This window comes from Neobacillus sp. MER 74 (assembly GCF_023714155.1).
Genome location: NZ_JAMAUV010000004.1, coordinates 115,344 through 346,029, shown reverse-complemented (window position 1 = coordinate 346,029; position 230,686 = coordinate 115,344). Strand labels below are relative to the sequence as shown.

General features: G+C 38.2%; 229 protein-coding genes, 1 tRNA gene, 2 pseudogenes and 1 riboswitch (2 of these 233 only partly in view). Of the genes and pseudogenes, 45 read left to right on the top strand and 187 right to left on the bottom strand.

Annotated elements, in window-relative coordinates; genetic code table 11:
* The 5 genes in view from M3610_RS10275 to M3610_RS10255 are tightly spaced (at most 26 nt apart) and all read right to left on the bottom strand, a layout consistent with a single transcriptional unit that may run on beyond the window.
* On the bottom strand, window positions 1-164 hold the start of the coding sequence (locus M3610_RS10275; protein ID WP_251458913.1) for a DUF58 domain-containing protein. Its footprint begins 1,195 nt before the window's first position; the window shows 164 of its 1,359 coding nt (coding positions 1-164); the start codon lies at window positions 162-164; its stop codon lies beyond the left edge, outside the window.
* Window positions 115-1,044 carry an AAA family ATPase gene (locus M3610_RS10270; RefSeq protein WP_251458911.1) on the bottom strand — a complete coding sequence of 310 codons (930 nt, stop codon included), beginning with the start codon at window positions 1,042-1,044 and terminating at the stop codon, window positions 115-117. The genes M3610_RS10275 and M3610_RS10270 overlap by 50 nt, the downstream gene beginning before the upstream one ends.
* Complete coding sequence (locus tag M3610_RS10265; RefSeq protein WP_251459023.1) at window positions 1,041-2,162, bottom strand: DUF4350 domain-containing protein; 1,122 nt, start codon at window positions 2,160-2,162, stop codon at window positions 1,041-1,043. The genes M3610_RS10270 and M3610_RS10265 overlap by 4 nt, the downstream gene beginning before the upstream one ends.
* The gene (locus tag M3610_RS10260; protein ID WP_098571255.1) at window positions 2,162-2,797 is read right to left on the bottom strand and encodes a DUF4129 domain-containing protein; all 636 of its coding nucleotides are present in this window, start codon (window positions 2,795-2,797) and stop codon (window positions 2,162-2,164) included. The genes M3610_RS10265 and M3610_RS10260 overlap by 1 nt, the downstream gene beginning before the upstream one ends.
* A 26-nt stretch (window positions 2,798-2,823) precedes the next feature.
* Window positions 2,824-3,738 (bottom strand): DUF7847 domain-containing protein, encoded by a 915-nt coding sequence (locus tag M3610_RS10255; protein WP_251458909.1) that lies wholly within the window; start codon window positions 3,736-3,738, stop codon window positions 2,824-2,826.
* 230 nt (window positions 3,739-3,968) lie between these two features.
* On the opposite strand from M3610_RS10255, the gene M3610_RS10250 reads away from it, so the two are divergent.
* The gene (locus M3610_RS10250; protein ID WP_098571257.1) at window positions 3,969-5,489 is read left to right on the top strand and encodes a glycosyltransferase family 2 protein; all 1,521 of its coding nucleotides are present in this window, start codon (window positions 3,969-3,971) and stop codon (window positions 5,487-5,489) included.
* 35 nt (window positions 5,490-5,524) lie between these two features.
* Here the strand turns inward: M3610_RS10250 and M3610_RS10245 are convergent, their stop codons facing one another.
* From M3610_RS10245 to trhO, 3 genes are all read right to left on the bottom strand, one after another.
* A complete protein-coding gene (locus M3610_RS10245) occupies window positions 5,525-6,727 on the bottom strand; it encodes a CapA family protein (RefSeq protein WP_098571258.1) in 1,203 nt (400 codons plus the stop codon).
* Between the two features lie 132 nt (window positions 6,728-6,859).
* Window positions 6,860-8,647 (bottom strand): oligoendopeptidase F, encoded by a 1,788-nt coding sequence (pepF, locus tag M3610_RS10240; RefSeq protein WP_098571259.1) that lies wholly within the window; start codon window positions 8,645-8,647, stop codon window positions 6,860-6,862.
* A 137-nt stretch (window positions 8,648-8,784) separates the two neighbouring features.
* The gene (gene trhO / locus M3610_RS10235) at window positions 8,785-9,750 is read right to left on the bottom strand and encodes an oxygen-dependent tRNA uridine(34) hydroxylase TrhO (protein ID WP_251458907.1); all 966 of its coding nucleotides are present in this window, start codon (window positions 9,748-9,750) and stop codon (window positions 8,785-8,787) included.
* Window positions 9,751-9,956: 206 nt separating this feature from the next.
* Between trhO and M3610_RS10230 the strand changes: the two genes are divergently transcribed.
* On the top strand, window positions 9,957-11,129 hold the full coding sequence (locus M3610_RS10230; protein WP_098571261.1) for a glycoside hydrolase family 18 protein: 1,173 nt from the start codon (window positions 9,957-9,959) through the stop codon (window positions 11,127-11,129).
* Between the two features lie 145 nt (window positions 11,130-11,274).
* Here the strand turns inward: M3610_RS10230 and M3610_RS10225 are convergent, their stop codons facing one another.
* Window positions 11,275-12,276, bottom strand: coding sequence for an LLM class flavin-dependent oxidoreductase (locus M3610_RS10225; RefSeq protein ID WP_098571262.1), 1,002 nt, complete (start codon window positions 12,274-12,276; stop codon window positions 11,275-11,277).
* A gap of 205 nt (window positions 12,277-12,481) precedes the next feature.
* On the opposite strand from M3610_RS10225, the gene M3610_RS10220 reads away from it, so the two are divergent.
* Complete coding sequence (locus tag M3610_RS10220; RefSeq protein ID WP_098571263.1) at window positions 12,482-12,838, top strand: hypothetical protein; 357 nt, start codon at window positions 12,482-12,484, stop codon at window positions 12,836-12,838.
* Between the two features lie 58 nt (window positions 12,839-12,896).
* Here M3610_RS10220 and M3610_RS10215 read toward each other — a convergent pair whose 3' ends face one another.
* The 6 genes from M3610_RS10215 to M3610_RS10190 all read right to left on the bottom strand — a co-directional run bounded on the left by M3610_RS10215 (window position 12,897) and on the right by M3610_RS10190 (window position 16,558).
* Window positions 12,897-13,673: a dioxygenase family protein gene (locus M3610_RS10215; protein WP_098571264.1), complete on the bottom strand. Its 777-nt coding sequence runs from the start codon at window positions 13,671-13,673 to the stop codon at window positions 12,897-12,899.
* A 15-nt stretch (window positions 13,674-13,688) separates the two neighbouring features.
* A complete protein-coding gene (locus M3610_RS10210; protein ID WP_251458905.1) occupies window positions 13,689-14,129 on the bottom strand; it encodes a DoxX family protein in 441 nt (146 codons plus the stop codon).
* A gap of 26 nt (window positions 14,130-14,155) precedes the next feature.
* A complete protein-coding gene (locus M3610_RS10205; RefSeq protein ID WP_251458904.1) occupies window positions 14,156-14,800 on the bottom strand; it encodes an alpha/beta hydrolase in 645 nt (214 codons plus the stop codon).
* A 296-nt stretch (window positions 14,801-15,096) separates the two neighbouring features.
* Entirely contained in the window at window positions 15,097-15,888 is a 792-nt protein-coding gene (locus M3610_RS10200; protein WP_098571267.1) for an alpha/beta fold hydrolase, read from the bottom strand.
* 20 nt (window positions 15,889-15,908) lie between these two features.
* A complete protein-coding gene (locus tag M3610_RS10195; RefSeq protein WP_098571268.1) occupies window positions 15,909-16,157 on the bottom strand; it encodes a hypothetical protein in 249 nt (82 codons plus the stop codon).
* A gap of 119 nt (window positions 16,158-16,276) precedes the next feature.
* Complete coding sequence (locus M3610_RS10190; RefSeq protein ID WP_098571326.1) at window positions 16,277-16,558, bottom strand: DUF1292 domain-containing protein; 282 nt, start codon at window positions 16,556-16,558, stop codon at window positions 16,277-16,279.
* Window positions 16,559-16,700: 142 nt separating this feature from the next.
* On the opposite strand from M3610_RS10190, the gene M3610_RS10185 reads away from it, so the two are divergent.
* Complete coding sequence (locus tag M3610_RS10185; protein ID WP_098571269.1) at window positions 16,701-17,000, top strand: hypothetical protein; 300 nt, start codon at window positions 16,701-16,703, stop codon at window positions 16,998-17,000.
* A gap of 163 nt (window positions 17,001-17,163) precedes the next feature.
* On the opposite strand, the gene M3610_RS10180 is transcribed toward M3610_RS10185, so the two are convergent.
* Window positions 17,164-18,075, bottom strand: coding sequence for an LCP family protein (locus M3610_RS10180; RefSeq protein WP_251458903.1), 912 nt, complete (start codon window positions 18,073-18,075; stop codon window positions 17,164-17,166).
* Window positions 18,076-18,265: 190 nt separating this feature from the next.
* Between M3610_RS10180 and M3610_RS10175 the strand changes: the two genes are divergently transcribed.
* The 4 genes from M3610_RS10175 (at window position 18,266) to M3610_RS10160 (ending at window position 22,085) form a co-directional block, all read left to right on the top strand.
* Window positions 18,266-19,765 (top strand): spore germination protein, encoded by a 1,500-nt coding sequence (locus tag M3610_RS10175; RefSeq protein WP_251458902.1) that lies wholly within the window; start codon window positions 18,266-18,268, stop codon window positions 19,763-19,765.
* Window positions 19,766-19,790: 25 nt separating this feature from the next.
* Window positions 19,791-20,870, top strand: a complete 1,080-nt coding sequence (locus M3610_RS10170; protein WP_251459022.1) for a GerAB/ArcD/ProY family transporter — start codon at window positions 19,791-19,793, stop codon at window positions 20,868-20,870.
* A complete protein-coding gene (locus M3610_RS10165; protein ID WP_251458901.1) occupies window positions 20,863-21,948 on the top strand; it encodes a Ger(x)C family spore germination protein in 1,086 nt (361 codons plus the stop codon). The genes M3610_RS10170 and M3610_RS10165 overlap by 8 nt, the downstream gene beginning before the upstream one ends.
* A 51-nt stretch (window positions 21,949-21,999) precedes the next feature.
* Window positions 22,000-22,085: transfer RNA gene (locus tag M3610_RS10160), tRNA-OTHER, on the top strand.
* Window positions 22,086-22,145: 60 nt separating this feature from the next.
* Here M3610_RS10160 and M3610_RS10155 read toward each other — a convergent pair.
* The 10 genes from M3610_RS10155 to M3610_RS10110 all read right to left on the bottom strand — a co-directional run bounded on the left by M3610_RS10155 (window position 22,146) and on the right by M3610_RS10110 (window position 34,817).
* Complete coding sequence (locus M3610_RS10155; protein WP_251458900.1) at window positions 22,146-23,519, bottom strand: nucleoside recognition domain-containing protein; 1,374 nt, start codon at window positions 23,517-23,519, stop codon at window positions 22,146-22,148.
* The gene (locus tag M3610_RS10150) at window positions 23,494-24,213 is read right to left on the bottom strand and encodes a FeoB small GTPase domain-containing protein (protein ID WP_251458899.1); all 720 of its coding nucleotides are present in this window, start codon (window positions 24,211-24,213) and stop codon (window positions 23,494-23,496) included. Before M3610_RS10150 ends, M3610_RS10155 begins: the two co-directional genes overlap by 26 nt.
* Window positions 24,206-24,457 (bottom strand): FeoA family protein, encoded by a 252-nt coding sequence (locus tag M3610_RS10145; protein ID WP_098571276.1) that lies wholly within the window; start codon window positions 24,455-24,457, stop codon window positions 24,206-24,208. Before M3610_RS10145 ends, M3610_RS10150 begins: the two co-directional genes overlap by 8 nt.
* A gap of 343 nt (window positions 24,458-24,800) precedes the next feature.
* A complete protein-coding gene (locus M3610_RS10140) occupies window positions 24,801-27,083 on the bottom strand; it encodes an ATP-dependent DNA helicase (RefSeq protein WP_251458897.1) in 2,283 nt (760 codons plus the stop codon).
* A gap of 150 nt (window positions 27,084-27,233) precedes the next feature.
* Window positions 27,234-28,475, bottom strand: coding sequence for a glutamate-5-semialdehyde dehydrogenase (locus M3610_RS10135; RefSeq protein WP_098571278.1), 1,242 nt, complete (start codon window positions 28,473-28,475; stop codon window positions 27,234-27,236).
* 6 nt (window positions 28,476-28,481) lie between these two features.
* Window positions 28,482-29,594, bottom strand: coding sequence for a glutamate 5-kinase (proB, locus tag M3610_RS10130; protein ID WP_251458896.1), 1,113 nt, complete (start codon window positions 29,592-29,594; stop codon window positions 28,482-28,484).
* 367 nt (window positions 29,595-29,961) lie between these two features.
* The gene (locus M3610_RS10125) at window positions 29,962-30,570 is read right to left on the bottom strand and encodes an alpha/beta hydrolase (protein WP_251458895.1); all 609 of its coding nucleotides are present in this window, start codon (window positions 30,568-30,570) and stop codon (window positions 29,962-29,964) included.
* Window positions 30,571-30,773: 203 nt separating this feature from the next.
* Entirely contained in the window at window positions 30,774-31,622 is an 849-nt protein-coding gene (locus M3610_RS10120; protein WP_251458893.1) for a DUF3307 domain-containing protein, read from the bottom strand.
* A gap of 14 nt (window positions 31,623-31,636) precedes the next feature.
* Window positions 31,637-32,446 carry a hypothetical protein gene (locus tag M3610_RS10115; protein WP_098571282.1) on the bottom strand — a complete coding sequence of 270 codons (810 nt, stop codon included), beginning with the start codon at window positions 32,444-32,446 and terminating at the stop codon, window positions 31,637-31,639.
* Window positions 32,447-32,570: 124 nt separating this feature from the next.
* Window positions 32,571-34,817: a DEAD/DEAH box helicase gene (locus M3610_RS10110; protein WP_251458891.1), complete on the bottom strand. Its 2,247-nt coding sequence runs from the start codon at window positions 34,815-34,817 to the stop codon at window positions 32,571-32,573.
* A gap of 98 nt (window positions 34,818-34,915) precedes the next feature.
* Between M3610_RS10110 and M3610_RS10105 the strand changes: the two genes are divergently transcribed.
* Window positions 34,916-35,860 (top strand): hypothetical protein, encoded by a 945-nt coding sequence (locus tag M3610_RS10105; RefSeq protein WP_251458889.1) that lies wholly within the window; start codon window positions 34,916-34,918, stop codon window positions 35,858-35,860.
* A gap of 69 nt (window positions 35,861-35,929) precedes the next feature.
* Here the strand turns inward: M3610_RS10105 and M3610_RS10100 are convergent, their stop codons facing one another.
* The 21 genes from M3610_RS10100 to M3610_RS10000 form a co-directional block, all read right to left on the bottom strand.
* Entirely contained in the window at window positions 35,930-36,130 is a 201-nt protein-coding gene (locus tag M3610_RS10100; protein ID WP_180229945.1) for a helix-turn-helix domain-containing protein, read from the bottom strand.
* Between the two features lie 176 nt (window positions 36,131-36,306).
* Window positions 36,307-36,954 (bottom strand): deoxyribose-phosphate aldolase, encoded by a 648-nt coding sequence (gene deoC, locus M3610_RS10095; RefSeq protein WP_251459021.1) that lies wholly within the window; start codon window positions 36,952-36,954, stop codon window positions 36,307-36,309.
* Between the two features lie 177 nt (window positions 36,955-37,131).
* The gene (locus M3610_RS10090) at window positions 37,132-37,392 is read right to left on the bottom strand and encodes a EutN/CcmL family microcompartment protein (protein ID WP_251458887.1); all 261 of its coding nucleotides are present in this window, start codon (window positions 37,390-37,392) and stop codon (window positions 37,132-37,134) included.
* Window positions 37,392-37,667, bottom strand: coding sequence for a BMC domain-containing protein (locus M3610_RS10085; RefSeq protein WP_026567441.1), 276 nt, complete (start codon window positions 37,665-37,667; stop codon window positions 37,392-37,394). The genes M3610_RS10090 and M3610_RS10085 overlap by 1 nt, the downstream gene beginning before the upstream one ends.
* The gene (locus tag M3610_RS10080) at window positions 37,668-37,955 is read right to left on the bottom strand and encodes a EutN/CcmL family microcompartment protein (protein WP_098571287.1); all 288 of its coding nucleotides are present in this window, start codon (window positions 37,953-37,955) and stop codon (window positions 37,668-37,670) included.
* A gap of 91 nt (window positions 37,956-38,046) precedes the next feature.
* Window positions 38,047-38,505: a ribose 5-phosphate isomerase B gene (gene rpiB / locus M3610_RS10075; RefSeq protein ID WP_251458885.1), complete on the bottom strand. Its 459-nt coding sequence runs from the start codon at window positions 38,503-38,505 to the stop codon at window positions 38,047-38,049.
* Complete coding sequence (gene tpiA, locus M3610_RS10070) at window positions 38,502-39,341, bottom strand: triose-phosphate isomerase (protein WP_285851050.1); 840 nt, start codon at window positions 39,339-39,341, stop codon at window positions 38,502-38,504. The genes rpiB and tpiA overlap by 4 nt, the downstream gene beginning before the upstream one ends.
* Before the next feature lie 11 nt (window positions 39,342-39,352).
* Complete coding sequence (locus tag M3610_RS10065; RefSeq protein ID WP_098571329.1) at window positions 39,353-39,631, bottom strand: BMC domain-containing protein; 279 nt, start codon at window positions 39,629-39,631, stop codon at window positions 39,353-39,355.
* Between the two features lie 113 nt (window positions 39,632-39,744).
* Window positions 39,745-41,178 carry an aldehyde dehydrogenase family protein gene (locus M3610_RS10060; RefSeq protein ID WP_098571290.1) on the bottom strand — a complete coding sequence of 478 codons (1,434 nt, stop codon included), beginning with the start codon at window positions 41,176-41,178 and terminating at the stop codon, window positions 39,745-39,747.
* Window positions 41,179-41,180: 2 nt separating this feature from the next.
* Window positions 41,181-41,480 (bottom strand): EutN/CcmL family microcompartment protein, encoded by a 300-nt coding sequence (locus tag M3610_RS10055; RefSeq protein WP_098571291.1) that lies wholly within the window; start codon window positions 41,478-41,480, stop codon window positions 41,181-41,183.
* Window positions 41,477-42,229 carry a hypothetical protein gene (locus M3610_RS10050; protein ID WP_098571292.1) on the bottom strand — a complete coding sequence of 251 codons (753 nt, stop codon included), beginning with the start codon at window positions 42,227-42,229 and terminating at the stop codon, window positions 41,477-41,479. The genes M3610_RS10055 and M3610_RS10050 overlap by 4 nt, the downstream gene beginning before the upstream one ends.
* Window positions 42,229-42,888 carry a phosphate propanoyltransferase gene (pduL, locus tag M3610_RS10045; RefSeq protein ID WP_098571293.1) on the bottom strand — a complete coding sequence of 220 codons (660 nt, stop codon included), beginning with the start codon at window positions 42,886-42,888 and terminating at the stop codon, window positions 42,229-42,231. Before pduL ends, M3610_RS10050 begins: the two co-directional genes overlap by 1 nt.
* Window positions 42,881-43,843, bottom strand: a complete 963-nt coding sequence (locus M3610_RS10040; protein ID WP_098571294.1) for a DNA-binding transcriptional repressor DeoR — start codon at window positions 43,841-43,843, stop codon at window positions 42,881-42,883. The genes pduL and M3610_RS10040 overlap by 8 nt, the downstream gene beginning before the upstream one ends.
* 322 nt (window positions 43,844-44,165) lie before the next feature.
* Window positions 44,166-45,521 carry an aspartate aminotransferase family protein gene (locus M3610_RS10035; RefSeq protein WP_251458883.1) on the bottom strand — a complete coding sequence of 452 codons (1,356 nt, stop codon included), beginning with the start codon at window positions 45,519-45,521 and terminating at the stop codon, window positions 44,166-44,168.
* Window positions 45,522-45,748: 227 nt separating this feature from the next.
* Window positions 45,749-47,380 carry a PucR family transcriptional regulator gene (locus tag M3610_RS10030; RefSeq protein ID WP_251458881.1) on the bottom strand — a complete coding sequence of 544 codons (1,632 nt, stop codon included), beginning with the start codon at window positions 47,378-47,380 and terminating at the stop codon, window positions 45,749-45,751.
* Window positions 47,381-47,503: 123 nt separating this feature from the next.
* Window positions 47,504-47,719, bottom strand: coding sequence for a hypothetical protein (locus M3610_RS10025; RefSeq protein WP_098571296.1), 216 nt, complete (start codon window positions 47,717-47,719; stop codon window positions 47,504-47,506).
* A gap of 14 nt (window positions 47,720-47,733) precedes the next feature.
* Complete coding sequence (gene hydA / locus M3610_RS10020; protein WP_098571297.1) at window positions 47,734-49,152, bottom strand: dihydropyrimidinase; 1,419 nt, start codon at window positions 49,150-49,152, stop codon at window positions 47,734-47,736.
* Window positions 49,153-49,173: 21 nt separating this feature from the next.
* On the bottom strand, window positions 49,174-50,460 hold the full coding sequence (gene preA, locus M3610_RS10015) for an NAD-dependent dihydropyrimidine dehydrogenase subunit PreA (RefSeq protein WP_098571298.1): 1,287 nt from the start codon (window positions 50,458-50,460) through the stop codon (window positions 49,174-49,176).
* 33 nt (window positions 50,461-50,493) lie between these two features.
* Window positions 50,494-51,864 carry an NAD(P)-dependent oxidoreductase gene (locus tag M3610_RS10010; protein WP_251458880.1) on the bottom strand — a complete coding sequence of 457 codons (1,371 nt, stop codon included), beginning with the start codon at window positions 51,862-51,864 and terminating at the stop codon, window positions 50,494-50,496.
* Between the two features lie 633 nt (window positions 51,865-52,497).
* Window positions 52,498-53,304, bottom strand: a complete 807-nt coding sequence (locus M3610_RS10005; protein WP_098571299.1) for a uroporphyrinogen-III synthase — start codon at window positions 53,302-53,304, stop codon at window positions 52,498-52,500.
* A 12-nt stretch (window positions 53,305-53,316) separates the two neighbouring features.
* On the bottom strand, window positions 53,317-53,997 hold the full coding sequence (locus M3610_RS10000) for an NAD(P)H-binding protein (RefSeq protein WP_098571300.1): 681 nt from the start codon (window positions 53,995-53,997) through the stop codon (window positions 53,317-53,319).
* Window positions 53,998-54,136: 139 nt separating this feature from the next.
* On the opposite strand from M3610_RS10000, the gene M3610_RS09995 reads away from it, so the two are divergent.
* On the top strand, window positions 54,137-54,436 hold the full coding sequence (locus M3610_RS09995) for a hypothetical protein (protein ID WP_098571301.1): 300 nt from the start codon (window positions 54,137-54,139) through the stop codon (window positions 54,434-54,436).
* Window positions 54,437-54,633: 197 nt separating this feature from the next.
* On the opposite strand, the gene M3610_RS09990 is transcribed toward M3610_RS09995, so the two are convergent.
* From M3610_RS09990 to M3610_RS09980, 3 genes are all read right to left on the bottom strand, one after another.
* Window positions 54,634-55,407, bottom strand: coding sequence for a cobalamin-binding protein (locus M3610_RS09990; protein ID WP_098571302.1), 774 nt, complete (start codon window positions 55,405-55,407; stop codon window positions 54,634-54,636).
* An 83-nt stretch (window positions 55,408-55,490) separates the two neighbouring features.
* Window positions 55,491-56,093 carry a branched-chain amino acid aminotransferase gene (locus M3610_RS09985; RefSeq protein ID WP_098571303.1) on the bottom strand — a complete coding sequence of 201 codons (603 nt, stop codon included), beginning with the start codon at window positions 56,091-56,093 and terminating at the stop codon, window positions 55,491-55,493.
* A gap of 110 nt (window positions 56,094-56,203) precedes the next feature.
* Window positions 56,204-57,745, bottom strand: a complete 1,542-nt coding sequence (locus tag M3610_RS09980; RefSeq protein WP_098571304.1) for a DHA2 family efflux MFS transporter permease subunit — start codon at window positions 57,743-57,745, stop codon at window positions 56,204-56,206.
* A 184-nt stretch (window positions 57,746-57,929) separates the two neighbouring features.
* On the opposite strand from M3610_RS09980, the gene M3610_RS09975 reads away from it, so the two are divergent.
* Window positions 57,930-58,850, top strand: a complete 921-nt coding sequence (locus tag M3610_RS09975; RefSeq protein ID WP_098571305.1) for a TetR/AcrR family transcriptional regulator — start codon at window positions 57,930-57,932, stop codon at window positions 58,848-58,850.
* Window positions 58,851-58,858: 8 nt separating this feature from the next.
* Here M3610_RS09975 and M3610_RS09970 read toward each other — a convergent pair whose 3' ends face one another.
* From M3610_RS09970 to M3610_RS09940, 7 genes are all read right to left on the bottom strand, one after another.
* Window positions 58,859-59,272 carry a hypothetical protein gene (locus tag M3610_RS09970; RefSeq protein ID WP_098571306.1) on the bottom strand — a complete coding sequence of 138 codons (414 nt, stop codon included), beginning with the start codon at window positions 59,270-59,272 and terminating at the stop codon, window positions 58,859-58,861.
* Window positions 59,273-59,415: 143 nt separating this feature from the next.
* The gene (locus M3610_RS09965; protein ID WP_098571307.1) at window positions 59,416-60,108 is read right to left on the bottom strand and encodes an LrgB family protein; all 693 of its coding nucleotides are present in this window, start codon (window positions 60,106-60,108) and stop codon (window positions 59,416-59,418) included.
* Window positions 60,089-60,469: a CidA/LrgA family protein gene (locus tag M3610_RS09960; RefSeq protein WP_098571308.1), complete on the bottom strand. Its 381-nt coding sequence runs from the start codon at window positions 60,467-60,469 to the stop codon at window positions 60,089-60,091. The genes M3610_RS09965 and M3610_RS09960 overlap by 20 nt, the downstream gene beginning before the upstream one ends.
* Before the next feature lie 247 nt (window positions 60,470-60,716).
* On the bottom strand, window positions 60,717-61,196 hold the full coding sequence (locus M3610_RS09955) for a PaaI family thioesterase (protein WP_098571309.1): 480 nt from the start codon (window positions 61,194-61,196) through the stop codon (window positions 60,717-60,719).
* A gap of 272 nt (window positions 61,197-61,468) precedes the next feature.
* Window positions 61,469-61,921: a flavodoxin domain-containing protein gene (locus tag M3610_RS09950; RefSeq protein ID WP_098571310.1), complete on the bottom strand. Its 453-nt coding sequence runs from the start codon at window positions 61,919-61,921 to the stop codon at window positions 61,469-61,471.
* Complete coding sequence (locus M3610_RS09945) at window positions 61,918-62,964, bottom strand: ribonucleotide-diphosphate reductase subunit beta (RefSeq protein ID WP_251458878.1); 1,047 nt, start codon at window positions 62,962-62,964, stop codon at window positions 61,918-61,920. Before M3610_RS09945 ends, M3610_RS09950 begins: the two co-directional genes overlap by 4 nt.
* 33 nt (window positions 62,965-62,997) lie before the next feature.
* Window positions 62,998-65,289 (bottom strand): ribonucleoside-diphosphate reductase subunit alpha, encoded by a 2,292-nt coding sequence (locus M3610_RS09940; protein ID WP_251458877.1) that lies wholly within the window; start codon window positions 65,287-65,289, stop codon window positions 62,998-63,000.
* Window positions 65,290-65,423: 134 nt separating this feature from the next.
* A riboswitch (cobalamin riboswitch) is annotated at window positions 65,424-65,623 on the bottom strand.
* Between the two features lie 166 nt (window positions 65,624-65,789).
* Between M3610_RS09940 and M3610_RS09935 the strand changes: the two genes are divergently transcribed.
* On the top strand, window positions 65,790-67,472 hold the full coding sequence (locus M3610_RS09935; protein WP_098571313.1) for a hypothetical protein: 1,683 nt from the start codon (window positions 65,790-65,792) through the stop codon (window positions 67,470-67,472).
* A 54-nt stretch (window positions 67,473-67,526) separates the two neighbouring features.
* Here the strand turns inward: M3610_RS09935 and M3610_RS09930 are convergent, their stop codons facing one another.
* The 4 genes from M3610_RS09930 to M3610_RS09915 all read right to left on the bottom strand — a co-directional run bounded on the left by M3610_RS09930 (window position 67,527) and on the right by M3610_RS09915 (window position 72,548).
* Window positions 67,527-69,284, bottom strand: a complete 1,758-nt coding sequence (locus M3610_RS09930; protein WP_251458876.1) for a bifunctional metallophosphatase/5'-nucleotidase — start codon at window positions 69,282-69,284, stop codon at window positions 67,527-67,529.
* Between the two features lie 164 nt (window positions 69,285-69,448).
* Window positions 69,449-70,486, bottom strand: a complete 1,038-nt coding sequence (locus tag M3610_RS09925) for an alpha/beta fold hydrolase (RefSeq protein ID WP_098571315.1) — start codon at window positions 70,484-70,486, stop codon at window positions 69,449-69,451.
* A 54-nt stretch (window positions 70,487-70,540) separates the two neighbouring features.
* The gene (locus M3610_RS09920; protein WP_098571316.1) at window positions 70,541-71,539 is read right to left on the bottom strand and encodes a VanW family protein; all 999 of its coding nucleotides are present in this window, start codon (window positions 71,537-71,539) and stop codon (window positions 70,541-70,543) included.
* Window positions 71,540-71,723: 184 nt separating this feature from the next.
* Entirely contained in the window at window positions 71,724-72,548 is an 825-nt protein-coding gene (locus M3610_RS09915) for a formate/nitrite transporter family protein (RefSeq protein WP_251458874.1), read from the bottom strand.
* 308 nt (window positions 72,549-72,856) lie between these two features.
* Between M3610_RS09915 and M3610_RS09910 the strand changes: the two genes are divergently transcribed.
* Together M3610_RS09910 and M3610_RS09905 are read left to right on the top strand one after the other, a co-directional pair.
* Window positions 72,857-73,399 (top strand): methylated-DNA--[protein]-cysteine S-methyltransferase, encoded by a 543-nt coding sequence (locus M3610_RS09910; RefSeq protein ID WP_251458872.1) that lies wholly within the window; start codon window positions 72,857-72,859, stop codon window positions 73,397-73,399.
* Window positions 73,389-74,102, top strand: a complete 714-nt coding sequence (locus M3610_RS09905) for a 2OG-Fe(II) oxygenase (protein ID WP_251458871.1) — start codon at window positions 73,389-73,391, stop codon at window positions 74,100-74,102. Before M3610_RS09910 ends, M3610_RS09905 begins: the two co-directional genes overlap by 11 nt.
* A 376-nt stretch (window positions 74,103-74,478) precedes the next feature.
* On the opposite strand, the gene M3610_RS09900 is transcribed toward M3610_RS09905, so the two are convergent.
* Window positions 74,479-76,668 (bottom strand): SpoIID/LytB domain-containing protein, encoded by a 2,190-nt coding sequence (locus M3610_RS09900; RefSeq protein ID WP_251458869.1) that lies wholly within the window; start codon window positions 76,666-76,668, stop codon window positions 74,479-74,481.
* A 145-nt stretch (window positions 76,669-76,813) separates the two neighbouring features.
* Window positions 76,814-77,974: an SH3 domain-containing protein gene (locus M3610_RS09895; protein ID WP_251458868.1), complete on the bottom strand. Its 1,161-nt coding sequence runs from the start codon at window positions 77,972-77,974 to the stop codon at window positions 76,814-76,816.
* Window positions 77,975-78,213: 239 nt separating this feature from the next.
* On the opposite strand from M3610_RS09895, the gene M3610_RS09890 reads away from it, so the two are divergent.
* Complete coding sequence (locus tag M3610_RS09890) at window positions 78,214-78,642, top strand: hypothetical protein (RefSeq protein ID WP_098571322.1); 429 nt, start codon at window positions 78,214-78,216, stop codon at window positions 78,640-78,642.
* A gap of 151 nt (window positions 78,643-78,793) precedes the next feature.
* On the opposite strand, the gene M3610_RS09885 is transcribed toward M3610_RS09890, so the two are convergent.
* The 9 genes from M3610_RS09885 to M3610_RS09845 all read right to left on the bottom strand — a co-directional run bounded on the left by M3610_RS09885 (window position 78,794) and on the right by M3610_RS09845 (window position 88,644).
* Window positions 78,794-79,621: a dienelactone hydrolase family protein gene (locus M3610_RS09885; RefSeq protein ID WP_251458867.1), complete on the bottom strand. Its 828-nt coding sequence runs from the start codon at window positions 79,619-79,621 to the stop codon at window positions 78,794-78,796.
* A gap of 220 nt (window positions 79,622-79,841) precedes the next feature.
* Window positions 79,842-80,825: a proline dehydrogenase family protein gene (locus M3610_RS09880; protein ID WP_251458865.1), complete on the bottom strand. Its 984-nt coding sequence runs from the start codon at window positions 80,823-80,825 to the stop codon at window positions 79,842-79,844.
* Between the two features lie 180 nt (window positions 80,826-81,005).
* Window positions 81,006-81,695, bottom strand: a complete 690-nt coding sequence (gene narI, locus M3610_RS09875) for a respiratory nitrate reductase subunit gamma (protein WP_251458863.1) — start codon at window positions 81,693-81,695, stop codon at window positions 81,006-81,008.
* 105 nt (window positions 81,696-81,800) lie between these two features.
* Entirely contained in the window at window positions 81,801-82,403 is a 603-nt protein-coding gene (gene narJ / locus M3610_RS09870; RefSeq protein ID WP_251458861.1) for a nitrate reductase molybdenum cofactor assembly chaperone, read from the bottom strand.
* Window positions 82,400-83,902, bottom strand: a complete 1,503-nt coding sequence (gene narH / locus M3610_RS09865; RefSeq protein WP_251458859.1) for a nitrate reductase subunit beta — start codon at window positions 83,900-83,902, stop codon at window positions 82,400-82,402. Before narH ends, narJ begins: the two co-directional genes overlap by 4 nt.
* Window positions 83,892-87,572, bottom strand: coding sequence for a nitrate reductase subunit alpha (locus M3610_RS09860; protein ID WP_251458857.1), 3,681 nt, complete (start codon window positions 87,570-87,572; stop codon window positions 83,892-83,894). The genes narH and M3610_RS09860 overlap by 11 nt, the downstream gene beginning before the upstream one ends.
* Window positions 87,562-87,849 carry a hypothetical protein gene (locus M3610_RS09855; RefSeq protein WP_251458855.1) on the bottom strand — a complete coding sequence of 96 codons (288 nt, stop codon included), beginning with the start codon at window positions 87,847-87,849 and terminating at the stop codon, window positions 87,562-87,564. The genes M3610_RS09860 and M3610_RS09855 overlap by 11 nt, the downstream gene beginning before the upstream one ends.
* Window positions 87,850-87,867: 18 nt before the next feature.
* Window positions 87,868-88,179, bottom strand: a complete 312-nt coding sequence (locus M3610_RS09850; RefSeq protein ID WP_251458853.1) for a hypothetical protein — start codon at window positions 88,177-88,179, stop codon at window positions 87,868-87,870.
* A gap of 39 nt (window positions 88,180-88,218) precedes the next feature.
* Window positions 88,219-88,644: a hemerythrin domain-containing protein gene (locus M3610_RS09845; RefSeq protein ID WP_098576175.1), complete on the bottom strand. Its 426-nt coding sequence runs from the start codon at window positions 88,642-88,644 to the stop codon at window positions 88,219-88,221.
* Window positions 88,645-88,852: 208 nt separating this feature from the next.
* On the opposite strand from M3610_RS09845, the gene M3610_RS09840 reads away from it, so the two are divergent.
* Complete coding sequence (locus M3610_RS09840) at window positions 88,853-89,302, top strand: S1 domain-containing RNA-binding protein (RefSeq protein WP_251458851.1); 450 nt, start codon at window positions 88,853-88,855, stop codon at window positions 89,300-89,302.
* A gap of 133 nt (window positions 89,303-89,435) precedes the next feature.
* Here M3610_RS09840 and cysI read toward each other — a convergent pair whose 3' ends face one another.
* From cysI to M3610_RS09770, 14 genes are all read right to left on the bottom strand, one after another.
* Window positions 89,436-91,154 (bottom strand): assimilatory sulfite reductase (NADPH) hemoprotein subunit, encoded by a 1,719-nt coding sequence (gene cysI, locus M3610_RS09835; protein WP_098576176.1) that lies wholly within the window; start codon window positions 91,152-91,154, stop codon window positions 89,436-89,438.
* Window positions 91,155-91,178: 24 nt separating this feature from the next.
* A complete protein-coding gene (locus M3610_RS09830; RefSeq protein WP_251458849.1) occupies window positions 91,179-92,999 on the bottom strand; it encodes an assimilatory sulfite reductase (NADPH) flavoprotein subunit in 1,821 nt (606 codons plus the stop codon).
* Between the two features lie 322 nt (window positions 93,000-93,321).
* Entirely contained in the window at window positions 93,322-94,473 is a 1,152-nt protein-coding gene (gene ftsZ / locus M3610_RS09825; protein WP_251458848.1) for a cell division protein FtsZ, read from the bottom strand.
* A 451-nt stretch (window positions 94,474-94,924) separates the two neighbouring features.
* Entirely contained in the window at window positions 94,925-95,428 is a 504-nt protein-coding gene (locus M3610_RS09820; protein ID WP_251458847.1) for a DinB family protein, read from the bottom strand.
* Between the two features lie 87 nt (window positions 95,429-95,515).
* A complete protein-coding gene (gene hpt / locus M3610_RS09815; RefSeq protein WP_098576180.1) occupies window positions 95,516-96,043 on the bottom strand; it encodes a hypoxanthine phosphoribosyltransferase in 528 nt (175 codons plus the stop codon).
* Window positions 96,044-96,296: 253 nt separating this feature from the next.
* Window positions 96,297-98,900, bottom strand: a complete 2,604-nt coding sequence (gene adhE / locus M3610_RS09810) for a bifunctional acetaldehyde-CoA/alcohol dehydrogenase (RefSeq protein WP_251458846.1) — start codon at window positions 98,898-98,900, stop codon at window positions 96,297-96,299.
* 170 nt (window positions 98,901-99,070) lie between these two features.
* Window positions 99,071-99,298: a hypothetical protein gene (locus tag M3610_RS09805; protein ID WP_098576182.1), complete on the bottom strand. Its 228-nt coding sequence runs from the start codon at window positions 99,296-99,298 to the stop codon at window positions 99,071-99,073.
* A gap of 347 nt (window positions 99,299-99,645) precedes the next feature.
* Entirely contained in the window at window positions 99,646-100,353 is a 708-nt protein-coding gene (chbG, locus tag M3610_RS09800) for a chitin disaccharide deacetylase (protein WP_251458845.1), read from the bottom strand.
* Window positions 100,354-100,601: 248 nt separating this feature from the next.
* Entirely contained in the window at window positions 100,602-101,921 is a 1,320-nt protein-coding gene (locus M3610_RS09795) for a 6-phospho-beta-glucosidase (RefSeq protein ID WP_251458844.1), read from the bottom strand.
* Window positions 101,922-101,940: 19 nt separating this feature from the next.
* Window positions 101,941-102,261 (bottom strand): PTS sugar transporter subunit IIA, encoded by a 321-nt coding sequence (locus M3610_RS09790; protein WP_251458843.1) that lies wholly within the window; start codon window positions 102,259-102,261, stop codon window positions 101,941-101,943.
* Between the two features lie 68 nt (window positions 102,262-102,329).
* Complete coding sequence (gene celB, locus M3610_RS09785) at window positions 102,330-103,646, bottom strand: PTS cellobiose transporter subunit IIC (protein ID WP_251458841.1); 1,317 nt, start codon at window positions 103,644-103,646, stop codon at window positions 102,330-102,332.
* Window positions 103,647-103,668: 22 nt separating this feature from the next.
* Window positions 103,669-103,974, bottom strand: coding sequence for a PTS sugar transporter subunit IIB (locus M3610_RS09780; RefSeq protein ID WP_026567501.1), 306 nt, complete (start codon window positions 103,972-103,974; stop codon window positions 103,669-103,671).
* 318 nt (window positions 103,975-104,292) lie between these two features.
* Window positions 104,293-105,483 (bottom strand): MalY/PatB family protein, encoded by a 1,191-nt coding sequence (locus M3610_RS09775; protein ID WP_251458838.1) that lies wholly within the window; start codon window positions 105,481-105,483, stop codon window positions 104,293-104,295.
* 182 nt (window positions 105,484-105,665) lie between these two features.
* Complete coding sequence (locus M3610_RS09770; RefSeq protein ID WP_251458836.1) at window positions 105,666-105,977, bottom strand: MerR family transcriptional regulator; 312 nt, start codon at window positions 105,975-105,977, stop codon at window positions 105,666-105,668.
* A gap of 251 nt (window positions 105,978-106,228) precedes the next feature.
* Here M3610_RS09770 and M3610_RS09765 point away from each other — a divergent pair, with 251 nt between their 5' ends.
* Together M3610_RS09765 and M3610_RS09760 are read left to right on the top strand one after the other, a co-directional pair.
* On the top strand, window positions 106,229-107,203 hold the full coding sequence (locus M3610_RS09765) for a 2-hydroxyacid dehydrogenase (RefSeq protein ID WP_251458834.1): 975 nt from the start codon (window positions 106,229-106,231) through the stop codon (window positions 107,201-107,203).
* A 218-nt stretch (window positions 107,204-107,421) separates the two neighbouring features.
* A complete protein-coding gene (locus M3610_RS09760; RefSeq protein WP_251458832.1) occupies window positions 107,422-108,558 on the top strand; it encodes a CAP domain-containing protein in 1,137 nt (378 codons plus the stop codon).
* A gap of 28 nt (window positions 108,559-108,586) precedes the next feature.
* Here M3610_RS09760 and M3610_RS09755 read toward each other — a convergent pair whose 3' ends face one another.
* The 11 genes from M3610_RS09755 to M3610_RS09705 form a co-directional block, all read right to left on the bottom strand.
* The gene (locus M3610_RS09755) at window positions 108,587-109,246 is read right to left on the bottom strand and encodes a PH domain-containing protein (RefSeq protein WP_251458830.1); all 660 of its coding nucleotides are present in this window, start codon (window positions 109,244-109,246) and stop codon (window positions 108,587-108,589) included.
* 34 nt (window positions 109,247-109,280) lie between these two features.
* The gene (locus tag M3610_RS09750) at window positions 109,281-110,054 is read right to left on the bottom strand and encodes an NAD-dependent protein deacylase (RefSeq protein ID WP_251458828.1); all 774 of its coding nucleotides are present in this window, start codon (window positions 110,052-110,054) and stop codon (window positions 109,281-109,283) included.
* A 387-nt stretch (window positions 110,055-110,441) separates the two neighbouring features.
* The gene (locus tag M3610_RS09745) at window positions 110,442-110,789 is read right to left on the bottom strand and encodes a 2Fe-2S iron-sulfur cluster-binding protein (protein ID WP_251458826.1); all 348 of its coding nucleotides are present in this window, start codon (window positions 110,787-110,789) and stop codon (window positions 110,442-110,444) included.
* Between the two features lie 183 nt (window positions 110,790-110,972).
* The gene (locus M3610_RS09740) at window positions 110,973-111,674 is read right to left on the bottom strand and encodes a GntR family transcriptional regulator (protein WP_251458824.1); all 702 of its coding nucleotides are present in this window, start codon (window positions 111,672-111,674) and stop codon (window positions 110,973-110,975) included.
* A gap of 42 nt (window positions 111,675-111,716) precedes the next feature.
* The gene (locus tag M3610_RS09735; protein WP_098576193.1) at window positions 111,717-112,247 is read right to left on the bottom strand and encodes a chromate transporter; all 531 of its coding nucleotides are present in this window, start codon (window positions 112,245-112,247) and stop codon (window positions 111,717-111,719) included.
* Window positions 112,244-112,873 carry a chromate transporter gene (locus M3610_RS09730; RefSeq protein ID WP_251458822.1) on the bottom strand — a complete coding sequence of 210 codons (630 nt, stop codon included), beginning with the start codon at window positions 112,871-112,873 and terminating at the stop codon, window positions 112,244-112,246. The genes M3610_RS09735 and M3610_RS09730 overlap by 4 nt, the downstream gene beginning before the upstream one ends.
* A gap of 82 nt (window positions 112,874-112,955) precedes the next feature.
* The gene (locus M3610_RS09725) at window positions 112,956-113,435 is read right to left on the bottom strand and encodes a GlcG/HbpS family heme-binding protein (RefSeq protein WP_098576194.1); all 480 of its coding nucleotides are present in this window, start codon (window positions 113,433-113,435) and stop codon (window positions 112,956-112,958) included.
* A gap of 30 nt (window positions 113,436-113,465) precedes the next feature.
* Window positions 113,466-114,929 carry an aldehyde dehydrogenase family protein gene (locus M3610_RS09720; RefSeq protein WP_251458820.1) on the bottom strand — a complete coding sequence of 488 codons (1,464 nt, stop codon included), beginning with the start codon at window positions 114,927-114,929 and terminating at the stop codon, window positions 113,466-113,468.
* Window positions 114,930-115,062: 133 nt separating this feature from the next.
* Window positions 115,063-115,794 carry an iron-containing redox enzyme family protein gene (locus M3610_RS09715; RefSeq protein WP_026567517.1) on the bottom strand — a complete coding sequence of 244 codons (732 nt, stop codon included), beginning with the start codon at window positions 115,792-115,794 and terminating at the stop codon, window positions 115,063-115,065.
* Between the two features lie 238 nt (window positions 115,795-116,032).
* Window positions 116,033-116,803 carry a creatininase family protein gene (locus M3610_RS09710; protein ID WP_251458818.1) on the bottom strand — a complete coding sequence of 257 codons (771 nt, stop codon included), beginning with the start codon at window positions 116,801-116,803 and terminating at the stop codon, window positions 116,033-116,035.
* 66 nt (window positions 116,804-116,869) lie between these two features.
* A complete protein-coding gene (locus tag M3610_RS09705) occupies window positions 116,870-117,199 on the bottom strand; it encodes a 2Fe-2S iron-sulfur cluster-binding protein (protein ID WP_098576197.1) in 330 nt (109 codons plus the stop codon).
* A gap of 347 nt (window positions 117,200-117,546) precedes the next feature.
* Here M3610_RS09705 and M3610_RS09700 point away from each other — a divergent pair, with 347 nt between their 5' ends.
* Window positions 117,547-117,882 (top strand): hypothetical protein, encoded by a 336-nt coding sequence (locus M3610_RS09700; protein WP_098576198.1) that lies wholly within the window; start codon window positions 117,547-117,549, stop codon window positions 117,880-117,882.
* Window positions 117,883-118,279: 397 nt separating this feature from the next.
* Complete coding sequence (locus M3610_RS09695) at window positions 118,280-119,665, top strand: hypothetical protein (RefSeq protein ID WP_251458816.1); 1,386 nt, start codon at window positions 118,280-118,282, stop codon at window positions 119,663-119,665.
* Window positions 119,666-119,724: 59 nt separating this feature from the next.
* Here M3610_RS09695 and M3610_RS09690 read toward each other — a convergent pair whose 3' ends face one another.
* The 8 genes from M3610_RS09690 to M3610_RS09655 all read right to left on the bottom strand — a co-directional run bounded on the left by M3610_RS09690 (window position 119,725) and on the right by M3610_RS09655 (window position 129,419).
* Window positions 119,725-120,750 carry an ABC transporter permease gene (locus tag M3610_RS09690; protein ID WP_251458814.1) on the bottom strand — a complete coding sequence of 342 codons (1,026 nt, stop codon included), beginning with the start codon at window positions 120,748-120,750 and terminating at the stop codon, window positions 119,725-119,727.
* 15 nt (window positions 120,751-120,765) lie between these two features.
* Window positions 120,766-121,749 (bottom strand): ABC transporter permease, encoded by a 984-nt coding sequence (locus tag M3610_RS09685; protein WP_251458812.1) that lies wholly within the window; start codon window positions 121,747-121,749, stop codon window positions 120,766-120,768.
* Window positions 121,736-123,292: a sugar ABC transporter ATP-binding protein gene (locus M3610_RS09680; protein WP_098571920.1), complete on the bottom strand. Its 1,557-nt coding sequence runs from the start codon at window positions 123,290-123,292 to the stop codon at window positions 121,736-121,738. Before M3610_RS09680 ends, M3610_RS09685 begins: the two co-directional genes overlap by 14 nt.
* 62 nt (window positions 123,293-123,354) lie before the next feature.
* Window positions 123,355-124,338: an ABC transporter substrate-binding protein gene (locus M3610_RS09675; RefSeq protein ID WP_251458810.1), complete on the bottom strand. Its 984-nt coding sequence runs from the start codon at window positions 124,336-124,338 to the stop codon at window positions 123,355-123,357.
* A 122-nt stretch (window positions 124,339-124,460) separates the two neighbouring features.
* Window positions 124,461-125,306 (bottom strand): phytanoyl-CoA dioxygenase family protein, encoded by an 846-nt coding sequence (locus M3610_RS09670; RefSeq protein ID WP_251458808.1) that lies wholly within the window; start codon window positions 125,304-125,306, stop codon window positions 124,461-124,463.
* Window positions 125,307-125,786: 480 nt separating this feature from the next.
* Window positions 125,787-126,707, bottom strand: coding sequence for an ArsR/SmtB family transcription factor (locus M3610_RS09665; protein WP_098571917.1), 921 nt, complete (start codon window positions 126,705-126,707; stop codon window positions 125,787-125,789).
* Between the two features lie 186 nt (window positions 126,708-126,893).
* Window positions 126,894-127,601, bottom strand: a complete 708-nt coding sequence (locus tag M3610_RS09660) for an NAD(P)-binding domain-containing protein (protein ID WP_251458805.1) — start codon at window positions 127,599-127,601, stop codon at window positions 126,894-126,896.
* A gap of 378 nt (window positions 127,602-127,979) precedes the next feature.
* The gene (locus tag M3610_RS09655; RefSeq protein ID WP_251458802.1) at window positions 127,980-129,419 is read right to left on the bottom strand and encodes a hypothetical protein; all 1,440 of its coding nucleotides are present in this window, start codon (window positions 129,417-129,419) and stop codon (window positions 127,980-127,982) included.
* A gap of 646 nt (window positions 129,420-130,065) precedes the next feature.
* Between M3610_RS09655 and nadX the strand changes: the two genes are divergently transcribed.
* Window positions 130,066-130,872, top strand: coding sequence for an aspartate dehydrogenase (gene nadX, locus M3610_RS09650; protein ID WP_251458799.1), 807 nt, complete (start codon window positions 130,066-130,068; stop codon window positions 130,870-130,872).
* A 52-nt stretch (window positions 130,873-130,924) separates the two neighbouring features.
* Here the strand turns inward: nadX and M3610_RS09645 are convergent, their stop codons facing one another.
* From M3610_RS09645 to M3610_RS09630, 4 genes are all read right to left on the bottom strand, one after another.
* Window positions 130,925-131,602, bottom strand: a complete 678-nt coding sequence (locus M3610_RS09645) for a GntR family transcriptional regulator (RefSeq protein WP_251458795.1) — start codon at window positions 131,600-131,602, stop codon at window positions 130,925-130,927.
* 112 nt (window positions 131,603-131,714) lie between these two features.
* Window positions 131,715-132,398 (bottom strand): spore protease YyaC, encoded by a 684-nt coding sequence (yyaC, locus tag M3610_RS09640; RefSeq protein WP_251458792.1) that lies wholly within the window; start codon window positions 132,396-132,398, stop codon window positions 131,715-131,717.
* Window positions 132,399-132,577: 179 nt separating this feature from the next.
* A complete protein-coding gene (locus tag M3610_RS09635; RefSeq protein ID WP_251459019.1) occupies window positions 132,578-133,498 on the bottom strand; it encodes a ketopantoate reductase family protein in 921 nt (306 codons plus the stop codon).
* Window positions 133,499-133,666: 168 nt separating this feature from the next.
* On the bottom strand, window positions 133,667-134,749 hold the full coding sequence (locus M3610_RS09630) for a sulfate permease (protein ID WP_251458790.1): 1,083 nt from the start codon (window positions 134,747-134,749) through the stop codon (window positions 133,667-133,669).
* Between the two features lie 436 nt (window positions 134,750-135,185).
* Between M3610_RS09630 and M3610_RS09625 the strand changes: the two genes are divergently transcribed.
* Window positions 135,186-135,392 (top strand): response regulator transcription factor, encoded by a 207-nt coding sequence (locus M3610_RS09625; protein ID WP_251458788.1) that lies wholly within the window; start codon window positions 135,186-135,188, stop codon window positions 135,390-135,392.
* A gap of 59 nt (window positions 135,393-135,451) precedes the next feature.
* On the opposite strand, the gene M3610_RS09620 is transcribed toward M3610_RS09625, so the two are convergent.
* A complete protein-coding gene (locus tag M3610_RS09620; RefSeq protein WP_251458787.1) occupies window positions 135,452-136,573 on the bottom strand; it encodes an NAD(P)/FAD-dependent oxidoreductase in 1,122 nt (373 codons plus the stop codon).
* 21 nt (window positions 136,574-136,594) lie between these two features.
* Window positions 136,595-136,744 carry a hypothetical protein gene (locus M3610_RS09615; RefSeq protein WP_180229976.1) on the bottom strand — a complete coding sequence of 50 codons (150 nt, stop codon included), beginning with the start codon at window positions 136,742-136,744 and terminating at the stop codon, window positions 136,595-136,597.
* A gap of 185 nt (window positions 136,745-136,929) precedes the next feature.
* Between M3610_RS09615 and M3610_RS09610 the strand changes: the two genes are divergently transcribed.
* Both M3610_RS09610 and M3610_RS09605 read left to right on the top strand, forming a co-directional pair.
* The gene (locus tag M3610_RS09610; protein WP_098571908.1) at window positions 136,930-137,124 is read left to right on the top strand and encodes an alpha/beta-type small acid-soluble spore protein; all 195 of its coding nucleotides are present in this window, start codon (window positions 136,930-136,932) and stop codon (window positions 137,122-137,124) included.
* 119 nt (window positions 137,125-137,243) lie between these two features.
* Entirely contained in the window at window positions 137,244-138,080 is an 837-nt protein-coding gene (locus M3610_RS09605) for an SDR family oxidoreductase (protein WP_251458785.1), read from the top strand.
* On the opposite strand, the gene M3610_RS09600 is transcribed toward M3610_RS09605, so the two are convergent.
* Together M3610_RS09600 and M3610_RS09595 are read right to left on the bottom strand one after the other, a co-directional pair.
* Window positions 138,077-138,649: a DUF2062 domain-containing protein gene (locus M3610_RS09600; protein WP_251458783.1), complete on the bottom strand. Its 573-nt coding sequence runs from the start codon at window positions 138,647-138,649 to the stop codon at window positions 138,077-138,079. The two genes, M3610_RS09605 and M3610_RS09600, sit on opposite strands and share 4 nt — an antisense overlap.
* Window positions 138,650-138,899: 250 nt before the next feature.
* Window positions 138,900-139,835: an aldo/keto reductase gene (locus tag M3610_RS09595; protein ID WP_251458780.1), complete on the bottom strand. Its 936-nt coding sequence runs from the start codon at window positions 139,833-139,835 to the stop codon at window positions 138,900-138,902.
* Between the two features lie 210 nt (window positions 139,836-140,045).
* On the opposite strand from M3610_RS09595, the gene M3610_RS09585 reads away from it, so the two are divergent.
* Window positions 140,046-141,187 (top strand): IS3 family transposase gene (locus M3610_RS09585; RefSeq protein ID WP_396953643.1). Its coding sequence is split into 2 segments (ribosomal slippage): window positions 140,046-140,331 and window positions 140,331-141,187, totalling 1,143 coding nucleotides; the frame shifts between segments, so codons are not numbered across the junction.
* Window positions 141,188-141,283: 96 nt separating this feature from the next.
* Here the strand turns inward: M3610_RS09585 and M3610_RS09580 are convergent.
* Window positions 141,284-141,736, bottom strand: a complete 453-nt coding sequence (locus M3610_RS09580) for a C40 family peptidase (protein WP_251458771.1) — start codon at window positions 141,734-141,736, stop codon at window positions 141,284-141,286.
* A gap of 473 nt (window positions 141,737-142,209) precedes the next feature.
* Here M3610_RS09580 and M3610_RS09575 point away from each other — a divergent pair, with 473 nt between their 5' ends.
* A complete protein-coding gene (locus M3610_RS09575) occupies window positions 142,210-143,799 on the top strand; it encodes an acetolactate synthase large subunit (protein WP_251458768.1) in 1,590 nt (529 codons plus the stop codon).
* Between the two features lie 82 nt (window positions 143,800-143,881).
* On the opposite strand, the gene M3610_RS09570 is transcribed toward M3610_RS09575, so the two are convergent.
* Both M3610_RS09570 and M3610_RS09565 read right to left on the bottom strand, forming a co-directional pair.
* Window positions 143,882-146,044, bottom strand: a complete 2,163-nt coding sequence (locus M3610_RS09570) for a malate synthase G (RefSeq protein WP_251458765.1) — start codon at window positions 146,042-146,044, stop codon at window positions 143,882-143,884.
* 269 nt (window positions 146,045-146,313) lie between these two features.
* Complete coding sequence (locus M3610_RS09565; RefSeq protein ID WP_180229986.1) at window positions 146,314-146,487, bottom strand: hypothetical protein; 174 nt, start codon at window positions 146,485-146,487, stop codon at window positions 146,314-146,316.
* Between the two features lie 212 nt (window positions 146,488-146,699).
* Between M3610_RS09565 and M3610_RS09560 the strand changes: the two genes are divergently transcribed.
* Window positions 146,700-147,188 (top strand): DUF2243 domain-containing protein, encoded by a 489-nt coding sequence (locus M3610_RS09560; protein ID WP_251458762.1) that lies wholly within the window; start codon window positions 146,700-146,702, stop codon window positions 147,186-147,188.
* The gene (locus M3610_RS09555) at window positions 147,175-147,984 is read left to right on the top strand and encodes a cytochrome c oxidase assembly protein (protein WP_251458760.1); all 810 of its coding nucleotides are present in this window, start codon (window positions 147,175-147,177) and stop codon (window positions 147,982-147,984) included. Before M3610_RS09560 ends, M3610_RS09555 begins: the two co-directional genes overlap by 14 nt.
* Before the next feature lie 89 nt (window positions 147,985-148,073).
* Here the strand turns inward: M3610_RS09555 and M3610_RS09550 are convergent, their stop codons facing one another.
* Both M3610_RS09550 and M3610_RS09545 read right to left on the bottom strand, forming a co-directional pair.
* A complete protein-coding gene (locus tag M3610_RS09550; protein WP_251458758.1) occupies window positions 148,074-148,232 on the bottom strand; it encodes a hypothetical protein in 159 nt (52 codons plus the stop codon).
* A gap of 54 nt (window positions 148,233-148,286) precedes the next feature.
* Window positions 148,287-149,009: a DUF2161 domain-containing phosphodiesterase gene (locus M3610_RS09545; RefSeq protein WP_251458757.1), complete on the bottom strand. Its 723-nt coding sequence runs from the start codon at window positions 149,007-149,009 to the stop codon at window positions 148,287-148,289.
* A 143-nt stretch (window positions 149,010-149,152) separates the two neighbouring features.
* Between M3610_RS09545 and M3610_RS09540 the strand changes: the two genes are divergently transcribed.
* Window positions 149,153-150,088, top strand: coding sequence for an AEC family transporter (locus M3610_RS09540; RefSeq protein WP_251458756.1), 936 nt, complete (start codon window positions 149,153-149,155; stop codon window positions 150,086-150,088).
* A gap of 18 nt (window positions 150,089-150,106) precedes the next feature.
* Here M3610_RS09540 and M3610_RS09535 read toward each other — a convergent pair whose 3' ends face one another.
* On the bottom strand, window positions 150,107-150,601 hold the full coding sequence (locus M3610_RS09535; protein ID WP_251458755.1) for a hypothetical protein: 495 nt from the start codon (window positions 150,599-150,601) through the stop codon (window positions 150,107-150,109).
* A gap of 174 nt (window positions 150,602-150,775) precedes the next feature.
* Between M3610_RS09535 and M3610_RS09530 the strand changes: the two genes are divergently transcribed.
* Window positions 150,776-151,069: a hypothetical protein gene (locus M3610_RS09530; RefSeq protein ID WP_251458754.1), complete on the top strand. Its 294-nt coding sequence runs from the start codon at window positions 150,776-150,778 to the stop codon at window positions 151,067-151,069.
* Window positions 151,070-151,164: 95 nt separating this feature from the next.
* Here the strand turns inward: M3610_RS09530 and M3610_RS09525 are convergent, their stop codons facing one another.
* Together M3610_RS09525 and M3610_RS09520 are read right to left on the bottom strand one after the other, a co-directional pair.
* Window positions 151,165-151,758 (bottom strand): class I SAM-dependent methyltransferase, encoded by a 594-nt coding sequence (locus M3610_RS09525; RefSeq protein ID WP_251458752.1) that lies wholly within the window; start codon window positions 151,756-151,758, stop codon window positions 151,165-151,167.
* Window positions 151,759-151,830: 72 nt separating this feature from the next.
* Window positions 151,831-152,391 (bottom strand): class I SAM-dependent methyltransferase, encoded by a 561-nt coding sequence (locus M3610_RS09520; protein ID WP_251458750.1) that lies wholly within the window; start codon window positions 152,389-152,391, stop codon window positions 151,831-151,833.
* A gap of 181 nt (window positions 152,392-152,572) precedes the next feature.
* Here M3610_RS09520 and M3610_RS09515 point away from each other — a divergent pair, with 181 nt between their 5' ends.
* Window positions 152,573-153,397: a hypothetical protein gene (locus M3610_RS09515; RefSeq protein WP_251458748.1), complete on the top strand. Its 825-nt coding sequence runs from the start codon at window positions 152,573-152,575 to the stop codon at window positions 153,395-153,397.
* A 42-nt stretch (window positions 153,398-153,439) separates the two neighbouring features.
* On the opposite strand, the gene M3610_RS09510 is transcribed toward M3610_RS09515, so the two are convergent.
* The 6 genes from M3610_RS09510 to M3610_RS09485 all read right to left on the bottom strand — a co-directional run bounded on the left by M3610_RS09510 (window position 153,440) and on the right by M3610_RS09485 (window position 160,428).
* Window positions 153,440-154,762 (bottom strand): aspartate aminotransferase family protein, encoded by a 1,323-nt coding sequence (locus tag M3610_RS09510; protein ID WP_251458746.1) that lies wholly within the window; start codon window positions 154,760-154,762, stop codon window positions 153,440-153,442.
* 46 nt (window positions 154,763-154,808) lie between these two features.
* Window positions 154,809-155,666, bottom strand: a complete 858-nt coding sequence (locus M3610_RS09505) for an ABC transporter ATP-binding protein (protein ID WP_251458743.1) — start codon at window positions 155,664-155,666, stop codon at window positions 154,809-154,811.
* Window positions 155,667-156,473 (bottom strand): ABC transporter permease, encoded by an 807-nt coding sequence (locus M3610_RS09500; protein ID WP_306460579.1) that lies wholly within the window; start codon window positions 156,471-156,473, stop codon window positions 155,667-155,669.
* A gap of 111 nt (window positions 156,474-156,584) precedes the next feature.
* On the bottom strand, window positions 156,585-157,574 hold the full coding sequence (locus tag M3610_RS09495; protein WP_251458740.1) for an ABC transporter substrate-binding protein: 990 nt from the start codon (window positions 157,572-157,574) through the stop codon (window positions 156,585-156,587).
* A gap of 35 nt (window positions 157,575-157,609) precedes the next feature.
* Complete coding sequence (locus M3610_RS09490; protein ID WP_251458737.1) at window positions 157,610-158,743, bottom strand: iron-containing alcohol dehydrogenase family protein; 1,134 nt, start codon at window positions 158,741-158,743, stop codon at window positions 157,610-157,612.
* Between the two features lie 305 nt (window positions 158,744-159,048).
* Window positions 159,049-160,428 carry a sigma-54 interaction domain-containing protein gene (locus M3610_RS09485; RefSeq protein ID WP_251458734.1) on the bottom strand — a complete coding sequence of 460 codons (1,380 nt, stop codon included), beginning with the start codon at window positions 160,426-160,428 and terminating at the stop codon, window positions 159,049-159,051.
* Window positions 160,429-160,675: 247 nt separating this feature from the next.
* Here M3610_RS09485 and M3610_RS09480 point away from each other — a divergent pair, with 247 nt between their 5' ends.
* The gene (locus tag M3610_RS09480; RefSeq protein WP_251458731.1) at window positions 160,676-161,353 is read left to right on the top strand and encodes a Dph6-related ATP pyrophosphatase; all 678 of its coding nucleotides are present in this window, start codon (window positions 160,676-160,678) and stop codon (window positions 161,351-161,353) included.
* Between the two features lie 81 nt (window positions 161,354-161,434).
* On the opposite strand, the gene M3610_RS09475 is transcribed toward M3610_RS09480, so the two are convergent.
* The 12 genes and pseudogenes from M3610_RS09475 to M3610_RS09420 form a co-directional block, all read right to left on the bottom strand.
* A complete protein-coding gene (locus tag M3610_RS09475; protein ID WP_251458728.1) occupies window positions 161,435-161,857 on the bottom strand; it encodes an SRPBCC family protein in 423 nt (140 codons plus the stop codon).
* A 195-nt stretch (window positions 161,858-162,052) separates the two neighbouring features.
* Window positions 162,053-162,253 (bottom strand): CDGSH iron-sulfur domain-containing protein, encoded by a 201-nt coding sequence (locus M3610_RS09470; protein WP_251458725.1) that lies wholly within the window; start codon window positions 162,251-162,253, stop codon window positions 162,053-162,055.
* A gap of 59 nt (window positions 162,254-162,312) precedes the next feature.
* Window positions 162,313-162,387: pseudogene (locus M3610_RS09465) on the bottom strand (GTP cyclohydrolase I); the annotation flags it as partial.
* A 5-nt stretch (window positions 162,388-162,392) separates the two neighbouring features.
* Window positions 162,393-163,136 (bottom strand): helix-turn-helix transcriptional regulator, encoded by a 744-nt coding sequence (locus tag M3610_RS09460; protein ID WP_396953642.1) that lies wholly within the window; start codon window positions 163,134-163,136, stop codon window positions 162,393-162,395.
* A gap of 93 nt (window positions 163,137-163,229) precedes the next feature.
* On the bottom strand, window positions 163,230-164,129 hold the full coding sequence (purU, locus tag M3610_RS09455) for a formyltetrahydrofolate deformylase (protein WP_251458718.1): 900 nt from the start codon (window positions 164,127-164,129) through the stop codon (window positions 163,230-163,232).
* Window positions 164,130-164,230: 101 nt separating this feature from the next.
* Window positions 164,231-165,139 (bottom strand): carbohydrate kinase family protein, encoded by a 909-nt coding sequence (locus M3610_RS09450; RefSeq protein ID WP_251459018.1) that lies wholly within the window; start codon window positions 165,137-165,139, stop codon window positions 164,231-164,233.
* Window positions 165,140-165,228: 89 nt separating this feature from the next.
* Window positions 165,229-166,623 carry an MATE family efflux transporter gene (locus M3610_RS09445; protein ID WP_251458715.1) on the bottom strand — a complete coding sequence of 465 codons (1,395 nt, stop codon included), beginning with the start codon at window positions 166,621-166,623 and terminating at the stop codon, window positions 165,229-165,231.
* Window positions 166,624-166,740: 117 nt separating this feature from the next.
* Window positions 166,741-168,297: an AMP-binding protein gene (locus tag M3610_RS09440; protein WP_285851063.1), complete on the bottom strand. Its 1,557-nt coding sequence runs from the start codon at window positions 168,295-168,297 to the stop codon at window positions 166,741-166,743.
* 245 nt (window positions 168,298-168,542) lie between these two features.
* Complete coding sequence (locus M3610_RS09435) at window positions 168,543-169,493, bottom strand: ribose-phosphate diphosphokinase (RefSeq protein ID WP_098571879.1); 951 nt, start codon at window positions 169,491-169,493, stop codon at window positions 168,543-168,545.
* 145 nt (window positions 169,494-169,638) lie between these two features.
* On the bottom strand, window positions 169,639-170,208 hold the full coding sequence (locus M3610_RS09430) for a cysteine hydrolase family protein (RefSeq protein ID WP_251458710.1): 570 nt from the start codon (window positions 170,206-170,208) through the stop codon (window positions 169,639-169,641).
* A gap of 148 nt (window positions 170,209-170,356) precedes the next feature.
* Entirely contained in the window at window positions 170,357-171,448 is a 1,092-nt protein-coding gene (locus M3610_RS09425) for an NAD(P)H-dependent flavin oxidoreductase (protein ID WP_251458708.1), read from the bottom strand.
* 468 nt (window positions 171,449-171,916) lie between these two features.
* Window positions 171,917-172,915, bottom strand: a complete 999-nt coding sequence (locus tag M3610_RS09420) for a hypothetical protein (RefSeq protein ID WP_311315821.1) — start codon at window positions 172,913-172,915, stop codon at window positions 171,917-171,919.
* Window positions 172,916-173,164: 249 nt separating this feature from the next.
* Here M3610_RS09420 and M3610_RS09415 point away from each other — a divergent pair, with 249 nt between their 5' ends.
* Complete coding sequence (locus M3610_RS09415) at window positions 173,165-174,505, top strand: FAD-dependent monooxygenase (protein WP_251458706.1); 1,341 nt, start codon at window positions 173,165-173,167, stop codon at window positions 174,503-174,505.
* A gap of 124 nt (window positions 174,506-174,629) precedes the next feature.
* Here the strand turns inward: M3610_RS09415 and M3610_RS09410 are convergent.
* Window positions 174,630-175,915, bottom strand: a pseudogene (locus M3610_RS09410) (L-lactate MFS transporter).
* A gap of 291 nt (window positions 175,916-176,206) precedes the next feature.
* On the opposite strand from M3610_RS09410, the gene M3610_RS09405 reads away from it, so the two are divergent.
* Window positions 176,207-176,437 carry an ABC transporter gene (locus tag M3610_RS09405; RefSeq protein WP_251458705.1) on the top strand — a complete coding sequence of 77 codons (231 nt, stop codon included), beginning with the start codon at window positions 176,207-176,209 and terminating at the stop codon, window positions 176,435-176,437.
* Between the two features lie 133 nt (window positions 176,438-176,570).
* On the opposite strand, the gene glnA is transcribed toward M3610_RS09405, so the two are convergent.
* The 5 genes from glnA to M3610_RS09380 all read right to left on the bottom strand — a co-directional run bounded on the left by glnA (window position 176,571) and on the right by M3610_RS09380 (window position 181,754).
* The gene (glnA, locus tag M3610_RS09400; protein ID WP_098571873.1) at window positions 176,571-177,935 is read right to left on the bottom strand and encodes a type I glutamate--ammonia ligase; all 1,365 of its coding nucleotides are present in this window, start codon (window positions 177,933-177,935) and stop codon (window positions 176,571-176,573) included.
* A gap of 326 nt (window positions 177,936-178,261) precedes the next feature.
* Window positions 178,262-179,500 (bottom strand): serine/threonine transporter SstT, encoded by a 1,239-nt coding sequence (sstT, locus tag M3610_RS09395; RefSeq protein WP_251458703.1) that lies wholly within the window; start codon window positions 179,498-179,500, stop codon window positions 178,262-178,264.
* Between the two features lie 344 nt (window positions 179,501-179,844).
* Window positions 179,845-180,294, bottom strand: coding sequence for a DinB family protein (locus tag M3610_RS09390; protein ID WP_251458701.1), 450 nt, complete (start codon window positions 180,292-180,294; stop codon window positions 179,845-179,847).
* Window positions 180,295-180,403: 109 nt separating this feature from the next.
* The gene (locus M3610_RS09385) at window positions 180,404-180,961 is read right to left on the bottom strand and encodes a DUF6155 family protein (protein WP_251458697.1); all 558 of its coding nucleotides are present in this window, start codon (window positions 180,959-180,961) and stop codon (window positions 180,404-180,406) included.
* Between the two features lie 34 nt (window positions 180,962-180,995).
* Window positions 180,996-181,754 (bottom strand): GNAT family N-acetyltransferase, encoded by a 759-nt coding sequence (locus M3610_RS09380; protein ID WP_251458693.1) that lies wholly within the window; start codon window positions 181,752-181,754, stop codon window positions 180,996-180,998.
* A 212-nt stretch (window positions 181,755-181,966) separates the two neighbouring features.
* Here M3610_RS09380 and M3610_RS09375 point away from each other — a divergent pair, with 212 nt between their 5' ends.
* Window positions 181,967-183,178 (top strand): MFS transporter, encoded by a 1,212-nt coding sequence (locus M3610_RS09375; RefSeq protein WP_251458690.1) that lies wholly within the window; start codon window positions 181,967-181,969, stop codon window positions 183,176-183,178.
* Window positions 183,179-183,348: 170 nt separating this feature from the next.
* Here the strand turns inward: M3610_RS09375 and M3610_RS09370 are convergent, their stop codons facing one another.
* Window positions 183,349-183,669, bottom strand: coding sequence for a ribonuclease E inhibitor RraB (locus M3610_RS09370; protein WP_251458688.1), 321 nt, complete (start codon window positions 183,667-183,669; stop codon window positions 183,349-183,351).
* 178 nt (window positions 183,670-183,847) lie between these two features.
* Here M3610_RS09370 and M3610_RS09365 point away from each other — a divergent pair, with 178 nt between their 5' ends.
* Complete coding sequence (locus tag M3610_RS09365; RefSeq protein WP_251458684.1) at window positions 183,848-184,030, top strand: YolD-like family protein; 183 nt, start codon at window positions 183,848-183,850, stop codon at window positions 184,028-184,030.
* Window positions 184,031-184,187: 157 nt separating this feature from the next.
* Here M3610_RS09365 and purT read toward each other — a convergent pair whose 3' ends face one another.
* Entirely contained in the window at window positions 184,188-185,366 is a 1,179-nt protein-coding gene (gene purT / locus M3610_RS09360; RefSeq protein WP_251458681.1) for a formate-dependent phosphoribosylglycinamide formyltransferase, read from the bottom strand.
* Between the two features lie 273 nt (window positions 185,367-185,639).
* Here purT and M3610_RS09355 point away from each other — a divergent pair, with 273 nt between their 5' ends.
* Complete coding sequence (locus tag M3610_RS09355; protein WP_098571865.1) at window positions 185,640-186,149, top strand: DUF2179 domain-containing protein; 510 nt, start codon at window positions 185,640-185,642, stop codon at window positions 186,147-186,149.
* Between the two features lie 144 nt (window positions 186,150-186,293).
* Here the strand turns inward: M3610_RS09355 and gltD are convergent, their stop codons facing one another.
* A complete protein-coding gene (gene gltD / locus M3610_RS09350) occupies window positions 186,294-187,778 on the bottom strand; it encodes a glutamate synthase small subunit (protein WP_251458679.1) in 1,485 nt (494 codons plus the stop codon).
* 16 nt (window positions 187,779-187,794) lie between these two features.
* A complete protein-coding gene (gene gltB / locus M3610_RS09345; protein WP_251458677.1) occupies window positions 187,795-192,348 on the bottom strand; it encodes a glutamate synthase large subunit in 4,554 nt (1,517 codons plus the stop codon).
* 128 nt (window positions 192,349-192,476) lie between these two features.
* Between gltB and gltC the strand changes: the two genes are divergently transcribed.
* Window positions 192,477-193,379, top strand: coding sequence for a glutamate biosynthesis transcriptional regulator GltC (gene gltC / locus M3610_RS09340; RefSeq protein WP_251458675.1), 903 nt, complete (start codon window positions 192,477-192,479; stop codon window positions 193,377-193,379).
* A 183-nt stretch (window positions 193,380-193,562) separates the two neighbouring features.
* Here the strand turns inward: gltC and purD are convergent, their stop codons facing one another.
* The 8 genes from purD to purK form a co-directional block, all read right to left on the bottom strand.
* Window positions 193,563-194,825: a phosphoribosylamine--glycine ligase gene (gene purD, locus M3610_RS09335; RefSeq protein WP_251458673.1), complete on the bottom strand. Its 1,263-nt coding sequence runs from the start codon at window positions 194,823-194,825 to the stop codon at window positions 193,563-193,565.
* A gap of 54 nt (window positions 194,826-194,879) precedes the next feature.
* Entirely contained in the window at window positions 194,880-195,458 is a 579-nt protein-coding gene (gene purN / locus M3610_RS09330) for a phosphoribosylglycinamide formyltransferase (RefSeq protein ID WP_251458671.1), read from the bottom strand.
* 2 nt (window positions 195,459-195,460) lie between these two features.
* The gene (gene purM / locus M3610_RS09325) at window positions 195,461-196,495 is read right to left on the bottom strand and encodes a phosphoribosylformylglycinamidine cyclo-ligase (protein ID WP_251458669.1); all 1,035 of its coding nucleotides are present in this window, start codon (window positions 196,493-196,495) and stop codon (window positions 195,461-195,463) included.
* Between the two features lie 14 nt (window positions 196,496-196,509).
* Window positions 196,510-198,798, bottom strand: a complete 2,289-nt coding sequence (gene purL / locus M3610_RS09320) for a phosphoribosylformylglycinamidine synthase subunit PurL (RefSeq protein WP_251458666.1) — start codon at window positions 198,796-198,798, stop codon at window positions 196,510-196,512.
* A complete protein-coding gene (gene purQ / locus M3610_RS09315) occupies window positions 198,785-199,468 on the bottom strand; it encodes a phosphoribosylformylglycinamidine synthase subunit PurQ (RefSeq protein WP_251458663.1) in 684 nt (227 codons plus the stop codon). Before purQ ends, purL begins: the two co-directional genes overlap by 14 nt.
* A gap of 12 nt (window positions 199,469-199,480) precedes the next feature.
* Window positions 199,481-199,735, bottom strand: coding sequence for a phosphoribosylformylglycinamidine synthase subunit PurS (gene purS, locus M3610_RS09310; RefSeq protein WP_251458660.1), 255 nt, complete (start codon window positions 199,733-199,735; stop codon window positions 199,481-199,483).
* Complete coding sequence (gene purC / locus M3610_RS09305) at window positions 199,728-200,447, bottom strand: phosphoribosylaminoimidazolesuccinocarboxamide synthase (protein WP_251458657.1); 720 nt, start codon at window positions 200,445-200,447, stop codon at window positions 199,728-199,730. The genes purS and purC overlap by 8 nt, the downstream gene beginning before the upstream one ends.
* A gap of 64 nt (window positions 200,448-200,511) precedes the next feature.
* The gene (purK, locus tag M3610_RS09300; protein ID WP_251458654.1) at window positions 200,512-201,657 is read right to left on the bottom strand and encodes a 5-(carboxyamino)imidazole ribonucleotide synthase; all 1,146 of its coding nucleotides are present in this window, start codon (window positions 201,655-201,657) and stop codon (window positions 200,512-200,514) included.
* A gap of 176 nt (window positions 201,658-201,833) precedes the next feature.
* Here purK and purF point away from each other — a divergent pair, with 176 nt between their 5' ends.
* Window positions 201,834-203,213 (top strand): amidophosphoribosyltransferase, encoded by a 1,380-nt coding sequence (purF, locus tag M3610_RS09295; RefSeq protein ID WP_251458651.1) that lies wholly within the window; start codon window positions 201,834-201,836, stop codon window positions 203,211-203,213.
* A 138-nt stretch (window positions 203,214-203,351) separates the two neighbouring features.
* Here the strand turns inward: purF and M3610_RS09290 are convergent, their stop codons facing one another.
* On the bottom strand, window positions 203,352-203,489 hold the full coding sequence (locus M3610_RS09290) for a hypothetical protein (protein WP_180229983.1): 138 nt from the start codon (window positions 203,487-203,489) through the stop codon (window positions 203,352-203,354).
* Window positions 203,490-203,791: 302 nt separating this feature from the next.
* Here M3610_RS09290 and M3610_RS09285 point away from each other — a divergent pair, with 302 nt between their 5' ends.
* Together M3610_RS09285 and M3610_RS09280 are read left to right on the top strand one after the other, a co-directional pair.
* A complete protein-coding gene (locus M3610_RS09285; RefSeq protein ID WP_098571929.1) occupies window positions 203,792-204,487 on the top strand; it encodes an AIM24 family protein in 696 nt (231 codons plus the stop codon).
* A gap of 194 nt (window positions 204,488-204,681) precedes the next feature.
* Entirely contained in the window at window positions 204,682-205,824 is a 1,143-nt protein-coding gene (locus M3610_RS09280) for an SLC13 family permease (protein WP_251458649.1), read from the top strand.
* Window positions 205,825-205,940: 116 nt separating this feature from the next.
* On the opposite strand, the gene M3610_RS09275 is transcribed toward M3610_RS09280, so the two are convergent.
* The 7 genes from M3610_RS09275 to M3610_RS09245 form a co-directional block, all read right to left on the bottom strand.
* The gene (locus M3610_RS09275; protein ID WP_251458647.1) at window positions 205,941-206,117 is read right to left on the bottom strand and encodes a hypothetical protein; all 177 of its coding nucleotides are present in this window, start codon (window positions 206,115-206,117) and stop codon (window positions 205,941-205,943) included.
* Window positions 206,118-206,254: 137 nt separating this feature from the next.
* Entirely contained in the window at window positions 206,255-206,881 is a 627-nt protein-coding gene (locus M3610_RS09270; RefSeq protein ID WP_251458645.1) for a TetR/AcrR family transcriptional regulator, read from the bottom strand.
* 256 nt (window positions 206,882-207,137) lie between these two features.
* Complete coding sequence (locus M3610_RS09265; protein ID WP_251458643.1) at window positions 207,138-207,494, bottom strand: protoglobin domain-containing protein; 357 nt, start codon at window positions 207,492-207,494, stop codon at window positions 207,138-207,140.
* A gap of 146 nt (window positions 207,495-207,640) precedes the next feature.
* Window positions 207,641-208,294 carry a vWA domain-containing protein gene (locus tag M3610_RS09260; RefSeq protein WP_251458641.1) on the bottom strand — a complete coding sequence of 218 codons (654 nt, stop codon included), beginning with the start codon at window positions 208,292-208,294 and terminating at the stop codon, window positions 207,641-207,643.
* A 78-nt stretch (window positions 208,295-208,372) separates the two neighbouring features.
* Window positions 208,373-208,906 (bottom strand): hypothetical protein, encoded by a 534-nt coding sequence (locus M3610_RS09255; protein ID WP_396953641.1) that lies wholly within the window; start codon window positions 208,904-208,906, stop codon window positions 208,373-208,375.
* A 28-nt stretch (window positions 208,907-208,934) separates the two neighbouring features.
* Complete coding sequence (locus M3610_RS09250) at window positions 208,935-210,365, bottom strand: recombinase family protein (RefSeq protein WP_251458639.1); 1,431 nt, start codon at window positions 210,363-210,365, stop codon at window positions 208,935-208,937.
* A gap of 88 nt (window positions 210,366-210,453) precedes the next feature.
* Window positions 210,454-210,648 (bottom strand): acyl-CoA thioester hydrolase, encoded by a 195-nt coding sequence (locus M3610_RS09245; protein WP_251458637.1) that lies wholly within the window; start codon window positions 210,646-210,648, stop codon window positions 210,454-210,456.
* Between the two features lie 242 nt (window positions 210,649-210,890).
* On the opposite strand from M3610_RS09245, the gene M3610_RS09240 reads away from it, so the two are divergent.
* A complete protein-coding gene (locus tag M3610_RS09240; RefSeq protein WP_251458635.1) occupies window positions 210,891-211,784 on the top strand; it encodes a hypothetical protein in 894 nt (297 codons plus the stop codon).
* A 115-nt stretch (window positions 211,785-211,899) separates the two neighbouring features.
* Here M3610_RS09240 and M3610_RS09235 read toward each other — a convergent pair whose 3' ends face one another.
* The 19 genes from M3610_RS09235 to M3610_RS09145 form a co-directional block, all read right to left on the bottom strand.
* On the bottom strand, window positions 211,900-213,585 hold the full coding sequence (locus M3610_RS09235; RefSeq protein WP_251459015.1) for a phage major capsid protein: 1,686 nt from the start codon (window positions 213,583-213,585) through the stop codon (window positions 211,900-211,902).
* Window positions 213,586-213,590: 5 nt separating this feature from the next.
* Window positions 213,591-214,850 (bottom strand): phage portal protein, encoded by a 1,260-nt coding sequence (locus M3610_RS09230; RefSeq protein WP_251458632.1) that lies wholly within the window; start codon window positions 214,848-214,850, stop codon window positions 213,591-213,593.
* A gap of 27 nt (window positions 214,851-214,877) precedes the next feature.
* Window positions 214,878-215,147 (bottom strand): hypothetical protein, encoded by a 270-nt coding sequence (locus M3610_RS09225; RefSeq protein ID WP_251458628.1) that lies wholly within the window; start codon window positions 215,145-215,147, stop codon window positions 214,878-214,880.
* Window positions 215,147-215,614: a phage terminase small subunit P27 family gene (locus M3610_RS09220; RefSeq protein ID WP_251458627.1), complete on the bottom strand. Its 468-nt coding sequence runs from the start codon at window positions 215,612-215,614 to the stop codon at window positions 215,147-215,149. Before M3610_RS09220 ends, M3610_RS09225 begins: the two co-directional genes overlap by 1 nt.
* A 144-nt stretch (window positions 215,615-215,758) precedes the next feature.
* Window positions 215,759-216,046: a peptidase M23 gene (locus M3610_RS09215; RefSeq protein WP_251459014.1), complete on the bottom strand. Its 288-nt coding sequence runs from the start codon at window positions 216,044-216,046 to the stop codon at window positions 215,759-215,761.
* 241 nt (window positions 216,047-216,287) lie between these two features.
* Window positions 216,288-217,271: a short-chain dehydrogenase gene (locus M3610_RS09210; RefSeq protein ID WP_251458624.1), complete on the bottom strand. Its 984-nt coding sequence runs from the start codon at window positions 217,269-217,271 to the stop codon at window positions 216,288-216,290.
* A 55-nt stretch (window positions 217,272-217,326) separates the two neighbouring features.
* Window positions 217,327-217,608, bottom strand: a complete 282-nt coding sequence (locus tag M3610_RS09205; RefSeq protein ID WP_251458622.1) for a hypothetical protein — start codon at window positions 217,606-217,608, stop codon at window positions 217,327-217,329.
* Window positions 217,609-217,644: 36 nt separating this feature from the next.
* Complete coding sequence (locus M3610_RS09200) at window positions 217,645-217,839, bottom strand: hypothetical protein (RefSeq protein ID WP_251458620.1); 195 nt, start codon at window positions 217,837-217,839, stop codon at window positions 217,645-217,647.
* Window positions 217,820-218,131: a hypothetical protein gene (locus M3610_RS09195; protein ID WP_251458619.1), complete on the bottom strand. Its 312-nt coding sequence runs from the start codon at window positions 218,129-218,131 to the stop codon at window positions 217,820-217,822. Before M3610_RS09195 ends, M3610_RS09200 begins: the two co-directional genes overlap by 20 nt.
* A gap of 158 nt (window positions 218,132-218,289) precedes the next feature.
* Complete coding sequence (locus M3610_RS09190) at window positions 218,290-218,487, bottom strand: peptide ABC transporter substrate-binding protein (RefSeq protein WP_251458618.1); 198 nt, start codon at window positions 218,485-218,487, stop codon at window positions 218,290-218,292.
* Between the two features lie 95 nt (window positions 218,488-218,582).
* The gene (locus M3610_RS09185; RefSeq protein WP_251458616.1) at window positions 218,583-219,482 is read right to left on the bottom strand and encodes a replication initiator protein A; all 900 of its coding nucleotides are present in this window, start codon (window positions 219,480-219,482) and stop codon (window positions 218,583-218,585) included.
* Between the two features lie 54 nt (window positions 219,483-219,536).
* A complete protein-coding gene (locus M3610_RS09180) occupies window positions 219,537-219,707 on the bottom strand; it encodes a hypothetical protein (protein WP_251458614.1) in 171 nt (56 codons plus the stop codon).
* A 538-nt stretch (window positions 219,708-220,245) separates the two neighbouring features.
* Window positions 220,246-220,650 carry a hypothetical protein gene (locus M3610_RS09175; RefSeq protein WP_251458612.1) on the bottom strand — a complete coding sequence of 135 codons (405 nt, stop codon included), beginning with the start codon at window positions 220,648-220,650 and terminating at the stop codon, window positions 220,246-220,248.
* 595 nt (window positions 220,651-221,245) lie between these two features.
* The gene (locus M3610_RS09170; protein ID WP_251458610.1) at window positions 221,246-221,791 is read right to left on the bottom strand and encodes a hypothetical protein; all 546 of its coding nucleotides are present in this window, start codon (window positions 221,789-221,791) and stop codon (window positions 221,246-221,248) included.
* 132 nt (window positions 221,792-221,923) lie between these two features.
* Complete coding sequence (locus M3610_RS09165; RefSeq protein ID WP_251458607.1) at window positions 221,924-223,735, bottom strand: GmrSD restriction endonuclease domain-containing protein; 1,812 nt, start codon at window positions 223,733-223,735, stop codon at window positions 221,924-221,926.
* A 102-nt stretch (window positions 223,736-223,837) separates the two neighbouring features.
* Entirely contained in the window at window positions 223,838-224,347 is a 510-nt protein-coding gene (locus M3610_RS09160; protein ID WP_251458604.1) for a macro domain-containing protein, read from the bottom strand.
* Window positions 224,348-224,531: 184 nt separating this feature from the next.
* Window positions 224,532-225,260 carry an amino acid ABC transporter ATP-binding protein gene (locus tag M3610_RS09155; protein WP_098571847.1) on the bottom strand — a complete coding sequence of 243 codons (729 nt, stop codon included), beginning with the start codon at window positions 225,258-225,260 and terminating at the stop codon, window positions 224,532-224,534.
* The gene (locus tag M3610_RS09150) at window positions 225,257-225,901 is read right to left on the bottom strand and encodes an amino acid ABC transporter permease (protein WP_251458601.1); all 645 of its coding nucleotides are present in this window, start codon (window positions 225,899-225,901) and stop codon (window positions 225,257-225,259) included. The genes M3610_RS09155 and M3610_RS09150 overlap by 4 nt, the downstream gene beginning before the upstream one ends.
* 60 nt (window positions 225,902-225,961) lie before the next feature.
* Window positions 225,962-226,732 (bottom strand): transporter substrate-binding domain-containing protein, encoded by a 771-nt coding sequence (locus M3610_RS09145; RefSeq protein ID WP_251458598.1) that lies wholly within the window; start codon window positions 226,730-226,732, stop codon window positions 225,962-225,964.
* A gap of 292 nt (window positions 226,733-227,024) precedes the next feature.
* On the opposite strand from M3610_RS09145, the gene M3610_RS09140 reads away from it, so the two are divergent.
* The gene (locus M3610_RS09140; protein ID WP_311315820.1) at window positions 227,025-227,216 is read left to right on the top strand and encodes a YjcZ family sporulation protein; all 192 of its coding nucleotides are present in this window, start codon (window positions 227,025-227,027) and stop codon (window positions 227,214-227,216) included.
* Window positions 227,217-227,358: 142 nt separating this feature from the next.
* Window positions 227,359-227,775: a DoxX family protein gene (locus tag M3610_RS09135; protein WP_396953640.1), complete on the top strand. Its 417-nt coding sequence runs from the start codon at window positions 227,359-227,361 to the stop codon at window positions 227,773-227,775.
* A gap of 117 nt (window positions 227,776-227,892) precedes the next feature.
* On the opposite strand, the gene M3610_RS09130 is transcribed toward M3610_RS09135, so the two are convergent.
* The 3 genes from M3610_RS09130 to M3610_RS09120 all read right to left on the bottom strand — a co-directional run bounded on the left by M3610_RS09130 (window position 227,893) and on the right by M3610_RS09120 (window position 230,051).
* Window positions 227,893-229,017, bottom strand: a complete 1,125-nt coding sequence (locus tag M3610_RS09130; RefSeq protein ID WP_251458595.1) for an NADH-dependent flavin oxidoreductase — start codon at window positions 229,015-229,017, stop codon at window positions 227,893-227,895.
* Window positions 229,018-229,119: 102 nt separating this feature from the next.
* Window positions 229,120-229,512 carry an IDEAL domain-containing protein gene (locus tag M3610_RS09125; protein WP_251458592.1) on the bottom strand — a complete coding sequence of 131 codons (393 nt, stop codon included), beginning with the start codon at window positions 229,510-229,512 and terminating at the stop codon, window positions 229,120-229,122.
* 119 nt (window positions 229,513-229,631) lie between these two features.
* The gene (locus M3610_RS09120; RefSeq protein ID WP_098571843.1) at window positions 229,632-230,051 is read right to left on the bottom strand and encodes an RrF2 family transcriptional regulator; all 420 of its coding nucleotides are present in this window, start codon (window positions 230,049-230,051) and stop codon (window positions 229,632-229,634) included.
* A 164-nt stretch (window positions 230,052-230,215) separates the two neighbouring features.
* Between M3610_RS09120 and M3610_RS09115 the strand changes: the two genes are divergently transcribed.
* Window positions 230,216-230,686, top strand: the 5' portion of a protein-coding gene (locus M3610_RS09115) for a VanW family protein (RefSeq protein WP_251458589.1). Its footprint extends 432 nt past the window's final position; 471 of the gene's 903 nt are visible here — the first part of the coding sequence; it begins with the start codon at window positions 230,216-230,218; its stop codon lies beyond the right edge, outside the window.

Below are 230,686 nucleotides of genomic sequence, written 5' to 3'. Positions count from 1 at the left end.
ATAAGATTGGCGGCAATGACCAGGCTCCTTGATATTCCCCAAATAGTACTAATTCCTAAAGCAATGGATAGAAAGAGGAAAACCAATACTATTCTTTTAGTCGGTATAACTCCTCTATCTTGGAACAGGAACCGAGCCCACCAGCTCTTCAATAATTTGGTCAACGGTTGCTCCCTCCAATTCTACATGCGGCGATAACTGAATGCGATGTCGTAAGGCTGGCTTTGCGACCATTTTGATATCGTCGGGTGTGACGTAATCCCTGCCTGAAAGGTAGGCCCAAGCTTGCGCTCCCTTGCCAATCGAAATTCCAGCTCTCGTACTAGCCCCAAATCGGATGGATTCTGATTCACGTGTTTTCCTGACAATCTTCATGATATAATCTAATACACTTTCGCTCACTGTAACTTTTTCAATGTCTCTTCTAATTTCTATAAACGTGTCCATTTCTAAGATCGATGACACAAGCTTTTTGTCAAAGCTGTTTTCAATCATGTGTTTTAGGATATTTTTCTCTTCTTCGAAGCTTGGAAATTCAATCCTAAGCTTGAAGAGGAAACGATCCTGCTGTGCTTCTGGAAGTGGGTACGTCCCTTCAAATTCAATGGGGTTTTGGGTGGCAACCACAAAAAACATCTCCGGTAATGGATATGTTTCACCTTGAATTGTTACCTGTTTCTCTTCCATGGCTTCGAGAAGGGCAGCCTGTGTCTTTGCAGGGGTCCGGTTAATTTCATCGGCTAACAGGATATTTGTAAAAATCGGCCCCTTTAGCGTTTGGAAGGTGCTTTCCTTCAAATTGTAAATTGTACTCCCAGTGATATCACTTGGTAATAAGTCTGGGGTAAACTGGATACGGTTAAAGCTCCCCCCTAATAGATTGGCAAGTGTACGCACCATTTGTGTTTTTCCAGTGCCAGGCACCCCTTCTAATAGGACATGGCCATCAGCTAAAATAGCTGATAGTAATAATTTAAGATTTAGACTTTGTCCAAAAATCCGCTCTTCATATTTATTTAAAAAAGATGTTAATTCTGTCTTCATTCTTCAACCTCTTTCCTTAATTGCTCGAGCCTTTTCGACCATAATAAGAATTCCTGTTTTGTGATTGTTTCTTTTTCAAGAATGTGAACCAAACCTGTTAAAAAGGAGTTGATTTCATTAGCAGACATTCGAGTCCGCTTCTTCTCCATATAACTCGATAAATCCAACCATTCTCTATGATACGGAATCTGCCAACGTTCCTGGAGAAGAAGTTTGACATATTCTGATTGGATGATGATCGAGTCATGGTATCGTCTACCCCGGAGGTACCAAGCAGTCAATGCCTTCAACCCTTCATCACTAAAGCGAACCGATTCTTCCCTTGGGACGAAAATAGGTCCGAATCGCTTTCCTTTCAGCCAAAGCCATAACGTCATTAAAAGAATCATCTGGATAACAAGAACCAAAAACCACATCGGGTATACATTCCAAACTGTAGGTGCATTCTCACCGCTATGAATGTATTCGTCAAACAGAATGGTGTTTGATTTTCCTTCATTTAATAGATACAGGAGCAAGGGTAAATGATCCCTCTTTATTAGATTTCCATTCGTCATCCACTCTGGGGTAATACTAACAATTAATTGTCCTTTTCCAAAAGATCGTTGAACTGAAATCGGACCGGTCTGGTCAGAAAGCAACACCCGATCTCCTTTTTTCGTCTGCAAACGGATAGTTGAATGAATTTGAGCACGATAGGATGTTTGATCTTGCGTAAAAACCTTCTGCGACTCACTTGAATTTGTTCCACTCGTTTTAATATCAAACATCCCTTGTGGATTGGTTTGCAACAATAAAATGGTATTGCCGGCTTTCATATAATTAATGTAAGCCTTCATCTCTTCCGTTTCAAAGCTAATAGCTGGCTCGACCATAATTAGCAATTGGTGGTCTGGTTTGGTAGACAGTAAATCTGGAGAATGTCTCCATTCCTTTCCTTCAATTTCCTTCTTAACATATGTATAAAATGCTTTCACTCCACCAGGAGCAGGTGACTCAGACACGTAATTGGGATAATACTTCGGCTTCGGTGTCGAACTTAAATAACTAAAGAGCAAAAATAAACCAAGCAGGATGACCAAGCCAATCCAGGTACGCATGTTGGAAAGAGATTTCATCAACTATTCTCCTCCCTCAAATCGCCAAGTACCTTCCATACCTTCTGATGAAACTGTATATATTCCGATTTACTCACGGTACGTTCCCCGTAGGTCACACCTTCAAAAAGTTGTGCAAATTGAAAGAATTGTTCTGCCATCGACTGATCTACTTTCCTTAGTTCATCATAATAGTCCCAATTTGTTTTCCAAATTCTAGCCTCAAGCAATCCTTTTTCATGAAAAGAAAGAAGCAATGCTAAAAATAAATGGCGCGTGGAAAGTGTATATTCTTCCAAACTCTCATTCATATCTGCTTCAGCAAGATGTCTTTGCGAGGTCCAATTCAATTCTTTCCTCGATTGAAGCGGTTTTTGAATGCGGAGGATTCGATTGCGTCGCATATTCCGAATCACAAAAAAAGCAGCAAAAACAAGTAAGAAAACAATTAGTACTATGATCGCAATAAGAATGGTGCCTGACACCCTGCTCGCGGAATCGATGGCTGGAAATAATTTTTCCAGTTGGGTGGCTATCCATTCTTTTGCTTTATCCCACCATGTGGCAATTAATCCTTTTGATTCGTAATAAACTTGATATTCTTTTCCTTTTAATATTTCTTCAAGGTCACCACGTGCCTTGTCTGCATTGAACATTTTCATCACCTAACATAATAGGTTTTTTAAACCGTTTTGAATTCTTCTAGCATCTCTTTTAAATCGTCTGCATCATGTCGAGTTTTGGCATCCAGATACATAACCCCATAGCCTACAGAGAAAATCATTGTCGTGACTAAGGTAATGAGGTTTGTAATCAGTGTTAGCAACACACTGTTCCCTAAAACCATGCCAAAAGTCATTTGAACACCAAAAGAAATACACGATATAATTAAATAAAAGACGATATAAAGTCCCAGCAATACCCATGTACGCTTTCTTGTTAATCTCCAACTTCTTCCTAATCCGGGTGAAACTTTATCAAGGACAACAGAGCCAAAATAAAAGCTCCAGCGAGTTAATAAAAGTCCTACAAGAATAGCAAAGACAAGAAACAGGACGATTCCAAGAAGAATTCCTCCGACCGGATGAACAGCGGCCGCAACAACCACACCTGTGAATGCGATAATTACGATTGGAACAATGATAATCCCCAAACTAATCAAACCGAATAAAATACTGCTTCCGATGATTGGCCAAAAGCGGGAAAAGGCCTCTTTAATGACCGAACCCACCGAATAATCTTCATTTCGACGGACATGATTGATAGTGAAGAGAATGGCCGCCTCAGCAACAGGTGCCAAAATAGCACTAAGTATACCGATAATAATCAAACCAATGTCAGCACCCAAACTGCTGGAATCGAATGTGCCTGATTCTTCAAAACTCGTAAGAATTTGGTCAAACCATTCCCCATCACTGCCAACCTCTCTAAAAAAGCTAGTTCCAGAACTTAGTTGCAAGATCGCTTGGACCAGGTAAACAGGACCCATAAAAATCAGTAAAATCATGAAAAAGTCCTTAAAGCGATTTTTAGTTAGTTGAAAGGTGTGGTCGAGTATTTCGCCAAATCCTTTTGGGGTAGAAAACTTATTTTCCAACGTTTAAATCCTCCTAGATAAAATTATGAATATGACCTATTTTATCATTATTCAGATATATGTAGTGTAAAAAGTTGTCAATGTACGCAAAATCTGGATAACTAAGATGTAACGTTAATTATTTTCGAATAAGATTCGATATTTTGTCCAAAAATAAATAATGGTTTGGAGTTTTTTACATAAATATGAATTCAAACACTAGAATTGGTCGAAAGATGAGGTGAAAAAACATGGGTTGGATTTGGAATAAAAACGCAAAAGATTACTATATTGTTGATCAAAAATTACCCACTGAACAGGATCCTACATTGGTCACTGTCGTTACCCCCGTTTATAACGCGGAAAAATCACTCAGAAAAACCATCGATTCTGTGATTAATCAATCACTCGGCGTGGATCAAATCGAATATATATTAATCGATGATTGTTCCACGGACTCCTCAAGAGAAATCCTCTTAGAATACTCCGCGAAATACGCGAACATCATTGTTGTTTTCCTGAAAAAAAATTCGGGCACACCTGGCCACCCCCGAAATATCGGAATCCAATTGGCTCGGTCTAATTATATTACGTTCCTAGATGCCGATGATTGGCTTGACCCTAAAGGCTTAGAAGTATTATCGTCCATTCTATTAGAAACTGGCGATGATTATGCAGTCGGAAAAACTATACAGGTCACATCTAAAGGGATGTCTATAGTTGGTGAACATGAATCTTGTAAAGAAAGACGAAGGGAATCCCCCTTTTCAATACCGCATATTTTCCATCATTTAGGACCACGAGCACGAATGATTAAAACGAGTGTCATAAAAGACAATCAAATTTTATTTCCTGAAATGAAATTTGCGGAAGACAAGCAATTTTTTATTGATGTGTTAACCCACTGCCGGACAATTTCGACGACAGCACAACCTATTTACTATTTAAATCGGATGGATAACCAGGATTCGCGTTTAACCAATCAAACGAATATTATCCAAAAAACAAATTGTAATCTCAAAGTGATTAATCATATTATAAAGAAAGATTTAGATATTGAAAAACAGAAAATGGTCTTAAACCGTCTCTATGAATTTGATTCGATTTCGAGATTCTTCCATACACCACATTTTCAAAAAACGAGGCTGAAACGCGTTTATTACTATAAGTTCAACCAAGTGTTAAAAACAACAAAGAAATTAAATTATGAGTTTTCTGAGGAATTTTTCCAACCGATGAATAAGGTGGTTTATCACTTGTTTCGCGATAGGAAATATAAGGACCTTGAGAATCTTTTTGCCTGGGAAAAGAAGGAGAAAATTAAAGAGGTCATTATCAAAGACAATCTTCCCTATGCGGTTGTACCGTTTTTAGAGGACAAATATAAATATATCCGCGTACCCATGCATTCCATACTAAATGAGGAATATATCGATAAGTATAAATATACGCTAAAATTTAAGGTGTTTGGTGATCACATTGATACACTCTCACATGGACTGGTTCGGAATTCAAATAACGCATTGCTTGAATCAATTCTTCCGGTATACATAGATACTAACGGAAATGGGACATTAGAACTCGACTTAGAGGCATTAGGCCAACTTCCAGCTGCGAACTACTCCATTTTTTTACGCTTTAATGATTATTTGAAAATTAACATCCGCAAACCAACACCAGGCAAAAACAACTATCACTATAAAAACCGTCAGTTTACTTTTTACGATACCATCTACTCAAACATCGGTTTAAAAATTTCATCTATAAAATAAAGGGACAGTGAGGACTGTCCCTTTTTAGTGAACATTCAGTTTTTAGATTTCACGACATGGTCGTTGTTTTCATAAACTAGCCAATCAGAGCCTTTGATTTTGTTAGAACCGTCAATGATTTTTTGCTTGACCCTTTTCTTTTCTGAGCCAGTTAATAGTGTAGGCTGATAATCATTCTTTGAAGAAACCGAGGAAATTGAAAATGGAACGATATTGATCTCTTTCGTATCGGATAGAACCCCATTTTTCAAATGAAAGGTTTGCTGAAAAACAAACGTATCCTTATCACTTGGATTTCGATTTCCGCCAAACATAAAGTTACCGAGGCTATATACAATGAATTTTCCTTTATATTCTTCAATTCCTTGAACCACATGTGGATGGTGACCGAGAATAAGGTCAGCACCACTGTCGATGGTAAATCGGGCCAACGACTGCTGAGAATGATCAGGGACATAATGGCGTTCATTGCCCCAATGATAATGAACGAGAATGATCTGCGCTCCTTGCGCTCGCAGCTCTTTAATATCATTCTCCACTTGATTGCGTATTTCTTGGGTATCCGACCACCCCTCATATCCTAGAGCACCGATTTTTGTTTCTTTTACCGTTGTAATATATTTATGATCATACCCAAAGTAACCAATGTTCTGTTTTTCTAGAGAAGTCAATGTATCCTGATAGCCTTGATCGAGGTAATCATGGATATGATTATTGGCTAAATTAACAGCCTCAATCCCACCCAATTCAAGGATTTTCGCATAGGATGGATCTCCTTTAAAACGAAATGTCTTCACTGCTTTTTGGGTTGCATTTGTAAGTGTGGTTTCTAAGTTGACCGTTGTAAAATCATCATTGATAAAAATATTATCCAAGCCTTTGACGAAATACGGCAACCCATTGTCATCAGCAGCTTTGATAAAAGAACTACTATAGTTAAACGATTCGTCTGAACCAAGTGTAAAATCCCCAGCTGCACTAATTTTAATCGTTGTTTCTTTCACAGGTTCAGGTTTTGTTTCTGGGACAACTTCTTGTTTAGTCTCTTGCGTTTGCTCCTCTTTTTTTATCTTCTCATCCGCTTTTTCCTTTAGATTGGAGATTTGCGAATCAGCATTCTCTTCCGTTTTACTGCTGTTCAAATAATAACCACCCGCAATCAGTAACACGACAACAAGAATAAGGAATGGGAGAAACGATTTCTTCCTTCCTCGGTATTTATCTCTTCTACTATTCATAATCCAAATGACCCCTTTAATTTACTTAACTTTCCTTATATTACAATAAGTTCAACTATTACACTATAAAAAAATATACCCATGGCTTTCTTCAGAGGGAGAAAGTCATGGGTATTAAAGGGTGGATTAATATTAAATCTGTGAGAATTCCTCTACTAGTTCACCAAATCGTTTTAAAGAGTTTTCAATTGGGGAGGATGTCGTAAGATCAACGCCGGTCTTCTTTAACAATTCAAGCGGATAGTCTGAACTGCCGCTCTTTAAGAATTCTAAATAAGAAGTTAATGTTTTTTGGTCCCCTTCAAGAATCTTGGTCGCCAAATGAATCGCTGAAGCAAATCCAGTAGCGTACTTATAAACATAGAACGGGCGGTAAAAATGCGGGATTCTTGACCAGCCAAATTTAACTTCCTCATCGAAGACTACCTCATCACCATTATATTCGCGGAATAATTTCTCATAGGTTTGGTTAAATACTTCGACAGTAAGCGGCATACCTTTTTCAGCCATCTCATGGGTCTTCATCTCAAACTCGGCAAACATTACTTGTGTAAAAAACGTTCCCTTAAATTGGTCGATGAAATGGTTCACTAAATGCTTCCGAACATCAGGGTTTTTCTCATTGTTTAATAAGTAGTTAATTAATAGTACTTCATTGACCGTGGAGGCCACTTCTGCCACAAAAATGCTATACCTGGCAGTGATTTGTGGTTGATGTTGTGAACTTAAACGGCTGTGGACGCCATGTCCGCATTCATGGACCAACGTAAATAAACTATCCAAATCATCTTGATGATTGAGAAGGATATAGGGGTGAACGCCGTACACTCCCAGATTGTAGGCACCTGACCGTTTCCCAGGAGTTTCTCTGACATCTATATACCGTTTTTCTTTAAACTCCTTCAGGATATTGACATAGTCCTCACCCAATGGGGCTAACGCCTTGCACATCGTATCATAAGCTTCCTCATAGGAAATGTCTTGCTTCACGCCACTAACAAGTGGGACACTCATATCATATTGACGTAGTTCATCCAGATTCAATTTCTCCTTGCGTATCCGTGAATATTGATGAAGAGGCTGAATATTTTGCTTCGTTGTTTTGATTAAATTCTCATAGACCTCTTTTGGTACGTTATCCCCAAACAGGGATTTTTCCAACGCGGAAGGGTATTGACGGATTTTAGCCGTAGTCACATTAGTTTTGATGGCAGCTGAAAGTGTAGCAGCAATTGAATTTTTTAATTGCAGGTAAGGCTGATAATATGCCTTATAGGCTTCTCTTCGTTTTTCTCGGTCCGTATCTTCGATTATTTTAGAGTACATTCCCCTCGTTAATTCCACACGTTCCCCGTCTTCACTGGTTACTTCCCCGAATTTAATATCTGCGTTATTCATCATCCCAAAAATGTTCCCTGGAGCCGAGAGGGCTTCCCCTAATTGGGAAAGGACGGCTTCCTGTTCTTTAGATAATACATGTTGTTTATAACGAAACGACTCCCATAAGTCCTCTGCAAAGTAATCCAGCTTCTTTTCAGATTTTATGTATCCTGATAATGTTTCTTCGTCTAGTGTTAATAAATAAGGCATAAAGAAGGAGGTCGACGCACTTACTTTTACACTCAGTTGTTTTGCGCGATCTAAGTTGGACTGAGCCTGGGTATCCCTAGTATTTTGATCCACACTCAACATCGCATAAGCATAAACCTTATTGAATAGGAAAGATAATTCTTCACGTTGATGAAGATATTGATACAATGAGTGCCCATCTTGAATCGTTCCATCATATTGTTTCAGTTTTTTTGCCATTTCTTCTATAGTTAGAAGATCCTCTTCCCATTTACTCTTATCGGAATAGATATCGTCTAAATTCCACTTTTCATGCGTGGGTACATCATTTCTATTAGTATAGGTCACCATTTATATATCCGCTCCCTTTTATGTAATCCGTTTTTATACTCTTATCATAATCAATATATTCCGAAATTCCTATTGGCAAAACCTAAAAGACATAAGAAAAACAGGCCACTGTAATGACCTGTTTCCCTTTAATTAATTTATTTGGTTAGCTCTTTTTCTTTCTCAATGACAGACAATCTTTGCGCTACCTCTTCTTCACTTAGACCGTGCTGTGCTATATAACGGTTGCGTGGATGAACACGACATTCGTGTGAACAGCTTCGTAAGTGCTTATGTTCGTTCTCCTCCGAGCAAAGGATTTTACGATTACATTCTGGGTTGGCACAATTCACATAGCGTTCACATGGCTCGCCACTATAAAAATCCTTCCCAACAACGACATGCTCTTTACGGTTAACAGGAACACTTATGCGCTCATCAAACACATAAAGTTGACCATCCCATAAGTCTCCCTGAACTTCGGGATCTTTACCATAGGTGACAATTCCGCCTTCAAGCTGTGATACATCTTCAAAACCTTCTTGAAGCAGCCAGCCGGAGAACTTTTCACAGCGAATCCCACCAGTACAATAAGTAAGAATCTTCTTGCCTTCAAACTCTTGCTTATTTTCGCGAATCCATTGTGGCAGATCACGGAAGTTAAGAATATCTGGGCGGACAGCTCCACGAAAATGACCTAAATCAAACTCATAATCATTTCGTGCATCAATAACAACTGTATCTTCATCTTGCATCGCCTCAAAAAATTCCTTAGGCTTCAAATGCTTGCCTGTTTGCACATTCGGATCGACATCATCTTCCAAACGCAATGTAACTAACTCTGGTCTTAACCGAACTTTCATCTTTTTGAAGGCATGCTCAGAAGCTTCATCAATTTTAAAAATAGTACCCGCGAACAACGGATGTTCGTTCATATATTTGATATAGGCGTCAGTTTGTTCAATGGTGCCTGACACCGTACCATTAATTCCTTCAGCAGCAATGATAATTCGGCCTTTAAGGCCAAGTTCATTACAGAATTGCAGATGTTCCTGGGTCACTTCCTCAGGATTCTCTATGTTTACATATTTATAGTACAATAACACTCTAAATTCTTGATTCATGGTTACCACCTTACAAATTTTTATATATATAAAACACTTGGTTTTTAGCATTAACCTTATGATTATAGCAAAAAGAAACATCTCAATTCAAATTTTTTCACTTCCCAATGGCGGCAATTCCTTCATAGGTGGATATTACCAACCTTCTTACATCGCTTTTTCTGTTACAATTTTTTAAGTGAGCAATAATAAGGAGGACATAAACAATGAATAAACGTCGTCTCCTCGTTTGCCTGGTAATTGCGGTTACCTTTATTGGAGGAATATTAACAGGGGTCCTTTTCACCTCTAACCATAAAAAGCAAGAGCGTCCTAGTACGATCATCATAGAAGATGCACCGAAATCAGCGATTATGCCAAATGCAAAAGAGTTTCCAAACTTAAAAAAAGCACCCTCTAAGGTACTCATCGGTTATGTTCAGGATTATCGTGATCCGAACATGGTAGATTATTCGAAATTAACACATGTCATTTTCTCGTTTGTGCATCCGACCAAGGATGGAACAGTTTTATTTAATGGCGACCAAGCTTTAAAAAACCTGCGAATGGTTGTTAAAAAAGCAGATAGTCATAACACCAAAGTAATCCTTGCAATCGGTGGTTGGTACCATATTAAGGGCGGAGAATCCTATAATTATTTTCAACCAGCAATCTCTCATTCTAAATCTAGAACAAAGTTAGTGAAAGAGCTAACTAATCTTGCAGTCCGCGAGAAACTGGATGGAATTGATGTCGACTTTGAACACCCGCGCAATGCAGCGGATGCAAAAAATCTCGCTTCCTTTGCGAAAGAATTAAGTGCCCAGCTTCATCGGAAACAGAAAGAACTGTCTATCGCTGTTCATTCAAAAATTCATGCGGTCACGTTAACCGAAGCTGGCTTTATACAGTATGAACCAACCATGTTCCAATATGTTGACCATGTCAATATTATGGCCTATGATGGTCAATGGGACGACGGGTACAATGCCGCTAATCTATCGCCCTATCCATTTACTGAGAAAATAGTAAACTATTGGACAAATCTCTTTGACACACATAAAATTTCAAAAGAGAAATTAGTCTTGGGTGTCCCTACGTATGCCCAACCAGATGATCCGAAAATTAAACAAGTCTCATTTGCTGCAATTATTAACAAAAATCCAGCGAATGCAGGCAAGGACACCGTCAAAATGAATGGGACAACCTACCATTATAACGGCAGTGCGACGATGAAAAAGAAAACGAGACTCGCACTTAATCACGGTTTTGGCGGGATGATGATGTGGGAAGTAGGTCTAGACGCTCAAGGGTCACATAGTTTGACTGGGACAATTGCTTCCGAACTAAAAGCGTCAAGTAAAGAACCAGTGAAATACTATTCGGCAAAAGGCTATTAGGCGCTAAAAAAATCACCAAACAACGCTCTGAGAACAAATCGTTCTGAGCGTTGTTTTATTATTATAACCTGTTTGGCCAGCTATTTTTGAATCTATTGCTATGGAAATCCTCAAAAAACTGAACTAATTCTCAATAGGACGGTTTTTAGCTTGAAAGGTTAGCTGTCTCTGAAATTAGTTGATAGGAGCGAAGCCTATCATCTGGAGAATGTGTAATGGTAACAATCATTATTTCATCCGCGTTATATTTATCCTGAAGGTCCTTCAGTTTATGGTAAACCTTTTGTGGGTTCCCAATAAGCATCTTCTGTTTCATATTTTCTAATGATTCCTTTTCAATGTCTGTTAGTGGATATTGCCTAGCTTCCTCGATGGAAGGGACTCCACCGCCTTCGCCTTTTCTCCTTTGCATTGCCCATACAAGTGTACTTATTGCGACTTCTTCCGCCCGCTCATCCGTATCCGCACAAATAGTGGAAACCGCCACAATTACTTCTGGTTCTTGGGTCTGTTTCCGTGGCTTAAAGGTCTGTAAATATTGTTCAATAATTTCTGTCCCGTCCTTTTCACTCATAAATTGTCCAAAGGCATAGGGAAGGCCATTTTCAGCTGCAAGCAAGGCGCTTTTTTTACTAGTCCCCAATAGCCAAGGAACAGGTGAAAACTCTGGGATTGGCGAAGCCGATACTTTAGCAAACTCATGATCACTTGGAAATTTATTTTCTAAAAAGTAAAGCAGCGTTTCCACTGATGCTGGCATGTTCCATATCTGCTGAAGAAAATTATCTGATAAGGCATTTGTTGCTTCAGCTGAGCCCCCTGGTGCGCGACCTATTCCAAGATCTATTCTTCCTGGAAATAAAGTGGCTAACATATTGTAAACTTCTGCCACTTTATATGGTTTGTAGTGTGGTAATAAGACCGCTCCCGAACCAATCCGAATTTTGCTAGTGTTTGCCCCGATATAAGCTAACATTACTTCTGGCGCAGAACAGGCTAATCCTTCTAAGTCATGGTGTTCAGCAATCCAGTAACGCGTATACCCATATGTTTCTGCCGCTTGGGCTAACTTCATTGATGCATTCAATGCTTCTTGAACAGTTTGATTGGATGAAATTGGGGCTTGATCTAAGATACTTAACCTCATTCCAATCTACCTCCCTTCCTTTTTCTATTTTATATTATTAGAAGCTAATTATGGAAAAATGACAACTACTCGGTGCCTGACACCCATTTTGACACGAAGTTGTAATAAATAAAGCAGTTTGTCGAAGATTTTCCTAAGTTTTTGAAGGAGAATGTCGAAAAACAGAGAATGAAGTTAAGGAGGTTTTATAAAGGAGGAGAAACATTTGAAGAAATTATTAACAATTTTATGTGGAATCATTATTGGATTATCGTTGTTTGTGAGTATTGGGAATACGGCAAAGGCAGCTGAGTGCGGATGCGACGTAACACCTGTTTTAGGAGCTGAAAAGAATAAAATTGTTGCAAATTTATTAAGTAGTCATGAGTTTAAGAATGTAAAACATTTGCTTAAAAGTGAAGGATACAGCTATAGAGGAGCAAAAAACATCGAAGTTCTTATTAATCATTCGCATAAGGATACAGTAATGGTGGGAGTACCTTTTTATAATGAGGATGGTACTATAGAAATGGCAGCATTTTTTAATGGAATTTATATGGGGCTTGGGTCCAATGAAGATTAATTTTATTAAATAACAAAATCCTTTCCAACACGGAAAGGATTTTGTTATTTAATCTAGTTCACCCAAACTGCCAAACACTATGACTCAAGTTTCCATATCGAAAGCTGCGATGCAGCAACTTCGCTTTTTGACTATCATCAGCAGCTCCCATTGCATAGAAAATTGGGATAAAGTGTTCGTTTCCATAGCGTGGGACGGCATATTCAGCATAAGGAGCAAGGGAATCATATTTAAATAATGAATCTAGGTCCCATTTATTTAAATGGTGAGCCAACCAATCGTCAAACTCAAGTGCCCATTGATCGATTTCGTTATCTGCCCATTTCACTGCTCTGAGGTTATGCACAGTTCCTCCACTTGCAATGATTAATATATCATTTGACCGTAATGAGGCTAAGCTTTTTCCTACTTTATATTGCTCTTCCGGTTTAAGATTCGGATTAACGGACATCGAAATGACAGGGATATCGGCATTCGGATACAACTTTCGAAGCACTACCCATGCCCCATGATCAAGGCCGCGTTTCATTTCGCTTTCAAAGGGTACTCCGTTTTTCGCGAACAGGTCTTTAATTTCTTGTGAAACCTGGTGGTCCCCTTTAGCCGGATATTTAATTGTGTATAATTCTGGGTCGAAGCCGCCAAAATCATAAATGGTGTCATATGTGTCGACTTCGCTTACTTTTTGCATCGATGATTCCCAGTGGGCTGAAAACAATATAATTGCTTTCGGCCTTGGCAGTGTTTGTCCGAGCTGGCTTAGAAACTGAGTATACTCATTGTTCTCAATTGCTAATAATGGTGCTCCATGGGCAATAAAAAAAGATGGCATCATATTTACGTCCCCCTTTTAATTATTATAGCTTTTTGAAAAAGATGTAGTTTCTTCCTTCTGACCTTTGAAGATAAGTTGATCTACTGCAAACATTTTACTACCATTTATCGCAATAAAAATAGCCATTGCTAGGAGAGCCAAATCTAATTCATAACCAGCCATTTGTCCGTTTCCTAAAAATCCAACAGCAAGTTTTACTTTAACGATTGCACCAATCATTAGTAACGATAATAGAGCTGAGACAATTTGACTGCCTAAACCTAGAACTAATGCAGCTCCACCAACCATTTCTACAACTGCTACTCCATAGGCTAAGAATCCTGGTAGCCCTATACTTTCAAACCAGCCAAAGATATTTTCAATTCCACCCTGAAATTTAACTACCCCATGGACAAAGAACGTAATACCTAACACAACTCTTAAAAGTAATGTACTAACTTCAAATTTTTTTAACATAATATTATTTTCCCCTTTTATTATCATTATTTTTCTACTTTTTCCATTAACCAGTTCATGAAATCCCGATGGTTATCCATTGAAACGGTATGTCCTTCTTGGTAGGTTTTAAAGGTGACATCTGCCCCTAAACCACTAAAATACTCATTATTTGCCAATCCCCAATCAAACGGAAGAACCTGATCCAGCACACCATGGGATATAAATAAGGACAAATTATCAACTGACTGGATTTGGTACTCTTCTTTTACAAAAGCAGGAATGTATCCGCTTAGTGCAATAATGCCCTTTATTCGGCTGCCTAATGTTAATCCAAGCGTCATCGACAAAATTGCTCCCTGACTAAAGCCAAGTAAGAACAATTGGCCCTCATCTAATGGATAATCCTCGCAGGCATAATCAATAAAACTTGTCAGTTTACGGATTCCCTCATCAAACACTTCCCGGTGCGGTTTTCCATATCCTTGAATCGTAAAAAACGCATAGCCTGGAGGTTGTGGAAGATGCCCACGGATACTAAAAATGTAAAAACGGTCTTCTAAGCCGTTTACTAGTGACAGCATATTTTGTTCATTACTGCCAATCCCATGCATTAAAAACAACGCAGGGTAAGTCTTTCCCGGTTCAGTTTGTGCTGGACGACGAAGCTCATAAATCATCGGTGAATTCATCCTATCATCCCTTCTTTTAAACATATATTCCTAATATTTTTAGGATGGCTGATTATATGATTTCTTACACTTTATTCAAATCCAAGGACTTTGAATCGAAATAAACAAAAAAGATTCATATAAAGAAACTAATATACAAAAAAAGATATCACATCGAAAGTTTTCTAATGTGAATCTTTGTTGTTTATAGAATAACAAGTAAATCACTATGATGTCAATAATTATTTTCTAATATATAAACTTGTTTTATATTAGAATACAAAAAATAGGAACCAAGTTGGTTCCTATCATCTTCATTATAGAGTCGCTAAAAATGCCTGTATCTCGGATATAAGCTCCATAGGATTTTCAAACATACTCATATGGCCCGAATCTTTAATGATTGATTGCTTGATATTCGCTCTACTAACAGAAAATGTTTTTTCTGCTGGAATGATCTGATCCTGTTCCCCTGCAACTAAAAGAACGGGCAATGTCGAGGATTCCAATACTCGATTCCGGTCTGGCCGGTCCTTCATCGCATGAAGCGCATCAATCGCCCCCTCTGCTGAAGTAGCATAGCCAATTTCCATTGCAGTACCAACAAAATTCTCATCCTGATTTTCCTGTGAAAATAATTTTGGAACCAATCCGTCAATGAGTGAGTAAATTCCCGAGCGGTTTACTTTTTCAATATTGGCGGCTCTGGCTTGTTTCGCCTCTTCTGAATCTGGAAAGGCAGTTGAATGGATAAGTGAATACCCGTTTAATTGACCACCGTATTTTTCTGCAAAAGCCAGGGTGATATACCCGCCTAATGAGTGACCAAACATTGTGACTTCCGGTAAATTTAAGGCATCCAAAAGATGTTTCACTTGATCTGCCATATTTTCAATCGTGCTGGTGCCTTGAAGAGGCTCTGACTGTCCATGTCCAGGAAGGTCTGGTGCAATCACCCTGTAATCTGCTGACAACGTTGGGATAACAAACTCCCAATAGCTAGAACTCCCACAAAAGCCATGCAGGAGCACGATTGGCTTCCCTTCGCCGCTGTCTATGTAGGCGACCGTTGACGTTGAATCTTTTGCTTTGAGTTTCTTCAATTCCATAGGTTCACCTCAGTGTTTGTTCAGCTAATTTGCTCTTCATTATTATCATTACTTAATAATATTCTTTTATTTGGGATTAATGTTAAGTTTGATTTTTTCAATAGATATTCTAGATGATCGATTGGCATAGAACCATGACCTTTACTATCTGCAAGTGTAAATTGAACAGTGACGCCATTATAACTCTTAACGGTAAAAGATTCAGCGGAATTGAAAAAACTTTTAATACCTTGAGATATTTGATATTTAGTACCTTCTTCAATAAACATTACATTACTCCTTTATTGATGTTCTTCATAAGTAGTATGCCTAGAAAGGGTTTATACATACATATTTTTTCCAAATGAAATTTATCTAACAAAAAAGGAGAGATGGTGTCATCTCTCTCTTACTCTTCCATTCCCTCTTCTTCATCCATCATGGCATCAAATGCCTCAGATACCTTGTCAAATTCTTCATCACTTTCGATAGCGGCTAAATCACCTTCATCATCGACTTTCATAAAAAAGATATCAATATCTTCATCAGATTCCTGCCTAATTTCATCCGCAAACCCAACAGCAACATAATCTGTACCCTCTATTGTCATGACCCCAAGCACTTCAACTTCTTGTTCTTCACCATTTTCATCCGTAATCGTAAAAATTTCTTGAACTTCAATTTTACTCATTATACGTTCAACTTCCTTTAAAAGTATTTTCATAAAACAGTATCCCTAAAAAGATGGAGTTTATTCGAAAACATGTATTTCCATTATATATTCGACAAAAATCTTATATAATTAATACATAACGCTTGCTAAGGAGAATCCAATGAATCCAAAACAATTAGAAGAAAAGATAATCGAAAACTTTCGTGGCGAAGAGAAAATGATGATTCTCGTCTTTGCTCAATGGTGTGTGAATCATGACCTTGATCCGGAAGAGTTATATTTAAAAGCCTATCCTAATCAGGGTTCTAATCCTGCTTTAAGAGAGGCCATTGAGTTAACTGTACCTAAAGAAGAAGCTGGAGAAGTCGACGATCAAACCTTGCTTGGTGTGTTAGCACTGTTTGGTAATGATGATCTTGCATTTGTGGTTACCGAAGAAATTAACAAACTGAGGAAATAACGTTTTGTACAATTTATGAAGGGTTTTGTGCAGATTTCGGGTCATTTTGTACGAATCCATGAAGTTAAGTACAAATAACGATCAGTTTTGCACAATTATACATTTTCTTCCAATTCTTCCTAATAAAGCAGACATAGTTCACTAGCTATGTCTGCTTTATTACTTAATACTGATATTCCCTGTTTACCGGCGAAGGCTTCATTAAGAAATCCTTTAACGCCTCTCTATTTTCCTCCAAATTAATCTCCAGAACCGCCCCGGCGTGAGGGTAGGTTTTATTTACATAGCTATTTTGAACCGGAATACGTAAACTGTCGATATTTTTGATTGGATAAAAAACTAATTTTGATAGTACAGCTAAAATCTCTCCTTTATCCATGTCCGACTCGACATGATCTAAACTTTCATCAACAAAATCGGGCAGTGCTGCTAACGACTCTATATGACTAAATTTATTTTTTAACTGCTCCTTTACCTTGACGACGACTTCCTGTTGTCGTTTCACACGGCCAAAATCACTTTCGTCATCATGCCTAAACCGAACATATTTTAACAACTCTCTTCCCTTCAGCGCATTTTCTCCAGGCTTCACATCCATTTTAAAATCGTCTATCATCTTTTGACTAACATTGACAGTTATACCTTCGGGGGCAATTAGGTCAATAAAGTTAGCAAAGCCATCAAAATCAATCGAAATGGAATGGTCCACTTTTATTCCGAAATTTTGATAAATCGTCTTTTTTAACAATTCATTTCCACCAATAAAATAGGCCATATTGAGCTTGTCGTAGCCTTTTTTATGCCCGGGAATCTTGACATAGCTGTCTCTCATCAGACTAATTAACTTGATATTACCTTCTTTAGGAACATATTGAGCAATAATGATGGCATCTGAAAAGGATTGAGGTTCGCCTCTTGAATCACTTCCAATTAAGAGAAAGTTCATCATTCCTTTTTTATCTTTATGATTGGTACTATCTTCAATTTTGGATGGTGAAGAGGGTTGAACTTGATGTTGCTCACTTAAATTTCCTGCAGAACAGCCTCCTAATAACATAGAAAATAAAATTATCATGAATTTTCTCAAGCTTTTCACCAACTTTCGATAAAATTCAATTAATTACCTAAGGTGTCACCTACTTAATTTCTCTTTTTTTCCCTTGTTTATTCTTCCTTACTATAATCTCTACTTACATTATTCATGGGTAAATTGCATAAAATTTCCCATTCTGCACAAAATGAAAAAAATATTTTGAGGGCTGCCAATGACAACTAAGAATGAACTTCTAGGTGCTGCTGAAGATAGTTCACAAAGTAATATGGATCAAAATTGGATCAACCGTTTATCAAAATCCAATGACTTCTTTCATGAGCAAACCTCCTTAAAAGAGGAAGATCCTTATTGGCTTTCTTACTATCGCACACTAATTTCATCTGATATCCTCCATAAGGATGTTTTGCCCTACTCTCAGGAGCAGTTATCATTAGAAGAATTAAAACGCATCATTCCTGTCGAAGTAATTATTTTTACGAAAGATTCTAAGGAAATCATTCAAAACCTCATGAGGGGATTCCTCGCTCTTCATATGCATGAAGATGATGAACAATGTCTATTAATTAATATTGCTAACAGTAAATTCCGAGATGTTAGCGTATCAATGATGGAATCCTTGGCTGTGGGACCACAAGTGGGTTTTATTGAAGAAATAGACACGAATATTAATCTTATTCGAAAGCGATTACCAGTTCCAGAACTACTTGCCATCGAAATGAAAGTCGGCGAACTTTCCAAAACAAATGTTGCAGTTATCTATATGGATGGGATTGCCGATCCGGAAAATGTGAATACGGTTGTCCAAAGAATAAACGATGTCCAATATGATCATATCCAGGACAGTGCTTATCTCTCTTCAATGATCGAGGACAATACGAATTCTTTATTTCCCCAATCCATATCAACTGAGCGCGTAGATCGGGTAGCTGCAGGTTTAACGGAAGGGAAAATTATCATTGCAGTGGATGGTTCCCCTAATCTAGTCATTGTTCCTATTACTTTATTTGAAGCGTTTATAGCGATGGAAGATTATAGCTACTCCTGGATAATTGGAAATTTTTTTCGTTTATTACGATATGTTGCATTGTACCTTTCGACGATTGTTAGTCCAATGTATGTTGCAATCATGACCTATCATTATGAATTGATTCCTGCCCCATTACTAGAAACTTTAGTGGGTTCAAGAGCATCCGTCCCCTTTCCACCGTTTTTAGAGGCATTTTTTTTAGAAATCATGATTGAAATGGTAAAAGAGGCAGGTATTCGATTACCCTATAAAATCGGACAATCACTTGGCGTAGTGGGTGGTATTGTCATCGGACAGGCCGTGGTTGAAGCGGGGTTAACTAGTAATGTATTGCTTATTTTAGTTGGACTCGGAACCTTAGCATCCTATACGGCGCCGATCTATAAATTTAGTAACACCATACGGTTTATTAAGTTCCCAGTAATTATTCTTGCCCAATGGTTTGGGTTGTTCGGTGTATTTTTGGGACACCAATTTATATACTTTCATTTATTAAGGTTAACGTCTCTCGGACGTCCTTACTTAAGCATGTTTCCAATTCGAACAACATCATTTCAAGATCTTTGGTTCAGACTTCCTTTTTCAAAGCAGCAAGAAAACCCGTCCACCCTTAGACCACAAAAGAAAAGAAAAGCAACCGGGAATCGAGAAAACCCAGAACCAGTGAACGATTTTTATGAATAAATCGTAAAGGGGTATTCATTTGCAAGTGAATAAAAGGCATCAAGTTTCTCCCTATTTAGTTTACTTTATAGTTTACAATTCACAGGTTGGAGTTGGTATTTTAGGATTCCAAAGGACTATTGCTGCGAAAGCAGGTTATGATGCATGGATTGGTGTAATCGTGGCAGGGTGTTTCGTCCAAGTGTTCATATGGATTATGTATAAGCTGCTTGAAAAAGCGGATGGAGATATTGTTGATGTCCATTCAAAGGTGTTTGGGAACATTCTCGGAAGTGTTTTGAGCTTTATCATTATGATTTATTATTGGCTGGCAAGCGTCTCAGTCTTACTTGGATTTATTGAGATTATTCAAGTATGGATGTTCCCTACATTACCTACTTGGATTCTAGGTACATTAATACTTGGATTAGTATATTATTGCGTGTCTGGGGGTTTTCGGGTTGTTGTCGGTGTTTCATTTTTATCATTTATTTTTCCACAAATAATGCTTATCGTCCTTTATATTTTCCCTTTAAAGGAAGCACATTTTTCAAATTTACTGCCAATCATGAATCATTCTTATAATGACATGTTTGATGCGGTGAAAAATTCCATGTATACATTAGCTGGAACAGAAGCGCTACTCATGTATTATCCATTTATTAGAGATGCTAAATCTTCAAAAAAATTCGCACACTTAGCTGTCCTGTTTACTACCCTACTTTATACGGTTTCTGCGATTGTTTCATTTACGTTTTATAGTGAAATTCAGATAAAAGAAACAATTTGGCCAGAATTATCTTTAATAAAAATTATTCGTCTTTCTTATTTGGAGCGCTTTGAGTACCTATATATATCAATGTATCTCATCATTGTTTCGGCCTTACTTTCCCTTCTATTATGGTGTTCTACCAGAGGTCTAAAGAGAATTTTAAAAAAGAAACAAAAGAACTTTTTTATCATTTTAAGCCTACTTAGTGTGGTAATATCTCAATTAATAACCGAACAATTTAAAGTAACACTGGATAAATATGTAACTCAAATGAATTTATGGATCTTTTACGGCTACATCCCAATCCTCCTAATAATTTTCACAATACTAAGAAGGAGAGAACAAAATGGCTAATCGAACCTTAATAGGAATATGGGTTACTATTTTCTTATTATCCGGTTGTTCTCTGATACCGACCAATATCGTCAATCAAATAAATATGAACCAGGGTGCAGGATATGATTGGGCCGGAAAGAATATGATAAAAGGAACCATTACCTATCCAATTTATAAAAAGGATAAGCCCTCTACCACTGAAGTCAAAATATCTTTAGGTGAAACGAGTAAAGAAATTCGGAGCAACATAAATAATGAGTCACGGTATCCAATAGTCAGCGGTCAATTACGGGTTGTACTTTTTGGGGAATCACTAGCAAAAAAAGGGATAACTGATGTTGTTGATACCCTAAACCGTGCCCCTTCCATAGGCAGTATTATTCAAATGGCTGTTGTCGATGGAGATGCCAGTGAGCTACTTAAAATAGAGAAATTCAAAACAGAAAATGTTTCGTTGTTTGTACAAGAAATGCTGGATCAATCCATGAAATCAGATAATCTTCCTGAATCAAATTTACAAACATATTTATTTCAATTCACCCAAAATGGTCAGGATCCCTACTTGCCGTTAATCAAACAGATAGAAGATAATATTAAAATTATTGGCATTGCGATATTAAAAGATGATCGATATGTCTTCCCTATTTTTATGGAGGAAGCATTCACTTTTAAATGTTTAGTTGTTAAATATAAGCAGGGCTTACAGCGTTTCACATTAGAAAATGGTGAAATGGTCGTTCTAGATAATCTTCGTTCAAAAGCACATTATGAAGTAAAAATTAAAAAAGGCAGACCGGAATTTACAATTAATCTTAAGATGAAGACAAGGCTTCAAGAATTCACATCTCCAAAGAAAAAAAGGGTAGCATTGGATAAAAAACATATCCAAAAGGAAATTGCCGGGCAATTAGAAAAAAACTCCTTAAAACTCATCAAAAAGTTTCAAAAACATGGCGTGGACCCTTTAGGTCTAGGTGCAAAATATAGAGAGCATGATCGCAGTTTTAATAAAAAAAAATGGAAGAGATTCTATCCAACAGCAAAAGTTCATGTACATGTAAATGTGAATATCAAACAAACTGGGACTGTAAATTAATTCTTAAAAATGAACCGGATATTTTTTTTGAAAATGGTCAAAATAAAATTAGGGCTTGTAGCTCAAGTGATAGAGCAACCTGTAGTCCTTCACGCTGACTACAGTGTGTTTTGTGGGTTCAAATCCCACCAAGCCCTTTCACTTAATAAATTTCAGCATAGCAAAGGGACTGACAAAAGTCAGTCCATTTTTTAAGATTATAATAAGCCAAAAAATCTAACCGTTTGTGTAATAATCAGTGGAACAAGAATCGCAATAACCGTCGGAATTAAGAAGGCCAAGAAGGTCCATTTCTTACTCTTTGTTTCTTTGAATATATTCAGCAAGGTAGTGCCGCACGGGTAATGAAGGAGTGAAAATAACATCATATTAAGTGCAGTAAGCCATGTCCAGCCATGGTCTAAAAAGATTTTCTTCAAATCTACTAAGTTATCGACTTCTGTCAATGAACCCGTTGATAAATAACCCATCAAAAGAATTGGAAGAACAATTTCGTTTGCTGGTAACCCTAAAATAAATGCCAACATGATGTAACCGTCAAGACCTAGCATTTTACCAAATGGGTCCAAGAATTCAACCATATACATCAAAATACTTGTATCACCAATATAAATATTTGCAATTACCCAAGTTAAGATAGCTGCAGGTGCAGCAACTTTAACGGCGCGAACTAATACAGACCAAGACTTGGTTAAAGATGACCGAATCACGGTATCAAATATCTTCGGTTTACGGTAAGGCGGTAATTCTAATGTGTAATGAGTTGGTACTCCTTTTAGGGCCGTTTTCGACAGAACCCATGAAACAAAAAAGGTTACCACTATACCAAATAAAACAATACCTACAACGACACCTGTAGTAACTAGTGATGCTGCCCCACCTGTAAAATTGGCAGCCATGAATAACGATGCTAAAACAATTAAAGTTCCCCATCGGCCATTACATGGAACAAAGTTGTTTGTCAGGATGGCCAGCATCCGCTCTCTTGGTGATTCAATAATTCTTGTTGAAATAACCGCTGCCGCATTACAGCCAAATCCCATCGCCATTGTTAATGATTGCTTCCCATGGGCACCTACCCTTTTAAAGAGACGATCCATGTTAAAGGCTACCCTTGGAAGATAACCATAATTTTCTAATAATGCAAATGTTGGAAAAAAGATCGCCATCGGCGGGAGCATAACACTAATCACCCATGTCGTTCCTCGGTATAAACCGAGAACAAGGACTCCGTGCAGCCAATCTGGTACATGCAAGAAGGTAAAAAATGATGTTATATACCCCTCTAAGAATCCAAAAAACTCAGCTAACATGGAGGATGGGATATTTGCTCCAGCAATTGTTAAATAAAATAGAACTCCTAACATAGCAATCATGATGGGAAAACCAAAAATTGGTGAAGTTAAAACCGCATCCAGTTTTTCGGTTCGAGTATCCCTTTTTGATTTGGTATAGGTGATTCCTTCGCCACACAATTTATGACTGCGATCGTAAAGGTTTTGAACAATGTCATCTCTCAGCTTTGGTGTCGACAGCTCCTGAGCTTCAGCATAAAGCTTTTGAATACTCATTCTCTAAACCACCTCCTGCAACCAATCGGTTACTAATTTCATTCAGTAAAGATTCATCTCCATCTAGCAATCTCAAAGAAACCCAACGAGAGGATAATTGATCTCCAACAAATTCACGTACCTTAGGTTCAATTATTTTAATCTTAGCTTCGATCTCCGCAGGATAGGACACCTGAACCGGGTTGCATTCAATCACCCCAGTCACAATCCGATCAATGGTATCTAAAAGCATAGGAAATCCCTTTTTGTTCCTTGCAGAAATCTTGATGACGGGAACCCCCAACCGATTGGTCAACAATCGCTCATTTATCTGAATTCCTTGTTCTTCCGCAACATCAATTAAATTGATGCAAATGACAACATTTGTTGTCATCTCTAATACCTGCAACGCTAGATTCAAGTTCCGCTCTAATGAAGTCGCATCTAGTACCACAATCGTCACATCTGGTTTTTCAAAAACGATATAATTTCGCGCTACCTCTTCATCCGTTGAATTCGAAAAAAGTGAATAGGTGCCAGGAAGGTCAATAAGATTGAACGTTTTATCTTTATGCTGAACAGTCCCTTGCGCAAGTGAAACGGTTTTTCCTGCCCAATTTCCTGTATGCTGTCTAAGGCCGGTTAAGGCATTAAACAAGGTACTTTTCCCCGTATTCGGATTTCCAGCTAAGGCAATTCGATATTCATTACCCATTAGATACCAGCTCCCCCTCTATTCTTGAACTTTCCTCTCTTCGTAATGCGATGGTTGTTTGGCTGACACGAAAAGCAATTGGATCTCCCAACGGACTTTTTCGGATCACCTCTACAAGCGCTCCATTCACAAATCCTAAATCTAATAATCTTCTTCTCATGACACCCTCTAGATTTATATCAGTTATTTTTATTAAATTTCCTTTTTGACCATTCACAAGTTTGATAATTTTAGGGTTATCCATCTCTCTTTCCCCACCTTCAAAGTTTTTACCTTGTGCAACTTTTCTTTAATTATATGTAAAAATTCTAAAAATGTCTCCTATTTTGTAAAAATAATTATTATTTGTGTGTGGACCCTTATCTAAAAAAAGGAAAAAAAGCCATTTTTATTCATAGGAGTACTCTATATCACTGAATTTTTAACAGGTTATGGTAATCTGAAGTTATTTTTTAAATATTCAGTTTTTTTTAAAAATGTTGATGGGGTGATTAAATTTTTTGTTTTCGGGAACGTTTTTTATTTAAGAACTACAAACAAAACCCCTTATGGTAAAGACTCCATTAGGGGCTTATTTTTGAGAGTGCTTATAAGGAACCAACCGTAAACCTCTGCCATTCTGGCGGCAGGAGTTGTTGATATCTACGTTGTAGGAATCGATCATCAATCAACACGATAGTTCCATGGTCCTCTTCTGAACGAATTAACCTTCCTCCAGCCTGCAGTACCTTGTTCATGCCAGGATACACATAGGCATAGTCATAACCATTTTTGTTTTGTTGATTAAAATGATCTTTAATGAGATTCCGCTCAAAACATAGTTGCGGCAAACCTACACCAATAAGCACTACCCCATTTAAGCGATCACCAATTAAATCAACACCCTCCGAAAAAATTCCTCCAAGGACCGCAAATCCCAGTAATGTTTCCGTTTGATTCGGTTTAAAGGCATCCAAAAAGGCTTCTCTTTCCGTTTCAGTCATCCCAGCTGCTTGAATAATCGTTTTCGTTACTTCATCCTGCTGCTTGAATTGCTCATAAACAGCTAATAAATACTGATAGGATGGGAAAAAGATAAAATAATTCCCAGGCCGCTTTTTTATCAATGATTGAATACCTGCTGCGATCGATTCCTTCGTCTGCTCTCGATCACGGAAACGAGTGGACAATGGATGAATATAAACATCGACCTGATCACTTGAAAATGGTGAAGGAATGGATAGCGCATAATCATCCTTCTGCCCGCCGAGCAGATCTTGATAAAAGTTAATAGGCGAAAGTGTGGCTGAAAAGAATATCTTCGATCGATATCCCTTTCCCATTTGATGAAGAAGCTTAGAAGGATCCATGCAAAAAAGCTTTACAATGAGATCATTTTTCACTTTTTCTACGTAAATGACATAATGTTCATCCAAAAATTCATTGATTTTTAAAAAATTATTGACGATAAAGTACGCCTCCAAAAGAGTTGGTGAAGCTTCTATAGGAAGTGCTTGTTCGCTAATTTCTACAAATTGAACCAGGGAATCAATCAATTCGCCATCCAGATGTTCAAGCGTGAACTCTTGCTTATCTGGATTTTCTTTTTTTAAGGATAGAAACCAGGCATTAAGCTTACTAGCTGCGTCAAACAGGGATTTATTAACACCTTTAAATTCCTTTTTCAATTGTAGAAATACATCTTTGTTTAGGGAGGATGAAAACATCTCCCGGCCGCGGTCGACAAGATTGTGGGCCTCGTCCACCAATAGGGCAGTAGACTTCTTTTGCTCTTCCAACAACCGTTTTAAGGAGACACGCGGGTCAAATACATAATTGTAATCGCAGATGATGCTATCGACGGCATAGGCAAGGTCAAGCGAAAACTCAAAGGGACAAACTGTGTGTTTCTTGGCATAAGTTTCAATTATTTCTCGAGTCATGCCCGTTTCATGAGATAAGATATCAAGTATCGCATCATTGATCCGGTCATAATAACCATTAGCAAATTCACAATAATCCTTTTGACAATTGGTATCTTCCTTAAAGCAAACTTTATCTTTCGCTGTTATCGTAACGGTACTCAAACAAAGACCACAAGAGCGCATTTTCTTAAAAGCATCTTCTGCTGCTGTACGGGTAATCGTTTTAGCCGTAAGATAGAAAACTTTGTCCAAATGCCCTTCTCCAATAGCTTTTACAGATGGAAAAAGTGTCGAGATTGTTTTTCCTATTCCGGTTGGCGCTTTGGCAAACAGATTTTTCTTATCGAAAATCGACTTATAGACCGCCCCAGCTAATTTCCGTTGCCCCTCGCGGTAGGTTTCAAATGGGAAGGTAAGCTCTTTACAGCTCTCATTTCGCTTTTTTCGATGTCTAGAGAGCAGGTTTGCATAAGGGGAATAGTCCTCCATTACATTTTCTAGAAAGACTTCAAGTTCTGTGATGTTGTATCTTTTTTGGAAAAATATCTTCTCAAGTGTATCTACGTGGACATATGTAAGCTGAACCGTGATTTTCTGTAAATCATTGTCCTTCGCATACATTAAGGCATACAGTTTCGCTTGTGCCCAGTGCACGGGATAGCCTCCTTGCTGTATCTGCTCCGAAGCATGCGAAAAAGATTTGATTTCATCGATAATCACCTCTTCATCACGAAATAATAACCCATCACACCTGCCATCTATAGTGAAAGAAAGTTCTCCTGCCTTGACCTCTGTACGGAGGTATACTTCTTTCTGATCGGATTCACCATACGTTTTCTGGATCATTTGATGAATTCTTGTTCCATCTAACATTGTTGATGGTGATCGAAAACGCGAATCGATACTTCCGCTCCTAAAAACATGTTCAACGAGAGTTCTTACTGATATAGAAATAGTATCTGACACTAGAACCACCATCTTACTATAAATAATTATGGGAATATATGTTTGCTTTTATTATATCAGTTTTTCCTCTTCTTTGGATAGTTTCCAACCCATCAATAAAAAAACAGGTAAGGACCAACCAACATCCTTACCTGTTTTTTTGGTGAATCACTATGACCGAATTTGTCCAGTTCCACGGACAATCGCTTTCGTTGTTGTTAACGCTCGGAGGCCCATTGGTCCGCGGGCATGAAGCTTTTGTGTACTAATTCCAATTTCTGCGCCATAACCAAACTGCTCGCCATCGGTAAATCGGGTGGAAGCATTATGATAGAGGACCGCTGCATCCACTGCCTGGAAGAACAAACGAACATGGTCAAGATTTTCACTGATGATGGCCTCGGAATGTTTCGTTCCATACTGATCAATATGATCAACCGCTGCCTTTACATCAGTAACCAATTTTACCGCCAAAACTGGTGCTAAAAATTCATTTTTCCAATCCTCTTCCGTGGCCTGCTTTACAAAGGGATAGGCAGCTGTTAAAACTTCATCTCCACGCAGTTCCACTCCCCGGTCATGAAGCGAATATAATAATTTTTCTGCATATGGCCATTTTTCGTGAATTAGCACGGTTTCCGCTGCATTACAAACGGATGGCCGATGTAATTTTGCATTGATCGCAATATCGATAGCCATGTTTTCTTTAGCAGTTTCATCAATGAAAACATGACAATTGCCTACGCCTGTCTCTAAAACTGGAACTGTTGCATTTTGAACAACTGATTGAATTAACCCTGCTCCGCCGCGAGGAATAAGCACATCGAGGTATTCATTCAATTTAAACATTTCAGCGGCTGTTTCACGGCTCGTGTCCTCTAAAAGTTGAACGGCATCTGCTGGAATAGCCGTTTCAGTGAGTGCCTTCTGCATGACATGAACAAGCGCTTTATTGGAATGGATCGCCGAGGTGCTCCCTCTTAAAAGAACAGCGTTACCAGCTTTTAAGCACAGACTCCCTGCATCAACCGTAACATTAGGACGCGCTTCATAGACCATTCCAATGACCCCAAGCGGAACTCGAATCGTTTCGATTTGTAACCCATTCGGACGGTTCCATGCTTCAATTGATTCGCCAATTGGATCCTTTAAATCTACCAACTGTCTTACTCCATCGACAATCTGTTCAATTCTTTCATTTGTTAAAAGAAGGCGATCCAAAAGCGAATCGGAAAATCCATTTTCTTTTCCTGCTTCTATATCTTTTGCGTTTTCGGCGATTAACCATTCTTTCTCCGTCAATAAATGGTCCGCCATTGTTAACAACGCTGTATTTTTGTCTTCAGTTGACAGCATTCCCAATTGTTTAGATGCCCTTTTCAATTTGCTGGCCTTTTCTAATAATTCACTCATTTATTTTCACTCCTTTGGCATTGTGACCCAATTATCCCGATGAATCACTTCTGCTTTTTTATTAATCGAATAATCTTTTGATTGTTCACTCGGCAAGCCTTTTACTTTTAGTAGATTCTTAGAAGAATAGTAGCTTTGTCCTTTCCCAACAATTCTCCCTTTTTGATTGCGGACCACGACAACATCTAAGGCATTAAACTCTCCAATTACATTGGTCACTCCCACTGGCAGTAGACTTTTACCTTGAAACAATACTGCATTCACTGCCCCATCATCAATTTCGATTACACCACCAACCTGTGAGTGGTAGGCGATCCATTGCTTCCTCATTTGCATTTGTGTTTGGAAGGGCCCTCCAATATAAGTCCCATCCCCTTTACCAGCTAATATATCCACCAATTTTTCCTTTCCCTTACCTGTGCCGACAAAAACACTGACACCGAGGGAAAGAGCTTTTTTTGAAGCTAGTAATTTTGACTTCATTCCGCCTGTTCCTACCGAAGAACCAGCCTCGCCTGCAACTCCTAGGAGGGTTTCAGATATCTCGGGAATAAAATGATATTTTTTAGCTTCTTTTGACGTTTTGGGATTGTCATCATATAAACCATTCACATCCGTTAAGATCATCAGTGCATTGGCATGTAAGAAGCCACTCACAAGAGCAGACAACATATCATTATCGCCGAAAGTCAATTCATCAATTGCCACCGAATCATTTTCATTTATTATTGGTAATACACCTTTTTGAAGCAACTTCTGAATCGTATTAAAGAGGTTATGAAACCGGACCTGGCTATAGAAGTCTTCTCGCGTTAATAAGATTTGGGCAGGTACAATATTAAACTCATTAAACAACTGAATATACTGTTGCATCAGTAGCCCTTGACCAACAGCAGCCGCTGCCTGTTTCCCCGATACCGTTTTGGGACGTGTCGGATAACCAAGTGAGCCAAAACCTGCGGCAACAGCTCCGGATGAAATAAGTAAAACATCATGCCCTTGTTCTTTCAAGAAAGCAAGTGCCTCCACATGGTCATGTATTTTTTCTTCAGAAATTGTCCCTGAGGCATTCGTGAGTGAACTGCTCCCAATTTTTACAACCACCAACTGTTTTTTCATTTCCCTCTAACCCTTCTTTTAAAATAAAAAAACGACTCTTCTGTCCTTATAAAAAGGACGGAAAGTCGTTTCCGCGGTACCACCTTTATTGATGCCATGCACCCACTTTGGACCCGTAACGAGGGTGACGGCTTATGTTTGCATAAGCAGTGTGTGTGTGGGCAGGTTCAACCTTTTTCCGTGAGAAACCTTTCAGCCGGCGGGTTTCACTCTCTAGCACGTTCCCAAGATTTACTAATCCCAAACTATTTTTCGATTTATAATTTCTTTGATTATCCTTAGAAAATGATAAAAAGTCAATAGAATAGTTTAAATTTTTAAAATAAAAAGCTAACCGAAAGTTTTCCGGATAGCTTAAATGTCAGTCTTATTTATTGATTTGTTTATACCACGTAGCTGCGGCCTCGACTTCGCTGTAGCTTAATTGGTGTCCATTATGCTCCCAGTGAAGATGGACTTTGGCATTTGCATTTTCCAACATCTTTTCTAGGTCACCTGATTCCAGAGGCGAACAAATCGGATCATTAGTTCCTGCGCCAATAAAGACATTTACCTCTGATAAATCAGGCAATTCAATCCCTCTTAATGGCACCATTGGATGATGGAGAATGGCTCCTTTTAAGGCATCTTTGTAATGGAACAACAAACTTGCAGCGATATTCGCACCATTGGAATATCCAATTGCGATGATATTCTTACGATCAAATTCATAAGTTTGTGAGGCTTCGTCTAGGAATTCATACAATTCTTTTGTACGAAGAATAAGATCCTCCTCATCAAAAATCCCTTCAGCTAATCTGCGAAAAAAACGCGGCATCCCATTTTCAAGGACATTTCCACGCACGCTTAAAAAAGAAGCATCTTCATCAATTTTCCCTGCAAGTGGAATCAAATCTAACTCTGTTCCTCCGGTTCCATGCAGTAATAAAAATGTTGGCTTCGTGGCGTCTTTCCCTTTTTGAAAAATATGTTTCATCGTATCGGTCCCCTTTCTTAGGTAAAAGTTCCTTACATTATTGTTAGAAACTTGGTCATTCCCTAATCGTAAAAGTTTCTTTAATCTCTTTATTTCAATTATCTCGAATATGAGATAATATTAATACTAAATGAATACCTCGTCAACTTTTTTGATTAATTGTAAAAAAAAGCACCCACTGGATGCTTTTCTTTTGATAACACCTATGTTAGGACGCTTTTCAACAAAATCCCAAAAGTAATTCCAAGAAACATCGAAGTTAGTGTTCCCAATAAAAAATACTCTGCCCAGTCCCGATCATCCATTTGTTTAAAGCGAGCAATCGATTTGGCAGCCACAATAAATCCAATCGCTGGGTAAGCGCTATAAAATGTTAACAATAAGACTAGTAATCTCTCAATATAGCCGATTAATTTCCCTCGTGAAAGATCATGCTTACTGAAAACTGTATAATTGTATTCTTCTGTTAATCCTTTTTTACCCCTCCGGCTAAACTCAGCTTCATTTCGTTCATTTTTAAATGAATATTTCCCCTCAAAGGTCAATAATTGATTGGGCAGGGAACCGAGGAGGATCTTGATCATATGTCCGCTTACAGTTGTTGTTAGAATAACAATAATAATAAAAAACAGAACAGACTCTATGAATCTTAATCCGCCTTTCTGTTGAACAAACCCTTCAATGTTAAACCGAAAGCAGAACACACATACGAAAAGAATCACCCCTAAATGCAGAACCTGATCTAAAACAAAGTAACCGAGCCGCTTCATGTTATCTTCGTTCGTCATTTTCAATTTATCCATCAACATAATCTTGAACCAATCCACAAAGAGATGTGATGCTACAATACCAATTAAAGGGATGAACAAGGATTTAAGGATATTCTCAAAATTAAAGTAGAAAATCCAGAATCCAACTAATACAATGCCCGTAGTTAAAAGATGATGGCTGACATGTTTCCATAAATTACTTCGTTTATCAATCACCATGTCATCTGTTTGTAAATAAAAATCAGCAAGAAAGTGGGCAAGAACTAGACTTAAAAACAACATGGTTTCTCCTCTCTCTAAAGGCTGGGACTTAAGAATGAATGAATGTGTATAGGTTCCTGCAAGTGAGTCCGGATTCTGGTGGTAAGGTTTTCATTTGTTGTTTGTGGATGAATCGCACTGTCAGGATACGCTTTTTCTTGTAATGAATGCAGTATACTAATAATCTTTGAAAAAGTATTTAGGATCTCCTCACTATTTCCCTTTTTAAAATGACTTGATATCGTGGGAGCGGTTTTGCGAAGAATCTTAGCAATCTCCTTTTGCTGTTTTAAAACAAGGAAGAGTGTGCATACCATTTTCTGGATATCCGTTTGACTTTGTATCAACTTCAACTGTAAATATAATAAAGCATTAATAAGTGTTTCAAATTCATTCCTGAACTTATGGTAAGGGAACGACTCCTTTGATTCATTAGGATAGAATTGATCTAATTCGAACTTAAAAAGCATTCTGTTTTTTTCTTGTTTTATTAAATCATTTGCATATCTTGCTTGTTTAACCAATGGATGGATCCATTTTTCAATATCCAGTTCTTTTACTTCCTTGTCAATATCTCCAAAGGCCAAGCCGAAATAAGGCATATGTTCCTTGTATTTCCACACCCTGCTTACAAAAAAGGCAATCGTATACGCAGTTGAATATCCAGGACCAACAAAAATAATTTCATCTCCGGCACGATGCTTGATTTGGATCGGCCCAAGATCCTTTGTCCAATACGTGATCCAGTCCACCACTTCATCCAAATAAACAGTAAGTTCCTCCCCCCTATTTGGGGTGGAAGAATTACTTACATCCAAAATAAAAATCGATATCGGAACATTCATTTATTATCCCCTTCAGCTCCTAGTTAGATTATATAATCTAATTTTAATTAAGTTAGATTATATTGTCAAAGAAAAACCAAATTAGCTCAATTCGTGGAACTACTTCTTGTGAACTATAAGTAAACTATTCCTCCCGCTTCTGAAACTGTCCTATTAAATACTCACACATTCTCTCCGAATGGAGTCTTACTGCTATATAAGGTGGACGGACTCCTTTTGCCGCTTCTAATGGCAAACCAAGCCATAAAACCTGCTCATCAATCAAGATAAATGGAAACGGAAAGCTGTTGCTCCATATCTGATTGGGCTGTAGTTCTTCCCATGATTCTTCCGCCAAAACGGTCAATTTCACGGACTGGCTTCTTTTTTGGAGTTGTTCCTTCCACTGTTCAGAAAGATCCGTTTGCGGCGGCAAACAAAGAATAATTGATCGTTTTGCTGACCCAAGGTCCAGGAATACTTTCTCTAACTTACGTGCATGCATCCATTGCAGCCTAGGATGCTGATTCTTGATCCATTTTCCAATATCCTTCGTCCCGATTGTTTGCTGCATACGACCTTGATGTTCCACAAGCTGCCTTAGTGTTTTACCATTATACACATGTTTTCGAATAAATGATTGATCGCTGACATGTATGAACTTTCCCTTTGTTCTGGTGATGGCCACATTAATCAAACGTTCACTATCCTTACCAGTGAGAAGCATCCCTGCTCGTGTTTGCGGTTCACTGTCCACCGTGTCAAAAATCATGACATCACGTTCACTGCCTTGAAATCTGTGCACGGTCGCAGAAATAATGTCAGCGGTTGAACATTCCTTTTCATATAAGTCAGCAAGCAGTAACTCCATTAAATTAGCTTGCGCGCGGTATGGGGTCACATAACCAATTGAACGAGCCCCAGCCACATAGGACTCATGTATTAACTGAAAGGACAATAATACATGCCATATATTCATGCGTGAATTCGATGCTTTTTCTGTCATGCCATACACCCCTGAGTGACTTGTATCAAGAAGAACAGATGCCATTCCTTGAAAGGGTGAAAGATCTACGATTGGTTTTCTATTTTTTAGAACACTTTCATGATCGCCGACAAGCGAGTGGTAAATATACTGATTCGTGAAGGATGAGATATCCGGATGCATCCTCCGTTGCTCTTTTAATAAAAAAAGGTGGGGATGCAGCATTCCATCGCGAACCCAGTCAACCACACCAGCGCGATGGAAGATATCTTCTTTTAACCACAAGGTGACTAATGGATCCCGAGAGGAGGCAATTGGTGGTAACTGTTTAAAATCACCACAAATGATCACTCGCTTTCCAAGAGTCGCAGCAAAAGCAGCTTGAGGGACATAAGCCATGCTGGCTTCATCCAGGATGACAAGGTCGAATTCTTTTTCATAAATTGCTGCATCACCCGCCGCTTTGGCAAGTGTTGACCCCACGATGTACGCATCCTTAATAAATTCAAGCTCTTTTTGGCGAATTTTTTCAAGAACTCTGGCAATTTTAGTTTCTAGTTCAAGCAATTGATTCGTGTCTCTTTTACTAAAAGAATGAGCGATATCTTGCTTTAAATTCCGTCTTTCCGCTAGTAACAGTTCCTTCTCCTCTGCTAGCTGAGGATCTTCTTTATGAAGGAGTTGACTAGTGGTCACTGCTTCATGATCGGCAAATTGTTCGCCTGTATTGAACCCATAGCGGAGCACATCCCCCTCACGAAAACGGCCTTTCTTTTGAATAAAGGCTGATATCTCATGAATGAGGACATCTACCGCTTGATTACTATGTGATAAAATTAACACTTTCTTTTCCTGGAAATACTTATTTGCGGCTACTCGTGCCAATGTATAGGTTTTCCCTGTTCCAGGAGGACCCCAAACAAATGTAACGGGGTTGTATTTGGAACGTAAAACGAGTTCATGAATATTGCTTTTACTTTTTTCAATTGGATGCTTAGCGGGCATAGAGGGGTCCATCAATCTTTTTACTCGGATTCGTTTTTGCTTATTTTTTTTCATTTCATCCAGCCGTTCAATGAGCTGTTCAAGTAATTCCCATGGATCATGAAAAAGCTGTGCTTCGTGAATTAAATCTCCAAATGATTGTTCCATGGCAAGCATAACTCCCTTCCCTTCAGAAGAAAGTACTCGACCGCTCTGTTTCATACTCCCCCACTCAAGTCGAACCTGAGAACCGATAGGTATACGAATCGAAAAAGCGGTATCGAAGTAGTATGTATAAGAACCCTCCGTGGATAACAGCCTTCCATTTGTAACAAGAAACTTATTGCTGCCATATTTTTTTAAATGGAGGATTTCATTCTGTAACGCTTTTTGCCATTCTTTAATAAAATTTATAACCTTCATTAGAATAATCCCTTCTAGATGCATATCCTTAATAAAAAAGGAAAATTTGTGCTGATTCCAAATATTATACATTAAATAGATATGGAGGGATATTTCTAATGAGTAATTTAGATTTCTTAGAAATAAGCCGGAATTTTAAGAGTTATTATCAAGCCTTACGGGATGCCCATTATTATTTAAGAAATGATCCTGATTTAAGCCAGGAAGAATTACACGCAGTTACAAAGGTATTGAGTAAATTAATTTATGGATTTATTCGGATTAAAGGGGTTTCTTTTCGAGAAATGGACCGCGAGCAATTCAAACAAGAATTTAATCTGTTTCATCAGGATTTTCTAAATGTCATTCAAAACAGCGGAGAAAATAATGTAGAATTCGAGCAATTCGCTGCTCTAATGGATGAAGTTATTGGGATTGCTGTAAAGAGAACCATTGCTCTTGGAAAAATAGAGAAAGTAAAACATCAAGCTTTATTTGAAAACGTTGAAATTGAAGAATTATCCGATGAGATAGAATTAGATGAAATAACGGATGAGCATGAATTGGAATTAAGTAGTGAAGTTGAAAATCATGATGCCGTTGAAGACATACTTGACGATACGATTGAAGAAATTGAAGAAATAGAAGAAATTGAAGAGATAGAAGAAATTGAAGTAATTAATGAAACAGAAGAGACAGTAGCTGAAGTTAAACCAAGAAATACTACTTTGAGAACTTTTAGTACTGATTTCGGGGCTCTAAAAAATGAATTTCAAGATGAAACTATTAATGATGAAGGTAGAACGTTTAGTACTGATGTTGAAACTCTAAATAATGAAGTTGAAGTTGTCTTATTTGAAATTGTAAATGATGAAGAAGATCAACCAGAACCAATTAATGAAGTGATAGGTGCAGAAGCGGTAATTGAGGCAGAGGCAGCCACTGAGACCCCTAAAAAAGTGAAATATAAATATATTGATGCTGCTCCAGTTGTGAATTATTATCAGGAAAATGAAAGTAGTGACAATTTCCGATTTAGACCTCGGAGGAGAAGAAATAGATAACACCCAAAAAAAGACCAATTTGGTCTTTTTTTATTAAAAAAAATCGCCAAAAGGCGATTTTGAATAGTATTAGATTGAAACGTCACCAATGGAGAAGGAGCAATTCAAAACATCAGAAATCTTCGCTAATGTGGAAACCTGAACATCGACTTCGCCTTCTTCTATCGCAGCAATCGTTCCGGCAGATAATCCTGAAAGCAAAGCTAATTTTTCTATCTCAATTTCACGATTTAATCTCATTTTCTTAAGTTGATGTCCAATATGGTTCATAGTAAGCCTCCTCATTATGTAAGCGATTTCATTTTGCTGATTTTATTATATTAAACTACTTAAATATTTTCAACACTTTTAATAGTAGAAGAAGAAAGAAATCTGAGTATTCCAAGTAACAATAATAGCAACTTAAAATACTCAAATTTCAACATAGCCACTGGAATAATAGCCTATTAATAACCGGTACCTTGACCGCCTGTAATAATCGCAATACTGGAACTTGCACCAATTCTTGTTGCGCCGGCTTGGATTAGCTTTCTTGCAGTATCTAAATCTCTCACACAGGCCGAAGCTTTAACACCCATTTCTGGACCGACCGCTTCACGCATAAGTTTAATGTCTTCAGCAGTAGCACAACCAGGGCCAAATCCAGTCGACGTTTTCACAAAAGCAGCTCCAGCCATTTTTGCGAGAATACAAGCTTTTTTCTTTTCTTCGATTTCAAGAAGGCCTGTTTCAATAATGACTTTTACTGGTGCATGACCATTCGCCGCTAATACAACACCTTCAATGTCTTTTTTCACTGTCTCAAAGTCCCCAGATTTTAGAGCACCAATATTTATAACCATGTCAATTTCAGTAGCGCCATTTGCAATCGCGTCACGCGTTTCTGCACACTTAACAAAAGTGCTCGTTGCTCCAAGTGGAAAACCAACAACGGTGGTTATTCCTACACCAGAACCTTTTAATTCGTGGGCTGCGGTTGCCACCCAGTAAGGATTCACACAAACAGTGGCAAATTTATGTTCTTTAGCTTCTTCACAAAGCTTCACAATTTGGTCTTTGGATGCTTCCGGCTTTAAAAGTGTGTGGTCAATCATCCGAGCCACAGATGGCCCAGTAATAATCGATGATGCTGTTCCTTCTTTATATGTCACATTTCCAGAAGTTGAAGGCTTCACTTCCTTCAACGCTTCTTTATTCGTTAATTGCTGCATAATTTGATTCGTAATTTGTTCTACTAAAGCTTCAATTTGCATCGTGCTCACCCCACATTATTATAATCGATCAACAATTCCGGCAATGACAGCATCAAAAGAACCATTAGGGTCTTCTAAAATGTCTCTTGCCGATCCACCTTCTTCTAGAATCAAGACATAATCGCCAACCCCTGCTGAAAAACGATCGAAGGCAATCATGGCATCCCCACATTCCTTACCTGATGCGTCCACAGGGATAACTACCATGAGCTTTTTATTTTGATGACTTGGTGTTTTAATCGTTGATACGACATTTCCAACCACTTTTGCTAGTTTCATTATTTTGCAACAGGAAGAATTTTCTCGATGTCTGAATGTGGTCTTGGAATCACGTGAACAGATAAGAATTCGCCAACACGCTGTGCTGCATCCGCACCTGCTTCAGTTGCTGCCTTAACCGCACCAACGTCGCCGCGAACCATCACACACACTAATCCTCCGCCTACATTTACTTTACCTAGTAAAGTCACATTTGCTGCTTTTGTCATGGCGTCTGCTGCTTCAATTGCTCCTACTAAACCTTTAGTTTCGATCATTCCTAATGCGTTGCTCATTTATATTTCCTCCATTCGATTAGTCACATTATAGTAGTCGATAATTCCTAAGATTCCAGCATCTGATGGAACCAACTCTTTATTAAGCGGTAAGGATGATTCCCTGCTTTTTGCTAAGTAAACAAGATCTCCTTCTCCTGATTGTCCAATCGTATCTATAGCCACAAGTGGTTTACCTTTATCCTTCAATTGCTGATCTACTGGTTGGACAATCAGGAGCTTTAAACCTATTAAATTCTCATTTTTATGTGTACAGACCATATTTCCTATCACTTTGGCTACAAACATTTTTCAAACCTGCCTTTTTTCTATATAACTCTGAGTTAAACACTCCTATTTTTCTCTCTAAACTGTATATCAGCGAATCTCAGATTTAGTACTAATTCCGCCCCAGAAAACGACTTTCGATTTCCATAATCTTCGTCACACGACGATCATGACGGCCGCCGGCAAACTCCGTTTCCAACCATGTCTTTACTAATTGTTTGGCAAGGCCTTCACCAATAAATTGACCGCCGATTGATAAAACGTTCGCATTATTATGCTCCTTACTGTTAATCACAGAAGATAAGTCCCAGCAAACTGCACCGCGGACACCAGGTATTTTATTCAATACCATTCCGCTTCCAATGCCTACACCATCAATCATAATACCAACATAGTTATCATTCGTTGCTACCGTCTCGCCAACAAGAAAAGCGATATCTGGATAATCAACAGATTCATTTGCTTTACAGCCATAATCTAAATATTCGTAACCTAATTCAGTTAAATAGGCCTTTAACTTTTCTTTTAGTTCGTATCCACCATGGTCGCAGCCGATCGCAACTTTTTTCATGAATTTTGTTCTCCTTTGGCAAATGCATTGATAATCACATCAAAAACATGAGCGTTTAAGCTCGCGCCGCCAACCAATACACCATCAATATCTGGCATCGCACTGTATTCTGCAGCGTTCCTCTCATTCGCAGACCCGCCATATAAAATCGAAATACCCTCCGCTTTTTGACCCATTAATTGTCTTAAAATAGAACGAATGTACGCGTGTGTTTCTTGAGCCAGTTCAGCTGTTGCTGATTGCCCTGTTCCAATCGCCCAGACAGGTTCATAAGCAAGAATAAAATGGGCTGTATCAATATCCTTCAACGCACCGATAATTTGCTTGGATAAAACCTGTTCTGTTTGCATAGCACTCTTTTGACCTAACGTTTCTCCGATACAGATGATTGGAGTAAGACCAGACTTGAGCGCTTGCTGAACCTTTTTGTTCACTAACTCGTCATCTTCAAAAGAATATTGTCTTCTTTCTGAGTGGCCAATAATGACATATTCGGAGCCCACATCCGTCAGCATACTGCCTGATGTTTCCCCAGTATAAGCCCCTTTGTCGGCCCAGTGAACATTTTGACCGCCCAATCCTATCGGTTTTCCAGATTGTTTGATAAATAATTGAGTCGGATATAGAAGTTGGGTTGGTGGACAGATAACCACTGACACATCATGACTGCTGTTTATTTTTTGAAAAAATTCAGCGGTCTCATTAAGGTCTTTGTTCATTTTCCAATTAGCAATCACATAAGTTTGCCGATCACATTGGAGCTCTAAGCCGCCTAGATTTTGACCAATAACATCTCTGACAAGATTTTTAATATAGCTTTCAATGGATTGTTCCATTTCCATTCACCTTATTCTGATTTAGGTAAAATACCTTCTACATCACCGTTAGGACGTGGTATTACGTGTACTGATAGAAGATTCCCTACGCGTTGGGCAGCTTCTGCACCAGCTTCAGTGGCGGCTTTTACTGCACCTACATCTCCACGGACCATAACAGTCACGATTCCTGCGCCCACTAATTCTCTGCCTACCAAGGTAACGTTTGCAGCTTTAACCATCGCATCTGCTGCTTCAATCGCACCTACTAAACCTTTTGTTTCAATCATACCTAAAGCTTCTTGACCCATTTTAACTCCTCCTCTAGTAATCTCTAATTTTGATTTTTCTTGATTTTTCAGTTGCTCTTCTTGTGAAGTGACTGTTTTATCTTCTTTTGCTTTCGCCATATCCTAACACCTCACTATATGATTCTTAATCCATCTACTAAAACGCAGCGGCGCTGGCGAGTAAATGTTTTTGCACTGGTTAATCCTTCACCTGTTGGTCCGGCAATGGTTAGTGTGGTAAAGCCTTCACTTTCAAAGCCCAAGCCCGAAACTGATGGCCCATTTTTCACAAAAATCGTTGCTTGAATTTCTTGTGCCATCTTAGTTAGATTCGTAATATTTTGCGAATGCATTATTGCTGTGTGCCGGTTGCCTTTCTCTGCAATAACAGCCAGTTCGATCGCTCGATCCACATCGGTCACTCTGACAATCGGTAAGATTGGCATTAACATTTCTGTCATTACCAATGGGTGATCCTTAGTGGTTTCAGCGATTATTAACTTAACATTTGGGCTTGCCTGAATGCCCGCTGCATGTAAAATCACCGCTGCGTCTTTACCAATGAAGTCTCTGTTTGGATAAAACTTATCATTCTTCTTTACAAGTACTTTCTCAAGCAGTTTTTCAAATTGAAACCCTCTAAGTTCAATTGCTCCGTTTTTGACCATTTCTGCTTTTAGGGAATTAGCTGCCTTATCAACAACGAACACTTCTTTCTCTGCGGTGCATAATACGTTGTTATCAAAGCTGGCACCTTTCACAATATCAACAGCGGCCTTGGAGATAATAGCAGTCTCATCAACAACTACAGGTGGATTTCCTGGTCCAGCGGCAATGACTTTTTTACCAAGTGCCATCGCTGCTTTTACAACGGGTCCTCCTCCAGTTACCACGAGCGCGTTCACCTGCGGATGATTCATGACTTGAGCTGAAGTTTCAAGATTAGGAGCTGCCACAGATGTGAGCGTATTTTCAGGTCCACCTGCTGCGATAATTGCTTGGTTTAATAGCTGAAGTGTTTGAATGGAAACACGTTTCGCACTAGGATGCGGGTTATAAACCACTGTATTTCCAGCAGCTATTAACGAAATGGAATTATTGATAACTGTCGCTGCTGGATTGGTTGAAGGTGTGATGGATCCAAATACGCCAATTGGTGCATACTCAACAAGTGTCAACCCATCATCACCCGAAAAAGCTGTGCTAACTAAATCTTCAATTCCAGGTGTTTTATTCGTCGCCAGGAGAATTTTCGCAACTTTATCTTCCACTCTGCCTAAACCTGTTTCCTCAACAGCAAGCTTTGCTAACTCTTCGGCATGCTCCCGGCTCACGGCTCGCATATTCTCAATCATTTTTTCTCTGATGGAAATGGGCAGTTTGCGAAGCTTTTCCCAGGCCAGTCTAGCTGCAGCCGCTGCTTCATCAACCGTTGAAAACACGCCATTGCCTAACTTGACATCATTTTGTGATGTGACAGTTTCAGCGGGGAATGTTGATGAATTCTGCCCTAGTTGACTGAGGACCTGTTCGACCATTTTTTTGATATCGGTTTCATTTAATTGCAAGGTTAGTTACCTCCTTTATTAAAGGTTAAGGCCCCTTGAATTTCAATTTGATCAACAATACCGACGATTGCTGCATCAACAGGGACACCGTTTGTTATCTCTGTTTGTCTTGCCGAACTTCCGCTGACAAGTAAGACGACTTCTCCCACACCAGAGCCAACGGTATCAATGGCAACAAGCGGTTTTCCATCTTCTTCAATGCTCTTCAAATCAAGCGGCTGAACGATCATTAGTTTTTTTCCTTTTAATTTTTCCGCTTTTGTAGTTGATACAATGGAACCAACCACTTTACAAATGATCATAATGTCCCTCCTTTCGAGGAATCAATCGGCTTAAATTGAATCTTTAATTCCTTAGCCAGATCTATTGCTGAAGGTGTGACCCGGCTTTTTTGCGGAATCTCAATTTCCTTGAGTCCCTCCTGAAAAGCTCTTTCTACATGTTTTGCTAGAACGAGAGATTGCTTATCAAGGTAGGCTGCATATTGCTCGTCAACTGTATTAACCAATTTACTGAGCGGTACCCACTTGACCTGATCCATTTGGATTCTCCTTATGTAGGACTGTATCCGTTCCTGGACAGTTTGCGGGGCATGGATTTGTTGGTACACATTTGGTTCCACACCATTATTGGCGATGACAATCGGTTTACCTTTTAATTGATATTGGATAGCCACCCACGCTGCTGTCTCGTCATCCACCGTTAAGGCTAGTTTTGAAAGCAATCCGTACGATGCTTGAGGAATTACGAGAACGGAAGATTGATCAATCAGTGTTCCCAAATCCTCATCTGACATCTCCTCTAACAGCACACAAGAAAGCCCTTTCATTTTTTCTTGTAAAGGAAGCCATTCCTTTGTAATTAGCCACGTTACGTTATATGTATCTACCAGCTGGGTAACCGCTTCCAAAACAGTTATTGGATCGGAAGAATGATAACCTAATAGGATTGTAATTGGAGTATCCTTTTTAGGGTCCATTTTCTCTTTTAAGTAGGCTTCCACTACCTGCTGGACAAGCAGTTTAACCTGCGTTTTAACATCCACCAGCATTACTCCCCACCCACTTGTTTCGGAGTTTGGATGGAAATAATCTCACCCATTTGTCCATTTTTGATTCCAGCTGCATTGGCTTCATCCAGGTCAATATGCATTTCAAGCTTGAATTTAGGAGAAGTGCGAATTAAAACATTTGAAAAAATGATCCCGCGGACTCCATCCACTTTTACTTGAACAAGGTCCCCATCCTGAACGCCAAATGTTTCAGCATCACTCGTGTGCATATGAATGTGGCGAGCGGCAGAGATCAAGCCTTCACGAATGGTAATTTGCCCCCGTGGTCCTTGTATGGTAATTGATTCTGATCCGTTAATATCCCCAGAATTACGAATCGGCGGCTTGACTCCCAAGGTAAATCCATCAAATAATGATACTTCTACCTGTGTAATCCCCCTAGCAGGTCCGAGGACACGAACACTATGTATTCTCCCTTTCGGACCGATAAGGGTGACCGTTTCCTTTGCTGCAAATTGGCTGGGCTGTGACAAATCTTTTAACTTCGTTAATTGGTAGCCGTGTCCAAACAAACGCTCAACATGTTCAGGGGATAAATGGATATGCCGGTTAGATGCTGCAATGGGAACTGTCTTAGATTTCATAAGGGAGTTTTTGACAACCTCTTTGACGATCTCCCTAATTTTTTCTTTATTCATTTAGGTGCTCACCCCCAAAATCGAGTAATGCCCTGGCAGTATACTCATCGGTAATGAGGACATTGGCATGACGACCTTTTAACGCCCCATAGATGCCTTCGACTTTTTTGTTACCGCCTGCAATGAGGATACCATATTCTTTTTCCGCTAAATGTGAGAGTTCGATACCAATGGTTCGATCGTTCAATGTTTGATGACTAATATGGCCATTGATATCAATAAATCGAGAACAGATGTCACCGACAGTATAATTTTCCCTTAGTATTTCAATGTCACTGTCTAAAAAATATCCCGCATGCATAAGTGTTGATTGTTCACCAGGATCCCCAACAGTAAAAATGGCAATATTGGCTTGTTTGCCTAATTCCAATATTCTTTTAACATGTCGGTCTGCTATGATTGCCTGTTTGACCACAATGTGGTCTACGACGGCAGGTACCTGCAGAAAATGTGGAATTGTCTGAAATGCATGAGCAAGACCATTAACGATTTCTGATGCATAGGTATTGGATTCTGAGTAACTCACCCCACCATTTAGCTGGACAATTGTTACATCCTTTACATTCTTAGGTTGAATTTGTTTCACTAGTTGATATAAAGTTGTCCCCCAGGTAATCCCAATTGTATCGCCGCTTTGGACAATCTTATATAAATAATCTGCGGAAACCTCCCCCAGTTTCACTTTGATCAGTTCATCCTTAAATTCGGGAATCGATGCGACAATGCAATCCTTTAATTGAAACTTTTCCTTGATCTGCATAGCCAATTCCTGAACGTCTTCAGCGGGATCGCATATTTTTATATGGACTACTCCTTCTTCAACAGCTTGAACTAGAAGCCTAGATACGGTGGGGCGGGAAATACCCAACTTTTTCGCAATTTCCTGTTGGCTGTAGTCTAATTGATAATACATCCTAGCCACTTCCACCAGGCGTGAAATCCTTTCATCCGCCATCTTTTATTCACCTAATTTTCAATGTTATTAAACTCATTTTTCACAAAAAGTAAACGGTTACAACGTTTTGTAAAAAAGAAATTAACATTTGTTCAATCTGAATATCTAAGTTATGAAATTATGTAAAATCAAATTGAACATTTGTTAATTTAATTATAACCGACGTAAATCATCTGTCAATCATTCTATCAAAAGATTTCGACATTTAATTACTAGATTCTTTATATCCTTAGATACTTTTTAACCTATTACATTTCTCCTCATGAAAAAAAGAACCCATGTATGTACACAATTGTATATACATGGGTTCTCATTTTTTTAGTTAACGTGTCTTCTGGAGGGATTCGGTAAGTGTTTTCACAAGGAAAGTTAGATCCACCTGTTTGATTGTTAATGGCGGGGCAAGTGTTAACACATTATTGTATCCAGCTACGGTTGCGCCGTTCTTTCCAATGATAATCCCTTCCTGCTTACAGTTGGCAATGACTTTATTGACAAGGTCATTAGAAAGTGGTTCCTTGGTCCGCTTATCCTTCACTAGTTCAATTCCAATTAACAGCCCTTTTCCACGAATGTCCCCTACATATGGATGATCTTGTAAAAGATTCCTTAAATCGTTTAATAGCTGAGCCCCTAAATCTCGAGAACGATCAAATAATTTTTCAGTTTCCATAATCTCGAGATTTTTTAAAGCGAGCGCACATGCCGCTGGATTCCCCCCAAATGTATTGACGTGACGGAAGTAATCATATTCTTCTGTACCTTTAAATGCTTCGTATATGTCTTTGCGGACCGCTGTTGCAGAAAGAGGCAAATAGGCACTTGTGATCCCTTTTGCCATTGTGATGATATCGGGTTTCACGCCATAGTTCATATACCCGAAAGGCTTACCTGTACGGCCAAACCCGCAAATAACCTCATCAACTATGAGCAGCGCCCCGTGTTTTTCACATACTTCTTTTGCGGCTTTCATATAGCCATCCGGCGGAATGAGGACACCTCCGCCCGTAATAATCGGTTCCATAATCATTGCGGCTATCGTTTCACTTAACTCCCATGTCATCGTCCGATCGATTTCTTTTACCGAGGATAGTTCATTTGGATCGTTGACATTTATATCATCCCGGTAGGAATCAGGTGGTGAGACATGGATAAATCCTGGTGCAAGCGGTTCGTACTTGTACTTTCGCTGTGCCTGGCCGGTCGCTGCGAGTGCCCCCATCGAATTTCCATGATAAGCACGATAGCGGGAAACGATTTTGTAACGGCTTTGTTCACCCTTTTGCTGGTGGTACTGCCTTACGATTTTAAAGGCCGCTTCATTTGCCTCAGAACCGCTGTTAGAGAAAAAGATAACATACTCATCGCCTAACATTTGGTTCAACTTTTCAGCGAGTTTTATGGCTGGAACATGGCTTTGTGAAAGTGGAAAATAGGCCATTTCCTTCAGCTGTTCATAGGCTGCCTCAGCTAATTCGGTCCTTCCATAACCAATATTCACACACCAAAGGCCGGCCATCGCATCTAAATACCGTTTTCCATCAGCATCAGTTACCCATGAGCCCTCTGCCTTTGCTGCAACCAATGTGGCTTTTGGATTATAAGGTTTCATGGAGTGCCAGACATACTTTTCATCCTGTTCCAACAAAGTTTCTTGTGAACGACTCGTTTGAACCATCTTTTTCCCTCCATTACTTGTACTTTTTAATTCTTTAAAACAGACGTATCTCATTTTGATGCATTCATATATATAGATAAACCTCCTAATTTTTATCTCTTTTTATAAAATTTTCTAATAATATAAACCTTCTAAACTCATTTTCTCGTATCCAAAGCATACATTCATTAGACACAATGTGAAATGAGGCAGAGTATTTCTTTGACGATATGAGCAACTATCAGCCATTATTCCAATATTTGATATTTAGGATAATTTATACTGGATGGGGAAGATGCTAAATAGTCTTGTACCAGCAGCATAAATTCAATGGCAACTCGTTTTTCATGTTCCATAAAGTCTTCACCGAGAATGCTTTCAAGCTTTTGCAAGCGATGATAAAGTGTCTGCCTGACTATAAAAAGCTTGCTCGCCGCCTCCTGTTTTGAGCCATTGCACTCTAAATATACCTTTAATGTCTCTAACAACTTGCCATTATATTTCTGATCATAATGAATCACTGGCTGTAAATACTCTGCAGCAAACTCTTGTAGATTGATATGTTTACTCGTTTGCGAGATCAACCGATATAAATGCAAATCTTCATAAAAATAATAGTCAGCTTTATTAGACATCTTTTGCTGAATTCGCTGAGTTTCTTTTGCAGTTTGATAACTTTTATGTATTTCATTTAAATTTCCGATAAAACTTCCAGCGGCAATCATTATTTTCACTGAACATTGTTTTCTAATAAACTCTGATTCAAGTATGGATTCGATTGCTGTTTTCATTCGTTCCTTTACATTCTTCTTGGTCCGGTTGTTTACCAGTATGAACGTTATTTCATTTCTTTTTTCAACAGAAAACACCGTGAAACCATTTTGTTCCAGGACCGAACGAAATAATAGTTTTAAATACGTTACATCTTGAGTAATTTTCTCTTTAAGGGGAATAAGCCTAGTAATTAAGACTACAGCTTCATTGGTTTTTGTTTTGACCCGATTTTGCGCAAAATATTCACTAATGCTTTCGGGGGAATGTTCACCTTCAAGCCAGCCATACAACCACTCAAACTCCTCGACACGCTTTTTTTCTTCAACATACATATCTCGTAATAAATGCTGTGCCAGCGCTGTAGCAGTCCGATCTAAAATCAATACATCGTATTCAGTGATTGGTAGATTTTTAGAATAAATAAATAACTCCGCACATTCTTGCCCAAATAAGAAAATAGGTTGGGAGGCAATGTTATCACATGGGTCTGTTTTATATGTCTTGAGCTGGTGAATGACTGTTTTTTGTTCGAGTAGATTGATGTCTGGAATAAATTCATAATCCTCATTTTTCAAACGAAAAATAACTTGTAAATCCAGAGAAGAATACAAACATTTTAGTATATCTTCATAACTTTCAATCGTTAACAGTCGTTTATTTAGGCTTTGGGAGTAATTTTCCAAATCAGATATCTTTTGGTATTGCTGATTAATAATCAGCGAGTGAATATCTTGAGTGATTTGTACAAACGGAACTTCCTTTGAAAAAACGATGATGGGGAAATTATGCTCATTAGCAACTTGTATGACCTCCGCAGGAATCTCTGTGATGTAAGTTCCCATTTCAATACATAATCCTGCAGCTTGGTTATCAAGAAACTCTTTTACCATCGAAACAAATAAGTTCGTATTCTCCCTCCAAGCAATCCCTGTTGAAAGAATAAGTTCATTTCCATTAAGAAGATTACGAATACTCGTGGCCTCGACAACATGAACCCATTTGACAAATCGTTTAATACCTTTTTCTCCCGCAATAACGTGGGATTGTTCAAAGTTCTTTCGCTTTAAGATATCTGCCACTGTTAAATGGAAATGGTCTTTAATCATTTGGTTCTCCTTAGAAAATATCATCAAAAATATTGGTTTAAAAAGGATTGGCCTTGCAACCAATCCTTTCATTTATTTCTAATGAATGATAGGGAAGTATACCTTTATTTCTCTAGGCATGGACTAGCTGGTGTGGTTTTGCTTTAATAATAGACTAGTAAAATACTTACGGGCATTTGCTGTTCCAATCTTAAGTATTTCGGTTATATTTCCGTTTGGGTGGACAAATTCAACGGTGGCCCCGTTTAGATGTTCATTTACACCACTGATCTGATACCCCTTTTGGATAAGAAAATCAATTTTATCTCTTTCATCTAAAAATTGCTGATAATCTGACATCCAAGCTCCCCCTATTAGATTGATAGTGTTTCGCTTTGGTTGACAAGTGCATTTTTATTATATTTGGCTCGCTTCAAATATTGGCCCGAACCTGGTTTACCTACAAACTGCTTGTCACGGACAACAAATTCCCCACGGGACAATACGGAAACTGGTTCACCAGTGATCTTCATTCCTTCGAATGCGTTATAATCCACAGCCATATGGTGGGTTTCAGCCGAAATTACTCGTTCGATATTCGGATCAAAAATCACAAGGTCTGCATCTGCCCCAACGGCGATTGTCCCTTTTTTCGGGAATAAACCAAATAGCTTCGCACTTCTAGTGGAAGTAATATCGACAAATTGATTTAGACTAATCCGTCCTTTTTTCACTCCCTCAGAGAATAAAACCGACAAACGATCCTCAATAATCGGGCCTCCATTCGGAATTTTAGTAAAATCATCTCTTCCTAAATCTTTCTGCCCTTTAAAATCAAAGGAGCACTGATCGGAGCCGAGAGTTTGCAGTTGACCGCTCTTCAAAGCATTCCATAAAACATCTTGATTCCACTTTTCTCGAAGCGGCGGAGACCAAACATATTTTGCTCCTTCGAAATTCGGTTTCTCTAAGTAGCTTTGATCAAGGACTAAATATTGCGGGCACGTTTCCCCCCAAACATCAAACCCTTTGCTGCGTGCTTTAGCAATTTGTTCTACTGCATCCGCACAGGAGACATGGACCACATATAGCTGTGAGTTAGCAAGCCCCGTGAAATTTGCGGCACGTCCAGTCGCTTCCCCCTCTAATTCTGGAGGTCTTGTTAAAGCATGGTAAATTGGCGCAGTATTCCCTTCATCAAGGGCTTTCTTGGTTAAGTAATCAATGACATCTCCGTTTTCTGCATGGACCATCACCAAGGCACCGTGTTCTTTTGCGGAAATAAGTGTTTTAAACAAGGTTTCATCATCTGCTTGGAATACATTTTTGTATGCCATAAATACCTTAAAGGAAGTAATACCTTCTTCATTAATTACCTGTGGAAGTTCACCCAGGACATCTTCATTGATTTCTGAAATCATTAAATGGAACCCATAATCAATGACAGCTTTCTCTTTCGATTTATCATGCCAGGTTTGAATAGAATTTTTCAGGGGCTCACCCTTGTTGGTTAAGCAAAAATCAATAACCGTTGTCGTACCCCCGAAGGCAGCTGCAATCGTGCCTGACTCAAAATCATCCTTTGTTACCGTTCCGCCAAAAGGCATGTCGAGGTGAGTGTGTGGATCAATCCCGCCCGGAAAAACAAAACAGCCCTTTGCGTCAATAACTTCCGCACCGATCGCTGATAAATTCGAGCCGATTTGGGTGATCTTGCCGTCCTCGATTAATATTTCTCCTTGATATGTGTCAGCAGCGGTAACAATCGTGCCATTTTTGATTATTTTTTTCATCGATAATTCCCTCCGTATCATTTATTTGATAATATCTGCTTTAAATTGGGCTACGCCGCTTAAGGCAGCTTGACGTTCATTCCAAGTCATTGGTGCTAATTCCCTCGTGGCCTCCACCATGTCAATGGCTCCATCAACTGGACAAACAATCGAGCATAAATTACAGCCGACGCAATCTTCTTCACGCACCTTGAGGTAACTCTTTCCATTTTCGTCTGTCAGCATATCGATACATTGGTGCGAAGTATCTTCACAGGCAATGTGGCATTTATTGCAATTAATACAAACATCCTTATTGATTTGAGCAACGATATTGTAGTTTAAATCCAAATTGCCCCAATCAGAGAATCTAGGAACGGATTTCCCAATGATATCAGAAACCGAAGCAATCCCTTTGCTATCGAGGTAATGGCTAAGACCTTCAATCATGTCCTCGACAATGCGGAAACCATGGTGCATAGCGGCTGTACAAACTTGTACACCAGTTGCACCCATCAACATAAACTCAACGGCATCCTTCCAGTTAGAAATCCCCCCAATCCCTGAAATTGGAACGTTAATTCGTGGATGTCTTGCACATTCTGCCACCATATTCAAAGCAATTGGCTTTACTGCAGGTCCACAATAACCGCCGTGTGCTCCTTTTCCGGCAACATGGGGAATGGTATTCCATGAATCAAGGTCGACCCCCATCAAGCTATTAATCGTATTAATCATAGAAATCGCATCAGCACCACCATTACAAGCCGCTTCGGCCGTCGCTGTTATATCGGTAATATTTGGCGTTAATTTTACAATAACAGGTGTCTTAGCTACTTCCTTCGCCCAATAGGTTTGCCTTTCAACTAAGGCTGGTACCTGACCGGAAGCAGAACCCATGCCACGCTCAGCCATCCCGTGTGGACATCCGAAATTTAACTCAAGCCCATCTACCCCGACATCCTCAACACGTTTAACAATCTCATGCCACTTTTCTTGCTTCGGTTCCACCATGAGTGAGGCAATAATGGCATGGTTTGGAAATCTCTTTTTCGTTTCATAGATTTCTTTTAAATTAACATCTAATGGTCTGTCAGTTATTAGTTCAATATTATTAAAGCCTGCCACTCTTTGTCCGTTAAAACTTACAGCAGCAAACCTTGAAGATACATTCAGAATAGGATCACCCAGCGTTTTCCAAACTGCCCCACCCCACCCTGCTTCAAAGGCTCTCTGTACTTGATAGCCAGAGTTGGTCGGCGGTGCTGACGCAAGCCAGAACGGGTTCGGAGATTTAATCCCTGCAAGATTAGTACGTAAATCAGCCATTTATTTTTCTCCTCTCTATTTTCATTTGAGATATTAGTTTGACATCCCTACGAAGGAAAATTGCTTATGAATCGCATAAGCAACATCTTTACCTTGTTGTGCAGCCGTAACAACCATGGCGTCACCATTGCCTTTTCCAAACACAACATCTCCGCAGGCAAATACTTTAGGGTTGGAAGTTTGTAAGGTTTCAGAGTCGACCTTGACTACCCCGCCATTATGCTCGATGCCGAACTCTTCAATCAGTTTGAGGTGTCTGGTCTGACCAATTGCTTTCACCACAGCATCGACCGGCAGGACATGCTCTGACCCCTCAATGGCTGTTGGACGTCGTCGACCATCTTTTTCAGGTTCGCCAAGTTCCATTTTGATACACTCAATGCCAGTCACCCTACCAGTTTCATCACCAATAATCTTTTTTGGAGCCGTCAACCAGCGGAATTCCACACCGTCCTGTTTGGCAAATTCATATTCAAAGTCGTAAGCGGTCATTTCTTCTTCCGTTCTTCGATATAAGATTTTGACGTTTTCTGCCCCTAATCGGACAGAACAAGTTGCCCCATCTATCGCGGTATTTCCGGCCCCAATGACAACAATGCGTTTTCCAACAAAATCTTCAGATAACTGACCGCTTTTGGTTGCTTTGACAAATTCAATCGCATCATATACACCCTCTAGGTTTTCACCTTCCACGCCAAGGTTTGGTACATGAGCCATACCTACTGCCAGGATAATATAATCAAAATTTTCCGTGATCTCTTCTACAGAAATATCCTTACCGACCAACGTGTTAGTTCTAATATCGACATTCAATTTCTCAACCTGTTCAACTTCCCAGAAGGAAATTCTTTGCGGTAATCGGAAAGATACAATTCCGTACGTATTTAAACCGCCCGCTTTCTCAGAACCTTCGAAAATTGTAACCTCGTATCCTAGCCTTGCCAGTTCTCTAGCTGCGGATAGTCCCGCTGGCCCCCCGCCGATGACAGCCACTGTCCTACCATTGGCCTGACCTGGTTGAAAAAGTGTTTGATTATTTACCATTGCCCAATCAGTAGCATATCTTTGTAAATTACCAATCATAATTGGTTTAGTAGAGTGATTCAGCACGCAAGCACCTTCACATAATTCTTCAGTAGGACATACTCGCGAACAACTTGCACCAACAGGATTGGATGACATGATTGTTTTGGCAGATCCTAATAAGTTTCCTGAAGCAATTTTTTTAATAAAAGTAGGAATATCAATACCTGTTGGACAGGCTTTAATACACGGAGCATCGTAACAATAGAGGCAGCGATTGGATTCTTCCACAGCCTCACGGTTTGTAAGCCCACTTTCCACTTCTAGAAAGTTTTTTTCAAGATTAGATAAGGAAATACGCTGCATTTTATCATTCGCCATAAAGAAACCTCCTTCATTTATATACCGATTTTTAAAACTTTTTGAAGGCAGAAAGTTGTCCTGTTTTTTTACTGAGATTAGAATGTAAGCGCTTTATAAATATGATACTACCAAAAAGGGACCAACTCCTTTTGTTCATATATGTATTTTGCAGAAAATTCTGCATCCTAATTTAATTTTACAGACTGTAAATAGGCATTTCACCTGACAATCTGTAAAAGAATGCATGCAATATATTAACCATTATGTAAAAAAGTAAGATGTCTCCTAAGAATGTAGAATCAGAGAGGGTACATTGATGTATGTAAGCATTAAAAGGAATATTGGATAAAGTTTTCATAGAGGGCAGGATTTTTTTGTATTCTTTTCTGATACTTTTTCAATTTAACATAATGATATCAAAAAAAATGTAATATTATATCGAATTGTCAATTTTTCTTACATACTTTATTTGGTGGCCTTGTAGAGTTTGATTACCTGAATTTTACATGTTTAATAGGACTTCCTCTCTCTTATAAAAACAAAATCTTTGATAAAGTATGAGTAAAAACTTCTCGACATTTTCTACTACTTAGGAATTCCGGTCTTTTAAAAAAAAAGTACCCACCTTAAAGGAGGTACACTTAAATCAGATTAATTCAAAAAATATTTAGCTAACTCGACCACCATAGCTCCCATTCTTTCCTTCTCAGGGACCACAATTCTTTCGATTCCCTCATCTTTTAAAGCTGCTTCGGTTACTTTCCCAACCGCACCAGCAACTACCTTTTTATTGAAAGCGGTCACGATATCTGCATAGATATTATGTTCTCTCGAGTATTCAAAAAGCGAGTGGACCTGGGTAGCTGTGGTAAAGCAAACCGCGTCACACTTATTGAACTGCAGTTCATGTATTAACCGAACTACTACCTCTTTATCTGGTGCAATATGCTGATATGGAAGAATTTTTTCTACAGTTGCCCCACGCTCTTCTAAAAATTTTGTTAACGCAGGTGCTGTTTCACCATGGAGTTGAACCATAACTCTTGTTCCCGAGAAATCAACGGATTCGAGTGCTAGTGCTAATCCTTTTGTTGTTCCATCCACATCGACCACAAGTGGTTTTAGATCATATTTTTTCAGTGCAGACAGTGTTTTGTATCCTCTCGAGGCGATCTTGGCCTCACGGATATTCTTTAAAAATAAATCACTTAATCCAAGTTTTGCAGCTAAATCCACAAGTGTTTCAAAGCCAATTCCAGTGGTGAAAATCACCCAATCCGCCCCATTTTCCACGAAATCACGTATATCTGGTTCTACTTCTTTCTCTGCTAAAAATACTGTCCCTTGAAGGGGTCGAACGAGAGGAACACCTCCTTGTTTTTCAATTAGTGTACTTATTTCTTCTATCTTTCGCGAACCACAGATAACGACTTTCTTTCCGGTCAAACCCTTTTCCATTGTACATACCTCTCAGACTAATTTTTCTTTTGCGATTTGTTCGATCTTATGCGAAGGATAAACATTCATCCCACTTTTACCAACTTTCGCTACTACTGCCATTGCCGTTGCAACGTTTTTAGCTTCAATGGCTTTATAAGGTCGTAATGGACCAACCATGAGTACATTGATAATGGCACTTGTTTTTGCGGCAATTTTTTCTCCGAAACGAAATTCTTTTCTGTCCCCTAATAAAAGTGATGGCCTAAAAATATGTAGAGATGGTAAACTTAAATTATCTAAAGATTCTTCCACTTTACCCTTTACTCGATTATAAAAAATACTTGATTTAGCATTTGCTCCCATTGCAGTGATAATAAGAAATTTCTCTACCTCACAAATTTTCGCTATTTTAGCTGCCTCGACCGGATATTCATAATCTACTTTTCGAAATGCTTCTTTACTTTTTGCTTTTTTAATGGTCGTTCCTAAACAGCAAAAAACGTCCGTTACCTGAAATAATTCTCGGTATGTATGAAGTTCCTCAAAATTAACAACATGCACTTCACATGTAGGATGATGACTTACAATTGGTCTTCGTACTAACAAATGGATTTTTTCATAGGTTTTTTGTTGGATGAGGATATTTACCAATTCTTTTCCTACTAGTCCAGTAGCACCTAGTATTAGCGCTGTTTTTCTTTTGTTTTCCATATCTAGACTCCTTTTATTCCAACCAACTGCCTTATTAAGATTATTACACAAACTTTGAATTAATAGGTGGATTTTTGTTCAATTATTTTCAGATTGGACATACTTATGAATGTGAATTTTTAATAAGGGAGGAACATATATGCCAAACGATTTTCAATTTAGTAATTTTATTAATGAGGTTTCACTGCAAACAAAAATGGAAAATGTGTGGAGTAATACCTGTGGGTCATGGCAAAATTGCAATGAAGACACCATCCAATCTTTCTTAGCTCAGTGCCTTGATTATAATATTGATCCACAATACTGTATGAGCTGGGTCGAGCAGCATAAGGATATCATACCTGATTGGACGAGTGTATCTGAAACCTCGCTGGGATGGATAAACGAACATACTTCAACAGGTTCGGCAATCTCGATTTCAAAGGAGGATCTTAGTTGAATTTTAGGGAGGGCTACTAATCCCTCCTTTTTCATTTTAGACGGTAAAATCATCTTTTGTAATCTTTTCATTTACCCTAATGAGGATAATTACACTCCTCTGGGAAATGAAAGACAGTTTTATTTACCGTTTAGTGAATTTTTATCTCCATATGGGCAATGAATGACCTGTTCATTTGCCCTAAACATCACAAGTATTCAGTGAATTCTATGGATTAACTCTACTAATCTTTCTAAACCAACAATGAGTCTTGGGGAGGGTCTGCAGTAGAGCTCTTCCTCAAGAATTATAATTCGATCATCACTTTCATATCCTAGTTTTTCAAATCCTTCACGCTTCTTAACAATACTTTTGTGGATTTTTTCTTTTCTCACTCCTACCCAAGCAAGACAAATGAAATCAGGTTCACGGCATAATACATCCTCCCATTCCGTTTGAACGCTTGCTAAATCCACATCCTGAAAAATATTCGCTGCTCCAGCAGCCTCAGAAATCTCCGTGAGCCAGTTTCTTTTACCTGGGGTAAAAATTGGCTTTGGCCACCATTCCCAGTACAATTTTGGCTTGTAATATTGATTTGCACTTCTCTGTTTAACTTTATCAAGGCGAAAACGAAATTGCCTTACTGCTTCTACTCCAAGTTTATGCTCTCCGAGTGCTTCAGCCGTTATCATTAAGTCATTTTCAATGTCTGTTAGTGATTGCGGATTTAACACAAGGTGTGGAATTCCACGTATCTGTAAAGCTTCCACATTTTTCTCCATCCCTGGAACACTTAAAGATGCAAGGACCAAATCTGGTTTTAATTCTTCAACCAAATCCATATTAATTGACAAATCAGGACCTAATTTAGGCAGACTTTCAATTGAAGCCGGCCAATCGGAAAAATCGTCGACTCCTACCAACATGTGTGTTAAACCGAGATATTCAATAATTTCTGTATTACTCGGGCATAAGGAAATGACTCGCATCTTTTAATATCTCTCCTCCCTATTTAGCGATTAATCATAAAACGCATGGATATCAATTACTATCCATGCGTCTTTGACCAAGTTTATTTCCGTTCACCTTCGACCGCTTCCACCAACTGAAATAAAAAGCGGTAAATGAGTTGAAATGCCTCACCTATGGTTAACTCTTCCTTGTAATCCTCGACAAAATTTAAGGCGAAATTCAAATTCCATAAGCCGTCATCTTGACTGAACATTAAATCAAATTTCGCTTCATCCCCGTTTAGGAGGCTATTTAAATTTTCCCTTAATGATTTTTCAAATTTCTTTTGCAGCTTTAAACCTAACATAACATCATAGGTCCCAAAGACATCATCTGCTTCTAAAGAAACAGCTTCGACACTTATTAAATCAAACCAATTTGATTCAACGTAAATAAACTCATTTTTATGCTTTTTTAAGTAATCAAGACGCTCATTTAAAAATGCTGATGATTCATTCTTCAACATGTTTTCTGTTTCTTTATCACACCGCTCAATGTATGCGTCAGCGAATCGGATACTCGCATCTTTCTCTGAAAGTTGAAGGTTTCCAGCTAGTTGGTTTTTTTCAGCATACTCCTTTTCTTCTTTAAAAAGTGTGATTGCCCCTGTCTTTTGATTGGATTGCCTTTCATCTATGTATTGTAGGATATGGTCTTTTATCATCTAAATTGCTCCTCCTTATTTTCACAGTTCCTTGTTCTCCTTATTCTACTATAAAATGAAAGGAAACAAAAAAATAGAGGTGACTTTATAGTCACCCCCATTATTTATGATTAATTTTCCGCTAATTTAGCCTTTACATTCTGTGTAGAAGGTTTTACATCCCCTGGATCTTCCGCTTGCTTCGCGCGTTTTATAAATAACGCTAGCACCAATGCAAGACCGGCGATGAAGACTGTAACAAAGAATGCATCATTTATACCCTCTAACATGGCCTTCATTTGAATATCATGCTGCATTTTTAATTGCATCGCTTCTGTAATTTTTACTGACGGATCTGCTGGCATTGCCTTTTTAGCTGCTGCAATTAATTCTGTTGCATGAGATTTCGCACGGTTTGTCATCACTGTGACCAACAATGCCGTACCAATCGCACCAGATACTTGAGACATCGTATTGTTCATCGCTGTACCGTGTGGATAAAAGCGAGCTGGTAACTGATTCAAACCGTTCGTTGTCACTGGCATGTTAACCATTGACATCCCAAACATGCGGATTGTATATAAAATAATTAAATGAGTATATGTTGTTTCAAGTGTTAATTTACTAAACATATAACTTGTTACCACAGTAATCCCTAAACCAATAATGGCTAACGTACGTCCACCAAATTTATCGAATAATTTCCCTGTTATTGGCATCATAATTGCCATTGAAATCGCACCTGGCAGTAACAATAAACCAGCATCTAAAGGAGAAATTCCTCGAATTGTTTGGACATAAATTGGTAAGAGGATCATCCCTGAAAACATCGCCATCGTAACAATCATAGAAATAGCAGATGATAAAGCAAACATTGGGTATTTATAAATCCGGAAGTTAAGAAGTGGTCGTTCTTGACTTAATTGACGAAGGATAAATATTACTAAACAAATAACACCGATTGCGAGGGTACCGTAGACCTCAAGACTATCCCATCCTTTTGTACCTGCTTTACTAAATCCATAAAGAATTCCACCGAATCCAACACTTGATAACACCACAGATAGGAAATCCAAGCGGATATCGACTTTCTCCTTCTTATCTTTAAGTAAGAAAACTCCAAGTAAAACAACAACAATCGCGATTGGTGTGACAAAATGGAAGAGCATTCTCCAGTCATAGTGTTCAATAATCCAGCCCGATAATGTTGGTCCAATGGCTGGAGCAAACATTAACACTAAACCAAAAACCCCCATCGCCATTCCACGTTTTTCAACTGGGAAACTGGTTAACATAACGTTCATTAACAATGGCATCATGATCGCTGACCCTGAAGCCTGAACCATTCGACCCGTTAATAATAATGGAAACGCATGGGCAAAACCTGCTAAAATGGTTCCTGCTGTAAACAAAATCATTGCAGCTAAGAATAACTGGCGAACAGAAAATTTTTGAATTAAGTAGGCTGATAAAGGAATGAGAATTCCGTTCACTAACATAAATCCAGTTGTCAGCCATTGAACTGTAGCTGCTTCAATCTCTAAATCCTTCATGATTGAAGGCAATGCTATATTAAGTAATGTGTTATTTAAGAAAGCAATAAAAGCTCCAACCATTAACACGGCAAGGATTCCGTACGGTGGTTTGCTAGTCTTTTTTATGGTTTGATCCATTAAATTTCCCCCTATAATAAATGTTCAAATTTTTATACCCCTGTTTCACACTTACATAATAATATACGCTCAGTTCAACTTTTGCAATTAAAAAAACCTGAAAAATTATGGATTTGTAATCATGTATTAAATAATGTACTATATTTTTATACTATTAGTACAATTTGAAATAAGTGGTGATTTTATGAATGACCGAAAACTGCATGTGGTAAATATGGCTCATCAATTATTTATCGAAAAAGGATTTCAAGCAACGTCTATTCAAGATATTTTAGACTATAGCGGGATTTCCAAAGGAACATTTTATAATTATTTTTCGTCTAAAAGCGAATTATTAATCGCTATTTATAAAACAATTTACAAGAAACTAGAAAAGGACCGAAACGATTTATTAATCGGTCAAAACCCGGCCAGTATTGAGATTTTCATTAAGCAAGTGGAATTACAAATGATTTCTAATAGGAAAAACAAATTACTTGCCCTTTATGAGGAAGTACTAGCATCAAATGACGCAGATCTCAAACAATACATCAAACGGGCGCGTTTAAATTCGCTTCGTTGGTATTACAATCGGTTTATCGACATCTTCGGTGAAGACAAAAAACCATTTCTCTTGGACTGTGCGATTATGTTTCAAGGGATAATCCAATATAATATTCAATACAATCGATTGGCCCATGAATCGGGTGAAAAAGTAAGTAGTGTGGTCCGCTACTGCGTCGCGCGAATGGTTAAAATGGTTGATGAAGTGGCTGAATCAGGGGATCAATTAATCGAACCTAAAACTTTAGAAAAATGGGTCCCTGATTGTCCAAAAAACAATCATGAAATATTAACCCAGTTGACGAAATTAGCCTTAACAATAAGGACGTCAATAACCAAGAGTATTAAGGATTTAAGTGAGCAAAACAAATACCATGAACTTTTAGATTTTATACAAGAAGAAATCATCCATACAAGATCCCCAAGAAAGTTTCTTATTCAAAGTGCCTTTCTATCTTTAAAGCAAAACCCAGCTTCACTTTGGAAAAAAGAACTTGAGCAGCTTGATGAACTGATTGAGGCTTTTTATAGTTCTAGTGAGTCGGAAGATACAAACCCCTAATCTAAGGATTAGGGGTTTGTATATGTAAGGCTTTTATTATTTGAAAAGCGTTGTTGAATTTCCCAAATAAAATAATTCCTAGAATATTGTTTTACAACTACGATTGCATCTTCACCATTTTTTGTAAATATAAGCCCTGATCCCATCTGTTCTTGAAACTTCCACCCTTTTGATTTCATATATTTTTTTACAACATTATAATGGCTATTTCCGTTACTTTCTGATAAGTATTTGCTTCGTTTCTCAGTTTTTGAGAAAAGTTCAAATTCAGAATCAGATAAGTGAAGCTTTATAGCAGAAATCATTAATGGGATGGGATTCCCCTCCTGAAAAAGTGCAGAACCAAAACTACTGACAACTATTACAGATCCTATGACCGAAACGATCACTAAGGTAATCGCCATTTTTCTAATCCACTCCACCCGTTCGCCTCCCTATATAACTCGTTATATAATTTGACGAGGGATGGATAATTTTGGTTTCGGATAGAAATATTACATTTTCGTTAAAATAGTTTTTAGGATGGACGGCTAATATTAAAATTTCCGATAAAATAGGATATTTTTTAAAGGTAAAGTTGTAAGAATAGGGGGATCATAACAGACATGACCAACGCAGAGGTAATCATAGCAATACTCCCCATGACCCCCTCTATTTCTCCCCATTCAAAGGCACGGTTGGCACCAATTGCTTGAGCAGATGTTCCTAACGCTAACCCCTTAGCAATTCTACTTCTAATCCTAGTTACATTTAAAAGAAAGGGACCAATCATTAATGAAAATATCGCAGATATACAGACAAATAAAATCGTCAGTGACGGAATCCCTCCTAATGTCTGGGATACTGATAAGGCAATTGGAGCAGTGACCGATTTTGGAATAAGAGACAACATTATTTCCTTATTCATGTGCAAAAACTTCGTCAACAAGATAATTGAAAATACACCCGTTAATGTGCCAGGCATGACCGCCCAGAAAATAATCAGGAAATTTTTCTTAATAATTCTCACATGTTTATATAAGGGAACTGCCAGTGACACGGTGGCAGTTCCTAATAAAAGGGAGAATAATCCTGTTCCAGATGAATATTGGGCCACTTGTACATGAGAAAGTGTCAATAAACACATGATGAACACTGTTACCGTATATAACGGATTTAACCATGGCTTTTTATAAGCTTTAAATACCTTATTCCCTGCTGCATAACTTATAACAGTTATGCCGGTACACAACAATATATTAGAGATTATTGTTCCCATTTTGTTTCCTCCATTTCCTTTTCGTTTCTAAATACTCAGCAATAAAAGCTGTCACAAGAAGAACAACCAAGCTGCTTGCTGCTAGGATGATGGCTAATTTGATTCCTTCTACTCTAAAAATCCCTGCAAAATGCCATACACCTATTATGAAAGGAATAAAAAAAAGTGTTATATGTTTAATATGCAGCTGGGCTGCTGTTTCGACCCATTGGAGCTTACATAAACCCGACACCAATGCAATAAATAAAAGTGCCATTCCAACAATACTTCCAGGGACAGGAAGTTCAAGCCAAGTAACGATCCTTGTTCCAGTTAAATATATAACCAATATTGTGAGAAACTGAGCAATAGTACGAACCATTCGGCTCACCCCCTGTTTTAAATTTAACCACCCATTTTTTTTATGGGTTCACAATTAATTTCTCTAACGTCAGTATTACACAACTATTTGAGTTTTTCTGTATACATGGAATAATTTCTAACATGAATTTTATTAAAGCGATTAAATTGTTGTTAGATAAACTTCCTTTTAATTCCGTGTTCCCGATGATTAATAAAAAACCGATTCCACGTAGTAGGAATCGGCTAAAAACTAAATATTTGACTATCTATTTAAGAAAGGATTTAGGCATGACTACAGCGACTACCTCGCCACGAGCACAGAGAATATCATTCGCATACACTTCTGTCTCAACCTTAAACTTTTTAGGATGTATTTCATGGACACTGCCGATTGCTTTTAAAGGGATCCCATGTGGAGTAGGCTTGAGAAAGTTCACATTTAGTGAAGCCGTCACAAACCTTGGGGGCTCTGTACCATCACCCGCTTCATGTCCATTTTTACGATGGAGTGCCAATGAAGCAGACCCTGTTCCATGACAATCTATTAATGAGGCAACAATGCCGCCATAAACAAAACCAGGAAGCGCTAAATGCTCTTTTTCTGGTGTAAAAATAGTTATAGTCTGATCACCCTGCCATCCAGTCCGAAAATGATGTCCCTCTTCGTTCAATCGACCACAGCCATAACACCAGGCAAAATCATCCGGATACTCATCTTGAATTGCATTTACAACCCTATCTTCCATTAAAATTCTCCCCCTTAAAAGAAAACGCTTTCATTCACATAATAGCACTGAAAAAATTATTAGGTCAACCAATTAACTAAATATTTGAAATATGAACTATTTTCACATGGTGCCTGACACCAACAGTCCTAAAATTAACCGGAAAGCAGTAAAGTATGTTGGATTTTTAATAGAAGGAATAGAGCAGTCATATCAATAAGGTTTATTGAAAGACCCCTTGTGTTACAAGAGGTCTTCAAACTCATTTAAAACTATTCAAACAACTTAAATGACTACACAATGGTTTGCTTCTGGTTTAACTGATCCATGAAAATACCAACAAACTTTCGACACCGCTCAATGTCATTCATTTGTAAATTCACCTCAATCTTAAGGGTGACAATTAATTTGGTGTGAACGTACAACATATCTCTAAATTCATCAACAGCGCCACAAAACTTCGGATAGCCACTATCTCCTGTGCCTACGATTCCCGTCATGGTCCTCTTCACATCCATTGTTTCGAAGGCACGATATAATTCCATCATTTCTTGAGGAATTTCCCCATTTCCCCAGGTATAGGTTCCAATCACAACGGCCTCGTAGTTGATTAGGTCTCTAATTTGAAATTCTTCTATCCGATAAAGAGTGACATCAATCTGTTCTACTAAAAATAACTTCCAAATTAAATGAACAACTTCTTCTGTATTCCCTGTTTTAGAAGAATATACGAAAGCAACTTTCATAATTCATCGAAACCGTTGGATTGTGTTACCTTAGCATAGGTCCTCGACTTCTGCTCAAAAAAATCGGATTTTGTTTCATTCATCATTTCATCACTGAAAACATGGATCCACGGCATCGGGTTTTCTCTCTCTTTAAATAAGTTCTGTAATCCAAGCTGGCGCAGCCGCTTATTGGCAAGATATTCGGTATATTTTTCATACTCGTCCAAGTTAATACCTTCTATATCCTTCAAAATCACATGGGCCCATTCCTTTTCCAGCTGGACTGCCTGTTCTACCGATTTATACACATAATCCATATTCGCTTCGGTATACAACTCCGGGTTTTCTGATAAGAGTATCCGGAGAAACTGTGCCATAAAATACGCATGCTGCATTTCATCTCGTTGGATATAACTAATCATCGTACTGGTCTTTAGCATTTTTTGCTGGCGGGCAAGATGATAGAAAAAAGCAAAACCAGCATAAAAATAGATACCCTCAAGATTTATAGAATTCACTCCAAGTTGAAATAAATGTTGAGGTGTTGGATTCTTTCTGAAACTTTCATAAGCATCTAAGATCAGGTTGTTTCTTTTTCGGACGAGGGGATCACTTTTTGCTTGATTGAACCTTTCTTTTTGTTCATGAATTGGTACAAGAGAACTTAATATGTACGAATAGGATTCATTATGCACCGCTTCCTGCTGAGCAATGACCGCAAAGATTGCTTTAAAACTAGAATCCGTCACATAGTCCATCACTTGAAACATGGTAGGTGTTTGCAGGCTATCTAATGAAGCGAGTTGTGTATTAATTCGCAGGAAAACATCTTGTTCTGTTGCACTAAGAAGATCCCACTGCTTAATATCATCTTGCATATTAATTTCTTGTGCTTTCCAAAAATTTGATAACAATGTTTGATATAAATCGTAGATCTGCGGGTAAGCAATATCATTCCAGTTGAGCAATCCAGATGATTGTCCGTTAATAATTCCAGTGGATTTATTAGGAAAATCAGGGTTTAGCAATTTAATTCTAGGCAGTGGTATGTGAATATCCATATAAATATTTCCTCCGATCGATGTTAATAGTTGTTAACTGTGGCATGCCTCACATTCGTCAATTTCAGTTTGGGAAGTGCTTCTGACATAATAAGTGGTCTTTAAACCTTGCTTCCAAGCTTCCATATGAAGGTTTAACAAGTCTTTTGCCTTTATATCGTGCCTTACATAGAGGTTAAAGCTAATACCTTGGTCAATATGGCGACCTCGTGCGGCATTCTGTTTAATGCTCCATATTTGATCTAATTCATGTCTCGAACGACGATAATATTCGTATGTTCTATGATTTAAATCAGGTGCAGTCACTTTAAATTTAAAGTTCTTCTTTTCCTCTGCAAATTCAACCGAATAGATGGGATCGATTCCATCTGTCGAACCTCCAATCTTCGCCGTTGAGGAGTTGGGTGCAATCGCCATCAACCAACCATTCCGGATCCCGTGAATTGAAAGATCCCTCTTCAGCTGATTCCACCTATTTGATTGGTAACCTTTCCGTTCAAAATACTCTCCGGTATGCCATTCAGAACCACTAAACTGGCTATAAGCCCCCTTCTCCTTAGCCAGCTCCATTGACGAACTGATAGTATGGAACGCAATTTCCTCATACAAACGATCTGCATAATTAACCGCCTCACCAGATTCCCAGTACATCCCTTTTAATGCTAATAAGTGGTGCCAGCCAAATGTACCAAGCCCAACGGCTCTGTACTTTTTATTCGTAACCTGAGCCTGTCCAACCGTTATGGTATTTAAATCAATCACGTTATCGAGCATTCTTACCTGAATACGAATGAGACGTTCTAAGACATTCGCCGGTACTGCTTTTGCTAGATTAATAGAAGATAAATTGCAAACAACGAAATCTCCTGGTTTCCGAACAATCACGATATGCCCTTCATCATTCTGATATTCGTTCACAATCGTCGTTGCGGACATATTTTGAGCAATTTCTGTACAAAGATTACTGCAAAAAATGGAAGTTCGACCTTTACCCAATACATGCTTATTTGGATTTTGTCTATTTACTTCATCACGATAGAACATGTATGGGGTTCCTGTTTCTAATTGAGCGACCATAATCCGTGTCATGATATCCATGGCACGGTAAGTTTTGCGAGGTAGAAGTGGGTTAGCTGCAGCCTCTTCATATTTTTCGGTAAAATATTTAACATCTGTTTCATCATAAAAATCCTCTAGTCCAAGCGGATTCCCCTGTTCATCCTTCCAGCCCATCATTTGTTTTACTTGATGAGGACAAAATGTATGCCACTGTCCAATACTTCTGCCCTGCTCATCCTTATCTTCCAACTTTTTCATAAAAAGGTCTGGTATAGAAACACCTGTGAAAATATCATGGGCTTTACGGCGTTCATCCCCATTATTTGTTTTCAAGTCAAGAAACCCGTTCATGATATCTTTATGGAACAAATCAAGGTACACAGCAATGGCCCCTTGACGCTGACCTAACTGATCAACACTGACAGCTGTATCATTTACCAATTTTATCCACGGAACCACACCAGATGAGTTTCCTTTAAATCTCTTAATATCGGAACCTAGGGCGCGAACTTTACCATAATAGATTCCAATTCCTCCGCCATCTTTACTTAACCGGGCAATATCCCAATTATTTAAATAAATGCCATCAAGTGAGTCATCTACTGTATCAATAAAGCAGGAAGAAAGCTGCCCAAAGCTTTTCCCCGCATTTGCTAGAGTCGGTGTGGCAACCGTCATATATAAATGACTTAATGCCCAATATGCCTCCTTCACAAGATGCAGGCGTTCAGTCATTTTTTCATCCTTCATGAGGGTCATTGCAATAATCATGAACCGTTCCTGGGGAAGTTCATAAACATTACGATTATAATCTTGAGCAAGATAACGATCTGCAAGTAAAAATAACCCTATGTAATTAAATAATAAATCATGTTCTGGATTTATCTCTTTCGCCAGCTGGTCGATTTCATCCTTACTATATACGTTTAAAAGATCATTAGAATAGATCCCTATTTCCGTTAAATCCTTTATTAAGTTATAAAAGTCTCCATATTTTAGAGAACGATCATATCCGCGACTTTTGGCAGCCCTACCATATAGTTCATTCAGATATAAACGGGAAGCGACAAATGTCCAATCCGGCTGGTCCATTTCGATTTGATTCACTGCATATACTAGAGCTTGTTGATTTGCTTCTAGCTCTGTTACATCAAGTTGACTTAGTTTGTTTCTAAGTTCCATTGTATTAATCTGATATTTATCTGAAACTTGTTCTATAGATTCTAAAACGTAATTATGTTCAGATTGCAGTTCCTCAATTTTCATTTCATTTCCCCCTATAATAAAAAAATCCGCTCAACGGGAATTGAGCGGATGAAACGATAACATTACAAAAGGAAATAATTAACTATCCATGCCTCCTGTCGCCACCGTTCATCTTCTCAATCCCCGAAGAAGTTGAAACATCTTAAGAAAGACAGGTCTCCTGACTCATGCTTCTATCTACTTTGAACCCTTCCCATATAAGTACCTAATAGATTAGACAATCTTATACAGTGGTTTGTTCATTTCGTCAGCATTTACAGTTGCGGGGGCAGCTCTGGATTTACACCAGATTCCCTATTAAGCCACAATGGGCATCTTCTCTTAAGGCTAACACAATATATAGTTGTTTTTTTAAAAATAAAAACAATATGTAGTGAATCAATGTTATTAATAATAGTATAGTCTTTATGATATTTCAAGTCTATTATTTTTTTAAAATGAAACTAATTTGATTGAATATCCGTATATGAAGAAAGACCAAATTGAAAAGAGGCATTTTTATGGGGAACATTATTCTATTTACATTGATTATTGGGATAGCTGCTGCGCTTGTTCTAATACCAATTTTTAAACCTGAAAAGGAAAGTAAAAAAGAGGGAAAAACACTCAAAATCGGCGTGTTCATTGCACTTGTTTTGATACTCATGATAGCAGTGTTTGTATTCTATTATTTTACTAATTATGATAGAAATTTCACCTCGGTATGGCCGTTAGCTATTCTCCTAACCGCTGTTGGGGCCTTTCTTGCCAAAGGCACAGAAAGAATACTTAAAGGAATTCTCTTCCTTGCAAGTCTAGGCCTTGGAATTTATTTCTTAACCGCATTTATCTTTAATGCGGATCAAAAGTATGAAGTTGCCAAGATGGATGAAAAGGTAGAAATTCAAACTTTTGATGAGAAAGAAACACCTGCCAGTGTTCCACCGCAGTTTGCACGCAATAAAATGAAAAAAGCGTTTGGACAAGTTCCGAACACAAGCTATTATGAGCTTGGGAACCTGCAAATTCAAAAGCTGAACGATGACTATGTATATATTGCACCTGTGGAGTTTTCCGGATTTTTTAAATGGTGGAAAGGAAACAGTACACCTGGTTACTTTACCTTAAGTGCAACGGATTCTAGTGCGAATCCTAAATTCATCAAATCAGAAATGATATTTACCCCTTCCTCTTATTTTAATAAAAATATTGAGCGGCATATTCGTATGAAATATCCGAAGAAAATTTTCTTTGGCGGTGTTCAATTAGAAATTGACGAGAATGGAAAACCCTTTTACATCCGTACTTATGGGAAGTTTATTTCCGCCCGAAATGGATTTACAGCTAAAGGTCTGGTTGTCGTCGATTCTAAGAATGGTGCAATGAAAGATTATCCATTAGCAGATGTCCCGGAATTTATCGATGGCGCAGTTTCGCCAGAAGCCGTTAGTTTGCAAAACAGCTACTACGGGAATCTTGTTCATGGATTTTGGAATAGTGTCTTCGGTAAATCTGACGTGAAACTTCCATCAGATGAAGGCACGGAGTCAAATGTAAGCCCCATCTTTGATGAGAATGGACAGATGTACTATTTTACAGATTTCACTAGCCCGAAAGAAGGCGTCGATTCCATGCTCGGGTACTCGCTGACCAACTCACGAACAGGAAAAGCAACATTTTATACCGGAAACCCAGAGCAATCTTATATGGATTCACAAGGGGCATTGCAGATCATTGAGAAGAAATTTATTGAAAAGAAATGGCTTGGGCAAATGCCGATTCTCTACAATTTTTATGGTGAAGCCAGTTGGTTAACACCTGTATTAGACTCAAATGGTTTTCTGCAAAATTACTTCATTGTTTCTGCAGCGAATCCAGAAATCTCCGTATACGCCAGCACTCCTAATGAGGCCCTTAAGCAATATAAAACCGCCTTACAAAGGGGCAAAGGCACGGTAGACGGAAGCTCGAAAGCACAAGAAAAACAAATCACCGGTACAGTGATGAGAGTCTATAAGGAGAAAAACGGGGATTTCACCATTGTCTCCTTCTTATTAAACAACCGCCAAAACTTTATCATTTCTTCCGAAAAGGCTCCACTCGCTATCTACCTCAAAGAAGGGGATAAAGTTAACATTCGCTACCTCGACACAGGCGAAGACTTCCTTCCTGCCAAAGAGTTAGCAATCGAAGCCTTACAATAGGGAAACAAAAATAGGGTGTCAGGCACCAATTGGTGCCTGACACCCTATTTCTCTTTACTGAACCTTTTGAATACGATTTTGAATGCGATAAGTGAACGGTTTAGGCTGGGCTGAGATAAAGTTGACTAACGCATCCAGGTCATTAGGACCGACTTCTTTGTTTTGAGCTTGGGTAAATACAGTAAATCCGTCCCCGCCGCCAGAGAGGAAAATATTCGCTGTCACAGTATAAGATTTATTTGGATCGATTTCTGTGCCATCTGGCAATTTAATACTAACTATTCTTTGTCCGATTGGTTTATTCGCATCCCAAGAATACGTTAAACCAGAAATTTGCAGCATGTTTGTCTTGGTTGCACTCCATTGCTGGTTAAGCAAGTCACGAATCTGCTGCCCTGTCATCGTCATTTTTACAAGATCATTATTAAAGGGCTGAACGGTGTAAACTTCTCCCCAAGTTATTTCTCCAGGATCAATGTCAGCCCGAATTCCGCCAGGATTCATAAACGCGAATTCCGTTTTTAGCGCATTTCTTTGTGCATCGGCAATGAAACTCCCAAGGACAGACTCTCCATTCTCATTTTGTTTAGCTGTTAAACTTTCAGCTGTAGAGCCGATCACCCGATTAACGATGGGTCCCACTTTTGCTTCATAGCCCTCAATCATTTGTTTAATCTCTGGATCGGGCTTCATCCCCTCCTGGAACGTGGTGACAATCTCTGCTGATTTTGAGACTATCTCTTTTGTTTTTGGATCAATCTCAATATCCACATCCGAAAATGCAGTGCCATAGGAATACGATTGCACTACTAACTTATTATCGATGGTTGCATTCATATGGGCGTGATTATGTCCGCCAAAAATAATATCCACTTCATCGTCAACCCGATTGGCAATATCCACCAGCTGCCCAGTTGGATTCTCTCCATTTGGACCGGAAGTACCTGGGTTATGTGCTAAAACAATGATTGATCTTACACCTTGTTTTTTCAATTCGGCTACATTCCGATTGATTGCTTCTACTTCATCAGTGAACTTTAATCCGGCCACACCACTTGGGACAACTACTGTTGGCGTCTCGGTAGTAACAACACCGATAAAGCCAATCGGCATTCCATTTACTTTGATCACATGGTATGGAGGCAGGATTGTTTTTCCTGTTTTTTCATCGATTACATTCGCAACTATCCAAGGAAAATTTGAACCGGCAAATTTGCCGGTTTTCGGATGTGATCCACCCTTATTCAGGCGGAGCAGTTCCGTTACCCCTTCATCAAATTCATGATTACCAACAGTTCCGATATCAAAACCAAGTTTATTCAAGATTTCAATCGTCGGTTCATCCTGTAAAAGGGCAGAAACTGGCGGGCTGGCTCCAACCATGTCACCGTTTTGAATCAACAGTGTATTTTTGTTTTCTGCTTCACGCTGTTTTAAATAGGCGGCTAAATAATCTACCCGTCCAGCTGGTTTTCCGTTAACATTCCGGGTAACATTTAATTGCCCGTGCAAGTCATTTATACCTAACAATTGAATCGGAATGAAACGATTATTCGCCGCAGGCGCTTTTTTCTTTTTAGGCTTGTTCGTTTCCGGACGATTGGATTTGTGACCATGATAGCTTTCCGATAAGCCTTGTCCTTTTGCTTCCGGTGGCTTTTGTCTGCTTGCCTCTACAGACTGGGCTTGGCGTATCGAATGATCAAGGTTTTCTGATTCTCTAAGGTCCTTAGCAGCGACACTTAGATTTCCTAACCCTCCTGTTAATATAACGAGAGATAACGATATAAATGCTTTCTTAAACCATTCCATGCATGCAAATCCTCCTACTATCTAATAATTGAACCATGGTATTTTTTGTTTTCAATGGAAGGAATATGCACATCTACATATCATAATTTGAAAAAGCCCACTATTATGCTTCAACTTCATTGTTGAAGACAAAATTATGGGCTTTTTAAATCGTATTAATGTCGTTAAACGACCATCAATTCTGATAGTTTATTTGCGTATTTTATGACAAACTTTTCAATTTTCTTTGTATCGTCTGGGTGAAACATATGCCCAGAATTCTCATACCAAACCAATTCTTTGCCAAGCGGAGCATCAAGTTCCTGAAAAAATTGCTCAACTGGTCTACCGTATACATGAATATCTTTTGCCCCATGTAAAAAGGCCAGAGGGACTTCTATTCTTTTTGTTCTTTTAAAATCAACATGTGCAAAATCCTCCACTAATGCTTGGGTGTAGGTTAGTTTGTAGGAACTATAAAGTGTATGGAAGATATCTTTCATGGAGTATTCTGAACTATTTAAGAAAAGCTTTAAGCTGCCAAGGATGCCTGGGTGCTTCACGGTTTTACTTTCATAAACCATCGAATTATATTTTATCAGTGGCCTGCGGAAATCTGTCCATTGTTTCAATAACAAATATGGCGGGCGGCCTAATTCCTCTAATTTCTTCAGTGTTTTCCAATCTTTCGCTTTTTCGGCCCGAGCCTTTAACCAATCAAAACAAATCTGATCATTATCCTGCCAATTGATAATTTGCGATATGCCAAAATATGCGTGAAGTTTTTCTGGGTACCTGGATGCGATCGATAAACCGATAATCGTCCCCCAAGAATGGCCTGCTAAATAAACCTTCTCTTTTTTAAACCGACTTCTTAAGATATCGATTAAGTCATGACAATCCTGTATATATTGCTCAACTCGAAAGGACTCTTTAGGTGTATTTTTATGATAGGTTTTTCCAGCCCCCCGTTGGTCCCAAAACACCACCACGAAATGTTTAACAAGCTCCTTTGTAGAAATAGAAACAGCATAATCCTGGCCTCTTGAAACAACGCCCGGAACCGGCATACAGGGGCCGCCATGGAGAAACAACAACAAAGGCTTCGTTCCATCATTTCCCTGAATCAGAACAGAATGCTCTACTCCACCCAAGTTTATCTTGTCAACCAAGTCAATTCCCTCATCAGCAATCGTAAACTCTCGCTTCGAAAACAACCCCATAATTCACTCCCCCCTCTATTTATGTAGTAAATGCGCATGGTGTCAGGCACCATGTTATTGTTTCGCGATCAGAGCTTGGAAGGCTGCTGATGTTCTTACTTCAATGGTTAAGGCTCCTTTTTTGTAGATGGATTGGATGATAAAAGGTGCACCTGTCGTATTTTGAAATTTGAAGTCTGGGCCGCCATAGGAGACGGTGGCATCTCTGCCCGCAGGGACATAACCTACTGACAAGGAATGGTGATGTTTTTCAATATAACTAACACCTAATTGGTCCACTGAATTATACAGAGTGGAAGAAGTCTGGCAAATCCCCCCGCCAATACCATCGACTAATTGTTTATTCACGATTTCCTTTGCTTTTTGATATCCATGTTCGGCATCACTTGGCCCAACTGTCGTGTTAAAAGAGAAAATATCGCCGCTTCCCACAATAACATTATGGATTGCCTCTGCTGACAATTTGATATTTTTCGACCTTCCCACTACCCCACTGTTAAATCTGGTGGTATAGGTTGCAACGACCACTTCCCCTAATTGCTTCACATCTTCCGGCTTATACCCGCTCTCAGTCACATAAAGAGGCAGTTCCACATCTCCTCCCGCTGCCGATGCAGTTAACACCCTTTCAACCAACTCGGATTCTTCTAAAATAATTCTCGGTTTCCCTTTAATGATTTGACCGTTTGAGTCGATCTTATCGAGAACCATTCGTTGATCATAGCCAGGGGTAGTTTCCGTTCCTCTTGCCAATTCCTTTGCCCACTTTTCTAGTTCCTTTTTATACGCTTCGTTATTAGTTCCAAACCCCATGTCGGCTGGAAGAAAGGTTTTGATAATCGATTTCGTATTGGGGTCGATTACATTAACAGTAATAGGTTTTGGTTCTTCTTCCTTTTGGGGTTCTCCTTGAGGTGTTTGAACCGAATTTTGCTTTGGTTCTGTAACTTTTTCTTCAACCGCTTTTTCTTTCACTGATTTTTCTGTACAACCGGCCAATCCTAAAAAACTACAACTGACTAAAACTGCAATTAACCACGAGCTTTTTTTCATTTCCCCAACCTCTTATCCAATATTTTCATGCTTGATTTTGACTTCCAAATGAAGTCCATTCATTCTCCGATTTTATTCGAGATAACCTGTCAATATGATTGATAAGTGTTTCAAACATGAAAAAAGCCCCTATTAATTAGGAGCTATATATCATAAGAAATTATTTAATTTTCTGTATACTGGTTTATCTAATATTACTTTTCATTATAGGCTGAATCACTTTTGGTTCAGTTATAGTAAGTTCATTTTTCTTATAGGCATGCCAATAGGCCATTGCGATAAATACTGATCCGCCCACCGCATTTCCAAGAAAAACAGGGATAAAATTCTCTAAATAGGCTAACCAAGTAAAATGGCCTGCAAAAATCGCCGCAGGAATCACAAACATATTAGCAACCACGTGTTGAAAACCAATCGCGACAAAAGCCATCGTCGGAAACCAAATACCGGTAATTTTTCCGACCATATCATTTGCTCCATATGAAAGCCATACAGCCGTAGCCACGAGCCAATTACAGCCGATCCCTGAAATGAAAGCTTGGAGAAAAGTGGCTTCTAATTTATGGTCAGCAATACTAATCGTTCTTTCCAAAAATGGTCCTGTTTCCGTTAGTCCAACCAAATGTCCAAAAAAGTAAGCCACAAATAGGGCCCCGACAAAGTTACTAAACGTTACAAGGAACCAATTATAAATAACCTTCCTGGTACTAATCTTATTTGCCATACTTGCTATTGGAACTGCCATCATATTCCCAGTTAACAGTTCTCCACCAGCTAACAAGGTAAGGACAAGACCAATTGGAAAGACAGAGGCACCAATCAAGCTGCTTAATCCTTCTATATTTCCTGTAAGAGTTGCTGTTACACGGATGAAGAGTAAATAACCTAAAGCAATAAAGGCTCCTGCCTCAAAACCCAGGATCAATGTTCGTAGCAGCGGGTAATTTGCCTTTTTCACTCCATTCTCAATGGTAATTTCCATAATTTTTTCGGGTTTACTGTACCCCATCAGAAGGACTCCTTTTAAAAAACTAGATTCTTTTAGATTGTGAAATATTTAACATATTTATTTTATAACAAATTCTTCTAAAATCCTGTGAAAATTTCTTTAACTATTTTTTAGCGATTACATTTATCTTTGTATTCTTGCTTTTATACTCAAAATTACTTACTTCCCTCTTTTAATAGAGGTATACTGATATGGAGATAGGAGTAACAAATCCAACTCATTTCGCCACACTTTAAAAAAATAACAACCTTTACACCATCAGAATATCGTCAAATGAACAGAATTGAATAAAGAAAAGAGGGTTTATTATGGATAGAAAAATCATTTATTGGAGTTTATTTGTTCATGGCCCATGGGAAATGTATCTTGCAGCAACAACCCAAGGACTTTGTTATGTTGGATCAGACCATAAGGGCTTTGAGGAATTAAGGGACTGGGTGCAGAAAAAATTCCCACAGCACCAATTGGAACAAGACGATCAACGAATGCACATATATGCTGACCAATTCGCTGAATATTTTCAAGGAAAAAGGACGAAGTTTACTTTTCCAACCGATTTTTATGGAACTCCTTTTCAACAATCTGTTTGGAACGCATTAAATGAAATTCCTTACGGGTCTACCCATACTTACTCGGAAATCGCAGAAATCCTTCAAAAACCTAAGTCAGTTCGTGCAGTGGCCTCTGCCATCGGGGCCAACCCAATCTTAATTACGGTTCCCTGTCATCGGGTGATTGGAAAGAACGGAAAACTCACTGGATTTCGTGGCGGTTTGGAGATGAAGGAAAAACTGTTGGATTTTGAAAAAGCACCTTCCAACGCGAAGGGATTGAAAGCCCATGCCAAATAATATTTCTGACAGGGTTGAATCACTAAATTGGGATAAGTTGCATCACCTGCTAGAAATACAAGGATTTGCAAAGCTGCCCCCATTATTGGATCCGCTTCAATGCCAGGAAATGATTAAAACATACGATGATCCATCCAATTTCCGCAGCACGATAAATATGAAACGATACAGATTTGGGGAAGGAGAATACAAATACTACCAAGCGCCTCTCCCACCTTTACTACAACAACTCCGTACGGGTTTCTACCCAGAACTGGCAAAAGCAGCGAACCGCTGGTTGCAGCACCTTAGAAAAGATCAGATATATCCAGGAAGACTGTCCGAATTTCTCAACTATTGTCACGACAAGGGGCAAGTTCGGTCCACTCCGCTAATTCTGAAATATGAAACCGGTGGCTATAACTGTTTGCATCAGGATTTGTATGGTGAAGTTTACTTTCCATTCCAAGTATTATTTGTTCTAAATCAACGGGAGAAAGACTATACCGGTGGTGAGTCTATCCTTGTCGAACAAAGGCCTCGGGCCCAAAGCCGGGGACATGTGATTACACTTGAACAAGGTGAAGGCCTCATCTTCCCAACGAACTATCGTCCGATTGAAGGAACGCGCGGTTATTATAGGACTACTGTAAAACATGGAGTAAGTACCGTAACATCTGGTACGCGCTATGGCTTGGGGATAATTTTCCATGATGCAAAATAATTGCGAAAACCAACAATATCCTATATCTCGGGTTGGAGATCCATTATATGTAAAAAGGCAGAAGTCTCTAATTGAGGCTGTCGAGAAAGTCTCGATAGTCATTATTTTTTCACTGGAGCATTCCAAATATAAAGAGATTGCAACACACATAGCCAGGCTTGAAAAAGTGTGTTGCAATTAATTAGGTAGAGAATCCCCCTGTTGATTGGAGCGGAAGGTGCGAAGACTCCTGCGGGAGTACGGGTCTGGCGAGCCCGCGGAAAGCGAAGCACCTGGAGCGGAAATCAACAAGCCCAATCGCAGAATCATACATCAATAAAAAATTGCCGAGAAAAATAACGTTTCTCGACAATCTGAGGCAGAAGTCTCTGCCTTTTTATTTTATATATGATTTTGAAACATAACCTGTCGTTTTACCATATTTGATTTTATACCATGATCCTGTTGTGGAAACTATCGTTACGGTTTGATTTTTCTTTAACGATCCAATCACTTTGCCTTTAGTGGAGGCTGAGCTGCGGACATTCAGTCGAGTTACAGTCACTTTTCCCGTTTTCATTTTGACAACTTTTTTAACTTCGAAACTAGTTGTCACGCTCGAACGATTTTTACTTGTGTCCGTCGCAGATATTACAACCGAATATTTCCCATTACCTAATGATTTTGTATTGTATTCCTGATTAATGGTCCCTGCTTTTGTTTGGATATCTTTTTTCAAGTAGCTAAGGATTTTACCGGAATTGTTTTTAATATACACCGTTACCTTTGCGTTTTCGTTAGTTTTAAAAGTAATGTGGGCTTTATTATTTTTGTTATCTATGCTTGCTTTAACACTGCTGATTTTAGGTGCGGTCTTGTCTTTTTTTACCTCAAAAGATGGCAATGTCGAAGATCGATTATTACTCAAATCAACAGCAATAATTCCTGCATAATATTTTCCGTTAGCTAAAGAATAACTGTTATATTCTTTGGTAATCGTCCCTGCTCCTGTTAGTGCATCTTTTAATAAATAGGTGAAAATCTTGCCTTTGCTGTCCTTAAGATAAACTGTTACTTTTGCCTTTTCGTTCGTCTTAAAGCTAACAAATGTTTTATTTTTCAAATGATCGACATTTACTTTGACTTCACTAATCGTTGGAGCAGTTTGGTCTATAACTGGAGTCTTTGGCGTTTCCTGAACCGGTTTAACTGCCGCTAGTTCTTCAGTTGTACTAGTTTTCTGTTCTGATGGTTCTGGTTGTTCTTTGGTATCTGCTGCTTTCTGTTCGGTTGGTTCAGCTGGAGTTTCTACAACAGGCACAGGTCTGTCGCCATACTCTCTTACAATGGATGCACCATCGTAATAAAAGGCAAGAATCTGATTGTATTTTTGGCCTGCTTCGGCACGATTCTGTGCACCCCATTGACTTAACCCAACACCATGGCCGTCACCCAATCCGGAAACTGTAATGGTTCCGTTCGTATCTGCGATGTTTGAAACAAGATAACTAAACATCATCCGATTGCCGACCATTGCACGAATCTGTGAGGCTGCTACATTTTTATATTCTAATTTTTGCGGGATATAAGCGCCATTTTCGTCAATTTTATCTTTTGTTAAAAATTCAACCGTTATATTTCCCTTGGAAACACGACCGCCAGATGTTGGGGTGTGCAAGCTTAGTACAGGTATAGCTGTAATTTTAATTTCTTTTCCAGCATAGCCATGCGTGGCCATCCAAGCTTTTATCATATTAATAATGGTAGTATCTTTTTCTTTCATTTGACTCCATGTCAAATTAGCGGGATTAAATTGTTGTTTACTTATGGAGAATTTCCAAGCAGTTTTTGCATCATACGGATCTTCTTTAATCGTTAAATATGAGAGTGGCGAGGAACCCCAGACATTGGCATTTGATTCTGTTTTCCCGCCATTACTTGCAGAGAAAACGGCACTAACTAGCCGGCCATTTGCCTTTAGGACTTCCCCTTTTGTTTCATCCACTGCAGCTGTACTATTGGGATTCCAAGTATAACCACCATAAACTTGATAATTAATCGTATCATCAATGGTTACTGATTTATAAGTAAGCGCATAGGTTCTTGCCGCTATCGCTTGCGTTTTTAATGCTTCACGGTTCCAACTGGCATACATTTCAGAAGGGACAACACCTTTTAGGTAATCTTCCATGTAAATCTCGTTAATCGGACGAACATACTTTGAATTTTCAGGGACAAATTGAAATGAACCTAAATAATTCCGATTATTAATCGATAAATAATCGGTTTCTTTGGCAGGTTTGATTTTAACGTTATCTGAGGTAAATAACGGTGTGGTCCCATCTAGTATCGTTATGTTATTATTCTTATATTGTAATAGATAAGACTTTCCAGAAGTTAATCGCACGGTTGAATTCTCGACATAATAAACACCTGATGGTTTGATCGTTAACTCTGCTTTATTTCCGAGATTATTAACCAATTTCACTTTAATCTTGGGTTCTATGTTTTCGGCTGAGACACCACCTAATTTTATCATGTTACATACTATTAAAAAGGCCAAAAAGCCTGCAAAAAATTTTTTCAATATCATTCTCCATTCATAAAAGTATGAAGTTCATATAATAGCATACTTTATGAATCTATTAATAAACAACATGATAATATTGGTAAGTCATAAGTCCCATAGTTTTGTAAAAAATAAAAAAACTCACCAAAACTGGTGAGTACTATTACCGAGCAGTAATTTGAATCCATTTAGGACCAGAACTGGTAGAAATTTGATACCAGCCGTCTCCTCTATCAACAAAAACCTTAACTTTTCGAGGAGTTATTTTTCCGCTTGACTTCGCGGATACAGACGGCTTGCTATAAAGTTTTATCTCCTTGTTAATTTGGAGGTATTTCACTGGTTTCGGATTAATATAAATCCATTTCGCTCCTAAAATCGTATGAATTAAGTACCATCCATTTTTGCTTTTTTTCATAACCTTTACTGTTTGCGGAACGATTGTTCTCGTTTTTTTCATCGAAATGGTAGGTTTGTCATATAAATTCACATTATATTTAATCTTTAGGCTTGATATGATCGGCATAAAAGGAATTAGGGAGAGGTTTTTAGTTCCGCTCTTTATCCATCCATACCCTTTCCCATATTTTATTTTATACCAATCGCCAGATTTTGCGGCAATTTCAACATTTTCTTTTAATTGTACTTTTCCTATTTTAGGTGCCGCATTATATGGGAAGTTTTTTACATCAAGTCCCGATTTGTATGTAATCTTTCCTTTTACTAGATATGTAGTTTGTACAGGTGATGGAACCTTCGCAGTAACCTTCGGCACGGTGGTAGTAATTAGTTCATGATGGACACCATCCCTGCTTTCACTAATAAACTTTAGACCAGCTTGCTTTGCTATTTTTTTGAGAGATGCACTTACGAAGTGTAAGCCATTTAACTGCTTTCCTTTTTTATCAAAAATTATGGCATCAAAAGCAATTCCTCTTAGGTGTGGAGCTTTTGTGCTAGGCTTAGCAACCATTGTCCCTAGCTCATGCTTGCTGCGTTCCGACCGTATACACTTTGACGAAACCCCATTTACAATTTCATAAAAGTGCTTTTGATATTGATAGGGACGATAGACGGATTTATATTGGATCTTCCAGCCTTTGGCTTTCAACAATTTTTCATAACTTATCTTGGCCGAAAGCAGATTGGGATGAACATTCTCCCAAATCACCATTTCCCCCTGATCCATTCTAAGTGCAACAGGATCTGATAAAGGCGTCAACCCTTTACACGTTGCAGCTAGTACTTTATCACTAGGATTAATTAACGGAAAAACTAGTGCTAATATCATGATATAAATAAAAATTTTAATTAAAAATTTCATTTTTCCTCCTATTAAATTATTTTCCTGATTAAATATGATTATATTATTATATCAAAATTCACATAATAATCTATAATTTTACAAGGAAAAAATACCCATCCCTATCTTTTTTCCTATTTCTTCCGACAAATATCTACATTTTTCGAGTTAAATCAGCAAACCCCCTAAAAATATGGTACAATTAAAAAAGATACAGATATTTCACTTGAGCGTTTTGGAAAAACAGAAAGGGTGTTTTCATGGAAGATTTTATCGAAACAGTTTATTTCTTAGAAAATCCTGAGAAGAATATTACTAAATTCGCAACTGGCACCCAGCTGCGCTATGAGGACGTAATAAAAGAGGTATTTGGCGTAGCGTGTATTAATGATTTGCAAATGATGCTTCAGTACAATAAGAGCTTTCAGACGAGCATTTGTAACTGCCATGGGATTAGTGAAAAGAAGTTAACGCTTGATAAAATCCTTCGTGTTGCTTCAAAACTAGATATGCTTCGTCTAAAGAAGCAACTCCTGAATCAACAATATGATAAAATAATTGATGAAACACACCAAGAAGATGATTTGCCGATTGACCGCCCCTTTGATGCAACAATTAAACTCCAAGAAGGAATTTTCCAATGGGATGACAGCAATTTTTCATATAACGCAGTTAAACCAGGTGCCTGACACCTTTGTGGTAAATAAACTACAAAGGCTAGGTGCCTTTTTTTCTTTGGATCAAGTGATCTATTCGAAATTAAAAGCACCATCCAGGTATGGACAGTGCATTTTACGTTTTGACAAATTGTCAAAAATTGCGTTTAATTAATCGGTCTGACTAAGTATTTGTTACTCTATTCAAAAAGGTCAACGTCCTTGCAAAGGCATCCCTTGCATACTTTGGATGATAAGTAGGATTTGTATCATTGTAAAAAGCGTGTTGGGCATAAGGATATACAATAGCCTCAAATGATTTCTCATGCTTCTTCATTTCTTCTTCGAAATCAGGAATTAAGTTTGTAATATTCTGGTCTTCCCCACCATAGAATCCGAGAACTGGACAATCGATATTAGCAATATTTTGACGGGGTGGGCGTCCGTAAAATACGATCGATCCCGCATGGTTAGGATTCTGTGCTGCTAGAACTGCGGAAAGAGCGCCACCTAAACAGAAGCCAACAGATGTAACAGGCATTCCTTTTGTTTTTGGATGTGTATTTCGTGCATAGTCAGCCAAATCTTTTAAAATGCGGATGAAATTCTCAGATTTACTTGGATCTAACTTCCCAAACAGAGTATTTAACGTGGTGCGCAGTGTTGCTTGTTTTTCTTGTGGCTGCTGCAGGATAGCATTCTCACGTTCAGAAGGATTAAACCAAGATGTATGTGGAATGGAATGTAAAAAGCTTTTCGCTTCAACAATCCTTTCCTCACTAAGTTCTTCTGATCGAATACCTTGATCAGCAAACAAATCTGGTGCAATGGCAACGTATCCAGCAGCTGCAAACCGCTCGACAACATTTTGAATGTGAGCATCTACTCCCCAGATTTCTTGGATTACGAGCACGGTTGGCCGTGGTTCATTTACAGGCTCAATGGAAGAAATATAGGCTCGTACCTTTCCGTTTGATCCATTTAAATATTGCCATTCTGATTGTATCGGCATGTTACACCTCACTGTTTTGATTTTTTTGTATAGATAAAGCATACTACTTCCTACATAATTTACCATATTAAGTATCCAAAAATAAATAAAAGAGAAATAGAATATAAAAAAGCAGTCATTAATAGCATGATTTTAGAGTGGCCTACTATAAAAAAACCTTCCATTCGATTAGAAGGAAGGTTTAGGGTTTTATATAAAGTTTTGTAGGCGCTTTAATATATTAGCGACGTTTTTTCTTATCTGCCTTAGTCAATCTTCCTAATAAAAACGCTCCTGCGGCAACACCAATCACAGTATTTGTTTTTTTGTTAAAGACTTGCTTTGCGACAAGGTTTAAGTTTTGAGGCCGTTCGGCAAGACGTCTCATGAAATAACCGTACCAATCATTTCCAAAAGGAACGTACGTACAGAAGTTATAGCCTTCCTTTGCCAGTTGCAACTGCATGTCTTTTCTAAACCCATAAAGCATTTGGAACTCAAATTTGTCATTCGGAATATCGTGCTTCTTTACAAATTCCTTCACATGCTGGATGATTCGATGATCATGTGTTGCAATCGAAGTGAATTTCCCATGTAACAAATGCCATTCGACAATCTTAATAAAGTTGGCATCAATATCTTTCTTATCTTGATAGGCGATTTCTGCTGATTCTTTATAAGCACCTTTTACAAGACGAATACGGAAATTTTGATATCTTTCAAGGTATTCTTGTGCATTGTGAAAATAGGATTGAATTACAGTCCCGACATTATTATACTCTAACGATAGGTCGTCCAATAAATTAAAGGTTGGTTCAAGGTGTTTGAAGTCCTCCATATCAATATTGACAAAAATATCAAATTGATTTGCTTTATCAACGATTTCTCTTACATTATTTAAACAAAATTGATAATCAATATCTAATCCTACTTGCGTTGGTTTTAAGGAGATATGTGCATCCACTTTATGCTCATGAATCGCATCGATGACGTTAAGTATTTGTTCTTTTGCTTGAGTCGCCTCTTCTTCTTTAAAAACAAATTCTCCTAAGTTATCAACTGTACATGAAATGCCATGTGCATTCAATTCTTTAATACTTTGGATTACTTCAGGTATATTGGTACCGGCTACGACACTTTGTGCCCCTAGTTTTAAGCCATATTTTTTAGCTGTACTATTTAAAAATTGATTTTGTGATAAGCCCATAAAAATGTCTTTCAACATAGCGATTACCCCTTGCTGTTGTTTTTCCCTCATTATAGCATACGCTTTCATTAATATTTATTTTGCGAATTTTCGAACTTAAATGCTTTAGTGGAAAGATAATGCAGCGTCTTGCCGGTCGCACAAAAAACAGCCCAAAGGCTGTTTTTTCATACGATTCTTTTGGTGTCAGGCACCATATTAGCTTTTATCGTACCCTTCGCGTGATCGGTATTGCTGCGGAGCACGAGTTGGATAGCGTACCGGAAAACTAAACATATGGACGAGTTGTGTAAACGGTATGGATGCGAACAGTATGAATGATAAAATTACATGGACCTTGAATATGGTAGGAATCCCCAGCATAAGCTCTGAGAGCGGCTGAAAGGTGAATAAACTCCGAAACCATGGGCCAATCGTTAATCGATACTCGTAGGCTACCACGGTGTAACTATAAATGAGTGTCATATAGGTACCTATGGCCGCGATGATGAGTAATAGCACTATCGTGAAATAATCTCCAAATGTCGTATGAACACGTACCTTTGGAAAAGAAAACTTTCGAATAATCATGACCACTAAGCCGATGACAACCATAAGTCCTGCAACCCCACCGCCTGCAATGGCACCAAAATGATAGAGATGGTCATTAACTCCTATGGCTTGATAGAACCCAATTGGAATTAAGACACCCATTATATGCCCAATAAAGGCAAAAATAATCCCATAATGGAAAAGGACTGAACCGATTCGCAGCCATTTTTTTTCAAAAATCTCTGTTGAAGGGGCATACCAGCTTTTCCCTCGAAAAATAAAGCGATAGAATGTCCCAACGATGAGAATTGCACCGCATATATATGGAAAAATCGTCCACCAAAAACTGAATTCCATTTCCAACCTCCTTCGTAGACTAACTTAGAAGCAACTGAATTACCCGCCTAATCCTGGGTTTCAAAAGAAATCCCCCCTTTTAAAACCTGCCTATCCATTCAATTACTAACGATACATAACGGGATAAGGAAGTTCATCCAAATCAGCTTCCTCTCGTTCATTTTCCAACAATATGAGTTCCTCTTTTCCAGGCACCTCAAATACAAACATCATCAAAAGATCAATGGCTTTGTAATAGGGATTGCTGTCCGAGAGGTTGTTTAATAGCCGCTGGATAGCAAAGGATAGGCGCTGCGAAAGTCTGTTAAAGTTCTCATGCTCCGGTGCTGCGGCCACTAACTCTAACAGCATGGGAATATAATCAGCCAATTCCTTACCTTCATATTCAAAGCCGCCTTCACAAATGAGTTTTTGCAATTTAATTAAGGCAGCGCCCCGCTTCCGGCTGTCTCCCAGTTCATGAGCGGTTAAATAGAGGCTGGTTTTTTCCTTATAATCAAATGTTTCTACATATAGTTCTTGCAGCTCCTTTTGTTCCATCTTGAAAAGAGTAAAAATCCTCGCTTCAATTTCGTTTCGAATTTCCTCCGAAGAAATATGTGCTTTTACAAATTCCTCAATAATTGACCGTTCTTTAAAAAATTCATCATTAGGGTAATCTAATATTCTCGACATGATGACTAAAATAGCCGAATCATCATTTGTCATTGACTCTCACTTCTTTCAAATGGATAGGTGACCATTCCTTCGGCTGGAGCCAGGTCTTCGATGCTGCATGAACCCTGCTTATAATGTAAATCCCCATCCATTTCACGTCGGCCCGTTGGAATGACAAATCGTTCGTTATATTTGGCAACTGCAAGTAAACGAGCCATTTCTTCAAGTTCCTCACCCGTTGTTTTTGCTTCTTCTAAAAGCTTGTTCACTTTCAATTTATCTACACCGCCAACTGTTTTTGCACGCATATATACCCGCATTGCTGCCATCTTCAACAATACTCTGCGAATCACATCGGTATCATCGGCTGTTAATATCGACGCTAAATACTCCATCGGAATTCGCATTTGATCCACTGCAGGGATATAACCATCCGCGCTTAACTCACTTTCATTGGTAATATGATTCATGATTGGGCTGAGCGGCGGAACATACCAAACCATTGGTAATGTCCGATATTCAGGGTGAAGCGGCAGCGCTATCTTCCACTTCATTGCCATCTTATAAACCGGAGATGCCTGTGCACTTTGGATCCAGCTATGATTGATTCCCTGTTTTTCCGCGTCGGCAATTACCTCTGGGTCAAATGGATCTAAGAAGACGGAAAGCTGAGCCTCATATAATTCCTTTGGATCTTTGACTGAAGCCGCTTCCTTGACTCTGTCAGCATCATATAAAACCACTCCGATATAGCGGATCCGGCCCACACAGGTTTCCGAGCAAATCGTTGGAAGACCTGCTTCAGTCCTTGGATAGCAAAAATTACATTTCTCGGCTTTATGGGTATTCCAATTGTAATACACCTTATGGTAGGGGCAGCCATTCATACAAAAACGCCAGCCCCGGCAGGCATCCTGATCGACCAGGACAATTCCGTCTTCATCCCGTTTGTACAATGCGCCGGAAGGACACGATGCCACACAGGAAGGATTAAGGCAATGCTCACAAATTCGCGGCAAATACATCATGAACGTTTTCTCATATTCCATTGCAATGTGTTCCTGAAGTTTTTGGACATTGGGGTCCATTGGTACTACTTCCTTACCGCCTGCGAGGTCATCATCCCAGTTTGGTCCCCATTCAGGTTTATCCATATACTGTCCTGTGATCATTGACTTCGGCCGGGCCACAGGTAAATTTTCTTTCTTTGGACTTTTATGCAAATGTTGAAAATCATAGGTCCATGGCTCGTAAAAGTCATCTATTTCTGCCATATTGGGATTGTAAAAAATATTGGCTAGTTTCGAGATCGGTCCGCCTGCTCTTAAATGTAATTTGCCATTTCGCAGGACCCAGCCGCCCTTGTAACGATCGGTGTTTTCCCATTCCTTTGGATACCCTGGTCCTGGACGCGTTTCCACATTGTTATACCAGACGTACTCCATTCCAGGACGGTTGGTCCAGACATTCTTACACGTAACAGAACAAGTATGACAGCCAATACATTTATCAAGGTGCATGACCATTGCCACTTGTGCTTTAATTTTCAAGCCAATCGACCTCCTTTAATGGTCGGACAATCGTCAATGTATCTCGCTGACTGCCTGTTGGTCCATAATAATTAAACCCATAACTCAGTTGTGAATATCCGCCAATCATATGAGTCGCTTTCGGGTATATCCTCGTGACACTGTTATGTGTCCCGCCACGCGTTTTATTAATCGTATTTCCCGGAACACCCATCGTTCGATCCTGTGCATGGTGCATATAGACTGCACCGCGCGGCATCCGGTATGTTAATACGGCTCTCGCAACAACGACGCCATTTCGATTATATAGTTCAATCCAATCGTTATCCTTTATGCCAATTTCCGCGCCATCCTCTTCATTCATCCAAACCACCTGCCAACCGCGGAACAGTTGAATCATATGGGTCGTATCAGTGAACATGGTATGAATGCCCCATTTTTGGTGTGGAGTCATATAACGAAGAGTAATAGATTTCCCTTGATTCTCGACTTCCTTTTCACCTTTAATAAATGGTCCTTTAGAAATAGGCGGGATATACAATGGAAGTCCCTCGCCATAATCAAGCATGACTTCATGGTCAAGGTAAAAACTTTGTCGTCCTGTTAGTGTATGCCACGGAATATGGTATTCCTTATTGACTGTGAACGGCGAATAACGGCGGTTATCATTCTCAAGACCGCTCCAAACAGGGGTCGATATGGCCTGACGAGGCTGGATGGTTAATGCATCTAACGTATAGTCCTCTTCCTCACGGCCTTCTGAAATATGAGCCAGCTTTTTACCTGTTTTTGCTTCCATGGATTTCCAGCCTTCAACTGCACGTTTCCCATTTGTGGCACCTGACATTAAGAGAATCGCATTGATCGCCTTCTTGTCCGTGTATAAATCCGGATAGCCTTTTCCTATCCCTTCATGCTTAGATGGTCCAAGTCGGTCCATTAATTCTTTATATACTTTATCACCTGGTATCCGCACACCTTTTGTTCCATAGCCGTTTTTAATATTGGGTCCAACAGTAATCCACATATCATAAACATGAGGATAATCTCGTTTTAAAATCGTAAAGTTAGGCATGGTTTTGCCTGGAATTGCATCAACTTCACCTTTGCGCCAGTCCTTCACCTTTCCGAATGGCTGGGCAATTTCATTAATCGTATCATGCGCAAGCGGTGACATAATAAGGTCCTCTTGTGCGGGAAGATGTTCCTTCGCAAGTTCGGAAAATTCCTTGGCAATTTCTCTGAATGCATCCCAATCACTACGAGTATCCCATGGCGGGTTAATCGCCGCATTAAATGGGTGAACAAATGGATGCAGGTCCGTACTGCTGATATCATGTTTTTCATACCATGTTGCGGCAGGCAAAATGATATCGGAGAACAGGCCTGAACTGGTCATGCGAAAATCCATACTTATAAACAGGTCGGTCTTACCTTCGGGCGGATCCTCAGTAATATTGACATCCTTTGGCTGCCACGAGTTTTCAACCTCAGAAAGGACGGAATCCTTCGAGCCAATTAAATGTTTAACAAAGTATTCGTGACCCTTTCCGCTGTCACCCAGTAAATTCGAGCGCCAGTTAAAAAATACACGCGGAAAATTACGCGGGTCATTTGGATTTTCAATCGCAAAATCAAGTCTTCCTTCTTTTAACTGTTTCGCTACATCGTCAATCAAAGCCAAATCGTTAACGGTGCGTGACCTCGCTTCCTTCACTACTTCCAATGAATTTTGCGAAAGCTGTGGAAAGCTTGGCAGCCAGCCTAGGCGTGCTGACATCGCATTAAAGTCGGCTGGATGCATTTTTGCATATTCGCTTCCCCAATCAGTTTGGGAATCGTTCGCATCGTATTCATAGCGAAATTGCTCCGTTGCAAAATAAAAGAAGGATGTCCCGTTCATAAAGCGTGGAGATTTCACCCAATCATTCGCAAACGCAATCTGCCCAAAACCTTCTAAAGGACGGACCTTCTCTTGTCCCACATAATGGGCCCAGCCGCCGCCATTTACTCCTTGTGAACCTGTTAACAAAACGAGATTCAGAATTGACCGGTAAATTTGATCACTATGGAACCAGTGATTCGTTCCACCACCCATGGCAATCATGGATTTCCCATTGGTACGAGCTGCGTTATCCGCAAATTCTCTAGCAACCTGGATGACATGGGATTTGTTAACACCGGTAATACTCTCCTGCCAAGCAGGTGTATAAGGATTGTTTTCATCGTTATAATCTGCTGGATAATTTCCTTCCAACCCTCTGTTGACCCCCACATGAGCCAGCATGAGATCATAGACGGTCGTAACAAGCAATTCATTTCCATCCTGGTCTTTTATCCTCTTCACAGGAACTCCACGTTTGTTCGTTCCACCCTCTACTTTTGCAAAATAAGGGAATTCGACCAGCGCAACATCATCTTTTTCATCAAAAAAACTAAGCTTCGGATCTATTTCCGAACCATCTTCTGCTGTCATATCTAAATTCCACTTGTTACCCTCATCCCAGCGAAAACCTTGACTGCCATTAGGGATTGCATAGTTTTTAAGATTACCATCCCAAACAACAGTTTTCCATTCTGCTAATTTATCCCCCTGTGAAATATCAGAGGCCCGAAGAAAACGATCGGAGCGATATCCGCCATCCTTTTTTGTTAAAAGGACAAGATAGGGCAAATCCGTATATTTTTTAGCATAATCAATAAAATACGGTGTTTGTTTATCCACATAAAATTCCTTTAAAATAACATGGGTCATGGCCATGGCAAGGGCTCCATCCGTCCCCGCCTTGGCAGGCAGCCACATATCTGCAAATTTTTCATATTCTGCATAATCTGGACTAACGCCTACTACTTTTGTCCCGTTATAGCGGGATTCCACCATAAAATGGGCATCAGGAGTTCTCGTTTGCGGTATATTTGTACCCCAAATGATGAAATATTTCGTGTTATACCAATCACCGCTCTCGGGAACATCTGTCTGGTCCCCCCATACTTGTGGTGAAGCTGGAGGAAGATCGGCATACCAATCATAAAAACTTAAAATTGTTCCGCCAATTAATGATAGAAATCTTGTTCCACCAGAATAACTAACCATGGACATCGCAGGGATGGGACTAAAACCAACAATACGGTCTGGTCCATATTTTTTAATTGTATAGATAGTCGATGCAGCAATGAGTTGACATACTTCTTTCCATGTACCTCTAACAAAACCGCCTTTACCACGGGCCTTTACGTACTGTTCCCGTTTCTTCGGGTCTGTGACAATATTTTCCCAGGCTTCAACAGGGTTACTTGCCCTCGTCAGTTCATCCTTCCACAAAGCAAATAAATCCCCGCGCACATACGGGTATTTCACACGAGTGGGACTATATGTATACCAGGAAAAACTGGCACCACGCGGACAGCCTCTTGGTTCATATTCAGGAAAATCATCGCCTGTTGACGGGTAATCAGTTTGCTGGGTTTCCCAAGCGATAATGCCGTCCTTCACATGAATTTTCCAACTGCAAGATCCTGTACAGTTGACGCCATGGGTCGAACGGACAATTTTATCATGCTGCCAGCGCCGTCGGTAAACCTCTTCCCAATCCCGTGGACGGGGATTTTCTTCGGTCCAGCCATCATTGATCCGTTCTCCCCGTACTAAGTGTTTAAGAGAATGGAACAGATTATTTTTTTTAGATTGCATCGTTGTCGCCCCTTCTTGTCAGGATATCAGCCAATGGGTTAAATTCTTCACCCAACAATCGAAACGAGTTACTCCCGCTTTCAAACTCCTCTAGAAAAATCTCCCAACTAGGTGCATTTGCTGCAGCAAGTATAAGCCGCTGCAATGTATTCATATCTTCAATTTCATAGATTTCCTGAATCAATTCACCATTTAAAACCCCAAAGCGCATCCTTAGTACAGCAATTAAATCCTCTCGATCGTCGATTAGCATTGGATCATTTTCAAAGGAAAACAATGATTTAGTCAGCTCCCTCTACAGTTTAATCATTTTGTAATAATTTGAGATTAACAATGATTTACATTTCTCGGCAGCCTCTGCAAAAAATTGAACTACGTCAGCATCAGGGACCCTCACTTGTTCCAAGGTAACTTGTGTTGTCATTGTCTGTGAAAATGATTGTGAAAACCGTAAAGTGACTTCGAACCCAGATTCATTTCTTTTGACCGTACCATGAATCTCATAAGGATGGATATGATAATCCGAAAATGTGTCGGCCATTTGCTGGTACAACGCTGGTGCGGCAAAACGTAATAACTTTTCCTCTAATTCTGGTCTTTTGCTCATTTTCACCCTCATTTCCTGTATTACCCAAAGTTTCCAAGCTTATTTTTCTCCCTCAACCAGAAGTTTATTCATTTCATCGTCATTATGGATTTGATCTATAATGACCAGACTATCTAATAATGTAATCATCCGTTGATTTGGTTCATCTGACTGTAATAGATTTTTCAGATTGTCTACAATCCTCCGCATGAGGTCATGATCTCGAGTTAATTGGATTACAGTGGTCAACATATCTGGATTTGCTTCAACAATATCTTTATAAAGCCCTTCCTCTTCCGCCTCGGCATGTTTCAATGTGCGAGATTCCCAATGTTCAATCGTAACTTCTATTACTTGTAATGCCTTTTCCTTGTCACCATCTTCCAGGCATTTTTGAAATAATGTTCGTAACTCGATTGCTTCGTTTAGTGCGGCTTCATGAATGGACGAATGCGCATCTTTTTTTCTTAAACTAGGACCTGACAATGTCACGTCACTCCTTTCCTATTCCAAAATAGCAAATAACTAAAAATGGAAATCATTATAATCTTTTCCATATTGCCTATCTATAAACTTTAAATAAGAGAGGTGTTTTAAAAAAAGGTGTCAGGCACCCAATGAAAGAATTGATATTATCCCTATCTTTTTGTTATAATGAGGTGGTTGTAACATTATTGAGGAGGAACATTTTTTTATGTCAATCGAGGTAGGTACAAAGGTACAAGGTAAAGTAACAGGCATCACTAGTTTTGGGGCATTCGTAGAATTGCCTGGTGGTACAACAGGGTTAGTTCATATCAGTGAGGTAGCTGACAGCTATGTAAAAGACGTAAATGACCATTTAAAAGTTGGCGACCAAATTGAAGTCAAAGTAATTAGTGAGAAGGACGGAAAGACTGCCTTGTCCATCAAAAAAGCTATAGATAAGCCCGAAGGACAAACCTCATCTTATTCCCAACGTCCACCACGCCAGGGAAGAGTAGATAACCGTTTTAAAGATTTCCGTGCAAAGAGTAATTTTAAACCTAAGGAAAATTTCGAAGATAAAATTGCGAAGTTTTTAAAGTCTAGTGAAGAGAATTTATCTACCTTAAAACGAAGCACAGAAACAAAACGTGGCGGTAGAGGCGGAAGACGCGGATAACTTTATCGTTTATTAATAAATCAATATATAGTGAAAGGCAAACGTGTTTAGACATGTTTGCCTTTTTTAATTGCTTCATTCCTGAATTGAAACAAAAAAGACAGGGCTCGCCTGTCTTTTTTTCATTTAATTATTAATCGTGAAAATTTGTACCATCTGTTGTAGCTTTAATGATGCCGGCGCGAATCACAAAATCACCGAAGTGCTCTCCATCTTCTCGTTCAGTCGCATAGCGAGAAAGTAAAACTCGCAATTCACTTAATATTTCTTCTTCACCGATGTTCTCTCGGTACATTTTATTTAGACGGCTGCCATCAAAAGCAGCACCAAGGTACATATTATATTTCCCTACAGCTTTCCCCATGAAAGCAATTTCACCTAGACCCGGACGGGCACAGCCGTTTGGACAGCCTGTCATCCGGATGGTGATTTCTTTATCACGTAGGCCATTTTCATCAATGATCGTTTCAATTTTATCAATTAGTTCTGGTAAATAGCGCTCAGCTTCAGCCATTGCTAATCCACAGGTTGGCAATGCCACACAGGCCATTGAGCTGCGGCGAAGGGCTGAAGTATGCTTGCCATCGGTCAAACCATATTGTTCAACCAATTCGTTTATAACTTTCTTTTTCTGTGCTGTTACATTGGCAATGATCAAGTTTTGATTGGTCGTTAAACGGAATTCACCAGTATGAACTTTGGCAATTTCACGTAAAGCAGTCATCAGCTTATAGTCATCAAAATCAGCAACGCGGCCGTTTTGAATAAACAATGTCAAATGCCATTTTCCATTTACGCCCTTCTCCCATCCATAACGATCACCGTTATGGTCGAAATGATATCGTCTTGCCTCTTCCAGTTTCCAGCCAAGACGGTGTTCCAATTCTTCCTTCACCGTTTCAAGGCCCAGACGGTCTACCGTGTACTTAAACCGAGCATTTTTTCTAACCGAGCGATTTCCGTAATCACGCTGAATGGTGATCGTCTTCTCGGCAACATCATAAATTTGCTCTGGCTTACAGAAGCCAATGACCTTAGCAAGTTGTGGATAAGTTGCTTTGTCACCGTGAGAACTGCCCATTCCACCACCAATCGCGACGTTAAAACCAATAAGCTTCCCGTCTTCGACAATGGCAATAAATCCCAGGTCTTGTGAAAAGACATCAATATCATTTTCTGGAGGGACAGCAATTCCGATTTTAAACTTCCGCGGCAAATAAAGCGGTCCGTACATTGGTTCAACTTCTTCAATTTCCGGAGTACCTGCCACTACTTCTTCATCAAGCCATACTTGATGATAGGCTCTTGTTCTTGGTAATAAATCATCACTTAGCATTTTGGATAAACCATAAACTTCAGAATGGATATCAGATTGATACGGATTAGATGTACACAAAACATTACGGTTTACATCTCCACATGCAGCAATCGTATCTAAAAGAGTGGAATGAATTTGTTGAATCGTATTTTTCATGTTCCACTTTAAAATCCCATGCATTTGAAATGTCTGTCGTGTTGTTAGTTTTAAAGTGCCATTCCCATTCCTTTGAGCGAGCTCATCCATGACAAGCCATTGTTCAGGTGTAGCAACTCCGCCAGGTAAGCGAACACGAAGCATAAACTGGTACGCTGGTTCAAGCTTTTGTTTGGCACGTTCATTGCGGAGGTCGCGATCATCCTGCAAATAACTGCCATGATGCTTCATTAAACGGTTGTCATCATCAGGAATTCCAGCACTTATCCGATCTAACATTACTTCTTTAAGTGTCCCGCGTAAATAATTACTTCTTTCTTTGATACCTTCCACATCACTTGGAGGGCCTTCAGGCGCTTTTAAAATTTGATTAACCATGGTGAAACTCCTTTCCATCCCAAATCAGTATACGTCACGCTGATAACGTTTTTGCTGCTGCAAATCGGCTACATATTCTTCTGCTTTTTCACGGCTTAAGCCGCCTTCTTTTTCAATAATGTCAATTAATGTATTATGAACATCATGGGCCATATGTTTTTCATCCCCACAAATGTACAGATGAGCACCTTCTTCAAGCCATTCAAATAATTCTTTACTATTTTCAAGCATACGGTGTTGTACATATACTTTTTCAGCTGTATCACGTGAAAAGGCAACATCCAATTTCGATAATACACCGTCTTTCAGCCATTTTTGCCATTCTGTTTGATAAAGGAAATCCGTCACAAAATGTTGATCTCCGAAGAATAGCCATGATTTTCCTTCTGCCCCAATTTCTTCACGCTCTTGCATAAAGGAACGAAATGGTGCTGCTCCAGTACCTGGTCCCACCATGATGATTGGAGCCTCTGGGTTATTTGGAAGCTTGAAGTTTTCATTATGTTGGATATACACTGGCACGGTATCGCCTGGCTGCAGACGCTCCGCTGTCTGAATGGAACAAACCCCATTTCGTTTCCGGCCGTGTGCCTCATAACGAACCGCTCCGATTGTCAAATGAACCTCATCCGGGTTTGCCGCTAAGCTGCTTGATATCGAATACAGTCGGGACGGCATTTTTCGAAGAATGGAGACAAACTCTTGTGCTGAACCAACCCAAGGAGTAAAATCACGGACTAAATCAAGTAAGTCGCGTCCATCCAAATAAGTCTTTAATTTCTCTTCATTACCTGGTGAGAGGAGTTCCTGTAAATTTTCATTGGCAGTAAGACGGGCTGCCTTCTCAATCAACGGTTTCGTTAACGTCGTAATTTCAAAATGTGTGGTAAGTGCTTCTTTAAGCGGGAGAATTTCTCCTTTTTTATTCACAGTCACCTGTTGTTCTGGATCCCAGTTCATTTCCTCTAATAGCGAGGTAACGAGCGCGGGGTCATTTTCTGGATATATCCCAAGACTATCTCCCGGTTCAAATGTAAGTCCAGATCCTTCAAGCGACAACTCAAGGTGGTGCGTTTCTTTATTTGAGCCGCGGCCGTTCAGATTGATATTTTCTAATACTTCTGCTTTAAATGGATTTGATCTTGAATACGTTGATTCTACTGCTTGAGATACCAGTTCCTGAACTGGAACTTGGCTGCCAGCGTCTGCTTCTTTTAAATTACTAAGCACACCTGCAAGCCATTCAGATGCTGGCTCATCGTAATCCAGATCGCAGTCAAAGCGTGGGTAAAGCCTTGTACCGCCAAGTTCTTCCAACCGTGCATCAAAGTCTTTTCCTGTTTGACAGAAAAATTCATACGAACTGTCACCAAGTGCCAAAACTGAGAAACGAAGATGGTCTAGTTTCGGAGCACGTTTTCCATGCAGAAACTCATGAAAGGATATGGCATTATCTGGCGGAGTGCCCTCGCCATGGGTACTAGCGACGATCAGCAGATTTTCAACCTTTTTTAAATTGTTAGGTTTAAAATCGCTCATTGATAAGACAGTTACTTGGAACCCAGCTGCCTCAAGTTTCTTGCCCGCTTTCTTAGCAAGACCCTGAGCGTTACCCGACTGTGAACCAAAAAGGATGGTCACATCTTTAGAAATTACCGGTGCTGTGATTCCTCCCGGTTGTTCAGATACCTCGGCATTTCCAGACCCAGAAATCGAAGAAAATTGGGCTGCTGCCAAGAATCCGCTCAACCAGACTTTTTGAGATTCTGTCAACGTAGGCAGTATCCGGTTTAGGAGTTCTGCTTGCTCCTGATTAAAAGGACTGTTCAATACTTGAAGTTGCACTAAAATCCACCTCACAAAGGATTATTAACTGATTGTGATCATTTATTTATCATGCCATGTAATAAAGATTCTTACAGTACACAATTTTCAGTCAAAAAATGATTAATATAATAATAGTTTTACTATTCCTATAAGTCAAGTCGGTTTTAATGATTTAATCCATTAAAATCTGTTAAAATTTTGGTTTTTTTAAGTGGATGCAGGTTACTACAACAATTAAATAAATATATGGCGCAATGTAATAGCAGACCGCGACACGTTTCCAATGCTTTGGCTTTTGTCACGTCACACTGTCCTCATTGCGCCAGAATTTTAGGAAATGTTATCTATTTCTTCTGTTTCGGTTACGCAAAAACGTCGGAATGTCAATTGATTCCTCTGTATCCTGTCCATAGCTTCCATAATCATGCGAAGGCTCTTCATGAATCATTTGTTCTTGTTTTGGCTGGGAATGGACCTGCTGAATTCTTGATGTTCCTTCTTTTTGAATTGGAGTAGACGGCCTAGTGGTTCGTGCCAGTTTATCAACAAAACCTGTAGCAATCACTGTAATCATGATTTCATTTTTAAAATTTTCGTTAATAATCGAACCAAAAATCATATTTAGATCTTTATCAGCTGCTGAAGCGACAAGGTCCGCTGCCTCTTGCACTTCATATAAACTTAAGTCTTTCCCTCCAGTTATATTCATAAGAATCCCTTGTGCTCCGTCAATCGACGTTTCTAATAAAGGACTAGAAATGGCCTTTTTTGCTGCCTCTACTGCGCGTCCATCACCTTTTGCAACACCAATACCCATTAAAGCAGTACCTTGATTACTCATAATGGTCTTAACATCAGCAAAATCCAAATTTATTAATCCAGGAACAGCTATTAAGTCAGAAATCCCTTGAACACCTTGACGAAGAACATTATCCGCTTCTCGGAACGCTTCAATCATCGGCGTTCTTTTATCAACAATTTGCAATAGGCGATCATTTGGAACTATGATTAATGTATCAACTGCTTGACTCATTAGCTCAATTCCACTTGCTGCGTTTGAAGCACGTTTACGTCCCTCAAATCCAAAAGGGCGGGTTACAACGCCAATTGTCAGGGCACCAAGGGCTCGTGAGATTTCAGCAATCGCAGGTGCAGCACCTGTTCCTGTACCTCCACCCATCCCAGCAGTGACGAAAACCATATCGGCTCCTTTTAATACGTCCTCCAGCTGTCTTCTGCTTTCTTCAACCGCTTTTCTGCCAACTTCAGGGTTAGCGCCAGCACCTAATCCTCTTGTCAACTGTGCTCCAATTTGCATTTTAATTTCTGCTTTTGATAGATTTAGAGCTTGGGCATCTGTATTGACAGCAATGAACTCGACACCTTGAACTCCGCCTTCAATCATCCGATTGACAGCATTATTTCCGCCACCGCCAACACCAATTACTTTTATTCTAGCTACTTGATCTATATCCATGTCAAAATCCCACATATTATTCCTCCTACTTATCATCCGTTAAATTATTTGCCTCGCTATTAAAAAAAATCATAGATTTTTATAATCTTGCAATCGATTAGTTACAAATAATCATATATCGTATGTATATTTTTTTCCTATTCATATTTTACCAAAATAATAGCAGATTTAATATAGTAAGCTAACACTCAATTCAGATAAATTTGTTGAATTTTGAGGAAAATACTAGAAAATTTGTTAAATTTATTAAACAATTTTTTTAAGTAGTTCTTTTGAAATACTCCCATCGATAGATTTTATTAGCATGCTAGGATACTGCCATCAATTCTCTATCATTCTGCTAGCATGAAGATAGAGTGTCACTAGCCTGCTTCTATAAGAAAAAATACCGTTAATGCTGGCGCATTAACGGTATTTTGATGATCAGCGTTTTAACTTTTGATTGAGCGATAAACGGTATGTACTTTTATAACGCAGGCGCTTCCATCCCCATATGACTCCACTCTTCCCGTGCTGGTCCATATACTCCAGGTACATTTAATCCAGCTTGGCGCATTAGTACTGTCATTTGACCGCGATGATGAATGATGTGTTTAATTAAAAGAGAGAGTGTCACTCCTTTTGGCATTTCCATACCAAACACGTTTTTCATTTCGGTTAAGGATGCATCCGTCCATTGCTGTTGTACTGCCTCGACTGTATCAGCAGTAACCTTTCGAAAAGTGTCAGCAATGATTTTCGCCGAGGTCGGTACTACATCTCCATTCTCCACATTTTCAGCAGTAATGCCGAATTCGTTAAGCATTCCAGGTGTGCTCGTAACCACATGCCACGCAATTCTGCCTAGCGTTCGGTCTTCTGGGGAAACTTCTTGTTGAAGTGATTGGTCCGTTAAAACATCTAACACTTTTTGTGTAGAGGATGCCTCTTGATTCCATTCTTGAAAAAATTCAGATATTGATGTATACATGATTTTTTTCCTCCTACTTTGATACGTTTAACAATAAAAGTATATCATTCTTACCATTAACAGCAAAATTTACCACATTATATCTATCTAAAACTCCTCTACGGTTGAAATATATGGTAAGTTTCGGTACATTTGTGCGTAGTCAATCCCATAGCCGACAATGAATTCATCTGGGATGACAAAGCCTACATAATCAACTGGCAAGTCTACTCGCCTTCTTTCAGGCTTGTCTAAGAGCGTGCAAATTTTTATTTGTTTCGGCTTATGCGCTATTAAATGACCGCGCAAGAAATGCAATGTCAGACCACTGTCGATAATATCCTCAACAACTAGGACATTCTGATTGGTAATATTTGCATCAAGGTCCTTCAGTAATCTTACTTTCCCTGATGACTCTGTCTCGTCCCCATAGCTTGAAACGGAAATGAAATCAATATTAATATTCCCCTTCATCTCACGAATCAAATCCGCAGCGAAGATAAACGATCCTTTTAAGACGACGATTAAAATAATGTCCTCATTATTGAAGTCTTTTTCAATTTGTTCTGCTAACAGCTTCACTCGTTCTTTAATTTCTGTTTCAGAAATCATCACATCTTTAATTCTATAACCCAAGATCTCCACCTCATTCTAAAAAATAGGCTGTTGATTTCCGTTCCAGGCACTTCGCTTTCCGCGGGCGGTCCGGGGAGCCTCCTCGGCGCTTAAGCGCCTGCGGGGTCTCCCCTGCACCGTCCTCCCGCAGGAGTCTTCGTCCCTTCCACTCCAATCAACTTGCTAAAAAATCTTCAGTGACCTTTTACATAGAAAAATAAAAATGCCAATACGAAAAATCATCTAGTTTGATTTTTCGCATTGGCATCGATTGTTATACCCCTTTATAAGCAAGGCGGTAAATTTCTGCTAATTCAGTTACTAACGGAAGTTTGGGATTTGCTGTGGTGCATTGGTCTTCGAAAGCCCGATCTGCTAGGTAGTCAACTTTGCTTTCAAATTCAGCTTTATTTATTTGGTTTGCTTCAAGGCTCATTGGTACTTCCAATTCCTGTGCCAATTTAATAATGGCTAGAACGAGGCTTTCTACACCTTCCTCGGTGTTACTTGCAGGTAATCCTAGAATTCTAGCGATATCAGCATAACGTTTGTCAGCTTTGAAATGATTGTACTTCGGAAAAGCTGTAAATTTCTTTGGCTTGGCGGCATTATAACGTATTACATGTGGCATAAGTACAGCATTTGCCCGTCCGTGTGCAATATGGAACTCGGCACCAAGTTTATGGGCAAGACTATGGTTTATTCCTAAAAATGCGTTAGCGAACGCCATACCAGCAATTGTTGAAGCATTATGAACCTTTTCTCGAGCTTCTTCATCCTGGCCGTTTTTGTAGGCTCTAGGCAGGTACTCAAATACGAGTTGGATGGCTTTAATTGCGAGGCCATCAGTATAATCATTTGCCATACATGACACATATGCTTCAATAGCGTGTGTCAAGACGTCCAATCCGGTATCGGCGGTAATATGTTTTGGCACCGTCATCACAAATTGCGGATCGATAATGGCAACGTCAGGAGTTATTTCATAATCAGCCAGCGGATATTTAATATTTGCTTCTTTATCAGTAATGACCGAGAATGACGTTACCTCCGAGCCTGTTCCAGAAGTGGTAGGAATGGCCACAAATTGTGCTCTTTGGCCAAGATTAGGATATTTTACAATCCGTTTGCGAATATCTAAGAATTTTTGTTTTAAGCCAAAGAATTCGGTTTCTGGATGTTCATAGAACAACCACATTCCTTTGGCCGCATCCATTGCGGAACCACCGCCAAGTGCAATGATTACGTCAGGCTGGAAATTAGCCATCATTTCTGCACCCTTCATCACCGTTTCAATGGACGGATCTGGCTCTACTTCTGAAAAGATTTCACAATGCACATAATCAGGACGTTTTCTTAAATAATATAGAACTTTATCAACATATCCTAATTTCACCATTCCAGGGTCTGTAACAATAAAGGCTTTTGAAATTTTCGGCATTTTTGCTAAGTACTGTGTCGAGTTTTTTTCGAAATAAATTTTAGATGGTACTTTAAACCACTGCATATTAATATTCCTTTTCGCTACTTTTTTTATATTCATTAAATGAATGGTACCAACGTTTGTTGAGACAGAATTTCCGCCATACGTACCACAGCCAAGGGTCAATGACGGCATATAAGCATTATAAATATCACCGATTGCACCTTGTGAGGATGGGGCGTTGACAATAATACGTCCCGCTCTCATTCGCAAGCCGAAATTCTTGATCACAGATTGGTCAGTGGTGTGAATAACAGCAGAGTGCCCTAAACCGCCAAACTCCAGCATTTCCTCGGCCCGTTTGAATCCTTCTTCAAGACTACTTACCATATAACATGCAAGGACGGGGCTTAATTTTTCCCTTGAAAGTGGGAATTCAGGACCAACTCCAGTTAATTCTGCGACAAGAATCTTTGTTTCGTCAGGAACCTTCACTCCAGCCATCTTAGCTATTTTAGCCGCAGCCATGCCAACAATATCAGGGTTAACGGCACAAGAATGTTCATTAATAACTAATTTTTCGACCTTCGCTTTTTCTTCCTCAGTTAAAAAGTAACAATTATTTGAAATCATTTCTTGTTTAACATGATCGTAAATTTCTTTATCAACAATAACCGCTTGTTCAGAGGCACAAATCATCCCATTGTCAAAGGTCTTTGATAAAATTAAGTCATTCACTGCTTGTTGAAGATTCGCTGTTTTTTCAATGTAGCAAGGGACATTTCCTGGTCCAACACCTAGTGCAGGCTTACCTGAACTGTATGCAGATTTCACCATTCCCGCTCCGCCTGTGGCAAGAATTAATGAAATTCTCGTATGATTCATCAGGGCTTGAGTAGCTTCGAGCGACGGTGTTTCAATCCATTGAATACAATTTTCTGGTGCTCCTGCCTTAATGGCTGCATCTCTTAGGACTCTGGCCGCTTCACTGCTGCATTTTTGTGCCGATGGATGGAAAGCAAAAATAATTGGATTTCTTGTTTTTATCGATATAAGTGCTTTAAACATTGTAGTCGATGTTGGATTGGTTACTGGTGTAACTCCGGCAATAACCCCTACCGGTTCCGCAATTTCAATTATGCCTTCATGTTCATTTTCGTTAATAATTCCAACGGTTTTATCGTATTTAATATTATGATAGACATATTCTGTAGCAAACATATTTTTGATGATTTTATCTTCGTATACGCCTCTCCCAGTTTCTTCAACCGCTAATTTCGCCAGCGGCATATGCTGGTCAAGACCTGCCAAGGCCATTTCTTTGACAATTTCATTAATCATTTCTTGGTCAAAGCTGCGGAACTCAGCCAAAGCTTTTAGACCATTCTCGACCAGTAGGTCCACCATCTCTGTTACATCTTGCTTTTCTTTAACTGCCTTTTCTACAACTACCATTGTAATACCTCCGTTTGATTAATTATTTGTGAAACTTTTCACAAATTATCTTAAAAAATAATCTATTAAGCGGGTATTTTCTCAGGTGTCTATTTATTGGTTATTTTGTGAATCATTTCACATAATTGATTAAAAAAAATGTTTTCTACTTAATCTTCTTTCACAAATGGTTATTCACAAACTGGATTACGGGGAATCTTTTCAAATAATATGTCCGACAGAACCTTCGAATATTTTTTTACAATGATCACGTAATTAATTGTCCAAATATAGGAGGGAATTTCTTCATTTTCTTTAAAATACATCGCCTCAAATTCGTCCTCTACTGTTTCTTCAAATAAATCCAGGCTATAAGTTTCAGAATCTGTAGAGAAGGTCTTCCATTCACAAACCATCATGTCTTATCACTCCTTGTTTGTTTATGGATTCATCATAACATAGATTTTTAATAATAATTTGTGAAGTAATGAACAATATGTGAATTGTGGTTAATTTTACTAAAAATAGTCTATTTCCATATTTGACGATGTTTTCAAAAGATAATATCGGAATATATAAGGTGAATAGGGTAATTACCTGAAAACGTTTACAGCTAATAAACTATTTAAATATAATATTAACCTGAATTAAATATGCTTAATTCCTAATGAAAGATGAGAGTGGAAAATTAAGGGTTCCGGTCATTTATCAGCTATCTAAATACCGGAACCCCTAATGTAACTAAATTTCAGGCAATTAAATATAGCTAAATCAATTTAATTCCTCTTGGCAGTTTAATAGAAGTCAGAATGTCCGTCTCCCTCACACGATCCTCTGCATAAGAGGAACCACTCAAAATCTCGTGATCCAGATAACCCGGATGACACATTACTTCGACCGTTTGCCCGTCTTGAACACGTGTGACCAGTTTCTCAAAGTAATCATAGGTCGCTCCCGCTCCATAAAAATCATGTAAAAACACATCCGAAAATGCAGCAACTCCCTCTACTGTATCCAATGAAAAACGTCTAGCACTTAAATCGTATTTTTTTGCCAGCATTTGCACCACCGGTAAAAATTCCGGAATCGTATGGACATGATGATGGCTGTCAAAATGAGTCGGTGTAAGACCTGTTTCAAGAAACTTATCAATTTGCGCACTCCACTCTCTAGTCAGTTCATCAAGCGATATCTCCCGTTGCTCTTGGAATTCAGAAATGCGTTTAAAACTGCCATTCTCATTCACTAGTGACGGAACGTCAGTTAAAAGCGGCTTCCCACAGGTGAGGACCAGATGAATCCCGACTTGAAGTTTTGGATTAGCTTTCGTGAGCTCCACGGCATGCGTCACACCAGGCATGTTCATCATTATTGTGGTGGAATTAACAATGCCATTTTTATGAGCATCAATAATTCCATAATTAATGCCTCTTGAATACCCAAAATCATCTGCGTTTACAATTAGCTTAATCAAGCGATTATTACCTCCTCTTTACCAGAGAAAAGGCAGCAGACCCGCTCCCTTTTTGTTAATTTTCGGCTTTTTATACCTATCTGTTGATTTCCGTTCCAGGCACTTCGCTTTCCGCGGGCGTTGCGGGGAGCCTCCTCGGCGCTTCCAGCGCCTGCGGGGTCTCCCCTGCCCCGTACTCACGCAGGAGTCTTCGTGCCTTCCCCTCCAATCAACAGAGTGTCGCAATCAGAATTAACTTTTAACACAGTCTATTTTTTAAAGAATTGAGGTAAGTATTTTTTATGTGCTTCTAACATTTCGTCGACGATTTGTTTCGCAATGGTATCTGAGGCAACCAATGGATTGATCGTTAAAGCAAGGATTGCTAGATTATAGTCTCCGGTAACCGCTGCTTCGGCTGCGACCCGTTCAAATGATTTAATTTGCTGAACAAGCCCTCGGACCGGCACGGGGAGATCGCCCATCACAAGTGGCTTTGGACCCTCTTTTGTAATGATACAGCTAACCTCAACAGCAGAATCATTAGGAATGCTCGCGATAGAACCATTATTTAACGTATTAACCGGTTGAATATCCCCTTTGTCATTATAAATAGATGAAATTAAACGGACTGCTGCATCACTGTAATAAGCGCCACCCCGTTTTTCAAGTTGTGGAGGTTTTATTGATAGATTAGGATCCTTATAAAGTTCAAAAAGATCCTCTTCTAACTTTTTCACCACTTCCGCACGTGTCCCAACCGTTTCTGCATTTTTGATGTCTTTTTCGACCATTTCACGACTTTTGTAATAATAATTGTGATACGGACATGGGAGGACCCCTAAAGCTCGGATAAATTCAGGCTCCCAGCCCTGCCCTTGAATATTCTTTACGAAACTTGAATTTTCTGGATTGGTTAAAAATTCGATGACCTGATCTTTTACACTAACGCCATCCATGTAAACATCTAAGCCGTACACCATATGATTTAACCCGGCAAAGTCAATACGGACACGGGAATGTTCAACTTTTAGTAGTTTTGCAATTCCCATTTCCATCCCTATCGGTACATTACAGAGTCCGACTACCTTGCGATGGTCACTATAGCGAAGAACCGCTTCCGTCACCATCCCTGCCGGATTGGTAAAGTTAACGAGCCACGCATCAGGACAAAGTTCCTTCATATCTTTAACAATATCCAAAATAACTGGGATCGTGCGAAGCCCTTTAAAAAGCCCACCTGGTCCGTTCGTTTCTTGGCCAAGTACCCCATACTGTAACGGGATCCTCTCATCTTTAGCTCTTGCGTCGAGGAGACCCACCCGAAATTGCGTGGTCACAAAATCAGCATCCTTTAATGCTTCTCTTCGATCAAGTGTTAGATGCACTTCGACAGGAAGTCCAGCCTTTTGAAACATCCGTTTCGCTAAGTTTCCAACTATTTCTAATTTCTCTTTTCCTTCCTCGACATCCACAAGCCAAAGTTCGCGTATTGGTAGTTCATCATATCGTTTGATCAATCCTTCAACCAGCTCGGGGGTATAACTTGAACCGCCGCCAATGGTGGTAATTTTAATTGATTTAGTCAATTTCTATGAACCTCCCACTTTATTGAGTATTCATTTCTTGGCGAATCTCAACAATCTCTCTTGCTAAATCGATTAATGTAATAGCCGTCATTAAATGATCCTGCGCATGGATTAGAATAATGGGGATGTCGAAATCATTGCCTTCCGCTTCAGCTTGGATCAATTGTGTTTGAAAGCGATGGGCATGAATGATTTCACCATCAGCCTCTGAAAGTTTTTCCAGTGCAGAAGTGAAGTTTTTTTCTTTGGCTGTAAAAATCGCTTCCATGGCGAGACTTCTGGCATTTCCACTATGCAGAATTAATTGAAATGAGAGTTGGTATAATTCTTCTTTTGTCATCTTTGTCCTCCTCACCCAAAATACGTGCTAAGAGCTTGCCATTTGGCAAGCCCTTTTTTATTTTATTGTTATTTACTAGACCCATTTTCAACATTGAAGTTTTGTTTATCCCACATTCTAAAAAATGGATAGTAAATCGCAAAAGCAACGACTAAATTGATCACTTGCATTAACGCCCCTCGGATATTTCCGCCCGTTGCTAGATAACCTCCGATAATTGGAGGAGTCGTCCAAGGTACGGCAACACCAGCTGTCTTCGGAGCAAAACCAGTACTCATTCCAATATAAGTTGTAATGGTGAGAGCCAACGGTGTTAAAATAAATGGAATAATGAGCAGAGGATTTAAAACAATTGGGGCTCCGAAAGTAATCGGTTCATTAATATTGAATATTCCTGGTCCGATCGCCAGACGGCCTAATTGCTTGGATTGCTGACTCTTCGCCATAAATAACATCATAAGAGCAAAAACAAATGTTGCACCAGAACCGCCCATATAAATGAAAATATCAAAGAATTGCTGGGAAATGATATTTGGAATTTCATCTCCTGCTTGAAGCGCCAAGCGGTTCGCGTCCGTTTGGGCTAACCAAATTGGTGCCATAACACCGCCGACAATACTCGCGCCATGTAATCCAGTGGACCATAAGAGTTGAACAAAGAAGACGGCAATAAGTGCACCAATCAGTGTCCCACCAAGCGCACCAAGTGGTTCTTGTAACAACTGCCCAACAACATTGTGCAAACTTTCAAACGAAGTGTTTTCAATGAGCAAACGGATAATCCACACGCAAAGAATAACTAAAAATCCTGGGAATAAAGCGACAAATGATTTACTTACACTTGGCGGTACACCATCCGGCATTTTTATAACAATATTTTTTTGAATAATATATCGATAAATTTCAGTTGAAAACATGGCTAGGATCATCGCAACAAACAAACCTTTGCTACCCAAAAGTGCCATTGGCAATACACCGCCTACTTGTACAGCCTCCGTTGCTCCTTCTGGGGTAAACATCGTGAAATAAGGAGTGGCAAGAATAAAGGCAGCGACAGATATGGCACCTGCACTCAATGGATCGACTTTGTATTGTTCAGCCAGACGGTAGGCTATACCGAACGCTGCAATCAGTGCCATAATGTCAAAAGTTGCGCTGACAGGATATAATAGTTTAGTCAACCAGGCGTCTCCGAATGTGCGGGCCATAAATTCTGGATATCCATCAATAGGTAAAAATCCCAAAATTAAAAAAATGGATCCAATGATGAGGAGCGGCATGGTTAAAATGATCCCATCACGCAATGCTTGTAAGTGCCGTTGGCCAGCAATCCTGCCCGCGACCGGCATGACCTTCTCTTCTAACATCTGATTAAATTTGCTCATATCTTTTCACCCCTATGTGAAGTTATGAATCTAGTAGATTTTTGGCAAATTTTAGTACTTCCGCCCCATTACACATCCCATAATGCACTGAATTGATTAAATCAACGGGTATCCCTTTTTCTAATCCTGCTTTTTTCAATTTGGGAAGCAGATATCGAACCTGCGGACCTACTAATAACACATCCGCTTGGTCTAGATGGTTATTCACTTCATTCGCACTTACTGCCCATATCTTTGCCGAAATTCCTTCTGCTTTTGCTGCTGCTTCCATTTTCGTGACTAATAAGCTAGTTGACATGCCAGCAGCACAGCATAATAGGATGTTCATAACAATCCTCCCTTCTTATTATTGTAAACGCTTACAAAAAAAGGAAAAAATTTTTCCATTGCGATAAACAATGGATTTCCATATAAGCTTTCCTCCATGTCTAGAATTTTGTCCCGCCCTAATATATATTTCCTCACCAAAAAAATTAGGACAATAAGTTGCTCTTTAAAATGTAAAAAAAAACTACAGATTTTTAAATTAGCAGAAAGAAAAAAAGAAGCCTAGAATATTCCAGACTTCCTGCTGTGGAGCGTATTACCTTTTACTTCTTACTTGGGGACCATTCAATAGAATCTTACTAATTTCATTCTTATTCCATCAACTTAGGTCATCAAACTCTCTTGCAATTCTTTCAAACGCTTCCTGTATGAGTGGTCTGGGTGATGGAATACAAATTCTTTGCCACTGTAACCCTTCCTCACCAAACATCTTTCCATCTTCAAGCAGGACATTCGCTTTGTTGTAAATACGATCATGGATTTCTTCAGGTGAGAGGCCATAATCACTAAAATCCATCCACATAATATAGGTTCCTTCTGGAATTCTCACCTTAACTTTCGGCATTTTCTCCGCTAAGAATGTAGCAGCCCACTCCATAGTCCCATCAATATAGTCTTTCAATTGCTCTAACCAGTCTTCTCCTTCATTGTAAACAGCAATCAAAGCTGAAACAGTAAATGGAGATGGTAAGTGCATGCCCATAACCTTATTATAAGTGTTTCTAAGATCTGGATTCGAGATAATCACATTCGTACAATGAAGTCCAGCAACATTGAATGTTTTGTTGATTGCTGTAAAAGTAATAATCCGGTCACGATGTTCAGAAACCTTTGCGATTGGAGTAAACGTCTGATTTCGACGAACTAAATCACCATGTATTTCATCGGCAACTATGAGAACATCATGCTCCGTACAAATATCGGCTAATTTCCTTAATTCATCCTGAGTAAACACTCTTCCGGTGGGATTATGCGGGTTGCATAAGATGAACATTTTGGTTGTTTCTTCTTTTGCTTTCGCTTCAAAATCAGCAAAATCAATTTGAAAGTACCCTTCACTATCTGCTTTAAGGGCATTATTCACGACTTTTCGACCGTTGGCTTCTATTGCGGAGGTAAACGGTGGATACACGGGACGTTGGATTATGATGCCATCTCCTGGATTTGTTAATGCCTTGACAGCCACATTTAAGGCATGAACTGTTCCAGGACTAAAACTGATTTCCTCCTGCTGAATCTCCCAATCATGTCTCTTTTTAAACCAATGCTGAATGGCTTCATAATACTCTTTAGGAAAAATAGTATATCCGAAAATTCGGTGATCGACCGTCTTATGTAAAGCATCAACTAAGGGCTGAGGTACTGGTAGATCCATGTCTGCTGTAAATAATGGAATGGTTTCTTCATCATATCGTTCTGTCAGCCCAATCTGTTTCAGAAGCTCCCCTCCATCCCATTTAATTGAATAAGTTCCTCTTCGGTTAACAACTTCATCAAAGTTATACTTCATTTACATCCACCCTTCTATTTTTTATTTTTTTAATGATATACTTATAAAAATTCACATTGATTACTCTAATTATAGCGATAAAAAGAAGTGATTAAAAATATGAGAGGATAAATTTTTTTATATGATGAAACAAAAAAGAGCAGGCCTCAGTTAGCACTGCTCATTACTGCAAGTTACATTTGTTATTTTATTGGACCGTTCCGATTAAATTGCGAATTGATTTGACCAATGATCATCTTACGTTTTTCCTTTTTGGAGAAATCTCTGCGAATTTCCATCGTTTGGACCCCTTCTTCAATTTTTTCTGCAATTTCTATTAGTCTTTCAATATCCGCAAATGAATATTTCCGTGTCCCATTTGGGGTCCTGTCTGGAAAAATAAGCTTTCGTGTTTCATAATAATGGATTTGCCTGCTTGTTAGACCCGTCAATTCTGTCACAATTCCTATCGTGATAACCTTTTGTTCACGATAGGATTGGTTTTCATTTTCCAAGATACCACCTGCCCATTTTATTTATTTTTAAAAATGTGAATTGTTTAACAATTCTGATGTTACATATTCTAACACATGATGTAATAAACTTAAACAATAAATTCCTCTTACTCAAAAGTTTCACTTTTACTGATGAAAATACTGTCTTAATTAAGTATCAATACAACAATTAATATTGTTGACTCTTTAAAAATTCTGTGTCACCTTAGAAATATATTCATATAAACAGAAGGAAAAGGATGTATTCCCTTATGAAAAGAAAAATACTTGCTTATAACTTTGAATTCTCTGAAACGCTAGATCGATTAAGAGATCATTTCGATGTGGAAATTTTTGAACGAATCAATCCCAAGACAGACCCAGCGTTTTTGCATGCTCTTGAGCAGGCTGAAGGGATTGTCGGCCTCGCGCTCCCAGTTGATAATGAATTATTGGACCGAGCCCCAAATTTAAAAATCGTTTCCAATAACTCGACAGGTTTTAATAACCTTTCCCTTGGAGAGATGACAAAGCGTGGTATTATGGGCACCAACACACCAGGTGTCTTAGAGGACACTACGGCCGATGCGATTTTCGGTATTCTTCTTGCAGCAGCAAGACGCATCCCCGAATTAGACCAATTTGTAAAAACAGGAAAGTGGAAGCAACATCTTACTAGGAAAGAATATGCCCTTGATGTTCATCATAAAACATTAGGAATTATTGGGATGGGGAAAATCGGTTCATTAATTGCAAAACGCGGGCATTTTGGCTTTGACATGAACATTCTATACTATAACCGCACCCGGAACCTTGAAGCTGAAGAAAAATACAACGCTGTTTATTCTTCATTAGATACCTTACTTATGCAATCCGATTTTGTTTGTTTAATGACTCCACTCACTCCTGAAACTGAAAATATAATGGGAGAACGCGAATTTAAATTGATGAAAAGTTCAGCTATTTTTGTAAATGGTTCGCGCGGAAAAACAGTGGATGAAAAAGCTCTAATTGAAGCATTACGGATAAACGAAATCCATGGTGCCGCATTAGACGTATTCCAAAATGAGCCTCTCAAAGCAGATCACCCGCTGCTGCAGTTTTCCAATGTGGTAACGACCCCGCATATCGGGTCCTCCACTCACGAAACGGAACTAAAAATGGCCAAACTTGCCGTCGAGAATTTAGAAGCAGGACTAACTGGAAAACGACCGAAGAATCTTGTTAATCCAGTGGTATGGGATTAATTTTATAGAGGAAACAAAGTTATGAACTCACCAAAAACTATTATTGAAGAACTAAATTTAAAAAAGTATGATCGGAAACTTGTTCTTAACAAACCTGAAGATTTAGATGAATTGAATAGATTGATCCAAATAAAACCAAATATCATTCCCCTCAAGCATATTACTTATACATTTTCTTAAAATTGGCTACAATTCTAATAGAAATGGAGGAAACGAACATGGTACGATTTCTGGCAATCATCTCATTCATTCTTTTATTTAAATTTTCACTCCCTGTCATCGACAAACAATTGGAAAAAGGCGATATCGAGAAGACGGCTGATTCCATTCAGTCTGTAATAAATGTCAAAGACAACACAACATTAGCAGAAACACTTAATAGTTTTTCCGAAAAAGTTGAACAATTAGGGAAACAACTAGGCTTTCAATTGAAAGATAGTCCACTTACTAAACAACAACCTCAACAACAGAAAGAAAAAGTAGCGTTGACCATTCCTACTGAACAAGTTTTTTCAATTCATAATGTTGAAATTGGAAATCTCAAAGAAGATATTGAACATAATTTAGGAAACGCAAACCGAATATCCTTTAATGAATACGGGACGGATTGGTATACTTATCACCAGAATTATCAGGATTTCTTTATGGTCATGTATGACGAAAACAACAAAGCCGCCGGTTTGTATACCAACCAAGATTTAATTGCTTCAAAGAACGGCATTAAACTCGGAAGCTCGAAAAAAACCGTCCGTGAAAAGCTTGGGGAGCCTTTAACGAAAATTCAAAAAGGGTTCACGGTATACCAACTGCAGGAAAATAGCGATAATGATTTGTTTTTAGTAAAGGGAAACTATGTAACCGTCTTTTATGATAAGCATGAAAATAATACAGTTACCGCCATACAATTGATCAACAAAAACTTTGAAGAGGGGAAAGCGGATTTCTACACAAAAGGGAATCCAGCTTTAAAAGAAGGCTTTGAGTATCAGTTATTTGATTTGACAAATGCTGCACGAGTCAACCATCAACTGCCTGTATTGACATGGGATGAGCATGTTCGCGAAACAGCCCGTAAACATAGTACCGACATGGCGGTCCATCAGTATTTTGATCACACCAACCTTAAAGGACAATCTCCGTTTGACCGGATGAAAGAGGACGATATCACCTTTCATTTGGCAGGCGAAAACCTGGCCTACGGCCAATTTAGCAGTATTTTCGCCCATGAAGGTTTAATGAACTCACTTGGGCACCGGGAAAATATCTTACGTATGGGTTATGAGTATTTAGGGGTGGGCGTGGCATTTAATAATGAATCACAACCATACTACACGGAAAATTTCTATGCAAAATAGATAATAAACGCAAAACCTTTCTATTACTTTAGGAAGGTTTTGCGTTTATTAAAGTCTCCGGTCCATTAATCACTTTAGTTAACTCCTCATCCGAATAGAAACCACGTATACCTGGTTTATCCTGAAGATAATAAAAGATTTCTTCGTTCGTATAGTCTGTTTTTAACCCGTTAATAATAGTGGCTAAATAATTATGGGATGGCTTCTTCATTTCTACTTCAGCTTGTTCCCAAGGGGCAGTAAAGGTGAAAATGGGATACCCCCTATCCTCACCAAGATAAATAATATTTCCATACCAAGCATGGCTGCGAAATATTTTTGCCCCTTTCTCTTTTACCTCGTTTAAATCTATTTCGAAGATTTTCCCACTATTCTCCTGTTTCACCACATCTAAAAACTGTTCACTAGTGATTAAATATTTTTTACTATAAGTGAGCGAATCTTCTACTTGATTTAATCCTATAAAGGCCACACCTTGCGATTGCCACCCTGCTGCCTCCTTAGCAAAGTAAAGCGGATAATTGAATTTTAAAGAAGACTCTGCTATCGGCAGTGATTGATCTTTACAGCCTGTCTCCACTCTCGTGGATCCCGCTGGACTTCCTCCCTTGATGTAGCATAAGAACCGATTCTTATTAAGATTTGAACCATAACTTGCATACCATACATACTGCTTACTTTCACTCACTTATTCCCACCAACTTTCTTGTGAATTTCTTAATTCAGCTTCTTAGTTGTTCATCCAACAGGGTCAAGGACTTCCCAATCGACTCAGGAATGACGAATGTATTCCGATCCGTGTCATATGGAGTATCACCGATATTAATTATAAGCAATGGAGTGCTTTTCCTTCTATATTGAGGGAATGTTGAAAATGGTGTGACCTTAAGACTCGTCCCTAACACCAATAGACAATCTGCCTCTTCGATCGTATGTAAAATTTTATTAAACCCTTCAACCGTAAACCATTTACCTGTATCACCAAATAAAACAACATCCGGTTTTATGAAACGCTCTCTCTTTTGCAGGGTTTCGCAATGGTCACAAATATAAAATTCATTCATGGTCTGAAAACGATTGATCATTTCTTCGGTCGAGTAACTTTTATTGCAATGTAAGCAGGAGGCGGTTTTCATTGTTCCATGAAATTCAATCACGCTTTTACTTCCTGCTTTTTGATGAAGTCCATCAATATTTTGAGTAATAATATGAGAAACTTTCCCTTCTCTTTCCCACTTTGACAAGATATCATGCCCTGCGTTTGGCATGGCGTCCGGATGATAAAGATTGTCGAGTGCAAATTGATAGAACTCTTTTGGATTTTGATAAAAATAATCAAGCGAAAGAATATATTCAGGTGCCAATTGATAAACTCCAGTCCTTGAACGAAAATCCTTTATACCTGATTCAGTACTTACTCCGGCACCAGTAAGCACAACCATGTTCTTCGCATTTTTGATTAGGGTCACACATAGATCGAACTGATTATTTTCCATCAGGTCAACTCTCCTTTTTTTATCCATTCTCAAATATGTTAATAAATCTAATTTATATTATTTTACTACATAAAAAAAACGATGAGAAAAAACTCATCGCTTTTTGTTTTCGTGCCTGCTCCCCACTGCCTTACAAAATTTTAAAGTACTGGGGGGCAGGCATTATAGATGTTACGCAAATGCTCGTAATTGTTTATTTTTTTTCAAATGTAAAGGTTTATGTGTGTAATAGATTTTTGCAAGTGCATGATTATCACAAAGTGAACATTTTATTTTATAAGAAGCTTTGCTAATATGGGGAGTTTCTAAGAAGGTTAGAATTTCTTTCATATGTTTATCACAGGCCCACATGATCTCACCCCGAATTTGTATTTTTTGGTTATCTTACTAAATAGTCGTGACTTCTTTCTGAATTTTATCTGGCTTTCTTTTTTTGACAATTTCTGTAAAAGCATCATCCCAAGAAATCGAAATGTCACCGTTTGTTACGAAGGTTTGACACCCGAGACGATACCCTTCATTTAACCACTCTTCTCCTAACTTTCTTCTTTCCTGCACTTTAACCTTATCTAAGAATTCGGCACCTTCTTCTGCTTTAAAGACACAGTTGCCGCAAATTCCTCCACCGCATCGATTTGGGAGTTCTCCATCATAACGAAGGGACATCCTTAAAATATTTGAATCCTCTGGTACCTCTAATTGTTTATTGCTGTTAATGAATTTTATTTTTGGCATGCCTCGTATCCTCCCTTTAATTTATCTTCTTGGTATACAATATACCATATTTAAAATTATCAGACAATATAAATATTTTAAATTTTTTCATTTTTTGAAAAAGGTAAATTTTAGACCACATCGAGGAGACGGTGTGGTCATGAACATTGATGAAAACTCATCCCGAGATCTTTCCAGAATGGATCAGGTGGACATCAACTTTTCCTTTTTGTTAAGCTTTTGTTTTATACTTTCAATATAATTGATGTAAGCTTTTTTCGAGTTTTCAATATGAATCCTCATTAAATATTCAGCCATTTCCGCTTCCTTATCACGCAAGGCTTTCATGATATCGATGTGTTCTTTTAATGATTCTTTTCTTCTCCCTGGTGTCTCATATCCCATATTTGCAGCCATATGTATATAGTCAATCAAACCAGAGAGAATCTCAAATAATTTAGGGCTTTTTGATGCTTTGTTAATAAGACGATTCATTTCTATATGTTCAAAATTAAAATTTTCTTCTGCTTGATCTCTTAACTCTATTAGTTCTTTTATCTTTTGATCCAATTCTAGTTGTGTTTCTTTATCCATCCGCCCCGCGGCCAATTTAACAGCAAGGACTTCTAATGAGGAAAGAATTGTAAATACCTCGATGACTTCATTCTCTGATATATTTGAGACCACGACACCTTTTCTTGGAACTGTTTTTACAAAACCTTGGGACTCCAAGCGAAACATGGCCTCTCGAATCGGTGTCCGGCTGATGCCTAATTTCCCAGCCAGTTCTCGTTCAATTAACCGGTCGCCGGCTTTTAATTCGCCATCAAGAATCATTTCCTTTAAATAGTTATATGCATGCTCACGAATCGATAAAAGATTGTTTTCCTCCCATCTTAAATCCATAACTTCCACCCGCTCATTTTTATTATTTTTTAACTTTCCATCTTACGAAAGAAAAACTCCACCATAAACTAAACAGCAAACAATTAACAGAGATGGGTGCATTTTTATTTTTATTAAAGCAAAATAACTAACCACAGCTAATAAAACTAAGTGAAAAAGACCACTGTTTTCATAGGCTGATAAAAAGAACTGATAAGCCATTACAGCAAGTAAAATGAAAATAATCGGCTGAACAGACTTTGTCATAAGCGCAACTTTTGGAGAACCTTTAAATAGATTGATAAACTTAAAAAGTAAAATAACGGCTAATGCAGAAGGCAGTATCGTTGCGATTAGAGCAATCGTTGCACCGAGAATTCCCCCTAGTTGATAACCTATATAGCCCCCCATTTTAGTGGCAATCGGTCCTGGCAGGGCATTTGCAATTGCTAAGACATCCCCAAACTCGGAAAGACTCATCCAATGGTAATGGTTAACCACTTCATTTTGAATTAAAGGTATTGTTGCAGGTCCGCCGCCGTATCCCAATAAATTAGCAATAAAAAACGACCAAAAAATATGCAAATAGATCATGAACTTTTTTCCTTTCTCTGAAGAAGCATCTCAGCTGAAGCTTTTGCCGCTTTTTCCTTTCGATCAGCAATGATATAGGCAGTAATGAGAAATACCGCAATTAGAATACCTGGATGTACTCCCAGGAACTGAACGATAATCAATGTAACAATCGAAAGCGTGAGCATGATCGGAAAACCTAAGCCTTTACGGCCATTTTGAAAAAATCGGTAAGCCATTTCCAACAACATAAATCCAATTACCGGAGTAACTCCTTGAACCATCCCGCTGACAATCGGTGATTCTTTAAAGGAATAAAGTACACCCAATAAGGCAATCATCGCAACAATGGAAGGCAGAATGTGGGTAAGAATGGCCACGGTTGCCCCTAAATATCCCTTTACCTTGTAACCAATATACGCAGCCATTTTTGTGGCAATCGGCCCTGGCAAGGTATTAGCTAATGCGAGGATTTCTACAAATTCTTGTTCGTCCATCCACTTGTATTTTTTCACAGCTTCAAATTCTATCAACGGTATAGTAGAGGGTCCGCCCCCATACCCAGTCACACCGGTGCGAGCAAATCCAATAGCTAACTCAAGATATGTTTTCAGTTGATTCTCCCCCTTTTTATACCAATATAACATTTATAGCCCTTTTTTAATAGAAGCGTAGATTAAGATAGACCTCATTCTGCGAAAAACATACATGAATGAGGCCCCATTTTTCTTATTTTTTTATATCTGCTGAAGTAATTACTTCTAGGCCATCGCTTTCTAGATACGTTTGTAATGCTTGAAGTGCTGCGGTTCCTACGGCAGTATCTTGCTCGCCGTTTCCACCACTTACACCAATCCCACCTACCACTTCACCATTGACAACAATTGGGAACCCGCCAACAAAAATAGCGAACTTCCCTGGAAGCATTTGTTGTATTCCGAAGGCTTCGTTTCCAGGAAGCGCAGGTCCGTTAGGTTCTTTGTTAAACAAATGGGTGGAGCGTTTGTGACCAGCAGCTGTGTATGCTTTCGCAATCGAGATTTCTGGTCCTGTAATGCGGGCACCATTCATACGCTCTAGTGCAATTAGATTACCACCATCATCAACAATAGCGATCGTTTCAAAGACATTAATCTCTTCTGATTTATTCTTTGCTGCCTCAATCATCAACTTTGCTTCTTCAAGTTCAATTTTTAATACAGACTTCATACCCGTTCTCCTTTATATATCGTATTATGATTAATAGCCCATATAGACCGTTTTTAATTGTGTAAAGAACTCTAAGCCCACTCTTCCTGATTCACGGAAGGTAGAGGTACTTGATTTTTTCAAACCTCCAAATGGTGCATTCATTAAATTGCCAGTTGTGGTTCGGTTAACCTTAACTGTCCCCGCTTGAATATCTTTGGTAAATTGGTTAGCGATTTTAAGATTATTGGTCACAATCGAAGCAGATAAACCATATTCAACATCATTTGCAACAGCGATGGCTTCTTCATATGTATCTACTTCAATTACAGCCACCACTGGACCAAAGATTTCTTCTTTTGCAATCCGCGAATTCGCTTTTACATTCGTAAAAATTGACGGCTGAACATAATATCCTTTTTCAAATTCTCCAGATAATAATTGCTCACCGCCATAGACCAATTCAGCGCCATCTTCTTTTCCGAATTCAATATACTTTAAGACATTTTTCAATTGCTTTTCGTTGGCAAGCGGTCCAATTTTCACACCAGCCTCAAAACCATTCCCGACTTTAAGTGCGCTTGTTTTTTCAACGAGCTTTTGAACAAATGCCTCTTTTACGTTTTTCAAGACGATAACACGACTTGTTCCTGTACAAGCTTGCCCTGTTAGTGAGAAGCCCCCGTTTACCGTCAATGTAGCGGCAAGATCGAGATCTGCATCCTCCATAACAATAAGCGGATTCTTCCCGCCCAATTCCATTTGCGTCCGGGTTGTAAAGCCTGCTTTTTGATGAATGTCTTCCCCTGCCGCAGTTGAACCTGTAAATGTGACAGCTCTAACTGCTTGATGAGTGACCAATAGATCGCCAACATCTGATGCTTTTCCCGTAACAAAGTTAATCACGCCTTTTGGAATGCCCGCCTTATCTAATGCCTCAACTAGACGAAAAGCGATCAATGGAGTATCTGAGGAAGGTTTAAAAACAACCGTATTCCCCGTGATTAAAGCAGGAGCGATTTTTCGGGCTGGAATAGAAAGCGGAAAGTTCCATGGAGTTATGACACTGACAACTCCGAGTGGTTCTCTTTCCGTTGAAACTTTCATGTTTGCATCATCATTTGGAAAGGTTTCCCCTGTAAAACTTTGCCCTTCTACTGCATAATATCGGAGGGTTTGCGCAGAACGTAATATCTCATTCTTAGCATCATCAACATGCTTGCCTTCTTCCCTTGTTAACTCTTCTGCCAAAGAGGCAACATTTTGCTCGAGAATACTGGCAGCTTTATTTAAGATCGCTGCTCGTTTGGAAGGTGCTGTTTGGTACCAGCTAGGAAAAGCATTCTTGGCCGCTTCAATCGCTAGTTGTACATCCTGTTCGTTTGATGCTTGGAATTCACCGACAAGATCTTCGGTATTTGCCGGATTCACACTAAAAAATGTTTTCTTGCTAACCGATTCCTGCCATTCTCCATTGATATAATTATTGAATGTCTCTACTTTTGTAGTAATCACTACTATCACCTTTTTTCATTTATTAAGTTCCCAGCAATTAATAGAAAACATAACTCTATAGAAATGGCCGTCACTTAAACCTTAAATTACAAGATTAATATGACGGCCGATAACAACTCTTCCAATTATCTATTTACTTTGTTTCAACAAGAGCGCCTAGATCTTTTTCAATATACTCTTTCCAAAGTCCATCCATGTACATACGGCGCATTTTAGCTCCTGTACGAACAACTTCTAAGCAACGTTGTTGTAATTCTGGTGTGTCAGCATGATCAAGAACAATTTTGTAACCGCGTTCACCATGGATCTCATCTGAAACGATGTGTAAGTCGAAGAATTCGATTTCTTCATCAGTAAATCCGTATTTTTCACGTAAAGCAGGAGTTTGCTTCCGGTAAATATCAGGAACTTGTGATTCTAATCCAACAACAAGAGCCGCAGTTGCTACCACAAAATTCTCACGTGCTGCTACTGCAAAACACCAGCTTTGAAGACCTAAAGTAGTTGGAGCCATATTGTTAGGATCAATAATTCTTTCTGCAGTCGTACCGCAAGCTTCCGCGAAACGAATCAATAAGTCTGTGTGACGATCTGCTGCGATTTCTTCTTCATACATATTTTGTAGAGTGAAATCTTTTGCAGCTGCAAACTTTGGATCTTGTGGAGTATTGTGGTAAATATACGCTAAGTAATCAGCGAATGGTCCTACATAATGGTAGTGATTTTCAGCCCAACTAGCAAAGTGTTTTCTTTCAAGTTTGCCCTCTGCCCAAGCTACTGTAAATGCAGCCTTCTGGCTATGGTTACCTTTAATTGCTTCCTCTAATTGTCTGCGAAATTCATCTTTAGATAATAATTCTGTCAACTGAAACTCCTCCTCTAATTTTATGTAGGTACCAACCTAAGATTGGTATTTGATATTTTGTATACCAAGTTAGTTTAAAAATTAAAAGATTGTGGATATTTTCCCTTTCCAACACTCTCTTTTTTTGTAAAACTATTGATTTGGTATACCTTACGTTTATACTACCAAGATATTGTTTATTTGTAAATATAATTTTTAGAATTTTTTAAAGATTATTTTTCTTTTTTTAAAACTATGATTATTGGTGGACATTCACTTGCAAATCTAACAATTTATAAAGTTCTTTTGATAGATTATCTAATGCTTCTTCTACGATCTCCTGGCCAATCTCCCAGCTGGCTTTTGTGCCATCACCAATGCAGCCATTATTCGTCATTTCTTCATAATAATAAAATCCTTGAATCGCTTTACCAGGTCTGAGCTGCTTCCATCTTCCTTCTTCTTGAATATCACCTTTCTCAAGTTTTTCAAGGCGGACAAGTTCAGGGGCTAAATAAAGCGCTTCCGATACTTCACGCTCACAACTATGACCAAATAAGCTGGATGTGACATTTTCCTTAATTGCCTTTTTAGCAGAGGCGGTTGTTTTGGCATAATAGATTTCTACATCTAGTTCTTTTGATAACATCATTGATGCCACATTAAGCGTCGACTGGTTGCCCCCGTGAGAATTTAAAAATAAAAACTTTTCAATCCCGTGATGCTTCAAGGACGAAACCACATCCTTTAATACTGCGATTAATGTGGTCGGCTGCAAGGAGATGGTTCCCGGAAAATTCAAATGATGCTGAGAAACCCCCATATTAACAGTTGGTGTCACCAATGCATAAGGAAACATTTTTTGTCCTAATTTATTGGCCATCCTCTCTGCTAAAACAGCATCACAACTTTCAACCATATGTGGGCCGTGCTGTTCATGGGCACCAATTGGAATGATAGCAAATTGAACCGTCTTTAAAGCTGCTTCTACTTCTTTCCATGTCATACTGGTTAGATCATAACAATCCATGTGTATTCACCTACTTGTGTTTATTGTATTTTGTATACCATTTTTAATAATAAAATACATTCCCTATTAAGATTGGATCACTGATTGCTTCTTCGGAGGTTGAACTGAAATATTTTCTTGCGAAATTTCAATATCCTCTTTAATTGTTAATTGGCACGTTAACCGATACCCCTCATTGACCTTATCACCAAGCATTTTTTCTTCTTTCCAATTCGCTGGTGTCAGCCCTTCAGATCCATTCACTACGATACATGCACATTTTGTACAGCGTCCCATTCCGCAGCCATACTTTAGTTTAGGAAGTTGGCGGGTACCAGCCAAAACAACTAAATTGGCATTATCTTTAACCTCTTGTTCGATTGTCGTACCATCCACATGAAGGATTACTTTTGGCATATTGTTACCCCTTTCTGTTTTTTCTAAAAATTATGATACTTTTCTGAAGTATACAATCTTTTGGATAGAGAAGCAAACTAGAATTGAAAAAAAGATTAATTTTTTTAAAGTTAAGCTCTTATTCTAGCACTAAACTAGGAATTATTTAAATATTTAGAATATGTTCTTGAACAATTTAACTGCATACGTTAAAATACACATAAGAGTTTGGTATACAATATTCCTTGGAGGTGAGTAACGAAATATTCTTCATCAATAGGTGTCGATACTTATAGCAACAAAAAACCATACTTACCTGATTTATTTTTTTAAATAGGACAAATAAATTACTTTAAGGAGTGTTTTAGATGGGGAAATATATAGTACTAACAAATAAGGATACCTTCCAAACGGTTCTTGAAAACGATGGCTTAAAACCGGTTGAAACCTACCATTTCTATTTCTTTGATAGTTTAAAAGCGAAATACACAATTGCTGAAGTACTTGACGAAACGATTAAAATCCAATTATTCGAGAAATATGAAGGAAAGGAATATGTTAATCAGATTGCTGTCAAGTTTTTTGAGAAGTTTGATACACTTGAAGCTGCACGTGAGGAATTAAATGAGATCGTAAAAGCTTCTGGAAACAGTCAAGATTCTGTAAACTCCAAACTAGTTAAATCAACTGAGGTTGCGGTTTAAGATTTTTCATCCTTCTTAAATGATTGTTTCAAAATAGAAAAAATCCGGAGAGGCGCTGCTTTCTTTCCGGATTTTATACTTTTAAAAATAAAAAATAACCGCCACATGGTAGTAGCGGTTGAATGTGTGAGGTTAAAATTTAAGCGTTTTTCTTAGTGAAGCTAATTTTCTCTCAGCTTTTTCTACAGCACTTTTAGAACTAAATAGAAACTTAAACATGTATAAGCCCCCTATTAATGAGTTATTTGATACTGTAATTTTATAACGGGGATAAACAGAAAACAAGTATTTTGTATACCAAATACCAAATTAATTATTAATTCTTGACCAAATTGTGACTTTTTCAAGTTTTATACATGTGTTTGGTATACAATTCTTGAAAGGATAGGGTGTTGATATGCTGAGATATCTGTTTTTTATCGTTATTTTAATGTATTTATTCTCTGTACTTTTACCAGGGCTTCATCTTGGTGTCCTTATTTCCTCGCTAAGTCTTTTGATTGTCCTTATTACCATATTTCAGGCGAAGCGATTTGTTCAAGTATTAGGCGGTACATTTTTACTATCTGGAGTAGTCTTACTATTGACGAGCGGAGCCTCTTGGCAGCAATACATACTCTCTTTCGGCCCGATGCTGGACTTACTAACCATGTTTACACTGATCCCGATATTAGGGATTCCAATTAAATTAGGCGGATATAGCGGCGGCATCCAAAGTATAATTACAAAAAGGGTAAAGACCTCTGGCCAACTGTATATGATCACGTCTGGCATTTCGTACTTTTTTAGTATTTTTATGAATTTGGCTACCTTGCCAATGACTTATTACTCGATAAGGCCTGCATTAGATGTGATTCCCGTTGAGAATAAAGAGAGGTTTATGAGCAGAGCGATTACACGCGGATTTGCGATGCCATTGCTTTGGGCACCTGTTACCCCGATTGTCGGGATTGTGATCACAATGACCGGCGTCAGCTGGGTATCAATTCTTCCATATGTAATTCCGTTAAGCATCGTGGGAGTGGGTGTGGATTGGTATATTGGTTCACGTAGAGCAAGTATAATGATCCATAATAAACAGGACCTATCCGTTCACGAAACCGCTGCTACCTTAGAAACAAGCAATCCAGCTAATCGTTCAAGGAGAGTCTTCCAAATACTACTGGCCATCGTTATATTTAATGTTGTTATTTCTTTAGTAGAATCAAAGTTCCCTTATCCATTTTTAATATTAGTATCATTAATGGTTATCCCATTTTCGTTCACTTGGGCCCTCTTCTTAAAAAAGGGTAAAGAGTTCGGTGCCCATTTGATTAATCATTTAAAAACGTTCTCTGTAAGCATGAAGGACCAATTCTTCATCTACTTATCAGCCGGTTTTTTCATCTCAACCATCAACATTTCACATGCAAATGTCTGGCTGGATGCCTGGGTCAATAAGTTTATTAATTTTGCAGGTGTGGAGATCTTTTTGATTTTACTGCCGTTAATCCCGCTGGCTCTAGCCTTTTTAGGCCTGCATCCTGCCGTTTCACTGGCATTAATGACCGAAGGGTTAAACCCAGCAGTTGTTGGTATTTCACCACATATCTTAACGGTGGCGATGTTAGCAGGTGCTGTCTCGGCTTTTCTAGTTGGTCCATATAATGCCACGTTAGGGCTTATGTCAAGTATCGTGAAGGAAAGCTCTTATCAGGTGTCAAACTGGAATCTTTCCTTCGCAAGTATTTATATTGGCTGTGTAATGTTGTATCTATTTGTTTTACAATTGTTTTTATCTTAATGGTTGTGTAACAAAAAAGGTGTCAATCGATGGATTGACACCTTTTTGCTAATTAATATTTACCTCGGCTGCATATGTTCGATCTTTTTCTTTTTGAAAACACTTTGCTGTTTCATCAACTGTGCTTGGATAATTACGATGGCTAAAAGGAATGCTCCCCGAATGACTGGCTGCCACCAAGAATCTAGTGTACCTTGGAGGTTAATAACATTCAATACCACGCCCAAAAGCATGACACCTACAAATGTTCCGAAAACACCACCTCGTCCACCGACAAGAAGAGTACCTCCAATAACCACTGCCGCAATTGCGTCTAACTCCCACGCATTTCCAGCGACAGGCTGCGCTGCACCACCAAGACGTCCGGCAAGAAGAATGCCTGTAAACCCTGCCAATGCCCCGTTCAATGCATACACCATGATTTTCATTCGGTCTACACGAATTCCCATTAGTCGTGTCGCGTCTTCATTCCCCCCGATCGCGTAAACGTTCCTGCCAAACTTGGTTTGATGGAGAATAAATGATGCAAGGGCTAAAGTAATAACAAAAATCCACACTGAGTTTGGAATGCCAATAAAAGCCCCATTACCCAAATCGATAAAAAATTGTTTGTGTTGCACAGCAACTGAAACTGTCTTTTCTTCGGTGAACACATAAATAAATCCTCTAACTCCAATCATCATCGCAAGTGTTACAATGAACGGTTCCATTTTTAACTTCGCAATAATCCACCCATTGATACAACCGAGGAAAGTGGTAATTAAAATGGGAACCAATAGCGCTGCCAAAATACCATATGAAGAAAGTGATGCTGCCATAACTCCGCCAAGTGCGAGTAATGAACCGACCGATAGATCAATTCCTTTCATTAATATAACAAATGTCATTCCGATGGCAACTAAGCCAATCATGCTATTTTGTTTTAAAATATTAATGATATTTACACTTGTAAGGAAGTTGTCGTATTTAATCGATGCAAAAATAATTAGTAAAATTAGTGCTATGAATGCACCTTGTTTCTGAATGAACATAACCGGGTTTCTAAACAGTTTATTATTAGTTTGATGACTGGCTGCTGATTTCAACGTTAAGCACCTCCCTTATTTGTTTGCTCTTTGAAGGTAAATAGCCCCTACAATAATGACCGCTTTAATAATCAATGAAAAAGAGTAAGGAATGTTGTTCATATTGAACGTGGTCGAGATTATCCCCATGAGAATGGCACCAAAAACCGTACCCCAAATAAATGGTTTTCCTCCAGTCATTAAAGTACCACCTACAACAACAGCTGCAATGGCATCCAGTTCAATCAGCTCACCAATTCTAGTCGCATCTGCTGCCGCCATCCTCGCTGTTTCAATCATTCCAGCTAATGCAGCTAATACGGCTGCTGCAATATAGACAATCATTTTGATTTTTTTTACATTAATTCCAGCCAATTCGGCTGCTTGCTCATTGTCACCGATAGCTTCTATGTAACGTCCAAATGTCATATAGCGAATAATTATAAATGCTGTAATTGCCACCAGGAACATAAGAATAACAGGGACTGGTATCTCCAGGATTTTCCCTTTTCCAATCCACTCGTAGGAAGGATTTGAAAAAGAAACTAGGTATCCATCTGTTAAAACTTGTGCAATTCCTCTACCTGCAATCATGATCGCCAAGGTCACAACGATTGGTTGTACACCTATATACGAAATAATCGCCCCATTAAATAAACCGATTAATGCACAAATAATGATCGTTCCTAGGATAATTACGAAAATATTATAGTCCAGTAAAAAAGTTGAAACAACGGCTCCGATAGCCATTACAGCCCCAACAGATAAATCTATTCCTCCCGTTGCAATAACCAGCGTCATCCCAATAGCAACTAGTGCTGTCGTAGACACATGAAGTAGGATATTCCACATTGTGGTTGCAGCTAAAAAGTTGTCAGTAAATATACTATTAAATAAGAAGAGAATCAAAATGACAATAGGTAACGAAAAAGATTTGACCATCTCTCCATTTAGTGGGTAGCGGAATTTCTTTTCTAAATGGGGATTGATTTGAGTTGTTTTTACATTAGATTCTTGCATATTGATCCTCCCCACCGTAGGATTCTGAACTATGACCATTCTCTACGATTACTTTCATGATATTATCCTGCGTCCGCTTCTCTCCAGTTAACTCACCAATTTTACGTCCTTCCCGAAGGACAATGATTCGGTCTGAATTATGAATCAACTCATCAAATTCAGATGAAATGAGTAATATACTTAATCCCTCTTTGGATAGTTCATCAATTAAAGAATGAATTTCTGATTTTGCACCAACATCAATGCCTCGAGTTGGTTCGTCCAAAATGAGTAAGCTTGGATTAAGTGCAAGCCAGCGCGCAAGCAATACTTTTTGTTGATTCCCGCCACTTAGATTTTTAATCTTTTGTTCTGCGTTCGGTGTTTTTATACCCATTCGCTTAATGAACTCATTAACAACCTTATCCTGCTTCTTTTTGGATACGAAACCAAACGTCGAAAAGTCTTTAAGATTTGCCAGTGTGATGTTCTCACGTATCGACATATTCGGAATGATGCCTTCTGTTTTACGATTTTCCGTACACATGGCTACACCTGATTTTATCGCATGCCCAGGGGATTGAAATTGAATTTCATTTTCCTGATATGTCAACTTTCCACCATCAGGAGAAGAGACCCCGGCAATCACCTTTGCCGTTTCAGTACGACCGGATCCAAGAAGACCTGCTAGGCCGAGAACTTCACCTTTACGCAATTCAAAGCTTACATCTGTTACACGTGTTCCTTGTTTCACATTTTTCAGACTGATAACAATTTTTTCATCCGATTTGTTAACAGCTTCTTTCATTTTCATTAATTGTGCTGCCTCTGTTTCACTCTTTCCTATCATGGAAGCGATCAATTGATTTTGTGAAAGTTCACTAATAGGCCAGGTTCCCACAAAAGATCCATCTCGTAGAATAGTAATCCGGTCACAAACCTTATAAATTTCGTCCAGTCTATGACTAACAAATATGATCGAAACATTTTCTTGTTTCAACTTTTGGATGACATTAAAAAGTACTTCCACCTCTTTATCATCTAAAGAAGATGTTGGCTCGTCCATGACTACTAGTTTTGCTTTCATTGAAATAGCTCTCGCGATAGATACCATTTGTTGAAGAGCAGTGCTATAAGTATTTACCGGTTTCTTAACATCAATGGAAATTCCCATATTGTTTAGAACTTCTGCAGCATCTTTATGAGCTTTTTTCCAGTCTATGGTTCCAATTCTAGTTTTGGGCTCTCTGCCCACAAATATATTTTCTGTAACACTGAGATATGGGATGAGACTAACCTCTTGATAAATAGTACTAATTCCTGCCAATTGTGCTTCAATTGGGGTTTTAAAGGTTACATTTTGTCCATCTAAGAGAATGCTTCCTTCGTTATGATGATAAACACCGGTTAATATTTTAATCAGTGTCGATTTACCTGCTCCATTTTCACCCATTAATGCGTGAACTTCACCTTTATTAATCTCTAACTCTACACCTTTTAATGCCTTCACACCTGGGAAGGTCTTAACAATGTTCTCCATTTTTAGTAACTGCTCTGTCCCCATAAGGCCTCCCCTTTCTTTTCGCAAGTATCTTTTTTAAGATACTTGCGAAATACAGGTTGCTGTTAATACGCGTCATTTACGAAATCTTTTGCATTGGTTTTGTCAAAAAAGCGGTCCTTAATAATAATTTCTTTTTCTACTTCTTTACCCTCTTCTAAGTTTTCGATTACATCAAACACACTTGGACCGAAGAATGGAGAGCTCTCAACCGTTGCACCCATTTTCCCATCAACGATTGCCTGCAAGGCATCTTTAGTTCCGTCTACTGAGACAATGATAATATCTTTTCCAGGGACTTTTCCGGCTGCTTTGATTGCATTGATTGCTCCGATAGCCATCTCATCATTATGTGCATAAACGGCATCAATCTTGTCTCCCTGAGATTGTAACAAGTTTTCCATTACCTTTTGTCCATTGGCTCGTGCAAAGTCACCTGTTTGGGAGGCAATAACCTTCATATCTGGCGCCTTTTCTTTAAGCTTATCCATGAATCCTTTTTGACGATCGATTGCTACGGAAGAACCAGAAGTTCCTGTAAGTTCTACTATATTTCCTTTTCCGCCCATTTCATTTATTAACCAATCAGCTGCCTTTTGTCCTTGTTCAATGAAATTTGATCCTAGGAAACTCACATAATCTTTTCCTGCTTCTCCAGCTACTTTCCTATCAACAAGAATAACAGGAATATGTGCTTTCTTAGCAGTAGCTAAGGCCGGGGAAAGTCCCTCAAATTCACGAGGTGCTAGAATAATATAATCGACTCCTTGGGCAACCATATCTTCCACATCTGATACCTGTTTCGCTGTATCACTTTGAGCATCCGAATAGACCATTTGGAATCCACGTTTCTTAGCTTCTTCTCGAATGCTTTTCGTTTCCGCGATTCTCCATGGATTATTATTTTCCATCTGAGACCAACCAACAACTACCTTTCCATCGTCTCCAGCAGAGTTTGTTGCACTTCCCCCAGTTTCAGACCCACTTGAGCATCCAGCCATAGCTAGCATAGCAGCTGAGAATAATGAGATTAATACTGATTTTTTCATATGATTTCCTCCAGCATTCAATTATTATTTTTTTCAAATATAGAACGATTTCATTTAGCCGTATTCAAGATGATAGAATCAACGGCTGAATGGCTGAATCACTGCTATCTGGTCTGAAATTTTTAGGCTTCGCCCATTTTAAGTCCTTCAATCGTGTGCTCTTGAACAATTACTTCTAGTTCGTCCACGATGCGGCACATCAAGTGACCCTTTAAATCCTCTGGCAATGTTTCATAAAATTTCTTCGTTATTTGCAGGTCATGCCGTTCATGATTGTTTGCTCCAGGAGCATCCACTCCTAAAACAAGGACTGGTCTTGATTTATTTGAGTTATTCGTTGTTCCTCGGTGAATGGTAAGTGCTGAACGGACTGAAATATCCCCCATTTTAGGCATTTTTTGTTCCGCTAGGGCCTCATATCGAGAATAAAGCTCTTTCTCAGGGAACATTTCACTTTCATACTCGCTGCCATCGTCCCACTGAGTTCCAGGAGCAATCTCAAATGGTCCCATATCTTCTTCCACATCCACCGTTGTTATATTAAATGCGAGAGAATTGAGCCTTCTTCCCTTAACTGTGTCTTCAGGAGCTGGGAAATCACGATGCCAAGGCTGATTCACAGCTCCTGGGTTTGGTACATCGAAGCCAATCTCGACAATTTTATACTCAGGCCCTAAAACCGTTTCACAGACAGCCTTGACCCAAGGGTGCGTCACCAAATCTACAAAACCGCTGATATCTTCCGGGTGGATTTCCACATAGTGGCGTTTCGGCCCACGGCCCACTGCGCCACCTGGTCTTTGGAGTGCATCCTTATATAGGACGTCAATGTCCTTTGCTAATTCCTCTACCCATTTGCGTTCAAAAGCTCCTTTTAAACCATGAATTCCTGGACCGTAAAGAGCACCCATAATCACTGCCGGTTCATAGGTTACTCTTAAAGTCTCTGAATTTTTAGTGATAGTCATAATTAATTCCTCCTAGAATTTTATTAAGTGATTTTTTTACATAAATTTAAAATTATAGTTTATATAACCCATTGAACTTTACACATTCAACGCTAACTATTTGATTATATATCTGAATATTCTGAATTATTTATTTGTAAAAACCACCTTCCTTCATTCTCCATCTCTTTAATCTAGATTTAAAGCGTTTACATCAATTATAAAAAAAGAGAAAGTGAATTTTTCCTTATGTAGTTACATTCTTTTTGGAGCTTTTTTACCTTCATTAAAACAATATTTTTGTTTCAAACATAATTACTGTAATTAAATGATAATCTCTCACTATTAAAAGGTCAATATCTTTTATGAAATTTTTACAATTTTTGAAAAATAAGCATTTACACCCTAAAAACCCTACTAGGTTGGGACTTTCCAAAACAAAGAAAAAAGGTCTCCTTTATTACAAATAAATTGTAATAAAAGAGACCTTTTAATCCCAAATTAGGAATATATAATTCTCATCAAAATGTCTTGATTATAGTCACCAAAGCCTTTTCCAAATAAGTTAAGGCCTCCAATATTCACAGCGTCCGATTGAACACCAACTTTTAAGATAATAAATTTTTGATTATTAATTTCAATATCATTCAAGTTGACTGAAGAAACTTTGACATCATCTAAATAGCTGCCATTATTATCTATTTTCCAATTTTTCAACAGTCCATATTGGGTATGGTTATCACGCAGCCACAATGGGTTTAACTTTCCTCTGCGATCGCCAAAATCACCTGGACAAGTCCATGTGCATATCTCTTTTCCATTAACCCAGACTGTAATATCGGAAGGCCAATTGTGATCATAGTTCGGAGCCTCTGAACAAAGTTCCATAGAAAATTGAAGTGACTGAATATCAGCATTACCAGAAAGTGACACAGGAAAGCGGTATTCAAGAAAGCCCTGTCGTAACCATATTAATTGAGCTGAAATACGATCAGGGTGATAAAATAAGGATACATCATCCTCAGGCTGCACTAAACCATTATTATTGATTATTCCACATGTCGGTGTTATTTCGCAGTCAGAATAATGTCCGATTGGCATTTCCAACTCATAACAATTCTTTGGATCATTATAACCAATATTTAAATTAAGGGCCATATGAATATCATCAAAATTTCTTGAACATACTTTCATCTTTCCTCTTGTGGCTGACTGTATTTCAGTATTAATGAGACCTGCACCTTCTAGAACTTTTATATTAGACGCGATGGTTGAAACAGGAAGATCAAGCTTTTCAGCAATCTCAATAATATTCATTTTTTGAAAGTTTAGTAATTTTAGAATAGCAATTCGGATTTCCGATGCAATAGCATGGGCTACTTTAATAAGCCTATCAGACTCATCGATAGTTAACTCTAGCATTTTTTGACCTCCATACATACTTTTTAACTTTAATTTTTTACTACAGGATCTAGTTTCATGATAAAACGAACATGTTAGATGTTTTTTTGCAGCCCTCTTGCCAAATATGGCTCTCTTAAGAATCGTAGCATAGAGAACGGTGTCAATCAAATAGATTGACACCGTTCTCATTGAATAGAAATTTTTTCAGTCGGTACTTTCATGGACTATAGTTTTCTCCTCAAGAATTTCTTTGGCAATTTCCTTCGCAAAGTGGCCAAGACTTCCCTCACTATACGATCGGATCACTTCAGGTGCTAACGATGTTAATGCTCTCTTTAGGTATTCTGGTGGTAATCCTCTGCTTAGAAACTCCGTCTCGATTGCAATTGCTGACTTTATGGCAAAATACGTCGCTAATTTGTTTACTTCCGTTAAACAATTTTCACTATCGACCATTACCTTACCAAGATTCTGAAAAAGTTCCCCAACAGTTTGTGGTAACACTGATTCAGTAATAAATAAACCATTACCATGTTCCAATAAATCCTTAGAATGTCCCATATACTTGACCCCATGTACATGTAAGTCAGGAAAATGGTTTATTATTTGTTTTGTAGGAAGGTTCGTTGCCATATTTATGATAATAGGTTTATGTGCGGCCTGGCTTTCCATTTTTAACGAGGTGACAAATGGAATAACCTCGGTCGCAGGTAATGCTAGGACTAAGATATCGACACCCTTCAATTGACTATCTGTTAAAAGGTAGCCATTATGATATGCTTTCTGAAAATTTTCTGCTTTCGTTTGCACCGGATGGTAAACTCCAATTGGTATCCGTTTTTTATCCCAATGCGTCATCATGGCTGTCCCTAATTTACCAAGCCCTACTAAACCAATCCTTTGTTGTTGCATTTTCTATCCCCTCTCCCTCTCCATATATGTCGGCAAGCATATTAAGATAACGATTAATTAAACGAAAAAGAAAAGCGCAAGCGCCCTGGTCAGCGGCGTATGGCCTGGAGCGCTCCAACCGAGATAAAGGAAACACGAAGAGCCGGAGGCGCATTCGTGCTTGACTTATCGTAGGGCGGAGAGCGAAGGACACTAGCCGCTAGGGCGCTGGAGCTAGACAGTAATCTAAGTTCAAAAACCTATACTTTCTTATCATAAAAATAATAAGGCTATCTTAAAAAATCAGTTTGCTGCTGACTTTTAAGATAGCCCTTTATTTATTAGCAATCCCTAATTCTATCTAGTTAATGTGAAGCTATGTTAAAAGTAACAGTTTATTTACCAGATAATAACTGCCAAGATCGTTGCGAGGAAAAGACCCGTAATAACTGGGATGAAATTTTTCCTTGCCAGCTCTAAAGGTGAGATCTGTAAGAAGCCTGCAACGGCAACAAGTGACGACCAGGCAATCAATGTACCTCCCCCGCTCCATACTGCACCCATTTGTCCAATCGCTGCAAGTACGGATGGATCGATGTTACTTCCAGGTCCAATGGCACCAGACAATGCACCAGTTAATGGAAGTCCGGCAAACCCAGAACCATCTAACCCGGTAATAATACCAATGATTAAGATACTAAATGCTGCAATTATCGGGCTGTGAGGTATATAATTTTGACCTGCTTGAATCAAATCAAACAGAAAGCCTGGTTTAGCTGCATCTTCCCCTAAGGAAAGGATTTGCGCAGAAAAGTCTCCACTTCCCATGAAGAAGTAACCGGCAATCGGAATAACAGGAGCCATGGCTCTAAAAGCGAATACAAAACCTTCCGTAATATGTTCGCTAATTTTATCAAGCGCATGAATGCGGTTAAAAGCAATTGTTGCTAAGACTAAGAGAATCGTAGCAACTCCACCGATAAAGGCAGCACCATCGCCTCCCTCGAATCCAGCTCCACCGCCAAATTTGGATTGGACCATAAAAACCATAACACCTAGCATCGCTAATGGTACAACAATCGCAAAGATTTTTCCCCATTTTGCTTTTACCTTGATTACTTCCGCAGTTTCCTCTACTGTAGCAGCAAGCTCCTCGGTAACCTGGAAGAATACTTTTTCATTATTATTTTCATTAACAGATTTTTGAGTAATCGCTTTTCGATGTGTCGCATACACAATCACAAGAGCACTAATACCAGTAATAAGAGAAAGAATGAAGGCTTTATCGGAAACTAGCGCTTTATCAATTCCGGCTGCTTTCGCACTTAACATTGGGGCTACCTGCATAATATAATCTGATGAAAGGGCCATACCTTGACCAGCGATAACAATAACCATTGCTGAGGTCATGACTGGCAATCCAGCACTTACTGCAGCAGGTACTAATAAAGCACAAATTAATGGAACAGCTGGAGTTGGCCAGAAAAAGAGTGAAATCACAAACGTTGTAACCATTAACACTAAATAAGATACGTGTCCATTTACCATTATTTTTTGAATCGGCACGACCATCCTTTTATCTGCACCTAAATCCTTCAGGGAATTAAGAAGACCGATCATGATGGAAATGATTAGGAAAATACTAAATAGTTCTTTAGCGGCTACGAGATTGGCATTAAAAACGGCTTGGAAACCGCCAATCAAGCTTCCTTTATACACGGCTGCTACTATAAAGGTTCCAACTATGAGTGGTAAAACAACACCTTTTCTAAAAAGCATGATAATAATAACGGCTACAGTGACAACTAGATAGACCCAATGGGCTGCTGTTAATTCCATATTTCCCCTCCATTGTTTTAAAATAGTTTAAAACGGTAATGCGAAAGATTTCCTATACAAATGGGAAAAGATCGTAGGAGAGGCGTAAACGTTATAATAGGATTTTTATCATGGTGTATATCCTCTACTTCGGGTGTTCCTTTCTTAATCCCTAAAAAGATATAAAATGGCATGATTTATTGAGTTACTTTTTCGAGAGATTAAATCTTGCATACTGTAGATTGTATACCATGTTTTAAAAAAATTAATACAATGACTGATCAATACTAACTTAAAACCTCCATTAACATCCTTTTTCTACTTCCTAAAACAATCAATCCACATCAATATGTTGAATGCGCTTACAGTTTTTTTTTTTGATATGTAGTAGAATGTTATTTTAGGAATATAAATATCAACCCCTTTGCACTATGTACACCTTGTTTATTATAAGGTTGAAAATAATATACCATTATTCTCTTTTTATTGCAAACTATTTTGAAAATTTAGAAGTTTATTTATATTCATCAGGTTACTCTTGCTTTTATTGGTTGAATCGGCTAAAATTTATTAATTATCGGTATACGGTATACAAAATAAACTGATACATAGTTTGATAGCTTTCTATTTGAATAGCTGCTTATAAATAATCATGAGGTGAATAAATATGCTAAAAGTTGGAATCATTGGATATGGAACACTTGGAAAAGGTATTAGGGAATTAATTGAGTTAGGACAAGCGGGAGATGTCGTCCTTCAATCCATTTTAATAAGAACCCCGCTAGGTTCTTCTGACCAATCACCCGATGAGTGTACAGTCACCACAAATGAAGATGTCTTTTTTAACCAAGATTTAGATATTATCATTGAAGCGGCTGGACACCATGCCCTTCAACTATATGGGGAAAAGGCCATTTCCTCGGGGAGTCATTTAGTTATCCTTTCCGTCGGCGCTTTAGCAGATAAAGATTTCTATGACTCCTTACAAGAGGCAGCTAGAAAATACAAAAAACAATTGATTATCCCGTCAGGGGCTATCGCAGGTTTGGATCGTATTGCCGCTGGGGTGTTAGGTGAAATTGATGAAATTACACTGATTACGAGGAAGCCTCCAAAAAGTTGGTATGGGACAATTGCGGAGGAAAAAGTTGATTTAGAAACGATTGTAGAACCATTTTGTATCTTTGAGGGTACCGCCAGAAATGCAGCAAAATTATTCCCTCAAAATGTAAATGTTTCCGCTGCGCTAAGCCTTGCAGGTGTCGGCTTTGATGAAACAAAGGTTCAAGTGTATGTTGACCCAACCATTCAAATGAACACACATACGATAGTGGCCAAAGGCTATTTCGGACAAATGGAAACCACTATTCAAAACAATCCATATATGGAAAACCCTAAATCGAGCCCAATTGTTGCTATGAGTGTGGCAAAAGTATTGCAAAACCTAACGACATCAGTGGTAATTGGTGTTTAATTCCATATTAATAGAAAGAAACTCCACCCGGCGAGGGATGGAGTTTCTGTTTTTATTCCGTATCTTTTCCTTGAGTAACTGCCTCAATATATGCTTTTCGGGAATTTTCAATATGAATTTTCGTCAAATACTCGGCCATTTCCACTTCTTGATTAATAATAGCCTCCATAATTCGTAAGTGTTCTTCCATTGACTGTACAGGCCGGCCCGGATTTTTATATCCTGTCTTAGCAAAGGCACGAATATAATCCGATAAGCCACTTAATATTTCATATAGTTTCGCATTTTTTGCCGAGCTGTATAAGAGATGATTCAATTCACCATGTAAATTAGAGAAATCATGATCATTTTTATGCTGTAAACAATCTTCCACCCTTTTACTGTATTCGATGAACTTGCTTTTGGTTTCATCATCCAACTTCTGAACAGCTAATTTGGCTGCCAAAACTTCGAGTGATGATAGAATCGTAAATACTTCAATAATTTCCTTTTCAGAAATATCCGCGACAATAACACCTTTTCTTGGAACAGTTTTGACAAACCCTTGAGATTCTAATCTAAATAACGCTTCACGAATAGGTGTCCTGCTAATATTTAATCGTTCGGCTAATTCCCGTTCCACTAAACGATCGCCTGTTTTAAATTCACCCTCTAAAATAAGGTCTTTAATATGAATAAAGACCCTCTCGCGTAAAGATATTAAATCTTCCTCGGCCCAATTATTCCCCACAATTTCTCCCTCTTTCTAGGTATACATTGAACCAATTATAACGCACATTATTTATAAACATCAAATTCTTTGGTCGGAATTTCCAATAGAAAAAATAGTTGGGTAAGTAACTTTATGATCTAGGGAGATTTTCAATTGATTTTTTACACAATGAAGCCTCTCCTAAAACAGCTTGCGTAATAATCTTTGACATCACTTCGGCGATGGTCATGACCGTAAATAATCTGGTATTATTTAAAGATTGTGCTGGCGACAGCGGGTCTAGGTAATTAACCACTGCCTTCATATGGTATTCACCCACATGTGGCAGCTTTTTATTGACAGCCATCCCAGGGATTAATGAGCCTTCTTTTAAAAAAATAAACCCAATTTGCCTCTCATTTGCCAAACAAGCATCAATCCCCAAAATAAAAGGATTGTTGTGCGTTTGATTAATTTCTTTCAGTATCTTGTTAATATTTAAGGCATGAACTGGTTTTTCTAAAGTGCCATATACAGGGAATGGAAGGTCCATTTCTTTCAGCATCGTTCCTACTATCGGCCCCAATGAGTCTCCTGTTGAACGATCGGAACCCACACATAAGAAAATGACTTCCCTTGAGGTATTGCTAAGAACTTCTTTCAGTTTATTAACAAATTCATTAAACTTGTAACCTTCTGTGGTCTCTTTTACGGAAAAATAGCATGACTTCCCCGCCTTTTCTATCGACTTTTTCTTGCCGTCAAAAGGCCACATTAGCATCAACCCTCTTCTCAAGTTGTAGTTCCCTAAATCTGTCCATTTGCCTACCGTCATGATACCTACACATCTCTCGAGAATTTTTACACATCTACACATATTTTATGATAGCAAGACTAAAACCTTCCATACCCACGCATATAAAAATGACAAAAAAATCAGACAAGTTCACATTTCTGTAACAAAATGGTGCCTGACACCATAATTTTTGAGAAATTGGTGTCAGGCACCATGTTTTAATCGTATTGGCTTTCTATGGTACGAATCCGGTCATACAGTTGTTGATTTATGGGTGTTGATAGCCCGTATTGATGGGCTAGGTTCAGGACTGTACCGGCAAACAATTCTACTTCGCTGTGGCGTTTGGCTTCGATATCTTGGGCCATTGACGGTTTTCCGTCTGGACTTAAAGTGGCCAATACACTTAGCCAATAATCTAAATCAGCTTCTGTTAAATGAATTCCAGCGTTTTCAGAAAGCGCGATGACCTCTCTCATCGCTCCAATCATTATCTTTCGTGCTTCCCCGTCACGCTGAATCTCTCCATAATTACTCTGATAGACGGCTACGGTTTGATTGACCCCCACATTTAACATAAATTTACCCCATTGCCGTTTTACCATATTCGTTTCGATCTCATAGGGAAGTTCTACTTTATCAAAAAAGGCGGCAACACGTTTGACCTTATCAGATATTACACCAGGTTCAGGTTCTCCAAAACAAAGGATACCCATATGGTCATAGGTCAGCTGATTTCCCACTTTTACAGCATCCATTCCTTGGGCAACACAATATAAAATATGTTCATCCCCGTAGGTCTCTCCAATCAAAGCCTCACTAGAAATTCCATTTAACGCTGATAATATTATCGTCTCCTCATCCACATGATGCATGACCGATTGAATCGCATCTTTTAAACCATCAAATTTTACCGTAAAGATCAACAAATCTGCCGGCTCGCATGATTCTTCTGGTGTCAGGTAATTGAAATCGCAGCGTTCTCCGTTACAGAAGACATGTTCATTTTCATATCGATGAATCCTTTCCCGATCTGCGATGATACGTATATCTGCTTTTGGCATTTTCTTTGATAAATGATGTGCATATAGGATTCCTAATGCCCCTAAACCAATGATTGAAACCTTCTTTATCTCCATAACGAATTTCATTCCTTCCCCTAATGGTCCAATATATGTAAAAAAAATTTCTAAAAGGTTCAAAATATTTATACAAACTATTTTACTACAAGTAATTTATTTCATCTTATTTAAAAAAATAAAACCTCTGTTGCATGGATACCAACAGAGGATTCTAAAATTTTTTATTTATATTCCACCACCATCATCATGAATGGTACTATTCTCCTTGCGGATGTTAGCTGAAAGACTGAACGCTCCCACGGTTGCGATCAATGTGCTTAAAATGATAATGATATTATAAATATTAATCTCCACTAACAAATTCACAAGTATATATGATATGACAAGCGAAGCTAGTGGTGAAATAAGCCAGACTTTAAGAATTCTCTGAATAATGGATTTCTGCCAAATGCCAAACCCTTTTTGTGCAGCACCAACACCCAAAATACCGCAAGTCGTTACTTGTGTCAGCGGAATCGGGAGTCCAAATATGGATGACACAATCACCAGGGTACCTCCTGTAAAGGAAACTGCACTTCCCTCCAGTAAAGACAATCTAGTAATCTTCTTCCCATTCGTTTCCAAAACCCTATTCCCTAGTAAAATAGCTCCCAATGAAACGAAGAGCCCGCCAAACCAAATTCCTTTAGTGGTAGAAATCATCCCGGCCCCTACAAGAGGACCAACAGCGTTCGCGACATTATTCATCCCAGCCGAAAAAGCCTCTAAACAGCCCCCCACGACAAGTAAAACAGCCAGCCATTTTTTCCATTTGCCATTTTTCGTTAGACCAACCCAGCGTTTCTCAGCCGCAGAAATGACTTTTCCAAGGATAAACGTAATGAGAAAAGAAACAATTGGAACAACCACCCAAAATAAAACAATGACTAACAAATTATTTATGTACAAACTTTTATAAGCGACCCCAGCTCCTACGATTGATCCAACAGTAACCTCACTTGTCGAAAGGGGAATTCCAATAATATTTGCAATAAATAAAGTCAATGTAGCTCCGGCGAGGATTAGAACGACTAATTTAATCGTTAGGAGATTAGAAGGAATAATTCCCTCTCCAATTGTTTTCACAACCTCACCGCCGCCAAGTACTGCCCCTAGGAAAGCAGCCAACGCCACTAGCACCATGGCCAGGCGCTTACTCTTTATGGCGTCTGCGCCATAAGCTGACCCCATCGATGCTGCCGTCCCGCTTGCTCCAATGTTCATCGCAAAGAAAAAAGCAATTATAAAAGCAATAGACGTCCAAACCATGTAGAATCTCCCCTTATGTCCACAATCTATAAAACTGGTAAACAACATTCTCGTATTCCAGTTCCAATTCACACTATTCAGGTAGGAATAATTTAATATGTTGAATATTATACCGCTCTCCTCCCCAATAATCAATAAATTATTTCAGATGTCTTTGAATTTTCTAAAAAAAGTGGAAATCACGTTCATTAATCGACTGACCGATTTTTTCTGAACAAAAAAAAGAGTCCGAGGACTCTTTTTTCAAAGAATTAGTAACCTGCTAAGCCAGATCAACAGTCTGGGATGGGGACATTAATGAAAAACCCTCATATCCATTCGCTGCAATCTCATCACATTTGAGTTTATTAAAGAAACAAGGATTGATGAAATTCTACTTTCCTCTTTAACACATTATGGAAAAGAAGTTGGTAGATTTCTGGAGAAGACCGACAGTGTGGAAGATCCACAGTTTTTAAGTAAGAGGGAACTTGAAGTAATGCGCAGGATTGCCTGGGGTGAAAGCACAAAGGAAATGGCAGATTTAATGAAAATTAGCGAATTAACAGTCAAACAATATGTAAAAACAGCGATTAAAAAACTTGGCGTTCAAAATCGTTCCCATGCGATTGGCGAACTATTCCGCAGGGGAATTATCACGTAGTTTTTTGAAAGCACTTTATTAACAATAGTCTTAGGCACCCAAATAGGGTGCTTTTTTTATTAACCAGGGGCAAGTGCTCCATCCACGGCATAGTTTTTCGGGTCAATTTCTGTTTGTTGACCTACGACTAGTTTGGCTAGTTCTGCTCCAAGGTACGGCCCACTCGTTAACCCTGAAGCCCCAAGGCCATTGGCTAAATAGATTCCTTCAAATTGTGGCAATGCCCCAATCACAGGCAAAAATCCTGGGGTGAACGGCCGAAAACCAACTCTTGTTTCAAGATACGTGCAGGCAGCCAGACCAGGCGCTGTTTCTAACGCTTTGCTTAAAATCTCATGAATTCCACCAGCTGTTATACGTGTGTCAAATCCAGCCTCGTTTTCATGGGTCGACCCGACAACAACACGGCCATTTTCAAATGTAAGGATGTAATGGTTTTGAGGAGGCATAACCACAGGCCATTGGCTTGTATCCATCTTAGGTAATTCCAGATGAATGATTTGCGCTTTTTGAGGTTTGACTAAAAACTCTACACCTAAGGGCTGCAAAAGCTCGTTAGACCATGCACCTGCAGTCAGAACTACCTGATCTGAAGAATACTTTTTTTCCGCAGTCTTAATCCCGACTACTTGATTCCCCTGCATCTCGAGAGAGGCATTCCCTTGGTGAAATGTCACTCCATGTTTTGTCGCTGCTCGTATCAATGACTCACGTAATGCCCTGCCATTAACCCGTGCTCCCCCACTTACATGAACAGACCCGTATTCCTCGGATAATGGAGGGAATTGACGCTTCGTTTCAGAAGGCGATAGAATGGTAATCTCTCCGATTTCCGGAGCATCTTCGCGACGTTTTTTCGCTCGTTCCGCCATTTGTTCGAGTTTATTCAGATCCGTATGTAAACTGATAGCACCAATCTGTTGATATCCAGTTTCTCTCTCTCCATCTGCCTCTAGTTGAGCAATTAATTCTGGATAATAACGAGCTCCACCTTTGGCTAACTGGTACCAAGCTTTGTTACGCCGCTGTGAAAGCCAAGGACAAACAATCCCGGCAGCGGCATCAGTCGCCTGTCCCGAGTCAGCTCGATCAACCAATGTTACATTTGCACCTAATTTCGCAAGATGATAGGCGGTCGATGCACCAAGTATTCCTGCTCCTATTACGATTATTTTCTGCATAACACACCTGTTTCACATTTTTTAAAAAAAGGACTTAATAATTTCTTGTTCATTCTTACATTCGGTACAAGTATATTCTATCTCTAATGCATCCTCACGTACCATATGCTCGGTTTCTTTGCCGCACTTTTCACAATAAAGATTTTTCGGAAATTCAATCATATCATTCATCACTCACTTTCTCAATTAAATGTATACCCAACTATAAGGGTAATATTCCCTACCCTTGGGACACTATTCCCTGTGATCACCCTCACGAATTCCTGGTGTACTTTTAATGAAAATAATAATAATCGGTTAAATTATATACGAGCAATGACATATTGCTCAAAAAACTTCGTGGGGAGTGATGTATCATGGCTAGAAACAAACTATTGGTTCCTGGAGCTGACAATGCTTTAGATCAAATGAAACAAGAGATTGCCAACGAGTTTGGAGTTCAACTTGGTGCTGATACGACCGCACGAGCAAACGGTTCAGTCGGCGGCGAAATGACGAAACGTCTTGTTGCTTATGCTGAACAAACCCTCAGAAATCATCAAAATCAATAACGGATGATTTCAATCAAAGGCTGTCCCACGGATTTTGGGACAGCCTTTTTCGATTTTAGATATACAACCATCGCTATTTTACGTTTAATATAGAAGAAAAGGAAGTCAAGGAGGAAATCATGATACAACGAACAGCGATTGTTACAGGGACTTCAAGCGGTTTCGGGATGTTAACCGTGATTGAATTGGCAATAAAAGGCTTTACAGTGATCGCAACCATGAGGGATGTCAATAAATCAGAGTCGTTATTCACTCATGCTAAAGAAAACAATGTCGAGGATTTCATTCATGTTCAACCGCTTAATGTCACTTCCAGTGATTCCATTCAACATTTTCAAGGGATACTGAACGAGTACCCTTCTATCGACGTATTAGTAAACAATGCCGGATTTGCCCTTGGGGGTTTTAGCGAGGAGCTTTCAATTGACGAGTTTAGGAGTCAATTCGAAACAAATCTGTTCGGAGTGATTGCTGTCACCCAAGCAGTTTTGCCCTTGATGCGGGCAAGAAAACAGGGCAGAATTATCAATATCAGCAGCATTAGTGGGAGACTAGGATTCCCAGGATTATCTGCTTATGTCGCTTCTAAGCACGCTCTTGAAGGTTATAGCGAAAGCCTGCGACTTGAGTTGAAACCATTTGGGATCGACGTTTCCCTCATTGAACCTGGATCCTATCAAACCAATATTTGGTCAAGTGTGGACGGAATGGAAGTCAATCCTGAGTCCCCATACCTATCCTATATGGAAAGTTTACTACATGAAATTGAGGGCGGTAAGGCCAAGCATGGTAATCCCATCGAGGTTGCCAAGTTGGCAGCAAAAATTGCATCTCAGCCCCAATCACCAAGCCTTAGGTATCCCATCGGGGCTGGTGTGAAGACGGTGTTGCAGCTAAAGAATTTGCTGCCGTGGAAACTATTAGAAGCAATTATTCTCAAGCGACTTAAACCTTAATTATTGGTCGCATCAATCATAACTAGGTTATTTTTTCGAAGGGCTTGTTTATCACGAATCCTTGCGAGTCTTTTCGTTTTTTCTTTTTCATAAAAATAATGAACAAAGAAGTAAGAAATAATCCCAAGAATGATGCCAAAAATCGTCATTCCAATTAACACATGGACACCACCGTGAAGTAAACTGACTACACTGCGGAAATCTCCTTGCATCAACTGTTCAAACGAAAAAGGAGACTTATGCCCTATACTCTCGTTTATAGGATAAATCAGTTTACCGATAGTCTTAGCTAAAGGTAGGAGTAATACTGGTAGAAAGGATAGTTTTCCGATTACATTTCCGATAATCGCCGCTGGCAAGGAACCTCTTGCCATTCGAACAATTGGTAAAAATACGATATAAACAAGGGAAGCTGTTGAAAGAACAATCATTTCTAAGCCAAAACCAATTGCAAATCCCAACGAAACTTTTTTGGCTCCACCTGGTGATCGAAGCAATTTACTAAAATTTAATTTAAATGCTCGTCCAATTTGCTTAAAAAAAGGATACTTTTTGTGTTTAAGGTTCATTCGAAGACTTCCTTTTTATATCAGATTTTCGAGACTAAAAAGCTTCGTGTTTAGGGCGATATAACTAATACCATTATCATAACATTAAATTAAGAAAAATTAAGATAATTGTAAGCGAACTCATAAATTACCAAGGATAATTTTCCCACATACTACTTCAATTAAAAAAAAGGAATGATTCTTATTATGCCTTTTTTAATGAAAAAAAGCCGTGAAAGGTGATAAAAAATCACTATTCACGACTTTTCCTTTAGGATGGGAAAATTCGATCAATGTCTTGAATCTCTTCAGCTGTTAATTGAATCTGTAAGGTTTTTAGATTATGAAGCACTTGGTCTGCTCGCTTTGCACCAGGAATAATTACATCGATGCATGGGCGGTACAGATACCAGGCAAGAATCACTTGGGCAATTTCAGCACCCTTTTCTGATGCAATTTTACGGACAAACTCAATCTTTTCCAAGTTTTGTTCGAAAACGCCTTCTTTAAACTGTGGTCTTTTACGGTTCTTTTCATTGATATTCGTCTCTCGAGAATACTTACCAGTTAATAATCCAGATGCTAATGGGTAAAAGGGAACGAATGAGATTTGCTGGTCGGTAACGTATGGGAATATTTCCCGTTCTGCACCACGGCTTAGCAGGTTATATTCACCTTGGTAGACATCAACATAACCATCTTTATTAGCTTCTTTTAGTTGATCAATTGAAAAATTAGACACCCCGATTGCTCTAATTTTTCCTTCATCCTTCAATTGCTTTAAGGCCCCAACCGCTTCGTCCTTCGGTGTATCCTGATCGGGAAAATGGATATAAAATAAATCGATGTAATCGGTTTGAAGCTTTCTTAAACTCTCTTCGACAGCTTGTTTTAAAAAAGCTGGTGAATTATCAAGAACCATTTCATTTCCAATCAATTTATGTGCTGCTTTGGAGGCGATGACTATTTCTGAACGATTTCCGCTTTCCTTCACGACTTCCCCGATGATTTCTTCCGACCGTCCTAAACCATAGACATATGCTGTGTCAAGGAAATTAATCCCATGAGCCAAACCGGTTCGAACTAACTCCCTGCCAGCTTCTTCATCTAAGTTCGGAAAAAGATTATGACCCCCAACGGCATTGGTACCAAGACCAATTGGATTGACAAATAAATCAGTTTTCCCGATTCGAGTATGTTTAGTCATTAGCGTTCACTCCCTTATTTTACTAATTTGATGATAACAAACGATTGGAAAAGAATACAAAGTTAATGATTTAATTTTTCAAATAAATATTATTATTTTTCTATGTATAAAAAAGACCATCAGGGATGATATTATCCCCTTTAAGTAGACAGTGTAAAAAGCCCATAAAGTTAAATTGGTGGTACACTACTATTTGGAGGGGATTTTTCTATGGCTATAAAGGGACAAACTTTTCAACACTACACAGAAGAATTTAAGTTGAAAGCAATTGAAATGTATATGAATGGTGAAGGCAGTTACAATTCTATTTCTGCCGATTTGGGGCTTCGTAGTTCAACCCAGTTAAAGAATTGGGTGAAAAAGTTTGAGGAAGGCAAGAAGCTTGTCGACCAAAGAGGAAAACTTACATTAGATAATCCCTTTGTAGGGCGCCCAAAGGTGAAATTTCAAAGTGTAGAAGAAGAGCGGGATTATTATAAGGCACAGGTTGACTACTTAAAAAAGCAGTATCCAAATCTTCACGGGGAGGTGAAATCAAAAAGGCAATGAGATTTGAAATTATTCATGAAATGAAAGAGTCATACCCTGTAACGTGGCTGGTTCAAATAGCAGAGGTTCAGCGATCAGGCTATTACAAATGGGTAAAAAACATTGAGGTTCGTGAAAAGAGGAAGGAACAGGATCAGAGTTTAATGAATCAGATGCTTTCCATCCACCTCAAACATAAGGAATTTGGCTATCCAAGAATGGTGATTGCCCTTAAGGAAGAAGGATTCGAGGTCAACCATAAGAAGGTTTACCGATTAATGAAGGTGATGGAAATCCAATCGGTGATTAGAAAGAAATGGAGATATTTTGGTAAAAAAGGATCAAAGGTGTTCTCTAACTTGGTAAATCGAGAATTTAAAGAGAGAAAAGAAAATGAAGTTTTAGTAACAGATATTACTTACATCCCATTCCAAAATCGTTTTTACTACTTGTCTGTTATTCAGGATTTATATAATAACGAGATTGTTTCGTGGAAGATATCAGACAGGAATAACATGAAACTTGTTTTAGAAACTGTGGAAGACCTTAATAAAAAAAGAAACGTGCACGGAACCATTCTCCATTCGGATCAGGGATTCCAATACACGTCTAAAAAATACAACAAACGACTAAACAAATATGGCATTTTGGGCAGCCACTCTCGCAAAGGAAACTGCCTAGATAACGCCTGTATTGAATCGTTCTTTTCACACTTTAAAACAGAAATGTTGTATCAATCCGATTGTAAAACAGAGGAAGAATTAATACAAGCAATAGAGACATTTATGTATGAGTACAATTATAAGAGATTCCAAAAACGCTAAACCATCGTGCTCCAGTAGAATTCCGGATCACGATGGCTGCGTAGTCTTTTTTAGTGCTGTCTACTTGACGGGTGTAAGTCCAGGGATCGATGGTCTTTAAACGCGTTTTGTTCCAATGTATCTTGAATGCCAATATGGGTTGTTAGTGCTTGTAATCATGACTCCTTTTGATGAAGAAGCCATAATTATTTTACCATTTCCGATGTACATCCCTACATGTGTGGGTTTACTTGCCTTGGTTGGAGCATAGAACATTAAGTCACCTGGTTGTATATTTGAATATATACGATGTCCGTTCCCATAAAACATTTGTGCCGCTGTACGATTTAAGGTTTTTCCAGCCCTTGCATAGGAATACTTAATAAGACCTGAACAATCAAATCCGCCGGGCGACATTCCACCCCATCGATATGGTACTCCAATATTAGACTTTGCTACCGAAATAGCCTTTGTATGATAATAAGCCGCTTCCGCTTTATCACCCATGTTAGCAAACAAAGAGCCACAAGAAACGATAATGACAAATGCAACGATGAATTTCTTTAGCATAATTGTTACCCCCTAGTGTGATTTGGTAGGTCAAATATACTAGAAAGGTGTAACAGTGACATCTCAGCAATATTACAATATCATTACAAAATTATATTGATATATTTTTTTGCAGATCATCAGTTTTCATTAACAGAGACAAAATAGATAGGTATTTAGGTAAGAATACTATTGTGTAGGAAACGTATGGTGTCCGTGAAGGCTGAGAAATCGAGGAAATGGTAATCATACCTGGTGTATGTTACCCGTAAAGGGTGAAAAATCGGGGCAATGGTAATCATACCTGATGTATGTTACCCGTAAAGGGTGAAAAATCGTGACAATGGTAATCATACCTAGTGAATGTTCCCCGTGAAGCGTGAAAAATCAGGATAACGGGAATCATTCGTTTTGTATGATTTCCCCGTGCACGTTGGATAATCGGAGGTTATAGAAATCATCGGTAACCAAATTAAATTGACGAGGAGGATTTGATGAAGGTAACAGATGTAATTGTCCATTGTTTAGAAAACGAAGGAGTAGAATATGTGTTCGGAATCGTTGGCACGGAGGTCCTAGACCTCGTTGATTCCCTTTCCAAATCGACACAAATTCAATACATAAATGTCAGGCACGAGCTAGGAGCGGCATTTATGGCAGATGTCTATGGAAGGTTGTCAAACAAAGTTGGTGTATGCTTATCAACCCTCGGACCTGGCGCCGCCAACTTAATAACGGGGATGGCCAGCGCTCGGCTTGACCATTCCCCGGTTGTGGCCATCATTGGTCAGGCAGGTGTGGAACGTCATCATAAGGAATCCCATCAATACCTTGATCTTGTGACGATGTTTGAACCCGCAACAAAATGGAGCACACAAATCAATGTATCCCAAACAGTGCCGGCGAAGGTTCGAAAAGCATTCAAGATGGCAAAAATGGATAAACCGGGTTCCGTTGCCATTACATTACCAGAAAACTTTTCAAGTCAAATGATCGGCGGTAGTCCCTTACCCGTTACATCCTTGCCTGTATGTGTTCCGGCTCAAGAGTCAATTGAAGCTGCAGGTACCCTTATCAAAAAACATCTTAAACCATTTGTCATCGTCGGAAATGGGGTAATCAGGCAAGAGGCAGTCCCAGAACTATTGACCTTTGTCGAAGCCCTTCAATGCCCTGTAACCCATAGTTTTATGGCAAAAGGAGTCCTCCCAAAAGAACATCCACTTAACTACTATACCTTTGGTTTTAAGGAAAATGACGAGGTGTTACCTGGATTAAAAGAGGCAGATTTCCTGATTGTCATCGGCTTTGACTTTGTCGAAAAACTGCCTAAAGACTGGAATGTGAAGAAACTTCCTATTTTACATATCGATTCTTTACCTTCAGAAATTAATGACTATTATCCTTTAGAGGTAGAGCTGGTCGGAAACATTAAAAACACCTTGCAACTTTTAAATCAATCCACCCTTCCGACGAAATCATGGCTTCCCTCCGGCGGGCTAAAGGACCAAATTAAAACTGCATATCAAATTGATCAGCCGGTGTCAGGCACTCTTTCCTTTACGATTGAGCAAGTTCTCCACTGTGTTAATTCTCATACAACAGAGGATACGGTCGTGATATCGGATGTCGGTGCACATAAGGTTTCCATTGCGCGAACCTATCAGCCGAAAAAGCCAAATCGGCTTGTTATTTCAAATGGGCTTGCTTCCATGGGGATCGCCATTCCCGGTGCGATTGGGGCGAAGCTTGCTTGTCCAGATGACCTAGTTATTTGCATTACCGGCGATGGTGGTGCTTTAATGAATTTTGCAGAAATTGAGACGGCTAAACGACTCGGACTTTCGTTCATAATTATTGTATTAAATGACTCGATGTTAAAACTTGAAGTCCAGCAAATGGACAAAAAGTTCGGAGAAACCTACGGAGTAACGTTCCAAAATCCGAACTTTGTCCAATTGGCCGCTAGTTTCGGAATTAAAGGTATGCGGGTGAGTACGCTTGATGAATTTGAAAACATCTTTAATGAGGCAATGCAGTCTGATGGGGAAATCTTCTTAATCGAGGTTACCTTAGAAAATTAATTTACAATTTCATTCATCCAAAAAAAGCAACTACATCTGTTTCATGTAGTTGCTCGTTTTTTTATTCTTGGTGCCTGACACCCTATTGGGCTTTTGCTTCAATGCGGCGCTGATGTAAAATCGGTTCGGTATATCCGTTTGGCTGATTATATCCTTTAAATACTAAGTCGCAAGCTGCTTGAAAGGCTACAGATTGATCTAAATCTAGAGCCATTGGACGATACGACGGATCTCCCGCGTTTTGTTCGTCGACTACCTTTGCCATTCTCTTTAGGGTTTCCAGTACCTGTTCCTTCGAACAAATCCCATGATGGAGCCAGTTGGCAATATGCTGGCTTGAAATCCGGAGTGTCGCACGGTCTTCCATCAACCCAACGTGATTTATATCCGGTACCTTCGAACAACCAACCCCCATTTCTACCCAGCGAACAACATAGCCAAGGATTCCCTGTGCATTGTTATCAAGCTCTTGCTGAATTTCCTCGGCGGACCAGTTGGTTTGTTCAGCGACAGGTATAGTTAATATCTCATCTCTTAAATCCTGGACACCCTTTGCTAATTCATCCTGCACCTTTGAGACATCCAATTGATGATAATGTAGCGCATGCAGGGTCGCCGCTGTTGGTGAAGGTACCCAAGCCGTCGTCCCGCCTGCTTGCAGATGACCGATTTTTTGCTTGAGCATTTCGGCCATAAGATCCGGCATTGCCCACATTCCCTTCCCAATCTGTGCACGGCCTTTTAGACCAGCTGCCAGCCCGACAAACACATTGGATTTTTCATAGCTTTGCAGCCATGTAGAGAACTTCATTTCATTTTTCCGGATAACGGCCCCTATTTCCATTGAAGTATGGATTTCATCGCCAGTCCGGTCCAAGAAACCAGTATTAATGAAAACAATTCGTTCCCTTACTTCACCAATGCAATTTTTCAAGTTCAACGACGTTCTTCGCTCTTCATCCATGACCCCAATCTTTAGCGTATTCCGCTCCAGTCCTAGCATATCTTCCACGCGATTAAACGTTTCATTGGCGAAAGCGACTTCTTTAGAACCATGCATTTTTGGTTTAACAATATAAATCGATCCCTTTGCAGAGTTCTGATATGGACCATTGGCCAAAAGAGAATGCTTTGCAATTAAACTAGTAACGACCGTATCCATTAACCCTTCTGGTACCTCGTTTCCATCCTTATCTAGGATAGCAGGATTCTTCATTAAATGACCGACAATACGAACAAACATGAGAGAACGCCCTTTTAGGGCAAAATCCTCACCAGTTGGTGAGATATACGTGCGGTCAGGCTGAAGCGAGCGAGTAATTGTCTTATTATTTTTTGTGAATGCAGTTGTTAAGTCACCTTTCATCAACCCGAGCCAATTGGAGTATACTAGGACCTTATCCTCTGCATCAACGGCGGCAACGGAATCCTCGCAATCCATAATCGTCGTAAGAGCCGACTCTATAAAAATATCTTTAACGCCAGCTCGGTCGGTTTTTCCTATTGGATGGCCAGGGTCGATTTGAATTTCAAAATAGAGACCATTATTTTTCAGTAAAATGGCGGAAGGCTCACCTGGATTCCCTTGGTAGCCACAGAATTTGGGTTCATCTTGAAGCCCAACGGTCGCGCCATTCCCAAGTAAAACTGCTAATCTTCCATCAACAATCGAATATTTGACAGCCTCCTTATGGGAAAACTGCTTGAGCGGGATGGCTTGATCAAGAAACTCCCTCGCAAAAACAATAACTTTTCCTCCGCGAATCGGATTGTAAGCCTCTGCACGCTTAGCACCCCCTTCTTCACTAATCGCATCCGTCCCATATAAGGCGTCATAGAGACTTCCCCAGCGGGCATTAGCTGCATTTAGTGCATAGCGGGCATTATCGACAGGAACGACGAGCTGAGGCCCTGCTTTTAAGGCTACTTCTTCATCCACATTTTCCGTGCTGATCTGAAAATTAGAAGTCTCCGGTTCTAAATAGCCGATTTCTTTCAAAAAAGATTGATAATTTTCAAAGTGGAAGGATTTATTGATTCTATGCCAGGTATTGATTTTACGCTGAAGGTCATCTCGTCGATCTAATAGTTGGTTATTGATGGGTGTTAAATCAGCAAAAAGTGCTTCAAAATCAGTCCAGAACTGCTCACGGTCTAAGCCCGTACCTGGTAATGCGCTGTCGTTAATAAAATGATAAAGTACATCCGCTACTTGAAGATTTCCTACTTTTACATAGTTTGACATCTTATCAATTCCCCCTTATGTAGTTTAAACATTACATCGGATCAAAATCTCTGAATCTGCGAATCTCTTTGCTGTTGTTACACCGGCCCTCCCTTCACTTGTTTACCACGGACACAGTTACATTTATTATAAAAAAATGAAACGCTTCCTTTATTATACAATACTTAAAAAAAGAAAAAACCTTGCAGTGAGCAAAGGTTATTTAAAAATTTTATTAATGAAGTATTATGGCAGGTGCGGCTGCCATTTGATATTAACTTCAGAAGAAATTACTTCACTGAGAGAATTCTGATTTCATTTTCTGCCTCAACCAGCCGGCCGAATCGATAGCCTTCAATGAGAACATGCCTCTCATGATCACTTAGTCGACGCTTCCATTTCGTTTCTAAAAAATAGATGACTTCGTTATAGTACATTTCTGGGTATTCAAAAGGTTTATTCATACATATGTCTCCTTCCTTATCTTATTACTCTCTGCTAATCAGTTTTGACAATTTGCAGAGAATTTAAAAATAAGATTTTTATCAACAAATTTAGCCATCAACTCAAAAATAACAATATCAAAGGAGAAGAATCCAATCTGCTCCCTGTTTATGGTTCAATCATTTAGGGTAAATTGAATGGCAGTAGAATTTGTTTCTTAAAGGAGAAGAAAATGGCGGAGAATAATAACAAAACAAATTACCCTAAAAATCTCTGGTCCGGCTTACTTTTTGGCATAGGACTTGTCGCCTTTATCGATGAAGCAGTTTTTCATCAACTACTGCATTGGCATCATTTTTACGATAAATCCACGACTGGGATCGGACTTGTTTCTGATGGATTTTTTCATGCCTTTAGTTGGTTTGCTACAGTTGGATCCTTATTCATGCTTGCCGACCTCCGCCGCCGAGGTGGTTGGCTGCCGATGAGGTGGTTTGGAGGGTTATTACTGGGTGCAGGTGGATTTCAATTATACGATGGTACCATCCAGCATAAATTAATGGGTCTCCACCAAATTCGCTACGATGTTAATATCGTCCCTTACGACATGGTTTGGTACATTACCTCAGTTTTGATGATAATAATTGGCATTGCTCTCCTCGCTCGCTCAAAAGGGAAATCAAGTCAAGTAGGAGTTACAACGAATCATGCACCTAAATAATCACATACATGATGGATCTGAGATGGAATTTCATGGATTAAGCGTCCAACTGATTTTATCAGTGCCGTTTTTCATTGCATTAGTCATTTATCTTTACGCAGCCATCCTATCTAAGCGGCGAAAAAGATCATGGCGGTCTTACCGAATTGTCATGTGGATTACAGGTATTTTCTGTGCATTAGCGGCTATTATTGGGCCGCTTGCTACTCGTTCTCATTCAGATTTCACGGCTCATATGCTCGGCCATCTCCTTCTCGGAATGCTGGCACCGCTATTACTGGTCTTGGCATCCCCAATGACACTGATTCTTCGTACACTAGACGTGAAGCACGCACGGACTTTATCCCATATTTTAAAAAGTAATCCTCTTCGACTAATCAATCATCCGTTGACGGCCTCTTTTCTGAATGTTGGAGGCCTTTGGCTCCTATATACGACCAGCCTTTATCAGACAATGGAACAAAACGAGCTGGTTCAAATTGCGGTTCACCTGCACGTATTTCTAGCAGGCTACCTTTTCACAAGTGCCTTCATTTATGCAGATCCAAACCCACACCGGACGGGTTATATCTATCGTTCATGTGTATTGATAATCGCCTTGGCATGTCACAGCATCCTTTCAAAATATATTTATGCTCATCCTCCAATGGGAGTTCCGATTGACCAAGCCAAAACGGGCGGATTAATCATGTATTATGGCGGCGATGTCATTGATTTGATTCTGATTACGATCCTTTGTTACCAATGGTTCAAGGGAACCCGACCAAGAATGAATGAGGCTATTAGTATTAAATAAGTAAAAAGACTGCCCCAAGAAATCTTGGAGCAGCCTTTCATTTACCGTAGCGGCACTTTTTTTCCTTTTGCGGGCAATGGAGTGCTCTTTCATTTACCGGCGCGGCACTTTTTTCCCTTTTGCGGGCAATCAAGCGCTCTTTCATTTACCGGCGCAGCACTTTTTTCCTTTTGCGGGTAATCAAGCTCTCTTTCATTTACCATCGCGGTACTTTTTTCACATTTACGGGCAATCAAGCGCTCTTTCATTTACCGGCGCGGCAGCTTTTTCCCTTTTGCGGGCAATGGATTGACCTAAATGTCTTATGTAACATTCTCATCACTGAGTTTAGTTAAATAATAATTTACTAATTCCGGGTATTCTTTTAACTCTGCTTTCCCCTTTTCCGTTATCACATAGGTTCCTCGTTTGATTCTTTCAAACCAACCATAATAATTTTTCGTAAGAATGGATGAGGTATTTTTCCCTGTTCCTAATTGAATTAGCATCCTAGGGGACAATGGGCCCAAACATTCAAGATTACAAGCAATCTGGACACAATTTTCTTTATATGCAGTCATAATCTTGGTCCGATTACTGCCCCCTACATTATAGTCTGCACTGCGGCCGTTAATTTCCTTTATTATAGATTCGCGCCTTTGTTTGTTTTTTCTATACTTAAATGGCGAAGGATCAAATATGATTTCAGCTTTTCCGCGTTTCCCAGGGCTCGAAACAACGATTAATCCCAACTCTAGCTTGCGAATTAAATTGCATTTCTCTGCCCACTTTTTGGAATTCAGACGTTGCTTTGGTTTCGGGATTGCCACATAAACTTTATCTGTAATCCGCTGTCTTTTGGCTGCTTGGACAAGTAAGTCCACACTTAAAGTGAGCTTTAATTCAACAACAACTAACTCGTCATCCTTAACCATAACAATATCACAGTCTTTCACCTCGCCGTAAACCTCATAACCTTCACGGACAAAATAGGCTTGAATGGGTTTATATAAATCGACTTCTTGAAGTTTTTTTGTTTCCTTCACACTGTATCACCATCCCAATGCAAACCTCTCGAATCATTCTATCAAAATGTAACGCAAATTTTTTTTTAGGAAAAGTATGTTTCACCGGTCAACGAACTTTATATGTAAACTTCTAATAAACTAATCATCAGGGGGTGGATGTAATGAGCTCTGTTTTATCATTTTCATTAGAAATGTTAACCCTATATGGCATTGCTTTATTGGGATTTATATTACGAAAAACGGGTATTCTTAACAACCATTCGAATGAAGTCTTAACACAGTTAATTCTCTATGTGACATTACCGGCCCTTATTTTAGTTTCCTTGGACATCCCATTTTCCAATTCATTGGTAAAAGAATTTATTTGGCTTACCGTGATGTCCGTTTTCATTCTTACATTTTCCTGTTCCTTAGCTGCCTGGATGCGCAAGCACGCAAAACTTCGAGAAGATCAAAAGAGCGTCTATGAAGGTTTAATTATTTTTGGAAATCAAGGATATATAGGATATGCAATCAGTTATATTCTTTTAGGAGAACAAGGAATCCTTTACCTGACCATATTTAATACGTGTTATTTGATTCTTATTTGGACCTATGGAATTTACCTGTTTAGCAAAAATAAAGAAACGATTAAATGGAGAAAAATTTTCTTCAATCCTGGAATTCTCTCCACATTAACAGGGCTAATTCTATTACTTTCCCCGCTAAGTTGGCCTGAAGTGGTATTTAAAGGTCTGGATAGTATTGGAAAAATGACCATCCCACTTTCAATGATTCTGATTGGTTGTTTAATCGCAAATGTTAGTTACAAAGACTTTTTCCTGTCATTAAAAAATCCGTACCTTTGGACATCTGCATTGGCCAAACTTATCTTTATCCCACTGTTTTTACTCCCGTTCGCCGCTTTTTCTGTCCCATATCCTGTTCTTGTGATTGCAGTGATTGTTTCGGGGATGCCATCCGCGCCAACCATCTCGCTTTACTCGCAAAAATTTGGGGCTGACACCTTTTTTGCATCCATGGGAACATTATTAACGACATTATTATGTGTCCTAACCGTTCCGCTGCTTTATTTTCTATGTAAACTATTTTACTAATGTAATTGCAGTTGTTCTCTAACCTTTTTCCCAATATTCATAAATTAATTTTTGAAATAATTCATTTAAACTTTTCTTTTTATGTTTTTTAATCCATTCGACCTGGTCGATTGGTAAATTTAGTTTAATACTAACGTCCTCATTGGGCATTTCGATTTTTCTTATTTCTTCTATTGTAATGCCCTCTTCTATATTCGGAAACCAAGCATCATTTTCGCCCACCCGAGTGAACCCTTCGTAGTCATGAATATCATCAAGTTCACAGAATAAATTTATTTGAGGTAATCCGCCAGTCAATATTTTCACATGCATGATGGAATTGATCGTTCTACCATCCTCTAATTCTATCTCGACAATGACGTTTTCAAGGGTCTTATATTTTTTTACAACAATCTCACTAACAATTAAATCCAATTCTAGGGTAAAGCCGTAGCTCGATTCAAAGATGTAGATCCCGTTTCGAAAAACATGGATACTTTCACCATCGATTGTAACTGATTTTACAACTACCATAAACCTATCCTCCATACATTTGTATAAATCATTCTGACCTAAAAATCACTCTTTAAATTTACCATAGTAATGTGGTCTGTTGTATTTTTCCTATAAACTTTTGAAAAACAATAATTTCTATATCAATGGGGAATAATAAAAGTGGCAATTTATTGGAAAGAGGTGCATGTGTAAATGAATCAAGATTATTCCATTGATCCTAATCAAATGCCTAAATTCACTAGTCATGAGGAAGCAAGAGAGTGGTTTAAAGGGCAATTTGGGGATCGATTTTTACTGAGAATGACTGATATGAAAGATGGAAGAAGAGTAAATTTCTACCATATCGTCAAAGATCCTGAAGTGTACAAGCCCTACATGGAGAGCTTTGCAAGCGTTGTTCCGCATGAAATCACCAATATTGACACCTTTAAAAGCTATACAACCATCGAAATTGATGAACATGGTCATGTTGATATTAAGGATTAAAAAAATAGGGGGCACGTACCTAGTGGCTTAAAAAGTAACAGGCTGCTCCTACATGGTTACCATGTATAACCTATAGCAGCCTCCTTTTTTAAGCCCTATTTCCTATTTTCTGCTTCTGCAAAAACAAATAAATCCCGATAATATTGATGCACTTGAATAATAGGTATTTCTTTATTCCTTAGTAACTCTAAGGTGTTCCTGTTTAAATGGCACCCATCACAAATTTTTTTCCACGCTGGAGTCAGGCAGTTCTGAAGTGAGGATAGGAACCGATTTTGCATTTTAACATGCTCGAATAGAAGGATCTTCCCACCTGGTTTACAAACACGTTTCATTTCGATAATGGCTTTTTCCGGATTTGGAATAGTGCAAAATACAAGTGTCGCCACAACGGTGTCAAAAGAATCCGTAGCAAAGGGCAGTTCTTCTGCACTTGCCTGTACGATTTCAATGGGGACAACTGCTTGCCCGTGTTTAGTTAATGATCGCTCAATCATGTGCTGACTCGGTTCTATCGCGGTTACTATAACAGCTTCCTTATATAAAGGAAAATTAATCCCATTACCCGACCCTAATTCAAGAACGCTCCCCGTTGCCTTCGCTAAGAGTTCCTCACGAATTCTCTTAAACTTCTTTTTCTCCAACGGTTTCATAAAAAAATCATACCAATTGGCAAATAATTGACTCAAAATTCTCCACTCCAAACAAGTTTTAAAGTTTACATAACACTTTTACAGGTAACTAATTTTGTTATTTTGTCATCACTCCCTCTGACAAAATATGGTTTGCCGGCCTGCCGATTCATTTTCTTCAAAAAAATGAATCGTCCAATCTCCAAATTCAGCCAATAACTCTTTGGGGAGAAGTTTATATTGACTAGACACTCCTTGATTCTCGGTTCCCAGTGATTGGTAGAAGGTCTCCATAAAAAAATATCCTCCCTCTTTAACTACGCTTTTAACAATCGGGAAAAGTGAACGATCAAGGTAATAGGAAATAACAACAATATCATAAGTATGGTTGTTCCAGTTAGGATTATTCAAATCAGTTAAGTCACAAACTTCTGCTTGAATCTTGAGATGATTCTGTGCAGCACGTTCCTTAATAAAGTCAATCGCAACATCCGAAATATCAACAGCCTGAACGTGATAATTCATACACGCAAGGAACAAACTGTTCCCTCCAAGGCCACACGCAAGATCAAGTGCAGTACCTCCATTTAAATACCTTGAAAAGTTTTCTAGTCTTGGATTTGGTACAGGGTCTTTTAAGTCAATCATCCGTTCTTTATATTTATTATTCCATTTTGTTTTACTGTCCATTTGAAACCTCCTTAACACTTCGATATGAACCTAAACCTACATTATCAAAGTGGAATTGTCCATTTAGATTCAGATACACATGAATAAAATTTTTATTTTGTTACATTCCAATATTAGTTAATTGTGTCTGATATAATGAAAGTATCTAAAGTAAACTGAAAAATCAATAAAGGAGGGCAAAATGAGAAGTTATATTATTAATCGCTTATTAAAACCAAAATATATAAAAATCATTAAGGCTGAAGGGTATCCTTTTACAATAAAGATTAAAAATATAAATATACTTTATGAACAAATGAACAACTATAAAGACACAAAAAATATCCTTTGTCCTTCCAAACCGATTTTAATAGACAATCATGCGCTCAAACGATGGAACGAAAGAGTTGGCCCGATCATCTGTCTAGACTCTTTGCAAAAATCATTGGAAATCATTTTTCGAAATTGTTCTTATCGAATTGACCAGTTAGCACATGGCATTGGGTCCATTGATAATGATATAGTCTTTACTTACGAAAACACGGAAAAATTATTTAGAATTACCACTTTCTATGGACGGAAGAACCTGCATCCTAGTCTAAATCAGGTCCAGAACCTAAGAAGATATAATTTATATAGCAATGAATATGTTAATCTAGCACTTACCACAGAAGAAATTTGTAGGCAGAATTTTCCGCTAATCCCCAAAGAAATGATTCATTTCCAAGGTAGGATCACTTCCTACATTCTCGAAAAGTATCTGATTTCCAATCGGAAACTCCCCTGTTTTCTTTGCTATAGCAAGGACAATAAAAGTAATGACTATTATTCCTTTGTGATTGACTTAGAAAACCCAGAAGAAATGATGATCCCCAATAATGTTTTGTACCTTTTAAACAAGCTTGGTTACAGTGATTTCATCTTAAAATACTTTTCATATCACAATCCTGAAAAATTAGATAGGGCAAGAAGCAAAGCACTCGACTATTATATGACATCAATGCATAATGGGATATTTTTTCATTAAAACAGGTCGCCAACATAAATTGGCGACCAACTTTATTATTGATTATTTAATTGGCTGCATTAATGTCGCTTCATACTCCGTTAATGCTTCATCAAACATCCGGAGACCCTCATCAATTTGTTCCTTGGTGACGACTAGTGGTGGAATCATTCGAATAACTTCTCCATGATTTCCGCAAAGGTAGAATAGTACCCCCTTTTCAAGAGCAAGATCAAGAATTTTTAACAATCCTTCTCCATTCGGTCCACCTGTCACTGGGTCAATGATTTCAATTCCAATCATTAAGCCCACCGCGCGGATGCTTCCTATAACAGGGTGTCGTTCCTTGATTTTTTCGAGTTCCTGAACAGCATAACTCCCCATATTTCTAGTGTTTTCAAGAAGGTTTTCTTCTTTCATCACTTCCAAGGTAGCCAGTGCAACAGAACAAGCAATCGGATTACCCCCAAAAGTCGTTCCGTGGCTTCCGAGCGGCCATTGTTTCATTAATTCAGCGGAAGCAACCGTTGCGCTAAGCGGCAAGCCATTGGAAATTCCTTTAGCGATGGCCATAATATCAGGAGTAACATCAAAGGTTTGAGCTGCGAACCATTGACCGGTACGGCCAAATCCGGTTTGAACTTCATCAAATATTAGTAAAATATTATGGCGGTCACAAATTTCTCGAACTTTCTTTAACCAGCCCTTCGGCGGAACAACATAACCGCCTTCACCGAGCACCGGTTCTAAAATAACACAGGCTACCTCTTCCGGTGTTACTTGATGACTAAATAATGACGCGAAATCTTTTTCTAATTTCTCAATCACATACGTCTCTAGATCCATACCTTCTGGACACTCTTTAACATTCGCATAGGGTACTTGATAGGTAAGACCAGATGGCTGGATGAATTTCCGATATTTGCTTTTCGATGTAGTCACACTTAATGCACCTAATGAACGACCATGAAAACAACCGGTAAAGGAAATAACATATGGGCGTTTGGTTACATATTTTGCTAGTTTAAGTGCTCCTTCGATAGCTTCTGTCCCACTATTGGCAAAGAAAAAGCAATCAAGTTCTCCTGGTAAAATTTCGGCGAGTTCATCGGCCAATCGTAAAATGGACTCATACATAATTACCCCAGAAGGACCATGCATCAACCCATCGGCAGCATCCTTAATTGCTTGGACCACCTTAGGGTGACGGTGTCCAACATTTGTTACCGCAATTCCAGAGGTAAAATCAAGATATTTCTTTCCATCCACTCCAAAATAATAACAGCCTTCCTCTTTCACCACCGGTAGATTTGGATGATCCTTTGCCATGCTTGGTGCCAGTCGATTTGGCATATTTTTCACGAGGTGATCCCATTTGTTATCCATACTTTGACCTCCGTATTCAAATTCCTTAACTCTGAAAATTGCTGTTTTATTTAATTGCTTTTAACGTTTCATCTCGAATCAATGATAATAATTCCTCTTTGTATTCGGCAAACTCGGCCGTTGTCTTCACACTGAAATCCCTTGGCCGCTCCAATGCAATCGGGATTCTTTTCTTTAAACGTCCTGGTCTTGCCGTCATAACATATACTGAATCTGCTAAAAAGATCGACTCATCAACATCATGGGTGATAAACAGAATTGTCTTCTTCGACTCTTCCCATGCTTTCAAGAGCACTTCTTGCATGATGTTTCTTGTTTGGGCATCCAAAGCCCCAAACGGTTCATCCATTAATAGAATCTTTGGATCGTTTGCCAGCGCTCGAGCAATTGCAACACGTTGTTTCATCCCACCGGATAACTGAATCGGAAAATGATTTTCAAATCCTTCTAAACCGATTAATTGCAAGTAGTGCCTAGCAATATCGTCTCTCTCTTTTTGAGAAACACCCTTTAGCTTTAACCCAAAGGTAATATTGTCTTTCACTGATAACCATGGAAATAATGTGTACGATTGAAATACCATTCCGCGATCAGGTCCTGGACCATGGATTTCCTGCCCATCAAGGAGTACTTGGCCGGAAGTTGCTTCTTCTAACCCTGCAACAATCCTTAAAACGGTTGACTTCCCACAGCCCGAAGGTCCTAAAATCGTAACGAATTCCCCTTCCTCAATCGAAAAGGATGTTTTTTCCAATGCGGTCGTTTCACCTTTTTTTGTTTTAAAAACTTTTCCAACCTCTTTGATTTCTAATTTCGGGGTTCCAGTCATATTTAAAAGAGATTCTTTCTGGTTTGGTATAACTATTTTTTCCTTTTCTTTAACACTCAATTGAGGTGTTACCATTTAAAAACCATCCTTTCTCATCCAAGAAAACGAAGCCTTATATATGGCTTTAAAGAGAATGTCTGTAATCAGCCCGAGGATACCAATAATCAAGATTCCGACAATGATTTTATCTGGCTGCAGAAAACGAGAAGCCTGCATGATCATATATCCTAAACCGCTAGATGCACCAACAATTTCAGCAACCACTAAATAGGTCCAAGCCCAGCCAAACGTAATCCGGAGGGTATCAACAATTCCCGGTAAGGAAGCAGGGAGGATAACTTTGGTAAACACCTGTGCCTTCTTTGCCCCTAATGTATAGGAAACATCAACTAAATCATTTTGAACATTCTTGGTGACATCCATAATCATCAACGTCAGCTGAAAAAACGTTCCAAGGAAAATAACACTCATTTTTTCTGTCTCACCAAGTCCAATCCAAAGAATCAGTAAGGGAATGAAAGCAGATGCCGGCATATAACGAATGAAACCAATGATTGGTTCAAAAGCTCCCTCCATAATCCTTAATGAGCCCATTAAGATCCCTAGGGGTATACCAATAATGGCTGCAGCAAGAAATCCAAACAGAACCCTGGTAAAACTGATCCCAATATCTGAAAGAATTTGACCATTTACAAACATGTCCACCGCGGTAGACAATACTGCAGTAGGAGTAGGCAAGAATAAAGGATTGACGAACTGTCCGTAACTAAGTACAGACCAAACTAATAGAAAAATAATAAATGTGATAAAACCCGCGGAGGTATAAAATACTTTGGGTATTTCCTTATTAGGAGTAAACAATTTTGTGATCAATTTTTTCACCTTCTTATGTGTCTATTTTGTAAAAAAGCCTAACTGATGAGGTTAAATAAAACATCTCATAAGTCAGGCTGTTGTTTAAAGTGCATCCTTAAACTAACTTAAACCGTATCATTATTGGAAACTCGGATTGATAATATCTTCTGCTTTTGGCTCGGTTTTAAGAAGTTTTTGATCCTTATAAAACGAAATCGCATTTTCTGTAGATTGATAGATGGAACCTTTAGCGCTTTCTGTCCCAAATAACTTTTCATTATCTTCTTTCGAGAAGAATTTCAAACCAGTAACCGTTCCTTCAAATTCTTTCACATCAATATTTAAACCTTTTGCCATAATTTCATTGGCTTCTTTTTCATGTTCTTTCCAATAAGTCATGGCTTCGCCCATCGCTTTAACAAAAGCTTTCACATCTTTCGGACGGTTTTTAATAACATCTTCTTTAAAGCTGACCGTATCAACAATGATTCCTGATAAATCTTTGGTTGTTAACAAAACTTTACCGTTTGCTTGTGCCCCTTTTGATAACCACGGCTCCCATGTAACAGCTGCATCCACTTTACCAGCGGCAAAAGCAGCACCCGCATCGCCAGCAGACATTTGAACCACTTGTACATCTTTTTCTGTTAAACCACCTTGTTTTAATGCTTGCAGTGCTAACATATGGCTAGTTGAACCAACCTCAAATGCTACTTGTTTGCCTTTTAAATCTTTTACACTATTAATTCCATTTTTTACGAGAATCCCGTCCCCGCCGTAAGAATCATCTAATAACCAAACTACTTGGACAGGAATTTCAGATGCTGCTAAGGACACTTGTACATCCAGTGCCGTCGCCATCCCATCAATTTTCCCACTGGCTAATGCTTGTTTACGTTCTCCTAATCCTTCTACAATGGAAAGGTCCACATCAATCCCATTCTTTTTGAAAAAGCCCTTTTCTTTTGCTAAAAATAACGGACCGTACCCTGTCCAGGTTGGCAGTGTCACTTTCAATGGCTCAGAAGACTTCCCATCCTTAGCACTACTTGCTGCATCCTCTTTCCCACACGCTGCTAATGCGACTAGCAACATCAATGAACAAAAAACCAATAGCCACTTTTTCACTCCAAATTCCCCCTTGTTATTAAATATATAGCTATTTAAATCTGTTTCTCTGTTAAACGAAATGAAGAATGAAGAACACCTATTAACATTCTATTTCCAATTTCATCAGCTCTGCGAACAGCTTCAATCACCATTTCAGGCGAGACTTCAAATGGCATATTTGCCATATCCTCGATGGTAACAGTAATTTCCCCAAGCTTCTGCCACTGACTTTCTGTTAAATTTGTAATTCCCATTTGCTTTAAAGTAAATGGAAGTCCAACTTCCTGGTAATAACTTATTAACTTTTTAAGTTCGTCCTCGCTGGTATTCTCCATACACAACTGTGCAAGGATCCCGAAGGCAACAATTTCCCCGTGATAGGTATGATGTACTTCAGGGAAAATCGTTAACCCAGAATAAATCGCATGGGCTCCAGCTGTTCGGCAATCATCCCCGCCATACCCACTGACACTGCCACTGACTAAAATAATGGTATCAATCACATCTTCGAACTCTTTTGTTACTGTTTGGGTTTGAACAGAGGTGACAGCATTTTTCCCGATTTGAAGCAGCGTTTGATAAACCTGTCCTGCAATCGCAACAGCCGTTTGATTTAAAATGTTAGGCACCGCTTTTTTCACAGAGGATTTGGTCTCAAACCATTTAGCCAATGTATCGCCAATACCCGCGATTAAAAAGCGTACCGGTGCGTTCATGATGATTTCCGAATCAACTAAGACTAAATCAGGTGCCTTCGACTTTCGTTCGATCCCAATAAATTCACCATCATTGCTATATAGGATGGTAATAGGTGTTGCTGCTGCACAAGTTGCAGCGATAGTTGGGATGGCAATTAACGGTTTGTTAAGTTGATAGGCAACAGCTTTAACAGTATCAATGGCTTTGCCTCCACCTGTCGTAATTAGGACATCAATCTGTTCATCTCTTAGTGCGGCTACTAATTGATCAATATTCGCTTGAGATGATTCCCCGCCATACCAAAGCGAATGTTTTAATAAAATCTCGTGTTCTGACAAACTCTTTCTTAATGAATCTTCCACTAGTCCTCTACTAATTTGGCCTCCTATGAGAGCAGCTGTTTTTCCAAAGTTTTTTATGTACCTACCCGCTTCTTCTAGTAAACCTTTATTTCTAATATATTGAGCTGGTCCCACCGTTACTTTCATATTACACCTCAAATCCTTTGTAAATTGTTTAAAAATGAATAATATTCTTTAAATATAAATACTTGTCTATTTTATGTCAATATATTTTCTTAATATTCTATCATCAAGTAAAAATACAATATACGCTATAAAAATACAAAAATGATGCTATTTAAAAATATCATCTTTCATTATTTCTGTATAAATATAATCAGCCACCTTTCTTTTCGCCGTGGAATTTCTCCCGTTTGATATGGATTTTTATACATATGTGGCCGCTTCATTTGTGTCTTACATCTAAAAATAATGCAAGTTTTGTGCCATTTTTAATCTATTCCGTGCTTTCTGATTTTTCTAAACACCGAAGGCTGACTAATCCCTAATGCTTTTGCCATGTCTATCGTCGTTTTGTATTGTTTCCTAGCCTTAAGTAACACTTGTTTTTCTACACTATCTAGAATCTCATTCAATGAACGATTATTTTCATCAACAGACGTCACATGAGGAAAAGATTTTCGAAAATGAGGCGGCAGGTTTTCGATTTCAATCAATTGTTTTGGAGAAGTAACTACCAATCTTTCAATTAAATTAATTAATTCTCGGACATTTCCTTTCCATTCTTGTGTAAACAACAGATGCAGAACACCTTCATCAAGGCTTCGTTCACGATGATACTTTTTAGAAAAATACGTTAAGAAGTGTTCAATTAACGGGATGATATCGGTTGAGCGATTTCTTAATGGCGGAATGGTAATCGGAACAACATTTAAACGGAAGTAGAGGTCATGTCTAAAGATTTTTTCTTCCACGGCTTTCTCTAAGTCTCGATTTGTTGCGGCAAGAATACGGAAATCAACGGTTCGCAGTTTCGTTCCACCAACACGGTAAAATTGCTTTTCCTGAATGAATTTGAGGATTTTCACTTGATTGACTAACGATAACTCACCCACTTCATCTAAAAATAAGGTCCCGCCTCCTGCAAGTTCCGCTAGCCCGATCTTGCCTTTTGGATGGGCTCCCGTAAATGCTCCTGATTCATATCCGAAAAACTCTGCCTCAAACAAGGCTTCGGGTATGGCACCGCAGTTTACCTCGATAAAAGGACCGTCTTTCCGAGAACTTTTTTTATGAATGAATTTCGCAATATGTGATTTGCCTACCCCTGTTTCACCCAGCAGCAACACATTGACATCAATTTCAGCCACTTGCAGAGCAAGCTGGAGTACTTTTTTCATTTCTGTACTCGTGGCAATCATTCCGTCAGAATCAAATTGGAGATTTCTTAGCATTTCCAGTTCACTTTTCACTCGTTCCATTTCGTCTTCGATGTCCGTTAAGTATTTTTTCATGTTAAGTAACTCGGTAACATCATGTGAATAACTGACGATTCTTACTAAATTATAGTTATGATCAAAAACAGGAATCCCAGTTACAAGTAACTTTTCTCCCTTATTAGTTGTTTGGACTAGAGTGACTTTCTTTTTTTCCTTAATAACCAACGGCGTCAAAATCGGTGTAAATACCCCTTCTTTTTCAAGTTCATAAACAGACCGGCCGACCATTTCATTGGACTTCATATTATAAATTCCTTCGGTAGCTTCACTTACTTTCAAAATAATCCCATCTGTGTCGGTGACTAAAATATCGTCTTGTAATGAATGTAGAATGGCTTCATTTTCATTCCAAACTTTTTTTTCATCACTCACATATTCCCCTCCTTCTTGAATTATTCAGACTCAATTATTATTCATTATTGAATAGAAAACAGGGTAAACTTCTTGATATTACAGTTATATCAGATAATTAATAAAATTTATACTTTTTTAAATAAATTATTCAATTTTGTATAATGAAAGACAATTTATTTCCGGGTCACGCCCTCAGCAATTTTACCTTTATGATAAAATATCAGTATGTGGAACGATGAGAATATCTAAATGAGGAGGATGAAGCGTGAAAAATAGAATTGCTTTATCGTGGAGTGGCGGGAAGGATTGTTGTATGGCGTTAGATACCCTAATATCACAGGGATTTGAAGTAGTATCCTTGGTTACAACAGTACCTAAAGAATTAGGGAGAACATTTGGTCATGGCGAGCGAACAGAATTGATTAAACTACAAGGTGAATCGCTAAACATACCTGTTCATTTTATCGAATGTACATACGAAAACTATACAAGTCAATTTGTAAACGCGATAGAACACTTGAAAAACCAATTAAATATCACGGGAATCGCCTACGGTGATCTATATTTAGACGAACATCGAAAATGGGGAGAAAAAGTAGCAGCCGCTGCAAATGTGGACTCATTGTACCCATTATGGATGAAAAAGGAAGAAGCCCTACAATCTTTAGGGAAATTTGTCCAATCGGGGTATGAAGCAATTGTGATTCGTGTACGGGAAGATGTCTTGGAAGACAAGTGGCTTGGTAGAATAGTAGATGAAACCTTTCTGCGAGATGTACAACAGACTACTATTTGTCCGATGGGAGAAGCGGGTGAATACCATACCTTCGTCTATGATGGGCAATTATTTTCAAAAAGAATTCAATTGGAACAAGGAGAATTAATCCAACTGGAAACCACAAAGAAACTAGAATTTAAGAGTTATAGTATTATTGAGCGTTAAGGCATTGAATTGGGTAAAATAACAAAGGGGGATGCCCCCCTTTGTTATGTCTTTAACTGATTTTCAGCTTTTGTAAATTAATTATTGTTCTGTATATTTTTTGAAGTTATCTAAAATCGCCTGCCAGCCTGCTTGTTGCATCTCAATTGGATTGGTCGTTTCCGCATCAAACGTTTCAATTACCTCAGTGTCGTTTCCTTGACCTTTAAAGGTAACAGATACTTTTCTTCCATCACCCATGGTATAAGAAATAACCTCATTTAATTTGACTTCGTCATATACTCCGCCAAAATCAAAACCAAAACTGCCATCTTTTGCTTCCATTCTTGTAAGGAATTTTCCACCAACCGTTAAATCATTTTCTGCAAATGGTGTATGCCAGTCTTCTGAAGCATTATTCCATTGGGTGATGTGTTTTGGCTCTGTCCAATGTTCCCATACTTTTTCTACCGGCGCATGAACAGTTGTCTGTACAGTGATCTTTTCAAAATTGCTTGTTGTCATTTGAATTTCCACCTTTCAACATATACTGAGTTTATTATGTAGATTGAATTCTTGCTGTCACAAACCTGTTAATATCTTATCAACTCTTCCTTGTAACCGCAATCACCAGTATTGATAAAGAAACACAAAAAACAATACAGCCAGGATGGGGTTTCCCGTCCTGGCTGTTTAAATGTTTAAGTGGTGCCTGACACCCTACTCAGAGGCTCTTGGACTGCTTTCAAATCCACCTTTTTTATGTGAACCATCACAGAACGGCTTTTTGTTGGAAAGGCCGCAACGGCATAGATACACTTTTGCCTTTTTTGGATATTCCTTGCCCTCAGAATCAAAGATCTGAAAATCACCACTTACCTGCAATGGTCCATTATCATTAATCTTAATTTGATTTTCCATTCTTATCACATCTCCTCAGTTTTTGATTAACGAATAAAATTCTGAACTCTTTTCGCCTACCCATCCACCATTCGACCAATTTTTGATAAACCTGTGATTTTCTCATTTGGGAAATAACCTACATGGGCCACGCCACACGTCATTCCTTTGACATGGGATTGAAGGGTTCATCCTCGATGATTAAACAAGGGGTGGGATGATTCACTTGCTCATTTTGTTGAATTCGAAAGGCGCAGCAGCCATCACCATTCTGTAGGCGTTGTTCTCGGTACACCTTGCATCCAAGCAACCGGGTAAGTACTGAAACAGTCACACTACACAAGATCGGACGCTCAAGAGCAACATTATGAAAGGGACAATTCCGTTCAATTAAGGAATAATCCTTACCCTTTTTGTCTATTTCCATATAAGAGTCATCTTTTACGTAAAAATCCTTAAGCACCTTTATTCTTTCGTTGATATTAAGCCCCAACAATTTCGGTTCCCATTCACGAACCCTTTCTTCAACCATCGCGGCAAGTAAATTTTTCAGAGCACTCATTCCTAGATGTTTGACCATCGTGTCAATTACTTCAATCGTTAAGTGATCATAATTCTTATCAAAGAGATGTTCACCAGCAGAAGTTAATTGATATCGGATATGAGGCCGGCCAATGCCATTTTGCTTTTCAGAAATCCTCACAATCCAGCCATCTCTTTCTAAATGGAGGAGATGCTGACGGACGGCCTCACCGGACATATCTAACAATGAGGCCAGTTCACTCATGGATGAAGCACCACTTGTTTTTATCGCATGGACGATTCTTCTTCTTGGCTCCGACAAATGTTCGGCTTGAAAACTCAGGTCTCTTCCCTCCCTGCTCTTTCTTAAATGTATATTCACCTGCCTTTCGATTAGTTCAAGATTTTTATTGAAAAATTGGAAAAAATCATTTTTTCAAAATCCAATAAAAAAAATCCCTTTTAGAGGGATTCACTAGAATACTATTGTTTTATTTTGATGAACGATAATGCGGTTTTCGATATGCCATTTCACAGCACGTGCTAAAACACTTCTTTCAATTCTTCGGCCAATCTTTTTAAGGCTGTCAACATTATCCTGGTGATCGACCCGGCTGATATCCTGCTCGATAATAGGACCTTCATCCAGGTCATTGGTCACATAATGAGATGTGGCGCCAATCAATTTCACACCGCGGCCAAATGCTCGTTCATATGGTCTTGCACCAACAAAGGCAGGTAAAAAGGAATGATGAATATTAATGATTTTGTTTGGATTTTCTTTAACAAATGTTGGAGATAAGATTTGCATATAGCGGGCCAACACCACGAAATCAATCTCATACTCTTTTAGAAGTTTAAGTTGGGTGGCTTCGGCTTGTCCACGGATATCTTTATTGGCTGGAACATAATAAAACGGGATGTTCAGCCCTTCAACAACCTCTCTTGCCGTTTCATGATTACTGATCACAAGGGCAATATCAGCCATTAAATCACCGCTTTGCCATTCCCATAAAAGTTCAAGTAAACAATGAAGTTCTTTCGATACAAAGATTGCCGCTTTTTTCACATGATAAACATGCGTAAGGTTCCATTCCATGGATAACTCCTTGCCAATTTCAGCAAACTTCCGCTCCATGTCTTTCGCCTTTTCCTTTAAACCCGGGCATTCAAATTCAATTCGGATGAAAAAAGTACCGCCCTCTGGATTGGTGGAATACTGGCTGGATTCAATAATGTTTGCATTATAAGAGAAAAGAAATTTAGAAATCGCTGCAACAATTCCGGGCTGGTCAGGGCAGCTAACTAATAGACATCCCCGGTTCTTATTCTTTTCTTGAAATAATTCAATCTGATCTTTTATATAGGCATTCATGTCCACAAAACCTCTCTAATATTGTTTTACACATTATACATTAGATGGTCGAATTAGTTAATCATTATTTTGAAAATTCATATCAATCAATAATTTCCTGATTATAACATATTAACGGACAATGAGCCCCTTCCTGTTGTTGCAGCAGCGCCAACTTTATTTGCAAATTGAACATACTCTTTTAACAGAGATAGCTTGGCCGGCAAACCTTTTTCATGAAAGGAATACAATAAGGCTGACATAAATGCATCACCTGCACCAGTTGTATCAATAGCTTCCACGATCGGTGCAGGTACAAAAACTTTGTTTCCCTTAAAAATTGCACATGCCCCCTTGCTTCCCATCGTGATAAACAGATAGGGAATCTGCCATTTAGCTAATTGATCGATTCCAGCATCTAATGAATCCTTTTCGGTTAAAAAATACAACTCATCTTCAGCAAGCTTCACGATATGAGCAAATTTAAGGAAGGATGAAACGGTTTGGCGGCAATACTCCTCGCTTTCCCAGCGCTTGAGACGAAGGTTGGCGTCAAAGGCGATGATGTTGCCAGCGTCCTTAGCATATTTCAGTGCCCTTTCAGTTGTCTTCCGGGCTTTTTCATGAAAAAGTGTTCCAGATCCAAAATAAAAAATCTTTGCCCTTTCAAAAACTTCCTTTTGCAATTCATCTTCAAATAATACCTCATCAGGAGTAAGATTCACGTACGAATGAAAATAGCGCTCACCGTTTTCATTTATATGGACATATACACCACAAATGCTCTTATTCGAAGTGCGTACAGAAAATGAAGAATCAATTTGCTCGTTCATAAATTCTTGTTCCACAAATTGACTAACTTCATCGGTCCCTAGTTTACATAAGTAATAAGCAGGAATTCCAAGTCTCTTCGTCCCCACTGCCACATTTACGGTGGCTCCGCCCAACAGCTGCTGGTATATGGTATTTGTTTGATCCATTGAACTAAAGTCTACAAATGCTTCCCCTAGTGAAATAACTCCTGTTTGCACCAAGATGGTCCTCCTCCAATGATGTATCTATAATGATTATATGAAAAACCTCCTCAATTGAAAATGGTTGAGGAGGATCAGTTACGATATTAAACTAGTTTATGTGCATACCACTTTTTCCCTTTAAACCGTAAGCCAAAGATGAGTCCGCGAGTTCCCCATTCTACAATCATCGCGACCCACACACCGACAATCCCAAAGCCTAAAGTAATTCCTAAAACATATCCCAAGATAACCCGCAGCAACCACATCGAGAGCAATGAAGCAATCGAAGTAAAATTGGAATCCCCTGCTGCCCGTAGTGCTGATGGCATAATAAAACTTGGTGACCACAGGATTGGCTGTGCAATGGCCGCTATTAATACTAGTGTAAAAATCGTAGGAATAATTTCTTCCGGTGGATTGAACATTTTTATCAACAACGGAAACAATGGCAATAGCAAGAAATCCGCGATGATAAAAATAATCGAAGAAAGACCAATTAACGAGAAGATAAATTTCCTCGCGTCTTCAATATTCCTACGCCCAATACATTGCCCTACGATAGTGACGATGGCGATTCCGATTGAATTAGGTCCGATTTGATAGACCATCATTAACACATTGGCAATCGCAAAAACGGTAAGTGAAAGAGTACCTAACTGGACAATAAACGTTTGCGTTAGCAGCTTTCCACCATTGAAAAAGATTTGTTCTGCGGCAAAAGGCAGCCCGATAAACATGACTTTTTTTAAAATAGAAAGGTCAATTCTAACCGCATTTTTTATCTTGAAACGGATCGTCTCATTGTATTTTAAGACATAAACCAAAGCAGCTGCCATTCCTAAAAATCTCGCCAAAAGCGTAGAAATCACTAGACCCTCCACACCCATGTGAAAGAATGTAATCAGTAGTAGATTTAGAATCGTATTGGTTAAATTCATTACTAGCGATAAATTCAAACAGGGTTTCGTCTCCCCCACACCTCTTAACGCGCCAGTCACCGCTTGAAAGATCGCGATGAATGGATAAGAAAGACAGCTGCCGATAAGATAAATTCGAGCATTTTGAAATACATCCGCTTCCGCTTTACCAAATAATAGGTTTAAGGTTGCCGTATGAAAAATGATAACTAAAGTACTGATTAGGACTGAAAATAGGGTTACGGCAGTGATCGCTTGTGTCGCCGTTTTGGACACCATCTCCCCATTCCCGCTCCCTTTATATTGGGCTACAATCACGGTCCCTCCTGTTGCGACCGCTATAAAGACATTGGCTAGGAAAATATTCAATGAATCTACCATACTCACGGCACTAACCGCTGCCACTCCAGCAGAACTAATCATCGCGGTGTTTAATAAACTCATGATAATTAAAAAGGCTTGGTCAACGAATATGGGCAGGATGATCGCAAATATTTTCTTGTAACCTATCGATTCCCCAGAAAAATACTTATCTAACAAAGGAACCGCTCTGTGCCTAATATTCAGTTCTAATTTATTCATTACGCAACACTTCTTTAATGGGATTTTTGGAAACGTACAGACCGTATTTTAATACGGCTTATTATACCACGATTTGGAAGTGAGTAAAGGTTTTTATCTTCTGTCAGAAATGTCCATTTATCGTTGTGTTCGCAGTTCGACACGACGAATTTTTCCTGAATCCGTTTTAGGTAGTGCGTCGATATACTCAATCACCCTTGGATATTTATAAGGAGCAGTTAATTTCTTTACAAATCCCTGTAACTCCTTTGTTAGCTCCACTGTTCCAAGAATGCCATCTTTCAACACAACAAATGCTTTAACAACATTTCCTCTGATTGGGTCCGGTAAAGCGACTACCGCACATTCCTTAACCGATTTATGTTTCATTAATGCATCTTCTACTTCAAATGGTCCAATCGTATATCCAGAGCTGATAATGACATCGTCTTTTCGCCCTTGGAACCAATAATAATTATCCTCGTCTTTCAATGCACGGTCACCAGTTAGAAAATATTGACCTTGATAAGATGAAGCCGTGGTTACCGGATTTTTATAATACTGTTTAAATAAAGCCGGAAAATCGCTTCGAATGGCAATCGTTCCGACTTGGTTGATTGGTGCCGGATGGCCGTTTTCATCAACGACAGCAATAAATTCTTCTAACAATGGCTGCCCCATGGAACCTAATTTTTTCTCATTAACATTTAAGTTCGCTATCAATAATGTACTTTCTGTCTGTCCGTAGCCATCGCGTATCAGGATCTTGAATTGTTCTTTAAAAACATCAATGACTTCACGATTTAGCGCCTCCCCTGCAGATACAGCCGTATGCAAATGGGATAGATCAAAGTTGGAAAGATCATCTAATTTAGCCATCATCCGGTATTCGGTAGGTGTGCAGCATAAAACATTTACCTGTTGATCTTGAAGAAGACGTAAATATTTGTGCGGATTAAACCTTCCATGATAGATAAACCCTGTGGCTCCTGAACCTAGAATCGATAAGAACGGACTCCAAACCCATTTTTGCCACCCTGGGGAAGCTGTAGCCCAAACCAGATCGTCCTCACTAATATTCAGCCATCTGGATGCCGCAATTCTTAAATGAGCATAACCCCAGCCATGGCTGTGAACAACTCCTTTTGGTTGACCAGTTGTCCCAGATGTATAAGCTAAAAAGGCAAAATCGCCACTCAGAGTATCGACATCGTTGAAAACTTCTGATTCCTCAGCTGCTAAATCTTCTAAGGAAAGCCAATTTGGAACTTCCTGACCAAAAGCAATCTTATATTGTAAAAATGGAGTATCCTCTTTAATATTTTCAAATTCTTCAATTAACTCAGAATAAGAAATGACAGCTTTCGCTTCCGAATGATTTAAGCGATACAGTAAATCCTTTCCTCGTAAAAGTTCTGAAGAAGGGCTAATGACTAATCCTGCTTTTAAACAGGCTAAATAAATAACATAGGATTCAATGAGGCGAGTGCTCATGACAACAACCCTGTCACCCTTCTCTAGTCCTAATTTCGTTAATCCATTTGCCAATTTATTAGCTTTTGTGATTAACTGAGCATAAGAAATCGTTTTCGTTTCTCCTAGTTCATTTTGCCATCGTAAAGCGATTTTTTCGGAGTAATGTTTAGAAATTTCACTTGCTAAATTGAAGTGTTCTGGTGCAATAAATGATTTCATATCCACAATTGTCAATCTCCATTCTTGGTAGTTTAAATTTGGGTTTCCCATTGTAATTTCGTTTGATCTTCCTGGTTAGTACCTGGTTATAACACTAGATATTGAGTAATATTCACTCTTATAATCATATCATTTTCTAAAACTATGTAAATTATTTCGCCTCGGTTAATACTAAGGCCTATTATCTAGTCTTAACCAAACTCCAAAAAACCAACTATAAGAAATAGTTGGCTTCGTAGGATCACTTATTCAAATAAAGGACTTACTGCTTTTTCATTATGAATCCGGTCGATTGCTTCAACAAGAAGAGGCGCAACAGAAATCGTTTTAATTTTACTACTGATTTTATCTTCCGACAATTCAATAGTATTTGTCACGACTAATTCCTTAATTGGTGACGATTCTATTTTTTCAATCGCTCGGTCTGTAAAAACAGGATGCGTACAGCCGGCATAAATTGCTTTTGCCCCATTTTCTTCTAAAGCTTTAGCTGCTAACGAAATGGTTGCACCGGTATCAATCATATCATCAATAATTATGGCATTTTTGCCCTCGACATTACCAATAACATTTATGGTTTGGGGACCATTTTCTTCAAATCTTCTTTTATCGATTAGGGCAAGTGGAACGTGTAATAGGTTGGCCACTTTTCTTGCCCGGCCAATACTGCCATTATGTGGCGCGACAATAACAATATCTTCTAAACCTTGTTCCTTAAAATACTGTCCAAGGATTGGAACACCATAGAGATGTTCTACGGGGATATCAAAGAAACCTTGAATTTGTGATGTATGGAGGTCCATTGTAAGAATTCGACTTGCTCCAGTCGTTTCTAAAAGGTTCGCTACTAGTTTCGCTGTAATCGGCTCCCGTGAACGTGCCTTTCTGTCTTGCCGTCCATATCCATAGTATGGAATGACCACATTAATAATACTAGCTGAAGCTCTTTTTAGAGCATCAATCATGATGAGGAGCTCCAAAATATTATCATTGACAGGGTAAGATGTGGATTGTACAACATAGACCTCACTGCCACGAACACTTTCTTCAATATGAATCTGAATCTCTCCATCACTGAAATGAGACACAGAACTGTTTCCTAAATCGCATCCTAAGAGCTCTGCCATCTCTGTTGCTAGCTTTTGATTGGAATTCAATGAGAACAATTTAAATCGTTTATTTTGTTGATATGTCACCTTAGATCCTCCACACGTTTGAATTTCTAATTTTACTAATTATCGATCCATCTTATTTTACTATATTAATCAACATAGTGGTAGGAAATACACCAAAGAGGTAACTTTTAATCGGAAATCCTTGTGTTTTTCTACGTCACCCGTTTTAGTTAGTTAATTTTGTCATTATATTAGCTGTTGTCATAATGGTTGCAAATTCATGATGCAAAGTGGCAAGTTCGAATGTTTGTACATCCTCGGCAGAGCGCTTTATTCCTTTATGGTCTATAAGTTCAAATGCAGCGATCGCATCCTCGATTAAATATGTATCGAAACCCAAATTTCCACTCATCCGAGTGGTGGTGGATACGCAATGTTGGGTCGACAGGCCTGTGATTATTACCGATTTAATTTGCTGATCACGTAAATAAGTTTCTAATTCCGTACCGATAAAAGCACTATTTACATTTTTTTGAAAGACCTTTTCATTTGCTTTAGGCCGAATTATCTCCTTAAATTTTGGCCCGTTTGTATTTTTATAATAGAGCGGTGAATGAGGCAAAAGGGATAAATGTTGAGAATAGATAACCGGCCATTTCCGTCTGCGCCATTCGGTAAGCAATTGTAATATATTTTCCTCCGCCTCGAGATTGTTCCGCTTCCCCCAGTACGGATCATCAAACCCATCTTGAACGTCTAAAACCAAAAGTGCTGGTGGATTTACAAAAAGATTCATTCTTTATTTCTCCTAACTTACGTTTTCCAGTATCTTGAAATGATTAGGTTAATTTTTTGTAAAAAGAATAAATCGTATTCACGGAACATCCAAAAAGCGCGCGAAAGGTTTCACACACTCATTCATATCTGCAATATTTCGGGGACTATTATTGATTACTCATAGATTCATTAGTAGATAGTAACTGTTTTGCCCCTGTAACTACATCATGGATAACTTTGCTTGCAGGAATTTCGTATTGTAAAAGTCTTGTCGCCTGTCCTGCCCATAGTGCTATATAGTCCGGATTATTTAGAAGGGCACCCTGTCTACGGATATCATTCGCCATAGTATTTTGTGTTGGGAAATCGGCTGGAGAAATCTTGGCATCATCGTAAGCTTGAATAAAAGCATTTTTAATTCCCCTTGCCGGACGACCAGAAAAGACTTTCGTAATCACTGTACTTTCCTCCGTGCTATTGATAAGTGCCTCTTTATACACACGGTGCGCACCTGACTCAATCGTTGTTAGGAAAGCGGTTCCCATTTGAACTCCCTGTGCACCCAAAGCTAAGGCAGCCACCAAACCGCGGCTATCCATAATGCCACCAGCAGCGACAACAGGCACTGAAACTGCATCAACCATCTGTGGGACTAGCGAAAAAGTTCCGACTGTTGCACCATGGGTGTTTTTTTCAATTTCAAATGTCCCTCGATGACCTCCAGCATCACTCCCCTGGGCAATGATAATATCTGCTCCATTTTCCTCAGCGAGCAGCGCTTCTTGAACGGTTGTTACCATGGTAGTGATAGTGATATTTTGTTGCTTGACGATTGCCATTTTATCTTCCGGAAGGACCCCGAATGCTGTGGAAATGACAGGAACTTTTTCTTCTATTAATACAGCAAATTGTTCGTCAAAAAAGTTATTTGTTTTCACTTGGTGGTTTGCCGGCACCATACCTAACTCTTTCCTTATTTTATTAAGGACTTTCTGTGACTCTTCCACACCTTCATAATGATCGGTCAGATTTGTACAAAACACATTAACGGCAAATGGCTTGGTTGTCCGTTTCTTAATTTCTTTAATGGCCACTCTAATTTCTTCTGGTTTCATATAGGCTGCGCCCAACGTCCCTAAGGCCCCAGCGTTCGATACATTAGCAACAAGATCCACGGTCGTAGGCCCTCCCGCCATTCCAGCTTGAATAATCGGATAGTCTATATCTAGAATTGCACATAGTTTTGTGTTTAATTTCATAGAAATCCTCTTTTCTTCTATTAATATTGGTTTGCATTTCATTCATGGACACTTTTTTCCTCTATTAATATTAAAACACAATTAGAGAAAAAGTGTCAGGCACCACTTTTGAATTCCGTAGACTCACCATCATAGAACGTAGGCAATCAGAACGATTCGTTACCTTTTCCTTTAAATTATGGGGTTGACGGGCACGATTAATGATTTATCGTTACCGTTTCATTAAAAAAATGAGGACGGCGGGCACGATTAGTGGTTATTCGTTACTATTTCCTTTAAAAAATGAGGACATTGGTAAAGATTCGTGGTTCTTCGGTACCTTTTTCTTCAAAAGTTGGTTAGAAACATTGTCCATGAATAAGTAGGCATCAAAAAAAGCGAGTACCAGAGCTGCTGACAATGTTTATCAGCAGCCCTGCCCCACTTCTTCCTTTAAATTTGTAAAAATCGAAAACAACTATATAAATGTTATGCGAAACGATAGTAAATTAATAAAAAAGTTGCTAGTACAAAAATGAAGTTTAAAAACACAAAGATAAATTGATCTGTTTTCGTTTTATGCATTTTTATTGGCGGGTTATAGAATGATACACCTTCAATAATAAAGATTATCAACACAATGTGTATCATAAAATGTCCAATGACTTCTGTCATTCCAAAGAGCATGGTGGTGGAGATGAAAATAGCTGTAACCACAAAACCTAATACACGATTTAAAACTCCGACCACTAATAAATAACCGACGACAAATTCAATAAATGCTGCCATAACAACAAACAAACTCGGTTCAAAGCCAAATGTTGGAACATGGTGGTTTGCGACAATATCTAAAGCCATACTTGGATAGACCCATTTTTCAACCGCTACCCAGCTAAGCGATAATCCTGTCCCTAAATACAGAAATGGGAATCCGGCTTGCTCTAGTTTTGTATTTCCTACCAACAATACACCAATAATGGCTACGTAAAATCCGTAATCTAACATATAGAAAACACCATGATGGATGGTTACATAAATATATAATCCTAATAATATCGAAGCACCAATTTTTGTAGAAATATGATGAGGTATCAATAAGAAACCGATTGTCACCCATGCTAATACTGTAATAATTGTACTATTAACATGAAACTCTGGAGCAAATAGAGTTCCATTCACCATTTGTATTATCAGCGAAACGGCTGTTCCATATTTTAATAAATACCTAGAATACTTTCTTAAACTGGAGAGACGATCCTCCATTTTTTTCACTGTTCCCCATTTAGCCATTTTCGGAATGATCAGTGTTAATGTAGCTAATACAACAGCAGCCACAAGAGTTAAAAGTAAAAACATTGGTGATAATATATTTTCAATGGACTCCTTATGCGGCTCCACACTTGTGAACCATTTCACATGTGCTTGCGCAAAAATTGGTGTCATAATAAGCCCTAATGTTAATAGTATCTGAAATATCTTTTTCATCATCTGTAAGCCCCCTAGTGAATATAAACAACATGAATATAGTGTTAATATACCGTATTCCTCCAATCTAAAACCATCTTAGAATTGAACAATTTGTGAAATATATCACAAATATCGCGTTCGGAAAGTATTTTCATGTGAAAAGGAGTATTTAGTCATTGATTAACACTATTTAATTCTTGGCAATACAATCTATGAGGGTTGTATGATATTATATTGTAGGTAAATTATTAATAGGAGGCTTATCACCCCTTGTCCAAATTTGAAAGAGCAATAATTATTGGCGGAGGCATCTCAGGGAAATTAGCAGCACGTGTTGTGTCTGATTTTTTCAAAGAGGTAATGATTATCGAACGTGATTACGAACCTCAAGGCCCCATTCCAAGAAAAGGTGCCCCACAAGGTGAACATTTACATGCGCTCCTCCAAGCTGGTGAGCATGGTCTCGAGGCGTTGTTTCCAGGTATAACAAAGAAATTCCACTCAAGTGGTGCAGTGAAAATAAACTCTACGCAGGATCTAGCATGGTTCCACCATGGTGTTTGGAAATTACGTTTTAATGGAGGATACACAACAACTCTGCAAACGCGCCCACATCTAGAGTGGCATATAGACCACTACATAAAAGCTATACCGAACATAACCTTTCTATATAATCACACGGTTGAAAACTATATTTATAATGAGGAAAAGAATCAAATTACAGGAGTCGTTCTTATCGATAACAGTGGGACAAAAAAAAATCTAACAGCGAACCTTGTTATTGATGCAAGTGGAGTGAGCAGTCTCTCTAGTAGTTGGCTAAACAAACGTGGTGTGTCTATCCCTGAACAAAAAGTGAAAATTGGATTAAGTTACATTAGTAAAACTCTTCAACTGCCCGAGAACGGTGAAAGGGATTGGGAAATTAAAATCGTTTATCCTAATCCGCCACATGAAAAAATAGGCGGGACCATCTCAAAGGTAGAGGGAAATCGTTATATTGTCACACTCAATGTATATCATAATGAGGTAAACGAAAAAGAGGTAGTCAAAAGTGATAATGGCTTTATAGACCTAACAAAAAAATTACCTAAATTAGATATCTACCATGAAATAAAGGATGCAGTTCCTCTTTCCGGAACCTCGGTCTATCGTGTACCACATATCGTTTGGAAACAATTTAATAGGGTAAAGAATTTGCCCGGCGGACTGTTATTGATAGGTGATACGGTTTGCAGAATTGATCCTGTTTTTGGTCAAGGTATGAGTATCGCAGTTTTAGAGGCACTTAAACTGCAAGAACTCCTTCAAAATCAAAGTCATGATCTTCTAAAAGTCATTACTAATTTCCATAAACAAGAAGCTAAAATCATCGCCCCTATTTGGAATATGGTGATTACAGAAGATTTTCGATATCCCGAGACCATTGGGAAAAAACCTGCAGGTCTTTCCATTCAGCAATGGTACGCCAAAAAGATTTTCCTCTTATCATCAGAAAATCAAGAAATATATAATTCGTTCATCAAAGTCATGAACCTAATTCGTCCGATGACCATCTTAATGAGCCCTCGAATTATCAAACAGGTATTGAAAAAGAGCTTTTCAAAATGAATTTTTATGGGACATCGTCCCGCAAATAGGGTGTCAGGCACCAATAGTTAATAATAGCAGGTTCATATAAAATAGTTAGGACCTGGTTCAATTTGAAAGAACCAGGTCACTTTTATTCTTCTAATCAGCTACTCTTCAAATTATCCATTTTATTTAGCATCGGAGTTTCATTCAAAGCCCGTAACTTTTTAATATCTACTCTTATCAAGAGTGAAATCGCTAATGCAATGATAAACAACCCCGAAAATACAAGAAGTGTTCCTTGGTAGCTTCCAGTTGTTTCTCGGATCCAAGAGACGAATATCGGACCGACTAAACCGGCTGCTGCCCAGGCTGTCAAAATGTAGCCGTGAATGGCGCCCAACTGCTTCGTTCCGAATAAGTCGCCTATATAGGCTGGTATAGAGGAGAATCCTCCCCCATAACAAGTCATGATCATATAAACAATGATTGAAAACAGAATACCCACTGTAATGTTAGGTAAAACAAAGAAGGCAACGATTTGGAAAGCAAAAAATAGAGTATACACATTTGGTCGGCCAATGTAATCAGAAATAGTTGCCCAAAGAATACGTCCGGAACCATTAAATAACCCCATAATTCCTACCATTGTCGCAGCAGATGCCGCTGTTAAACCAACCAACTCTTGTGCCATAGGCGATGCAACGGAAAGAATGGCAATCCCACAGGTTATGTTGATAAAAAGCATGATCCACAACGCCCAAAATTGTCTTGTTTTTACTGCTTCATTTGCCGTTAATTGTCTAAGATCCTTTTTTATCCTTTTATTCCTTGAAGTTTCAACCGTTGAATCAAAACCTTTAGGTACCCAACTGCTGCTGGCGGAGCAAGGTACTGAGCGGAACAAAAAATGACTAGAAAATATGTTCCGCCAAGAATATAAAAGGTGTTGGAAATGCCGTAAGTTTGGATTAAGTGATTCATTATTGGACTGCTAATCATTGATGCAAAGCCAAACCCCATAATAGCTAGTCCTGTTGCCAATCCTCTTCGATCAGGAAACCATTTGACCAATGTTGACACTGGTGTAATATAACCAACCCCTAAGCCAATACCAGCAATGACACCATAAAATAAATAGAGTAATAGTAAAGATTCAAAGTGTACAGCTGCCCCAGCACCAGCAACACCAACTCCAAAAAACAAGGAACTAAGAATTCCAGACACTCTTGGTCCGAACTTCTCCACAAAATGGCCTAAAAAGGCCGCGGATAATCCTAAAAATAATATGGCTAAACTAAATGTAAATGAAATCTGTTTTAATCCCCAGCCCATTTGCTGCTGTAATGGGTTTGTAAATACACTCCATGCATATACCGATCCTATCGAAATATGTATTCCAACTGCAGAAAGAGCTATAAGCCATCGATTCTTCATCTGACCCTTCATCCCCGTTTCACATAATATTTATTTAGATATCAAATTTAGATTAATCTTTTAAACAACTTCCACTTCACGTGTAACGTTTGTTATTTGACTATATTAACCTACAATTTTATGTGTTTCAAGCAAAAAATTCAATTTAAATACGAATTATAAATTATATTTTTTAATTATTGTTCGTGTTTTTATCAAAAAATCATGTTTAGGTCTTTCGCCTTTTTTCTATTTTCATAAAACATCTTCAATAGAAACCGCATACAATGTTGGTGAACAAACAAGGACAGGGGGTGAAATCAGATGGGTTCTAACCATTGTTCCTGTGGCATTTTTGGAATTTTTCTTGGATTTTTAACAGGTGCCATTTGGCTATTGTTTGGATTATTGTGGGTGACTTCTTTGCTTGAAGTTATCGGTCTAGTTGGTTTAATTGTTACCGTTCTAAAATTCCTTATCATTGTAATTGGCTTCCTTGCATTCCTTATCTTTGGATTATACGTATTTAGGAGGGCATGGCATCACATTAAGTGAAATAGCAAGCAGAATTGAGCCAATTTGGATTTATATATAAGGGCAGCCTCAATTAGAGGCTGTCCTTTACAGTTACTTCCATAAAAAAACGGGCAACTAGGGTTGTTTAATGCCCTAGTGCCCGCTTTTTAAATTAGAATTTAGAATGATAGTTATCGATTTCCCATGCATGAACCGCTGTACGGTAGCTGTCCCATTCTGCTTTCTTCATTGAAACATACTCGTTGTATACGTGCTCACCTAGTGTATTAGCCGCAATATCTCCTGATTCTAATTCTTTTATTGACTCTGCTAAACTTCCAGGCAGGCTATCGATGCCACGGAAGGCTCTTTCTTCTTCTGTCATATGGAAAATATCTTCATTAATCGGAGCTGGTGCTTCTAGTCCTTTTTCGATTCCATCCAGACCCGCAGAAGCAATCACTGCAAATGTTAAGTAAGGGTTAGCTGATGGATCTGGACAACGTAATTCAACACGTGTCGCAAGGCCCTTTTTCGCTGGAATACGAATTAACGCTGAACGGTTTGACGCAGACCAAGCAAGATAACAAGGAGCTTCATAACCAGGCACTAATCGCTTATAAGAGTTTACTAGCGGGTTTGTTACTGCCGTAAAGCTCTTCACATTTTCTAGAACACCCGCAATGAATTGATAAGCTTTTTCAGATAATTGTAACTCATCGGATGGATCAAAGAAGGCATTTTCGCTACCTTCAAAGAAGGACATGTTAACATGCATACCAGAACCATTGATTCCGAATACTGGCTTCGGCATAAAGGTTGCGTGTAATCCGAATTTCTTCGCTACTGTCTTCACGACCCATTTATATGTAGTGGAAAGGTCAGCAGCCGTTAATACATCTGCATATTTAAAGTTAATTTCATGTTGCCCTTCAGCTACTTCATGGTGAGAAGCCTCAATGGTGAAGCCCATTGCTTTTAAGGCACGGTAAATTTCTAAACGAACACGCTCGCCAAGGTCATGTGGAGAAGGCTCGAAATATCCGGCTTTATCACCAAGTTCTTGTGTTGCATAACCATTTTCATCTGTTTTAAAAAGGAAAAATTCTAACTCTGGACCCACTGAAATCGTGTATCCATGTTTCTCGGCGCGATCCACTGTTTTCTTTAAAACATTTCTTGTGTCTCCTTCAAACAAGGAACCATCTGGGTTCTTAACAGAACATAGGAATCTAGCTTCCGAATATCCGTTTTCAACTGTCCAAGGAAGAACCGCAAAAGTAGCTAAATCAGGCTGTAAATAAAGATCTGATTTGTTAATAGGTGAGAAACCTTTGATTGAAGAACCATCAAACATCATTTTACCTTCGACGACATCTTCCAATTGCTCAATGGTTACCGTAACGTGCTTTAAGATTCCTTCGATATCGACAAATTGCAAGTGTAATAGTTCAACACTTTTTTCGTTAATGATTTCTTTAATTTGTTCAAGCGTTGTGGCAGCACCTGGTGTGTTTGAAATTAATGTTTTTGTCATGTCACTTTACCTCGCAATTTCATGTTATATTTTATTACATCGATTAATATAAACTGATTATAATAAAAAAAGAATAGTTTGACAATCTTTTTAGGTAAATATTTTGAATATTTATTCTGAAATTTTAGTAAGCGTTTTCATGAAATGCCTTATTAAACCTAATATTCTTATGAAAACCGGCTAATCTCGTGTTCATTTTTATGCAAAATTATGTATATTATTTTCAACCTATAACCTAAGCAATCCATCGCTTTAGCTAAAATAAAAAAACAGCTGCTAGAGAGCTCTCTAACAACTGTTTTGAATTCAACCTATTCATCTACTGTTTATGAGGCTTTTTTAACAGTAATACTCTTCCCTTGTTTACGTTTTTCATTAAATTCTGCCGCAGCAGTGAAAAGTACGTCTGTAGATGAATTTAATGCCGTTTCAAAAGAATCTTGTAAAACACCAATAATAAATCCAACGCCAACCACCTTCATGGCAACATCCATTGGAATTCCGAATAAGCTGCATGCCAGCGGAATCAGTAATAAGGAACCACCCGCAACACCTGAAGCACCACAAGCACAAACAGCTGATAGAACGCTTAGGATGATGGCTGTCGGAATGTCCACTTCAATATTTAATGTATGGACCGCTGCAAGTGTCAATACAGAAATGGTAACAGCTGCTCCCGCCATATTGATGGTTGCACCTAAAGGAATCGATACGGAATAAGTATCCTTATCCAAACCTAGTTTTTCACATAATTTCATATTGACCGGAATATTTGAAGCGGAACTGCGTGTGAAGAAAGCTGTAATTCCACTTTCCTTTAAACACATAAATACAAGCGGGTATGGGTTTTGACGAGTTGCAGCGAACACAATGATTGGATTAACAACAAGCGCCACAAATACCATACAGCCAAGCAAAACAGCAAGCAATTTCCCGTAACTCAGTAATGACGAGACTCCGTTAGTTGTAATAGATTCAATAACAAGGCCCATGATTCCAAATGGAGCAAATTTGATTACCCATGTAACCAGTTTGGACACCGCATCTGAAAAGTTAGAAATCATTGTCTTGGTTGTATCTGGAGCATTTTTTAACGCTAAACCAAGGAGTACAGCCCAAGCTAAAATACCAATATAGTTCGCATTGTAAATAGCTTTAACTGGGTTATCTACAACGTTTAACAATAACGTTTTGAGAACCTCTACCACACCGCCTGGAGCTGCTAATTCCTCCGAACCGGTTGCAAGTGTTAAGCTGACCGGAAAAATAAAACTGACAATAACCGCAACGAATCCAGCCAAAAAGGTACCTAAAAGATAAAGAAAAATAATGGATTTCATGTTTGTTTTGTGACCACTCTTATGCTGAGCGATGGCTGACATTACCAAGAAGAGCACGAGTACTGGTGCGATGGCTTTTAGCGCACCTACAAACAAAGAACCTAAGATAACAACAGGCTTTGCTGCTGCTGGGACCGTAACAGCTAGAATAATGCCAATAATCAAACCGACAATTATTTGCTTTACCAGACTAATTTGATTCCACTTGTTCACTAGACTTTTCATAGAATTCCCCCACTAGTTTAAGATAATTGCAAATTCATAGTCCATTTAGGTGTACATATCCTCTCTCTGCTTTATCTACTGAACTATTTTAGAACTAATAGTATTATAGTGAATATTTAGATATATTACAATAGTATTTCCTGGTATTAATCAGTAAGCAACCAATGCAAACGCTTTTACTTTCGTAATTTCATTCTAAAGCCTCCTTAATAACAATTGAATAAAAGACTATGAAAATGGAGGCTAAAAAAATTTACACGGAAAGGAATAAAGAAAAGTCTAAATAAAAAGGAGTGTTTCACGGTGCCTGACACCAATGAAACACTCCTTTTTAAATCCAGCATCTATCTCCTAAAGACAATATAGTCTAAAATAACAGGCTCGGTATTATTGGCCCTTAAAAGTTGATTGATCTGTCCTCGGTGATATTGACCATGTAAAGCAACATGGGTCAAGATGTCTCTTACCGAATTCTTAAACTCTATGCCTTTGCTGTTCCTGTACGAAACGATTTGTTCGAGACCAGAGTCAGTTAAACCCAAAAGGAATTCTTTGAAGTTTTGATTATTTCGATTAGCCAGTTCTACACATGATTCTATACTAACATCAGCCCAGATAGGCAAATTTGAACTATTTGATCCTGTTAACCTGGTCAACCACACCTGTTCAGCGAGAAGGATATGTGCGAATAGCCTGTTAATTTGTTCATTCTCCCCCTTCATATTTTGCAAGGTTTCAAGAATCCGTTGATTAGACCAATGTAAATGCTCAAACATATTTCGGATTGTTTTCATGCGTACACCTCCATGTATTAACCAGTGTTGTTACTTTTGCGTCCTTCGATTTTTTTCGATTAACCATTTATATATCGGAACTTTCTGTTCCAAGTCGTAAGACAAGAACCTATTCATCATCATTCTCATCTTCACCATGAACCCATTCAATCGAATAATACGACTCAATTATTGCTTCCTCAACCCCCCAGCCAATTAAGTCGACATTAGAAATAATGTTACGTAATCTATTAGAAAAGGCTTTATATAGTTCTTCATCACGATCACATTCCATGGCTACTTGATCAAACATCCTCACTAGACTGGTGTAGAAACCTTCATTTATATCACCATATGAATTTGTAAATTTCACACACATTTCCACATAAAAAAGCATAAGGTCAACTGTTCGTTTCTCATCATTTGTTGCCTTTTTAAAAGCAGTTATCTCCTTTTTTGCTTCTGTCAATCGGAGTTTCTCAGTTCCTCTTTCTGGAAAAAATTCATTTTTAATTTTTTTCTGGGTTTGATGAAAAAGAACTTCAATTACTTGGTCACCTAGAAATTTACTGGATAAGTAGTTTTGAACCTCTTTGTTTGACTTATACATAGCCACGATCAGTTCAATCAATTCCTTTTGGTCATATCCTTTTAACTGTTTTTTTAAATCAGTAATCTTGATTTTCATAGATCCTCCACTATTACTACATTCATCATAACATTTAATTTTCAAATATTTTATGTGAATGATATTTAAATCCTAGATACTCATAGTTTTGTTTCCTGTACATTTCTCTGGGAGTGTCTTCACCATCCGCAACTAAGATGACCGACTTATCTTCATGTTTCTCCATAACAAATTTTTGCAGCCTGCTGCCAATTCCTTTTTTCTGAAAATCCTCATCTACCACCAGGCCATCAATTTCGGCGGTTTCTTTCGAAATAATCACATCTACTGAACCTGCTGGAACTCCTTTATAAAATGCAAGCAGCTGCTGAATAGACGGATCTTCAAAATTTCTTTTAGCTAATTCCCTCTTTTGATTTGCAAATTCCGAACCTAATTCCAAATCATGCTTATACTGCAATTCAAGGAAAGTTTCCAGGTTTTTATCTGTCACAACTTGTACCTCTACATCCGGGTTGTCTGCCACCAAAGGAAATTGTTTAGGCTGGATGGCGTACAATTCGAGAAATCCAATACTATAACCTGAATCCTTCATGTAAGCTACTAATTCCTCCGCTAGCTTTTTGTTTGGAGGAAAATAAAACTTTACATGATTTTGACCATTTTTTAAATGATAATTTCGCAAATAAATTTCAGCGCTTTTAAATTCTGACAAAGATGGAGATATTTTAAACTCTATAAAATTACTATCATACCTAAGTAACATTTCAGGATAATGAATGTGTTTGTATTGATTATTTTCAAATACAACCTGACCAACCACATAAATATTCTCGAATGTTATATTCTTCATCGTTTAGTCCTCTTTTCCACAAATGTCCGACCATATGAACTATCCAAATTCATTATATACTTTTTCTACAATCGTTGGAATAATTGACATTTTTTGAATGGGGACCAAATTGAATTTCTAAAAAGTATTTTATTAGAACCTATGCAAAAAGAGGAGTATGATGAGGTAGAGATAATCTATAAAACCAACAACTAAAGGAGTATTTTTCAATAATGAACTATATTCAGCGCGGGACACACACATTTAAAATGGTAAACATCGCTTTATTTGCCGGTGGTTTTAATACATTCGCGATCCTTTGGGGGACACAACCATTACTACCGGAAATCGTGAAGGAATTTCATATTTCACCAGCTGTATCCAGTTTAAGCTTGTCCTCTACCACTATCGCTTTAGCGGTGAGTATGTTGATTGCTGGTTCTTTATCAGAAGTATTTGGCCGGAAACCAGTCATGACTATTTCTTTAATTGTTTCATCGATTCTATCCATTTTAACTGCGTTTAGTCCAAATTTTCATCTATTAATCTTATGTAGAATCTTACAGGGGATTTCATTAGCGGGATTGCCTGCTGTTGCGATGGCCTACTTAGGCGAGGAGATTGATCCTAAAAGTTTAGGACTGGCAATGGGATTATACATAAGCGGGAACTCCATCGGCGGAATGGGAGGTCGAATAATTAGTGGAATTTTAACAGATTATTTTAGTTGGCATGTTGCATTGGCCTTTATTGGAATCATTAGTTTACTTGCTAGTCTTATTTTCTGGTCTATTTTACCGAAATCTACACATTTTAAACCGCGAAAATTTGAAATTAAAAAATTAGCAATCTCCTTGTTTGTCCAATTTAAAGAACCAGGCCTCCTTTATTTATTTTTAACTGGATTTCTATTAATGGGATGCTTTGTATCGTTATATAATTACATTGGTTTTGAGTTAATGGCTCCACCTTATTCTTTAAGTCAAACCTTAGTTGGCTTTATATTTATTGTGTATATTGTTGGAACATTTAGCTCTACTTGGATGGGAATGCTAGCTGATCAATACGGCAAAAGAAAACTATTAATGTTGTCCTTGATTATTGTATTATTCGGGGCATGTTTAACGTTAAATTCGTCTTTATGGTTAAAAGTAATCGGTATCGCCATCTTTACGTACGGTTTTTTTGCTGGACATTCGATTGGAAGTGGTTGGGTGGGACAAATCGCTACTCATGATAAAGCACAAGCATCATCCCTATATTTATTTTTCTATTATGCGGGATCTAGTATCGGAGGAACGATGAGTGGTGCATATTATAGTAGTTTTGGCTGGCATGGTGTTGTTTCCATGATTGTGGTCCTCACGATAATTTCTATCATCATAGTAATTCGATTGGGTAGCATTTCTATAAGAGCATTACGGCATTCTCCACATAGAATTTAAGAAACAAGGAGTCTTACTCGCAATATTGTACAAGATCTATACTTTGTAACGTTTTGGGATAAATAAATAAAAGAAAAGCCCTGGTGCCCTCCAAAATAATTGATTAGGCCCAGGGCTTTCATATACAAATATATAGACACTAAACCTAATAAAATAAAACCGCCAATTTTTTAATCTACAAAGACACCCCAACCGTCCGAATAACCACCATGTGGTTTACTTAAGTCATTTAATTTTTTCTGTATTTTAATTAATTCACTATGATTTAATAGCATTCTTTTCGAGCAAGAACATGCCCACTCATCTGTTTCGTCATCTTGCTCTAGGAAACAGTTGAATCCTTCTCCTTTTAGTACTTGTGATAATTTTTCACCTGTCATTTGATCAGGCACGGCCACAAAAAATTCGACTGACTGTGTTTTTTTAAAATTCACTCCATCTTTATAAAGACTTTGTAAAGCCTCTCCATCCGCATCATTTGGAAATTTCATTGGTTTTTCCTCCATATTCTATTACATTCAATATTCATTATAATTCACTTATTTCTATTCCACTAATCAAATTAGCTTGACTTAACATATTATTAACATCTTCTACATAGTCTCTTAAAATACGAAGGATATAATGTGAATTGTACAACAATCCACTACTAATAAAAGGGGGATATAAATGTTCTTAAAAAAACTAACTCAAAATGGCCTAATTACGATTGTTTACTATAAAAATGGTGCATTGCAAACCTTAAAAGGGCGGGTTTATCACCTAAATCTTAAAGACCAATTGCTTTCTTTAAAAGATGAAAAACAAATGTTATTTTCCATTCGTTTATCTTCTGTAAGACATATTTATTAACTGTTTTATTTCACCAATGAAAGCTAATCAAGAAATCCCCACCCCTAAACCTTGAAAAGGTTATTTTTTTTCTAAATTTTCCATTAGAACAAGAAGATGCCTTGGTCATGTTATACCAAGGCACCTAATATTTGGAAAATTATTTTTTGAATTGGATTTAGCTATGCGTGATCCTTATTTTTGACGCGGCTATTTCGGCTTGGTTCCTTGCTACTTCAACAGACTCTCCTGAACTTAAGACCACCGCCATCCGACGGCCCACTTTTGTTTCAGGCTTTCCAAAGATTCTTACTTGGGTATTTGGGATAGATAAGCTGTCCTCAATGCCTTCAATTTGGTATCCTTTACTCTCTTTCCATGCTTTAACCGTGCGACTTGCACCAGGAGTTAACAGCTGAACCCCTGGGATGGGATAACCCAAGATGGCTCTTATGTGCAAGGCAAACTCGGAAAGATCCTGCGTAGCCATGGTAACCATTCCCGTATCATGTGGTCGTGGTGAAACTTCACTAAAATAAACACCCTTTGCCGAAAGAAATAATTCAACGCCAAAAAGTCCGTATCCACCAAGGGCATCGGTGATTTTTTTTGCGATGTCCTGCGCTTCTGCTATTTGTTCCTCTGACATAGCATGCGGCTGCCAGGATTCAATATAATCCCCATCTTTTTGGACATGACCGATTGGGGCACAAAAGGTTGTGCCTGAGACAGAACGAACCGTTAACAGTGTGATTTCAGATTCAAAGTGAATAAATTCTTCAACAATCACTCGAGCTTTTTTGCCTCGCCCACCCGAAATTGCCTCATTCCACGACATTTCAACATCCTCGATAGAACGACAAATGGTTTGCCCTTTTCCAGATGAACTCATAATCGGTTTAATTACACATGGAATTCCGATTTCTTGTACGGCACTTCTTAATTCCTCTAGCGTGTCCGCAAAGGCGTATTTCGCAGTTGGAATCCCCAATTCTTCACTAGCCAATCTTCGGATTCCTTCTCGATCCATCGTCAGGTTCGTTGCTTTAGCCGTTGGCACAATACAAAAACCTTCATTCTCAAGATCAATTAACGTTTCCGTTGCGATTGCCTCAATTTCAGGAACAACCAAGTCCGGCTTTTCTAGTTCGATCACTTTTCGCAGTTCTACTCCATCAAGCATATCAACAACATACGAATGATCGGCCACCTGCATGGCAGGAGCATTTTCATAACGGTCAACAGCAATCGTTACCATACCAAGTCGTTGAGCTTCGATAATCGTTTCTTTTCCGAGCTCTCCCGAACCAAGTAACATCACTTTTTTTGGTTTGCTAGAATTTGGGTAACTAATCATCTTATCCACTCCTAAATGTTTGCTTTTTAGCTATAATATCGTATAATCAATGGGAATATCAATAGAAAAATAGTTTAAATAACGAACGTTTATATATTTTACACTATTAATCATTCGTCCAACAAAAGGACTCATACTATCAATACGAAGGGAAATAAAAAATAAAAATAAAAGATTCGTAAATTAACGAATTAAAAAAAGAAAACACTATTTTATTTAGATTAAAAGAGATAAAATAAAAAGTAATTTAAAATTGACGATAGAGGTGCCAAAGTGAAAGAGATTATTTTGATTTTGCTGTTACAATTGGTTTATGTACCTATTTACACACTGCGAACCATCTTTTTGGTTAAAAATATAACCGTGTTAGCATCAATTTTAGGTATCGCAGAAATGTTAATATATGTTTTTGGGCTTTCACTCGTATTTGGTGGCGATCAAAGTATTATTGCAATGGTAGTTTATGCCGTTGGATTCGGGTTAGGAATCATCCTTGGAACGAAATTAGAACAAAAAATAGCAATTGGTTATATCAACGTTACGGTTAATACACAAGAAAAAAATGGTCATTTGATAGACACTTTAAGACAAAATGGTTTTGGTGTTACATTATATACAGGTGAAGGACGCGACAGTGAACGTTATCGAATGGAAATATTGACAAAGAGAAATAGAGAAAATGAACTAATAGCTACTGTCGAAAAATTTGAGCCTAATGCGTTTATTATTTCATACGAACCAAGAAGATTTAAAGGCGGTTTCTTATTGGATCGACTTCGTTAGAAGAATTGAAACACAGCGTAATGTTGGATTTGTAATTTTTGCAAGATAAAAAATGACGTGTGGTAAACCACACGTCATTTCTTATGCCATTTATATAGATGGAACAAGTTACATACTAAACCTGGCCTTTTTTCTACTATAATATTATTTAGGTAGATAGGATTTCCCCATCAAATAACAATCCACTTCATGAGCAACCTGTCTTCCCTCGTTGATTGCCCAAACGATTAGGCTTTGCCCTCTTCTAGCATCACCTGCAGCAAATACCCCCTCAACGTTTGTACGATACTCACCGTAAGCTGCTTCAATCTTTTGGTTGATTGCATTCACACCGAATTGACTCAAAAGCGGCTGCTCAGTGCCCTCAAACCCAATCGCAATAAAGACAAATTGGGCTGGCCAGACTTTTTCAGTTCCTGGAATTTCTTTAAAAAAGAATCGGCCCTCATCATCTCTTAATTTTTCCATTTGAATGGTATGAAGTTCCTGTAAGCGGCCGTTTTCATCCGCAACTATTTTCTTCGTTTGGATCGAATATTGACGCGGGTCTTCGCCAAACTTGGCCTCGGCCTCTTTATACGCATAATCCATAGTAAAAACATTAGGATAGGCTGGCCACATATTCCCTGAAGTACGTGTCTCAGGTAATTGTGGATGTTTGCCAAACTGAACCACACTACGGCAATTTTGACGCAGGGCCGTTGCCACACAATCTGCTCCCGTATCGCCGCCGCCAATCACGATGACGTCCTTGCCTTCCGTATTGATAAATTGACCATCTTCAAAATTCGTATCCAAGTAACTCTTCGTTGCCTTGGTCAAGTATTCCATGGCGAAGTGAATCCCTTTCGCCTCACGCCCTTCAATGACTAGATCACGCTGTTTTTGAGCACCTGTACAAAGAATCACAGCATCGAATTGTGCGTGGAGTTCTTCTGCCGTAATATCTTTTCCAACCTCTGTGTTCGTGACAAACTTGATCCCTTCTTGGGTTAATAAGCTGATTCGACGCTCAACCACTCCTTTATCTAGCTTCATATTTGGAATACCATACATGAGTAAACCACCAGGACGGTCTGCACGTTCAAAAACCGTTACCGAGTGACCTGCTTGGTTGAGTTGATCCGCACTGGCTAATCCAGCCGGACCTGAACCGATAATCGCCACTTTTTTCCCCGTTCTGCTTACTGGAATCCGAGGGGCAATCCAGCCATTTTCAAAACCCTTATCAATAATCGCTTGTTCAATGTTTTTAATGGTTACTGCTGGGTCCGTTATGGCTAACGTACATGATCCTTCACAAGGTGCAGGGCATACCCGCCCGGTGAATTCCGGGAAATTATTCGTTTTAAGCAACCGATCAAGGGCTTCTTTCCACCGGCCGCGATAGACCAAGTCATTCCATTCGGGAATAAGATTATGAATCGGACACCCGGATGTTGCTCCTTGAACTTCCATTCCCATATGGCAGAAAGGAGTGGCGCAATCCATGCACCGCGCTCCTTGTCTGCTTAAAGTTTCGTCCGAAAAAGGCAGGGAATACTCTTTCCAGTCGCCTACTCGCGTAAGGGGATTTCGCTCTTTACCTTTTTCTCGATAGTAATCCATAAAACCTGTTGTTTTTCCCATCTTCCTCTCCCCTTTCTTAGCGTAGTACAGCTTCTGGCTGTTTAGTTGTAGTATTTTTCTGTTTGGAAGAATTGGCTAAAAATGCACTCATAATCGCGTCTTCATCTGGTAAACCTGCATCCTTTTGCTTCTGAATTTGCTCAAGCATCCGTTTATAGTCTTTCGGAATGACTTTGATAAATTTTCTGACATAATTTCCCCAGTTTTCTAAAACATAGCTTGCTTTCACACTATTCGTATAATAGAAATGAGTTTGAATCATTTTCATTAACTCTTCCTCATCGTTTTTTGACAACGACTCTATTTCAATCATCTCTTGATTACATAACTTCCTAAAAGCCTCTTGATCATCAGCTAATACGTACGCAATCCCGCCAGACATCCCTGCAGCAAAGTTTTTACCTACATCACCTAAAATAACGACGCGTCCGCCTGTCATATATTCACAGCCATGATCGCCAATTCCTTCCACAACCACGTTCACACCGCTATTACGGACTCCAAATCGTTCGCCTGCACGTCCATTAATATATGCTTCACCGCTTGTTGCACCGTATAAAGCAACATTCCCAGCGATTACATTTTCCCCAGCTAATAATTTAGATGATTGGTCTGTTTTCACAATCAACTTTCCTCCAGATAAGCCTTTCCCCAGAAAATCGTTGACGTCTCCCGTAATCTCTAATGTCACGCCGTTTGGAACAAAGGCACCGAAACTTTGACCTGCGGACCCTGTAAATCTTAGGGTAATCGTATCCTCAGGCAGCCCCGCTTCCCCATAATGTTTCGACACTTCACTTCCGACGATTGTTCCAACAACGCGGTTCACGTTCGTAATTGGGAAGCTCACATCCACTGGAATTTGATCTTGTAATGCTTTTTGAACGGCCGGTAAGATTTTCTGGATATCAAGCGACTCGTCAATTTTGTGATTTTGTGGTGTTGTAAATGTACGAACACCTTCAGTCTGATGCAGCAATGGAGTTAAATCTAGATCTTTTGCTTTCCAGTGTGCTTTTGCTCGGTCACTCATTTTCAATACATCTGTACGACCAACCATTTCGTCTAATGTTCTAAAGCCAAGCTCCGCCATTAGTTCTCGAACTTCTTGAGCAATAAAACGCATATAGTTGACAATATAATCTGCTTCTCCTGTGAACTTTTGACGAAGCTGCGGATTTTGGGTCGCAATTCCAACTGGGCAAGTGTCTAAATGACAAACGCGCATCATCACACATCCAAGTACGACAAGTGGTGCAGTCGCAAAAGCAAACTCTTCTGCCCCAAATAATGCAGCCATTACCACATCTTTTCCGGTCATTAATTTACCATCTGTCTCAAGGACAACACGATCACGCAAACCATTCAACATTAACGTTTGGTGCGCTTCGGCAAGCCCCAGTTCCCATGGTAATCCTGTGTGCTGGATACTAGTTTTTGGAGATGCTCCGGTTCCACCATCATACCCACTGATGACAATGACATCTGCGGCGCCTTTGGCCACACCGGCAGCAATCGTTCCGACCCCGCCTTTGGATACAAGCTTTACGCTGATTCGTGCATCTCGGTTGGCATTTTTCAAATCGTGAATCAGCTGCGCCAAATCCTCAATCGAATAAATATCATGATGCGGTGGTGGTGAAATCAGCCCAACACCTGGTGTGGAACCACGAACATCAGCAACCCATGGATAAACTTTATTACCCGGAAGCTGTCCGCCTTCACCTGGCTTTGCTCCTTGTGCCATTTTAATTTGAAGCTCATCCGCATGAACCAGATAATGACTTTTGACTCCAAAACGGCCGGAAGCAATTTGCTTTACAGCACTGCGACGGTTATCGCCATTTTCATCTAAGCTAAAGCGGCGCGAATCTTCTCCACCTTCACCAGAGTTGCTTTTTCCGCCTAAACGATTCATCGCAATCGCCAAAGTTTCATGTGCTTCCTTGCTGATTGATCCAAACGACATCGCTCCTGTTTTGAAACGGCGGACAATGGAATCAACTGATTCTACCTCGTCGATTGATAAAGACTGTCTTGTTTCATCAAATGAGAACAAATTCCGTAAGAAGCCAATTCTCTCTTCATTAGCAAGCTTGGAATATTTTTTAAATAAATCGTAATCGCCCTTTCGGCAAGACCATTGCAGTGTATGAATCGTTCCAGGATTAAAGGCATGATGTTCCCCTGTTTTTCTCCACTGGAAGTTACTGCCTGAATCTAAAGTTTGATCATAAGAATCTGCATATGCCAAAGTATGAAGCATTTTTGCTTCTTTTGCGATTGTATCTAAACCAATCCCACCAAGCTGTGAAACCGTTCCTGTAAAATAACGCTCAATGACTTCTTCACTGATTCCAACTGCTTCGAAAATTTGTGCACCGCGATAACTTTGGACCGTTGAAATCCCCATTTTGGACATCACTTTTACAACGCCCTCAGTCATTGCTTTTATATAATTATTTACCGCGTCTACATAGGTAAATTGTAAACTTCCTTCTGCGATGGCCTGCTTATAGGTGGCGAATGCAAGATATGGATTGATGGCATCCACACCATAACCAATTAATGCAGCTAGATGATGAACTTCACGTACCTCTCCAGATTCTATAAGGATGCTTACTTTCGTTCTGCTGCCTTCACGAATCAAATGCTGGTGAAGAGCACTTACTGCCAATAACGAAGGAATCGCTGCTTGGTTCTTATTCATTTTACGGTCAGATAAGATTACTAGACTTACCCCTTCTGAGATCGCCGAATCTGCCTCTTGGCAAATCCTATCAAGACTGCCTTCCAGATTATCATCAAACAGCATGTCAATAACCTTACTCTTAAAATCGGCTGTATCCAAAGATTTCAAACGCTCTAATTGACCATTGGTAATGACCGGTGTATCAAGTTGAATTCGACGGCAGTTTAACAGTGAAGGCTGTAATATATTTCCTTCTGCACCTAATAACGTCATCGTTGATGTGACAATTTCTTCTCGTAGTGAATCAATGGGCGGATTGGTTACTTGGGCAAATAATTGCTTAAAGTAATTAAACAATGATTGCGCCCGATCAGATAAAACCGCTAAAGGCATGTCATTACCCATTGCGCCAATTGGATCTTTTCCTTCATTTACAACAGGAACCAAATATTTTGAAATATCCTCGTAGGTGTAGCCGAATGCTTTCTGGCGAATGAGTAAATCCACTAGGATTTCTTCTTCGTTGGATCTTTCTTCATTTAAACGAATAAGCTGTTCGTCCAACCATTGCTGATAAGGAAGTGCTTGAGCCATCTCCGTTTTTACTTCTTCATCAGAAATAATCCGTCCTTCTTCCAAATCAATTAACAGCATTTTCCCTGGGCTTAAACGATCTTTATATAGTACTTTTTCAGGTTCAACATCAATGACGCCAACCTCTGATGAAAAAATAATATAATCATCATCCGTAACGTAATAACGAGCAGGACGAAGGCCGTTCCGATCTAAAATCGCGCCAATTTGTTTACCATCTGTAAAAGAAATAGCCGTTGGACCATCCCATGGTTCCATTAAGCAGCTATGAAACTCGTAAAATGCTCTCTTTTCTTTTGTCATATGCGGGTTTTCTGACCATGGCTCAGGAATCAGCATCATGGCAGCATGAGCAGGTTTTCGGCCCGCCAGTACCAAAAACTCAAGCGAATTATCTAAAATCGACGAGTCACTTCCCTCGGTATCAAGGATTGGAAGCACCTTTTGCAGGTCCTCACCAAAAGCTTCCGAGACGAATTGCTTTTCTCGGGCCTTCATCCATTGAACATTGCCGCGAAGTGTATTTATTTCTCCATTATGGATTAGGTAGCGGTTTGGATGTGCCCGTTCCCAACTAGGGAACGTATTTGTACTAAAGCGGGAATGCACTAAAGCAAAAGCCGATACAAAACTCTCATCCTGTAAGTCCAGGTAAAATCTGTCCACCTGTTCCGGTGTTAATAACCCTTTATATACAATCGTTCTGCTTGAAAGGCTGGCAAAATAAAAACGTAAATCAGATTCCTTCGCCCAAAGTTCTGATTGTTTCCTAATAATATATAGTTTTCGCTCAAAAGATAATTCATCCTTCAGTCCTTCATTGGCACCAATAAAGACTTGCCGGATGAATGGACGGCTTTGCTTGGCTGTTTCTCCAATGGTTTCATCATTGACAGGTACAGTTCTCCAACCAAGAAGGGTCTGCCCTTCTTCTTCTACCACTTTATTAATATAGGACTCTATTTTTTCTCTTTCTACATCATTATTTGAGAAAAAAAGCATCCCTACCCCGTATCGTCCTTTTTCAGGTAATTGGACGTTCTGAATGGTAGTGCGGAAAAACGCATCTGGAATCTGGACCATGAGTCCAGCGCCATCACCTGTTAATGGATCACTTCCCTGCCCGCCGCGGTGATCTAGTTTACATAGCATGCTGAGTCCTTTTTTGACAATCTCGTGAGATGCGATCCCTTTAATATGGGCATACAATCCAATTCCACATGCATCATGTTCATATTCTGGGCGGTAGAGACCTTGTGCTTTTGGTAGTTGATGAAACGTCATTACTATCTCCCCCGTTCTTAATTTTCCGATAAATCAGTATGATAGTAATTTTATGTTTTTATATACATATAAACAATATATAATTAAGATTAAATCAATCTCATTTTTATATGAATGGAGGGTTTAAGATGGAACTACGTCAATTACGTTATTTTATGGAGGTTGCTGAGCGCGAACATGTAACCGAGGCGGCAGATAATCTCAATGTCGCACAGTCGGCCGTAAGTTTTCAGATTGCTAAATTAGAAGATGAGCTCGGTGTTCGTTTATTTGAACGAATCGGAAGGAATATTAAGTTAACGCAGATTGGAATAATTTTTTTAAGCCATATTAAAAAAGCGGTCAAATTGATTGATGAGGCAAAAGAAAAGGTAGATGAGTATTTAGATCCTCAATCCGGCACCATTAAAATTGGTTATCCAACAAGTCTTGCAAGCTATTGGCTTCCAACGGTTATCTCCGCCTTTCGAACAAAACAACCAAACGTTGTTTTCCATTTGAAGCAAGGCTCTTATCAATATTTAATTGAAGCCGTTAAGAATGGTGAAATTGATCTAGCGTTTATTGGGCCAGTACCAACGAAGGATCCTGATATTGAAGCAAAGATACTATTTACAGAAAACATCTCTGCGTTGCTTCCTTCCAACCATGCACTTGCCAATCGAAAAAGGTTGGAACTAAACGAGTTACGAAACGATTCATTTGTTTCATTCCCGCAGGGATATATTCTTCAAAAAATTGCAATAGAGGCGTGCAAAGAAGCTGGATTCGCACCAAATATCACCTCAGAGGGAGAGGATTTGGATGCATTAAAGGGACTGGTATCAGCAGGCATTGGTGTATGCCTCTTACCAGAAAGCACCGTCTATGAATCCATGCCGCGATACACGGTAAAAATACCAATTGACTCCCCTCAAGTAAAAAGAACCGTCGGCCTCATCACACCAAAATCTAGGGACCTAGCACCATCCGAAAACCTCTTCTACCAATTTGCAATCGATTTCTTCCGTGTATTAGAGCAGTTTCAATAGGTGTCAGGCACCAATAAAAGACACTTTAGTCCATTTGTCCATATGGCGTGGACATTAAAGATACAGATGTGAAAGAATTTTATTTAAAGACAAAAAAGCCTGTTTATAAGCAGGCTTTCCTATATTGGCTCATCTTCCTTGATAAGCCTCTTTAAAATTAGATATTGATAGTCAACGAAATAGTCAACGAAATGCCTTTGATCCTATATCTGTTCGGTAATGAGCACCTATAAAAGATACCTTTTCTACGGATTGGTAGGCCAAATCTCTCGCTTCCTGCAAATGGTCGCCAATGGCAGTTATCCCCAGGACTCGGCCGCCATTTGTTAGAATTTCTCCATCCTTTGAGGTAGTGCCAGCATGGAAGGCTATAGTCGGATAAGTTATATGTTCCAATCCTTTGATCACTTGACCTTTTTCGTATGCTCCCGGATAGCCAGCAGAAGACATAATCACGCAAACCGCAGACTGGTCTTTCCATTTCACTTCTACATTCTCTAATTCTCCGGTGAGACTTGCCAGTAAAATATCAAGTAAATCTGTTTCAAGCAATGGAAGAACTACCTGTGTTTCCGGATCGCCAAAGCGTGCATTATATTCAATGACTTTTGGACCTGATTTTGTCAGCATTAAACCAGTATAGAGGATTCCCTCAAATGGGGAACCTTCCTCTACCATAGCTTTTGCCGTTGGTTGGACTATTTCATGAATAATCCGCTCTACCATTGATGAATCAATATGTGGTAATGGCGCATACGTTCCCATTCCACCAGTGTTAGGTCCCTTGTCGCCATCATTTACCGGCTTATGGTCCTGTGCCGGAACCATCGCTTTTACAGTAGTCCGATTCACAAAAGCGAGCAGGGTCAATTCTTCTCCTTCTAAAAATTCCTCAACAACCACCCTCGCTCCCGCCGAGCCAAAGGATACTTCTTTCATCATACTTTGAAGTGCTTCTTCCGCTTCTTCCAGTGTTTTTGCCACAACGACACCTTTTCCTGCAGCTAAGCCATCTGCTTTTATTACGATTGGCGCCCCTTCGCCGCGGACAAAAGCGAGTGCATCCTCATAGTTTGTAAAAGAAGCATATTTAGCAGTAGGAATCTGATACTTCATCATTAAATCTTTAGCGAACGCCTTACTTCCCTCAATTAATGCCGCTTCCTTTGAAGGTCCATATACCGCTAAACCCTGTTCTTTAAAATAATTAACAATACCCAATGAGAGCGGCTCTTCTGGTCCTACAAATGTAAGATCAATTTGTTCTTTTTGTGCAAAATCCGCTAATTTCTGAATGTCTGAAACAGCAATGGAAACACATTCCGCTAACTCTGCAATCCCAGGGTTGCCCGGCGCACAATAAATTTGCGTAACTTTAGGACTTTGTGACAGTTTCCAAACTATCGCATGCTCACGGCCGCCTCCCCCTATCACTAACACCTTCATTTCGTCTTACCTCCTAGTGTTTAAAATGGCTTATGCCTGTTATCAAGGTCCCTATCATTTTACAGCCTCCTTATTCGCCAGTCTTTGGATCACTTCTGGTAATAATTTGTGCTCCTGCTCCTGAATTTTTTTTATCAATGTTTCCCTGGTTTCTTTCGGATCAATTGTTACGGCACGCTGGTCGATAATCGGTCCTGTATCCATTCCTTCGTCCACAAAATGGACCGTGACTCCGGTTACCTTTACCCCATAATCGAGTGCTTGTCCAATGGCATCCTTTCCTGCGAAAGCTGGTAATAAAGACGGGTGGACATTGATAATTTTCCGATCGAATGCATGAAGTAAAACATGACCTAACAGTCTCATATATCCAGCCAGCACGATAAAATCCACCTCCAGTTGAGTTACCTTTTCAAGGATCTCTTCTTCATAGGCTTGTTTATTCGGATAATCTTTTGCTGTAAAAGTAAAAACCGGGATTGATTCATTAATAGCGGTGCGGACTGCAAGAGCGTCAGGACGGTCACTGACCAGTAAAACCACTTCAACGTTATTGATTTTTTTTGATTTTATGGATTCTATAATCGCAGCAAAATTAGAACCCGTACCAGAAGCAAAAACGGCAATCTTCATACTTACTCCTTATTGAATACGACGTCTTCGTTTCCTTTTTGCACTGTACCGATTACAAACGCATTTTCACCCAACGTTTCCAAGTGATCCAATACGCCCCGAGAGTCCGCAGTATCGACCACTAAAATCATCCCTATTCCCATATTAAAAGTTCGGAACATATCATAATCAGAAATTTTACCTTTTTCTTGGATAAAGGTAAAAATCTCCGGAACCTTCCATGATCCATCCCTAATTTCAGCCTGTAAACCTTTGGGTAAAATTCGTGGAATGTTATCATAAAAACCCCCGCCTGTTACATGCACCATTCCAGTGACATTAAATTTCCGTATCGTTGAAAGGACCGATTTCACATAAATTTTGGTGGGTTCAAGCAACACTTTTCCCAATTCAGTCCCCAATTCCTCTACATAATCACCTAATGAGAGCTTAGCATCCTCCAATAGAACCTTGCGGACAAGTGAAAACCCATTACTATGTACTCCGCTTGAAGCTAACCCAATAAGCGCCTGGCCTTCTTTTACTTTTGATCCATCAATGACATGTTTTTGATCCACCATACCAACCGTAAAGCCTGCAATATCATATTCCTCATCCTGGTACATTCCCGGCATCTCGGCAGTTTCTCCGCCAATTAGTGAACATCCCGCCTGTACACAGCCATCTGCAATTCCTTTAACGATGGCTTCAATTTTTTCCGGGATAATCTTACCGCAGGCTAAATAATCTAGAAAAAAAAGTGGCTCGGCCCCTTGGACAATGACGTCATTCACACACATGGCAACGGCATCGATGCCAATGGTATCATGCTTGTTCATGGCAAAAGCAATTTTCAATTTGGTCCCTACTCCATCCGTACCAGAAACAAAAACAGGCTCTTCTATATTCGACAAATTTGGTTTAAAAAGGGCCCCAAATCCTCCTAATCCCGTTAAAACCTCTGGCCTGAATGTTTTTTTTACATGTTTTTTCATTCGTTCAACGGCTTCATTTCCCGCATCAATATTGACCCCAGCATGGCGGTAAGCATCACTCATTCCTTTTCTCTCCTTTACGGTAAATTTGCAGAGATTTCCTGCATATTAAGCTTTTTTAATAATCCCGAACTCATAATGGTAGGTATAGCATTCCGCCAGGCTTCTGCCAATTTAGTAATCGGCATAGAAATAACGGTATTACCATTATGTGAAATTGAAAGTTCCTGGCCTTTCACATGACCGATTTCTTTTAGTGGCACCTCCTGCTGTTTTGCCATTTTCTTAATCTTCTCTGCATTTTCCGGAGAAACGGAAAGAATGATTCGAGATTGAGATTCACTAAAAAGGCTAAAATCTGTTCGCAGGTCTTCGGTTATTTGAATTTCGGCACCTATCTTCCCACTTATACAACTTTCTGCTAAAGCAACTGCTAAACCGCCTTCCGCTGTATCATGAGCTGACTGCACCAATCCTTCTTGAATCATTTTTAGGGTAAAAGCTTGTATCTTCTTCTCCAAATCAAGGTTTAACTGCGGCGGGCGCCCTTCAATCTTACCAGTCATTATTTTTTGGTATTCCGACCCGCCTATTTCTGCTTTGGTTTCCCCAATTAAAAAAATTAAATCTCCGTCTTTTTTAAATTCTTGAGTTGTAATATGTTCAATGTCCCTAATTAGCCCTACCATGCCAATGGTTGGTGTTGGAAAAATAGCTTCTCCTTTTGTCTCATTATATAAGCTGACATTCCCACCAATAACAGGAGTATTGAGTTGACGGCATGCTTCACTAATTCCATCCGCTGCCTTTTCAAACTGCCAGAAGATTTCCGGCTTTTCCGGACTTCCAAAGTTCAAGTTATCAGTAATCGCTAAAGGCTCAGCACCCGAACAAACCACATTGCGGGCCGCTTCTGCTACTGCTATTGCTCCTCCAACAAACGGATCAAGATAAACATACCTTCCGTTGCAATCCGTTGTCATCGCCAGGGCTTTCCGTGTTCCACGAATAGCCACGACAGCCGCATCCGATCCAGGTATGACAGCGGTATTTGTTCTTACCATATAGTCATACTGTTGATATACCCACTCTTTGCTGGCAATCGTAGGCGATGCTAGAAGCTTCTGCAGAACAGAATTATAATCCGTTGGCTCTTCGATGGATGCAGTTATGTCTATGGATGAATATTGTTCGTAATACGGCGCCTCTTTCGATGGCTTACAATACACTGGCGCATCTTCTGCAAGCTTGTCCGCGGGGATTTCCGCCACGATTTCTCCCTTGTGAAGTAAACGGAGTTGGTTATCATCTGTCACTTTACCGATCACAGAAGAGTGGAGTCCCCATTTATCAAATATCTTTTTTACTTCCCCTTCTTTTCCTTTTTTCGCAACGACCAGCATTCTTTCTTGTGACTCGGAGAGCATCATTTCGTAGGCACTCATTCCTTTTTCCCGCTGTGGAACAAGATCAAGATCCAATTCCACTCCATTTCCCGCTTTACTGGCCATCTCAGAACTGGAGCTGGTTAACCCTGCCGCACCCATATCTTGTATCCCAACCACATGACCAGAGGCGATCAATTCAAGAGTGGCCTCAAGCAGTAATTTTTCCATAAAAGGATCGCCCACTTGGACGGCTGGACGTTTCGCTTCCGAATTTTCACTCAATTCTTCTGAAGCGAAGGTAGCTCCATGAATTCCATCCCTGCCGGTAGCCGCTCCAACATAAATGACGGGATTACCAATTCCTTTTGCGACGCCTTTTTGAATTTCATCATGGTTGATTAAACCAACACACATGGCATTTACAAGGGGATTCCCTTCATAGGAAGCATCAAAGTAGATTTCCCCGCCAACCGTTGGAATGCCCATACAGTTACCATATCCTGCAATACCCGCGACCACATTTTCAAAGATATATTTCGTTTTTGGATTATTAAGTTCGCCAAAACGCAGCGAATTCAATAAAGCGATCGGACGGGCACCCATGGAAAACACGTCACGAATAATCCCGCCAACTCCTGTTGCAGCACCTTGATAAGGTTCAATGGCGGAAGGATGATTGTGGCTTTCAATTTTAAACACCACTGCTTGATTATCACCTATATCAACAATACCTGCTCCTTCTCCAGGGCCTTGTAAGACGTGCGGGCCGGATATCGGAAAACGTTTGAGAACTACCTTCGAATTTTTATAGCTGCAATGTTCGGACCACATGACACTAAATATGCCAGTTTCCGTATAATTGGGTTTCCGCCCAAGGATTTCAATTACTTTATCAAATTCTTCATCCGTTAATCCCATTTCCCGATAGACCTTCTGCTGGACAATTTGCTCAGGAGTTGGTTCTTTATGCTGTACCATATTGTTTCCTCCAGTAACTTAAAATAGATGAAAACATACGTTTTCCGTCATCTGTTCCCAGCCATTTATGAACCGCACGTTCCGGGTGGGGCATTAATCCTAAAACATTTCCTCTCTCATTGATGACCCCTGCAATCTCAGAAATCGACCCATTTGGATTCGTCCCTTTATACCTGAATACGATTTGATTGTTCTTTTCTAATTCATCCAATGTCTCTTGATCACAATAATAATTACCATCACCATGGGCAATCGGAATACGTATCGTTTCGCCTTCTTGATAGTCTAATGTGAACGGGGTTTGGTTGTTTTCTACTACTAAATCAATGAAGTCACAATGAAATTTTAACCGTTGATTTCTTCGTAAAGCACCTGGCAAAAGATTAGCTTCAGTTAGAATTTGAAACCCATTACAGACACCAAGAATCAATTTCCCTTCTTCAGCAGCTATTTTCACCTGCTCCATAACAGGAGACAAGCTCGCAACAGCCCCTGGACGCAAATAATCCCCATAGGAGAAGCCCCCTGGAACAAGAATTGCATCATATTTTGATAGGTCCGTTTCAAGATGCCATACATATTCGACAGACTGTTCAATCGTATCTAACACTGCTTTATACATGTCTACATCACAATTTGAACCAGGAAAAACCAGTACAGCAAAGTTCATCCTATTCCCCTCCTATCCTTCCTGCTTGGTAAGATCAAACCGAAAGTCTTCAATTACGGTATTGGCTAACAGTTTCTCACACATATCCTTTACTCGTTCTTCTGCCGCCTTTTGATCATCGCTTTTAATTTCAAGTTCCATGTATTTCCCTATTCGTACATCCCCAACTTCATCATATCCAAGAGAATGCAACGACTCATGAACGGCATTCCCTTGTGGATCTAGTACACTTTCTCTTAAGGTTACATATACTGTTGCTTTAAACATTGACATTACCCCCAATTCTCCGTTGTATTTCTTGATAGGCTTCCTCAACGTTTCCTAAATCCCGCCTAAACCGGTCTTTATCTAACTTTTCCCTTGAATGGGCATCCCAAAAGCGGCACGTATCCGGTGAGATTTCATCCGCTAAGATAATAGTGCCAGCTGGGGTTTTTCCAAACTCTAATTTAAAATCAACTAAGATAATATCTTTGTTTAAAAGAAACTCTTTTAAAATCTCATTGATTTTTAGGGCTTGTTTTCGAAGTTCAACCATTTCTATCTCTGATGCGAGTCCAAGAATGGCAATATGATCATTGTTAATCAAAGGGTCTCCCAATTCATCATTCTTATAGTAAAATTCCACAATGGCTCCCGGCAGTTCCTTCCCTTCCTCCCATCCCAGTCTTTTTGCAAGGGAGCCCGCCGCAATATTTCGAACGACAACCTCAATCGGGATAATCTTTACTTCCTGAACAATCTGCTCTGTTAATGAAATCTTTTTAATAAAATGATTTTCCACGCCTTTTTCTTTTAACAAACTTAGGAAGGTCGCACTAATCTCATTATTTAGAGTTCCTTTTCCAGCAATTTGTCCTTTTTTCTCGCCATTGAAGGCAGTGGCATCATCTTTATATTCAATCCAATACTTTCCTGGTTCTGATGTTTTGTATACTTTTTTTGCTTTTCCTTCGTAAAGCTGTTCTAATTTTTCCATTATTTTTTCACTCTTTTCACTCGTTGGTTATGTTTTTAGCAGAACGACTCTAATCCACGTTCCCTTATGACCAAATTCCAAGATCCTTAATTTGCTTGTCTATTTGCTCGAGATTTGAACCTAAAAAATTAATGTGACCCATTTTCCTATTTTCTACGCTTTCCTTTTTGCCGTATAAATGTAGTTTGGCTGTTGGTGGTAACTGCTCAATTTTATCTAGCACTTTATTTACATGCTGACCTAAAATATTAACCATGATAATCGGGCTTAAAAGAGTAGTATCTCCTAAAGGCAGTCCGCATATTGCCCGAATATGCTGCTCAAATTGAGAAGTAATACATGCATCCATGGAATAATGCCCGGAATTATGAGGTCTTGGTGCTAACTCATTTACGATAATTTCACCATCATTCGTAAGGAACATTTCGATCGCAATTAATCCAACTACTTGTAAGGAGTCTGCTATTTTTAATGCTTCCGTTTCCGCTTGAATTCTTTGCTCATCGCTAATTCTTGCAGGAACGAGGGACTGATGCAGGATATTATTAATATGGATATTTTCAGCTGCCGGGAAAGTCTTAGTTTGACCTTGGATATTTCGCGCAACAATCACGGATAATTCCTTACAGAACGGGATAAATTGCTCGATGATCATGTCCATCCCTGCATTTTTCCAAGCCTCGATCGCAATGGGAATGTCCTCCCTGCTTTTTATAACCCATTGCCCTTTCCCATCGTAACCCCCTGTAGCTGTTTTCATTATGTAAGGGAATCCCATACGATCTATTGCCGTTTCGAAGTCATTTTCCGAACCTATGACAAAGAAAGGTGCTACTTTCACATCAAAGGACTTTAAGGTAGATTTTTCCAGGATACGATTTTGGGTTATTTTGAGCAGTTCGCTTCCTTGAGGTACAAAGGATGTAGTTTCTAAAATAGATGTTATAGTAGAATCTACATTTTCAAATTCATAAGTAATCACATCTGAGGAATCGGCAAGTTCTTTAACTGCTTTGAGCTCAGTATAGGGAGCTGTGATTTGAAGATCTGCCACTTGTCCACATGGTGAGTTAGGTGTCGGATCCAACGTAATGAAGCGATATCCCATATTTTTACCAGCAATTGAAATCATTCTTCCTAGCTGGCCACCCCCTAAGATACCAATCGTTGAGCAGGGTTTAATGACTGTCAAAGCTTTTTCCTCCTTCATCCTTTTTTAAACTTTTCATAATGTTAGGTTTTCCTGAAATGCACTCAAATACTTTTTTAATCGAAAAAACTTCTTTTATTTACAAAGCTAATACAATTTCAACAAGACAATCAAAAGGATAAAAATTCTGCTTTCGCCAAAAATAATGAAATGAAATTAACGGGAGGAATACACATATGGATTCAGAAATGAAGGAGAAATGCGGTGTATTTGGAGTGTTTAATCACCCTCAAGCAGCCCATTTAACATATTATGGACTTCATGCACTTCAACACCGCGGGCAGGAGAGTGCAGGAATTGTAGCTAGTGATGGAAAATCATTCAGGCATCACAGGGGAATGGGATTAGTTACCCAAGTATTTTCGCGTGAGATCCTTGATGGACTAAGTGGGAATATGGCCATCGGTCATGTACGATATTCTACTTCTGGTGCAAGTTTACTACAAAACGCACAACCTCTTGTATTTAAGTACAGTGCGGGCAATTTGGCCGTTGCCCATAACGGGAATTTAGTAAATGCCAATGTTGAGCGGAAGGTTCTCCAGCAACAGGGTGCCATTTTTCAGACAACCACTGATACTGAGATTATCGCTCATTTAATAGCGCGTTCCAGTAAACAATATTTTGATGAGGCAGGACCGGATGTTCTTAAGCGGATTGACGGTTCCTTTGCATTGCTGATCATGACAGATAAACAAATGCTGATTGCCCTAGATCGTCATGGCTTACGTCCCCTTAGCCTCGGAAAAATTGGTGAATCCATTGTCGTGTCTTCAGAAACTTGTGGACTTAATGCGGTTGATGCTAAGTTCTGGAGAGATGTTGAACCGGGAGAATGGCTTCTTGTTGACGAGACGGGAATTAAAACAGGTAGATTTGCTGCAAAAGGTGACGTTTCTCTTTGCTCCTTTGAATTTGTTTACTTTGCTCGTCCAGATAGTGTGATTCATGGAAGAAGTGTTTTATCCATTCGAAAAGAATTAGGCCAAATTTTAGCAAAAGAACATCCTACACCTGCTGATGTTGTTGTTGCTGTTCCAGAATCAAGTGTCCCTGCAGCCATGGGTTTTGCCCAACAATCAGGAATTCCATATGAAATGGGAATCATCAAAAATCCTTATGCCGGTCGTTCATTTATTGAACCAACCCAAGAATTACGCGATTTGGCCGTTCGTTTAAAATTAAGTGCTGTTCGTGAAATTCTCGAGGATAAACGGGTCGTGCTTGTTGATGATTCGATTGTACGTGGAACGACAAGCAAGCGAATTGTTCAATTGATTCGTCAAGCAGGTGCAAAAGAGGTCCATGTACGAATTAGTTCCCCAATGGTAAAAAATCCTTGTTTTTATGGAGTGGATATGCCAACCAAAGAAGAACTTTTTGCTAACAAACATGAGCATGAACGTGCAATGGGAAGTGTGATTGGAGCAGACTCATTAGCCTTTTTAAGCACCGAGGGATTATTAGAGGCTGTCGATGTAGATCTGGCAGATACTAGCCGCCGTTGTATCGCTTGTTTTAATGGTGCATATCCAACTAATTTGTATCTTAAGTGATCATCTTCATTAAACAAGGACTAAGATAAAGAAAAACCTTCAAAATTTATGAAGGTTTTTACTTTTTATTGCGAATAGTTGATCCCGACTTATAAAAAAAGAAATAGTATCCTATTTCTCCTGAAGATATCCACCTAACTAATTATTATCATTTTCGTATGCGATAACCACTACTTTTTTATGTGCTTGCTCACTTAGCTTTTCCTCTAGTGATTGAATTTCATTTATTAAATTGGGTGATAGTGAAGCTGCAACATACTGATTTTCATTTTCCATTATCATTACTCCTTTGCGACATTTGTCATAGATATCTTTAATAACTTAAATATAAGGTTTTCCTGTATCAGGAGAAAGAGATGGAACACGACGCTTGAAATATTAGCACTTTCTCACTGAATATAAATATTATTTAGTTGTCTACAATGTTTTTATTCATTTTAGTTTGTGTTTTTCCATATTTTGAAATTCCAGGCGCGCTCATGGAAGATCAAAAGGATAAAATTTCATTTTCTTCCATATATATATGAAACATAATAGAATAGAACTCGTCGTTATAGAGAGGGAAGGATGTGGGAGCAGTGGACAGATACTCAATTGAAGAATTTATCAAACAATCGGAGCAGGTTGATAAGGGACAGGGTCTTTTTGAGTTAGAAACTCCTCGGATGTTGGAAGTAAATCTAGATGGTCAAGTATGGGCCAAAGCAGGATCGATGGTTTCTTACCAAGGGGAAATTAAATTTGTCCGCGAAGGAATGCTAGAACATGGACTAGGAACCGCGTTCAAAAAGGCGCTCACCGGAGAAGGTGCTTCATTAATGAAGGCCAATGGAAAGGGGAAATTATATCTAGCCGATAGCGGTAAGAAAATTATTATTCTAAATTTGCAAAACGAATCTATTTACATTAATGGCAATGATTTACTTGCATTTGAACCAAGTATTAAATGGGAAATAAAATTAATGAAGAAAATTGCAGGGATGATGGCAGGAGGCTTATTTAATGTTCGATGTGAAGGAAGTGGATTGATCGCTTTTACTGCCCATTATGAACCACTCACCTTAAGGGTATCACCTGGAAATCCTGTGATTACCGATCCAAATGCCACGGTTGCATGGTCTGGCAATCTTCAACCTAAATTTCAAACCGATATCAGTTTGAAAACATTCTTTGGCAGAGGAAGCGGAGAGTCTATTCAAATGAAGTTCGAAGGTGAAGGCTTTGTCGTAATTCAGCCCTTCGAAGAGGTTTATATGAAAGCAAAGCAAAGTTAATAGGTTTAAATAATCATACTAAAAACTAGATAGTGCCTGACACCATTCATTTGAAGGTGTCAGGCACTTCTTTGTTGTTCCCACTGAACAGGTATTTAAAGATATATTCCTTTGGTATTTTCTTATTTCCAACTATGAATGGGCATGGTAGAATCATATAGTTGTTATATTCTATTAACTACCGGTGGTGCCCTGTGAAAGAATCTGTATTAATTCAAGAAAACAAAAGACTCAAGTTGAAATTTGCTTTTCTAAAAAAAGACATTGTTTTTACAGTTTCTCTTGTATTAGCTGCGACAAGCTGTTTAATTTATCCTCCAAAACTGGAGTATATCAATTTTCAAGTGTTAGTTATTTTATTTAGCTTGATGCTGACCATTAAGGCGTTAGAAGAATTAAGATTCCTAGACAAATTCGCAATTGCTGTTATTAATAAATGTAATAACACCCGCTCTGTTTCAGCAATTCTGATATTGTTATGTTTTTTTAGCTCAATGTTTGTCACAAACGATGTGGCGCTGCTTACATTTGTACCCTTGACACTTGTGGTCAGTAGGAAGACCCAGATGCCCATGATGGAGACGATAATTTTTCAAACCATTGCAGCAAACATTGGTAGTAGTTTAACTCCAATGGGCAATCCGCAAAATCTGTTCATCTATTCGCATTATGGAATCCGGCCATTTCCATTTTTTTCGACGGTTCTATTCATGGCTGTCCTTGGAATTAGTTCTCTTTTTTTCCTTATAAAAAGAATGCAATATAGAGAATTAAAAGTTGTTCTAAATCCAGTGCCAATAGACGATTGGAAAAAGCTAGCAGTCTGGGGATTGGTTCTAGCAATTATCGTTGCTTCAATTTTTGGAGTGGTCAGTTACCAAGTCGCCTTCGTGCTAACTTTGATAACCGTGATCATATTAAATGCAAAATTATTGATAAAGATTGATTATCTACTTTTGTTAACGTTTATCTGCTTTTTTATCTTTATTGGAAATATATCCAATTCAAATACATTACAAGCATTTGCCAATACAAGTTTAAAAGATACTACGTCCGTCTATTTTAGTTCAATTTTTTTAAGCCAGTTTATCAGTAATGTTCCAGCCTCCATTCTATTGGCAGAATTCACAACTGATTGGAAACCTTTATTATTAGGAGTGAATATTGGCGGACTCGGGACAATTGTTGCCTCATTGGCCAGTGTAATTTCTTACAAACTATTTATACAGGCAAATCCAATCGAAAGTAAAAGGTATTTAATCAAATTCAGTTTCTATAATTTTACTATTTTAGCGTTTTTAACTTTGATTCAGTTCGTTATCCTTAAACTTTTATAAAATTTTTATAAAAATAGACACCATCCCTTGAATTGGATGGTGTCTATGCTTAATTTTTTGAAGCAACAGGAGCTTTTTCACCATTTATTCAGTTGTATCTTGCGATAACCTATTCTTTAATTCGATAATCCTAAAAAATTCTCCAATCTCTTCCTTAAAGATTTTTTGCCATACATGCTTTCATCTTGCTGTTGTTTTTGAGTGTTATTAACATACATCCATGCAGACTTGGCGTTTTTTTCCACTTCCTGTTGTTTAATTCCCATCATAGTTTGGTAATCATACATTCTCATATTTAGTTCATCCTCTCACACAAAAAATATAAAAAACGACCGTTCGGTTTATATAATGGTTCAATTATTCTTTATTTGTTCCTGATATTATCAGCAATTCATACGTGCAAAAAACAAGCCGATTAGAGGGGCTTACCTTATTGCTCAGATATTTCTTTTACCCTTAGGATATACATTTTTTTTATTTCTTTTAATACCTCATGGTAGGGATAATCTTCGTATACTATTGTCTGTGAGACCACTCCATCAACCATCGACCAAAAAAGATCTGCAAATATTTCGGGATTCACATCTTGTTTTATTTCACCGGAATTCTGCCCATCTTTAAGAATATCCGTGATCTGAGAAATAAAATATGTTTGCCTGCGATTGCGTAAACGTTCCTTTAATTCTTTGTTCCTTGAAGAGTGAAGCTTGAACTCTAAGTGAACTGAAAAACGTGCTTTATTTTCTTCGATAAAAGGATTTAGGTCTAAGTATATATCGAAAAAATAGTTTAATTTTTCTATAGCTGATGTCTTTTTAGATATTTCCTGATTCAGTTCATCGTATGTTTGACTCGTTTCTGTACTCATTAATTCAAGATAAATTTCATCTTTACTTTGAAAGTAATTATAAATCGCACCTTTGCTAATACCGGAATGTTCGACGATATCATTAATCGTGGCAACTTCGAAACCTTTCTTTGCAAAGCAAACAAACGCACTTGATAAGATTTCTTTTTTCTTTTTCTCTTTATAATCATCAGAGACTATTGGGGGCATTTTATCTCCGCCTTTATAATTAATAATTATTTATTTATAATATGTGAAACATTCAAAAACGACCGTCCGGTTTATTTAAATTTTAGCTTATATCCACCTGAAAAATCAACCAAAATTTTCCTGAGAATCTCATACAAGACAAATATAATGGTGTCAGGCACCAAAGACTATTTTCTATCCATACAGCAAAAAAAACCCTTGTTAAATTAACAAGAGCTTAAACATTCATTTATTACAATGAATTATTCGGGACTCACTAAATAATCTTATTCAACAAAAAATCGACTTTCTCAGTCAGTTGTTTTTTTACACTATCATCCATGTCCATTTCATCCATCGTCTCTTTCAATTTACCAAACCAGATTGCTGCCCTATCTGGAGCGATTTGAAATGGGTGTCGTTCTTTCACTTGTGAGACTTGCTTCCCTTGTTCCTGATCAGATTTCCCGGCAACGAGTCGGTTGATAAATACTCTTTGCCGCTCCTTCAATAATTCGATATCCGTGTTTCTTTCATTAAACATGTTAATGTAGTAGGAATCTTTTAGCAGCTTATCATAAAAACGGTCAACTAACTCATTCACTTTTTCCTGTTCCAATAAAATCGGCATCATTCATTCCCTCTTTTTCTTATGTAAAGTAGTTTCTCCTATCATTATAGTGTAAATTAAAATCAAAATTTGTGATTTACATCACGGAAAGTGATTATGGAAGAAAAAAAGACACCTCTGTCCACAGCAGGTGTCAACTTTAAAGTAAATTAAACATTCCTCGAACGACGATTATAATCCCTTTCAATGCCTTTTTTCCAGCTTCGATCAATCTTTTTGCCACTGCGAAGGTTAACCACAGCTTCATTTACCGCTTCATAATTTAATTGCGTTCCTTCACCGTCTGCATGGTATTCAACAGCGAAGTCCTCATCGATACCAAATCGCGCAGCTGTTGAAATGGCATCGATATTGGCACCCAAGAACAGGAACTCCCACCCAAATTTCTCTTTTTGGCACTGAACCATTTTTTTGATTTTGTCCGCTGTGAATTCACGACTGGCATTTTCCATCCCATCCGTGGTAATCACGAAGAGTACTTTTTCGGCACGTTCGCCCTCTCTGGTTCTCTTTTGTACATTCGCAATTTTTTGTATCGATAAACCAATCGCATCCAATAACGCAGTGGTGCCGCCGACTTCATAATCTTTTTCAGTAATAGGAGAAATGCCCCTTACATTGATTCGGTCGTGTAATAAATCGTATTCGTGATCAAACAACACAGTTGTTACAATAGCTTCGCCCTCTGCCTTTTGCTGTTTCTTCAGCATCGCATTATATCCGCCGATGGTATCCGCTTCAAGACCTGCCATGGAGCCGCTTTTATCCAAAATAAATACTAATTCTGTTAGATTTCTTTTCATGATTATCATCCTCCGCTTTGTGATAAACAAAGGATAACAAATATTCAAAACCAAATGGTCGCTTTAAAAGCGACATATTTATGCGCCAAGTAATGGCTGGTCAAAAGCAAATAAGGCCTCATTGATTTCATGAATATTGTAATTTGCCTGTTGAATAAAGTACTCAATAATCACATCAAATTTATTGCTCCGTGACAAAGTATAACCAGCACTGGCTAGAAGATCCATCGTTTCCTCCACGTTTAACTCTAAAGCAACAGCAAACGCAATCGTGGTTTTCTTTTTCGGAGTATAATCGGCTTCATTCCGAATCTTGGAGAATAATCGCCGGTCAATATTCGCTCGTTTATATGTTTCCACATCTGTCATGCCTTTTTCATCAATGAAACGAAGCAGCCGTTCGGGAAAAGATTCACCAAGTTCGTCCAATAGATTGACTAAGGAATACTCTGCTTCTTTATGTACATCCTGCTGATCAATCTCGATTTCTTGCTGGCTTTCCCATATGTAAGGTTCTTGTCTATTACGCGCAAACACGTTTTCTATTTCTTCCACATAATGCTCATCAATATATTGATAGATTGATAACGTAGAACAATTTAAAATAAGCAAAAAAAATAACCCATACTAATGTACAGGTTTAAAGGAAGTTTATCTTTATTTCAATATTCTCGCCTTCGCGAATAAGTTCGATTCTATCAATAATCTGTTTAGCTAATGTATTAAGTTCTTTTTTACTTATGTCCTTTGAACTCCATGCTCTTTTAAATTGTTTAATGGCATATAGGCGTTCTTCATCCGTTTTTTCATTGTTAGTTATTGCAAGTGATTTTTCAATTGAACGGATTTCATCTCTTAACCTTTGTATTTGGGCGTTTAGCTTTTCCTGTTTAAGTTTTAATTGAGCTTTATCCAACGTTCCTTCAACATATAAGTCTATTAACCTTTCCTCTCCTGTTTCCAATCGTTTAAGTTCATCTTGTTTGTTCCTTAATACAAGCTGTAAGGTTGTATCCTCCTTTTGTTCTGTTTGCTCACTATTGAGCAAACGAGTTTGATATTGTTCAAGTTCGAAAAATAATTGAGCATATACAATTTCTACGCGCATACCGTTGTTTCCGCACTTAATTCCAAATTTATCGGTCTTGGTGCAAGTTTTTATATAGGTCTTCCCACTTGCTTTATGGTTATTGAAACTTAATGCTTTTTTACATTTGCCACAAAATATTAGCTTTGAAAGTACTTGTATATTATTACGAGATCCAGCGGGCTTTACACGTCTATCATTGTGTATTGCCAAAATTCTCTCATGTTCTTCCTGAGTTTTTAACGGTTTATGAATGCCTTCAATATAATTATTCTTTCCGTATTTGGTTTTACCTAAGTGTATTTCACTCATTATTATTCGTCTTATTGTTGTCTCATGCCAATCTCCTTTTCTTTTTGTCTTTATACCTAATCTATTGAGTTCCCAGGCAATTTCATAAGTTGGCATTAGATCATGTAAAAACATCTTTTTCATAAGGTCATAGACTTTTACATCTGCTTCATCAACTTCAAGTTCTCTGGTGACTTTGTTATATTTATATGGAAATGGAGGCTGACCACTAACCCACCTCCCCGACTTCGCTCCTTGTCTTTTACCTCTAAGCATTCGCTTTTTAATCATTTTGTACTCGTAGTTAGCCATCAGTTGCTCAAAGTTTGTCATAATATTATTTTCGTCATTGAAGTCATAAGTTCTGTTTGGAGTAATTACAAGAGTATTAGATTCGCGAAAAATTCTTTGTATTCTTCCTATTTCCTCTAAGTCTCCACGAGTTAGTCTGTCCAAATCAACTACTAAAACTGCATCATACAAGTCGTTTTCAATGTCATTTAGCAATTGAACCATTTCAGGACGAGCTTCAATAGATTGAGATGACCCAATTTCCTCATATAATTTGTAGTTGAGGTTATGTTTATTTGCATATTCTACTAAAATATTGCGGTGTTTTGATAATACATCTGCCTTACCTTCTTCATCTCTTGACTTCCTCAGATATATTGCAATATCTTTAATCGTATCCATTTCTCTCTCCTTTAAAATTTATTTACATCAATACATATATTAATTTAACAATATTTACCAGTTTTTTATATAGAAATTTTAAATTTTATTATCTTAATATAGATTCGGCAATCTTGCTCATGTTATCAGCTAATTTATTTATTGATTCATTTGAAGGCTTATTTGAAACTCCTGTTACTGTCAATTTACCGAACTTAAATAATGTCTTTATTTGTCCGTTCTCTAACATTTTACGGCTTACTAACTCGACATTTTTATTATCGAAGTTCCCAAAAATTTTCATTTCCCAACACCTCATCTTCAATATGTGTTCAAAATTATAGGTATAGATTTTAAAAGTGGAAACCGGAATGGAGAAAAATATTATATATTTTTCGTTGGGTTTACATAAATAAAAGAACTGTGTATCTATTTAATATTTCTTAGGTAATAAGAATCGGTAAAAAAGTAAGATAAAAATATTGAAAATGAGGAAAATAAAGGGTTTAATAATTTAGTACACTAAATTATTAACGGGAGGAAATTATGTGGGAGAAAATTGAGATTTACTTTTTTGACATTATGGGTTTATTAATACCAGGAGTAGTGTTTCTTACAGGCATTATATTTACTTTTTTGTTTTTGATCTCTGGGGATCTGGTTAATGATATTCATAGTGTTTTAAACAAAATTGTAATTTTTAAACTTATTTACAAAATGGATAAGGAAATAAAAAAGCAAATATGGCTTTTAGTTGTATTTTTTGTCTTTAATGCCTATTTAGTTGGACATGTTATTAAGGTTTTATCAAAATTGTATTATTGGTTTTTTCGTTTAATTTTTGATAAATTTATAAATCAAATATTTTCCTTATTCATTAAATGGTTGGGTTCTCGAACAAGAAAACTCATTAGAGTGATACAGATTTTTAATAGTTGGAAACCAAGTTTGAAAAAATTTATTAAAGAGTATATAAAGGATATTTATAAATTTATAAAATACAATTTAAAAGTAATATTTGTTTTTGGCACAGAAGATTATGAAAAAGATAATAAACCTTTGCTTGAAGAATCATTAAAAATTATCAATGATAGATATAAAACAAACTTTCCAACGAAATGGTACTCAATTTATAAGTTATCGAAAATAATGATTTATCACGAGAATTTAAAAAATATGAATGATACATTTTTAGCAAAATATAATTTTTATCGATCTCTATCATTTATTTGTTTTTTACAGTTAGCGCTTTTAGTTTTTTTATCTTTCCATAAGGGGCTCCTTAATGATTACGCCCATACTATTGTTATCGTTTTATTGGTGGTTAATATAATCTTTTGGTATACGTTCCATGAAAAATATAAGCGCTACTTCAAACTTTGTGGCAATGAAACATTAGTTTCAATTTACTACCATCTAAAAACAACTGAAAATAAATAACAATAAAATTTTCATTTTATCGTAAAAGCAAAAAAAAATGACCCGATGGTTTTACCCATCGAGCCTAAAAGGAGAGTTGGAACGGTTTTTACACCGTTCTCTCATTCCTTATTTATTATTTCACTTGTAGCAAACGAATTGATTGGTCACTGATTACCTTACCATCCAGATAGATCGAAGCAACAATAAGTTGAGAACCACGTAGAGCTTGAGTGGAATCAGCATAGACGTGTTGAATTTCGATACCTTTTTTGATTAGTGTACCGTAAGCTTGACCAAAGTTAACTAAACCTACTGCCTTATTACCAGTCGCGATATTAGGCATTACATCTACAATCTGAACAGGTAGTCCCATCATTGTGTAATATTTTGCCCCGTTCCCATTTTTAAAATCAACGAGATAGTAGTTGTTAGTACCGTCTTTCAATTTAGCAAGAGTGTTGAAAGTTGAGCGGTTCATAACAAATACTGCATCTTCAACTAATTGAGGATTCATAGAGTTGAACAATCCTAAAACATCATCAGTAGTAACTGAACCAACTGCTCCAGTTTGGATAGTAGCTGATGCATCTAGTGTTGCAGTTAAGAACCCTTCCATTTCAGTAGTCCCGTTACCGTTGGCAATTGCACGGTTTAGCGATAGTGCAATACGACGAGCCAATACATCAACTGCATAGTTCACAATATCAAAAGCAGCGTCATTAATAAGTTGTTGAGAAAGTTCAATAGCAGCTGTTAAACGCTTTTGTTGGAGTTTCACTTTAACCATTGCAAAGTCAGCAGGAGTTGCGTTGGTCATTTCACCTAACCATTGAGCAGTCCCAATATCAGTTTCTTTAAGAATTTCAAGGTACCCGCTCATTGATGGGAACTTTTTAGATAGTCCAAATAGTGGAGCAACCTCTTCTAATTTTCTAACAATTTCATCTGAAATTGATGTTGGGACTGTTAAAGAACCAGGTGTTGCAGAAGTTGTAATAGCACGTACTTCATCTGAAAACAGATTTCCTTTTAAGAATGCTTCAAAACCACGTTGTTCAACAGAAGTTTCATTTGGGTTTAAGATTTCAATCATATTTCTTACCTCTTTCTCTTCGATTTTTGTATTAAGAATTTCAATTTCAGACTTTAAATTTGAAGTCCTAATTGCTTCATCAGTTGTTAAACCTCGGCTTTCAACCTCAACAACCTCCGCAATTTCTTCTAATTCATTTAGTAACTCATTTCTTTTTTCAATGAGAGCTTTTTTATTCATTTCTTTTACCTCTACTACTTCTTGTGCTTTTGGTATTTCGATATTCTCAACCAAATTAATTCCACGAGCAGAGATTGTAGAATTTGCATAAGCTGGATCTCTAACAACAGATACTTCAAATAAATCAAGTTCAGTAACAGTACGTTCAAAATAGTCACCCATGTTGCGCCATGAGTCCTTAACAGCACGGAAGCCAAAGGACATATTCCGCAAGATTCCAGATTTTATTAACTCATAATAATCCTTACCCCAAGATGTTGCGCTTATCGTAGCTGTCATGTATAGTCCTTGTTCATCTTCGGTCAGTTGTAGAGAGTCATTTCTTGTTGAAGCTAAAATCTTTTCTGAATCATGTTCAGCAAGGAAATGAACCTCTTTTGCTTTTCTGATTGCATTAGTAAATGCACCTTTAGCAATTTTTTCTTTGAATTTTTGGGATTTTCCCAATAGCTCACTAAATTGTTCCGTTTTATTGACATACCCTGAAACAGTTAATGAGCCATCATCATTGGTTTTAAATTCTGATTCATTGAACCTTAGTTCCATCTTCACTATTTATCACCTTCTTTATCTTTTGGCATTGGAACTTTTCCGTCTGTAATGGTAGTTGCCATATTAGGAATAATCATTTGGTCTTTCTTAGCGTCATAAAGGACATTACCTAAAGACCACATAAAGTAATCGTTGTTGATACGGTTCTTATCAAGGCTCGCTCGCCCTTCATTAATGCTTAATAAACCATTTTTAACTGCAAGACCGATAGTCTCAACACGTTCCTTCTCTGTTGCACGAAGGATTTCAGACGTATCAAAGCGGAAATAATAACCGTTATTTTTCTCATTTTCCAATAACATTGACTTGTCGAAAGCGCTTTCAATAGCTGTTATAATCGGTGACAATGTATATTGAAGATAAGCAAGGTTTTGTTGAGAATTTGCACTGTACTTATTAAATTCAGCGCTGATAAGTGATTCATCAATACCGAACAACTTACAAATGTCAGAGTTAGTTATTTTCCTAGATGTTACTAATTGTAATTGTTCAGGGTTTAATGCAATCGGCTTGTACTCAATACCTTCTTCTAAAATAACTGTTTTACCAGCATTCTTTGCACCAGCATAAAGAGATTCCCAACCTGCTCTTAATCGTTTAATTGCTTGTTCTGATAACCTATTTAAAGATTGAATGACACCAATCGGAAGTGCCCCATTTTTTAATAGATTTTTAGAATATGAATTTTGTTCAAGAGCTAATTCTAAAATATCTGACCCATGCTTTAAAATACCTTCATTACCTGAGTCAACAATAATTAGGTCTTCATAATCAAGTTGAACACTTGCGCCTAAACCAGTGTAAACAACTTCAACTTTGGAAAGAGTAATTCCGTTTGTTGTATATTGTTTAAATTGAACACTGTTTCCCTTAAGGGCATGAAGTGAAATAATTGAGTTCCCTTTTTTCTCAATGTAAATAATTGCTTTACCGTAAAAGAGGTAATCCTTAACCAACTGTCTCTTAAAGGCTTGACTATCAGTGAAGTAATTAGCTTCTCCATTTAGCAACCTTGTTCGGTTATCGGGTACTCTTACAACTTCACCATTATTCTCTTGGTATAAGTTGATTGGAAGTTGTGAAATAGTTCCTTCAATTAGGTTTAAACAAGATTTAACTGCAGGTATTGTCATAGCTTGTTCTTCAGTAACTGTAGAACCACCCAGTAATGAGATTATAGCTAAGTTTTGTCCGTTACTAGTATAAAAGGAACGTTCCTCGACTTCATTTTGTTTATTCTTAAAATCAAATAATCCCATAATCTTTTTCGTTCACCTCCTACTTTCTTAAGCCATTTGTTGTTTGTATTCTTGAACAATTCTTAACATCTTTTGATTTTCATTTTCTGTTGCCTTATATTCCATAAGTTCTAAATACTTGTTGTAACTTACATGAACCATAGCTTCAACTTTGATTAACCATAGCAACGGATCAATAACCTGATTAGCAGCGACAAGAGTTCTAACTACATCAATGTTAGGCAGTTCATTTTTTATCCAAGAATAATTTGAACCATTATCTTTACGTAAGTTTTCAATAGTAAGTAAATGTTCCATTAGAATCCTCCTAACAATTGTGCAATCAGTTTATCGCCTTCATTCGATTCACTAATGCTTTGTAATTTTGTTCTTGTATCAGCAGTAAGGCACAATAGCTTTGCAAGTTCATTTGCCTTAGTTGTGTGCTTGTTTAACAATGCGGTTGCAGGGTGTTCTTTCTTACCATGTAACGACTCAATTATCTGTCCTTCTTTCGAAATTATTCTGTGACAATCCTCAATCAGCGAATAATAGAAAGCAAGATTTTGAATCAATGGTTTATCCAAGTCATTTATGAGTTCAAGTTTCTTTAACTCTTTCACAATGAACAGATAATAGTTTTTAGCACTATCATTGAAGTACTCAGGAGGATTGTCGATATTGACTTTTGAAAAAATACCGCTAAAATTTTTTTCTTTTGCAACAAGTTCTTCGCCAGTAGAGCGCCCTTTATTTCGGTCTTTTAATTCTTGCGGTTTAGCCATATAATCACTCCTTTTTCCTCTTATTTACAATTATTTACAAAAAATAGTTCTTGGGCTTTTGTACACTTGGGTGTAACTGAAGGTGCACAAGTTATCATACGCCGGTCAACCATTTTTTTAAGGACTAAACGGGCATATATTTGCTTACATTCTCTTAAAAATTTTCATCAAAACTCTTTTTTCTTGATTATTTAACTCATTGCTTACAATGTACTTATTCATCAGAACAAACAATACTCTATTGTTCTTCAACTGTTGCATCTGTTTGTCCAACTGTTTTAATAACTGTTTATCATCTGTCTGTTCTTCTAAATCATTGAGTATTTGCAGCTGCATATCAATTAACTTTAATGTACTGTTTGCATTTTGAAGTATAATTTCATCTATATCACTCATTTGTTTATTTGTTTTATCTATTAATTCACTAATCACCAATGTTATGCACCACCTCTGACTTTTTACTTATATGTGAATATGAATTGGAACTTCTCTAAAAAAAATGTTGCCCCACCAACTGCTATGTTAGTGGAGCTGGACAAAAAGGGAAGGTGAAGACGTTTTTATCGGAGGAAACGCCTTTAATAAAAATGAAAACTCTTATTGAAAAGTGTAATGTTATGCTTAGTACCATTACATAATATTAGGGAGAATTTCCCCCTAATCGTGGACAGTTTTAAATAATTTTTTCTAATTTATTTATTAATTTTTCAAAACGTCTGCGATTAGTTTTATAGTTATTGTTTACCTTCAAACAAGCCAATAGATCGCCGCTGTAATTCTTCTTTAGCAACTCAATCATTTCAATATCTTTACTATTTAATTGTCCACTCTGAATACCGTTATCAATAGCTTGTTCAACATCAGCTATCGGTATAATGTCAATTGGTTTTGTAATAGAGCCTTTATCAGCAACAAGAGCCTTAAATATTGAGTAATGTTTACCTGAAGCAACTTCACCTGAAAACTCAACAGTTTGCTTGCTATATGCCTTTACGCCACTTCTTTTTTGCATTGGTTCATGCTTTGTGTAAGAACGAACAATAGCGCCAATATCACCAAACAATATCTCTTTGATTTTCCTTCTAGTTGCCATGGTTCCTTTATTTGAACCTGATTTTTTCAATTTTGATATATAATATTGAATCAAATTAAAGCAATCTTCTACGAGGTTTCTGGCATCTTCATTATTTTCAAGTGCTTGATAAAACCATAAATCTTCAATGGCTGCACCTTCATTGATTAACTCATAATCTCCTTTTAACAAGTTATCAACTGTATCTTCGTATTTTAATAGTCTTTCACGATTTACGATTGCATTAGTTAATTGAGCTTCTGCAACTGTTTCTTCATCATCGTTTGAGTATGAAGGTAATTGCTGTTCATTTATTTCAACATCTTTTAACCGTTTCTTATCTAAGATGTTATATTCATTTTTCTTTGTTGTAAGATTTTCACTCTCAAGCACATAGTCTGCAAGGAGCTCCAAATCTCTATGTACCTGTTTATTTGTACTTTTATCCTTTGTTACTTTCATTGAGTTAGCATTGTAAAAATCATCAACCAAACCTTCAGCAATACCCTCAATTTTATTTAATCTTTCGTCTGTTCCTTTTATATAACCAAAACTATACAGCTTACCTCTTACATCGTTTTTCATTTTCATGTTCCTCCTAGTACTCTCTTATGTCTTTTTAGGCAAACTAAAAAGCAATCTACTTCGATTGCTCCTCCCAAATAAATTGATACCTATCCTGATATATTGATGATTCATACTTATCACTTAATTTGTAGTAAACTGATGAATTACTTAATGTTAAGTTCAATACCTCTTTAGCAAATCTTGAACATTCATACGTTGAACTGAATCTCCATTTTTTGTTAGTGTCAAGGTCAATCATATAAAAATAACCTTTAAATAATGGGTGCTTATCTCCCGTTCTTCCATAACAAGGATTATTTTGACCGTTTATTTTTCTTTTTGATATTCCTTCCATATTACATCCTCCCAACAAATAAAGAGCCACACCTTGTTAGATGTAGCCCTCTGCATAATTTTGTTCATAAATTTTGTCAATCAATTCAAAGGTGCTTTCATTAAACTCATATAAGTATTCTGTATAAGTACCTTCATGTTTAGAAAGTGGTATGATACCGTGAGTAAGTAGATCTAAAAACATTTTTCTATCATAAACAATAATGAAGCCTTTATTTGATGTTTCTTTCATTTGTTTTCCTCCTAATAAAATAGGAACCCATCAGTCTATTTGCGTATTGAATATTTTTTAAATTCTTCATATCTTTTTGCGGCCAATCAGATATGTCATATAACCCGTATTTTTCATTAAATTTACTACCTCGATGATTTCTTATAAGCAATTCGATCTCATACCTCAAATCTTCTAACCGCCTTGAACTAATTGGCACATATGATGTTCCGTATACAGATTTATTTAGCGCATACAGATTTAAGTTGATTATTGAAAGTAACATTTCAGATTTTAATTTATCATTTTTCATTCTTTAAACACTCCTATCCAAGGAACCAAAGGCATAAAGATAGCATCATCAAAATTTGTCTACAATCGCTTTTAATTTGATAGAATTTCATCTAACAACTCTCCCCTTTTGTTTAATGAAAATAAATAAAGCACCATCATTTAATTGACAGTGCTTAATTAAATCTCGCCATTTCTTTTCATAATGTTATAGACCACTTTTGCATAATCAGTTTTTACTAGTTTAAGTCCTTTTTCTTTTAACTGTTCGTTTAGTTCATCATTGATTTTGTCAAACGTTAGTCCTTTATTTCTAAGTTCAACAATCAGTTGTTTTTTCCACAAAACTTCATTTTGTTTTTTAGTTAAAAATTGCATTATATATTCCTCCATTTTTTCATTTTACCTTTACATAATATATGTGCATTGATGGGACAATGGTAAACCAATATTTACGAATATTTATTAAAATATTAAATATAATTGATTATTGCCCCTTTATGCTTTTCAATCTTGTTTAAGAAATCAATTAACTTAAAACCTTGACCTTCTGCTGATTTAATCAAATCTTCTTTTTTACCTTGAACATATCTGAATACTTCAACCATTTGTCCAAATTGATTAGTCTTAACAAAAACCATTTTTCTATCTTCAACCTCGTTAGGTACAAGGATGTCTTTTGTTAACTCAAGTACTTTATTACATTCTTCTTGTAACTCTTGCGGTGACTTCATTCTATCAATTTGAGTGTTTGGTGTTTCTTGAGCTAATTCATTAGGTTCAATATTACTTGGTTGAAAATTAACATTATAAATTCCGAAACCACCATTGTTAGAATCCTCTGGACCTTTTGTAGATTCTTCTAAAACAATATGTGTATTATCCATCGAATTTTCTTCTGGAACCTCCGGAACCTCAATATTTTCCTCAATGGTTTTATGAATTGGTTCACAGTCCTGTGGCTGCTGTGTATAATTATTATTGTTAAGGTTATCTGATACCTCTACTGTTTCTACTACTTCATTAATAAATTCTTTTGACCAAGTTTCATAGTGCTTTACATAAATAGGAGTTGATACTCCTGCTTTTTTAACTTTTTGCTCGTCATAATGGATCAAGCCAAGTTCCTTTAATTGTTTCTTTAATGTAAAGAATGTTCTTTGTTTAATACGACATTTTTCAAGTGCCTCATCTTGAGTAAATAGTATATAGACTTCTCCATTACTATCTACATATTTTCTTGATTTAGATAAGTTCATTTTGTCCAACATTTTAGTATAAAGAATAATACCATCATTGGATAAATCAACCAATCTTTCATCTTGAAACATTTCCCAATACAATTTACCAAAGTTTAAGTTTAATTCTTTCATTTTTACATTCTCCTCGTTTTTTATTAGATTTTTGTAAGGTGCCTTTTAAGCACCTCAAATACTGTATTCCTTAATATGAGTTTCAATTTGACCATCCTCATTACTTAAGAAAAATACATATTTGCCTTCCATGAATTTATTTGGTGAGATTCCAATGATACTGTATCCTTTTCTAATCAAATACTCTGCAAGTTGTAAGTTATATATTAAATATGATTTATTCATTAATTTTGACCTCCAATAGTTTTGTTTGTGATTTGCCACCCTCAATATATATGTCAACAAGTTGGCAACTAGTAAACCAATATTTACGAAGAATTTAGATAATTTATTAATTTTCCTCTAAATATAATTAATTAAATATTCAATAGCATAAAGAAAAAAATGAGCAGAGACTTTAGTCTCGGCTCTAAATAGTTTTGTATATTAGTTATGACATATAGTTATGATATAGTTATGACTAGAATGCACTAGATACACTACCCTAGTGCACTAGATGCACTACTACGTGTGCAAATAATGCACTACTATATGCAAAATTTGCACTACTATTATATTAAGAACAAAATAAGCAAATTACTGCTCGTTTATATCCATCAGTGATTTTAATAGTAGTGCAAATAATGCACTACTAGCTGTTTACCAGATAAACTACTATTGTACAAAAGGTAACATAAACCTGCGCCATTATATATAAATATACAACAAGTTATTGTTACCTATGAAAAAAGCCCACCAATTAATGGTGAGCATAAAGAATATATTAAAATGTTTGTTCTTCATCATCTTCTAGATAATCGTTGAAATTTACAGATATATCCTGTAAAGGCTTCATCTCTTCAATAATTCCTGCACCAACTTTAAGAATCAAATCCGCAAATTCTTCTATAGTACAATTATTTATATGCGGTATTTCAGTAAGTTTAAAATTATTCTTAGTAATAATAACATGAGTATAGAGCATCGCAACATATAAAATAATATGTTTTTTTATTGGATTTTTAAAACAGCCGTTATTTAGTAATCCATTTTCCTCTGCAATATACTCAATCCAATTTTTCGTATCATCGCTTTTTAACAATTCAAATGCTAGACTATAAACAGCAAATACATTTCGCTCCATCAACTTTTCATTCTTGCTCTTTTTAACCTTATTAATTTTTTTCATTTCCAATCACTCTCCGTTATTTTTAGTTGTTTTAACTTACGGTGAGATTATAGGTATTTTATTTTAAAACGTAAACCAAACTTGAAAATAATTTGAAACTACACAAAAAATTTTTTTCTGTAAACTGAAAATTAAATAATAAAATTATGACATTTTCTTAGTGCGGTTTACAGATTTTTTTTTGCTAGATATAATATGAATGTAATGAATATTATATCCCTCTAATAACATAATCTATCTAAATGTATAATATGTTTGGTTAATAATTAATAGATTTGCTGATGAAATGAATAAGTGGGTCTCTTACCTATTGGTTCCATTATTGCGCCCGCATCCGGTCAAAATTTTTTTTAAAAAATCCGCATTATGTCATATATTTTAATATAGTTTCATTTTAATATTTTAATATCCCTGGCGCAATATTTTGACTAGTCATATTTTTGTGCCAATAATTGCGCCATAAATTTATGGTCATATTTTTGTACCCAAAATGGATCCACTTTCTCTAGTTCCATTTTTGTACCCATAATTGTGCCATGGTTTTATCTTTGTAAAAAGAAAATGAGCAACCTATTTAAGTTGCTCATCATTTGTCTTATTCGGCAAATTTAAAAGTATTTTCATTCCAATTAACATTATCACGAATTGACTTCATAATCGGAGTGAATGGCATTCCTTTTAGTTCAAGAGTTTCTTTAAAATATGTAGCACATGCTTTTATTGAAGGGAAAGTTTGTTTCAATTCTCCATTTACCCACCATTCAACTTGCTTTCCATTTCGGCGCTTATTTACTTTTTCCTCAGTTGGTTTTTCTTCCTCTTCAATTTTAGGTTCAATATCTTCAGTTTGAGTATTTTCAAAGGTTTCAGCTAATGCGGTTTGAAGGTTTTCAAGGTTTATCATATTTGGTTGCTCAATATTTATTTCAATATCTGTTTCAGTTAGATCAGTGATTTCAACTACTTTGAAAGTTTCATATAAAACTTCATCATTTTTAATTGCTTTTGCAACTTTTGCCTCAATTGTCTTAACAGAGTTATCAGTGATATTAAGTGACTCAATATAATCTGCAACAGACTTGCGAATAGGAAATGCTTGAACCTCGTTTGTTTTTACATTAATTAGTTGGACTTGTTTCATTTTAGTCCCTCCAGTATTTTCCATTTATTTGGTACATGTTTATATTATCCAATTTGCACCTACTTGTAAATGGAATAAACTGAATATTCAGATAAATTTAGACTCCCCACGAAGGAAGTCTAAATATATTCATTATACTTCCACTTCTTTTTGAAATGGCTCTTGATAAAACATGTCTAACATCTTGCCTTGAAGGTCGGTAATATTTGCTTTAATTAATTCAAATATTTGCTTTGCTCTATCCTCCAAGAACAGCAAATAGACATCATCATAATCACCATCAATTAATTCTTCAGGGATCAAATGATTCCTTAATGTTTCCTTTATTAACGGGTTGCTATTATGCTTTATTTTGGTTAAATAATTAGATGGTGGGTTTTTTCCTATTTTAATGTTCGTGATTTTAGGTATTAAAGTTCTATTCGCTACACAATCAATAAGTGCTAATGCTTGTTCATCGGCACTATTTACAGTTTTAATAAATTCTACAGGGAAAATATGGTGGTCTTCCAAATTACTATTAAAGGAAAGTACACTATTATTATTCCAATCTAATAAGCCCTTTGCATTAAAATTAATTAGATTTAAAATTCCTTGGTAGACAACATTTGCTTTTTTGGTAAAAGAATAAATATCGTCATATTCAAAAATTTGGATTTTTAATTTATTAAAGAAACTTTTATCAGTAATCCGACCACCTCTAGCAATAATTTTCATAATGTTTGAATCATAAAGTATTACGTCATTTGACCCCGAAGAATACTTTTGTGAAAGTATAGAAGCCCAATTCCAATATTTTAGAAAATCATATTGCTTTTTTGTCATTTGTGAAAAATCACTATGTTTTATTTCCTTTAAGAAAATCATAAGCGGTATTATCATATTTTCATATGGCATCCATGATTGAGAAATAATAAAGTAATTATTATATAGAAAATCAAGTGATTTTTTGTATAGTTGACATACCAAATCCCAATTATCATTAAAATGCTGATAATTAAGCTCGGATAGTATATAAGACTTATCAACCTTTTTTCCATCACTTACAATAAACGAGATTGCACGGACAATAATTTCTCGGTTCAATCGGTAATTTGGATTTTCATTTTCAAACTGTTCCATATGTTTTCTTAAATTGAAACCTGTGTATAGTTTTGCAGCTAAAATATCTATAAAATTTAGCTGAACTCCTCGGCTATTACTTCTTTCGAAAAAGAGTGCAAATTTTTCGGTACTCATGTTTAAAAGATAATATGACAAGAGTTTGTCACTTTTAAACAAGTCATAAACCTTCATAATTAGTTGACGATATTTTTTAAATTCTTCCTTTTTAGAGGAGTCATCTTTAAGCTGTATGTATTTTAATTCATTGAAAAATTGTTCTTTTATTGAATCATCATCTAAGATGCCTTCTGTCATAATTTTATAAACATCGGACAACTTTATACACAATCTGCTTTCATCTTCTTGGGAATTAAATTCATAAATAATATCTTCTAAAGAACATGAATTAAAGTTTTTACCCTTTATAGTTTCCTCGAGTTCGTCTGTGTCTTTAACAATAAACCAAACATCATCTATTCCCTTTAAAGCTCTATATAGGGAAGTTGCCCGTTGTTGACCATCTAATACCAAACGAAAATTATCAAGCTTTGTTTTTAGTTCAATTTCTTGTTTTGAGAAATCTGTAGTTTTAAGACTCCTTCTTCTCTTACCTTTTGTTTTTCTTGGTCTTGTGTCAATTTCTCGTGTTGTTATTTCAAACGAGGGCTTTCCATATATTATTGCTCCAATAAAAATTTCTCTTACCAGTGAATCAAATAAATCCAAAGTTTTAGTCATATCCCACACAAAATCTCTCTGAAATTCCGGTAATGCAATTTGTTCAGAGTCAATGCCCTCAACAAGTGTAATAATTGATTCCGTTCTTTGCGGTTCAATCAATTTTTTATTCCTCCCCTACTTTTTGCCTATATGAAAATTTTAGCAAATAAAAGGGAGAAATTGTATAAGTATTTAAATAATTTTTTATTCTAGTGTTACATTTCATTGATGAATCGATGTAAATAGTTTCTTGCTTAAACCGAAAGAGCTCTTATCAAAAACAACTAGATAAACGAGCATGTCATGCTGTAATAAAAATGAACCTATCGTAGAAACTGCAATTTGTAATGCTTCCTCCTTGGGGTAACCATAAATGCCCGTCGAAATCAACGGGAATGCGATGGATTCACACTGATGGGTCATGGCCAGCTCCAAGGAGTTATAGTACGAATTCTTTAACCGTAAGGCTTCTTGATTGGAACCACCTTGCCAAATCGGTCCAGGAGTATGTATGATATATTTTGCTTCTAAGTTAAAGCCGTCCGTCAATACAGCTTCTCCAACCTTGCATTCCCCCATTTGATCGCAAGCTTTTTGCAACTCATAGACACCAGCAGCACGAAAGATAGCACCACAAACGCCCCCACCCATTTTCAATGATGTATTCGCAGCATTGACAATCGCATCCACCTTCATCTTAGTAATATCATGACGAACAATTTCTAATGGCAACCTTTTCCCCTCCTAAACAATACTATATTGCATTTATCTCCCACAATTTGTATAACCCTAGTGAGATTATACCATTTTTTCATGCCAGAACTTGCATCAAAAAAAGCCATCAAATACTAGATTGAAAACACTAGTACTTGATGGCTCGTATTTTTTTCCTACTCACAACGAGGTAAATGATTGTTTATAACACTTTACTTAAGAACGCCTTGGTACGTTCATGCTGTGGATTACTGAATAACTCATTTGGTTCATTTTCTTCCACTATATAGCCGCCATCCATGAAAATAACCCGATCTCCCACTTCACGAGCAAAGCCCATTTCATGAGTAACAACCACCATGGTCATCCCTTCTTTAGCCAGCTGTTTCATTACTTCTAATACATCTCCGACCATTTCAGGGTCAAGTGCAGATGTCGGCTCATCAAAAAGCATGATTTTTGGATTCATTGCAAGTGCCCTAGCGATAGCAACACGTTGTTTTTGCCCCCCGGATAGTTCACCCGGATAACTATTAGCTTTTTCTCTTAACCCTACCTTTTCGAGTAGTTCAAGTGCTAACTTATCCGCCGCAGATTTTTCGGTTGAGCGAATTTTAATAGGTCCCATCGTGATGTTTTCTAAAACGGTTTTATGAGGAAAGAGATTGAATTGCTGGAAAACCATTCCCACTTCTTGTCTAACCTTGTTGATATTAATCTTGTTGTCTGTGATATCTTGTCCGTTAATAACTACTTCCCCGCCTGATATTTCCTCGAGGCGATTTAAGCAGCGAAGGAACGTACTTTTTCCTGAACCCGATGGGCCAATCACACAAACTACTTCTTTTTCTTGTACCTCTGCATTAATATCCTTTAAAACCTCTACCTTACCAAACGATTTTTGCAGATTTTTAACCTTAATTATACTCATCGAACCTGAATCCTCCTTTCGATGAAATTAGCTAAGATAGTTAATAAATAAATAATGATAAAGTAAATGACACCAACAGCCAGCCAGATCTTGAATGCTTCGAAGGTTGCCGAAGCTTGAATTTGCCCTTGCTGTGTTAAGTCGGCGATCCCAATAACAGATAAAAGTGAAGTATCTTTTAAACTAATAATGGACTGATTTGTAATAGTAGGAAGCATTCTTCTAAATGCTTGTGGGAGAACCACATATCGCATTGTTTGTGCCCCTGTAAAACCAATCGATCTTGCCGCTTCTGTTTGTCCTTTATCTATCGATTGAATTCCTGCTCTGATAATCTCAGCAAAGTATGCCCCTGCATTAATGGCAACAGTGACGATCCCAGCGGTCGTGCTGTTTAAGGAGATTATTTGTAGAGAATTCACGCCGAAATAGATAAAAAACAATTGTACAATAAATGGCGTACCTCGAATTGCATCCACATAAACTTTTGCAATCCAATTTAAGATCTTATTCGGTGCCAATCTCAATAAAGCGACCAGTAAACCAATGATAAAACCTAGAATAATAGCTATCACAAATATATATAATGTCACTTGAAGACCTTTGAATAACATCGGTAACGCCGCAGAAATAATATCCATCTTTTCATCCCCTTCCAAAAAGAAAGCGCGCATTAAGCGCGCTTATTGCTTATAAATTAATTATTCACCAAGATAAGTTTTGATAATTTTATCATAGGTTCCGTCTTTCTTTAATTCAGCAAGACCATCGTTGATTTTTTTCAAAAGATCTGAATTTTTTCCTTTTAGAACAGCAATTCCATATTGATCTCCGTTCAAGCGATCACCTACGATTTTTAAGCCAAGATCTTTTTGGGCAATTGCATAAGAAATTACAGGATAATCTTCAATCAGTGCATCCGCATTTCCGTTAGATACCTCTTGGAACATTGCAGGACTATCATTAAATTGAACAACAGAAATTCCTAATTTTGAAGCATTGTCTTGTGCATATTTTGCACCAGATGTACCTTTTTTAACTGCAACTTTTTTGCCTTTTAGGTCATTGATAGATTTAATCGTTGAATTATCTTTCTTCACAACTAATGTTAACCCTGCATCAAAATATGGTGTTGAGAAATCTACTATTTTTTTTCTTTCTTCAGTAATACTCATACCTGCAATTGCCACATCTAGCTGATTAGCTTGCATAGCTGGAATGATCCCACCAAAATCCATCGGAGAAAGTTCAATTTTGAAACCTTGATTTTTTGCAATTGCATTGATTAATTCAATATCAATACCCTTGTATTCGTTTCCTTCTTTAAATTCAAATGGAGGATACGTGGTATCTACACCTACTTTATATACCTTACCCTTTTCCTCGTTCCCGCTTTTTGTCTCATTACTTCCACACGCAGCGATAAAGATGGTAAGGATTAAAAACAAACTAAACAAACCAAACTTCTTCATTTCAGTCTCCCCTTTTTGTCTGATTATTCTCATTTGCAGAATTGATAGAATACACTTAATCAATATAACACAAATGATAAACAGAAAAAAGCAAAAGTTATTCGAATATAAATTATTTTAATAAAATTAATATTATAGAATAATTCATCGAAGGAACATATGAATGGTAAAACAGGTTATGACATGCATAGCTTAAAAATTTTTATTAATACGGGCTCCAATTTTACCTCTATGTATATGATATAGGGTAATCGCCTAGTTACTCTCCTTACAACCGAAAGGAAGTGTTTGAATGTATAATAACGCAATCCCAACATTTAGTGATACCTCTAATGTTATTCCCCAGCCTCCGATGTATTATGGCTATGCGACTCCTGTTCAAGGACACTGTATTAATGTTCGTGGGTGTGAAAATTTTATCATTATAATAGTGTTGTTTATTTTATTAATCATAATCGGTGCATTTGCTTTTTGCTTTGAATAGGGCAAGACTAGATCAATTCTTCAAAAAATCATTTAGTTTTATAGAGTAGATGAAAAATCAGGGACATGGTATGACCCCATGTCCCTTACTGCTTCCCAAAGCTTCCGTTAACTTGGGAACCGCTCCTGATTGACGTTAATGTATGTTTTTTGTAATGGTCTGTCCCTCTTCTTGCATAGAGATATACAAAGGGGGGATTTTTATTTTATATACTGATAAAGTTATTAGAATAACTGTTGCTTATGTATTTATTACCTCAGCACTTATGAAATTATTGGGTACCGAAGTGACGAATCATTTTCTTGGCTTAGGACTGCCCTATCCCCACATGATGTTAAAGCTTGTTATTTTAATAGAATTAGTTTGTGGAATTCTACTACTGGTAAATAAAGCCGTAAAAAATGCGGTGGTACCTTTAATGGGTATTATGATGGCAGCCATTCTTTTAACAAAGGTTCCCCTACTGCACACGGGCCTTCTCCCATTCGCTTTTGGGGCTCGTTTAGATATTGTCATGTTGGTATTGCTGGTCTATCTATACAAGGGATATCCTCGATAAAGTGCCTGACACCCTTGGAATAAGGATTCCATTTTTAGTGATGTTAAATCAAAATGAAAAGGAAACTCCCTTCTTTTATCGGAGGGAGTTTCCATCTTGTTTAAGTATTTAACTGTTCTATTCTACTCCCGGAAACCATCCTGGCGTATGAACAATTGCCTGCCACAGGGGATCTGGTACTTCCAGTTCGTGCTGATGATTCTTGTTTATTTTGGTGACAATTTCAGATTCTCTTCCTTGTTCCACTTTTTGCACCCACTCAGGATCAATGATCAGTTCACGTCCCAATGCGATTAATGGGACGCCCGTTTCCAATGCGTTTAAGGCATCATCAGCTGTATAAATCGAACCAACACCGATGACTGGAACTCGGCTCCCTACACGTTCCTGAATGATTTCAATACGTGAACGTGTATCCTCCACTCCTCGTCTAGGGGTTGACCTGAAATCCAGCAATGAAACATGAAGATAATCAAGGTCTTTTTCTACAAGTGCATCTATTAGTGCCAGTGTGTCAGCCATCGTGATTCCAGGTGTTTCAGGTTCCTCCGGGGAAAAACGATAGCCTACCAAGAAGGGCTCCTTCGCATATTCAGCAACTACTCTCTTTACTTCATCGACAATCGCCAACGGAAAAGTTAACCGTTTTTCAAGCGTGCCGCCCCATCGGTCATCCCGACGATTAGAATGAGGGGAGAAAAATTGCTGAATCAGATATCCATTGGCACCATGTATTTCAACTCCATCATAACCTGCTTCAATGGCACGTCGAGTGGTTTCTCCAAAATCGCGAATAATAGATTCGACCTCTGTTTCAGTCAATGCACGGGGAACGGGTTTTCCTTCCCCTTCTGAAGGAACTGCACTAGCACTTACCACGTCACCATCCACTAATTCAGGTGGAACCTGACGGCCGCCATGGAAAATTTGCAAAATTGCTTTCGCACCTTGTTCTTTAATGGCTGATGCTAGTCGACTCAAACTTGGGATCATTTCATCTCGGTCTCCAGCAAATTCACCATGAAATCCTTTACCATTTCTGGTCACATAAGTACAAGCTGTAATGACCATTCCAACGCCATTGGAACGTCGTTGATAATACTTGACTTCCGCATCTGAGACTGTGTCGTCAGGATTGGATGAGAAATTGGTCATCGGTGCCATGACTATTCGGTTTTTTAATTGAATCCCCTTTCCTATCGTAAATGACTCAAATAATGGTGCATATTTTTCATTCATCATGTCTTTACTCCCCCTGTATGTTCATTTATGTTATATAAGAAAAAATACTGTTACCCTTTCTATAACTTCACCTTATAGTTTGGGTTTTTGAGTGGTTTAAAATTACCTTTTTATATCAAAATTCCTCATTCTGTTTCCACTGATTAGAAATTCAGATTTTTTTATAGGCACTTCATGATTTTTTTTAGTAGATACTAATTTCGCCGATAATTCCTTAAACCACTGCTCATCTTTAAATAGTAAAGCCAAGTCTATTAAAGCTAAAAGCTCACTTTCATTTCTATCAGTTGTCTCGGGTAGCTTTTCAGCCTGTTTATTTACGACCCAAATCGATTTTCCAATCGCTTTTTCATTGTCACTATCAACCACATTTATTTGTAACATTCCTTTGGTAGTGTCTACGGTTTCAACATATCCGTGAATCAGTTCTCCACCTCTCGATATACCCTGTATCCAATCCCCATTTTCAAATTGATAATTATCGGCCATTGTCATCTACACCCCTTAAATGTTATAAAAAAAATTACAGTTTAGTTTTTTAAAAAAAGTTATTACCAACATCTCATCATACTGTAATAAAATAATATACAGTATGACCAATAGAAAAAACTAAATCATGGACAATGTTTAATTTTTTCTAAAACAGAACTAAGTGTAATATTTTCTAAATATTTTTCAAAATATAATTCAGCATCATTGAAAATCTGGTCCATTACCACCTGGGTATTAGACGAGATGACACATTTTTGCTCAGGGTCCCCTGTACACCAGTTTGGTTTTAGGCTTCCGCGTGAAACAATACGATAAATATCTGCCAATGAGACATCTTGTGAGTCACAGTCGAGAATATAGCCACCACCAATACCTTCTTTGGTCCTAACAAATCCATGATTGCGCAAACAGCTCATGATCTTGCGAATCCGTGCCGCATTTGTACAAACATTGGCAGCGATTGACTCACTGCTAGCCATGTGATCTGGTAAATATGCTAGATAGACTAAACTATGGACGGCTATCGTAAAATCACTATTCACTTCAATGCTTCCTCCTCAAGAAGATTAATGTAATTTTATTATTTACAGTTTATAAAGTCAACAAAAAAACTCAATTTTTTATGAAATCACCGTTACCAAAGTACAAATTCATATACATGGAATTGTAGTTTTCTCCTCATATTAAAGTTAGGAGGGATTCCAGGATGAACTTTACTTGGTTACTTGGATTATTAATTTTATCTCAACAGGTGAATATACCAGGCAGTTTATTAACAACTAACAATGGGCAAACTTTCACAATCGTTAATCGTCCTGACTTTTCGATGAACTTGCCCGGTTTACCTATTATTGACACAGAGAATCTTAATAAATTTATGGATGAAATGGACAAACAAGTTTCTGTAAGACCAAAAAATGCATTTATTGATAATAACGGGAATATCATATCTGAAAAAGTTGGTTACCGATTAAACCGTCAAATCTTTACAGAACAAGTATATTCTTATTATTTTAACAATGGATCATCTAAAGTAGAGATCCCCTTACAAACAATTTATCCTAAAATTGACAGTGAATTACTAGCGGATATTCGAAATAAAAAAATTGGAGAATACGTAACATCCTTCAATAGATATAATAAAGAACGAACCAATAATATTTATCTTGCCAAAAAA

What these genes read in the sequence shown, in the direction of transcription:
- M3610_RS09540 (WP_251458756.1), top strand. Translation starts at nt 149,153, where the DNA reads ATGAGCTCTGTTTTATCATTTTCATTAGAAATGTTAACCCTATATGGC.
- M3610_RS09550 (WP_251458758.1), bottom strand. Translation starts at nt 148,232, where the DNA reads ATGAAAGAGCGCTTGATTGCCCGTAAATGTGAAAAAAGTACCGCGATG.
- M3610_RS09145 (WP_251458598.1), bottom strand. Translation starts at nt 226,732, where the DNA reads ATGAAGAAGTTTGGTTTGTTTAGTTTGTTTTTAATCCTTACCATCTTT.
- M3610_RS09475 (WP_251458728.1), bottom strand. Translation starts at nt 161,857, where the DNA reads ATGACAACAAGCAATTTTGAAAAGATCACTGTACAGACAACTGTTCAT.
- M3610_RS09745 (WP_251458826.1), bottom strand. Translation starts at nt 110,789, where the DNA reads ATGCCAAAAATAAAATTCATTAACAGCAATAAACAATTAGAGGTACCA.
- M3610_RS09535 (WP_251458755.1), bottom strand. Translation starts at nt 150,601, where the DNA reads ATGGTAGTTGTAAAATCAGTTACAATCGATGGTGAAAGTATCCATGTT.
- M3610_RS09890 (WP_098571322.1), top strand. Translation starts at nt 78,214, where the DNA reads ATGGAAGATTTTATCGAAACAGTTTATTTCTTAGAAAATCCTGAGAAG.
- purM (WP_251458669.1), bottom strand. Translation starts at nt 196,495, where the DNA reads ATGAGTGATGCTTACCGCCATGCTGGGGTCAATATTGATGCGGGAAAT.
- M3610_RS10035 (WP_251458883.1), bottom strand. Translation starts at nt 45,521, where the DNA reads ATGGTTCAAACGAGTCGTTCACAAGAAACTTTGTTGGAACAGGATGAA.
- M3610_RS09955 (WP_098571309.1), bottom strand. Translation starts at nt 61,196, where the DNA reads ATGGAAGATAGGGTTGTAAATGCAATTCAAGATGAGTATCCGGATGAT.
- M3610_RS09260 (WP_251458641.1), bottom strand. Translation starts at nt 208,294, where the DNA reads ATGAAAAGAAATCTAACAGAATTAGTATTTATTTTGGATAAAAGCGGC.
- M3610_RS09910 (WP_251458872.1), top strand. Translation starts at nt 72,857, where the DNA reads ATGGATAGAAAAATCATTTATTGGAGTTTATTTGTTCATGGCCCATGG.
- M3610_RS10210 (WP_251458905.1), bottom strand. Translation starts at nt 14,129, where the DNA reads ATGTTAAAAAAATTTGAAGTTAGTACATTACTTTTAAGAGTTGTGTTA.
- M3610_RS10260 (WP_098571255.1), bottom strand. Translation starts at nt 2,797, where the DNA reads ATGTTCAATGCAGACAAGGCACGTGGTGACCTTGAAGAAATATTAAAA.
- purL (WP_251458666.1), bottom strand. Translation starts at nt 198,798, where the DNA reads ATGGTACAGCATAAAGAACCAACTCCTGAGCAAATTGTCCAGCAGAAG.
- nadX (WP_251458799.1), top strand. Translation starts at nt 130,066, where the DNA reads ATGCTAAAAGTTGGAATCATTGGATATGGAACACTTGGAAAAGGTATT.
- M3610_RS09385 (WP_251458697.1), bottom strand. Translation starts at nt 180,961, where the DNA reads ATGAAAATCAAGATTACTGATTTAAAAAAACAGTTAAAAGGATATGAC.
- M3610_RS09670 (WP_251458808.1), bottom strand. Translation starts at nt 125,306, where the DNA reads ATGACTATCACTAAAAATTCAGAGACTTTAAGAGTAACCTATGAACCG.
- M3610_RS09725 (WP_098576194.1), bottom strand. Translation starts at nt 113,435, where the DNA reads ATGAAGTCTGTATTAAAAATTGAACTTGAAGAAGCAAAGTTGATGATT.
- M3610_RS09750 (WP_251458828.1), bottom strand. Translation starts at nt 110,054, where the DNA reads ATGGAAAATAATCAGTTCGATCTATGTGTGACCCTAATCAAAAATGCG.
- M3610_RS09675 (WP_251458810.1), bottom strand. Translation starts at nt 124,338, where the DNA reads ATGAAAAAATCAGTATTAATCTCATTATTCTCAGCTGCTATGCTAGCT.
- purC (WP_251458657.1), bottom strand. Translation starts at nt 200,447, where the DNA reads ATGGAAAAATTAGAACAGCTTTACGAAGGAAAAGCAAAAAAAGTATAC.
- M3610_RS09420 (WP_311315821.1), bottom strand. Translation starts at nt 172,915, where the DNA reads ATGATGAAAAAGATATTTCAGATACTATTAACATTAGGGCTTATTATG.
- M3610_RS09995 (WP_098571301.1), top strand. Translation starts at nt 54,137, where the DNA reads ATGCCAAACGATTTTCAATTTAGTAATTTTATTAATGAGGTTTCACTG.
- M3610_RS09240 (WP_251458635.1), top strand. Translation starts at nt 210,891, where the DNA reads ATGTGGGAGAAAATTGAGATTTACTTTTTTGACATTATGGGTTTATTA.
- M3610_RS09860 (WP_251458857.1), bottom strand. Translation starts at nt 87,572, where the DNA reads ATGCAATCTAAAAAAAATAATCTGTTCCATTCTCTTAAACACTTAGTA.
- M3610_RS09660 (WP_251458805.1), bottom strand. Translation starts at nt 127,601, where the DNA reads ATGCAACAACAAAGGATTGGTTTAGTAGGGCTTGGTAAATTAGGGACA.
- M3610_RS09740 (WP_251458824.1), bottom strand. Translation starts at nt 111,674, where the DNA reads ATGGATTTAAGATGGGAGGAAAACAATCTTTTATCGATTCGTGAGCAT.
- M3610_RS09710 (WP_251458818.1), bottom strand. Translation starts at nt 116,803, where the DNA reads ATGGATTGTTATGATCTAACCAGTATGACATGGAAAGAAGTAGAAGCA.
- M3610_RS09975 (WP_098571305.1), top strand. Translation starts at nt 57,930, where the DNA reads ATGAATGACCGAAAACTGCATGTGGTAAATATGGCTCATCAATTATTT.
- M3610_RS09490 (WP_251458737.1), bottom strand. Translation starts at nt 158,743, where the DNA reads ATGAAAGTAACGGTGGGACCAGCTCAATATATTAGAAATAAAGGTTTA.
- M3610_RS10185 (WP_098571269.1), top strand. Translation starts at nt 16,701, where the DNA reads ATGAATCCAAAACAATTAGAAGAAAAGATAATCGAAAACTTTCGTGGC.
- M3610_RS09180 (WP_251458614.1), bottom strand. Translation starts at nt 219,707, where the DNA reads ATGAATAAATCATATTTAATATATAACTTACAACTTGCAGAGTATTTG.
- adhE (WP_251458846.1), bottom strand. Translation starts at nt 98,900, where the DNA reads ATGGTAGTTGTAGAAAAGGCAGTTAAAGAAAAGCAAGATGTAACAGAG.
- M3610_RS09630 (WP_251458790.1), bottom strand. Translation starts at nt 134,749, where the DNA reads ATGGTTTGGACGTCTATTGCTTTTATAATTGCTTTTTTCTTTGCGATG.
- M3610_RS09940 (WP_251458877.1), bottom strand. Translation starts at nt 65,289, where the DNA reads ATGAAAATTGAGGAACTGCAATCTGAACATAATTACGTTTTAGAATCT.
- M3610_RS10245 (WP_098571258.1), bottom strand. Translation starts at nt 6,727, where the DNA reads ATGAATAGTAGAAGAGATAAATACCGAGGAAGGAAGAAATCGTTTCTC.
- pduL (WP_098571293.1), bottom strand. Translation starts at nt 42,888, where the DNA reads ATGAATAAAGAAAAAATTAGGGAGATCGTCAAAGAGGTTGTCAAAAAC.
- M3610_RS09980 (WP_098571304.1), bottom strand. Translation starts at nt 57,745, where the DNA reads ATGGATCAAACCATAAAAAAGACTAGCAAACCACCGTACGGAATCCTT.
- cysI (WP_098576176.1), bottom strand. Translation starts at nt 91,154, where the DNA reads ATGGTTAATCAAATTTTAAAAGCGCCTGAAGGCCCTCCAAGTGATGTG.
- M3610_RS09425 (WP_251458708.1), bottom strand. Translation starts at nt 171,448, where the DNA reads ATGAAATTAAACACAAAACTATGTGCAATTCTAGATATAGACTATCCG.
- M3610_RS09930 (WP_251458876.1), bottom strand. Translation starts at nt 69,284, where the DNA reads ATGGAATGGTTTAAGAAAGCATTTATATCGTTATCTCTCGTTATATTA.
- M3610_RS09555 (WP_251458760.1), top strand. Translation starts at nt 147,175, where the DNA reads ATGCACCTAAATAATCACATACATGATGGATCTGAGATGGAATTTCAT.
- M3610_RS09610 (WP_098571908.1), top strand. Translation starts at nt 136,930, where the DNA reads ATGGCTAGAAACAAACTATTGGTTCCTGGAGCTGACAATGCTTTAGAT.
- M3610_RS09445 (WP_251458715.1), bottom strand. Translation starts at nt 166,623, where the DNA reads ATGAATAAATTAGAACTGAATATTAGGCACAGAGCGGTTCCTTTGTTA.
- M3610_RS09375 (WP_251458690.1), top strand. Translation starts at nt 181,967, where the DNA reads ATGAACTATATTCAGCGCGGGACACACACATTTAAAATGGTAAACATC.
- M3610_RS09530 (WP_251458754.1), top strand. Translation starts at nt 150,776, where the DNA reads ATGAATCAAGATTATTCCATTGATCCTAATCAAATGCCTAAATTCACT.
- M3610_RS10180 (WP_251458903.1), bottom strand. Translation starts at nt 18,075, where the DNA reads ATGATAATTTTATTTTCTATGTTATTAGGAGGCTGTTCTGCAGGAAAT.
- purD (WP_251458673.1), bottom strand. Translation starts at nt 194,825, where the DNA reads ATGAAGGTGTTAGTGATAGGGGGAGGCGGCCGTGAGCATGCGATAGTT.
- M3610_RS09925 (WP_098571315.1), bottom strand. Translation starts at nt 70,486, where the DNA reads ATGGGGTTGTTTTCGAAGCGAGAGTTTACGATTGCTGATGAGGGAATT.
- M3610_RS10115 (WP_098571282.1), bottom strand. Translation starts at nt 32,446, where the DNA reads ATGAATGTTCCGATATCGATTTTTATTTTGGATGTAAGTAATTCTTCC.
- M3610_RS10000 (WP_098571300.1), bottom strand. Translation starts at nt 53,997, where the DNA reads ATGGAAAACAAAAGAAAAACAGCGCTAATACTAGGTGCTACTGGACTA.
- M3610_RS09885 (WP_251458867.1), bottom strand. Translation starts at nt 79,621, where the DNA reads ATGCCGATACAATCAGAATGGCAATATTTAAATGGATCAAACGGAAAG.
- M3610_RS09230 (WP_251458632.1), bottom strand. Translation starts at nt 214,850, where the DNA reads ATGGGATTATTTGATTTTAAGAATAAACAAAATGAAGTCGAGGAACGT.
- M3610_RS09620 (WP_251458787.1), bottom strand. Translation starts at nt 136,573, where the DNA reads ATGCAGAAAATAATCGTAATAGGAGCAGGAATACTTGGTGCATCGACC.
- M3610_RS10155 (WP_251458900.1), bottom strand. Translation starts at nt 23,519, where the DNA reads ATGAGTATTCAAAAGCTTTATGCTGAAGCTCAGGAGCTGTCGACACCA.
- M3610_RS09730 (WP_251458822.1), bottom strand. Translation starts at nt 112,873, where the DNA reads ATGTTATATTGGTATAAAAAGGGGGAGAATCAACTGAAAACATATCTT.
- M3610_RS09780 (WP_026567501.1), bottom strand. Translation starts at nt 103,974, where the DNA reads ATGAACATCCTATTATGCTGTGCTGCTGGCATGTCAACTAGCTTATTA.
- M3610_RS09700 (WP_098576198.1), top strand. Translation starts at nt 117,547, where the DNA reads ATGGGGAAATATATAGTACTAACAAATAAGGATACCTTCCAAACGGTT.
- M3610_RS10005 (WP_098571299.1), bottom strand. Translation starts at nt 53,304, where the DNA reads ATGGAAAAGGGTTTGACCGGAAAGAAAGTCGTTATCTGTGGTTCGCGA.
- trhO (WP_251458907.1), bottom strand. Translation starts at nt 9,750, where the DNA reads ATGAATCAAGAATTTAGAGTGTTATTGTACTATAAATATGTAAACATA.
- M3610_RS09600 (WP_251458783.1), bottom strand. Translation starts at nt 138,649, where the DNA reads ATGAACCTTAAACACAAAAAGTATCCTTTTTTTAAGCAAATTGGACGA.
- yyaC (WP_251458792.1), bottom strand. Translation starts at nt 132,398, where the DNA reads ATGACGGTAGGCAAATGGACAGATTTAGGGAACTACAACTTGAGAAGA.
- M3610_RS09565 (WP_180229986.1), bottom strand. Translation starts at nt 146,487, where the DNA reads ATGAATAAACCTTTTGAATACCCAGAAATGTACTATAACGAAGTCATC.
- M3610_RS09470 (WP_251458725.1), bottom strand. Translation starts at nt 162,253, where the DNA reads ATGGAAAATCAAATTAAGATTAATGATAATGGACCATTGCAGGTAAGT.
- M3610_RS10080 (WP_098571287.1), bottom strand. Translation starts at nt 37,955, where the DNA reads ATGTTTGTAGCCAAAGTGATAGGAAATATGGTCTGTACACATAAAAAT.
- M3610_RS10230 (WP_098571261.1), top strand. Translation starts at nt 9,957, where the DNA reads ATGAATAAACGTCGTCTCCTCGTTTGCCTGGTAATTGCGGTTACCTTT.
- preA (WP_098571298.1), bottom strand. Translation starts at nt 50,460, where the DNA reads ATGGCTGATTTACGTACTAATCTTGCAGGGATTAAATCTCCGAACCCG.
- M3610_RS09655 (WP_251458802.1), bottom strand. Translation starts at nt 129,419, where the DNA reads ATGGAATTAACAGCAGCCCATTGGGTCTATCTAGTTGTCACTGTAGCC.
- M3610_RS09695 (WP_251458816.1), top strand. Translation starts at nt 118,280, where the DNA reads ATGCTGAGATATCTGTTTTTTATCGTTATTTTAATGTATTTATTCTCT.
- M3610_RS10205 (WP_251458904.1), bottom strand. Translation starts at nt 14,800, where the DNA reads ATGAATTCACCGATGATTTATGAGCTTCGTCGTCCAGCACAAACTGAA.
- M3610_RS09175 (WP_251458612.1), bottom strand. Translation starts at nt 220,650, where the DNA reads ATGAAAAAAATTAATAAGGTTAAAAAGAGCAAGAATGAAAAGTTGATG.
- proB (WP_251458896.1), bottom strand. Translation starts at nt 29,594, where the DNA reads ATGAAAAAACAGTTGGTGGTTGTAAAAATTGGGAGCAGTTCACTCACG.
- M3610_RS09950 (WP_098571310.1), bottom strand. Translation starts at nt 61,921, where the DNA reads ATGAAAGTTGCTTTCGTATATTCTTCTAAAACAGGGAATACAGAAGAA.
- gltC (WP_251458675.1), top strand. Translation starts at nt 192,477, where the DNA reads ATGGAACTACGTCAATTACGTTATTTTATGGAGGTTGCTGAGCGCGAA.
- ftsZ (WP_251458848.1), bottom strand. Translation starts at nt 94,473, where the DNA reads ATGTGGGATTTTGACATGGATATAGATCAAGTAGCTAGAATAAAAGTA.
- sstT (WP_251458703.1), bottom strand. Translation starts at nt 179,500, where the DNA reads ATGAAAAGTCTAGTGAACAAGTGGAATCAAATTAGTCTGGTAAAGCAA.
- M3610_RS09150 (WP_251458601.1), bottom strand. Translation starts at nt 225,901, where the DNA reads ATGGATATTATTTCTGCGGCGTTACCGATGTTATTCAAAGGTCTTCAA.
- M3610_RS09790 (WP_251458843.1), bottom strand. Translation starts at nt 102,261, where the DNA reads ATGACAAAAGAAGAATTATACCAACTCTCATTTCAATTAATTCTGCAT.
- pepF (WP_098571259.1), bottom strand. Translation starts at nt 8,647, where the DNA reads ATGGTGACCTATACTAATAGAAATGATGTACCCACGCATGAAAAGTGG.
- M3610_RS09130 (WP_251458595.1), bottom strand. Translation starts at nt 229,017, where the DNA reads ATGATGAATGAAAAATATGCACCATTATTTGAGTCATTTACGATAGGA.
- purK (WP_251458654.1), bottom strand. Translation starts at nt 201,657, where the DNA reads ATGAAGGAGGAAAAAGCTTTGACAGTCATTAAACCCTGCTCAACGATT.
- M3610_RS09895 (WP_251458868.1), bottom strand. Translation starts at nt 77,974, where the DNA reads ATGAAATTTTTAATTAAAATTTTTATTTATATCATGATATTAGCACTA.
- M3610_RS10100 (WP_180229945.1), bottom strand. Translation starts at nt 36,130, where the DNA reads ATGAACCATATTGGACATCAACTTAAGAAAATGAGATTAAATCGTGAA.
- glnA (WP_098571873.1), bottom strand. Translation starts at nt 177,935, where the DNA reads ATGACAAAAACATTAATTTCAAACACACCAGGTGCTGCCACAACGCTT.
- M3610_RS09405 (WP_251458705.1), top strand. Translation starts at nt 176,207, where the DNA reads ATGGGTTCTAACCATTGTTCCTGTGGCATTTTTGGAATTTTTCTTGGA.
- M3610_RS10065 (WP_098571329.1), bottom strand. Translation starts at nt 39,631, where the DNA reads ATGGGTCAAGAAGCTTTAGGTATGATTGAAACAAAAGGTTTAGTAGGT.
- narI (WP_251458863.1), bottom strand. Translation starts at nt 81,695, where the DNA reads ATGGAATTCAGTTTTTGGTGGACGATTTTTCCATATATATGCGGTGCA.
- M3610_RS10165 (WP_251458901.1), top strand. Translation starts at nt 20,863, where the DNA reads ATGGCTAATCGAACCTTAATAGGAATATGGGTTACTATTTTCTTATTA.
- M3610_RS09820 (WP_251458847.1), bottom strand. Translation starts at nt 95,428, where the DNA reads ATGTATACATCAATATCTGAATTTTTTCAAGAATGGAATCAAGAGGCA.
- M3610_RS10055 (WP_098571291.1), bottom strand. Translation starts at nt 41,480, where the DNA reads ATGATCATTTGTAAAGTGGTTGGTTCCATTGTATCAACTACAAAAGCG.
- M3610_RS09220 (WP_251458627.1), bottom strand. Translation starts at nt 215,614, where the DNA reads ATGGCTAAACCGCAAGAATTAAAAGACCGAAATAAAGGGCGCTCTACT.
- M3610_RS09985 (WP_098571303.1), bottom strand. Translation starts at nt 56,093, where the DNA reads ATGATAAAAGACCATATCCTACAATACATAGATGAAAGGCAATCCAAT.
- M3610_RS10175 (WP_251458902.1), top strand. Translation starts at nt 18,266, where the DNA reads ATGACAACTAAGAATGAACTTCTAGGTGCTGCTGAAGATAGTTCACAA.
- M3610_RS09635 (WP_251459019.1), bottom strand. Translation starts at nt 133,498, where the DNA reads ATGGAGATAAAGAAGGTTTCAATCATTGGTTTAGGGGCATTAGGAATC.
- M3610_RS09135 (WP_396953640.1), top strand. Translation starts at nt 227,359, where the DNA reads ATGTTTTTTGTAATGGTCTGTCCCTCTTCTTGCATAGAGATATACAAA.
- M3610_RS09560 (WP_251458762.1), top strand. Translation starts at nt 146,700, where the DNA reads ATGGCGGAGAATAATAACAAAACAAATTACCCTAAAAATCTCTGGTCC.
- M3610_RS09960 (WP_098571308.1), bottom strand. Translation starts at nt 60,469, where the DNA reads ATGGTTCGTACTATTGCTCAGTTTCTCACAATATTGGTTATATATTTA.
- M3610_RS09805 (WP_098576182.1), bottom strand. Translation starts at nt 99,298, where the DNA reads ATGATGGTTTGTGAATGGAAGACCTTCTCTACAGATTCTGAAACTTAT.
- M3610_RS09760 (WP_251458832.1), top strand. Translation starts at nt 107,422, where the DNA reads ATGGTACGATTTCTGGCAATCATCTCATTCATTCTTTTATTTAAATTT.
- M3610_RS10225 (WP_098571262.1), bottom strand. Translation starts at nt 12,276, where the DNA reads ATGAGGTTAAGTATCTTAGATCAAGCCCCAATTTCATCCAATCAAACT.
- M3610_RS09850 (WP_251458853.1), bottom strand. Translation starts at nt 88,179, where the DNA reads ATGAGCAAAAGACCAGAATTAGAGGAAAAGTTATTACGTTTTGCCGCA.
- M3610_RS09595 (WP_251458780.1), bottom strand. Translation starts at nt 139,835, where the DNA reads ATGACTAAACATACTCGAATCGGGAAAACTGATTTATTTGTCAATCCA.
- M3610_RS09680 (WP_098571920.1), bottom strand. Translation starts at nt 123,292, where the DNA reads ATGGGGACAGAGCAGTTACTAAAAATGGAGAACATTGTTAAGACCTTC.
- purN (WP_251458671.1), bottom strand. Translation starts at nt 195,458, where the DNA reads ATGAAGATTGCCGTTTTTGCTTCTGGTACGGGTTCTAATTTTGCTGCG.
- M3610_RS10090 (WP_251458887.1), bottom strand. Translation starts at nt 37,392, where the DNA reads ATGAAACTAGCAAAAGTGGTTGGAAATGTCGTATCAACGATTAAAACA.
- M3610_RS09245 (WP_251458637.1), bottom strand. Translation starts at nt 210,648, where the DNA reads ATGAAAATTTTTGGGAACTTCGATAATAAAAATGTCGAGTTAGTAAGC.
- M3610_RS09505 (WP_251458743.1), bottom strand. Translation starts at nt 155,666, where the DNA reads ATGGTAACACCTCAATTGAGTGTTAAAGAAAAGGAAAAAATAGTTATA.
- M3610_RS09380 (WP_251458693.1), bottom strand. Translation starts at nt 181,754, where the DNA reads ATGAAGAATATAACATTCGAGAATATTTATGTGGTTGGTCAGGTTGTA.
- M3610_RS10120 (WP_251458893.1), bottom strand. Translation starts at nt 31,622, where the DNA reads ATGTTGTTTTTAAGTCTAGTTCTTGCCCACTTTCTTGCTGATTTTTAT.
- M3610_RS09140 (WP_311315820.1), top strand. Translation starts at nt 227,025, where the DNA reads ATGTATAATAACGCAATCCCAACATTTAGTGATACCTCTAATGTTATT.
- M3610_RS09840 (WP_251458851.1), top strand. Translation starts at nt 88,853, where the DNA reads ATGTCAATCGAGGTAGGTACAAAGGTACAAGGTAAAGTAACAGGCATC.
- M3610_RS09965 (WP_098571307.1), bottom strand. Translation starts at nt 60,108, where the DNA reads ATGGGAACAATAATCTCTAATATATTGTTGTGTACCGGCATAACTGTT.
- M3610_RS09440 (WP_285851063.1), bottom strand. Translation starts at nt 168,297, where the DNA reads ATGAAATCATTTATTGCACCAGAACACTTCAATTTAGCAAGTGAAATT.
- M3610_RS09510 (WP_251458746.1), bottom strand. Translation starts at nt 154,762, where the DNA reads ATGGATAACAAATGGGATCACCTCGTGAAAAATATGCCAAATCGACTG.
- M3610_RS09365 (WP_251458684.1), top strand. Translation starts at nt 183,848, where the DNA reads ATGTTCTTAAAAAAACTAACTCAAAATGGCCTAATTACGATTGTTTAC.
- M3610_RS10030 (WP_251458881.1), bottom strand. Translation starts at nt 47,380, where the DNA reads ATGATTAAAGACCATTTCCATTTAACAGTGGCAGATATCTTAAAGCGA.
- M3610_RS10270 (WP_251458911.1), bottom strand. Translation starts at nt 1,044, where the DNA reads ATGAAGACAGAATTAACATCTTTTTTAAATAAATATGAAGAGCGGATT.
- M3610_RS09685 (WP_251458812.1), bottom strand. Translation starts at nt 121,749, where the DNA reads ATGCAAGAATCTAATGTAAAAACAACTCAAATCAATCCCCATTTAGAA.
- M3610_RS09920 (WP_098571316.1), bottom strand. Translation starts at nt 71,539, where the DNA reads ATGAAAAAAAGCTCGTGGTTAATTGCAGTTTTAGTCAGTTGTAGTTTT.
- M3610_RS10105 (WP_251458889.1), top strand. Translation starts at nt 34,916, where the DNA reads ATGAGTAATTTAGATTTCTTAGAAATAAGCCGGAATTTTAAGAGTTAT.
- M3610_RS09390 (WP_251458701.1), bottom strand. Translation starts at nt 180,294, where the DNA reads ATGAAAACAATCCGAAATATGTTTGAGCATTTACATTGGTCTAATCAA.
- M3610_RS09945 (WP_251458878.1), bottom strand. Translation starts at nt 62,964, where the DNA reads ATGGATATTCACATACCACTGCCTAGAATTAAATTGCTAAACCCTGAT.
- M3610_RS09570 (WP_251458765.1), bottom strand. Translation starts at nt 146,044, where the DNA reads ATGTCAAACTATGTAAAAGTAGGAAATCTTCAAGTAGCGGATGTACTT.
- M3610_RS09915 (WP_251458874.1), bottom strand. Translation starts at nt 72,548, where the DNA reads ATGGGGTACAGTAAACCCGAAAAAATTATGGAAATTACCATTGAGAAT.
- M3610_RS09210 (WP_251458624.1), bottom strand. Translation starts at nt 217,271, where the DNA reads ATGAAAAACGATGTAAGAGGTAAGCTGTATAGTTTTGGTTATATAAAA.
- M3610_RS10200 (WP_098571267.1), bottom strand. Translation starts at nt 15,888, where the DNA reads ATGGAATTGAAGAAACTCAAAGCAAAAGATTCAACGTCAACGGTCGCC.
- M3610_RS09665 (WP_098571917.1), bottom strand. Translation starts at nt 126,707, where the DNA reads ATGCTAGAGTTAACTATCGATGAGTCTGATAGGCTTATTAAAGTAGCC.
- tpiA (WP_285851050.1), bottom strand. Translation starts at nt 39,341, where the DNA reads ATGGAACAATCCATTGAAAGCTATATTAAAAATCTTGTCAGAGATGTT.
- M3610_RS10250 (WP_098571257.1), top strand. Translation starts at nt 3,969, where the DNA reads ATGGGTTGGATTTGGAATAAAAACGCAAAAGATTACTATATTGTTGAT.
- M3610_RS09880 (WP_251458865.1), bottom strand. Translation starts at nt 80,825, where the DNA reads ATGTTGAAAGACATTTTTATGGGCTTATCACAAAATCAATTTTTAAAT.
- M3610_RS09155 (WP_098571847.1), bottom strand. Translation starts at nt 225,260, where the DNA reads ATGAGTATAATTAAGGTTAAAAATCTGCAAAAATCGTTTGGTAAGGTA.
- M3610_RS10125 (WP_251458895.1), bottom strand. Translation starts at nt 30,570, where the DNA reads ATGAAACATATTTTTCAAAAAGGGAAAGACGCCACGAAGCCAACATTT.
- celB (WP_251458841.1), bottom strand. Translation starts at nt 103,646, where the DNA reads ATGAGCAAATTTAATCAGATGTTAGAAGAGAAGGTCATGCCGGTCGCG.
- M3610_RS10135 (WP_098571278.1), bottom strand. Translation starts at nt 28,475, where the DNA reads ATGAGTGAATTATTAGAAAAGGCCAGCAAATTGAAAAGGGCATCTAAA.
- purS (WP_251458660.1), bottom strand. Translation starts at nt 199,735, where the DNA reads ATGTTTAAAGCAACAGTATATGTAACCTTAAGAGAAAGTGTACTAGAT.
- M3610_RS10040 (WP_098571294.1), bottom strand. Translation starts at nt 43,843, where the DNA reads ATGGCGGATGAAAGGATTTCACGCCTGGTGGAAGTGGCTAGGATGTAT.
- M3610_RS10195 (WP_098571268.1), bottom strand. Translation starts at nt 16,157, where the DNA reads ATGTTTATTGAAGAAGGTACTAAATATCAAATATCTCAAGGTATTAAA.
- deoC (WP_251459021.1), bottom strand. Translation starts at nt 36,954, where the DNA reads ATGATTGACCACACACTTTTAAAGCCGGAAGCATCCAAAGACCAAATT.
- purU (WP_251458718.1), bottom strand. Translation starts at nt 164,129, where the DNA reads ATGAATGCCTATATAAAAGATCAGATTGAATTATTTCAAGAAAAGAAT.
- M3610_RS09580 (WP_251458771.1), bottom strand. Translation starts at nt 141,736, where the DNA reads ATGCTAAAGAAATTCATCGTTGCATTTGTCATTATCGTTTCTTGTGGC.
- M3610_RS10110 (WP_251458891.1), bottom strand. Translation starts at nt 34,817, where the DNA reads ATGAAGGTTATAAATTTTATTAAAGAATGGCAAAAAGCGTTACAGAAT.
- hydA (WP_098571297.1), bottom strand. Translation starts at nt 49,152, where the DNA reads ATGAAAAAAATAATCAAAAATGGCACGATTGTTACCGCTGCTGACACA.
- M3610_RS09705 (WP_098576197.1), bottom strand. Translation starts at nt 117,199, where the DNA reads ATGCCAAAAGTAATCCTTCATGTGGATGGTACGACAATCGAACAAGAG.
- M3610_RS09430 (WP_251458710.1), bottom strand. Translation starts at nt 170,208, where the DNA reads ATGAATCTTTTTGTAAATCCACCAGCACTTTTGGTTTTAGACGTTCAA.
- M3610_RS10190 (WP_098571326.1), bottom strand. Translation starts at nt 16,558, where the DNA reads ATGAGTAAAATTGAAGTTCAAGAAATTTTTACGATTACGGATGAAAAT.
- M3610_RS10265 (WP_251459023.1), bottom strand. Translation starts at nt 2,162, where the DNA reads ATGAAATCTCTTTCCAACATGCGTACCTGGATTGGCTTGGTCATCCTG.
- purQ (WP_251458663.1), bottom strand. Translation starts at nt 199,468, where the DNA reads ATGAACTTTGCTGTACTGGTTTTTCCTGGTTCAAATTGTGATGTAGAC.
- gltD (WP_251458679.1), bottom strand. Translation starts at nt 187,778, where the DNA reads ATGGGAAAAACAACAGGTTTTATGGATTACTATCGAGAAAAAGGTAAA.
- M3610_RS09190 (WP_251458618.1), bottom strand. Translation starts at nt 218,487, where the DNA reads ATGCAATTTTTAACTAAAAAACAAAATGAAGTTTTGTGGAAAAAACAA.
- M3610_RS09170 (WP_251458610.1), bottom strand. Translation starts at nt 221,791, where the DNA reads ATGAAACAAGTCCAACTAATTAATGTAAAAACAAACGAGGTTCAAGCA.
- M3610_RS09125 (WP_251458592.1), bottom strand. Translation starts at nt 229,512, where the DNA reads ATGACAATGGCCGATAATTATCAATTTGAAAATGGGGATTGGATACAG.
- M3610_RS09370 (WP_251458688.1), bottom strand. Translation starts at nt 183,669, where the DNA reads ATGAAATTTCCAAATGATGCGGATGGAGAGGCTTTACAAAGTCTTTAT.
- M3610_RS09250 (WP_251458639.1), bottom strand. Translation starts at nt 210,365, where the DNA reads ATGGATACGATTAAAGATATTGCAATATATCTGAGGAAGTCAAGAGAT.
- M3610_RS09225 (WP_251458628.1), bottom strand. Translation starts at nt 215,147, where the DNA reads ATGGAACATTTACTTACTATTGAAAACTTACGTAAAGATAATGGTTCA.
- M3610_RS10025 (WP_098571296.1), bottom strand. Translation starts at nt 47,719, where the DNA reads ATGTCAGATTATCAGCAATTTTTAGATGAAAGAGATAAAATTGATTTT.
- M3610_RS09195 (WP_251458619.1), bottom strand. Translation starts at nt 218,131, where the DNA reads ATGAAAAATGATAAATTAAAATCTGAAATGTTACTTTCAATAATCAAC.
- gltB (WP_251458677.1), bottom strand. Translation starts at nt 192,348, where the DNA reads ATGACGTTTCATCAACTACCAAAAGCACAAGGTCTCTACCGCCCAGAA.
- M3610_RS09205 (WP_251458622.1), bottom strand. Translation starts at nt 217,608, where the DNA reads ATGGAAGGAATATCAAAAAGAAAAATAAACGGTCAAAATAATCCTTGT.
- M3610_RS09290 (WP_180229983.1), bottom strand. Translation starts at nt 203,489, where the DNA reads ATGGAAAATGAAAATCAGTATGTTGCAGCTTCACTATCACCCAATTTA.
- M3610_RS09265 (WP_251458643.1), bottom strand. Translation starts at nt 207,494, where the DNA reads ATGATGCCGATTTTATTGGAACAGGAAAAAGTGAATGAGTTAGTTGAC.
- M3610_RS09200 (WP_251458620.1), bottom strand. Translation starts at nt 217,839, where the DNA reads ATGAAAGAAACATCAAATAAAGGCTTCATTATTGTTTATGATAGAAAA.
- M3610_RS10215 (WP_098571264.1), bottom strand. Translation starts at nt 13,673, where the DNA reads ATGATGCCATCTTTTTTTATTGCCCATGGAGCACCATTATTAGCAATT.
- M3610_RS09615 (WP_180229976.1), bottom strand. Translation starts at nt 136,744, where the DNA reads ATGAATGATATGATTGAATTTCCGAAAAATCTTTATTGTGAAAAGTGC.
- M3610_RS09935 (WP_098571313.1), top strand. Translation starts at nt 65,790, where the DNA reads ATGGGGAACATTATTCTATTTACATTGATTATTGGGATAGCTGCTGCG.
- M3610_RS10145 (WP_098571276.1), bottom strand. Translation starts at nt 24,457, where the DNA reads ATGGATAACCCTAAAATTATCAAACTTGTGAATGGTCAAAAAGGAAAT.
- M3610_RS10085 (WP_026567441.1), bottom strand. Translation starts at nt 37,667, where the DNA reads ATGAGCAACGCATTAGGAATGATCGAAACTAAAGGTTTAGTAGGAGCA.
- M3610_RS09775 (WP_251458838.1), bottom strand. Translation starts at nt 105,483, where the DNA reads ATGAAGTATAACTTTGATGAAGTTGTTAACCGAAGAGGAACTTATTCA.
- narJ (WP_251458861.1), bottom strand. Translation starts at nt 82,403, where the DNA reads ATGACAAATGATGATTCGGCTATTTTAGTCATCATGTCGAGAATATTA.
- purT (WP_251458681.1), bottom strand. Translation starts at nt 185,366, where the DNA reads ATGATTAGTTACCCAAATTCTAGCAAACCAAAAAAAGTGATGTTACTT.
- M3610_RS10050 (WP_098571292.1), bottom strand. Translation starts at nt 42,229, where the DNA reads ATGCTGGTGGATGTTAAAACGCAGGTTAAACTGCTTGTCCAGCAGGTA.
- M3610_RS09270 (WP_251458645.1), bottom strand. Translation starts at nt 206,881, where the DNA reads ATGCCCCCAATAGTCTCTGATGATTATAAAGAGAAAAAGAAAAAAGAA.
- M3610_RS09235 (WP_251459015.1), bottom strand. Translation starts at nt 213,585, where the DNA reads ATGGAACTAAGGTTCAATGAATCAGAATTTAAAACCAATGATGATGGC.
- M3610_RS09275 (WP_251458647.1), bottom strand. Translation starts at nt 206,117, where the DNA reads ATGAGAATGTATGATTACCAAACTATGATGGGAATTAAACAACAGGAA.
- M3610_RS09605 (WP_251458785.1), top strand. Translation starts at nt 137,244, where the DNA reads ATGATACAACGAACAGCGATTGTTACAGGGACTTCAAGCGGTTTCGGG.
- purF (WP_251458651.1), top strand. Translation starts at nt 201,834, where the DNA reads ATGGATTCAGAAATGAAGGAGAAATGCGGTGTATTTGGAGTGTTTAAT.
- M3610_RS09905 (WP_251458871.1), top strand. Translation starts at nt 73,389, where the DNA reads ATGCCAAATAATATTTCTGACAGGGTTGAATCACTAAATTGGGATAAG.
- M3610_RS09735 (WP_098576193.1), bottom strand. Translation starts at nt 112,247, where the DNA reads ATGATCTATTTGCATATTTTTTGGTCGTTTTTTATTGCTAATTTATTG.
- rpiB (WP_251458885.1), bottom strand. Translation starts at nt 38,505, where the DNA reads ATGAAAAAAGTTGCGATCGGCTGCGACCATGGTGGATACGAACTAAAA.
- M3610_RS09990 (WP_098571302.1), bottom strand. Translation starts at nt 55,407, where the DNA reads ATGCGAGTCATTTCCTTATGCCCGAGTAATACAGAAATTATTGAATAT.
- M3610_RS09575 (WP_251458768.1), top strand. Translation starts at nt 142,210, where the DNA reads ATGAAGGTAACAGATGTAATTGTCCATTGTTTAGAAAACGAAGGAGTA.
- M3610_RS09515 (WP_251458748.1), top strand. Translation starts at nt 152,573, where the DNA reads ATGAGAAGTTATATTATTAATCGCTTATTAAAACCAAAATATATAAAA.
- M3610_RS10150 (WP_251458899.1), bottom strand. Translation starts at nt 24,213, where the DNA reads ATGGGTAATGAATATCGAATTGCCTTAGCTGGAAATCCGAATACGGGG.
- M3610_RS10010 (WP_251458880.1), bottom strand. Translation starts at nt 51,864, where the DNA reads ATGGCGAATGATAAAATGCAGCGTATTTCCTTATCTAATCTTGAAAAA.
- M3610_RS09520 (WP_251458750.1), bottom strand. Translation starts at nt 152,391, where the DNA reads ATGGACAGTAAAACAAAATGGAATAATAAATATAAAGAACGGATGATT.
- M3610_RS09765 (WP_251458834.1), top strand. Translation starts at nt 106,229, where the DNA reads ATGAAAAGAAAAATACTTGCTTATAACTTTGAATTCTCTGAAACGCTA.
- M3610_RS09185 (WP_251458616.1), bottom strand. Translation starts at nt 219,482, where the DNA reads ATGAAAGAATTAAACTTAAACTTTGGTAAATTGTATTGGGAAATGTTT.